This is a genomic window from Pseudomonas sp. SJZ131 (assembly GCF_007828705.1).
GTDB lineage: Bacteria > Pseudomonadota > Gammaproteobacteria > Pseudomonadales > Pseudomonadaceae > Aquipseudomonas > Aquipseudomonas prosekii.
Genome location: NZ_VIVC01000002.1, coordinates 686771 through 915002 on the forward strand (window position 1 = coordinate 686771; position 228232 = coordinate 915002).

A 228232-nucleotide genomic window follows, 5' to 3' on the forward strand; every position below is an offset into this window, starting at 1 on the left:
GCCGGGGTCTTGAACAGGCCCGCGAGGAAGTTGGTATTCAAGTGACGGTGCTGCGCGATCAAGAGGTTCTCGACCGCCGTCATGTCCTTGAACAGCCGCACGTTTTGGAAGGTCCGTACCACGCCTTTGCGGGCGATCTCGTGGCCGGGCAGGCCTTCAATCGCCTGACCGTCGAGCAGGATGCTGCCGCCGCTCGGTTTGTAGAAACCGGTCAGGCAGTTGAACACCGTGGTCTTGCCGGCGCCGTTCGGGCCGATCAGCGCCACAACCTGTTTTTCGTGCACGGTCAGGGCCACGCCGTTGACCGCCAGCAAGCCGCCGAAGCGCATGCTCAGATTTTCGACTTTAAGGATCTCGCGGCTCATTTGCGCAGCTCCATGTGTGGACGTTGCATGGGCAGCAGACCCTGAGGACGCCAAATCATCATCAGCACCATCAAGGCGCCGAACATCAACATGCGGTATTCACTGAACTCACGCATCATTTCCGGCAACAGGATCATCACCACGGCCGCGAGGATCACGCCCAGTTGCGAGCCCATGCCGCCCAACACGACGATGGCGAGAATGATCGCCGACTCGATGAAGGTGAAGGACTCCGGCGTCACCAGACCCTGACGGGCAGCGAAGAAACTGCCGGCAAAACCGGCGAAACTCGCGCCGAGGGTGAAGGCCGACAGCTTGATCACCGTAGGATTGAGGCCCAGTGCACGGCAGGCAATTTCGTCTTCGCGCAGCGCTTCCCACGCGCGGCCGATCGGCATGCGCAGCAAACGGTTGATCACGAACAACGCCGCCAACGCCAGCAGCAACGCGACCAGGTAAAGGAAAATCACCTTGTTGATCGAGTTGTATTGCAGGCCGAAATACTCGTGGAACGTCTGCATGCCCTCAGCCGCTTTGCGCTCGAAGGTCAGGCCGAAGAACGTTGGTTTCTCGATGTTGCTGATGCCGTTCGGGCCACCGGTGATGTCGGTGAGGTTACGCAGGAACAGACGGATGATTTCACCGAAGCCCAGCGTCACGATCGCCAGATAGTCACCGCGCAAACGCAGCACTGGGAAGCCGAGCAGGAAGCCAAACGTCGCCGCCATCAAACCGGCCACCGGCAGGCACACCCAGAAACTCCAACCCAGATAGTGCGACAACAGCGCATAGCTGTAGGCGCCGACGGCGTAGAAACCGACATAACCGAGGTCGAGCAGGCCGGCCAGACCGACGACGATGTTCAGGCCGAGGCCGAGCATCACGTAGATCAGGATCAGCGTCGCGATGTCCACCGCGCCGCGCGAACCGAAGAACGGCCACACCAGAGCGCCGATGATCAGCGCAATGATGATCCAGCGCTGGGTGGTCGGCAGGGTCAGGAAGTTGCTGGCCTTGGCCGGAATCAGCGGCATCGACGGCGAGGATTTCCACGCCTTGCTGATCGGGTCGTCGAAAAGCACCCGCAAGAACATCAGGACCGAACAGATGGCGATGATCGCCAGTGTCATGTTGCTGGTGCCGTGAACTTCCAGGTTGATGCCGACGATGGTCAGTTTCAAGCCGAGTACCGGGTAGGCGACAGCCCAGACCAGCAGGGCGCTGAACAGCGCCTGTTTGAGATTCCTAGTCATACTTTTTCAACCTCCGGACGGCCCAGAATGCCGGTCGGCCGGAACAACAGAACCAGAACCAACAAGCCGAATGCCACGACGTCCTTGTATTGGTCGCCGAAGATATCGGCGCCAAAGGCTTCCGCCACCCCGAGCACCAACCCGCCGAGCATCGCGCCGGGGATGCTGCCGATGCCGCCGAGTACCGCAGCGGTGAAGGCTTTGAGGCCGACGAGGAAACCGGCGTTCGGGTTGATCACGCCGTATTGCATGCTCAGCAGCACGGCCGCAACGGCCGCCAGCGCAGCACCGATGACGAAGGTCAGGGCGATGATGTTGTTGGTGTTGATGCCCAGCAGGTTGGCCATCTTGATGTCTTCGGCACAGGCACGGCAGGCGCGACCCAGGCGAGAGCGGGAGATGAACAGCGTCAGGCCGAGCATGGCGACCAGGGTCACCACAAACACCACGATTTGCATGTAGGAAATCAGCACTTCATGTGCGCCACCTGGCCCGAACGAGAGATTGCCGGGGATCAGGTTGGGGATGGATTTGTCCTTGGAGTCTTGCGCCAGCAGAACGGTGTTCTGCAGGAAGATCGACATGCCGATGGCCGAAATCAGCGGAATCAGACGGTTGCTGCCACGCAAGGGGCGATAGGCAACCCGTTCGATGCTGTAGCCGTAGGCACTGCAGACGACGATGCTCGCGATAAAACCTGCGGTCATCAAGAGCGGGACACTGTCGAGTCCCATCATGGCCAGCCCGGCGATGGCGATGAACGCCACGTAGGAACCGATCATGTACACCTCGCCGTGGGCGAAGTTGATCATTCCAATGATGCCGTAAACCATCGTATAGCCGATGGCGATCAAGGCATACGTGCTGCCAACGGTCAGGCCGTTAACCAGCTGCTGGAAGAAGTGATAGATGTCAGGCATTACAGCGCTCCTAAAAACCTGATACGCATTTCACTGGTGGAGTCATTTTCCCGCTCGAGCCCCGTGGATCTGCATCCACTTCGAAATCGAGGTTTGCCAGCGAACCGCTGATGACGGTTTTGAGATTTTCAGGTGGGGAGACTGGCGGATCACGCCAGCGCGGCCCAATACGTTCGTAAAACAAAGCCCACGGCACGCCGTGGGCTTTGTGGGCAGTCAGTCAGGCAAGGCCTTACTGAGGCGAAGCTTCAGTTTTTGGTTTGCCGAAGTGCCACTCGTAAACCACAAATTTGAAGTCCTTCAGGTCGCCTTTCGCGTCGAAGCTCAGGTCGCCAGTCGGGGTCTTGAAGGTACCGGCGTGGATAGCTTCAGCCACTTTCGCGGTGTCTTCGCTTTTGGCGGCAGTGATGGCGCCGGCGATGACTTCAACAGCCGAGTAGGACGGGAACACGAACGGACCGCTTGGGTCTTCTTTCTTCGCTTTGAACGCATCAGCCAGGGCAATGTTGGCCGGATCCTGGTCGAAGGATTTCGGCAGGGTTACCAGCAGACCTTCGGAAGCGTCTTTGGCGATCTGCGAAATCGAGTCGTTACCCACGCCTTCCGGACCCATGAACTTGGCTTTGAGGCCTTTTTCCTGTGCTTGACGCAGGATCAGGCCCAGTTCCGGGTGGTAGCCGCCGTAGTAAACGAAGTCGACGTTGGCTTGCTTGAGTTTGGCGATCATCGAGGAGAAGTCCTTGTCGCCGGCATTGATGCCTTCGAACACGGCAACCTTGGTGCCTTTCTTCTCGAGAGTCTGTTTGACCGCGGTAGCGATGCCTTCACCGTATTGCTGTTTGTCGTGCAGCACAGCAACGATTTTCGGTTTGACGTGATCAGCGATGTAGTTACCGGCGGCAGGGCCCTGGGCGCTGTCCAGACCGATAGTACGGAAGATCATTTTGTAACCACGGGAAGTGATGTCCGGGCTGGTGGCAGCCGGGGTGATCATGATCACGCCTTCGTCTTCGTAGATGTCCGAAGCCGGTTGAGTGGAGCTGGAGCACAGGTGACCGACCACGAACTTGACGCCGTCGTTGACGACTTTGTTGGCGACCGCTACCGCTTGTTTCGGATCACAGGCATCGTCGTATTCAACAGCTTCGAGCTTCTTGCCGTCGACGCCGCCCTTGGCGTTGATCTGCTCGATGGCCATTCTTGCGCCACTGAACTGCATGTCGCCGTATTGGGCTACAGGGCCGGTTTTAGGGCCGGCAATACCGATTTTGATGGTGTCAGCTGCGAACGAATGGCTGGCAACCCCGGCCAGAACCATAGCGGCAAACAGTTTGGAAATCTGCTTAGTAGCCTTAGTCATAGTGCTCCACTCTTACTGTTGTAGTTTTTATAGTCCTGGCGCCGTAGCAGCAGAACCGGGTCAGATATCTTCGATATCCTCCGGAAAATGCCCCCGGCAACTGTACCGGTACAGTGTAGAGCGCCGATTGTCAGCCTGGGAAGCTGGCGCCATGGGGCAAATCCTGAGGGTGTCGCTTTTTTGAAAGAAAAATACAGAATCGCGGCGGGGGTTCAGGCTGATATCCAGCAATCCTTGGCTCTCCTGCACTTTTCATTCGGTCAATCAATTGCATCCGGGTTTGTCTGCCGGACCACCGACGTTATTATTCGCGTCGATTTCTTTTCCGGACAGAGCCCATGACTGAAGAACCTAGCACCCTCTATGCCAAGCTGCTTGGTGAGACCGCATCTATTACGTGGAAAGAACTCGAACCGTTCTTCGCCAAGGGTGCCCTATTGTGGGTCGACCCGAGCCTGGATTTGATCGCTGCCGCCGAGGCCGTGGCCACCGATGAAGGCGAGAAAGTCGCTGCCTGGCTGGCTGACGACAGCCTCGCCAAGCTCTCTGAAACGCGGGCGCTGGATCTTTTCGAGCGCGATCCGGAGCTGTGGGCAGTGGTGGTTTCGCCGTGGATTCTGATCCAGGAAAGGGCGAACGGTTGAACGCTCGCACCAAACCAGTGCGCCTATCTGCCGACTAAAAGTGTGTAGCCGAGTAGCGTGATGGCACCTTGCCGTGGAGAAAGGCCACAGAAGGTTCTTGGCGAGGGTGACGTAAACGTAACGGGAACAGTTTAGTGAGCCTGCTAACGGCTGATTAATTGTTTCTGAATGTTGGGCAAAACAATAAAAAAGGAGCCACAGATGGTTGCCACTTTACCTTCGCTCGGGTTCGCCGGAATCGGCTTGATGGGTTTGCCGATGTGCCAGCGTTTACTGGCGGCGGGCTATCCGCTGACGGTGTGGAATCGCAACCCGGACAAATGCGCGGCGCTGGTGGCTGCGGGCGCACGGCAAGCCGCGACACCGGCTGAGCTGCGCACACACGCCGACGTGGTGATGCTGTGCCTGGCGGACACGGCGGTGGTGCGCGAAGTGGTGTTCGGCCCGAACGGCATCGCTGCAGGTGGGAAAAGTCCTCAGTTAGTGGTGGATTTTTCCAGCCTCGAACCAACCGCCACCCGGGAAATGGCCGCTGCGCTGTTCAGCCAGACCGGCATGCGCTGGCTCGACGCGCCGGTATCCGGCGGCGTGGTCGGCGCCGAGGCGGGCAGCCTGGCGATCATGGTCGGCGGCGCGGCGGCGGACCTTGAACGGGTCAGGCCGGTATTACTCACCCTCGGCCAACGCGTCACGCACATGGGCGACGTCGGCGCCGGTCAGGTGACCAAGGCCTGCAATCAGATGATCGTTGCCTGCAATGCGCTGGTGATCGCCGAAGTAGTGGCGCTGGCCGAGCGTTCGGGCGTCGATGCCAGCCTGATCGCCGAAGCCTTGGCCGGTGGCTTTGCCGATTCCCGACCGCTGCAGATCCTCGCGCCGCAAATGGCCGAGAGCCGTTTCGAACCGGTGAAATGGCACGTGCGCACCTTGCTCAAGGATCTCGACACAGCGGTTAAGTTTTCTCGCGAGCAAGGCTCGGCCACGCCGATCAGCGGATTGGCCGCACAACTGATGCGCCTGCATGGGGGCCAGGGCTTTTTGGAAAAGGATCCGTCGACGCTAGTGCAGTTGTACCGCGCGCCAGATTCAGCGCAGTGACCATGTGCGCGTGCTGGCGCCGGTTGATTTCGTCGAGCACCGCACGGATTTCATCCAGCGGTACCGGGCGACTCAGCAGGTAACCCTGAACGAAGTCGCAGCCGTGGCGTTCGAGAAACTGGTATTGCTCCAGCGTCTCGACGCCTTCGGTGACCACCTGCAAGTGCAGGGTGTGCGCCATGACGATGATCGCCTGGACGATCTCCATGTCCTGAGTCGCCTTGGGAATGTCCTGAATAAACGAGCGGTCGATTTTCAGCGTGTTCAGCGGCAGGCGCTTGAGGTAGGCCAGCGATGAATAACCAGTGCCGAAGTCGTCGATCGACAACGAAACGCCGAGCGCACGAATCTGCCGCAGCAGCACCAGGCTGTTGGCAATATTGCCCATCAGCGCATTTTCCGTGACCTCCAGTTCAAGGCGCTCAGGGGCCACGCCAGTGACGTGGAGGATCTGTTCGATTTCATTGGCCAGCTCTTCGCGCGTCAGGTTCAGCGGTGAGCAGTTGACCGCGATCTTCAATTCCTCGCAGCCATGCCGGGACAATTCGCCCAAGTCCGCGCAGGCCCGGCGCAGCACCCAATTGTCCAGTTCGGCGATCAAGCCATTGGCCTCGGCGATGGCGATAAAACGATCCGGCGCCAACAGTCCGTGAATCGGATGTTGCCAGCGCACCAGCGCTTCCAGTTTGGTGACCTTGGCGTTTTTCAGGTCGTAGATCGGTTGGTAATACAGCAGCAACCCAGAATCTTCGCGCAGGGCGTGGCGCAATTCCTCTTCCAGTTGCAGCTCCATCGTTGCCCGGGTCCGCAGGTTGGGGCTGAAGAAATGCAGGCTGTTGCGACCGCTGCCCTTGGATTGGTAGAGCGCCAGATCGGCGTTTTTCAGCAGTTCTTCGCAGGTCTTGCCGTCCTCGGGAAACAAGCTGATACCAATGCTGGTGGTCATGACCATGCGCCGCCCGGACAGCTCGATCGGCTCCTTCATTTTCAGCATGATGCGCTGGGCCATGTGCCGCGCTTCCTCGCGATCGCGCAGGCTGATGAGCAGGCAGAATTCGTCGCCACCAAACCGCGCAACCACGTCGTCATGCCCGCGAACCGAGCCCTTGATGTGCTGGGCAAGGACTTTGAGCAGCTCGTCACCGGCGTCGTGGCCGAGGCTGTCGTTGATGCGTTTGAAGTGGTCGATGTCGAGGAAAATCACCGCGAGCAAGCCGCCGTTCTGGGTTTTCTCGTTGAGTTTCTCGGCAAAGATGTGGTTGAAGCCGCGACGGTTGAGCAGGTTGGTCAGGGCGTCGTAATTGGCTACTTGTTGCAACGACACGCGCGCCTGATCGAGTTGGCTGAGCAGGGCGTTGACCCGGCGCAGGTCGAATTCCTTGTTTTGCAGTTTCTTGTCGGCCAGCGCCGCGCTGATGCAACTGCCGATGATCAGCAACGTGATGATCGCCACGGTCAGCCCGAGTTGCAGGTGATTGTTCTCGCCGGGCAGCGTCGGCAGGCTGCCAACGGGCAGCACCAGGGTCAGTGCCGCCATGCCGGTGAAGTGCATGCTGACGATGCCGGCGCCGAGCACCAGGCTGGCGGTGTATTTGAGCACCTGGTGAAACATTCCGTTGCCGTCGCGCAGATGGCTGGAAATCAGCAGTGCGGCGAGGCTGGCGCCGATGGCGATGACAATCGACAGCACGAACAGCGTCGGGTCGTAATAAGTAGTGGCCGCCGAGCGCATCGCGGCCATGCCGACGTAATGCATGGTCGCGATGCCGAGGCCGATGCACACCGCCGCGCGCAGCAGTTGCCAGAATGTCACGTGAGGATGGCTGAGCGTGTGCATCGCCAGCCACGACGCCGTCAGCGCGAAGACCAGCGAGAGCAGGGTGATCGGCAGTTGGTAATTGACTTCAATCGGTATCTGGAACGCGAGCATGCTGATGAAATGCATGGCCCAGATGCCGCCCGCCAGGCACCCGGCACCGACCCAGCGCCAAAGTCGTTGCGAGCCGGGTTTTTCGACATGGCCAACACGCTCGGTCATGTCCAGCGTGGCGAAACCGGCTGCGCAGGCCACTACATAGGCGAGCAACACCAGAAACGGGTTGTGCGTGCAGTCGAGAATCACCTGCCCACTTTCCGGCAGCTCGGTAAGGAACTGCAAACCAAGCCACTCCATAGCGCGCCCCATTCACCCGTCATCCCGGCCAGCGTCATAAACGTCGGCGAATGCATTGGAGTATAGAGGCCATGCATAGAGTTCAAGCCGTAGTGGCACGGTGAGGTCAATGATTTCGATATGGGATTAATAGCGATCTGCGCTATCGGCACCGACTTGTAGGAGCTGAGCTTGCTCGCGAAAGCGGTAGGCCAGTCAACGTGCGTGGCGACTGACAGATCGCAATCGCGAGCAAGCTCGGCTCCCACAGGTGCGGGGCGGTGTAGGTGGGTGAGGGGGGCGGTGTGGCATGGTTCGATATCAGGCTGGCGAATGATGACAGACACGCCGAGCGCGCCTGACTAGATTGCAGACTCCGGGGGCAGCCACGCCTTCATAACAATAAAAGAGACGGACCCCATGCAGAACTCGACCCAAGCGGCGAATGCCTGGCGCATTCTGTTTTTGCTGTTCCTGGCCAACCTGTTCAACTTCTTTGATCGGACCATTCCGGCGATCATCATCGAGCCAATCCGCATGGAATGGCACCTCAGCGACTTCCAACTGGGGATCATCGGCACTGCATTCACCATCGTTTACGCAATCGCCGGCCTGCCGCTAGGGCGCATGGCCGACACCGGCTCGCGCGCCAAACTGATGGGCTGGGGCCTGGCGGCGTGGAGCGGGCTGACGGCGGTTAACGGTCTGGTCGGCAGTTTCTGGACGTTTTTGCTGGTGCGCATGGGCATCGGCATCGGCGAAGCCAGCTACGCGCCAGCCGCCAATTCGCTGATCGGCGATCTGTTCCCCGCCCACCGTCGTGCGCGGGCGATGGGGATTTTCATGCTTGGTTTGCCATTGGGGCTGCTGCTGGCGTTTTTCACCATCGGCTGGATGGTCAAGACCTTCGACAGTTGGCGCGCGCCGTTTTTCATCGCGGCGGTGCCGGGCTTGGTGCTTGCGGTGTTCATGTTTTTCATCAAGGAACCGAAGCGCGGCGCGGCCGAAAGCGTGCAGGTTTCGCAGGAACGCGTAGATCGGCCGATTCGCCGCGTGCTGGCGGTGCCGACCTTCCTGTGGCTGGTGCTGGCCGGGCTGTGCTTCAACTTCGCGACCTATGCGTGCAACTCGTTTCTGGTGCCGATGTTGCAGCGCTACTTTTTGATGCCTTTGCACGAGGCGGCGGTGGCGACCGGGGTGATTGTCGGGGTGACCGGGTTGTTCGGTCTGACCTTGGGCGGGTTTGTCGCCGACAAGATTCACCAGCGGGTCGCGAATGGGCGGCTGCTGTTTGCCGCGTTCAGCCTGATCATCTCGACGGTGTGCACGGCGTGGGCGCTGCACGCGGGGCGGATTGAAATTGGGATGTTCGTCGCGGTGTTCAGTTTGGGCTGGTTGTTTGCCTACAACTTCTACACCTGCGTTTACACGGCGATCCAGGACGTGGTCGAACCGCGCTTGCGGGCGACGGCGATGGCACTGTTTTTTGCCGGTCTGTATTTGCTTGGCGGCGGTTTGGGGCCCGTGGTAGTCGGCGGATTGTCCGATCACTTCGCGCATACAGCGATGTTGGCGGCGGGCGCCGAGCAGATGACCGAAGCGTTCAAGGCTGTCGGCCTGCACGACGCGATGTACCTGATCCCGGTGGCGCTGTTTTTCACCATGGTGTTTCTGTTCATGGCGTCGCGCTGTTTTGTGCGCGATGCGCAGCGGATGAAGGATGGATTGGTGGCTGTTGTTGAGCCGAAAGTTGCTGCAGTGACGGCCTGATCGCCATCGCGAGCAAGCTCGCTTCCACAGGGGATGATCGGTGGATAAAAAAAGGCCCGCATCGCTGCGGGCCTTTTGATTTTGCGCGGTGGAGCAGGGGACTTAGCCCGCGACCAGCACCCGAATCGCTTCCAGGCGCAGCGCAGCCTTGTCGAGCATCGCCAGGCCTTGCTCGCGCTGATTGCGCAGGGCCACCAGTTCGCTATCGCGCACGGTCGGGTTGACCGCTTGCAACGCGGTCAGGCGCGCCAGTTCTTCATCCGTGTCCGCAGCCAATCGGCGCTGCGCCTCAGCCACTCGTTCAGCGTGACGCGGGGCAATCTTCTCTTCGCCGGCATTGATTCGCGGCGTCAATTGATCGCGTTGCGCCTGGATAAACTTGTTGGCGCTGGCGCGTGGCACGCTTTCCAGTTGATCGTTCAGCGTTTCAAACGACACACGCCCGGACAAATCATTGCCATTGGCGTCCAGCAAGCAACGCAACGCCGCCGGCGGCAGGTAACGGCCCAGTTGCAGCGAACGCGGCGCCACCACTTCGCTGACGTAGAGCAGTTCGAGCAACACGGTGCCCGGTTTCAGCGCCTTGTTCTTGATCAGCGCGACGGCGGTGTTGCCCATCGAACCGGACAACACCAAGTCCATGCCGCCCTGCACCATCGGGTGTTCCCAGGTGATGAACTGCATGTCTTCACGCGACAGCGCCTGGTTGCGGTCGTAGGTGATGGTCACGCCTTCGTCGTCGCCGAGCGGGAAACTGGCGTCGAGCATTTTTTCGCTCGGTTTGAGGATCAGCGCGTTTTCCGAATGGTCTTCGCTGTCGATGCCGAACGCGTCGAACAGGGTTTCCATGTAAATCGGCAGGGCAAACTGATCGTCTTGCTCAAGGATGTCCTCGACCAGTTGATCGCCTTCACCCGAACCGCCGGAATTGAGTTCCAGCAAGCGGTCGCGGCCAGTGTGCAGCTCGGCTTCGAGGCGTTCACGCTCGGCGCGGGCCTCGTCGATCAGCGCTTGCCACTCGCCATCGTCGGCGTTTTCCAGCAGCGGCAGCAGGCGCGCGCCGAACTGATGCTGCAAGGCGTTGCCGGTTGGGCAAGTGTTAAGGAACGCGTTGAGCGCCTCGTGATACCACTGGAACAGCCGCTCTTGCGGGCTGGTTTCCAGGTACGGCACGTGCAATTCAATGATGTGTTTCTGGCCGATCCGGTCGAGACGACCGATGCGCTGCTCGAGCAAATCCGGGTGCGACGGCAGATCGAACAACACCAAGTGGTGCGAGAACTGGAAGTTGCGACCTTCACTGCCGATTTCCGAGCAGATCAAAACTTGCGCGCCAAACTCTTCGTCGGCGAAGTAAGCGGCGGCGCGGTCACGCTCAAGGATGTTCATGCCTTCGTGGAACACCGTCGCCGGGATGCCGGAGCGCACGCGCAGCGCGTCTTCCAGGTCCATGGCGGTTTCGGCGTGGGCGCAGATCACCAGCACTTTGGTGCGCTTGAGCATCTTCAGCGTGTCGATCAGCCATTCGACGCGTGGGTCGAATTTCCACCAGCGTTCTTCCTCGTTGGCATCCGGCTGCGCCTGGAAGCTGACTTCCGGGTACAACTCGGCGTGCTCGCCCAGCGGCAATTCGAGGTATTCGTCAGGGCATGGCAGCGGGTACGGGTGCAGTTTGCGCTCCGGGAAACCCTGCACGGCGGCGCGGGTGTTGCGGAACAGCACGCGGCCGGTGCCGTGGCGGTCGAGCAGTTCGCGGACCAGACGGGCGCTGGCTTCGACGTCGCCATCGTTGACCGCCGTCAGCAGCGCTTCGCCCTCGTTGCCGAGGAAACCGTGAATGGTCTTGTGCGCTTCTGGCGACAAGCGACCCTTGTCCAGCAGCTCCTGCACCGCTTCGGCCACCGGGCGATAGTTTTCGCTCTCGGCGCGGAAGGCGTGCAGGTCGTGAAAACGGTTCGGATCGAGCAGGCGCAGACGCGCGAAGTGGCTGTCCTGACCCAGTTGTTCCGGGGTCGCGGTCAGCAACAGCACGCCGGGAATGACTTCGGCCAGTTGCTCGACCAAGGTGTATTCCTGGCTGGCTTTCTCTTCATGCCAGACCAAGTGGTGCGCTTCATCGACCACCAGCAGGTCCCAACCGGCAGCAAACAGCGCGTCCTGGGCCTTCTCGTCGTCCACGAGCCATTCGAGCGCAACCAGTGCAAGCTGGGTGTCTTCGAACGGGTTGGCGGCATCGCTTTCGATAAAGCGTTCTTCGTCGAACAGCGCGACTTGCAGGTTGAAGCGGCGGCGCATCTCGACCAGCCACTGATGCTGCAGGTTTTCCGGCACCAGGATCAGCACGCGGTTGGCGCGGCCCGAGAGCAGTTGGCGGTGGATCACCAGACCGGCTTCGATGGTTTTACCCAGGCCCACTTCGTCTGCCAGCAAAACCCGTGGCGCGATACGGTCAGCGACTTCACGGGCAATGTGCAACTGGTGCGCGATCGGCTGCGCCCGCACGCCGCCCAGGCCCCAAAGGGACGACTGCAATTGGCGGCTGGTGTGTTCCAGCGTGTGATAACGCAGGGAGAACCAGGCCAGCGGGTCGATCTGCCCGGCGAACAGGCGGTCGCTGGCCAGACGGAACTGAATGAAGTTCGACAGTTGGGTTTCCGGCAGCGTGACCACTTCGTTCTGCGCGTTGAGGCCGTGGTAGACCAGCAGGCCATCGACATCGTCGACTTGCTGTACGGTCAGTTTCCAGCCTTCGAAGTGAGTGATCGAGTCACCCGGGGAAAACCGCACACGTGTGAGGGGCGCATTCCGTAGCGCGTACTGACGAGTGTCGCCAGTGGCCGGATAGAGCACGGTCAACAAGCGGCCGTCCTGTGCCAGAACGGTGCCCAAACCCAGCTCGGCTTCGCTGTCACTAATCCAGCGTTGCCCCGGTTGATACTGCTGCGCCATGCTGCCTGACTCCCACCTTGAAAAAGCGGGCTATCTTAACGGAATGAGCCTTCAGGGCCAAAGGATTACTGACATCGGCGCGGGCGAGGGCACTGATTTTTCGATCTTTGGGAACGCTTGAGTTCTACGTTGTCGGATAAAACATCGCGTTACGTGTGTGCGCTGGTTCACAACTTGGCGACCGATGGCTCAAGTCGCCCGCCGCGCCGCCGACAGCCTGAAGACAGGAGACTAATAACTATGCTGCAACCCATGCTCCCCTTGAGTGCCGTGCCGGTCACCGCGCAACTGGACCCGATCCGCCAGCGCCCGGACATTCCGCCGGTTGTGCCGGTGCAGGAAAGCTCCAGCGAAAGCACAATCGACCTGCAAAGCCGTGACCCGGAAGAGGCCGCCCTGCTGCTGCGCGAAGAACAGCGTCGCCGCCAGGAACAGGATCGCCGCCGTCAGGAAGCCGATGAAGATCCGCAAGTGCATCTGGCGGTTCCCGGTGACGTGCTCAACGCCGACAACACCGTACCAGTCGTCGCACTGGTCGAAGACGAGCCGCGCCAGGGGCTTTGGGTCGATATTCAGATCTGAGGTTGGTCAGCCGGTTTGAGGGCTGTCTTTGAGAAATGTCTTTGAGAACCGTCTTTGAGAGCTGTCTTTGGGAAGTGCCCCGGCGGAAATTGACGGCTGACTGGTCAGCGCGCTCGCCAGACCGCATTATTGGCGCAATCCGACTGAACCCTTTCCAGCGATGCACTGAACCATGAGCCAAGAAGACAAACTGATCGACCTCGGCGCCGAACGCGCCAAGCGTGTGCACGACCTCAACGACAAGCGCTTGAATGAAGTCCGCCAGGCATTCGAGCAGGCCATGCCGCTAGGCAAAGCCAAGAAGTCGGGCAAAACCGAGAAAAAGTCGAAAAACAAACCGAAAAAGCGTTGAAGCACCCTGCATCGATTGATGCAGGTCAGTTATTTCCCCTCCTTTACGCCCAGTCTCGGGCGACATTGATCCCGGTCAATTTTCTCTCCTGCCTTATTGGTTAACTTAGCCCTATCGCAACAGGGCAAGTGCAGGAGGCCAGTCATGTTTTTCGACAACGTGGTGATCGCCGGAGTGCTGACAGTCGGCCTCATGGTTCTGTTTTTTGCAGGGTTTGGATATTTCATCTGGAAGGATTCGCACAAGCGCAAACCGTAGTTCTTTCCAGAGCAATGAGCACGCAAGGCATTTTGGGCAACTTCGGTTGCCCTTTTTTTTTGCCTGAAAAAACACCAGTTGGGCATTCGCGAAAAGCAGCAGACATGAAAAAGGCGCGAACCTTGCGGAACGCGCCTTTTTCGATAGAGCGATCGATCAGCTACCCAGCGCCTTCGACGCCAGCCAGAACAGGCCGGCCGACAGTGCGACGGTGGCCGGCAGGGTCAGGACCCACGCCAGCAGGATAGTTTTCACGGTGCCGCCCTGCAGGCCGCTTTTGTTCGCGACCATGGTCCCGGCCACACCCGACGACAATACGTGGGTGGTGGAAACCGGCAGGCTGAAGATGTTGGCCAAGCCAATCATGCACGCTGTGGTGATCTGCGCCGACATGCCTTGAGCGTACGTCATGCCTTGCTTGCCGATCTTCTCGCCGATGGTCAGCACTACGCGTTTCCAGCCAACCATGGTGCCCAGGCCCAGCGCCAGGGCAACCGCCAGAATCACCCAGAACGGCGCGTATTCAGTGGTGGTGGTCAGGTCTTTGCGGAGCTTGTCGAGGTCAGCCTTTTCACGCGATTGCAGGCCCGGCAGCTTGGCGACTTTACGGGCCGTGTCATCCAGGCAGAGCAGGTAGCGACGCACTTCGATGCGGCTTTCTGCGGTCAGCGAGTGGTAATCGGCAACACCTTTAAGGGTGTCGAGCAGGGCGCTGATGGTCGGTTCGGTCTGTTGCGGGTTGCAACGGAATTTCTCCGGCAGATCGCCTTCAACACTTTTGCCCAGCGCCAGGAACTCGCCCAGGGTGTCGGCATTGCGCTTGTAGAACTGGCTCAAGTGCAGCGTTGCGTCGCGAGTCCGCTCGATCTGGTAGGTAGTGCTGCCGAGGTCGAGAACGAACTGCGCCGGCACGATACCGATCAGTACCAACATGATCAGGCCGATGCCTTTCTGGCCATCGTTGGAGCCGTGCACGAAGCTCACGGCCATTGCCGAAATCACCAGAACCAGGCGATTCCAGAATGGCGGGTGCTTCTTGTCGTCGAGCTTGCGGCGCTGGTCCGGGGTCTTGTGCATCTTCGACAGCGGACGCCACCATTTAAGGCCGATCAACACCAGCGCGGCAACGAGGAAGCCGGCCATTGGCGAGAACACCAACGAGGCGCCGATATCGATCGCTTTCTGCCAGTTCACGCCATCGGCCAACGGAATGTCGTTGATCAATGCGTTCGCCAGGCCGACACCAAGGATCGAACCGATCAAGGTGTGCGAGCTCGAAGCCGGGATCCCGAAGTACCAAGTGCCCAGGTTCCAGGTGATCGCGGCGGCGAGCAACGAGAAGACCATGGCCAGTCCATGTCCGGTGTTCACATTGATCAGCAGCTCTACCGGCAGCAAGTGGACGATGGCATACGCCACGCCAACACCGCCCAGCAAAACGCCGAGGAAGTTGAACACACCGGAAAAGAACACCGCCAGATGAGGCGGCATGGCTTTGGTGTAGATAACGGTGGCCACCGCGTTAGCAGTGTCATGAAAGCCGTTGATGAACTCGAAGGCGAGGACAAAGGCCAGGGCGAGCAAGAGGCTCACAAGCACCCAAGCATCCAGTCCGCTGAATAAATCGATCATGAAGGTTTTCTGACCCGGTCGTAAGGGGGCGCGATTATGCCAGAAAAGTGTGGAAATCGATGCACTAGCTGCTCGTCGGTAACATTCTTCAACGAATTAGACGCTGGCAACGGCCTTATCCCCAGGTTTCTGCTGGGTTTTGCAATGCTTTGATTTTATTGAAAAATGTTGCAGGCGCGGGCGTACGGCGCGCGAATGCGAGGCGCTGAAATAGATGTATGAAATATCTGCGAAGAGGGTCGCACATGCGCCATTTGCCTCATCCGCTGGGTGAGGTGGCCGCTGCCCGTGGGTAACGGGCGCGTGAGGCATCGTCGCAACACCGCGCTTTTAACCGATGCAGACGCAGACCCTTGGAGGATTCAGGCCGGGCCGGTCACGGCTCCTCGGCTTTGAGTTCCTTTTCCATCTTCTGCAGTTCCTGGGAAAAAGCCTGATCCTGAACGGTGGCGCGTTTACGCCAGGGTTTGCGTTCCGGTTCGGGCTGTGCGGCGTAGGTGGTGACTTCCCCGCCGTAAACTTCCTTGTAACGTTGTTCCTGGCGCTCAAGTTCCGCGCGCAGTTCGTCTTTCGTCACAGTGCTACCTGTTTGAGTTGAGATAAATTCTGGTGAAACGCACTGCATCAAATTAATTGACCATGTTCGGCGAAAGGACAATGCCCGAAAAGGCATCGGCTTGTGCACGACACAATGATCAACAGTTCCATGTTGCAGGCGGCCACGGCACCAGATAAAAAACAGCTGACGTAGCTTCAGAGTCCTGTTTCAGCGAACGCGTGGGATAAACCTGCAAGGTTGTTTCCGGCGCTGGCTGCGGGCGGCGGCGATGGGACATCGCGCTCCGGGTGGCGGGCTTGGCAATTAAGACGCCGCGCTGCCACTGAGGTGCATTATAGCCATCGATTCGAAGAACACTATCTCCCGAGAGTTAAAAGTGGTTCGTGGTGTGTGATGATTTTGTTACTCGCAACTTTTACCGGTAATTAGCGAACTGCCGGCGAGCACTATTTCGCGATCTGTTTCTGACGCCAACAAGTCGAACAAGTTCGCGTCCTTACATTGGCACCTTAGTGCACAGATCGCGCAACACTAAAAACATTCTGGAACATCGCTGATGTGCTTTCCGTCCGAGCAAGCTCGCCGGGCGGGCGATTGCGATTATCGGGCGACGGTTCGATAATCGCCCAGTCTCGTCGTCGGCGACTTGTGTTGCTGGCAAGGAGCCGCTTGTAATAGCCATCGCTCCGTGCAGGAAAAAGGACCTGATATGAACGATCAACTGCGCAACTCCTTCGCCTCAGTGGCGCCGCCGATCGTCGCTTCGCCGGCCAAGCGCATTCAAGCCATGACCGGCGACCCGGATTTCATGACTTCGCTGGCCCGAGGCCTGGCCGTGGTGCAGGCCTTTCAGGAGCGCAAGCGGCACCTGACCATCGCGCAGATCAGCCATCGCACGGAAATTCCCCGCGCCGCTGTGCGACGTTGCCTACACACCCTGATCAAACTCGGCTACGCCACCACGGACGGGCGGACCTATTCGCTGCTGCCCAAAGTCCTGACGCTGGGCCATGCCTACGTGTCTTCGACGCCGCTGGCGGTGTCGGCGCAACCGTATCTGGACCGCATGAGCGAACAACTGCACGAGGCTTGCAACATGGCCACGCTGGAGGGCGATGACATTCTGTACATCGCGCGCTCGGCGACCACGCAACGCCTGATTTCGGTGGATTTGTCGGTTGGCGGCCGCTTGCCGGCCTATTGCACGTCGATGGGGCGCATTCTGTTGGCCGCGCTCGACGACACCACCCTGGGCGAGTACCTCGACCATGCGGAATTTCAGGCGAAAACCAGCCGCACGCTGCACACACCGCAGGCGCTGCTCGAATGCCTGCAAGAAGTGCGGCAGCAGGGCTGGTGCATCGTCGATCAGGAATTGGAGCAAGGCCTGCGCTCGATTGCCGTGCCGGTGTATGACGCCTCGGGTCAGGTGGTCGCGGCGCTCAACGTCAGCACTCACGCCGGGCGCGTCAGCCGCAACGAACTGGAGCAGCGTTTCCTCCCGGGACTGCTCAGCGCCAGCCGCGACCTCAGCGCCCAGCTGTTTGCCTGACAATTGACCTGACTAAGCTGTTCGATAAACGCACAGAGTTGCGTTTATCGAATTGACGCTGTTTCCCTCCGATCATTAATGTCGCGGCAGCGTCATCCGGCGCCGTTGGCCCTCGGCCAGAGCACCGGACGACGCCCCCAATAATAATGAGCAGAGGCCACGCGCTCCCGGCGTGGGACAAAAATAATGAACCAGCCTCAATCTGCTGTAGGCAATTGCCTCGACGTGCAGTCCTTCATCAATGCCCAGCCCATTTCGCGTTATCAGTGGCGCGTGGTGATCCTGTGTTTCCTGATCGTTTTCCTCGATGGCCTCGACACCGCGGCGATGGGTTTCATTGCGCCCGCGCTGTCGCAGGATTGGGGCATCGACCGCGCCAGCCTCGGCCCGGTGATGAGTGCCGCGCTGATCGGCATGGTTTTCGGCGCACTCGGTTCCGGGCCGCTGGCTGACCGCTTCGGGCGCAAAATTGTGCTGGTGGGCGCGGTGTTTCTGTTCGGCATCTTCAGTCTGGCCTCGGCTTACAGCACCAACGTCGACCAGTTGCTGGTGCTGCGTTTTCTCACCGGACTCGGCCTCGGCGCCGGGATGCCGAACGCCACCACGCTGCTGTCGGAATACACCCCGGAGCGCAAAAAGTCGCTGCTGGTGACCAGCATGTTCTGCGGTTTCAACCTCGGCATGGCCGGCGGCGGGTTTATTTCAGCGAGCCTGATCCCGGCGTATGGCTGGCACAGCCTGTTGCTGATCGGTGGGATTCTGCCGTTGATCCTTGCGGTGGTTTTGCTGTTCTGGCTGCCGGAATCGGCGCGTTACCTTGTAGTCCGAAACCGCGGCACCGACAAAGTGCGCAAAACCCTGGCGCCGATCGACCCGAAAACCGTCGCTCAGGCGTCAAGCTTCAGCGTCCCGGAACAGAAAATCGTCAAGGCGCGCAACGTGTTTGCGGTGATTTTCTCCGGGACCTACAGCGCCGGCACTTTGCTGCTGTGGCTGACCTACTTCATGGGGCTGGTGATTGTTTACCTGCTGACCAGTTGGCTGCCGACGCTGATGCGCGACAGCGGCGCGAGCATGGAGCAAGCCGCGTTTATCGGCGCGCTGTTCCAGTTCGGCGGCGTGCTAAGCGCGGTCGGTGTGGGATGGGCGATGGACCGCTTTAATCCGCACAAGGTCATCGGCACTTTCTACTTGCTGGCGGGGGTGTTTGCCTACGCGGTCGGGCAGAGCCTGGGGCACATCACGCTGCTGGCGACCTTGGTGCTGGTGGCCGGGATGTGCGTGAACGGCGCGCAATCGGCGATGCCGTCGCTGGCGGCGCGGTTTTACCCGACGCAGGGCAGGGCGACCGGGGTGTCGTGGATGCTCGGGATCGGCCGTTTCGGCGCGATCCTCGGCGCGTGGATGGGCGCGACGTTGCTGGGCCTCGGCTGGAATTTCGAGCAGGTGCTGACGGCGCTGGTGATTCCGGCGGCATTGGCGACTACGGCGGTGGTGATCAAAGGCATCGTCAGCCATGCGGATGCGACCTGATTCCGTGAATCTTCATTGACCGTGCGGGCCTCTTCGCGGGCAAGCCTCGCTCCTACAGGGGTACGTGTATTCCTGTAGGAGCGAGCGGTGCGACGATTCGACTTGCCCGCGAAGCTCCTAAAGGTCGATAGCCCGACAACAATCTGTTCGATAAACGAACACTCAGTCGATTATCGGATTGTTTGGCCATTTTCAGCCGCTTACTCTGCAGTGACTCCGGCGCTGAACCTCGCGCCTTTTTCTTTCACTGCGGTTCATAACAAAACGGGAGCCTGCCCCATGGCTGAAATCCTTTCGCTGCACGACGCGGTGAAGCAATTCGTCAACGACGGCGATACCGTCGCGCTCGAAGGCTTCACTCACCTGATTCCTACGGCGGCGGGTCATGAAATCATTCGCCAGGGCAAGAAAGATCTGACGCTGGTGCGCATGACGCCTGACCTGATCTACGACCAGTTGATCGGTGCCGGGTGTGCGCGCAAGTTGATTTTCTCCTGGGGCGGCAACCCTGGCGTCGGTTCGCTGCACCGTTTGCGTGATGCCGTCGAGAAGCAGTGGCCGCATCCGCTGGAAATCGAAGAACACAGCCACGCCGACCTGGCGAATGCCTACGTCGCCGGCGCTTCCGGCCTACCGTTCGCGGTGCTGCGGGCCTACGCCGGTTCCGATCTGCCGAAGGTCAACCCGCTGATCAAAACCGTGACCTGCCCATTCACCGGCGAAGTATTGGCCGCCGTGCCTTCGGTGCGCCCGGACATCACCGTGATCCACGCGCAGAAGGCTGACCGCAAGGGCAACGTGCTGCTGTGGGGCATTCTTGGCGTGCAAAAAGAAGCCGCACTGGCCGCCAAGCGCTGCATCGTCACCGTCGAAGAAATCGTCGACGACCTGAATGCACCGATAAACGCCTGCGTGTTGCCAACCTGGGCCCTGAGCGCGGTTTGCCATGTGCCCGGCGGCGCGCATCCGTCCTACGCCCACGGTTACAACGAGCGCGACAACCGTTTCTACCAGGCCTGGGACCCGATTGCCCGCGACCGCGAAACCTTCACCGCGTGGATCAACGAATACATCCACGGCTGCGCTGACTTCAGCGAGTTCCAGGCCAAGCTGGCCGCTGCTTCGGAGGCCAAGTAATGACTTACACCACCAACGAAATGATGACCGTGGCCGCCGCGCGTCGCTTGAAAAACGGTTCGGTGTGCTTCGTCGGGATCGGCCTGCCGTCGAAAGCCGCCAATCTGGCGCGGCTGACCTCGTCGCCGGATGTCGTGCTGATCTACGAGTCGGGCCCGATTGGCGCCAAGCCGAGCGTGTTGCCGTTGTCGATTGGCGACGGTGAACTGGCGGAAACCGCTGACACCGTCGTCCCGACCGGTGAGATTTTTCGCTATTGGCTGCAGGGCGGACGCATCGACGTCGGTTTTCTCGGCGCGGCGCAGGTTGATCGCTTCGGCAACATCAACACCACGGTCGTCGGCGATTATCACCAACCGAAAGTCCGGCTGCCGGGTGCCGGTGGCGCGCCGGAAATCGCCGGTTCGGCGAAAAGCGTGTTGATCATCCTCAAGCAGTCGGCGCGTTCGTTCGTCGACAAACTCGACTTCATCACCTCGGTCGGCCACGGCGAGGGCGGCGATTCGCGCAAACGTCTGGGCCTGCCGGGCGCCGGGCCGGTCGGCATCATTACCGACCTGTGCATCATGGAGCCGGAAGCCGACACCCATGAATTCGTGGTGACCGCGCTGCATCCGGGCGTGACCCGCGAGCAAGTGGTGGCGGCCACTGGTTGGGCGATTCGTTTTGCCGATCACGTGGAAAACACTGCCGAACCCAGCGAAATCGAACTCAAAGCACTAAGGGATCTGGAAGCCCGAACCGCTGCCGCCCATGGCCAAGCCCCCGGAGAAGCGTGATGCGTGACGTGTATATCTGCGACGCGATTCGCACCCCCATCGGCCGTTTCGGCGGTGGTTTGTCGGCAGTCCGCGCCGACGACCTGGCCGCCGTGCCGATCAAGGCATTGATGACGCGCAACCCGTCGGTGGACTGGAGCGCGGTGGATGAGGTGTTCCTCGGTTGCGCCAACCAGGCCGGCGAAGACAACCGCAACGTCGCGCGCATGGCGTTGTTGCTGGCGGGGCTGCCGGAAAGCATTCCCGGCGTCACCCTTAATCGCCTCTGCGCCTCGGGCATGGACGCGATCGGCACGGCATTCCGCGCGATTGCCAGCGGCGAGATGGAGCTGGCAATCGCCGGCGGCGTCGAGTCGATGTCGCGCGCGCCTTTTGTCATGGGCAAGGCTGACGCGGCGTTCTCGCGCAACATGAAACTTGAAGACACCACCATCGGCTGGCGTTTTATCAACCCGTTGATGAAAGCCCAGTACGGCGTCGATGCAATGCCGCAAACCGCCGACAACGTCGCCGACGACTATCAAGTGTCGCGCGAGGATCAGGACGCTTTTGCCCTGCGCAGTCAGCAACGCACCGCCGCCGCGCAGGCCGCCGGGTTCTTCGCTGAAGAAATCGTCGAAGTGCGGATTGCCCACAAGAAGGGTGAAACCGTGGTCACGCAGGACGAACATCCGCGCGCCGACACCACCCTTGAAACCCTGGCCAAACTGAAACCAGTCAACGGTGCCGACAAAACCGTCACTGCCGGCAACGCGTCGGGCGTCAATGACGGCGCCGCAGCGTTGATTCTCGCGTCTGCCGAAGCGGTGAAAAAACACGGTTTGACCGCCCGCGCCAAAGTCCTCGGCATGGCCAGCGCCGGGGTCGCGCCACGCGTCATGGGCATCGGCCCGGTGCCGGCGGTGCGCAAACTGACTGAACGTCTTGGTCTGGCCGTCAGCGATTTCGACGTCATCGAACTCAATGAAGCCTTCGCCAGCCAGGGTTTGGCGGTGTTGCGCGAGTTGGGCCTGGCGGACGACGCGGCTCAGGTCAACCCGAACGGTGGCGCGATTGCCTTGGGTCATCCGCTGGGCATGAGCGGCGCGCGGCTGGTGTTGACCGCGTTGCATCAACTGGAAAAAACCGGCGGGCGCAAAGGTCTGGCGACCATGTGCGTCGGCGTCGGCCAAGGTCTGGCACTCGCGATCGAATGCGTCTGACCGCCGCCGACTACATAAGAACAGAGGAAAAGCGAAATGACTGACAAGCCTGGTTACCGTCGCCCGAAAGAAGGCACCCAGCCGGAGTACTTGCACCCGACTTATCAATCGACCAATTTGCGCGCGCCGTCGAAGCCGTTGGTGTTTCTGCCGCATTCATTGTCGGAAATCACCGGCCCGAGCATCGGCGCCGAACGTATCAACGAACAGGACAACGACCTGACCGCGCAGCACAGCGGCGAACCGTTGGGCGAGCGCATCATCATCCACGGCCGTGTGCTGGATGAAGACGGGCTGCCGGTGCCGGGGATTCTGGTGGAGATCTGGCAGGCCAACGCCGCCGGTCGCTACCACCATGCCCGCGACCTGCACGACGCGCCGCTGGACCCGAACTTCAGCGGCACCGGGCGCACCGTGACCGACGCCGATGGCTGGTATCAATTCCAGACCATCAAGCCCGGCGCGTATCCGTGGGGCAACCACCACAACGCCTGGCGCCCGGCGCACATCCACTTTTCGCTGTTCGGCCCGAGCATTCTCACGCGGCTGGTCACGCAAATGTATTTCCCCGGCGACCCGCTGCTGGCCTATGACCCGATCTACAACTGCGTGCCCGACACCAGCGCCAAAGAGCGCCTGATCGCCAGTTTCGACCTGGAAAAAACCATCCCTTCCTATGCCCTCGGTTATCGCTGGGACATCGTTTTGCGCGGCCGCGAAGCCACGCCGATGGAGAAATAACATGACGCTGAACGCGACCACGTCCCACACCGTCGGGCCGTACTACCACATCGGCCTGACCTGGCTGAACCGCGAAGACCTGACCGTCGAACAAACCCTGGGCCAGCGCGTGGCGATCACGGGGCAAGTCGTTGATGGCAACGGCGATATCGTCAACGACGCGATGCTCGAAGTCTGGCAGGCCAACGCCGCCGGCAAATACGACCATCCCGAAGACGATCAGGACAAACCGCTGGACCCCAATTTCGAGGGCTTCGGCAGGGTGCCGGTGGATGCCGAAGGGCGCTTTCGTTTCACCACGATCAAACCGGGCACCGTGCAGGGCTTGAGCGGCACGACGCAGGCGCCGCACTTGGTGGTGCTGGTGTTTGCAAGAGGGTTGGTCAAGCACTTGCTGACGCGGATCTACTTTGACGGCGAACCGGCGAATGTCGCCGATCCGTTGCTCGAATGCGTGCCGGCAGAGCGCCGCAGCACGTTGCTGGCCAAGGCCGATGCGTCGGGCGTTTACCAGTGGAACGTGATCCTGCAAGGCACCGATGCGGAAACGGTGTTCTTCGATTATTGAGTAACCCTGTGGGAGTGAGCTTGCTCCCACAAGGGTTTTGCTTTGCTGATGTGACTGCGGAACGGGACTGTTGCAAAGTATGTCTAGACTCTCACTGTCCCCATTGAGTGAAAAACAATGACAACGACTGCCGCATCAACTGAGCACTACACCGGCGAAGAGCGCAAAAAGCGCATCTTCGCGATTGTCGGCGCCTCGTCCGGCAACCTGGTGGAGTGGTTCGACTTTTACGTCTACGCGTTCTGCGCGATCTATTTCGCCCCGGCATTTTTCCCCTCCGACAACCCCACGGTGCAGTTGGTCAACACCGCTGGCGTGTTCGCCGCCGGGTTCCTGATGCGTCCCATCGGCGGCTGGATTTTCGGTCGCGTGGCGGACAAGCACGGGCGCAAGAAATCGATGCTGATTTCGATTCTGATGATGTGTTTCGGCTCGTTGCTGATCGCGTGTCTGCCTACCTACAAAGACATCGGCGTCTGGGCGCCAATCATGTTGCTGTTCGCCCGCCTGCTGCAGGGCTTGTCGGTGGGCGGCGAGTACGGCACCACCGCGACCTACATGAGCGAAGTGGCGCTCAGGGGCCAGCGCGGCTTTTTCGCCTCGTTCCAATACGTGACGCTGATCGGCGGACAACTGTTGGCGGTGTCGCTGGTGGTGGTCCTGCAACAATTTCTCACCGAGGATGACCTGCGCGCCTACGGCTGGCGGATTCCGTTTGTGGTTGGTGCGGTGGCGGCGTTGATTTCGCTGTTCCTGCGGCGTTCGCTGAAAGAAACCACCAGCAAGGAAATGCGCGAAAACAAGGACGCCGGCAGCATCATGGCGCTGTTCCGCGACCACAAAGCCGCGTTCATCACCGTGCTCGGCTACACCGCTGGCGGTTCGCTGATTTTCTACACCTTCACCACGTACATGCAGAAATACCTGGTGAACACCGCCGGCATGCACGCCAAAACCGCCAGTTACATCATGACCGGCGCGCTGTTCCTTTATATGTGCATGCAGCCGTTGTTCGGCATGCTCGCGGACAAGATCGGCCGGCGTAATTCGATGCTCTGGTTCGGCGCCCTCGGCACGCTGTGCACGGTGCCAATCCTGCTCAGCCTGAAAAGCGTCAGCAGTCCGTTCCTGGCATTTGTGCTGATCACCGTGGCGCTGGCAATTGTCAGTTTCTACACCTCGATCAGCGGTCTGGTAAAAGCCGAAATGTTCCCGCCGGAAGTGCGCGCACTCGGCGTCGGCCTGGCGTATGCGGTGGCCAACGCAATCTTTGGCGGTTCGGCGGAATACGTCGCGCTGAGTCTCAAGGCTGCGGGTATGGAAAACTCGTTCTACTGGTATGTCACGGTGATGATGGCGGTGGCGTTCCTGTTCAGTCTGCGTTTGCCGAAACAGGCGAAATACCTGCACCACGACCTTTGATCTTCATCCGTGGGCCGCGCCGGCCCACGCCTCCAGGGATTGTTTATGACTGAGCGAGCGAACAATCAATTGTTCGATGCCTATTTCACTGCCCGCGATATGCGCGAAGTGTTCTGCGATCAGGGCCGCGTGCAAGCCATGCTCGATTTCGAAGCCGCGCTGGCGCGGGCCGAAGCGCGGGTCGGGTTGATTCCGCAGACTGCGGTCGCGCCTATCGAAGCGGCGTGTCAGGCCGGGTTGTACGATTTTGCCGCGCTCGGCGAGGCGATCGCCACGGCGGGCAATTCGGCGATTCCGCTGGTCAAGGCGCTGGGCAAACAGATCGCCGACAACCACGCCGAAGCCGAGCGTTACGTGCATTTGGGCGCGACCAGTCAGGACGTGATGGACTCCGGCCTGGTCCTGCAATTGCGCAAAGCGCTGGAGCTGATCGAAAGCGATCTGGCGCAACTCGCGGCGATCCTCGCGGCTCAGGCTAAACGCTACGCCGCCACGCCGCTGGCCGGACGCACCTGGCTGCAACACGCGACGCCGGTGACGCTGGGAATGAAGATCGCCGGTTGGCTCGGCGCCGTGACTCGCAGTCGTCAGCGTCTGCAAGAACTCAAGCCACGCTTGCTGGTGCTGCAATTTGGCGGCGCGTCCGGGACCCTTGCGGCGCTCGGCGATCAGGCGTTGTCGATTGCCCAAGCCTTGGCCGAGGAGCTGCGTTTGGCACTGCCGGAACAGCCTTGGCACACCCAGCGCGATCGGCTGGTGGAGTTTGGCGCGGTGCTCGGGTTGATCGCCGGCAGCCTCGGCAAACTCGGTCGCGACATCAGTCTGTTAATGCAGACCGAGGCGGGCGAAGTGTTCGAGCCGGCGGCGCCGGGCAAGGGCGGTTCGTCGACCATGCCGCACAAACGCAATCCGGTCGGCGCGGCGGTGTTGATCGGCGCGGCGACGCGGGTGCCGGGTCTGCTGTCGACACTGTTCAGCGCGATGCCGCAGGAACACGAGCGCAGCCTCGGTTTGTGGCATGCCGAATGGGAAACCCTGCCGGAGATTTGTTGCCTGGTGTCGGGCAGCCTGAAGCAGGCGCTGTTGGTCGCCGAAGGGCTGGAAGTGGACGCCGAGCGCATGGCGCGCAACCTCGATTTGACTCAGGGGCTGGTGCTCGCAGAAGCGGTGAGCATCGTCCTCGCGCAAAAGGTTGGCCGCGACGCCGCGCACCATTTGCTTGAGCAGTGCTGCAAACGCGCGGTCGCCGAACATCGGCATCTGCGCGCGGTGCTCGGCGATGAGCCGCAAGTGACGGCGCAGTTGTCGGACGCGGAACTGGATCGACTGCTGGACCCCGCGCATTACCTCGGTCAGGCACAAGCCTGGGTCGAGCGTGCGCTGGCTGAACATTTTGCTTGGACTGCCTGAAGGAGATTGCTGTGGCTTTCGTACAACTCGCCGAGGGCGAACTGCACTATCAGATTGAAGGGGCTCAGATTGACGGGCTTGGCGACGCGCCGGTGCTGGTTTTGTCCAACTCGCTGGGCACCGATTTGCACATGTGGGACGCGCAAATGCCAGCGTTTACCGAGCACTTTCGGGTGCTGCGTTTTGACACGCGTGGTCACGGCAAATCGCTGGTGACGCCGGGTCCGTACAGCATCGAGCAACTGGGCCGCGACGTGTTGGCGCTGCTCGATGCGCTGCACATCGAGCGCGCACATTTCTGTGGTTTGTCGATGGGCGGGTTGATCGGGCAGTGGCTGGGGATCAATGCCGGGCAGCGTCTGAACAAGTTGATCGTGTGCAATACCGCAGCGAAGATCGGCGATCCGTCGGTGTGGAATCCACGGATTGAAACGGTGCTGCGTGACGGTTCGGCGGCGATGGTCGCGTTGCGGGATGCGTCGATTGCACGGTGGTTTACCGCGGACTTTGCTGAATCGAATCCTGCGGCGGCGAAGAAGATTACCGACATGCTCGCGGCGACTTCGCCCGAGGGTTATGCGGCCAATTGCGCAGCGGTGCGTGATGCCGATTTCCGTGAACAATTGGCCGCGATCACGGTGCCGCTGCTGGTGATCGCCGGGACTGAAGATGCGGTGACGCCGCCGGCCGGTGGGCACTTTATCCAACAGCACGTGCAGGGCGCCGAGTACGCCGAATTCTACGCCGCGCACCTGTCCAACGTTCAGGCCGGCGCTGCGTTCAGCGAGCGGGTATTGGCGTTTTTGACCGAGCATTGAGGGGATGGTTGTGGACGAGAAACAACGTTACGACGAAGGTTTGCAGGTACGCCGCGCCGTGCTCGGCGATGCGCATGTCGATCGCAGTTTGAATGCGCTGACCGAGTTCAACTCGGAATTCCAGGAAATGATCACCCGCCACGCCTGGGGTGACATCTGGACCCGCCCGGGCCTGCCGCGCCATACCCGCAGCCTGATCACCATCGCCATGCTCATCGGCATGAACCGCAACGAAGAACTCAAACTGCACCTGCGCGCCGCCGCCAACAACGGCGTGACCCGCGGCGAGATCAAAGAAGTGATCATGCAGAGCGCCATCTACTGCGGCATCCCCGCGGCGAATGCCACCTTCCACCTCGCCGAATCGGTATGGGATGAACTGGGGGTTGAATCGCGGGAGTGAATCCCGGGATTTGCAGCGCCTGCACCGACGCCATCGCGAGCAGGCTCACTCCTACAGTTTTGATTGGGTCTGAACACCAGACGTCCCCTGTAGGAGTGAGCCTGCTCGCGATTACGGTGTGTCATTCAGCGTTGATGTTGAATGTGACGACCCCTTCGCGGGCAAGCCTCGCTCCTACGTTTTGAGTGGTGAGCGCAGGACATTTCCTGTAGGAGCGAGGCTTGCCCGCGAAGGCATTTTCAGCCTTACAGCAAGCTGATCGGGTAGCTGACGATCAGGCGGTTTTCGTCGAATTCGTTGTTGCTGAAGTCGCGGCGCATGGTCGAGTTGCGCCATTTCACGTTGAGGTCTTTAAGCGTGCCGCTCTGCACGGTGTAGGCCAGTTCGCTCTCGCGGCCCCATTCCTTGCCATCGGTGATGGTGCCGGTGTGCACATTGCTGCCGCTGATGTAGCGGTTCATCACGGTCAGGCCGGGGATGCCGAGGGCGACGAAGTTGTAGTCGTGGCGCAGTTGCCAAGAGCGCTCCTGCGCGTTGTCGTAGCTGGCGTTGTAACTGTCGTTGGCGAGGGTGCCGCCGCTGGTGCCGTTGACGCGCATCCAGGCGCTGTCGCCGCTGAGTTTCTGCAGGCCGACATAGAATGTGTGGCCGCCATACCGCGCGGAAAACAGCCCCGACCACGTCTTGTTGTCCAACTCGCCGGCCCGCGCGCTGCCGTCATCCTTGCCGTAAAAGAACCCGAGATTGGCGCCGAGCGTCCAGTCGCCGACAGGCTGCGCGTGGATCAGATTCACATATTGCTGACTGTAGATGTCCTTGAGTTCAGCGTTCCACAGACCAATCTGCGTGCGCTTGTCGTTGAAGCTGTATTCGCCGCCCTGAAAGTTGAAACGGTCAGAGGTGATCGCCGCTCTGCCGACCATCGACATGTCGGTCATGCTGCTGTCGTCGCGTGGACTGTTGGCGCGGAACTGGCCGCCGTAGAGCGTCAGACCATCGATTTCCTTCGAGGTGATCTGACCGCCACGGAACGTTTGCGGCAGCGAACGCCCGTCGTCCGAACGCAGGATCGGCAGCACCGGCATCCATTCGCCGACCTTCACTTCGGTCTGCGATAACCGGGCCTTGAACGCGACGTTGGTGCGGCCAAAATTATCCGCCGGGCGACCGTCGCGATCCAGCGGCAACAGCTGTGTGCCGCCGGTGCCTTGGCCGCCATCGAGCTTCACCGAATACAGCCCCAGCACGTCCATGCCAAAACCCAGAGTGCCTTGGGTGAAGCCCGATTTGGCGTCGAGGATGAAGTTCTGCGTCCATTCCTCAGCCTTGCCCTGGGCCTTGGTCGGGTTGGTGAAGTTGCGATTGATGTAGAAATTGCGCAGGTTCAGGTTGACCTTGGCGTCGTCGATAAAACCCGATTCCCCGGCAGCGACGGACAGGCCGGGCAGGGCGCTGGCGGCCAGTGCGACGGCAATAAGGCTGGGAAACAGGTACGGCGCAGGAGAAGGCTTCATGGGCTCGGGGTCTCTCTGATTATCAGGGATGCAACGGCACGCTGCCGCCACCAAAAGGTGCGGACACAAGCGTTTGAACGAGGGGAAAAACGAGCAGGATCAGCCGGACAGGGCAGGGCGCGGGGGCATGGTGTCGAACCTGTTGTTATTGGTTTTGTGGGGCGAATGGTGCGGGGGATCGGCGGGGGGATTCAATCGGGCGGGGCAGGTTTTGGGCGGTTACCGAACATAGATTGGTCGGGGGTTTTGCGGTGAACAAGCTGGCCTCATCGCGAGCAGGCTCGCTCCTGCAGATGGTCGGTTCATCCTGAATAAACTCGGTCAACTATGGGAGTGAGCCTGCTCGCGATGGCGCCAGCCGCCACACCACATTTTCCCGCAGCCAACAAAAAGCCCACCAATCGGTGGGCTTCTTGTGTTCAAAGCGCTATCAGAACAATTTCAACTTCGGCGCTTCTTCTTTCAACGGCTCGGTCCTGGCGGTTTGCTCATTCCAGCCACCACCCAGTGCCTTGTACAGATTGACCGCGCTGACCAGCTGCGACAGACGATCGGTGATCAGCACTTGTTGTGCGCTGAACAACTGACGCTGGGCGTCGAGGAAGGTCAGGTTACTGTCGACACCAATGCGATAACGACGCTCGGCCAGACGGTAGTAGTCCTGGTTGGCGGTGACGAAATCACGCTGCGCCTGCAACTGATCGGTGTAGGTCTGGCGCGCGGCCAGGCCGTCGGCGACTTCCTGGAAGGCCGTTTGAATGGACTTCTCATAGTTCGCCACGCCGATGTCTTTCTGAATTTTCGAATAATCCAGGCTGGCGCGCAGACTGCCGGCGTTGAAGATCGGCAGGTTGATCTGCGGCGAGAACAACCACGTCCCCGAACCACCCTTGAACAGACCGGACAAGTCCGGGCTCAGGGTCCCGGCATTGGCGGTCAGGCTGATGCTCGGGAAGAACGCTGCACGCGCCGCGCCGATGTTGGCGTTAGCCGCTTTCAGGTTGTATTCGGCTTGCAGGATGTCCGGACGGCGTTGCAGCAAGTCCGACGGCAAGCCGGCCGGGACTTCGCTGAGCAGATCGTCCGACAACGGCTTGGAACCCGGCAGATTCGCTGGCAGGCCAGTGCCGAGCAGCAGCACCAGGCTGTTCTCGTCCTGGGCCACTTGGCGGGTGTACTTGGCCAGTTGCGCCCGGGCGTTTTCCACCGAAGTGCGTGCCTGCGCCAGGTCCAGGGCCGAGGCTACCCCCACTTCGTTGCTGCGCGAGGTCAGCTTGAAGCTTTCCTCGAACGCGCCGAGGGTGTCCTGGGTCAGCTTCAGCAGTTCCTTGTCGGCCTGCCAGGTCAGATAAGCGTTGGCAACGTTGGCCACCAAGCTGATCTGCGTACTGCGGCGCGCTTCTTCGGTGGCGAAGTATTGTTGCAAGGCTTCTTCGCTGAGGCTGCGAACGCGACCGAACAGGTCGAGCTCATAAGCGCTGATGCCCACGGTCGCCGAGTAGGAACTGGAAATACCCGCTTCGCCGGTTTGCGAGGCGCGGGCCGGAAGCCGCTGACGGCTGCCGCTGCCATTGGCCGAAACTGCCGGATACAAATCGGCGCGCTGGATGCGGTACTGGGCCGCGTATGCGTCGATGTTCAGCGCCGCGACACGCAGGTCGCGGTTGTTTTCCAGGGCAACCTGGATCATCTGCTGCAGGGCCGGGTCATGGAAAAACTGCTTCCAGCCCTGTTCCGCCGCAGCCTGGCCAGGCGCCTTGGCCGGCGAATACGCCGGCCCTTGCGGATACTGGCCTGCCACCGGGGCGGCAGGCTGCTGATAGTCAGGAATCAGCGAGCAGCCACCGAGCACGAACGCGGCAACAGCTAGGGAGAGTAGCGACTTGCTCATTGGCCAGCCTCTTTAGGAGTTTCAGGTGCGTCATCCTGATCAGCGTTTTTGCGCTGGCCAATGGACGACACCGTAACGAAGAACAGTGGGACCCAGAAGATCGCCAGGATCGTGGCCGTGAGCATACCGCCAATTACCCCGGTACCGATCGCATGCTGGCTACCCGAACCTGCGCCCGTGGAAATCGCCAGCGGCACCACGCCGAGGACGAAGGCGAGCGAGGTCATGATGATCGGTCGCAGACGCATCCGGCAGGCTTCGATCGCCGCATCGCGCAGGCTTCGGCCCTGCTCATGCAGCTCCTTGGCGAATTCGACGATCAGAATAGCGTTTTTCGCCGCCAGACCAATAGTCGTCAACAGCCCCACCTGGAAGTACACGTCATTGGACAAACCGCGCAGGCTGGTGGCCATCAGCGCACCGATGATCCCCAGCGGCACCACGAGCATGACCGCGATCGGGATCGACCAACTTTCATACAACGCCGCCAGACACAGGAACACCATCAGCAGAGACAGGGCGTACAACGCGGGAGCCTGCGAGCCGGACAAGCGTTCTTCATACGACAGACCGGTCCAGGAAATACCCACGCCCGCCGGCAGTTTCTTCGCAATCGCTTCGACTTCGGCCATCGCTTCACCGGTGGAATAACCCGGCGCCGGAGCCCCGAGGATTTCCATCGCTTCTACGCCGTTGTAACGCGAGAGCTTCGGCGCACCGTAAATCCACTCACCTTTGGCGAACGCGGAGAACGGCACCATGGTCCCTTCGGCGTTGCGCACGTACCACTTCTTCACATCTTCCGGACTCATCCGCGAACCCGGTTGACCTTGCACGTAAACCTTCTTCACCCGACCACGGTCGATGAAGTCGTTGACGTAGCTACTGCCCAAGGCAATCGACAAGGTGTTGTTGATGTCGGTGAGCGTGATGCCCAGCGCGCTGGCCTTCTCGTCATCGATGTCGAGCTGGTATTGCGGCTCGTCGTTCAGCCCGTTCGGACGTACTTGCGAGAGGACTTTGCTCTGCGCCGCCATCCCGAGGAACTGGTTACGCGCGGCCATCAACTTGTCGTGACCGATACCGGCGCGGTCCTGCAGGAACACGTCGAAACCGGTGGCGTTACCCAATTCGAGTACCGCCGGTGGCGCGAAGGCAAACACCATGGCGTCACGGAACGTGAAGAAGTGCTGCTGCGCGCGCTCCGCCAGTTTGAACACGCTGTTGTCAGCGTTACGGTCCTCCCACGGCTTGAGCATGATGAACGCCATGCCGGAGCTCTGACCACGACCAGCGAAGTTGAAGCCGTTGACGGTAAACACCGAGGCCACGGCATCGCCTTCACCGCCGTCCTTGGTCGGACGCAGGAGGAATTCACGCATTTCATCGACGACCACTTGCGTACGCTGGGCGCTGGAACCGGCCGGCGTTTGCACTTGGGCGAACAGTACGCCCTGGTCTTCTTCGGGCAGGAACGCCGTTGGAATGCGCGTGAACAGCCAGATCATGCCGACCACGATAATCAGGTAGGCCAACAGGTACGGCGCTTTGTGCGTGAGCATGCTGCCAACGCCGCGCTCGTAGCTTTTGACGCCACGGTCGAAACTGCGGTTGAACCAGCCAAAGAAGCCGCGCTTCGGTGTGCCGTGCTCGCCTTTCGGAATCGCCTTAAGCATGGTCGCGCAGAGTGCCGGGGTGAAGATCAGGGCAACCAGTACCGACAACGCCATCGCCGAAACGATAGTGATCGAGAACTGTTTGTAGATCACACCAGTCGAGCCGCTGAAGAACGCCATCGGCAGCAGTACCGCCGAAAGCACCAGCGCAATACCGACCAGCGCGCCCTGGATCTGGCCCATGGATTTCTTCGTCGCTTCCTTGGGCGAGAGGCCTTCCTCGCTCATCACCCGTTCGACGTTTTCCACCACCACAATCGCATCGTCCACCAGCAAGCCGATGGCCAGCACCATGCCGAACATGGTCAGGGTGTTAATGCTGAAACCGAATGCCGCGAGGATCCCGAACGTACCCAGCAATACCACCGGCACAGTCATCGTGGTGATGACGGTGGCGCGGAAGTTTTGCAGGAACAGGAACATCACCAGGAACACCAGCACGATCGCTTCGACCAGGGTTTCAACAACGCCCTTGATCGACTCGGTCACCACCGGGGTGGTGTCGTACGGGAACACCACTTCCATCCCTTGCGGGAAGAATGGCTTGAGGGTTTCGATGGTGTTGCGCAGGGCTTTGGCGGTGTCGAGGGCGTTCGCGCCGTTGGCCAGTTTGACCGCCAGACCGGATGCCGGGCTGCCGTTGAACTGGGCGCTGATCGAGTAGTTTTCACCACCCAGCGCAACATCGGCAACATCACCGACGCGTACTTGCGAGCCGTCCTTGTTGACCTTCAGCAGGATCGCCTTGAACTGCTCGGCAGTTTGCAGGCGCGTCTTGCCGATGATCGTTGCGTTGAGTTGCTGACCTTGAACGGCAGGCAAGCCACCGAGTTGACCGGAAGAAACCTGAACGTTCTGCGCGGCGATCGCGGTTTTCACGTCCACCGGGGTCAGGTTGTAGTTGTTCAACTTGGCCGGGTCGAGCCAGATGCGCATCGCGTACTGGGCACCGAAGACCTGGAAGTCACCGACACCGGCGGTCCGCGAGATCGGGTCCTGCATGTTCGACACGATGTAGTTGGACAAGTCGTCCTTGGTCATGCTGCCGTCGCGCGAGACCACGCCGATCACCATCAGGAAGTTCTTCACTGCCTTGGTGACGCGGATCCCCTGTTGCTGCACTTCTTGCGGCAGCAGCGGGGTGGCCAGGTTCAGTTTGTTCTGGACCTGAACCTGCGCGGTATCGGAGTTGGTGCCCTGCTCGAAGGTCGCGGTAATGGTCATGCTGCCGTCGGAGTTACTTTCCGAGGCGACATAACGCAGGTTATCGATACCGTTGAGCTGTTGCTCGATGACCTGCACCACGGTGTCCTGCACGGTTTGTGCGGACGCGCCTGGGTAGGTCACCTGGATTGCAATGGCCGGAGGCGCAATGCTCGGGTATTGGTTGATCGGCAGTTTGAGGATCGAGAGTGCCCCGACCAACATGATCACCAGGGCAATTACCCAGGCGAAAATTGGACGGTCGATAAAAAATTTCGACATGGTTTACTCCCCTTTGCCGCTGGAAGCCTTATCAGCTGCCTGTGCGGGGGCCGGGTTCTTCGCGCCAACGTTAGTCGCTTCACTGACTTTAACTTCGACGCCAGGTTTGACGTATTGCAGCCCTTCGGTAATCAGTCGATCGCCTTCCTTGAGGCCATCTTCGATCAGCCACTGGGTGCCTACGGTGCGGCTGGCCTTGAGCTGGCGCAGTTCGACCTTGTTGTCGGCACCGACGACCATCGCGGTCGGCGTGCCTTTGAGGTCGCGGGTCACGCCTTGCTGTGGCGCCAGAATCGCTGCGGCGTTGACGCCGGCCTGCAACTGGGCGTGCACGAACATGCCTGGCAGCAGCGTGTGATCCGGGTTCGGGAACACTGCACGCAAGGTCACGGAACCGGTGGTCTGATCAACCGAGACTTCGGAGAACTCGAGTTTGCCCGGCTGCGAATATTCGCTGCCGTCTTCCAGGGTCAGTTTGACCGCTGCCGAGTTGTCACCCGACTTTTGCAGGCGACCGCTTTCCAGTTCGCGGCGCAGCTCAAGCAGCTCGACCGACGACTGGGTGACGTCGACGTAGATCGGATCGAGTTGCTGGATCACCGCCATTGCATCGGCCTGGCCGTTGGTCACCAGCGCGCCTTCGGTCACCGAAGAGCGGCCGATACGCCCGGAGATCGGCGCGTAAACCTTGGTGTAGCGCACGTTGATCTGCGCCGATTGCAGGGTCGCTTCCGACTGCAGGCGATTGGACTGGGCGGTGTCGAATTCCTGACGGCTGACCGCTTGCTCTTTCACCAACTGCTGATAGCGGTCGGAGATCGATTTGGTCTGCTGCAGATTGGCCTGGGCGCTTTTCAGCGTAGCTTCATAGACCGCTGGATCGATCTGATACAGCTGCTGGCCGGCCTTGACGTCCGCACCTTCCTTGAACAGACGTTTGAGAATAATGCCATTGACCTGTGGACGAACTTCGGCAACGCGGTACGCGCTGGTGCGGCCCGGAAGTTCCGAAGTCAGGGTAAAGGCTTGAGCTTTCAAGGTGACGACGCCGACCTGAGGGGCGGGAGCGGCAGGAGGTGCCTCTTCCTTTTTACATCCGCTGAGCAGCGATGCCAGGGCGACGGCAGTGACCAGAGCGGTAACAGCTGGCTTGAATTGCATGAAGATCCTCGGGTCAGGCGCGCAAGACACGCACCAGAAATGTGGAAGGGTAAAAAATGTGCGCTGAGTGGATAAGTAGCTTGCTAAGCAATATACTTACGTTCATGGTTGTTTGTAAACACCCTGGCTGCGTATCCTCATCGCTACAAAAGCCGTTCAAGGGTTGAAATTGTAGGCCGGGGACGACGCCCAAGAGCGCTTGCCCCACTTTTATTCAGCGCATGTTCAGGCATCGCTGAGGCATCCTGATTGAGGTTGTACTGCCATGGTTCGTCGTACCAAAGAGGAAGCTCAGGAAACCCGGAGCCAGATACTCGAAGCGGCCGAGAAAGCCTTTTTTGAAAGGGGCGTGGCGCGCACGACGCTGGCCGACATTGCCTCGCTGGCCGGCGTGACGCGCGGGGCCATCTATTGGCATTTCAGCAACAAGGCCGACCTGGTGCAGGCCATGCTCAATACCTTGCAGGAGCCGCTGGATGAAATGGCCCGAGCCAGTGAAAGCGAGGACGAACTCGATCCGCTGGGCTGGATGCGCAAGCTGCTGATTCATTTGTTTCAGCAAGTTGCGCTCGATCCGAAGACCCGACGCATCAATGAGATTTTGTTTCATAAGTGCGAATTCACCGATGAAATGTGTGATCTGCGCCAACAGCGGCGGGCGGTCAGCCTCGACTGCAACGTACGAATCGCGCTGGCATTGACCAACGCGGTGAATCGCGGCCAGTTGCCCGAAGACCTCGACACGGTCCGCGCAGCGGTCAGCCTGCATGCCTACATCGACGGCATCCTCTATCAGTGGCTGCTGGCGCCCGACAGCTTCGAGCTGGCGGCCGAGGCCGAGCGTTGGGTCGATACAGGATTGGACATGCTGCGCTTGAGCCCCAGCCTGCGCAAATGAAAAAAGCGCAATAAAACCCGCTGTGTCCACGATCACGGCGGACGAGGAATGTCTCCTCGCCGCACAGTGTGGCAGTGGTGTGCATTTATATACGTCTGGCGGCCTGCTTCACAGGCAATCGCCAGCGAATTTTGTAGGAAATTTGTTTCGCTTCAGTGAAGAACCCTGAAAAGCGTCTATGCAGACTCAAAATTCCTTGCGGCGCGAGTCATTCGTGCCTATGACCAATTCAAGGCTATAGCTGAAGGGCGCCTTGCCCATGGTCGATGCGTTGAGCTGGCAGCGATTCTCGCCGTCAGTCACGCCTGAAGGTTGCACAGTATAAGTTCGCTTGGCGATCAAGTCCGGCTCGAGGAAACTTATCAGTTCGAAACCTGGCTGCGTCACGCTCAATCGAGTGCTGACGGTGCAACGCAATCCATCATGCGTTTCATAGGTCAGCGTAGTTGTCATCGGGCCGCGATTTTTCAAACCGACAAATCGCGAGTTGCGAAAAGAAAAATCCCAGTCTCCCTGGATCTTCATTTGCTCGGTTGTACCGGGGCCGACATTGTAAGCCATTAATGGTCGTTGGGGTTGGCCATCGTTACTTGTATAACTGATCAGTTTTAGTGTGCCGTAAGTTTCGTTGACGATGTTGATGTCAACCACCGGATTGCCGGGTGCTGCCATTACGGAGTTTGTTGCAAGTAAAGTAAGCAGAGCTGCACAGCCGCGGATGCCAGATAGTTTCATTGTTTTACGTCCTTGTAGTTGGCGAGATTATTGAATGAAGAATTCAACAGCGGAGCTGTAGAGAGAAGTTCTGTCAACAGCATGAATCAACGTTGAACAATCTGCTTCTTCTTCGCCAACAGAGCGTGCAGTGCCGGCAAAGTGAGTGCGGATGCCGTCGTCACCACCGTGTTCATATTTGGCTTTGGTCCACGTGGTGAATTCGCAGACCTTATCGCCAGCGGCGTAGGTATACGTTGCAGTGAGGGTAATAAGCGGTTGAAGAAATGCGCTGAAGTGGAAAGGGTTCTCGTTGGTGAAGTTGAGTGTTTGGTTAGCGCTGACTACGGGGTTCTGTTCGGGATCGACCTCGCGACCATGCGCCTCGATCAGCTCTGCTGTATCGCCGGTGCGATTGGTGATGTACAGGTTAATAGTCGTGGTGTTGTCATCTACATAGTGAAGGGTTCGGGGTGAACCATCAGCCGCCAGTGAAACATGTGCAAGTGTTCCGAGTGCAATAGCGGTGAATAGTCTGGTTTTGCTGATCATAAGTTATTCGCTGTGTTCAGAGTTTATATAAGTGGGTTGGGCGCCTGTTTGTTTTTTAACATGAAAGAATCGCTGGGCACTATTTAATGCTGAGGCAAGTTGTTATTGATTATTTCATCGAGTAGTTGGGCGTGACTTTTCAACCGCCCATAAAAAAGCCACAACTCTAATGAGTCGTGGCTTTTGTTTGTCGCGCTGTAAAGTTAAAGCGTCGGGTAGTCGATGTAACCAACTGGGCCTTTGGCGTAAAACAGTTCTGGGCGCGGTTCATTCAACGGCGCATCAGCTTTCAAACGCGCCGGCAGATCCGGGTTGGCAATAAACGGAATACCGAAGGCCACCGCATCAGCCTTGCCCGCGGCCAGCCACGCGTTGGCGCTGTCCTTGGTGAAACGTTCGTTGGCGATGTACGGGCCGCCGAAAGCTTCTTTCAGTTGTGGGCCGAGGCTGTCGGCACCTTCTTTCTCACGCGAGCAGATGAACGCGATGCCACGCTTGCCCAGTTCGCGAGCGACGTAGGTGAAGGTTTCGGACAAGTTGTCGTCGCCCATGTCATGCGAGTCGGCACGCGGTGCCAAGTGCACACCAACGCGGCCGGCGCCCCAGACTTCGATCGCCGCGTCAGTTACTTCGAGCAGCAGGCGCGCACGGTTTTCCAGCGAACCGCCGTACTGGTCGGTGCGCTGGTTGGTGCTGCTTTGCAGGAACTGGTCGAGCAGGTAACCGTTGGCGCCGTGGATTTCCACGCCGTCAAAACCGGCAGCCTTGGCGTTTTCGGCACCGACGCGGTAAGCGTCGACGACGTCCGCGATTTCGGCGATTTCCAGCGCGCGCGGCGTTGGGTAATCGGCCATCGGGCGCACCAGGCTGACGTGACCTTCAGGCTGGATCGCGCTCGGGGCCACCGGAGTTTCGCCGTTCAGGTACGACGGGTGGGAAATCCGCCCGACGTGCCACAGTTGCAGGAAAATCTTGCCGCCCGCGCCGTGGATCGCTTTGGTCACGTTGGCCCAGCCGCGCACTTGATCGTTGGACCAGATGCCCGGGGTGTCCGGGTAGCCAACGCCCATCGGCGTCACCGAGGTGGCTTCGCTGAGGATCAGCCCGGCGGAGGCGCGCTGCACGTAGTATTCGGCCATCAGCGCGTTCGGCACGCGGCCTTCGTCGGCGCGGCAACGGGTCAGCGGCGCCATGATGATGCGGTTGGCCAACTCGAGGTCGCCGAGTTTGATCGGGTCAAAAATAGTCGTCATGGAAAGCTCTCCAAATCAGTTCAGTAAAAATCAGTTAATACAAATCGCTTCAGTACAAATCAGTTGAGGAAACTCAGTGGGTCGCCGGCACCAGGTCGGGGTTGGCGCCCTGACGGAAAGTGATCAGCGTCACCAGCAAGGCCAGCACCGCCAGTGCGGCTGCGGCGAGCGGCACGCTGGTCAGGCCGAAACCGTGGGCGATGACGCTGCCGCCGACCCAGGCGCCGAGGGCGTTGCCGACGTTGAACGCGCCGATGTTCAGCGTGGAAACCAGGTTGGGCGCGGCTTTGCCGAAGGTCACCACGTTGATCTGCAGCGCCGGTACCGCAGCAAACGAGGCGGTGGCCCAGAGGAACAAAGTGATTTCAGTCGGGATCAGCGCGACGCTGGTCCAGGTCAGCACCGTGGAGACCACCGCCATCGAGATGAAGACGCCGATCAGCGTGGCGCCCAGACGCTTGTCCGCCAGTTTGCCGCCGATGATGTTGCCGACGGTCAGGCCGAGGCCGATCAGCAGCAGGGTCCAGGTCACGCCTTTTGGCGAGACGCCGGTGACGTCGCCGAGCAGCGGTGCGACGTAGGTGAAGAGGGTGAACATCGACGCGGCGAACAGCGCGGTCATGCTCAACGACAACCAGATGCCGGCGCCTTTGAGGGCGCGCAGTTCGGCGCGCATGTCGAGTTTCTCTTCATCGCGCTTGGCCGGGAGAAAACGGATCAGGCCGATCAGCGCAATCACGCCGATCACGGTCACCGCCCAGAAGGTCGAACGCCAGCCGGCTTCCTGACCCAGCGCGGTGCCCAGCGGTACGCCGAGGACGTTGGCCAGGGTCAGGCCGGTGAACATCAGCGCCACAGCCGAGGCACGTTTGTTGGCCGGCACCAGACCCGCCGCCACCACCGAACCGATGCCGAAGAACGCGCCGTGACACAGCGCCGTGACCACTCGGGCAAACATCAGCACGTTGTAGTCACTGGCCATCGCGCAGAGCAGGTTGCCGACGATGAAAATCCCCATCAACGCTACCAGCGCGGCTTTGCGCGGCAGGCGGGCGGTGGCCAGCGCCATGAACGGCGCACCGATGGCGACACCGAGGGCGTAACCGGTTACCAGCCAACCGGCGCCAGGAATCGACACGCCGAGGTCAGCTGCAACATCGGGCAACAGGCCCATGATGACGAACTCGGTGGTGCCGATAGCGAAGGCGCTGAGGGCCAGAATGAGTAGCGAGAGGGGCATTGATTATTTCCTTGTCGGAGCGCTGAGCTCTTGTACGAGTGCATCGAGGGCCGCTTGAATCACGTCCTCGTTGCGTTTGAAAAAGTGCCATTGACCGGCTTTCTGGCTGCTGATCAGCCCGGCGCGTTGCAGCGTTGCCAAATGTGCCGACACGGTCGACTGCGACAGGCCGCAGCGCTGGTCGATCTGTCCGGCGCAAATGCCGTATTCGTGGTTGTGCAACTGTTCGGGGAACTGCACCTTGGGGTCTTTCAGCCAGATGAGGATGTCTCGGCGTACTGGGTGTGCCAGGGCTTTTATTATTTCGTCGAGGTCAAGGGTCATGGTGTGGGCTCGTGATGAGTGAAACGCTATATCGCGATGGGGCGAACTTTAAATCGTCATATCCCGATATACCAATATGATTTTGGTCTTAGGTTCGAGTAAATCGGTATATCGGGTTATAACGATACGTCGCCTGTCATGAGGTCAAGCCGCAGTGCTAAGCTGCGCCCCATGAACTATCTCGCACATCTGCACCTCGGTGGCCAACGCCCCGGTCAACTGCTCGGCAGCCTCTATGGCGATTTCGTCAAGGGACGGCTGCAAGGGCATTACCCTCCGGAGATCGAAGCGGCTATTCAACTGCATCGGCGCATCGATGTTTTCACCGACCGCCATCCGTTGGTGGACATCGCCCTGTCACGATTTTCCGTGACCCGTCGGCGTTATGCCGGAATCGTCCTCGACGTGTTTTTCGACCATTGCCTGGCGCGGGACTGGACGCTTTATGCGGATCAGCCGCTGGCGCTGTTCACCTCGGACGTGTACCGAGTGCTGTCCAGCGAGCCGCAATTGCCGGAACGTCTGGCGCAGATTGCGCCGCACATGGTGGCCAATGACTGGTTGGGTTCTTACGAAGATTTCGAAGTGTTGTCGCAGGTGCTACGGGGGATTTCCCGGCGCTTGACCAAGCCTGAGGAACTGGCCGGGGCAATGCAGGAGTTGCGCGTGTTGTATGAACCGCTGAGCGAGGATTTTCGGTTGTTCTATCCGCAGCTTCAGGATTTCGCCAATAACCGCTAATACGCATTACCTGTAGGAGCGAGGCTTGCCCGCGAAGAACGATGACGCGGTGTATCAGTCACACCGCGGCGTTCCCTTCGCGGGCAAGCCTCGCTCCTACAGAAAGCATTACGCGGCGATAAGTTCGCCGCCGCGCTGCGGTTCGGCAGGTTTCGTCACTTCACCAAACAACGCCCGCTGCACCGCCTGCTGCGCTTCAAACGCCAGCGCCGCGCGTTCACGTCCTTCGCAGGCAATCGGCTTGAGCACGTGAATCTCCACTTCGCCCTGATCATTGGCAAACAGACGCATCAGGTGCGAGAGCAAATCGTCGTCGCCAATAAACGGCGCCAGCCGATCGATCTCGCCGTCGCGCAGATAACGGATCGCCACCGGTTGCATCGGCACTTCGGCGTCAATCGCCGCTGACAGCAAGCGGCCATGGAAAGTACGCAGCGAGCGCCCGTCAGTGGTCGTGCCTTCCGGGAACATCAGCAGCGGATGCGCCTGTTGCAGATGCCGGGTCATCTGTTTGCGGATCAACTGGCTGTCGCCCGAGCCGCGACGGATAAACAGGCTGCCAGCCTTGGCCGCCAACCACCCGGCGACCGGCCAGGTGCGCACTTCGGCTTTCGACAGAAACGACAGTGGCGTGATCATCCCGAGCAACGGAATGTCAGTCCACGACACATGATTGCTGACCCACAGCATCGGTGTTTTCGGCAACTCGCCGTGTACCGTCACGCGAAAGGGCAGGGCGTTGCTCAAGCGCCTCATGAAAAACCGCGACCAGCGCTGGCGCCGAACCATCGAATGCGCAATCCCGGCGCGTTCGAACAGCCCGAACACGCTGGCCATGGTCAACCCCAGCGCCACCACCAACAGCACTCGCGCAATTCGCGCGTACACCCGCAGGCGGCCCATTACATGGCTGCCTTGAAGTGGCGGGCGTAGCGCGGGCAGAGTTCGTCGCGCTTGAGCAGGATGAATACGTCGGCGACCTGGAAATCTTCGTCCCAGCACGGCTCGCCGCAGATTTTCGCGCCGAGGCGCATGTAGGCCTTGAGCAGTGGCGGCATTTCGGCGATGACGTTGGAAGGAATATCCAGCGTCGGCAGCGGATTTTTCGGCTCGGCGCGCAGGTGTTCGGTGCACAGATAACGTTCGCGCAAACGCTGCATGATCGCGTGCGCCTGAATACCGCCGTCCTGCATCGGAATGCTCGCGCAGCCCATCAAATAGCTGTAGCCGCCCTGATTGAGCACTTCGGCCAATTCGCCCCAGAGCACGGCGATGGTGCCGCCATTGCGGTACGCCGGGTCGACGCAGGTGCGGCCGATTTCGAGGATCGGGCCTTTGAGATGCACCAGCCCGTGCAAGCTGAATTCTTCTTCGCTGTAGAACTTGCCGAGGCTGCTGGCGGCGGTGTGATCGAGCAAGCGGGTGGTCGCGACCAGACGGCCGCTGTTCAAATCACGCACGCCGATGTGGGCGCAGTGAACATCATAATCATCCATGTCCAGACCGCGTTCGGCGCCTTTCAGTTTGGCGTTGAACTCGCCGCTGAACACGTTGAAACGCAAGGCCTGGGCTTCCTGCAAGGCCTCGCTGCCGATCAGGCGTTCGGCTTGCAGGCGGCGTTCATTGCCGGTGTCGCTGATGCGGGCGATCTGAGTCATTGCGAATCTCCGTACGGGCCGTTCACCCGTCGTGGGTTGCAGCCGATCGACTTTCTTTATGCAGCCGTGTTGTGCAAAGTCAGGCTATGTAGCCCCGGTGTCATCGCCATGAAGCTTTGGTGATGCTTATATGACAGCCCACGAGGAGCCTCAGATGCCTTGGCAAACCCTGTTGAATCGTCGCGAACGCTTGCCCGCCAATGCCGATCTGGCCGAAGGTTTTTCGAGGCTGTTGCACCAGTTGGGCGCGGTCACTGCGTTTGAATTGGCCGTCGCCGGCGGGCGCTTGATGGCGACGCCGGGGCTGGCGTTTCTGGTCGGTTATCAAGCGGCGCTGCGCATGCTCTGGCCGAGCGCGCCGCCCAGCCTCGGCGCCTTGTGCGCGACCGAACAGCGCAGCCTGCGTCCGGCGGACATGCAGACCCGGCTCACGGATTTACGCTTGAACGGGCGCAAGGATTTTGTCACCGCAGGCGATGCCGCCGACTGGTTACTGATCGCCGCGCGCAGCGAACAATCCGGCGAAGTGCCGCGCTTGAGTCTGGCGGTGGTTTATCCCGGCGAACCGGGCGTGCGCCTGGAAAAACTGCCGGCCATCGCGCTGATGCCGGATATCAGCCACGGCCGGGTATTTCTCGACAACGCGGTGTGTGAATTGCTCGCCGGCGATGGCTGGGACGCTTACGTCAAACCGTTCCGCACGTTGGAAGACATTTATGTGTTGAGCGCCTTGAGCGCCTGGCTGTATGGCGTCGGCGAGGACAGCGACTGGCCGCAGCCCTTGCGATTGCGTTTGCTGGCGTTGCTCGCCGGTTGCGCCGAGGTCAGCCGGCAAGCGCCGAGCAGTGCGGCGACGCATGTGCTGCTGGGTGGGTTGTTTGCGCAGTTTGATGCGCTCAAAAGTGAGATCAACCAAGCGATGGCCAGCGGCCCGGCAGAGTGGGCGGCGATGTGGCAGCGCGATCAAGCGGTGATGGACCTGGCGTCGGGCGCGCGTTCGAAGCGCTTGGCCAAAGCGTTAGAGACAATCTGAACGGCCTCATCGCGAGCAAGCTCAGCTCCCACATGTTGCAATGCATTCCCCTGTGGGAGCGAGGCTTGCCCGCGAAGGCGTCCTTATCGACAACACACATTCAGAACTGTAACCAACCTCAACTAGGCTCAGCAGATTCTTCCCCCGAGCCATCGCCATGTTCAAAGGCTTGCCGCTGCTTTACATCCTCCTGCTCGGCACCCCGGCCCTGGCGGAAAACTGGCCCGCCGAGCAGTGGTCAACCGGTGCGCAAATCACCGGCCCGGCACTTGAAGCTTTGGAATCCTATGCCTTCGCGCCTCGCGATGACGCCACCCGAACCGGCGTGCGCACCGACGCCTTGCTGGTGATCCGCGACGGCCAATTGATCTACGAACGTTATGCCGGCGCGACCACCGCCGATACGCCGCACCTGACCTGGTCGATCAGCAAAAGCCTGATGGCCACGGTGTTGGGCGTGGCGTATGGCGAGGGTTTGTTCGCGTTGCAGGATCCGGCAGTGAAGTTTTACCCCGCGCTGAACAATCACCCGGCGATCACCCTCGCCGACTTGCTGCACTGGGCGTCCGGCCTCGACTGGCAGGAAGACTACGAATACGCGCCGCTTAAATCTTCGGTGGTTGCCATGCTTTACACCCGCGGTCATGCCGACATGGCCGCGTTCACCGCTGCGCACGACAGCTACGCTGAACCGGGCCAGGCGTTTCGCTACTCCAGTGGCGACAGCAATCTGCTCGCCGCTGCGCTGAAAAACATGATCGGGCCGAGCCGCTATGCGGACTATCCGTGGACCGCGCTGTTCGCGCCGTTGGGCATTCGTCATGCGGTGTGGGAGCGCGATGCCACTGGGACATTTGTTGCTTCGTCCTATGCCTACCTGACCGCGCGGGATCTGGCGCGGATCGGGCTACTGATGGCGCGTGACGGGCGCTGGCATGATCGGCAATTGCTGCCCAAGGATTGGGTCGCGTTCAATCGGCAACCCTTCGCCGGTTACCGCGCCGGTCAGGATGAAGCGCTGCCCGGCGGCCATTGGTGGCTCAATCGCGAAGTCGATGGCGCGGCGCGACCGTGGCCCGACGCGCCCGCCGATACCTTTGCCGCGTTGGGGCATTGGGGGCAGGCGCTGTATGTGATTCCCGGTGAACAGCTGGTGATCGTGCGTTATGGCGATGATCGCGACGGCACGTATCGGCATAACGAGTTGTTGAAGCTGGCAATCAAGGCATTTGCGGCGAAGGTGCAGCCATGAGCGGGTTTGTCCGGCGTCGTCCATTCAGCAGTTTTTTTCTGTTGCTGCTGGTGTTGCTGCTGATGTGGCTGGCGGGCTGGATCTGGCGCGAGAGGGTGGCGCTGTGGGCGTTCCCGGACATCATCAGCGCCTACACCGCCAAGGAATATTGCTCGTGCCGCTATGTGATGAACAATGACGCCGGGTATTGCCGGGGCTATGTGAAGCAGTGGCTGCCGTTCAGTGGCTTCGTCGATGATGAGGTGGCCAGACGCGTGACCGTCAGCGGCATGGGGCGCAGCAACAGCGCGCAGTGGATCGGCGAGCGCGAAGGCTGTCGTTTGCAACCCTGAGAGCGCCGCGTTTCGATGGGAGGCTTGCTCCCACACTCTTTTCATCTTCGAGGTTTGCAACGCGGCCACGCCCGGTTAAGGTTCGCTCAGGTTTCTCTGCCCCACGGGTCTTTATGTTCAACCGTTCCCTCTGCAAAACCCTCGCTTTTGTGCTGCTGGCCGCTGCCTCGCTGGCGGCGCGTGCGGATTGGTATCTGGACGGCGAGTCGTCGCGGCTGTCGTTCATCAGCACCAAAAACGCCAATATTTCTGAAGTGCAGCGCTTCCTGGTGCTGCACGGCAAGGTCGATCCCAAAGGGCTGGCGCAGGTCGAAATCGAGATGGAGTCGGTGAACAGCGGCATCCCGTTGCGTGACGAGCGCATGCGCAAGGACCTGTTCGACATCAAGAACTTCCCCGAAGCGCTGATCAGCGCGCAAATCGATCTGCGCCCGATCAACGATCTGGCGCCCGGCGCGCAGCTGGAATTGCGTCTGCCGGTGACCGTCAACCTTCGCGGCAAACAACACGAATACAACGCCGAGTTGCTTGCGACTCGCCTCGATGATCGGCGCTTTCAAGTGGTGACGCTGGAGCCGCTGGTGATCAACGCGGCAGATTTTGACCTTGCTGCGGGGCTGGACGGTTTGCGTAATGTGGCCGGTTTGTCGGCCATCAGTCTGTCGGTGCCGGTGAGTGCGGTGCTGATTTTCACGGCGCGCTGAGATGACCGGAGCCGTATTCCCCTGGCGTGAAGGCAATCGTTTCGAGTTGCTGATAGATGGTCCGCAATTCTTTCCGCGCATGTTGGCGGCGATTGCCCGCGCCGAAGAACAGCTCGAGCTGGAACTGTATCTGGTCGAGGCGGGTGCCTGCGCCGAGGCTATCGTCGCGGCGTTGGTCGAAGCCGCCGAGCGCGGAGTTCGCGTGCGCTGTCTGTTCGATGATTACGGCAGCCTGGCGTTTACCCTGAATTTGCGTCAGCGCTTGATTACGGCGGGCGTCGAATTGCGTTTCTACAATCGCCTGAGCTGGCGGCGCTGGGTCGGCAACTTTTATCGCGATCACCGCAAGTTGTTGTTGGTCGATCAGCGTTTGGCGGTGGTCGGCGGCACGGGCGTCACCGATGAGTTCTGGACGCCGGGCGAAGACACCAGTGAGTGGCACGAGGTGATGGTGGAAATCGTCGGGCCGCTGGTGCTCGACTGGCAGTTGCTGTTCGATCGGCAATGGATCGCCAACCGCCATCGCCGCGCCTGGAAACCCGCTGCGCATTTCGGCTTGCCACGTCTGCCGCGCGTGCCGTCGGTGGGCGAGGGCATGGGCCGGGTGGCGTATGCCGACGCCCGCCAGCACCGCGACATTCTGCAATCGTTGTTCCGCGCGTTAAACAGTGGGCAGAAGCGCATCTGGCTGGCCACGCCGTATTTCCTGCCGACCTGGAAAGTCCGCCGCTCGTTACGCAAAGCGGCGGCGCGCGGCATCGACGTGCGCTTGCTGCTGACCGGGCCGCGCACCGATCACCCGTCGGTGCGCTACGCCGGCCACCGTTATTACCCGCGATTGCTGCGTGCCGGGGTGAAAATCTTTGAGTACCAGCCGTGCTTCCTGCACCTGAAAATGGTGCTGGTCGATGATTGGGTGAGCATTGGTTCGTGCAACTTCGACCATTGGAATCTGCGCTTCAACCTCGAGGCCAACCTTGAGGCGCTGGATCCCGCGTTGACGGCGGCCGTGGTGGCGAGTTTCGAAAAAGACTTTGCGCTGAGCCAGGAAGTCAGCCTCGACGCCTGGAAACGCCGCCCGCTCTGGCGCCGGGTCAAGCAAAGGATCTGGGGCTGGGTCGATCGACTCGTGGTCAACATGCTCGACCGCCGCGGCTGACCGCCACACCCCATCCCCCATCCCCCATCCCCCGTAGGAGCAAAGCTTGCTCGCGATGGCGGTGTGGCAGCCAAAGAAGATGCTGGATGTACCGGCCTTATCGCGAGCAGGCTCACTCCTACAAGGGATCAGTGCCGAGCACAGAATTGGTGACACCCAAACCCCCTGTGGGAGCGAGCTTGCTCGCGATGGCTGGTTAACATTCAAAAATCTGCTGAATGTACCGCCCTCATCGCGAGCAAGCTCGGCTCCCACAGGGATCAGTGTCGGGCACGAAATTGGGCAACACCCAAAATCAACTGTAGGAGTGAGCCTGCTCGCGATGGCTGCTTAACATTCAACAAAGATGCTGGATGTGCCGGCCTCATCGCGAGCAGGCTCACTCCTACAAGGGATTTGTGCCGGGCACAGAATTGGGTGACACCCGAAATCCCCCTGTAGGAGTGAGCCTGCTCGCGATGGCGGTGTGGCAGTCAACGAAGATGTTGAATGTGCCGGCCTCATCGCGAGCAGGCTCACTCCTACAAGGGATCAGTGCCGAGCACAGAATTGGGTGACACCCAAACCCCCTGTGGGAGCGAGCTTGCTCGCGATGGCGGTGTGGCAGTCAACGAAGATGCTGGATGTACCGGCCTCATCGCGAGCAAGCTCGGCTCCCACAGGGGATTTGTGCCGGACAGAGAATTGGGTGATGCCCAAAATCCACTGTGGGAGCAAAGCTTGCTCGCGATGGCGGTGTGGCAGTCAACAAATCTGCTGAATGTACCGCCCTCATCGCGAGCAAGCTCGGCTCCCATAGGGGATCAGTGTCGGGCGCAGATTTGGGTGACGCCCAAAGTCCCCTGTAGTGAATGGTGGATTACAGCAACTCAAAGCTCTGCTGTGTCACGTCCTGGCTATCCAGGCCGATTTGCACGTTGAATTTGCCGGGTTCGGCGGCGTATTTGAGCTGGGCGTTGAAGAACTTCAGGTCGTCTTCGGTAATGGTGAAGTGCACGACTTTCTGTTCGCCGGCCTTGAGCATTATTTTCTGGAAGTTTTTCAGTTCCTTGACCGGGCGGATCATCGAGCCGGTGACGTCCTGGATGTACAGCTGCACCACGGTTTCGCCGTCACGTTTGCCAGTGTTTTTCAACATCACACTGGCGTCGAGCTTGCCGGTCTTGTTCAGCGTGGTCGACGACAGCGCCATGTCGCTCAGGCTGAAATCGGTGTAGCTCAAACCAAAACCGAACGGATACAGCGGCCCGGTGGTGTCATCGAAATACTGCGAAGTGTAGTTGCCCGGTTTGCCCGGCGTGAATGGCCGGCCAACGCTCAGGTGGTTGTAGTAAGTCGGAATCTGCCCAACCGAACGCGGGAAGGTGATCGGCAGTTTGCCCGACGGGTTGTAGTCGCCGAACAACACGTCGGCGATGGCATTGCCACCTTCAGTGCCGCTGAACCAGGTTTCCAGAATCGCGTCGGCCTGCTGGTTTTCTTCGAGAATCGACAACGGCCGGCCGTTCATCAACACCAGCACCAACGGCTTGCCGGTGGCTTTCAGTGCTTTGATCAGGTCACGCTGACTCGCCGGGATATTCAGATCAGTACGGCTCGACGATTCGTGCGACATGCCACGCGATTCGCCGACCGCCGCCACCACCACGTCGGCATCCTTGGCGGCCTTCACCGCTTCATCGATCAACACCTGCGACGAACGCGGATCGTCCACCACTTCCGGCGCGTCGAAGTTGAGGAAGTTGAGGTAATCGAGGACTTCCTTGTCGCCGGTAATATTGGCGCCACGCGCATAAACCAGCGTGGCTTTATCGGCCACCGCCGCGTTCATGCCGTCGAACAAAGTTACCGATTGCGCCGGGCGCCCAGCGGCGGCCCAACTGCCCATCATGTCGATCGGCGCTTTGGCCAATGGACCAACCAAAGCGATTTTCGCGGTTTTGCGCAGCGGCAATGTCTGGTTCTGATTCTTCAGCAACACCAGACTGCGGCGCGCGACATCACGCGCTTCGGGACGATGCAAACGGCTTTCGGCGTAAGTGTCGACCGGGTCGTCCTCAGCCTTGCCGATGCGCAGGTACGGGTCCTTGAACAGGCCCATGTCGTACTTGGCCGCGAGCACTTCGCGCACCGCGTTGTCGATGTCTTTCTGTTCGATTTCGCCAGCCTTCAACAGCCCCGGCAGCTCTTTGCCGTAGAGCGTGTCGTTCATGCTCATGTCGATGCCGGCCTTGATCGCCAACTTCGCCGCTTCGCGACCATCACGGGCGACCCCGTGCTTGATCAGCTCGAAAATCGCCCCGTGGTCACTCACCGCCAAACCTTTGAAACCCCAATCCTTGCGCAACAGGTCGTTCATCAACCAGGTATTGGCGGTGGCCGGAATGCCGTTGATCGAGTTCAGCGCGACCATCACGCCACCCGCGCCGGCGTCAATCGCGGCGCGGTAGGGCGGCAGGTAATCCTGATACATCTTCACCGGGCTCATGTCGACGATGTTGTAGTCGCGACCGCCCTCGACTGCGCCGTACAAGGCGAAATGCTTGACGCTGGCCATGATGCTGTCGGCCGCGTTGGCGCCCTGGCCCTGGAAGGCCTTGACCATCACCCCGGCAATGCGCGACACCAGGTAAGTGTCTTCGCCAAAACCTTCGGAGGTGCGGCCCCAGCGCGGGTCGCGGGAGATATCGACCATCGGCGCAAACGTGATGTCGAGGCTGTCGGCCGCCGCTTCCTTGGCGGCAATACGCCCGGAACGGGCAATCGCGTCCATGTCCCAGCTCGACGCCAATGCCAGGCTGATCGGGAAAATCGTCCGATGGCCGTGGATCACGTCATAAGCAAAAAACATCGGGATCTTCAGGCGGCTGCGCATCGCCGCGTCCTGCATCGGACGGTTTTCGGCGCGGGTGATCGAGTTGAACGTGCCACCGATATTGCCGGCGGCGATCTCCTTGCGGATCATCTCGCGCGGCATTTCCGGGCCGATGCTGATCAGGCGCAACTGGCCGATCTTTTCATCGAGGGTCATTTGCTTCATCAGGTCAGTGATGAAGGCGTCCTTGTTTTCCAGGGAGGTGGATTTCTCAAGAGATGCGGATTTCTCGAGAGGTGCAGGGGTCGTGGCGGCCAGTAGGGTAGAACTGGCCAGGCTGACGAACAGGCCCAGCAAACACAGCTTCTTCATGAATAATTTCTCGAAAGCCTAAACGGCAGTGGATACGCGCCGGTCAGCTAAAAATTAGGGAGCGACTATTGTTGTTCGTGTTGTTCAAGCATTTGTTGTTCGAGCTTGTTCGAGCATTGCTCGGGAAAATACAGCAAACTTGCGAGCTGTTTTTTTCAGAGCTGCTTTTTTAACTGCAGTTTTTTCTGAACTGTTTATCGCGCTGGGCATCTTTTAGCCCATTGGCTCAATGCAATCCAGTGGTGGCCGCAGATTATGCCTTAATGGCTCGGTTTCACGCCGCTGGATGTTTTTTCAATGGAATGTACACAGGAGCATCACCTTCATGAATGTCCGACTCAACTATCGATCGAGCCTGCACGTCGCCGCGCTGATGCTGCTGACCTCGCTGCTGGCCGGCTGCGGCATCAATACCATTCCGACCCTCGACGAACAGGCCAAAGCCGCCTGGGGCCAGGTGCAGAACCAGTATCAACGTCGCGCCGACCTGATCCCCAACCTGGTGGAAACCGTCAAGGGTTACGCCAAGCATGAGCAGGACACCCTGACGGCGGTGATCGAGGCACGGGCCAAGGCGACTTCGATCCAGGTCGATGCCAGCACGCTCGACAACCCGGAAAAGCTCAAGCAGTTCCAGCAGGCGCAGGATCAGCTGACCGGCGCGTTGAGCCGTCTGATGGTGGTGTCCGAGCGTTACCCGGACCTCAAAGCCAACCAGAACTTCCTCGCCTTGCAATCGCAACTTGAAGGCACGGAAAACCGTATCGCCGTGGCGCGCCGCGACTTCATCCTCGCCGTGCAGAAATACAACACCGAAATCCGCACCTTCCCAGGTCGCTTGTGGCACAGCGTGATGTACAGCGACTTGCCGATCCGCGAGACCTTCGAGGCGACCAGCCCGGATGCCGATAAAGCGCCGCAAGTGAAGTTCTGATGCGTGGCGTACAGCGCGCGCTGCAAGGCGCGCTGCTGTCGCTGTGGCTGGCAGGCAGTTGCGCCGTGATGGCGCAGCCGCAGGTTGCAACACCCACGGACGGGTTGAATGTGCCTCAGGCGCAAACCGTTTCGCAGGTCGAGCCGCCACCGGTCGCGGCGACGCCCGTAGCGCTGCAAAGCCTGTTCCCCAAGCTGACCGGGCGCGTCGTCGATACGGCGCAATTGCTCACACCGTCGGCTGCGGTTTACCTCACGCAGATGCTTGAGCGCCTGGAACAGTCGACCACCGATCAAGTGGTCGTGGTCACTGTCCCCAGCCTCGCCGGTTACAGCATCGAAGAGTTTGGTGTGGAACTGGGCCGGCATTGGGGCATCGGCCAGAAGGACAAAAACAATGGCGTGCTGCTGCTGGTGGCGCGCGACGATCGCAAGGTGCGGATCGAAGTCGGCTACGGACTTGAAGGGCCGCTCAACGACATTTCGGCGGCGATGATCATTCAGCACTCGATCATTCCGTACTTCAAGGATGATCTGTATTCGACGGGGATCATCGCCGGGACGACCTCGATCGTAAGGCTGCTCGGGCCAGCGGCGGACCGGATGATGGTTTATCACTCCGCGGACAAGGGCTGGCTGGCAAACACCGACTGGTTTGGCGTAGTGCGAGTGCTGTTCTTTACCGTGTTGATCGGCATTCCGTTCGCGGTGTTTGCCTGGTCATGGCGCGATAACGACGATCCGTTTCGGCCGAAGTCCAAAGAACAGAAAGCAGCCGAAAAAGCAGCTAAAAAAGCAGCCAAGAAAGAAGCCGCGCTTCGCGAGGCGAGAACGCCCAAGCCTGACAAGAGCTGGAGTTTCAGTTTCGGCAGCTCGGGGCCGCGGGATATTGACTCGATCACTTCGAGTTCGAGCAGTTTCAGCGGGGGTGGTGGCAGTTTTGGCGGTGGCGGCGCTTCCGGCAGTTGGTAGCGCGCCGGCTCAATTATTCAGGAAGAGGTGCTGATGGGAATCGTCAAATACGCCCTGGTGTTAGTGCTTTGGGTGGTCGCGGTCACGGCTCAGGCCGAACTGAAATTTCCGCCGCTGACCGGGCGGGTGGTCGACAACGCGCAGATGATCGAGCCGACCGTGCGCGAGCATTTGACGCAGCAGTTGCAGGCCCACGAGGCCTCGACCGGCGAGCAACTGGTGGTGGTGACCCTGGCGGATTTGCAGGGCACCGACATTGCCGATTTCGGCTATCAACTGGGGCGTGCCTGGGGCATCGGGCAGAAGGACAAGAACAACGGTGCGCTGCTGATCGTCGCCCGCGATGAGCGCAAGTTGCGCATCGAAGTCGGCTATGGCCTGGAAGATCGGCTGACCGACGCGCAGAGTTCGGTGATCATCAATCAGGTGATCACCCCCGCGTTCAAAACCGGCAACTTCAGCAAAGGCATCAGCGACGGTGTGGCCGCGATGCTGGTGGTGCTGGGCGGCAATCCGCTGGACGAACCGTCGACGGTGTATGAATCCAGCGGCAGCGAAGAAAGTGATTTCATCTCGCGCCATCCGGGGCTGTTTATCTTCCTGGTGATGCTGTTCATCGTCACGGTGTTCATCTGCCAGATGCTCGGCATTTTGCCGGCCGGTCGCGGTGGTTCGGGCGGTTCCAGTGGCGGTTTCGGCGGTGGCGGATTTGGTGGCGGCGGTGGCGGCGGAGGCTTCAGCGGTGGCGGCGGGAGTTTCGGCGGCGGCGGTTCGTCTGGCGGCTGGTGATGATGCGGCCAATAAAAATATCAGGGAACAGGCATTTATAACCATGGCATTACTGACTGAACACGAACAACGCAAAGTCGCCGAGGCGATTGCCCGGGTCGAGCGCGAAACCGACGCCGAACTGGTCACCGTGCTCGCGGCCCGCGCCGACGATTACACGTATATCCCGCTGCTGTGGGCGAGTTTGCTGGCCCTGGTGGTACCGGGCGTCGTGCATTACCTGACCGGCGCATTGACGCTCAACCTGTTGTTGATGGTGCAGTGGTCGAGTTTCATCGTGCTGTGCCTGTTGTTTCGGATCCCGGCGATCACCACGCGCCTGATCCCGCGTTCGGTGCGCCATTGGCGCGCATCGAACCTGGCACGCCGACAGTTTCTGGAGCAGAACCTGCACCACACCGTTGGCAGCACCGGCGTGCTGATTTTTGTCAGCGAGGCCGAGCGTTATGTGGAGATTCTGGTGGACGAGGGGATTTCCAAGCGGCTGGATAACCAGAGCTGGGAAGTGATTGTCGCGGCGTTCACCCGCCAAGTGAAACAGGGCCAGACGCTGCAGGGTTTTGTGACCTGCATCGAGGCCTGCGGCGAATTGCTCAAAGTGCACGTGCCGGCAACGCAGCAGAAAAACGAACTGCCGAACCGCTTGGTGGTGTTGCGCTGACCCCCCCCAATCTCCTGTAGCAGCTGCCGAGCGCAGCGAGGCTGCGTTCGGCTGCGAAGCAGTCGTAAAACCGCACACCCGGTATTGCAGAAAAACCGCGTGCTCCGTCCACGACTGCTGCGCAGCCGAACGCAGCCTCGCAGGCTCGGCAGCTGCTACAGGATCACGCCGTTGGGGAAATTAGCCGTGCCCTTGCGGCGCATCCCCCCTAAAATACCCGCCATTCCCGATTCGCTCCGCCCGAGGCCGTTTTTCCCATGTCTGTTACCGCCACTCCCGCCAGCCTCGCGCCGGACCATCACGCCCAGTTCATCAACCTGCTGCAAACCAGCCTCGACGACAACGCCTTCATCAAACTGGTGCTGGCCAAGTACGTCGGCGGCGAAGCGGATTTGCAGCGGCTGATCATCAAGCAGCTGACGGTCAAGGATCAGCCGTGCCTGTCCTTCGTTTATCGCTACAAAACCCGCGACATCACCAAGAATTTGCCGTTGACCGAAGGCGTGGCGGCGATTGCCGCGCTGTTGCCGGAGTCGTTCAAAAATGCGCATTTGCTGGCGCTGACTGATGAAGCGCAGCTCGAATACAGCAAAAAGGGCAAATCTTCGCTGTTCAAAAGCAAACCTCAGCAATTGCGCGAAGTGCCGTCCGCCGAGCACAACCGCGAGAAAAATCGTTTTCTCGACCTGAACCGGCCGTTTCTCGCTGACCTTGGCGTGACCAACAGCAAGCACGAGCTGATCCCCGCGATGTCGCGCAAGTGGAAGCAGATCAACAAATTCATCGAAGTCTTCAGCCATGCCCTGACCACCTCGCCACTGGCTCTGGACAAACCGGTGCGCGTGGCGGACTTCGGTTCGGGCAAGGGTTACCTGACGTTCGCGATTCACGATTACCTGCGCAACACATTGAACGCCGAGGGCGAAGTCACCGGCGTCGAGTTGCGCGAAGAAATGGTCAACCTGTGCAACGCCGCTGCCGCCAAGCTCGACCATCCGGGGCTGGTGTTCAAGTGCGGCGATGTACGCAGCGTGGCGCCGAGCGAACTCGACGTGATGATCGCCCTGCATGCCTGCGACATCGCCACCGACTACGCGATTCACACCGGCATTCGGTCCGGGGCGTCGATCATCATGTGCTCGCCGTGCTGTCACAAACAGATCCGCCTGCAAATCCAGAGCCCGGCGCTGCTCAAACCGATGCTGCAATACGGTTTACACCTCGGCCAACAAGCGGAAATGGTCACCGACAGCTTGCGTGCGCTGTTCCTTGAAGCGTGTGGTTACGAGACCAAGGTCTTCGAGTTCATCTCACTCGACCACACCAACAAAAACAAAATGATCCTCGCGGTCAAACGCGCCGAACCGCAGGACCCGGCGCAGTTATTGGTGAAGATTCAAGAGCTGAAGGACTTCTACCAGATCAGCGAACATTGCCTGGAAACGTTGCTGCGGGCTGACGGCTACCTCTGATCAGCACACCTCTGATCACCAAATCTCTGATCACCACGCCCCTGTAGGAGCCAGGCTTGCCGGCGAAGGCGTCCTTGAAATCGCCATCGCCCTGTGGGAGCAAAGCTTGCTCGCGATGGCGTCCTTGAAATCGCTATCGCGAGCAAGCTTTGCTCCCACAGGGCTGGGTTTATGCGCGAGCAAGCTTTGCTCCCACAGGGCATGGGTTTATGCGGGGCAGTTTGGGCTGCCTGAATATTGCCGGCGCCGCTGATCAGTGCATGGTTTTCCTCAGCCTCTGTGGGGAAGGGGCAAGCCCCTCACCACAAAACCCGTGTTGCCCGTAGTAGCTGGTTATTACCCGCCTCAGAAGATTCGGACTACCGTGGACCCTCCAAACGCCCACGTATTCCCAGAGGAGTCCTACCCATGGCTGCCAAGAAAATCCTCATGCTGGTCGGCGATTACGTCGAAGATTACGAAGTGATGGTGCCGTTCCAGGCACTGCTGATGGTTGGCCACAACGTGCACGCCGTGTGCCCGGACAAAAGCGCCGGGCAGACCGTGCGCACTGCTATCCACGACTTCGAAGGCGACCAGACCTACAGCGAAAAACCCGGTCACCTGTTTGCCCTGAACTTCGACTTCGCCAAGGTCGACGCCGCCGATTACGACGCGCTGCTGGTGCCGGGCGGTCGTGCGCCGGAGTACCTGCGGCTGAACGAAAAAGTCCTGCAACTTGTGCGAGATTTCGACACCGCCGGCAAGCCGATCGCCGCCGTGTGCCATGGCGCGCAATTGCTCGCCGCCGCCGGCATTTTAGAAGGTCGCGAATGCAGCGCCTACCCGGCCTGCGCGCCGGAAGTGCGACTGGCCGGTGGTACGTTCATCGATATCGCGGTGACGGATGCACACGTTCAAGGCAATCTGGCGACTGCGCCCGCGTGGCCAGCGCACCCGAACTGGCTGGCCGCTTTCCTCGGTTTGCTGGGCACCACCATCACGCTGTAACGAGGGACTTTGCATGTGCGAGCTCTACGTCAAAGCCGATCCGATCCTCTACGAATCGCGCTCCCGCTCGCTGCGCATCTGCGGCGTGGTCACCACGCTGCGCCTGGAAAATCAGTTCTGGGACATCCTCAGCGAAATCGCCGAGGTCGACGGCATGACCACCAACCAATTGATCGCCAAGCTCTATGAAGAGGTGATGGACTACCGTGGCGAAGTGGTGAATTTTGCGTCGTTTCTGCGGGTGAGTTGCATGCGGTATTTGTCGCAGCGGCGGGGGGGGGCGCCGGAGTTGTCGGTGGTGCGCAGTTCGGTGAAGTAGCTGAAATCGCCTTCGCGGGCAAGCCTCGCTCCTACAGGTTTGGCGTATTCCTGTGTAGGAGCGAGGCGGGCCGGACCTGTCACCACAAACCGTGGGTCAGAAAAACCGCGTCACACTCACCTTGGCATTTCTCCCCTGGCTATAAGCCCGATCGCCACTCAACGCCGGTCGGTAATCCTCATTAAAAAGGTTATCAACCGTCAGATTCACCTCAGTGCCCTTCAAATAAGCCTGCTGCGGTTTCCAATTGGCAAACAACCCCTGCACGTTGTAACGGTCATTGGCGTACTGGTCGTAAAACACATCGCCAACCGTATTCTTCCCGGAGCCATAGTTGTCGCTCGGCAGCCGATCAGTCTTGCGCACAAACTCACCCTGCCAACCCACCTGCGCATCCCAACTTGGAATCTTCACGCCGAGCACCGCAATCCACTTCGGCGGCGGTACATCGCGCGCCCATACATCCGGGCCCCAGGGATTGGTGTAAGCGCCTTCATGTTTGCCGGTCATCCACGAATACGACAGCGAACCGAAGAGGTAAGTGGAGTCATAAAAACTCTCCACTTCAAAACCCTTCATCGTCAGCCCGCCAATGTTGCGGTAGTTGCCCATCGGTCCTGAGCCCTGGCAGTCCGAGCCAATAGTGCCGCCCTTGATCGCCTGGTTTTGGCAACCGACGCCAGTGGCTTTGAAGATTTCGTCTTCGATCTTGTTGCGGAACAACGTAGTGCGGATCTGCACGTTGTCGTGATCGACAAACACGTTCGCGAAGTTGCTGATGTTACCGGCGCGCCAACCAGTGATGCGTTCCGGGTCGAGGTCAACACTGGTGGCCGTGCGATTGCCCAGGCCTTGTACTTCGTACTGTTCATCGATCACCGGCGCGCGCCAGGTTTTGCTGTAGTCGACGAAGAAAGCCACATCCGGCGTAACTTTCCAGAACGCCGACAGCCGCGGCGACCAACCGGTGTAAGTGCGGTCGCTGTAATCGTGGCCGACACTCGGATCCTGATTGTTGTAATACGGCGCGTCATTCGCTTCGCCTCGGTTGCGCACATGGTCATAACGCAGCGACGGCGTGAGGGTGAAGTTGCCCAAGGTGATCGCGTCTTGCAGATAAACGCTGTTGGTATCGACTTTGCCCTGCGGCATGAAACTTGGCTGGAAGTGCCCGTAGTTGTACTTCTCGACGTCGTAAGTCTTGCCCGGCATCCACATCTCGGTGTCGCGGCTGTGCTTGCGGATTTGCACGCCGCTGGTCACCGCGTGCGCGAGCGCGCCAGTGTCGAACAGGCTGACGTTGCTCGCCTCGACGATCCGGTCCTTGTAAGCGGTGTCCATTTTGCGTCCGCCGGTCGCCGTCTGGAAAAACGCCGTGGCGTCGCGCTCGTCGGTCTGGTCAGTGTTGGACTCCGAATAGCTGATCTTGAAGTCGATCAGGCGGTTGTCCAGCGGCTGATATTGATACTTGGTCGACCACGTGGTGTCGACGGTTTCGCGGTTGGCGAGGAAGCGTTTCAGGGCATTTCGATAACCGTATTGCTTGATGTTCGACTGGGTCGGCGGCGTCGGGTAACTGGCGGACGAGAAGGGCGTCCAGCGCTCACTTTGCGAGCGTGAATACGACAGGCCGACGCTGTGTTCGTCATTCAGGTGCAAGTTGAATTTGAGCAACTGGCCGTCCAGATCCTGCGCGCTGTTGGGCAAGCGCTGCGGGTTGATCGGGTAGCTGTTGTCCGGGTCGGGCGGGGTGCCGGCGAGCTTCATGTCGTCGCCATCGCGCTTGGTCAAATACACCAGCGCGTCGGCGCGACCATCGTCGGTGCGGCCAAACACGGCGCCGCTGTAGGTTTGCTGATGATCGTTGCTGGCGTAGCCGTATTTGACCATCGCGCCGCTATTGCGGCCCTCCTGCAACAGGTCCGGCGCGTCCTTGGTTTCCATGTGCACGGTGCCGCCGAAACCGCCGTTGCCGGTCAGCACCGAGTGCGGGCCTTTTTCCACTTCAATACGTTTGATCAGCTCCGGCTCGATGAAAATCGTCCCTTGCTGATAACGCTCGAAGCCGCTTTTGGTCGCGCCATCGACCGTCAGCGGCACGTCCTCGGCGTCGCCCAGGCCCCAGATGTTGATGGTCTGGCCGCCGGGTTTCATCGAACCGCCCATGCTCACGCCGGGCAACGTCGCCAGCAGGCTGGGAATGTTGCTCGGTTGATGGCGATCGATATCGGCCTGCGTCAGGGTCGAACGGCCGACGGTGCTGGAATCGACTTCGGTGCCGCTGCCGATCACGCTCAAGGCGTCGAGCTGAATGCCGTCGCCGCTGCTGGTCACGGGTTCTTGCGGGCGCACGACGTAGGTCTGGTTGACCTTGATCAGGCTGAACTGACTGTTGTCGAGCAACTTGCGAATCGCCGCTTCGGCGCTGTAATCGCCATCAATCGCCGGGCCCTTGAGGTTGCGCAATTGCGCTTCGTCGAACAACAACTGGATGTTCGCCTGCCGGGCAATCTGGCTCAGCGAAGTGGCCAGCGACTGCGCCGGCAAATGCAGATTGATCGATTCGGCGTGTGCTTGCAGGCTCAGGGTCAGGCAAGCAGCGAGCAGAGTCGGGCGAAGGCAGGCGAGCGGATAGGACGAAGACGCGCGAAACATTAAATCCCCCAGGGCGGCGAAAAAGGCCAGAAAGGCCTGCGTACACAACGCAGACCGGAGGAAGACGCGGCAGGCAAAAAAAACCTCACATGCGAATGCAAAATATTCTCATGTAAGGTTGTTTCAGCGTGCTTCGATACGGATCTGGCCGTCCGTGAGGGTCACGGTTTTCACCGGGATCAGCACCGGGAGGGCGTTGAGCAAGGCGTCAGGATCGTTGATGTCGAGATTGCCGGAGACCTTGAAGCGACCGAGTCGGGCATCGGCTAGCAGCACCGGCCGCGCGCGGTACAGGTTCAACTCGTCGACCAGACTGGCCAATTCGCGATTACGAAATGACAAATGCCCGTCCCGCCAATCGGCAATCTGATCGTCGGCCAAGGTTTGCTGTTGCAGGGTATTGCTGGCCACGTCGAGCCGCGCTTGCTGCTGGGCGCCGAGCAGGGTCGGCGCTTTACCGTCGGGCGCAAAAGCCACCTGACCGTGAGCAACGCTGACCACGATTTGCTGCGGCGTGCGGCGCACATCAAAACCGGTGCCGACCACACGCACCGTGCCCGCGCCCGCGTGCACCCACAGTGGTCGTTCCTTGTCCGGAGCGACTTCGAGATAAATCTGCCCCTGATCGAGGAAAACCTGGCGCTGATGGCCATCGAAATCGAGGTGCAACCGCGTGTTGGCGTTGACCGACAAGGTGCTGCCGTCGGGCAGATTGAAGGTCCGCAGGCCTTTGTCCTGCGCTGCAATCTGCTGCTGATAAACGCCGTGCGACGTGCCCAGATTGAGTGCCAATACTGCGCAAACCAGCGCGGCGGCGATGGCCAGCGCCGGGCGCCAGACACTGGTTCTGCGCCGAGGCAGCAGCGCCACCGGTTGGTTCTGCTGGCGCAATTCGGCGAGGTCGGCCCACAACTCTTCGACCGCGCGATACGCTTTGGCGTGCTCGGGCGTGTTCAGCCATTGCTCGAATTGCTTGCGGTCGGCGCTGTTGTATTGCTGACGATTACGCACAAACCAACTGGCCGCCTGAGCGTCGATGCCGTCATCCGGCAGGTCGGGGTCAATCGGGTGATGACGGTTCATTCGGGCTGCTCCGTGCCGTTCTCGTGGTCCAGGCGTCGCTTGCAATGCAGCAGCGCAAAAGCGATGTGTTTTTCCACCATGCTCAGGGAAATACCCATGCGTTCAGCAATCTGCGCCTGACTGAGGCCTTCAAAGCGGTGCAGCATAAGGGCTTCTCGGCGGCGCGGCGAGAGCTCGGCGAGAACAGTTTTCAGTTGCTCCAGACGTTGCAGGCGTTGCGCGCCCGCGAGCGGGTCGTGTTGATCGTCGGCGACGGGTTCGTTATCTGCCTCGTGATGCGCTTGCACGATGTGCCGCACCTTCTGCCGCCGCCAGTGATCACGCAGCAGATTGCGCGCCATCTGAAACAGAAACGCGCGCGGTTGCTCGACCTTCGCCCGGTCGCCGTAGTCCAGCCATTGGGCGAAAACGTCCTGCGTCATGTCTGCCGCGTCGCTGGGGTTATCCGTGCGTTTGCGCAGGAAATGCAGGATGTCCCCGTAGAACCGGCGAAAGGAATCAGCCGACAGCGGGTCGCGCGTGAGACGAGGCATGGAGATCCTTGTAGACGAGGCATAGCGCAGAAAGTCGCGAATGATATCGAGAATTATTGCTATTTGTCTTCCGGGATCTTTTGTCGCTTGCTGGGATTGTTTCGTTTTGTCTCGAATGTGATCGAGAACCAGACTTTGTGGGCCGAACACCAATCCCTGTGGGAGGGAGCTTGCTCGCGATGGCGACCTGTCAGTCAACCTGTCGGTTGAATGTTATGGCCTCATCGCGAGCAAGCTCGCTCCCACATGGGTTTTGGGTGTTTTTGGCATCAGCGCAGGGCTTTCAACAACTCTTGCAGTTGTCCACATCCGGCCTCGCTCAAAGGAAACACCGGCAAACGCGGGTCGCCCACTTCCAGCCCGGTGGCGCGCAATCCGGCTTTGATGGTTGCCGGCAGGCCACCCTTGAGGATGAAGTCCAGCAGCGGCAACTGCCGATAAAACAGCGTGCGCGCCTTGCTCAAATCATTCGCCAACACCGCGTCATACAAATCCAGATTGAGCTGCGCGATCAAATTCGGCGCGGCGGTGCACCAGCCTTTCGCACCCGCAGCAAACGCTTCCAGCGCTAGCGGATTGCAGCCGTTGTAGAACGGCACCTGGCCTTCGCCGAGCAGTTGCAGTTTGTGCATGCGCTGGATGTCGCCGGTGCTTTCCTTGACCATCGTCACGTTTTCGACGGCGTTGAAAATCCGCAGGATCAGCTCCACCGACATGTCCGTGCCGCTGGTGGCCGGGTTGTTATAGAGCATGATCGGCACGCCGATGCTTTCGCCGATGGCGCGGTAATGCGCGAGGATTTCCGCCTCGCTGAGCTTCCAGTAGGACGCCGGCAATACCATCACCACGTCGGCGCCCTGCGCTTCGGCAAAACGCGCGCGGCGCACGGCTTTGGCGGTGGTCAGGTCGGACACGCTGACGATGGTCGGCACGCGTTTGGCCACGTGCGCGATGCTGAATTCGCTGACCTGATCCCACTCTGCGTCGCTCAAATAAGCGCCTTCGCCGGTGCTGCCCAGCGGCGCGATAGCGTGGACGCCGCTGTCGATCAAGCGGTCGATGGAGCGCCCGAGTGCGTCCAAGTCAACGCCGTCGCCATTGGCGGTGAACGGGGTGATGGTGTAGCCGATGATGCCGTGAATGTTTGCGCTCGACATGGCGATGCTCCTCTCGAAATTCGGTGGGTTCAGTTCAGTTCAGTTCAGGCAGTCGGCGTGCTGACGCAGGTTCTGCCGAGCGTAGTAGTTGAAAGCGGCGGCGTGGCGTTTTGGCTTGGCAATCCAGTCATGCGCTTCACGGCCCAGTTCCGGCAGGATCGGTTTGATCGTCCCGGCGCCCATCGCCATCAACTGCAACTTCGCTGCGCGCTCGATCAACTGCGCGATCACGCAGGCTTCCTCGATGGTCGCGCCGGTCGACAACTGGCCGTGGTGCGACAGCAGGATTGCGCGCTTGTCGCCGAGGGCGCCGGCAATCAGATCGCCTTCTTCATTGCCGACCGGCACGCCCGGCCAGCCTTCGAGAAACGCGCAATCTTCGTACAGCGGACACAAGTCCATGTGCGAAATCTGCAGCGGCACTTCGAGCATCGACAGCGCGGCGACGTGGGTCGGGTGCGTGTGAATGATGCAATTCACGTCCGGTCGCGCGCGGTACACCCAACTGTGAAAACGGTTGGCCGGGTTCGGCATGCCGTGACCTTCGAGCACCTCGAGGTCTTCATTCACCAGCAGCAGATTGCCGGCGGTGATTTCATCGAAACCCAGGCCCAGTTGCTGAGTGTAATAGGTGCCGGGCTGCGGGCCGCGGGCGGTGATTTGCCCGGCCAGACCCGAGTCGTGGCCGTTTTCGAACAGAATGCGGCAGGTCAGGGCCAGCTTTTGCCGGTCGGTCCACGTATTATCCGCCAGGGTGTTTTGCATCTGGATCAGTGCTTGCTTGACCAGTTGGTCTTTGGGTAATGCTAAGGTCTTGGCCATATCGGTGTCCTTTGGGGGGTTCAATGGACGTCGGATTTGCCGTTCACCCGGTGCCTGCAAGATCTTGGGTGAATGCAAATGACACTGAGGATGCTATATGACACTTTGTGTCATTGGCAATAACACGCCGTCGACTTCTTCATGGATTAACCGCTGCGCATGTCTATCCGTTTGAAATTACTCAGGAAAAAACTTGGCGTGACGCTGGAGGCCTTGGCCGAAAAATCCGGCATGACCAAGAGTTATCTGTCGAAAGTCGAGCGCGGGCTCAACACGCCGTCGATTGCCGCTGCGTTGAAACTGGCCAAGGCGTTGAACGTGAAGGTCGAAGAGTTGTTCTCCGAAGACAACATCACCCTCGACCGCTACAGCCTGGTGCGCAGCGACGAGCGCCAGTCACTGGCGGCCAACGATGGCAGTCCGGGTTACGCGGTGCTGGCCCATCAGGTCAGTGAACGCAGCTTGTTGCCGTTCATCATTTACCCGCCGAGCGAATTCGCCGACAAGACGTTCAAGGAGCATTTGGGCGAGGAGTTTCTGTTTGTCCATGAGGGCCAGGTGGAAGTGGATTTCATGAACGAGCGCGTGCTGCTGAACCGCGGCGATGCGCTGCACTTCAATGCGCAGAAACCGCATCGGCTCAGGTCAGTGGGCGAGATTCAGGCGCAGTTGCTGGTGGTGGTGCATAGCAGCGAAGAGTGAGTTGGCTGCAAAAGCATCGCGAGCAAGCTCGCTCCCACAGGGGCTCAGGTGCGGCGCAAATCCAATGTGGGAGCGAGCTTGCTCGCGATGGCGTCAGTCGCCGCGCCGCTAAACTTCAACCGGTACCGCAAGCTTCGAATTCCCCAACGCATGCGTCTTCGAATCAAAAAACCGCAGCTCCACCCCGGTCCCTTCAAACACCTTCGCGTAGTGGCGTTTCTGATGCTGGATAAACGCCTTGCTGCGCGGATAGATCGACACCGCGACCACCTTCGGTTTCGCCAGGCGCAAGGCGTTGACAATGTGGCTGTCCTGCTCACCCAGCGCATGCCCGAAGATGCACAAACCCTCGCCGTGTCCCAATAACTGGTCGTAACAGAACGACAGATAATCCGAGCTGCGAATGGTCTTGAGCTTGTCCTGCGCCGGGCCTTCGTTGACGAACAGCGGCACGTCGTCCAGCGTCTTGATCGTGTTGTTGATGGCAAAACTGCCGAGCAGCGTGCCCTCGGTCGACATCAGTTTGCGCGCCGTGCCGTCCTGATTGCGCACCAGGTGCAAACCGCCGTGCAGGTACAGCAAACGGGTTTTGTCGGTGGTGCTGGCGCTCAAGTCGAAGCTCGGCTCGGTGCCGTTGAACAGGTCGGTGATCGTTTCCGGTTGCTGCTGAATCGCCCAGTTCGCCAGCAAGTCGTAGTTGGTGGTGAACACGCTGCGATAAGTGGCCAACTCCTGATTGATCGTCGCCAACGTCGCCGGCACTACCAAACGCCACGGAATGTGCACCGCGTGCACCGTGTTGATCAGCGCTTCCTTGATTGCGTAGTAGCGATTGCGCGGCGCCGCCGAGCTGACGGCCAGCGCCTTGTTGACGCGGCTGGTGATTTTCAGCGCGCTGAGGACTTGCTCGAAGCTGCGGGTTTGCAGGGCATCGAACACGCTCAGCTCGGATTGGCTGAGCGGTTTTTCCTCGACGGTGCGCGCGTTTTCAAACAGCGAGTCATAGCCGAAATCGTCCCACACCGCGCGGCTGGCGCCGTTGCCCAGCAGCAGGCCGCTGAAGGAAGCGCTGGTGCGCAAGGCGTTCCAGTCTTCAAGTTGGGCGTCGACATCCTGAAAATCGGTCATTGCGTTGGTCGTCTCAAAAAGCAAAAGGTCTGATGGGCGGCGACTTTATCACGACCAGGACTTGAGCCAGATCAACATACGCCGTGACCGATCGGTCGATCCTGTGGGCATCCGCTGGATCGGCGCCGCCGATTTGGCCCAGCCAGGAGATTCGCTCATGACCAGCACGTTTTTCATCCCCGCCGTGAACATCATGGGCACTGGTTGCCTCGACGAAGCCATGGAGGCGATTCGCAAGTACGGTTTTCGCAAAGCACTGATCGTCACCGATGAAGGCCTGGCGAAGGCCGGCGTGGCGGCGATGATCGCCGAGAAACTGGCGATGCAGGACATCGATTCGGTGATCTTCGACGGCGCCAAACCCAACCCGAGCATCGCCAACGTCGAGCGCGGGCTGGGCCTGCTCAAGGAAAGCCATTGCGATTTCGTCGTCTCGCTGGGCGGCGGTTCGCCCCACGACTGCGCCAAAGGCATCGCGTTGTGCGCGACCAACGGCGGGCAGATCCGCGACTACGAAGGCGTCGATCAATCCGACAAGCCGCAACTGCCGCTGATCGCGATCAACACCACCGCCGGCACCGCCAGCGAAATGACCCGTTTCTGCATCATCACCGACGAATCACGCCACGTGAAAATGGCCATCGTCGACCGCAACGTCACGCCGTTGTTGTCGGTCAACGACCCGGCGCTGATGGTCGCCATGCCCAAAGGCCTGACCGCCGCCACCGGCATGGACGCGCTGACCCACGCCATCGAAGCCTACGTTTCCACCGCCGCCAACCCGATCACCGATGCCTGCGCGCTCAAGGCGATCACCCTGATCAGCAACAATTTGCGCCTCGCCGTGCGTGACGGCAGCGACCTCGGTGCGCGGGAAAACATGGCTTACGCGCAATTTCTCGCCGGCATGGCGTTCAACAACGCTTCGCTCGGTTATGTCCACGCCATGGCCCATCAATTGGGCGGTTTCTACGACTTGCCGCACGGCGTCTGCAACGCGGTGTTGCTGCCGCACGTGCAAAGTTTCAACGCGCTGGTCTGCGCCGATCGCCTGACCGACGTCGCCCACGCCATGGGCGCCGACATTCGCGGTTTCAGCCCGGAAGAGGGCGCGCAAGCGGCGATCAGCGCGATCCGCAGTTTGGCCAAAGACGTCGAAATCCCCGGTGGATTGCGTGAACTCGGCGCCAAACTCAACGACATCCCCGTCCTCGCCACCAACGCGCTGAAAGACGCCTGCGGCCTGACCAACCCACGCGCGGCGGATCAACGGCAGATCGAGGAAATCTTTCGTAGCGCGTTCTGAGCGGTAACGAGCTCTAACCAGGAGCGCGGCGGCGCGCGAGCCTCACGCAAAGTATCGCGCCTGCCGCCAGCAATGTGCAAAGCAACGACAACGGCCATGCCTGATGACTGGCGATCAGGCTGGCAATTGCGCCAATCAGCGCGGCCATCATTTGATGAATGAACCCGCTCAACGCCATCGCGTAGGCGCCACTCACTGGCGAACCGTCGTTGGCCAGCGCCAGACTGATCGGGTAGTTCAGCGATTGCCCCAGCACCGCAAAGCAGTAGGGCAGCCAGAACAGCAACGCCAGCGAAGTCCCGGCCAGACTGCCGAGCAACATCACGGTGCTGCCGGCCAGCACTATCGCCACACCCAGCGTCATCAGCCAATGCTGGCCGGTGCGCAGCACGCAGCGATTGACCCCCAGAGCTCCAAGAAAATACGCCGCGCTGATCGGCCATCCCAACAGTCCGTACTCCACCGCGGACCAGTTGAACGGACCTTGCAGGATCAATGGCGCTGCGGTGTTGAACGCGATAATCACGCCGTAACCGAGACCGCCCGCGAGCGCCGGCAGCAGAAAGCCGCGATGACGCAGGATGCGCCAATAGCTCGCCCAACCGGAGGATGCGCAATGCTCTTCGGCCAGAGCCGGGAAACTGACCCGCGCCACGATTGCGGCCATCAACAGGCTGACGCTGCCCAACAGATAAAAGATTGCCGGCCAGCCCAGCGCGACCTGGATAACTGAGCCGAGGTATTGACCGATGCCCAGCGCCACGACAAATGAAATCGAAATCCACGACAACGCCTTGGCCAGCAAATCACCGCGGAACGTGTCGCGAATCAAGACCCGCGCCATCACCGAAATCCCGCTGGCACCAATGCCCTGAATCAGTCGGAACAACAGAAACGATTCCAGCGTCTGCCCCAGCGGCAATGCCAGATTGCCCAGCGCATAGATTCCAAGCGCCGCAAGCAACACAGGTTTGCGCCCGATACGCTGGCCAAGACTGCCCCAGAACAGCATCGGCAACGCCATGCCAATCAGGTACACCGCCAACCCCCAAGACACCCGCGAAGCATCGGCAGACAAATGCCGGGCAACCTCCGGCAAAGCAGGCAGGTAAATACTCATGCCCAATTGCGCGAGAAAAACCGTGCTGCACGTGACGAGGAGGGTGGTGCTGCTCTTCATGGAGGGCTCTCTGATTTCAGTTGCTGGGATCCCGGCCGTGTTTGCTTAAAAGCTCGGTGACAAGATCACAAAATTGCCTGATTAACGTCGCTGTCATGTCCGCCCGCAAGGTGACTCTTATGGCTGCCTGACCTTGAGCGACGACCGGGAAAAACACCGCTGAGGTAAAGAAACCGAGGTTGGCTAACTCGCTTGCCACATTGTTGGCGAGCGTTGCTTTGCCGCAGTGAATCAGGCGAATCGCCATGTTGCTGCCATGCTGTTCGGTTCGGATGAGAGCGTCGAAGAGCTGGATATTGAACTGGAGTTTTTCCTGTAATAAGGCGAATTCCGGAGTGCGATGTAATTTGATTGATGCTCTGCCGGCACCAATGGCTGCGCTGTTGAGACTTTGCGACCAGTTGGTCGGCCCGCCGTAACGCTGAATGAGTTTGCTCTGCCGCTCATTACCGAGCATCACCAATCCGCCGCTGGCACCAAACGACTTTGCCAAAGAAGCGACGATCACGCAGTCATCTTCAAGGGCTTGCAGCCTGGGGCGGACGATACCTCGGCCGAATGCTCCGACGGCGGATAGAGCATGGGAGTCGTCCATGTACAGAAACAGTCCATAGCGAGCCTTGAGGTATAGAAGACTGTCCATGTTCGAAATCCCGCCCATGCTGTAAGCACCGTCGGCGACATAGGCGACGGTTTTATTCTGCTGACACTGCTTTTCCAGAAAATCCATGTCGCCGTGAGCGCACGTTACGACGCGAGTTTCATCTGCGCAGGCGGCCTTTAAATGATTCATCGAGTAATGGGCCAACCGGTCGAATACCATCACCGGCGGGCGATTTTGAGTGAGCACACCGCTGGCCAGCAAGGGCAGAATTCCGGCGCTTGCCGCGCTGCACGACAAAGTGCTGATACAACGCGCGCCAAACAATTCGGACAACTCAGACTCGTATTGATCAAGGATCGCCAATTTGCAGCGATTTTTTGAGTTGGCAATCCGCAGAGTGCCGGTGTCCCATAGCGCGGTTATCGCGCCTTTAAGCAGCTCGGGATGGTGATCCAGGCCCAGATAAGACGTCGTGCAGAAGTGGTGGAAGACTCGTCCATGTTGGTCGACCATTTGATTGGAATTTTTGATGGAAACATTAAGTCCCGCGACTTTTCTGATTTCGGCGGTTTCCCAGTCGTGATCCGCCAGTGAGATCAGCTTTTTATAATTGGAAAACGCGTTTCCTTTACCTGCGGTCGATTCCATATCGCTGTGTCATTCCTTGAGTGGGTATAGCTGTCCGTGCGTACTGAGACCTTACGGGGTGCGCAGCAGTTATAAAATCGGCCAATTCCGATCTGGCTGAGTGTTTCAAGAGATTTAGATGTAGGAAGGCGTCCCGTGATGTCGTAAGTCAAACCGGGCTATCCTGCCGACTCAGCCGTCCCCAGCCATCAAGCCCCACATGCTGCAAAAGGCCTGATCCGCCGTCTCGACCTGATCACTCTCCAGCTGTTTGTTGCCGTGCACGAGGAGGGCACGCTGACTCGTGCCGCGACGCGGGAGGCGATTGCGGTGTCGGCGGCGAGCAAGCGGTTGATGGAGTTGGAGGAGGTGTTCGGCATCAGTCTGTTTGTGCGTCAGGCCGAAGGCATGACGCTGACGGCAGCGGGTGAAACGCTGTTGCACCACGCGCGGCAGATGTTGTTCACCGTCGAGAAAATGGGCCTGGAGTTAGGCGAGCACAGCCATGGGGTTCGCGGTTTTGATGCCCGCCGATCATCCGTTGGCCGACCGCGATACGTTGGCGTTTGCCGATACGTTGGGCAGTGATTACGTGGTTTGCATGCCGCCAGTTCCATGAACATGCGCACCCACGCCGCCGCGCGCAAGGCGGGCAAGGTGCTGCGGTTGCGCAACTGTCAGAGCGAGCTTGCTCGCGATGACCAACTGACATCCGCCGAATTCCTTCTGACGTTCCCTCAATTCGCCGTCACCAACCCCTTGGCCGGCGATTCGCTGAACTGAATCAACACCACGCCGCCGATCAGCAAAACCGCGCCCAATACCCGCGTCAACGACATCTGCCGCTCCACCAAACCAAACCAGCCGAAATGATCCAACAGCAGCGAAGCAATTACTTGCCCGGCCAACGCCAGCGCAATAAATCCCGACGCGCCAAGTTTGGGCAGCAGCATCAGCGCCAATGAAATAAAACACACGCCGAACGCCCCGCCAGCCCACATCCACAGCGGCGCCTGGCTGATAAATGTCAGCGACGGCAACGGCAAACGCAGCGCCAGCATCACCGGCAGCAACACCACGATACTCACCAGCAACGACGCCAACGTCGCCCATAACGGATGGCCCAAGCCGCGCCCGAGATTGGCGTTGATCGCACTTTGAAACGGCACCACCGCCCCGGCAATCACCGCCAGGAGTAACAGGCCGGCCCAATGCAATGTACTCATGTTCAACACTCCAAGAGGTTTCGCTGGACTCTAAGGTATTCGTCGCGCAGATTTAAATTCCAAATACCAATGCGGAACATGCATCAGATGAATGATCTGCGACGTATCGACCTCAACTTGTTGGTCATCCTCGACGCCTTGCTCAGCGAGCAGCACGTCACCCGCGCCGCCGAGCGCCTGCACCTCAGCCAACCGGCGGTCAGCCATGCACTGGCGCGGTTGCGCGATCAGCTCGGCGATCCGCTGCTGGTGCGCGCTGGTGCCAGTCTGGTGCCAACGCCGAGGGCGCTGGAATTGATGGTGCCGCTGGCCGAAGCGCTGGCGCAGGTGCAATCGCTGCTGTCGCCGAACACCTTCGATCCGGCCATCGCCAAACGCACTTTTCGCCTGGCGATGTCCGATTACGGCGCCGCCATTGTCTTGCCGACGCTGATCCGCACCTTGCGCCGCGAAGCGCCGGGCATCGACCTGCAAATCAGCCACGCCAGCCGCGAAGGCATGCTCGACGCGGTGCTCAACGGCGACATTGATGTCGCGTTGGGGGTGTTTCCGGAATTGCCCAACGAACTGCGCAGCGCGCCGTTGTTCGAAGAGCATTACGCCTGCCTGATCGACCGCAACAGCCTGCCCGCCGACGGCACGCTCGACCTGCCGACCTACCTCGCCCGGCCCCACGTCCTGCTGGAAATGCGCGGCAGCGGCACCCCGGAAATCGAACGCGCCCTGACCGCGTTGCGCGAACGCCGCCGCGTCGCCATCAGCCTGCCGCACTGGAGCGTCGCGCCGGCGTTCATCGCGGGCACCGACCTGATCCTCACCGTCGCATCACGCGCACTGCGCGGGATTGATGAACATTCACTGACCATCGTCCCGCCGCCGTTCGAAATTGCGCCGTTTACCTTTGTGCTGGTCTGGCACAAACGGCGCGGCGGCGATCAGGCGTTGAATTGGTTGAATGGGCGGATTGAAGAAGCAGCAGGCATCGCCCATTAACCTGAAGCGAAAACCCCCAGCGCGTCATGCATGTCATCGCTTCATGTAGCAGCTGGCGAAGCCTGCGTCCGACTGCGCAGCAGGCGTAAAACCTGAGCACGCGAACTGCCTGAATCACCGCGTCGTCTGAATTCACGACTGCTGCGCAGCCGAACGCAGCCTTCGGCAGCTGCTACAGGTTGTGGCTGTCGGGCGTTAGCGTGCGGTTTGGTTCTGCTGTCGTAACAAATTGTTGAGCCCACGCCCGCCAACGAGGATAGTGCGCGGCAGAATCTGGCTGATTTTTTTTTGAAACACACAAGGAACAGGGAATGACATTGAAGTCTGGATTGATCGGATGTGCAGCGCTGTGCGGTTTGGCGATGACCACGCAGGCATTCGCCGCGTGTGAGAAACCGCTGCTGTATGGGGATTTTGTGCGTTCCGTGTGCAAGGAATGGCCGGCGTATCCAGGGCAGACGATTACCGCGACGTCGCAATTCGAGTCGGGGTTTTCGGCCAGTGATTCCGGCCCTGACGGCAAATACGATCTCGACCTCGCGGTGCTTTCGGCGGGCAACGCCAAGCCGTTGGCGACGTATCACCAATCCGCCGCGTTCGTCTCCGATGCGTTCAGATTGGACGATCTGGAAATCGACACCGCGCGCTACAAACTTACCCCGGAGCTGCGCGCCTTCGGTCTGCGCGTCAACTTCAAAGGCTCCTCCGGCCCCAACCCGATGGATGAATCGTGGCTCTCGCTCTACGTCAAAGAGGGCAACACATTGCGGCCGGTGCTCGAACGTCTGGTGATGTACGTCTACAGCGGCGAGTGGGATACGCGTTGCGCCGGAGAACGCGCCAACACAGTCAGAACCATCGAAATCGGCAAAACCAGTTCTCACGGTTATGCGGATCTGATTGTTAAATCGGTGACCACCAGCATGGTCGGCGAGGGCGAAGGAGATGCTTGCGAAGTGAAGTCGACCACCGGCAAACCTGTGCTGACGACGTTGCGATACGACGGTAAACGTTATGGGTTGCCGGATGGTTTCAAGGGTGTTCAATAACAAGCGGTTTCAATAGATTCAGGGATCAGGGAAGAACATGAACATCACCACCCAATTGCTTTTCGCATTCAGCGTTGCAGTGGTTGCCGGCCAAGCTCAGGCCACGTGTCAGGAAATGGATTTCGACGGCCATTCGCTGGCACGCTGCAAAGTTTGGCCAGCATTCAAAAACCAAGCCATTGCGGCGAAATCAACATTTACCCCAGCCTCCGACGATGCAAATGATGGCGGGATGTTTGATCTGGAACTGGCGATCGTCGATTCCACCAATGACCAGACACTCGCCGCTTACCGCAAGGACCAGGCCTACAATTCCGACGCCATCAGCTTTGAAGGACTGGTCATCGATACCGCGCGTTTCACCTTGGCGCCGGAGGTTCGGGTGTTTGGTTTGCGCTCGGATTTCGATCATCGCTCGGGCGCTATTCCCTACTCCAAAACAGATCTTGCGCTGTACCTTCGGGAGGGCAATAAACTACGCCCGGTGCTGGAAGGTCTGGTGGTTGCCCGGAATGCGGGGGAGTGGATGAGCGATTGCGAAGGTCAGGGCACGAACACCCGCAGGACCGTCGATATCGGCGAGACAAGCCATAACGGACTCGCTGATCTGATCGTCACTTCAAACACGACTGTGCTGAGCAGCTATAAAAAAGGCGAGGAGTGCCTCTCCAAAACCACCGATCTGAAGAAAACCCGCACCACCCTGAGCTACGATGGCCAGCAATACGTCATACCCGAAGCACTCAAAGGTTACTGACCCCATGCTCACCGGCCTCAACCACCTGACCCTCGCCGTCACTGACCTGAACCGCAGCGTGGCGTTTTATCACGACTTGCTGCAGTTGCGTCTGGACGCAACGTGGGACGCCGGCGCTTACCTCTCGCTGCCCGGCTTGTGGTTGTGCCTGTCTCTCGACCCGCTGCGCAACCCGGCGCCAGCCGCCGACTACACGCATTACGCCTTCAGCATCGGCGCAGCGGACTTCGCGGTGTTTGTTGAACGCCTGCGCGCGGCCGGCGTGCAGGAGTGGCGCGACAACCGCAGTGAGGGCGCGTCGTTTTATTTTCTCGACCCGGACGGGCACAAACTCGAAGCGCATGTCGGGGATCTGGCGTCGCGACTGGCGGCCTGTCGGCAACAACCTTATGCGGGCATGCAGTTTGTCGGTGATCGACACGTCGAGCCGAAAAACCTGCGATAGACTGGCGACCACTCGTCCGCGCTTGAACAAGGATTTCCCATGACCCCATCGCTGCTTATGGCCGTGCTCGCTTCCGGCTTCATCTATGGCATCACGCCCGGACCGGGTGTGCTGGCGGTGTTCGGGATTGGCGCGGCGCGCGGTCGGCGTGCCGGGGCGGGGTTTCTGTGCGGGCATTTGCTCGGTGATGTGATCTGGTGCAGCACCGCGCTGATCGCGATTGTCGGTGCGCGTGAAATCGGCAGCACCGCGTTTGACGTGCTCGGCGTGCTCAGCGGTTTGTACCTGTTCTGGCTCGGATTACGCGCAATCCGCACTCAACGCGCCAGCGCTGACCAGCCGCAGGGCGCGGCGCGGCAGCCGTTCTGGCACGGCATTCTGTTCGGCCTGACCAACCCGAAAGCCTACCCGGTGGCTGTCGCAACGTTCACCGCGCTGTTGTCGAGCCGCGCCGAATTGCTCGAATGGTCGATGCTGCCATGGTTGATCTTCCTCAGCTTCATCGGTGGTTTACTGGCGTACGCGATTCTGATTGGCATCGTCGGCGCGCGGCGCGTGCGCTCGTTGTATCAACGCCATGAACTGCTGATCACACGTCTGTGCGGCGTGATGTTCATCGGCTTCGCCATCAACGTCCTGGCGCATGCATTGCCCGGTTTGGTGACCAACAAGGCGTGAACAAGCCACCGTTTGATAGGGCGATGTTCGCCACCGTTCGTCGCATCAAGCGGAGTTTTTTCTAAACCTTTGTCCGGTTTGGAATTCTCATCCTATGCGGGCTTTTGCTCGCCGCGATCAACACCAAGAGGAAGAGAATCATGCCTAACTCAAGAAACTCGAACTCGGGAAACTTTGCCAACGATCGAACCAAGGCGTCTGAAGCCGGTCGCAAGGGTGGGAAAACTACCACCACGACTGTCGACAAAGACCCTGCCAAACCCGATATGGGACGCAAAGGTGGCCAGAAATCCAAGTAGTGGATGAAGGTAGTTTTGATTGAGAGGCGGGAGCGTAAGCTCCCGTTTGAATTTTTTCAGAAGGAGGGCGCGACCATGAGCCGGATGGCCACCCGTTTACGCAATGCCAGCTTTGCCACGTTACTGGGCCTGTGCGCCAGCAGTGCGTTTGCCCAGTCGCCAGCCGACTTCATCAACGATGCATCCGCCAAAGGCATGGCCGACATCGAAGCCAGTCGCCTGGCGCACCTGAAATCCGAATCCAAAGAGGTCAAGGATTACACGATCGTTGTGATCAATGACCGCACCACGGCTAACCAGCATCTGGCGAAAATCGCCAAGAAACTCGACTTGCCCGTCGCCCCTCACGAAGAGGTGGCCGACAAAGCCAAAGAGCTGATGCCGGAAGTGAAGGACGGCACGACCTTCGATCAGGCCTACGTCGCCAGCCAGGTGCAAACCACCCAGGAAGCCATCTCGCAGATCGAGCAGGAAGCGCAGAACACCGACGTTCCCGAGATCAAGGCATTTGCCGAAGAGACTCTGCCGAAATTGCAAAATCATCTGCAAATGGCCAAATCACTACAGGCCAGCCGCTGATTTTTTTGGACAAGGCTTTTATCGGGCCAAGCTTGGCAATAAACGCCCGGCGACGCGGGTGACCGAAATCACCCGCGAAGCCTGGTCAGCATTGATCAAATCGTGATTTTGGCTGATCGCCACTTGGCGGAACATCCATGGCGATGGTTTCGCTTTCGCCGATCTTGCGATATTGCTTCCTCAGCGCTTCCAACTGCTTCAAGTCCAGCGCCTCGAGCCCGAGCATCGCGTTCTGCGCATCCTTCGTCACACGCAGCAACTCATCGATCTTCAAATGCAAAATATCGGTATCACGGTTCTGCGTGTTCTGAATCAGGAACACCATCAGAAACGTGATGATGGTCGTCGACGTATTGATGATCAGCTGCCACGTATCGTTGAAACCAAAGATCGGCCCGCTCAGGCCCCACAAACAAATCAGAATAATCGCACCGAGAAAAGTCCGGGGACTCCCGGCCCACAGAGCGAGTTTCTGCGAGATCTTTGCGAATTTCATTGCCGTGTTCCTTGTAGGGATGCGCCTGAGATTGAGACAGTGGTGGTGGTCTGAAATTTCTTTTTCCACCACTGTCATCGGAAGCCCTATATGAGCATCGTGTTCAATATCTGACGGGCTGATTGCGAGTGAGACCTAGGTTGGCGCAGCCTGCAATTCCGCAATTCGAACCGTATTAGAACTATTTGTCCTTAAGTGAAAATGCCTTCGTTTTCTGATTTATGGTCTCGATCTTTCTTTGTGCCGGTTTGTGTCTAGTATCAATGGCAGTCAAATCGCCAGTATGCGAGCTCACGGATCGAAACCAAGTAAGAGGCTACTCATGGATTTCTTTGAAAAACTAACAAGCCTGGCTGCCAAAGTCCGCTTGCAAGGCGCCGCAATCAAGACCGAAGAGGCAACCAAGAACGCGTTTGTGATGCCCTTTATCAGTACGGTGCTGGGCTACGATGTCTTTGATCCCACCGAGGTGACTCCAGAGTTTATCTGCGATGTTGGGACGAAGAAGGGCGAGAAAATCGACTACGCCATCATGAAGGGAGGCGAAGTTCAGATTTTGATCGAATGCAAAAAAATCGGTGAATCGTTGCACATTAATCATGCCTCCCAGCTGTTTCGCTATTTTCATGTCACCAGCGCTCGTATTTCCATTTTGACTAATGGTCAGATCTACAAGTTTTTCACCGACTTGGATGCACCTAACAAGATGGACGAGAAGCCTTTCCTGGAGCTGGATTTACTGGAGATTGACGAGTATTCGGTTCCCGAGTTGATCAAGCTCACTAAGTCAGCATTTGATGTCGACTCGATCATCAGCGCCGCCGGTGAGCTGAAGTACGTCAGCCAGATCAAGAAAATAATTGCTGCACAGGTCAGTAAGCCCGATGACGACTTTGTGAAAGTATTCGCGTCTCGCGTGTACGACGGGGTTATCACGCAAAAAGTCCGTGAGCAGTTCCAAGAGTTAACGAGAAAAGCTGTGGCGCAGTTTCTCAATGACCAAATCAATGAACGGCTTAAGTCAGCTATGAGCGGCGCCATTCAACCCTCGTTAGCCTCCTTGCCTGCTCCCACAGGTGTCACTCCACAGCCTGACGAAAGAGATGAGTCAGGGGACAAGATTATTACGACGTTGGAAGAGCTGGAGGGCTATCACATCGTCCGGGCCGTGGTTCGATCTGTTGTCGAGGCGAAGAGAATCGTGCAGCGCGATACTCAAAGCTATTTCGGTATTTTGCTCGACGACAACAATCGAAAACCGATCTGTCGCCTCCATTTCAACCGGTCGCAGAAATACATTGGAATCTTTGATCAGGATAAAAACGAAACGAGGCATCCGATAACCTCGGTGGACGATATCTACAACTATTCGGATCATTTGAAGAAAACCGTGGGCTATTACGACTAGCAAGCTCCGATAGAAAACCGGCTCGAGCAGCCGGTTTTTTTGATCCAGTCAATGCGTTTTCAGTGGAAAACCGTCGCCTTACATCGCTGGTTAGCGCTATTGTTTTTTTACCTCTAGGTTCTCAAAGCCCAATACCGGGACGATGATGCGCGGTTAACTGCGGCTGTCGAGCCAATCGTTTTGGGCTATTGCGCAGGCCGCGCTATGGTAGCGAACCGGTCACCGGGCTCAGCCTGGGACGACTTTTCGACAGGAGAACGCAATGAGTTGGTCCGCCAAACAGTACGTCGCTTTTGAAGATGAACGCACCCGCCCGGCCCGCGATTTGCTCGCGGCGATCCCGGCCGTGGAGGCGCGTTCGGTGATTGATATCGGCTGCGGTCCCGGCAATTCCACGGAATTGTTGGTTGAGCGTTTCGCCGATGCCACGGTGCGTGGCGTGGACAGTTCCAGCGACATGATCGACGCGGCTCGCAAGCGCTTGCCATCGTTGCAATTCGACACGGTGGATATCGGCACCTGGAGCGAGCGCGGTCCGTTTGATGTGATTTTCGCCAACGCGGTGTTGCAGTGGTTGCCTGATCACTCGGCGTTGTTGCTATCGCTGGTGGGCAAATTGCGCGAGGGCGGAAGCCTGGCGATTCAGATGCCCGACACCCTCGAGCAACCCTCCCATCGTTTAATGCGCGAAGTCGCGACCAGCGGACCGTGGGCCAGCAAGTTGGCGGACGCCGCCGGGCAGCGCACGGAAATTGCCAGCGCCAGGGACTATTACTCGATGCTGCGACCGCACTGCGCGCGCGTCGATGTGTGGCGCACGACTTATCATCATCCGTTGGCGGATGGGGCGTCGGGCGTGGTGGAGTGGTTCAAGGGCAGTGGCTTGCGGCCGTTTCTCGAGCCGCTGGACGCGGGCGAGCGAGCGGAATTTTTGCAGCGTTATCTGGCGGCAATTGAACAGGCTTATCCGGCGTTGGAGGATGGTTCTGTGCTGCTGCCGTTTCCACGGTTATTCATCGTCGCGACCCGTTAACGGCCAATCGAGTTGTCAGAACGAAATGCGCAAATTGTAGGAGTGAGCCTGCTCGCGAAGGTGGGGTGTCAGTTGATGGTGATGTTGGCTGACACACCGCAATCGCGAGCAGGCTCGCTCCTACAGGGATTTTGTTTACCCAACCGACAGTTTCAGCGCTCGACCGACACCAGCATCATCATCGGCCGCTCGCGTTCCTCCGCCAGCGCCGGTTGTGCCGCCACTTGCGCATCGCTCGGCCCCCATTCATTGACATGCCGAATCGTGAACCCCGCTGCGATCAACATGTTCAGCAACGTCCCGACCGTGCGGTGCTGCTTGATCACACCTTCCGCCAGCCAGTTCGTCACTCGCTCACCTTCGAGCTGATAGCTGTCCAGCGGCCAGCGTTTGCGACCTTCGCTATCAATCAACCAACCCGGATTGCGCGGCGCCATGAAAATCGGATGTTCGATGGAAAATACAAACCGTGAGCCAGGCTTCAGCGCCGCATAAACCTTGGCGAAAAGTCCCGCGAGATCCTTGATGTAATGCAGCGCCAGCGAACTGTAGGCCAAATCAAAACTGCCCTCGGCCAAATCGAGATGCTCAAGGTCGGCGCGGGCGTATTGAATGTTGGCGGCGGACGTTGTGTTGCGCGCCTGCTCGAGCATCTTCTCCGACACATCGAGACCGAGCACGCTGTGCGCACCGTGCTCACTGGCCCACCGACTGAACCAGCCATAACCACAGCCAAGATCGACAACTTTCAGACCTTGCATCGGCGGCAACAAGGATTGCAGCGCCGGCCATTCCGGCGCTGCATCCAAACCACCCAGCGAACGGCCCATCTGGCTGTAACCCTGGAAAAACTCAGGATCGTCGTAAATGTTTTGCGTCATGTTTGCGTTGCTCTGTTGAGTTCGTCACGGGCCGCATCGAGTGTGCAGCCGATTGGTTTCCCTCGAAGAGTGATGGCGCGTATTCGTCGATGGCCGCGCAGGAGGAGGGTGGTTGCAGATGGTCCGCATGCTAATGCGGCGGGCGCGAAGTGCAAACAAGAGGTGCGTTATAGAAATGTAAGTAGCGTTTCGGAGGCGGTCGTTGATGCCTCAAAAATCCTCTGAATCTGACGCTAGACCTGTGGCGAGCGAGCTTGCTCGCGTTGGGCTGCGCAGCCGCCCCAAAACGGGATCGCTGCGCAATCCAGCGCGAGCAAGCTCCCTTCACTTTGGCAAGATATGTGAACTTTAGTGAGACGCGAATTTCCATTGCTTGAGAGTGAAGCCGCCTAGCTTTCAGCCCGATAATCGGCTCTCGCAACAGCAAGCCTGGAAGTTGAACGTGAAGACCTTGCCCCCCAAGACCTCCCTGCGCCGCGCCGTTACAGGCCCGATGCTTTTTCTGTTTATTCTCGGCGATGTTCTCGGGGCGGGCGTTTATGCTCTTGCCGGGACAATTGCGGGGGAGGTAGGTGGCGCGATATGGGTGCCTCTGCTCATCGCTCTGTTTTTCGCGATGCTGACTGCCGGTTCTTATGCAGAGTTGGTGACAAAATATCCCCATGCGGGCGCCGCATCGGTTTTCGCAGAGAAGGCGTTCCGGTCTCCGCTCATTTCTTTTCTCGTTGGCTTTTGCATGCTATCCGCAGCTGTCACGAGCGCGGCGGGTTTATCGCTGGCGTTTGCGGGTGATTACCTGGCGGCGTTCATCCATGTGCCGTCTCACATCGCGGCGCTGCTGTTCCTTGTCGTTATCGCGCTCCTGAATGCAAGGGGGATTAAAGAGTCCTTGGGAGCCAACCTGGTGATGACAGTCATTGAGCTGTCAGGTCTTCTATTGGTCGTTGTTGCCGCTGCTTGGTATTTCAGCACAGGCGAAGCGGATTTGGGTCGCAGCCTGGAATTCAAGCCGGGGATCAGCCCGATGTTAGCGGTTTTGGGTGCCGCGTTGATCGCGTTCTATTCCTTCGTAGGATTCGAAACATCCGCCAATCTCGCGGAAGAAATTCGAGACGTTCGTAATGTTTACCCGCGCGCATTATTTGCCGCATTGCTAACCGCCGGAGTCGTCTACATGGCCGTCGGCGTCGCGGCATCTTCCGTACTGCCCATGGAAAAACTTGTGGCAACCTCGGCTCCTCTTCTTGAAGTGGTTCGGGCGTCAGGTTTAAACATTCCGCCTCGCGTCTTCGCCTTCATTGCACTGATCGCGGTAGCCAACGGCGCGCTGTTAACCATGATAATGGCGAGTCGCCTCACTTATGGCATGGCCTGTCTAGGGCTTTTGCCGAACGCCTTGAGCAAGGTGCTGCCTCAGCGACGCACCCCCTGGGTCGCGGTCATCGCCACTACCCTTGTAGCAATCGCACTCACGTTGACGGGAACGCTAGCTACATTGGCCGAAACCGTCGTCCTGCTCCTGCTGTTCGTGTTTCTCAGCACTAATTTGTCCGTGTTAATCCTGCGCCGTGACGAGGTGGCGGAAGATCACTTTCGAGTGCCTACGTGGGTTCCGGTACTTGCTATCGTGTCGTGCCTTGTATTGCTCAGTCAGCAAAGTCTGGAAACATGGATGCGGGGAGGGGTCTTGATCCTGATAGGCATGCTGCTTTTCGTCTGTTCAAGAGTGGCAATGCCGGCGCCGGCGGAGCCTAGCTAGTCTTGTGAGCGCTTTCCCTGTCTATCGCAGCGTGAAACTTGTCGGAGTTAAAGGAGTGCCGGCTGGGCGCAGTTGTATCGGGTGAATGCAATGCCTCGGATCGTCGATTCCAAGGACACTGGAACACCACCCGATCAATCGTCTGGCATGGCTGCATATCTGAACGTCGCCGCGAGTGGGGAGCACACCAACTCAATCCGCGTGTCTACAGATAGCTCACGGGCGGGAAGCAACCTCGTCCAGGTGCCGCAGCAGTGCCAGTGGATCCTCGTAGACGCGGAATGCACCAGCACGTTCAAGCTCTCCTGTGTCGTAACCACCAGAAAGCAGCCCTATACCGGTGGCCTTACAGCTGCGTGCGGCTAGCATGTCCCAGATGGCGTCGCCGATCACCAGGCAATCTTCGATGGGTACATTGAGTTTGCTTGCAGCGGCGAGAAAAAGGTCTGGATCGGGCTTGCCATACTTCACGTCATCACGGGTGATGAGATTGACCTTCGAGATATCCAAGCCCAATGCCTTCAGATTTATTGCTGCAGTATCCATCCCACCGCTGGTCGCAATACACCACTTGAGCTGCTCGCGGTTCAAGGTATCGAGAAGCTCGACAGCGCCAGGGAGAGCGGTTATCTGGCCTTGCAGATCCTTGTAGGCTTTATCATGTTTATCGCTGAGCCTTTTGGCCTGGTCGGGTGTGATTTTCAGGCCGGTCTCACGGGCTAACGTCTTGAGCATCAGCCCGCCGCTCATACCGATCTTTCTGTGAATTCGCCACATGGCCAATGGAATGTCTTCTGAATCCAATGCTGTCTTCCACGCAAAGACATTCTGGTAAACGCTATCAGTCAACGTGCCATCCAGATCGAATATGAATGAGGTTTGCTGGCGCATGCGTTGCACCTCCATTAGGCATAGTTCAAGTAATAGATATCGCATATTCGAAATATTGATCGCATCGAATATCAAGCGGTACTAGCTTTAATCTTTAAGTCTTTCCAAGTCGGCCGGGCCGGGTTCCACACGTGATTCGTCGCTGAGGATTTGATCTTCCCTAACGACTCGTTCGTCATCTGTTAAACCTGTTTCTGACACGTCTGGAACGAGAGCTGAATCCTCCAGTGCTTTACTTTTTTTTGATGAAACGGAGCTTTTTTCAGTCATGAGATTTCTCCTCGCCTCTCAAAATTCAAAGTGCTCAATTTTTCGAAAGCATATGATCTGAGTCGTTCCGTCTTTCGCGAATCATCGAAGCGGAGAACCAGCCAAGCAGGGATGCCACCGCCGTCTGCTTCCGCTTTCTCGTTGAGGGTTTTTCAGCGCGAACAGATGTTGGTTGGGAATACTGGCTCACCGGTGGGGTCAAGCTCATCGTAATAAAACTGCTGTCCTTCCAGCCAACCTATGGCCGTCATCAATTCGGGGCCAAGGTAATATTTCCCGTCGAGGAAGAAGCCTGGGAAATGTCGCCAATCTGTGTAGCCTTGCTTGAGAGTTGCGAGGCCCAAGCTATGAAAACTTTGGAAAATCTCGTCACGGCGCTGAGACGCCTCATGCACCGCATGACTCTCGGTAAGCTGCGGTAAAAATGCGAACTCAAGGCGGGGGGGCGTATGAATTGCTCAAATCCCTTTAGCACCGAGCTTATGAATACCTTCATATTTGCTTCCTCGAAGTGCTGGCGCCTGTCTTTTTGACTGATGCCGAGTGGGATTATTACCAGCAACCATCACCTACAGCGTTGAGTGCTCAGCGCCGTTGACCAGATATCATGATCGCACCGCGAGCAGCGTGCTTGTTGCCCTGCCTGAATAGATTGTGCAAAGCCACAACTCACGCAGCAATAAAGTCCCGTGGCGGGCACTTTTATGAACTCCGCACGATGCTCTAAAGGTAGGACTGACATACCAGGTCGAACGTCTTCTTGATCGTAAAAATAAAGACTGATGTCGCCATCTGTTTCCATAAGCGCCAATCTAACTTGGCCCAAGTGCTCAACGCCCCGTTGTCGAAGCTCCATCAATATTTCACTTGATGAAATATTCAACTTCTCCAAAGATTTAGGTTCATACAAGCCATTGCGTATGACGGTTACAGGAAGACCATCTATCCATGCTTCAAATTTCTTGCTTTTTGTCATGACCAAAACGGTCATGCGATAGAGCAGCAGCAGTGTGAGGAAAACGACTGCGACAGGCAGCAGTGGTACGTCATGGTAGAAAGACACGTCTCCGGCAGCGGAGCCCAACGTCAAAATCACGACCAACTCAAAAAGTGAGAGCTGTCTTATCCCGCGTCGGCCACTTGACTTTAAAAATAAGAAAACGGCAAGAAAGGCAAAAGTTGCCCGAAACCCTACCTCTAGCAAAAATGATATTGGAAACTCATCTATCAACATCCGTTGAATATCAAAGGGAGACATCATCACCTCTTTTTGTTGTTTTTCAGACAATCATTGAATTGTGCGCGTGCTGCCCGTCTATGTCGTTACATCCTGTGAGCAGCTTCACAGCGGCGATGAACACAGGCTAGTCGTGGAATTTGAATCTTTAATAGATGAACCTTAGCTTCGATTCACCAAAGAATGGTGAGCCAGTTTGCCTAATCCGTTACTCACTGGAAGGCTTACTCGCGCAGGCGCGGAATCAGCATCTGTTGATGCTTCTCGCTTCGCTGACGCGGATTTTATAATCCCGTAAGGTGGGTAAGGGGCCGACCTGCGGGCAGTTGCATTACTGCTTGCATAGCTTTATCACCTCTTGAAGGGATTACTGTTCAGTTGCGCGAGAGCAGCTTGATGGCTGCCGCGCCATAAACTACCGCGAGCGCTCCCTCTATCTGCGCAAGCGGGTTCTGCGTGACCGAAGTTTTGCCAGTATCGAGCCTGTGGTCGACCTGTATAACGCGATCAGCATTGAGTACGCGATACCGGTAGGTGGCGAGAACGCGGCAGCGTACGTCGGCTCCCCTCGCCTTGTAGTCGCCGACGGTACCGAAGTGTTTGACACTACAAAGGGTGGCGTGCATGCCCTCGAGTCTCCTGAGCCTGGCGAGGTCGTCTGGCGGGATGATGAAGGGGTCACTCTTCTCTACGGATTCTTTTTTTGGCGCAAAAAAAAGCCCGCGATGGGGTGCGGGCCGGGAATCACTAAAGGAGCTGACACAACCGTACACCTGCAAATGTGAAATTATCGTGACGGGTGTAGCACGGTTGGTTCGGTGGAAAAATCAAATAGCGTTGCTGGAATGGTCATCTGCAAGTGGCAAAGTCTGGTGGTAGTAGATCGAGTTGTTGAACTGGGGGGGGCTGAGAAGTACGGCATCTTTAAAGATCCGATCATTATCCCTCTGGCGGCAGAGAGATTCTGGTTCTATTACCTATCGCCGCTAGCGGACTTTGGGTTAGCCAAGTTTGACAAAGCGCAGAATCGATTACGCACCTGTCTTTTGGCTTGTGGTGACAACGGGGGAGGGGGAGGGGCGAACTGGTTTTGAGTTGCTTGGCGGTAGTAGCAATATTGGCTAGAAGGCCCGGAATTGCTGCGCCTGATTGGAGCGGGTAGAGGGAATCGAACCCTCAACTAAAGCTTGGGAAGCTTTCGTTTTGCCACTAAACTATACCCGCTTGGTCGAGCTCTTTACGCACCTGGGGCAAGGGCCGATTAAGAACCCTCGTTATCAGCTTGGGAAGCTGGAGTAGTGCCATTATTCGACACCCGCTCAGAGCGGCTGACTTTGTACCAGATGTGCGCGCGGAAGTGAAATTTTTCTTTGTGCTGGATGGCTTTAGCTCGGGTGATACACCGTAGATCCGTGTGACGGCCATTCGCGGGCAAGCCTTGCTCCTGCGGGTGGTGCTGACCCGGGGCAGCGTAGGGCTTGCTCGCGATGACGCGGTTTCAGATTGCCAGCGCATGGTGCTCCTGAACAAATCGGTAGCGCGGTCGGCTGGCGGGTTGCGCCGGTTTCAGAAAGCCCAGCAATGCGTGACGGCTGTCGCGGCAGGCGGCTTTGTGTTCCATGTCGAGGAAGTGCCCGGTCGCTTGCAGGGTGCTGAACGTTGCGTGTTGCACGTGGTTGGCGAAGAGCCGGGCGCCGTCGGCGGCGGTGTATTCGTCCCATTCGCCGTTCATGAACAGCACCGGCACGTTGATTTTTTCGGCTGCCTTGAGGAAGCACTGGCGGTCGCTGTGCAGCAGGTCGCTGATGTGGAAGTGCATCTGCCCGTATTCGTGCTCGGCCAGATTGCTCACATGGCGATAGTTGAAACGCTTGAACAGTGACGGCAGGTGTTTGCCGATGGTGCTGTTGACCAGGTTGCCGACGCGGTCGCCGTCGCGGCTGCCGAGGTAGTCGACACCGCGTTCGAGGTAGTCGCGCATCGGCTCGTTGATCTCCGGCGAGAACGAGCTGATCACCGCTTTTTCGATGCGACGTGGCCGGTGGGCGAGGGCGACGAGGGTCGCGGCGCCGCCCCAGGAAAACGACAGCACGTGCTCGGCGGCGAAGTGGTCGATCAGCTCCAGGAGGATCTGTCCTTCGACCTCTTTTGTCAGCAATTTCTCATGGCGGTTGTGGGCTTTGGACTTGCCCGCGTAGGGCTGGTCGTAGCAAACCACGTTGAACTGCGGGTGAAGGTTTTTCACGGTCTGAGCAAACGACGCAGTCGTGGCCATCGAGCCGTTGACCAGAATAATGGTCTTCTCTGCGGCGTCTGCGCGATAGAACTCCGTGTAAACCCGGTACTGCCCCTGAATATCCAGCACAGCGATTTCTGGCCTCATGTCGTAAGACTCCTGGCAAGCGGGTATGCGCGCAAATGAGATTGCACGAGCTTTGTGACAGGTAGGCATACGCCTGGAATTTGCGGGCCCATGTCGATCCGGTAAGGCAGGTCGACGGGTATTGTTATTGGCGGGCAGTCTGCCGGGGGACAGCGGAACCTGAGGGTTCTCTACCGGCAAAAAGTTTCTTGGAAGTATGTTGTGACTCGTCGGTCACATTTCGGCCGACGACCTGATTCAAGCAGGGGCGACGCGGTCACGCAAGTGGCATCGGTAAATTGTTCGACAACTTCTGCTGAGCGGTCGCCTGCTTAGATCAAATGAATCTCTTCGGTGCGCAGCGCGCGATACTCGCCCGGTTTTAGCGCGTCATCCAGCAGCAGCGGGCCCATGCTTTCGCGGTGCAGGCGCAGCACCTTGTTGTCGAAATGGCCGAACATGCGCTTCACCTGATGGTAACGACCCTCGACGATGCTCAACCGCGCCGACTTCGGCCCAAGCAGCACCAATTCGGCAGGTTGCGTGGTCAGGCCCTCGAACGCGAAGTACAGCCCCTGGTTAAAGGTGACTGCATACTCCGGGCCGATTTCCTGCTCGGTTTCGACGTAATAGACCTTCGGCAGTTTGGTCTGCGGCTGGGTCAGGCGCCGCGACCAACTGCCATCGTTGGTGATGATCATCAGGCCGGTGGTGTTGAAATCCAGGCGCCCGGCGATGTGCAGGTCGTCCTTGTGCGGTTCGTCGATCAGGTCGAGCACCGTCGGATGTTGAGGATCGCGCGTGGCGCTGACGCAGCCGGGCGGTTTGTTGAGCATGAAATAGCGCGCCGGTTTGCCGATTTGCAGCACTTGGTCATCGACTTCGACGCGGCTGAATTCCAGCACGTCGGTGTGCGGGTCGCTGACGACTTTTCCGTCAACGCGAACGCGTTTTTCCACCAGCAACAGACGAACCTGCTGACGGTTGAAGCGCGGCAAGTTGCTGAGGAAACGGTCTACACGCATCGGTTAAAAGTCGGACAGAAAAGGGCCGCGCATCTTACGTGATCGGCCGGGCGGCTGCTTGCAGCTGCGCCTCGACTTGCGCGCAACGTGGGCACAGACAGGAAATATCGCGCAACTGCGCCGGCAACGCTTCGAGGACCGCCGGGTCGATGCTTACGCCGTAACACCAGCAGGCGCGATCGGCGGTTCTTGGGTCAGCCAGGCTGCAGTCGTTGGGCGCGCCGCAGGCCGGGCAGTGATCAGGCTTGTTCATTGAGTCATCGTTCGAAAGTCATTCATAAACCGAGTGAGGCATTTCCACGCAGGTGCGGTTGCGTCCGGCCTGTTTGGCCCGGTACATCGCATGATCGGCCCGTGACAGCAGCGTGTGCAAGGTTTCATCCGGCTGCAACGTCGTCAAACCGATGCTGACCGTCAGACGCAGGTCGTCACCGTTGTAGGCATAACGCTGATCCTGCACATGTTGACGAATTTTCTCGGCGATTTTCTGACCGGTCTCACCGTCGGTATCCTTCAACAGCACGATGAATTCCTCGCCGCCCCAGCGACAGACGATGTCGGACTGGCGCAGGCAACTCTGCAAGTCGCGGGCGAAGCCGATCAACACCTGATCGCCGGCGAGGTGGCCATAGGTATCGTTCAATGCCTTGAAATGGTCGAGGTCGAGCAGCATCGCGGTCAGCGGTTTCGGTTCGCGCTCGGCTTCGTGCATGGCTTGCGCGGCCAGCAGGTCGAAGCCACGGCGGTTGGGCAGTTCGGTCAGGCTGTCGAGGGTCGCTTGCGCCTGGATCTTGCCTTGATAGCGGCTGATCACGCGGTTGAGCAAGATCAGCACAATCAGCGTCACCAACAGGCAGATCAGCAGGTTGAGGTACAGCGACTGGCGGATTTCACTCAGTGCGCCGTCCTCGCGTTTATCAACGAACAGGTACCAGTTCAGCTCGGGAATAAACCGCACGTTGAGGAAATGCCCCTGGCCCTGGCCAGAATATTCGTAGCTGCCGCTGTGCGGTTTCGGCAATTGGCTGACCAGCCCCTTCATGCTTTCGAGTTCGCCCAGACTCTGCCCGGCGCGCGCACCTTGCGGGCCACCCTCGGCGCCGGTCAGCACCAGTCGGCCGAAGGTGTCGACGAAGTAAACGCTGCGTTGATAACGCTGCTGATACTTGTCGATCAGCTTGATCACCGCATCCACCGTCAACCCGACGCCCGCCGCGCCGATGAAGCGGTTGTTGTAGTCATAGACTTTGTAATTGATGAAAAACGTCAGGTTGTCCTTGTTCGCCAGATCCGGGTCGACGTTGATTTCGTAGGGCTCAGCCATGTCGCGCACGCGGAAATACCAGGCGTCACGCGGCTCATCCGCGCGGATCTGCTTGAGCACGCCTTTGGCGTGGTAATAGGTCAGGCTGCTGTTGGAGACAAAAAACGCCGTGTAGGCGCCGTAATGGGTCATGACCTCGTTGAGGTAGCGGGTCATTTGCTCGGGATTGTGCTCGCCGTTGACCACCCAATCGCGCATGAACGTGTCGCGCGACATCATCGAAGAAATGAGGATCGGTCTGACAAGGTCTTTCTGGATTTCCGAATACACCGTGTCGGACGTCAGCGGCAATTCGGTATTGACGATGTTGTCGCGGATCGACGCTCGCGACGCGTAGTAGCTGAGAAATGAGGTGGCAAGAAAACCTGCACCCAGCAACGCGATCAGCGTGAGGACCAACAAACGTTGGGAGTACAGCGGCGAGCGAAGCGGCATATGGATTCCGTTGGCAATAACCCGATGGCAAGCATTCTAGTGGCATGCCGCGCAAATAACTGCGCAATAACGCGCCACTATTTGCCCCTTAAACTCGCTGTATGCATGCCGAGAATGAAAAACCTTTCATCGGCGACATGTTTCAACGTGTTTCAACAGCGCACCAGATTCTGAAATCGATGTCTGATCTTTCGACAGTCGCCAACAATTGACTGTTGCCTGCCAGCGTCGCTGGTTTGGTCACTCGCGGTCCAGGAGGCCGCCATGTATCGCCGAATTTTTCTGCTGGTCGTGTTGAGTTTTTCCCTTGGCGCATGTGTTCCCTATTCCTACGGAGAAGGAGGCAGCTACTACAGTTCTCAGGTCTACTCATCCCCCGCACCGGCTTATTACTCGGGCGGTGGCAGCTATTACGCGGCTCCACGCTATTACCAATCAGCACCGCGTTACTATCAGCCGGCTCCGCGTTACTACTCGGCGCCGCGTTATTACCAGGCGCAACCGCGCCATTACCAACCGCAGCCGCGCTATTACCAATCGCAGAACCGTGGCTGGCAAGGACATGATCGAGGTGGCTGGGATGGCCGCCATCGCGGCAACTGGGACAACGACCGGCGCGGCGGCGGCAGAGATCATCGCGGCGGACGCGGTGACCACGACGGCCGGGACGGTCGCGGTGGCCGAGGCAATCACCGTTAATCGACGGATACAAAAAAGCGGCGCATCAAGCGCCGCTTTTTTTTTGCGTGGATTTTCAGTAATCAGTCAAATCCGCCAGCGGATGCCGCCCCTCCCACACCTTGTGAAAGTGCGCCTCTACCACAGCATCCGGCACGTTGTTGATGTCCGGCCAATGCCAATGCGGCTTTTGATCCTTGTCGATCAACCGCGCGCGCACGCCTTCGCTGAATTCCGGGTGACGGCAGCAATTGAGGCTCAGCGTGTATTCCATCTGAAAAACCTCGGCCAGCGACATGTGTCGCGCGCGGGCGATCTGTTCCCAGACCAGATGAGCGGTCACCGGCGAGCCTTCGCTCATGGTTTTCGCGGCGCGGCTGAGCAGTGGATCACTGGCATCGCGCTGCGCAGCGATGGCTTTCCAGGCACAGCGCACATCGCTGACGTCGAGCAGTTCGTCGATTTGCGCACGACGCGGCAGCCATTGCGCTTCCGGCATCTGCGCCACGGCTTCTTGCTGCAAGGCTTTGAACAGACTGTTGAGTTGCATCGCGGTCTGTTCTTGCCAATTCAACTGCAGCAAACCCTCGATCAGCTCTTCTTGCTGTTCATCGAGCAGGAAGCGGTCGGCGAGGTCGAGATCGATCGCGTCGCGCGCATTCATGTGCGCGCCGGTCAACCCGAGGAACAACCCGAGCTTGCCCGGCAGCCGCGACAGGAACCAACTGGCGCCGACGTCCGGGTACAAACCGATGCTGATTTCCGGCATCGCCAAACGGCTGCTCGGCGTGACAATCCGCGTGCTCGCGCCTTGCAAAAGGCCCATGCCGCCGCCGAGCACGTAACCGTGGCCCCAGCAGATCAGTGGTTTTGGGTAAGTGTGCAGTTTGAAGTCGAGGCGGTATTCCGCGGCAAAAAATTGCGCGGCCAGCGGCGGTACTTCGCCGGGATGGTTGCGGCAGGCTTCGACCAGACTGCGCACTTCGCCGCCGGCGCAGAAGGCTTTGGCGCCGTTGCCGCGCAGCAGGACGCAGACGATTTGCGGTTCTTTGGCCCATGCGTCGAGTTGATCGCGCAGGGCGTTGATCATCGGCAGGGACAGGGCGTTCAGCGACTTTTCGGCATCCAGGCTGGCGATGCCGATGCGTGCGCCGTCGGTGCCGGTGAGTTCTTCGAAGTGCAGATTCATCGTGACCTCGATCAGGAATTTGAGCGTTCAGTATGATCGCTGCGCAGGAAAGTGCCGGATGTGCGTCAGATCAATTGACAAGCCTGCCCAGCTTTCCTAGGGTTCGCCCCATTGATTTTGCCGGGTATGACCATGACTGCTGACGACCGTATCAAACTCGAACCGAGCTGGAAGCAGGCACTGCGTGCTGAGTTCGACCAGCCTTACATGGCAGAGTTGCGCGCCTTCCTGCAGCAGGAACGCGCGGCGGGCAAGGAGATCTACCCGCCGGGGCCGATGATTTTCAACGCGCTCAACTCGACGCCGCTGGACAAGGTGAAAGTCGTGATCCTCGGCCAGGACCCTTACCACGGCCCGGGTCAGGCGCATGGTTTGTGTTTTTCGGTGCAACCGGGCGTGCCGGCGCCGCCGTCGCTGGTGAACATCTATAAAGAGTTGAAACGCGACCTCAACATCGACATCCCGAATCACGGTTATTTGCAGAGTTGGGCCGATCAGGGCGTGTTGATGCTCAACACCACGATGACCGTCGAGCGCGCCAACGCCAATGCGCACAAGGATCGGGGCTGGCAGTTTTTCACTGATCGGATCATTGAAGTGGTCAGCGAGCATCAGCCGCATCTGGTGTTCATGCTGTGGGGCGCGCATGCCCAGAGCAAACAGAAGCTGATCGATGCGACCAAGCACTTGGTGCTGACGTCGGTGCATCCATCGCCGCTGTCGGCGTATCGCGGGTTTCTGGGATGCGGGCATTTCAGCCGGACCAACAAGTTTCTCGAACAGAATGGCGAAACGCCGATTGAGTGGCGCTTGCCGCCGGTCTAAAAGCTTCGCGGGCAAGCCTCGCTCCTACAGGTCCTGCACAGATCCTGTAGGAGCGAGGCTTGCCCGCGAAGAAGACACCTCGGTCTATCAGACTGACTCCGGCAACCGATTCCAGTACCTGAACAACGGCTCCGCCAGAAACAGCACAAACAGCAACCGCATCACCTGCATCGCCGTCACCAGCGGCACCGACAATTGCAGGGTTTCTGCGGTCAGGCTCATTTCGGCAATCCCGCCGGGCATCATGCCCAGCGTCAGCGAACGCAAATCCAGGTGCGTCAGCGCACTCAATCCCAACGCCGCCGCTGTAGCGATCAACATGGTCAACACCGTGCCAATCAACGTGCGGCCCATAAACGACGGCGCGCGGCGGAAAAACTGTCGATTGAAGTGACAACCCAAACCGCTGCCGATCAGCCATTGGCCAATCTGGCTACCGCCGTCCGGCAAACTGATGTGCAAATCCCAACCGATGCTCACCGCCGCACTCACCAGCAACGGCCCGAACAACCATGGATTGGGTTGCCGCAGACGCTCCCAGCCCCAAGCGAGCAGGGCGCCCGCCGGGAATAGAATCGCCAGCCATTGCCAATCGACAGTGCCGGCGTGGGAAATAGGCATGCCGTCGCCGAGCAAATATTTGAACGCTGCCGGCACGCACAACACCACCACCAACACCCGCAAACTTTGTCCCGCCGCGACCCGGCTGAGCACCGCGCCGTTGCGCGCGCCGAGGTTGACCATCTCGCCGGAGCCGCCGGGCATGCTGGAAAAAAACGCCGTGGCGCGGTCCTCGCCGGTACGCCGCATCAACCAGACCCCGACCACGCTGGACAGGCTGGTGACCAACGCGCCGAAGAAGATCAGACCGAAGTGGCTCAACACCTGCTCCATCACCACCGGGGTGAAGTGCAGGCCGATGCCGATGCCGACGATCCATTGGCCGCATTTGCGTCCGCCAGGGATTTCCGCCAATTGCCACGGCGTCAGGCAGCGCACCAGGATGATCGCCAGCAACGAGCCGACCATCCACGGCAACGGCCAGCCGATCTGGCTGGCGAGGTAACCGCCAAGCAGACCGACCAGCGGTGTTCCCCACCATGTTTTGAAGGGTCGATCAAACATCGGCGAGGGCGCGTCGCGCGACCGAACGTTTGCGCCAGATCCGCACCATCGGCATCAGCAGCATCAACGCGGTCAGCACCCAGACGCCGAAGGTGATCGGGCTCGACCAGAGGATTTCCAGCGCGCCGTTGGAAATCGACAGCGCACGACGCAGGTTCTGCTCCATCAGCCCGCCGAGGATGAAACCGAGCAAAACCGGCGACAACGGGAAGTCCAGTTTGCGCAGGATGTAACCGAAGATGCCGATGCCGACCATCAGGAACAGGTCGAACGTGGTCGCATGCACCGCGTACACGCCGATCCCGGTAATGATCGCGATCACCGGCACCAGCGCCCAGTTCGGCACGGCGAGGATGCGCGTGAAGATACGGATCATCGGAATGTTGAGGATCACCAGCATGATGTTGGCGATGAACAACGACGCAATCAGGCCCCAGACAATGTCCGGTTGTTGCTGAAACAGCAGTGGGCCGGGCGTGATGTTGTACAGCGACAGCGCGCCGATCATCACCGCCGTGGTGCCCGAACCCGGAACGCCGAGGGTCAGCATCGGCACCAATGCACCGCAGGCCGAAGCCCCGATTGCGGTTTCCGGTGCCGCGAGGCCGCGCATGTCACCTTGGCCGAACGTGCCTTTGGCCCCGGCGATGCGCTTCTCGGTCATGTACGCGACGGCGCTGGCGAGGGTCGCGCCGGCACCCGGCAACACGCCCATGATGAACCCGAGCAAGCCGCAACGGATGTTCACCACGAACACCGAAGACGCTTCCTTGAAGTTGAACATCATCCGGCCGGTGGCTTTTACCGCTTCCTGGCCGCGATGGGTTTTTTCCAGCAGCAGCAGGATTTCGCTGATCGAGAACAGCCCCAACACCAGCACGACGAACTGAATGCCGTCGGTCAAATGGATGTTGTCGCCGGTAAAACGGTAAACGCCGCTGTTGGCATCGATGCCGACGGTCGACAGAAACAGCCCGATCAACGCCGCAATAAAGGTCTTCAGCGGCCGATCACCGGCCATGCCGCCGAGGCAGACAATCGCGAACACCATCAACACGAAGTATTCCGCCGGGCCGAAGGCAATCGCCCATTTCGCCAGCAGCGGGGCGAACAGCACCATGCCGCAGGTCGCAATAAACGCTCCGATGAACGAGCTCCACGCCGACAGCGACAGCGCCACACCGGCCAGGCCTTTGCGGGCCATCGGGTAGCCGTCGAGGGTGGTCATTACGGTCGATGCTTCGCCGGGAATATTGAGCAGAATCGAGCTGATCCGCCCGCCGTATTCGCAGCCCAGGTACACCGCCGCCAACAGGATCAACGCCGATTCCGGCGGCAGACCCAGCGCGAACGCAATCGGGATCAGCAACGCTACGCCGTTGATCGGTCCCAGCCCCGGCAGCAGGCCGACGACGGTGCCGATCAACGTGCCGCACAGCGCGGTCACCAGGTTGTACGGGCTCAGCGCGACGCCGAAACCCTGGCCCAAATAGCCAAACGTATCCATATCAGTTCTCCAGAACGTCGAGCAGCCCGAGGGGCAGCGGCACGTCCATCAACTTGTCGAACAGCAAGTAGAGGCCAACGCTCATCAGCGTGGTGACGACGATACTGGGCAGCCAGCGCCCGCCGTACAGGCGCGCCATCGGGATGCCGATCAGGACGCTGCTGAGGATGAAACCCAAGGGTTCGAACAACCCGGCGAAGATCAGCAGCAGCACGATGCAGATGCCGATTTTGTTCAGGGTCTGGCGGTCGAGTTGCGGGTCGTCATCGCTGTGCACGATTGGGGTGGGGCGAAACAGCATGTAGAGCAGACCGAGGCCCATCAGGCCCAGCATCAACAGTGGAAACGCCCGGGGTCCTACAGGTTCGTAGGAAAAAGCCGCTTGATACGGCCACGCCATCAGCGCCAGACCGGCGCAAACCGCCAGCAGCACCGCAGCAAAAATGCGTTGTAAGAGCATGCAAAACTCCTGGGCCGCGACCCCGAGAACCGGGGCCGCCGCCGCTAGACAGAGGCGATCACTGGATCAGGCCGAACTCTTTGGCCAGCACTTTGTAGTCCGCGACTTGCTTCTTCACGTAGGTATCCAGTTCCTGGCCGGTCATGGCGAACGGGAACAGTTCACGCTGATCGCGCAACTTGGCGAACTCTTCGGACGCCAGCAGCTTGTCGAACGCCTCTTTCCACCACGCATAGTCTTCGTCGCTGACCTTCGGCCCGAGGTAGAAGCCGCGCACCACCGGCCAGACGATGTCGTAGCCTTGTTCCTTGGCGGTCGGGATATCTTTCATTTCCGGCTCGTCCAGACGCTTGTCGGAGAACACCGCGAGCAAGCGCATGTCGCCGCTCTGGATGTGCGGCATGGAGTCGGAAATGTCGGTGCTGCCGACCTGGATATGGCCGCCGAGCAGCGCGGTGGCGATTTCGCCGCCACCTTCGAGGGCGACGTAACGCAGGTCGCGCGGGTTGATCCCGGCAGCCTTGGCGATCAGCGCGGTTTGCATCCAGTCCTGGCTGCCGACGGTGCCGCCGGAACCGATCACTACTTTGCTCGGATCTTTCTTCAGCGCTTGAACGAGATCGTCCAGGGTCTTGTAAGGCGAATCGCTTTTGACTGCGATGGCGCCGTAGCTGGTGCCGACCGCCGCCAACCAGCGCACGGCGTTTTCATCGAAACGGCCAAACTTGCCTTGGGCCAGGTTCAGCAGCGAACCGCTGGACCACGCCACCAGCGTGCCGGCATCGGCCGGGCGCTGCGCGACTACCGCGTTGTACGCCACCGCGCCGACACCGCCGGGCATGTAGGTCACGCGCATCGGTTTGCTCAGGAGTTTTTCGTTCACCAGCGCGCTTTGCGCCAGTTTGCAGGTCAGGTCGAAACCACCGCCGGGGGAGGCCGGGGCGATGCATTCCGGGCGTTTTGGCTCGGCGAGCAATTGGCCGGCGAAGAGCATGCAACTGGCGGCGAGGGCGAAACGGCGCAGTGATCGATTCATTTTTTGTCTCCAGAGGAGTTGTTGTTTTTGGGGATGTTTCAGGTGCGGCGGTTTCGCGTCACGCAGCCGGCTGCAGCGCTGGCAAGCGTAAACGAAAGAGAAGGGGCAAAGGCGTGGGACGGGCGAATCCGGGGCTGTGTCGACAGCATGGTGCAGTACCTCGTTATTGTTCTTATTGGCGAAAACGCATCAAGGCGTTTTTCGGGAGCTACATTTTTGCGGCTGCTTTTTCGCGAGCTACATTCAAACCACGAAGGATGGCTCGCAATCGGAACCGTCCGTCGCCGACTCTAACGGTCGAACCTTTCACTAACCTTTCAGCGAGCTTTCAATGTTTTCGGGCTTCACAGCGGCGCAAGCGGCGGTAAACTCCGCGCCAAAGAATGGCGTCGACCATCCCTGAACGAGGTAAAAAAGCCATGCGTGTCCTGCTCGTCGAAGACCATCTGCAGCTCGCCGAAAGTGTCGCTCAGGCGCTCAAGAGCACCGGTTTGACCGTTGATGTGTTGCACGACGGCGTGGCGGCCGACCTCGCGTTGAGCAGCGAGGAATACGCCGTGGCGATCCTCGACGTCGGCCTGCCGCGCATGGATGGTTTTGAGGTTTTGGCGCGGTTGCGCGCGCGAGGGAAGAATCTGCCGGTGTTGATGCTGACCGCGCGCAGCGACGTCAAGGACCGCGTGCACGGCTTGAACCTCGGCGCCGACGATTACCTGGCCAAGCCGTTCGAACTGACCGAACTCGAAGCCCGGGTCAAAGCCCTGTTGCGCCGCAGCGTGTTGGGCGGCGAGCGTCAACAGACCTGCGGCGTGCTGGCGTATGACCTCGACACGCGGCGTTTCACTCTCGGCGAAGAATTGCTGACCCTCACCTCGCGCGAGCAGGCTGTGCTTGAAGCGCTGATCGCCCGTCCCGGCCGCGTGATGAGCAAGGAACAATTGGCCTCGCAGGTGTTTGGTCTGGACGAGGAGGCAAGTCCCGACGCGATCGAAATCTACGTCCACCGCTTGCGCAAGAAGCTCGATGGCCAACCGGTGGCGATCGTGACTTTCCGTGGTCTCGGTTATTTGCTGGAAAGCCGCGATGCATAAGCCCAGCAGCCTGCGCTGGCGGTTGTTGTGGAACCTCGCGTCGCTGCTGGTGGTGTTGATGTTGGCCAGTGGTTTGAGCGCTTACTGGAATGGTCGCGAAGCTGCCGACACCGCCTATGACCGGACCTTGCTGGCGTCGGCGCGGACTATCGCTGCCGGGGTTTCGCAGCGCGACGGGACGCTCAGCGCCGACGTACCCTACGTTGCCCTCGACACCTTCGCTTACGACAGCGCCGGGCGGATTTTTTACCTGGTGAATGACATCCACCAAAACCTCATCTCGGGCTACGAAAATCTGCCGCCACCGCCGCCCGGCACGCCGCGTACCGACGACTATCCGGCGCTGGCGCGCTTCTACAACGCCAAATATCAGGGGCAGAACGTGCGCGTGGTCAGCCTGCTCAAACCGGTGAGCGAGCCGAACATGAACGGCATGGCGGAAATTCGTGTCGCCGAAACCGACGAAGCGCGGGTCAGCATGGCGCGCAGTCTGGCGGCAGATACCTTGCTGCGCCTCGGCATGTTGGCGGTCGGCGCGTTGCTGCTGGTGTGGTTTGCGGTGAGCGCGGCGTTGCGCCCGCTGGAGCGCTTGCGCACGGCGGTGGAAGAGCGTCAGTCGGATGATTTGCGCCCGTTGCCGCTGGTCGAAGTGCAGCACGAACTGTGGCCGCTGGTGCGCGCGCTCAATCACTTTACCGAACGCCTGCGCGGGCAATTCGAGCGTCAAGCGCAGTTCATCGCCGATGCCGCGCATGAACTGCGCACACCCTTGGCGGCGCTCAAGGCACGCCTGGAATTGGGCTTGCGGGCCACCGATGCGCAAACCTGGCGCAGCACTCTGGAAACGGCGGCGCAAGGCACCGAAAGCCTGACTCATCTGGCCAATCAATTGCTGTCACTGGCGCGCGTCGAAAATGGCGCGCGAGCGATTGCCGAGGGCGGCGCGCAGTTGCTCGACCTCAGCCAACTGGCCCGGGAACTGGGCATGGCCATGGCGCCGCTGGCGCACGCGCGTGGCGTCGCGCTGGCGTTGGAGGCAGACGAGCCGGTGTGGCTGCGCGGCGAACCGACGTTGTTGAATGAACTGCTGAGCAACTTGGTGGACAACGCCTTGGCGCACACGCCGCCGGGCGGCAATGTGATTCTGCGAGTGACGGCGCCAGCGGTGCTGGAGGTCGAGGATGACGGGCCGGGGATTCCGCTGGAGGAACGTGATCGGGTGTTCGAGCGCTTTTATCGGCGCAATCAGCAGATCGCAGGGTCAGGCCTGGGTTTGGCGATTGTCGGCGAAATCTGCCGCGCGCACCTGGCGCAGATCAGTCTGCACGACGGCGACGTGGCGGGGTTGAAGGTTCGGGTGAGTTTTATTCCGGGGGAGTGAAGTCGTTTGTTGTGGCCTCTTCGCGGGCAAGCCTCGCTCCTACAGGGACGGCGTGATTCCCGTAGGAGCGAGGCTAGCCCGCGAAGCTCTTTACAAAAACATCAACCGCGACTCTTCAAGCTCCCGGCACATCGCTTCGTTGTCGGGATTGATCTTCAGTTTCTTGAACGCCGGCACGCTGAACGCATCAATTGCCGCCAACGGATGGTTGGTGCCTTTGTAGCAATACAAACAGGCCACCTGCACCAGATCGATGTAATCGACGCGCTTGGATTCACGGGTGAAATCCAGGTATTGCCCCGGCAACTTCGCGAGCATTTCCGGAAATTCCCAGACGCTCAGTAACTTGTCGCCGACCAATGGATGAATGCGGTCGATAACGTGGTTGAGGCTGATCGGGTCCGACAGCAGTTCATTGTGTTCCTCGGCATACGTCAGAATCGGCAAAACGCCGATCTGATGCACCAACCCGCCGAGCGCTGCCTGATCCGGTTTGAGTTGGGTGTAGCGGCGGCACAGCGCATAGCTGACCCCGGCGATTTCCAGGCTCTTGAGCCATACATCGCGCATTTTCTGCTCCACCACCTCGGAACTGGCGTTGAAAATCTGCTCCATCACCAGACCGATGGCCAGGTTGCTGCTGTAATTCACGCCGAGCCGGGTGATGGCGGTGTGCAGGTCGGTAACTTCCTGAGTCGCCCGCAGCAGCGGGCTGTTGACCACTTTGATCAACCGCGCCGACAGCGCGGTATCGCGACCGATGACTTTGCTCAGGGTGCTGACGCTGATCTCCGGATCTTCAGCAGCCTTGCGAATCTGCATGGCCACTTCCGGTAATGTCGGCAGAACCAGGTCATCGTTGTCGATGGCCGCAACCAAATCCCGTTGGACCTTATCCGCCAGCTCGCTCATTGATGTTCTCTAGGGTCTTGCAAGAAAGTGCTGCTGTCAGCGCTGGATTTCTTTGTCGCGGTCCAGTGTGTAGGGCAGGTCAAGCAGGTGCAAGGCAGGGCCTTCGAGCGCTGCCAGATGGATATCACCCGACTCTGCTGCTTCGGCTTGCAGCACGGCCAGGAGTTCAATGTTTTGTTCGCCGCGAGCAGCGATCACCACTTCACCGATTGAACTGTTATGGGTCGGCGCAAACAGCTGCGTGCCGGGCTCGGGCAATTCGCTGCCCTCCAGCTGCAAGCGGTACAGACGACGCTTGAGTTTGCCGAGGTATTGCATGCGCGCGACGATTTCCTGGCCGGTGTAGCAGCCTTTCTTGAAACTCACGCCGCCGACGGCTTGCAGGTTGAGCATTTGCGGGATGAACAGCTCGCGAGTGCTCGGCATCACTTGGCCAATGCCGGCGCGAATCTGCCCAAGCAGCCACTGATTCAGCTCGCCTTCGGTCAGCAATGCGGAAAGCTTGCCTTTGATGCTCGCCGCTTGATCGGCAGCGACCCACAGCTCGGCGCGCTGCGGCGACACACGAATGGCGATCAGGCCGTCGTTACGCACGACGCTGTCGGTGTCGGCCGGCAACTCAAGACCCAGACTGCTCAACGCAACATCGCCGTGGTCGAGGCCGAAACGCACCCAAGCGGCACTTTCGTCAGTCAGCTTGGACTTGGAGAACACTGCGTATTTTTTCAGGTCCGCCAGTTGCGGCTCCAGCAGCTCGGTGGCCATCGCCAGCAGCACGCCGTCGCTTTCCAGCAGAATGCGGAAACTCGATTGCATCCGGCCCTTCTGGGTGCAACGGGCACCGAGGCTGGATAGGTTGTCGCTGAGGTAATTAATGTTGCAAGTCAGTTGGCCTTGCAGGAATTTGCCAGCATCCGCGCCGCGAACCGCGAGAACGCCTTCATGTGGAAGAGTGCAGAAAAAAGCAGAATCGGCCATGGGTCATCGCAGGGTAAAGAGTCTGGCGGACATCATAAGGGTGTGCCCTGGAAATGGGTAGTTTGCAAAAGCTCGGCGAGCCCCGACCAAAGCCGACTGTTCGCTCAGGCTTTGGCCTGTATACTTGCCGCCTATTTGAGGAGCGCTCCATGGTCGAAGATGTTGAACTGAATCGCCTCTACTGGCACAGCCGCCGCGGCATGCTTGAGCTTGACGTGTTGCTGGTGCCGTTCGTGAAAGAGGTTTACCCGCACCTCAATGATGTCGACCGCGATTGCTACCGCAAGCTGCTCGAATGCGAAGATCAGGACATGTTCGGCTGGTTCATGGAACGCGCCGAATCGGAAGATCCGGAGCTTCAGCGCATGGTTCGGATGATCCTGGACCGTGTCCAGCCCAAGTAATACCTTCGAATGCCGCTGGCGTGCCTCCGGGCAACTGCTGGCGGCGTACGGTTTGGCCCAGCTGTTCGCGCTGGGCTCGTTGTTTCTTCTATCTATTCCCGTGTGGGCGAGTCTGCTCGGCGCATTGCTGTGCGTGGCCCATGCGGTTTGGCAGTTGCCGCGCCAGATTCTGTTGACCCATCCCCAGGCATTCCGTGGCTTGCGCCGCGATGCCGATGGCTGGCAGTTATGGAATCAGGCGCAAGGCTGGCAACCGGTGCAATTGCGGCCGGACAGCCTGGCGTTACCGTTGATCGTGGTGCTGCGCTTTCGTTTGCGCGGCGAGCGGCGGGTCAGGACGATTTGCGTGCCGCGCGACTCGCAGACGGCGGATGTGCACCGACGCCTGCGAGTGCGGCTGACATTCAGTCGACGTAGGTGGGCGGCACCAGAATAGTGTCCAGTGCCTCGGGCAACATGTCCGGGTAATCCAGCGTGTAGTGCAAGCCGCGACTTTCCTTGCGCTCCATCGCCGACTGGATCATCAACTCGGCGACTTGCGCGAGGTTGCGCAACTCGATCAGATCGCGGCTGACTTTATAGTTGCTGTAGAACTCGTCGATCTCATCCAGCAACAACCGCACCCGGTGCTGCGCACGCTGCAGGCGCTTGTTGGTGCGTACGATGCCGACGTAGTCCCACATGAACCGCCGCAGCTCATCCCAGTTGTGCGCGATGATTACGTCTTCATCGGAATCGGTGACCTGGCTCGCATCCCAGACGGGCAGGGCGATCGGGATCGACACTTGTGGCAACTGTCGAAGAATGTCCGCCGCCGCCGAACGCGCGTACACGAAACACTCCAGCAGCGAGTTGCTGGCCATACGGTTGGCGCCGTGCAGGCCGGTGAAACTGGTTTCGCCAATGGCGTACAGGCCCGGCACGTCGGTGCGGCCCTGTTGATCGACCATCACGCCACCACAGGTGTAATGCGCTGCCGGCACCACCGGAATCGGCTGTTTGGTGATGTCGATGGAGAATTCGAGGCAGCGCTCATAAACAGTCGGGAAGTGAGTCTTGATGAAAGCTTCGGGTTTGTGGCTGATGTCCAGATAAACGCAATCGATGCCCAGGCGCTTCATTTCATGGTCGATGGCGCGGGCGACGATGTCGCGCGGGGCCAGTTCGGCGCGCGGGTCGAAGCGCTGCATGAAGCGTTCGCCATTCGGCAGCTTCAAGTGCGCGCCTTCGCCACGCAGCGCCTCGGTGATCAGGAAACTCTTGGCCTGCGGGTGATACAGGCAAGTCGGGTGAAACTGGTTGAATTCCAGATTCGCCACCCGGCAGCCCGAACGCCACGCCATGGCAATGCCGTCGCCGCACGCGCCGTCGGGATTACTGGTGTAGAGGTAGACCTTGGCGGCGCCGCCGGAAGCGAGGATCACGAAACGTGCGCCGTAAGTGTCGACTTCGCCGCTGGCGCGATTGAGCACGTAGGCGCCGAGGCAGCGATCGCCTTCCAGGCCCAGACGTTTTTCGGTGATCAGATCGACGGCGACGCGTTGTTCCAGCAGCTCGATGTTCGGGCGTTGTTTTGCTTGATCGAACAAGGTTCTGAAGATGGCCGCGCCGGTGGCATCGGCGGCGTGGATGATGCGCCGATGACTGTGGCCGCCCTCGCGCGTCAGGTGAAACTCAAATCCGCCGTCTTCAGTGCCAGATTGTTCATCGCGGGTGAACGGCACGCCTTGGTCGATTAGCCACTGGATCGCTTCTTTGCTGTGCTCGACGGTGAAGCGCACGGCGTCTTCATGGCACAAGCCGCCGCCGGCATTCAGCGTGTCTTCGACATGCGATTGCACGGTGTCGGTGTCATCCAGGACCGCAGCAACACCGCCCTGAGCCCAGAAAGTCGAGCCGTTGGCGAGGTCGCCTTTGCTCAGTACGGCGATGCGCAAGTGACCGGGCAAGGTCAGCGCAAGGCTTAAACCGGCAGCGCCGCTGCCAATCACCAGAACATCATGTTGGAACTGTTGGCTCATTTCATGATTCCGCTAAAAGCGACCCGGGTCGGGGTTGGCGCAAGACACTTGACTGGCATGTCAGGCAGCCACACAGCCCACTAGTATATAGAGGGGGCGCGCGGCACAATAGCCGGGCCTACATGGCATTGTGAGACTACCGTGAGGCAAAATAGGCCGGACGCTTCGTCGGATGGTTTATTGGCCGGTTCGGCGACAGGATGACTGTATCGTGGATTTAACAGTCGTTTTCGCTTCACTGTTGCACAATGCCGGGTTAACGCAGCTATAAATGTCGGGAACTTTTGCCAAAGGCCCAAGATCAATAGCTGGTTGCCTGAATCAAGGGACAGTGTCGGCTTCGAAGCGGGACTTGCAGTTTGGTCCTTGCCGGCGAATCCGATGACAAGATTATTCGCGCAGCCGGGTTATCCCGAGCTGCGCTTTTCGTGCGTGCCAAATCAGAGCCCGCAGGAAACTTGCTTGAAGGGGGAGAACTTTTGCGAAAAGCCCGAGTCTATGTTTGCAAGTCTGGTCGTTTAGTTATGCAAGCCTCCTTCGAGCTTATCGAGGAGTGTTCATGCTAACCCAGGAAGAGGATCAGCAGCTGGTTGAGCGCGTCCAACGCGGTGACAAGCGAGCTTTCGATCTGCTAGTGCTGAAATACCAGCACAAAATTCTCGGGTTGATCGTGCGTTTCGTGCACGACACCCATGAAGCCCAGGATGTCGCACAAGAAGCCTTTATCAAGGCTTACCGTGCACTTGGTAACTTTCGCGGAGACAGCGCGTTTTATACGTGGCTTTACCGCATCGCCATTAACACGGCGAAAAACTATCTGGTTTCACGCGGCCGCCGGCCGCCGGATAGCGATGTCAGTTCCGAAGACGCAGAGTTCTACGACGGCGATCATGGCCTCAAGGATCTCGAGTCGCCAGAACGCGCATTGCTGCGGGATGAGATCGAAGGCACTGTCCATCGAACCATCCAGCAACTTCCAGAAGATTTGCGTACGGCTTTAACTTTACGTGAATTCGATGGTCTGAGTTACGAGGACATTGCGGCAGTCATGCAATGTCCGGTGGGTACCGTGCGCTCCCGGATTTTCCGCGCTCGGGAAGCCATTGATAAAGCCCTGCAGCCGTTGTTGCAGGAAAACTGAGACAGCGGCGACAGCCAAGAGAGGAACGCCATGAGTCGTGAAGCCCTGCAGGAATCGCTGTCCGCAGTGATGGATAACGAAGCGGACGAACTGGAATTGCGTCGGGTATTGAATGCCTTTGACGACGTTGAAACCCGTGAAACCTGGGCTCGTTACCAGATCGCTCGGGCAGTCATGCACAAGGATTTGCTGCTTCCACGTCTGGACATCGCTGCGGCAGTCTCTGCTGCGCTGGAAGACGAAACCGTCCCGGCAAAAGCAACTCGCGGTCCATGGCGCAGCCTGGGTCGTCTGGCCGTTGCCGCTTCGGTAACTGTTGCTGTACTGGCAGGTGTTCGTCTGTACAACCAGGACGAAATCGCTGGTGTCGAACTGGCTCAGCAGTCCAATCAGCCTTCTCTGGCCGTTCCACAGGTCAAGGGTCCAGCTGTTCTGGCCGGCTATAGCGAAAGTTCGGAAACCACTGGCCCGATGGCTAATGGTGTGCTGCAAGGTCAGCCAGGCTGGCACGATCAGCGTCTGCCAAGCTACTTGCGTCAGCATGCACAGGAAGCTGCACTGAAAGGTACTGAGAGCGCGCTGCCGTACGCTCGCGCAGCAAGTCTGGAAAACCGTTAAGGAGGATCATGCGCGCCATACCTCTACTTTCGCTTCTGCTCGGTGGCTGGTTCGTTGTTCCAGCCCACGCCGACGAAGCCCAGGACTGGTTGACACGCCTGGGTCAGGCCGAGCAACAGCAAAGCTTTAACGGCACTTTTGTTTACGAGCGTAACGGTAGTTTTTCTACCCACAACATCTGGCATCGCGTCCAGGATGGCAAGGTCCGCGAGCGTTTACTCCAGCTCGACGGCTCGGCACAGGAAGTCGTGCGCATTGATGGACATACTCAATGCGTCAGCGGCACCCTGATCGCGGGGCTGGGGGGATCTGCCAATGCGGCCGCTCGTGCACTCGATCCACAAAAGTTGAAGAATTGGTATGAACTTGCCGTCATTGGCAAGTCGCGTGTGGCTGGACGTGCGGCGGTGATTGTTTCACTGAAACCGCGCGACCAGCATCGTTACGGATTCGAATTACACCTCGATAAAGAAACCGGTCTGCCTCTCAAGTCGTTGCTGTTGAACGACAAGGGGCAATTGCTTGAGCGTTTCCAGTTCACGCAACTGGACACGGCTGATGTTCCTTCTGACAACGACTTGAAACCGGGTCCTGACTGCAAGGCCATCGCAATCAATACGGACAAGGCTTCGGCGCAGAAAACCGCGGAAGTCTGGCGTTCCGATTGGCTGCCAGCGGGTTTCGAGCTCAGCAGCAGCTCCACGCGCAAAGATCCCGAGACCAAAACCCAAGTCAGCAGTCTGATGTACGACGATGGCCTGGCGCGTTTTTCGGTGTTCCTTGAGCCGTTGAACGGCGCAACTGTCACCGATACCCGAACCCAGCTTGGCCCGACCGTGGCAGTGTCCCGGCGTCTGACGACACCGCAGGGCGAGATCATGGTCACCGTAGTGGGCGAGATCCCGATCGGCACCGCCGAACGTATTGCGTTGTCCATGCGCAATAGCGCTTCGACAGCCAAGCAGTGAGCTGAACCTTGATGCTCATCGATCGACCGTTTGAGAGTGCGAGAGGTCAGCAATGACCCTCACATCGTCGAGATGTCGAAATGTTTGGTGAGTATTTCAAGTTGCAAAATCCCCCAAAATTTTCTATAGGTCAGTGCCTCTCGGCCCTGGCCTTGTTTGTTGTTCCCGGAACAAAAATACCGGCGTATCGTTCCCGGTGTTCCTTGCTCCATATCGCTTAACCATGCTCGTCGTAACGGGAGCCGTATGTCGATACCACGCTTGAAAACTTACCTTTCCATTTTTGCCACCGTGCTTGTGCTCGGTCAGGCTGTCCCTGCCCAGGCGGCTGACTTGCCCGACTTCACGCAACTGGTTGAACAGGCTTCGCCGGCAGTGGTGAACATCAGCACCACGCAAAAATTGCCTGATCGCAAAGCCTCCGGCCAGATGCCGGACCTTGAAGGCCTGCCGCCAGCGTTGCGCGAATTCTTCGAACGCGGCATGCCGCAACCGCGCTCGCCGCGGGGCGATCGTCAGCGTGAAGCGCAGTCGCTGGGTTCTGGATTCATTATTTCGCCTGACGGTTACATCCTCACCAACAACCACGTGATCGCCGATGCTGACGAAATTCTCGTACGTCTGGCTGACCGCAGTGAGTTAAAAGCCAAGCTGATCGGCACAGACCCGCGCTCCGACGTCGCGCTGCTGAAAATCGAAGGCAAAGACCTGCCCGTGCTCAAGCTCGGCAAGTCCCAGGACTTGAAGGCCGGCCAGTGGGTTGTCGCCATCGGTTCGCCGTTCGGCTTTGACCACACAGTGACCCAAGGCATCGTCAGCGCTATCGGTCGCAGCCTGCCGAACGAAAACTACGTGCCGTTTATCCAGACCGACGTGCCGATCAACCCGGGCAACTCCGGCGGTCCGCTGTTCAACCTGAACGGCGAAGTGGTCGGCATCAACTCGCAGATCTACACCCGCTCCGGTGGCTTCATGGGCGTGTCGTTCGCGATCCCGATCGATGTCGCGATGGACGTTTCCAATCAACTGAAAAGCGGTGGCAAAGTCAGCCGTGGCTGGTTGGGCGTGGTCATTCAGGAAGTGAACAAGGACTTGGCTGAATCGTTCGGTCTGGAGAAACCGGCCGGCGCGCTGGTTGCACAGATCCAGGACGACGGCCCGGCTGCCAAGGGTGGCCTGCAAGTGGGCGACGTGATCCTGAGCATGAACGGGCAACCGATCATCATGTCCGCAGACTTGCCACACTTGGTCGGCGCGTTGAAGGCTGGCGCAAAAGCCAACCTTGAAGTGATCCGCGAAGGCAAACGCAAGAATGTCGAGCTGACCGTCGGGACTATCCCGGACGAAGGCAAAGAGCTGGATTCCAAGCTCAGCTCCGGCGTTGAAACCAACAGCAATCGCCTCGGTGTTGCCGTTGCCGACCTGACCGCCGAGCAGAAGAAAACCTACGACCTCAAGGGTGGTGTGGTGATCAAGGAAGTTCAGGACGGTCCAGCATCGCTGATCGGCTTGCAGCCTAATGATGTGATCACGCATCTGAACAACCAGGCGATCAGCGACAGCAAGGAATTTGCCGAGATCGCCAAGGCTCTGCCGAAGAACCGCTCGGTGTCGATGCGAGTCCTGCGTCAAAATCGCGCGAGCTTCATCACCTTCAAACTGGCTGAGTAATCTGGTCGTTTGAAAAAGTTGAAAGGGCTGGCTGAATAGCTGGCTGAATAAAAAACCGCCTCGAAAGAGGCGGTTTTTTTGTATCCGGGTTTTATGCGCTTGGCGTGGATTAACCCATCATGTCCTTGATCATCCGCTCCTGATCCATCAACTCGCGTTGCCGCGCGTCGATGCGCGAGGACAGCGGGAAGTTGCCGCCGGCCTTGCGTTTGGCGAAGTCCAATTGCTGGATGGCCTGACGATAATCGCCGACCAGCGCAAAGTATTCGGCGCGAGCCTGATGCAAGCCAATGATGTTGCCCGACAGCCCGCGAGTTTCCGCGACCATGTACCAGACATCCGGATCGTCCGGACGCGACTTGAGCAAATTCTCCAGCGCTTTCTCCGCGTCGACGTTGCGGTTCTGCTTGAGCAGCAAATCAACGCGCACCTGATTCAGCGGATAGTTGCCGGGGAACTGCGTGAGCAACCGATCAACTCGCGACTGCGCATCCGCAAGTCGGTTATTGGTGATGTCGAGATCGACCTGCGCCAGGTTGTAGATAATCTCGTTCGGCGATTTGGCCAGCAATTGCTGGAGATTCTCGCGGGCCTCGTTCAACTGGCCGCCCTTGATCTGAGCGATGGCCAAGCCGTAACGCGCAACGTCATTTTTCGGATTTTCATCGAGCTGGGCACGGAAGCGTTTCGCGCCCAACCCTGGGGTTTCTTCGTAAACCAGCTGCACGCGCGCGCGAATCAGCTGATAACGCATGCTGTCCTCGACGCCGCCGACCTTGGCCTGCTCGGCGCGGTTGCGCGTGTCGGCGATCCGCGATTCGGTGACCGGGTGAGTCAGGAGGAATTCCGGCGGCTTGGCGTCGAAGCGATATTGGCGCATCAGACGTTCAAACATGTTCGGCATCGAGCGCGGGTCGTAACCGGCTTTCACCAGATTGAGAATGCCGATACGGTCGGCTTCCTGTTCGTTCTGCCGCGAGAAGCGCCGTTGTTCCTGAATCGCCGCAGCCTGAGTACCGGCAATGGCCGCGATGCCGGCATCACCGGCGCCGGCAGCGGCAATCACGATCCCGGCGAGCAGCGCAGCCATCATCGGCACTTGCATGCGTTGCGAGGCTTCGACGCCACGGGCGAAGTGGCGTTGCGACAAGTGAGCCAATTCGTGGGCCAGTACCGAGGCGTATTCGCCTTCAGTCTGCGCATTGAGGAACAGCCCGCCGTTGACCCCGATAATCCCGCCCGGCGCGGCGAAAGCGTTGAGCTGCGGACTGTTGATCAGGATGAATTCCAGGCGCCGGTCAGAAACCTGGCTGGTTTCCACCAGTTTGTAGACGCTGGATTCGACGTAATCCTTGAGCTGCGGGTCGTTGAGTTGCGATACCTGGCTGCGCAACATCGCCAGCCACGCGCGGCCCAATTGGTATTCCTGCTGGGGCGAGACGATGGCAGAACTGGCGTCACCGAGTGACGGCAGGTCGTCGGCGAAGCCTGGTGAGGCGAGCAGGCAGGCGAGCGTCAGCAGGGTAGGGCGCAGAAAAGTCATGCACAAAGCCTTAGTCGACAAAGAGCTTACTGTAGCCGGACACCGGGCTTCGGACCAGATATTCTAGGCCGCTCAGCCAACAGACCCGGAGTGATGCAATGAATGAAGCGGTAGACCATGACGTTGAACTGGACGCCAGTGGCCTGAATTGTCCGTTGCCATTGCTCAAAGCCAAACTGGAGCTCAACCGCATGGCCAGCGGCGCGGTGCTCAAGGTGATCGCCACGGACGCCGGCTCGCAGCGCGATTTCCGTACGTTCGCGAAACTGGCCGGGCATGTGCTGCTGCGCGAAGAAGACGAGCAGGGTGTTTACCGCTACTGGCTGAAAAAAGCCTGAAACCGCTGGTTGTGATTAAGGATTATTGATGTTCAAAGTGTTACGCGACTGGATTCAGCGCTACTTCTCCGACGAAGAAGCCGTGGTGCTGGCGGTGTTGCTGATTCTCGGATTTACCGCCGTGCTCACCTTGGGCGGCATGCTCGCGCCGGTGCTGGCGGGGATGGTGCTGGCGTACCTGATGCAGGGGCTGGTGGTGGTTCTCGAACGCTGGCGCGTGCCCGGCGGCGTCGCGGTTGGGCTGGTCTTCGCGTTGTTCATGGGGTTGCTGCTGGTATTCATCATCGTGGTCGTGCCGCTGCTCTGGCATCAACTGATCACGCTGTTCAACGAATTGCCCGGCATGCTCGCCAAGTGGCAATCGCTGCTTTTATTACTGCCCGAGCGCTATCCGCATCTGGTCTCCGACGAGCAAGTCTTGCAGGCGATTGAAGTGGCCCGTGGCGAGATCGGCAAGTTTGGCCAGTGGGCGCTGACGTTCTCGCTGTCGAGCCTGCCGCTGCTGGTCAACATCATGATCTATCTGGTGCTGGTGCCGATTCTGGTGTTCTTTTTCCTCAAGGATCGGGAAATGATCGGGCGCTGGGTTCGCGGCTACTTGCCGCGCGAACGGGCGTTGATCACCCGCGTCGCGCATGAGATGAACCGGCAGATCGCCAATTACATTCGCGGCAAAGTGATCGAGATTTTCATCTGCGGGGGCGTCACCTACATCGGATTTGTGGTGCTGGGGCTCAACTACGCGGCGCTGTTGGCGTTGCTGGTGGGCGTTTCGGTGGTCGTGCCTTACGTCGGCGCGGTGGTGGTGACGGTGCCGGTGCTGTTGATCGCGTTGTTCCAGTGGGGCTGGAGTGATCAGTTCATCTACCTGATGGCGGTCTACGGAATTATCCAGACGCTGGACGGTAACGTGCTGGTGCCGCTGCTGTTCTCCGAGGCGGTCAATCTGCACCCGGTGGCGATCATCTGCGCGGTGCTGCTGTTTGGCGGGTTGTGGGGGTTCTGGGGCGTGTTCTTCGCGATCCCGCTGGCGACGTTGTTCAAGGCTGTGCTGGATGCGTGGCCGCGCAAGGAGGCGGTGGTGGCGCCATTGCTTTAAGCGTTTGTCTTGAGGGTCTCTTCGCGGGCAAGCCTCGCTCCTACAGACTGCGCCGTTCCCGATCTGGCGAACGGCGCAAGTCTGTAGGAGCGAGGCTTGCCCGCGAAGGCGCCGCAACAGGCGCCAATAAAATCAGGCCTTGTTCAGCGCCTCAGCCGCCGCCAACACCGCATCAACATGCCCCGGCACTTTCACGCCGCGCCATTCCTGACGCAGCACACCGTTCTTGTCGATCAGGAAAGTGCTGCGATCAACGCCCATGTATTCCTTGCCATACAGCTTTTTCAACTTGATCACGTCGAACAACTGGCAGAGCGCTTCTTCCTTGTCGCTGATCAGCTCGAAGGTGAATGCCTGCTTGGCTTTGAAGTTCTCGTGGGATTTCAGGCTGTCGCGCGACACGCCGAAGACTTCGGTGTTGGCGGCCTTGAACGCCTCCAACTGATCGCGAAAGCCCTGGCCCTGAGTCGTGCAGCCCGGCGTGCTGTCCTTCGGATAGAAGTAAATCACCACTTGCTTGCCTTTAAGGCTCGCGAGGCTGACGGTCTGCCCGCTGGTGGCGGGTGCTTCGAAGTCGGTAACCGGTTGGTCGATAGCAACGGCCATTAAAGCTTCCTTACATTGGGTTTTGTGGGCGCCAAGGTTCGATCAGGGCGTCCAGGTTCAGCGCGTCGGCGAAATCGAGGAACTGATCGCGCAGCCAGCTGATTTGCACGCCGGCCGGCAACGTTACGGTAAACGTCGCGTTAAGCATGGTGCCGCCGGTTTGCGGCGCCTGATACGTGTCGCACGTCAGGTTTTCCAGCTCGACGTTGTGGTCCATGAAGAACTGACACAACTCGTTGATGATGTCCGAGCGGTAAGCCGAGCTGACATAAGCGACGTAAGGCAGGGCCTGTGGACGATTCTCCAGCGCCGCGCTGCGCACCACGTTGACCGTGAACGCATGCTTTTTGGCGAGGGTCGGCAGGCTGCCTTCGAGGCGGGCCAGGGCGTCCCAACTGCCGGAGATCTCGAGGATCAAGGCACTGCACTCGCCATGACGCGTCAGGCGAGAAGTGACTACGGCGCAGCGGTTTTCATGGCTGGCGCGGCACAGGACGTTAGTCAGCTCCATGGGGTTGGCGCCGAGGGCACTGATGACAAGGAATTGTTCGCGAACTGTGGGGGTGGACATGCAGCATTCCTAAAGCGATGAGCGGTCGATACTTCGACAGGCTTTTGTTACCGGAGGCGATCCTGCGCAGACGAATTCAGAAAACCCGAGCCGAAAGTTGCAACGTGCTCCAGAGCGGCGGGAGCGAGGGCTGGCAACGCTGGATCGGGGCTTGTGATGCCGAAAATGGAGGCTGGAACCCGGCGTACGAGCGTATCCGTATCGATCAAAGTCTGAAGGGTAGCGAAAAGCGGCGCCAAGGGGAATGGCAGCAGCGCAGTACTTCGCTTGTACAAGCATCTTGGCGCCAGTACCATTACGGCTCTCTTTTTCCGGCAGGAGCGGTTGCATGATTGCGGGCAGTATGGTGGCACTGGTCACACCCATGGATGCACAAGGTCGTCTCGATTGGGACAGCCTGAGCAAACTGGTGGACTTTCACCTGCAAAACGGCACCCACGCCATTGTGGCCGTCGGCACTACAGGTGAATCGGCTACGCTAGACGTGAACGAGCACATCGAAGTGATCCGCTACGTGGTCAAGCAGGTTGCAGGGCGCATCCCGGTCATCGCCGGTACCGGTGCGAACTCGACGCGCGAAGCCATCGAGCTGACCACCAATGCCAAGAGCGCCGGCGCCGATGCCTGCCTGCTGGTCACACCTTATTACAACAAGCCGACCCAGGAAGGCTTGTACCAGCACTTCAAGACCATCGCCGAAGCCGTCGATATTCCGCAGATCCTCTATAACGTGCCTGGCCGCACCGCTTGCGACATGCTGGCCGACACCGTTATCCGCCTGTCGACCGTGAAAAACATCATCGGCGTGAAAGAAGCGACCGGCGACCTCGATCGCGCGAAAGCCATCATCGCCGGCGTCAGTGAAGACTTCCTCGTGCTGTCGGGCGACGACGCCACGGCTGTCGAGCTGATCCTGCTGGGCGGCAAAGGCAACATCTCGGTGACCGCCAACGTCGCCCCGCGTGACATGGCCGACCTGTGCAACGCCGCGCTCAAGGGCGATGCCGCAACCGCTCGAGCGATCCACGAGAAGTTGATGCCGCTCAACAAAAACCTGTTTATCGAATCCAACCCTATTCCCGTGAAATGGGCTTTGCATGAAATGGGCTTGATGCCGGACGGTATCCGTCTGCCGCTCACCTGGCTCAGCACTGCCTGTCACGAACCGCTGCGGCAGGCCCTGCGCCAGTCCGGCGTCCTGGTTTAATTGAGGAAGTACAACGCATGAAGCGAATGGCCGGACTTTCCGCACTTGCCTTGATTATCTCCAGCACCAGTGGCTGCGGATGGGTCTGGGGCCCGGAAGGTTACTTCCGTGACCGTGGTAGCGATTACCTGGAAGCGCAACAGACTGCACCGATGCAATTGCCACCGGACGTCAGCACCGCAAAACGTCTGGATCCGCTGTTGCCGATCCCGCGCAACGTGGCTGACGACACTGCGACGGGCGAATACATCGTGCCGCGTCCACAGCCGCTCTCTGCGGCTGCCGACGCCAGCGACTACACCCTGCAAAAAAGCGGCGAATCGAGCTGGGTCATGGGCCAACACCCACCGGCTGAAGCGTGGCCAGTGGCCGTGCAATTCTTCCAGGACAACGGTTTCCGTCTGGACGAACAGCGCCCGCAAACCGGCGAATTCACCACCACCTGGCAGCACTCCGACGAACTGTCCGCAGCGATGGCCAAACGCCTGAGCTCCGCCGGCGTCAGTGCCGACAGCGAAACCCGCGTGCGGGTCCGCATCGAGCCAGGCGTGCAGCGCAACACCAGTGAAATCTACGTAGTCAGCGCCCAGCGCCCGGCTGGCAGCACTGCCGACGTCGACTTTACCAACCGCTCGGTCAACACCGCCCTCGACGCCGCACTGGTCGACGACATGCTCGCAAGCATGAGCCGTACCTCCGAGAAGGGCGGTTCGGTGTCGATGCTGGCCTCGCGTGATTTCGAAACGCCAAATCGCGTCAGCCTCAGCGAAGACGGCAGCGGCAACCCGATCCTCAACGTCGGTCCGGACCTGGATCGCGCGTGGTCGAGCGTCGGTCGTGCGCTGGAGCAGGGCGAATGGCGCGTTGAAGACATCAACCGCAGCTTGGGTCTGTACTACATCAACCTCTCGGAAAAAGCCGAGAAGAAAGACGACAAGCCTGGTTTCCTCAGCGGCCTGTTCGGCAGCGAGCCGACCAAGGAAGAAGTTGAAGCCCGTGCCGAGCGCTATCAGGTTCGCCTGAGCAAGGTTGGCGAAAACGTCCAGGTCACCGTCGAGAAAAACATCAACACCGTGGCGCCTGCCGATGTGGCGCGCAAAGTGTTGAGCGTGATTCAAGACAACTTGGGCTGACCACATGCGTTTTGCCGTTCTCGGCAGCGGTAGCCAAGGGAACGGCACGCTGATAGCCAGCGCTGACACGTATGTGCTGGTGGATTGTGGTTTCTCCCTGCGGGAAACCGAAAAACGCCTGCTGCGCCTGGGTGTGAACCCGGCGCAGTTGAGCGCGATACTCGTAACCCACGAACATGCCGACCACGTGCATGGCGTGGGTTTACTGTCTCGGCGTTACAATCTGCCGGTCTACCTCAGTCGCGGCACCCTGCGCGGGATGCGCAAACCGATTGAACCCGCAGGCTTTCTGGCTGGCGGCGAGCAACTGCAAGTCGGCGACCTGAATATCGAAGTCATTGCCGTGGCCCACGATGCCCAGGAACCGACGCAATACGTGTTCAACGACGGTGAGCGGCGCTTCGGCCTGCTGACTGACCTGGGTTCGTATTGCAACAAAGTGCTGGACGGCTATCGGGACCTCGACGCGTTGATGATCGAGTCCAACCATTGCCGTGACATGCTGGCTCGCGGTCATTACCCCTACTTTCTGAAGCAGCGGGTGGGCGGTGAATATGGGCATTTGAACAACCATCAGGCGGCATTCCTGGTGGCCGAGTTGGGCTGGCAAGGCCTGCAACATCTGGTCCTGGCCCATCTGAGCAGCAAGAACAACCTGCCGCAGCTGGCCCGGCAATGTTTTGTCGACACCCTCGGGTGCGACCCGGACTGGCTGCAATTGGCCGATCAAGATTCAGGGCTCGACTGGCGACACATCGCCTAGCCCACCTACTTAGCAAGCGGAGCCCATCATGGAAAAACGTGAAGAACTCTACCGCGGCAAAGCCAAATCGGTGTTCAAGACCGACGACGCTGACCGCTTGATCCTGCTGTTTCGCAACGACACCTCGGCGTTCGACGGCAAGCGCATCGAACAGCTCGACCGCAAAGGCATGGTGAACAACAAGTTCAACGCCTTCATCATGCAGAAACTCGAAGCGGCCGGCGTACCGACCCAATTCGACAAGCTGCTGGGCGACAACGAATGCCTGGTGAAAAAACTCGACATGATCCCGGTCGAGTGCGTCGTGCGTAACTACGCCGCCGGCAGCCTGGTCAAGCGTCTGGGCGTCGAAGAAGGCATGAAGCTCAACCCTTACACCTTCGAACTGTTCCTGAAGGACGACGCCAAGGGCGACCCGTTCATCAACGAATCCCACGTCGTGGCATTCGGCTGGGGCACCGCCGACCAACTGGTTCGCATGAAAGAACTGTCGCTCAAGGTCAACGAAGTCCTGAGCAAGCTGTTCGACGACGCCGGCCTGCTGCTGGTCGACTTCAAACTCGAATTCGGCGTGTTCTCCGACGGCTCCATCGTCCTGGGCGACGAATTCAGCCCGGACGGCTGCCGTCTGTGGGACAAGGCTACCGGCAAGAAAATGGACAAGGACCGCTTCCGCCAGGGCCTCGGTGACGTCATCGAAGCCTACGAAGAAGTCGCCAATCGTCTGGGCGTACCGCTTTAATCGACGCAAGCATCTGATAGCACGGAAAAATTTCGCTTAGGGGCTTCGCATCCGGCGAAAGTGTTGTTATGATGCGCGCCGTTGGAGAGATGCCAGAGTGGCCGAATGGGACGGATTCGAAATCCGTTGTACCTTCACCGGTACCTAGGGTTCGAATCCCTATCTCTCCGCCATATTGAAAAAAGCCTTATAAATCAATGGTTTACAAGGTTGTAAAAACGGCGATTTGTAGCAGTGTTTTGTAGCAAAATTTGTAGCGAATTTTGTTTATGAGCCAAGCCTACAAGTCGCCGTTTTTTTATGCCTGACGTTTGACCTTTCTGGTGCTCGTTCTGAGCTTCTTTGGTCTTTGTGCCTGTTACACGACCTGCTGATGTTCTCGTGCCTCTGGTAAGCCTGTGGCTGCTCTCGTGCTTGGGTTTGGATCGCGGTCGCCAAGCTGGAGAAGGCCCTAAAATCGTGGATTGAAATATCATGGCTATATGATTGTGTTTTGCCATCAATGCGGATATCTTCGATGTACATACACACATATATATACATACACGGAGTCTAATATGGCCGGGAAAATGTGCCCTAGCTGTGGCGAGCAAACGTTTTTCGAAACATCAACAGGGCGGAAATGCTCGAAATGCGATCATACGATGACACTACCTGCAAACGGCGGGAAAGGAGGTCAGGGTAAAAAATGCTCAAATTGCGGTGAGCAAAAAGTCTTTAGTAATGCCTGCCGTGGATGTGGTGCAAAATATTCTTGATGTAATCGGGGTAAGAGATGAATGACAGGGATGGCGGTAAAGAATCTGGTTATTACTATGATCTTGGCAAAGCTTGGAACGAGGTAAAAGACGATTTTTCGCATGGAAGCAAAACAGACAAGGTAGCTTCCACTGCAAAGCTCTTTGGTAAGGCCTTGTCAAATGTAGGTGTTCATCTCATGAAAAACGCTCCTGCCTACATTGAAAAAGCTAAAACCAATCTTGAGGAAACTCAAATTCGTAGGGAAGGCTTAAACTCAAGTTATGAGAAAAAGAAAAGCTCCGAACTTTTCCAAATTTTCAAGGATGATGGAGTCTTGGGAGCAAGTGAAGAAGAGCGACAAGTTGCATTGAAAATTCTAAAACAGCGGAAAGAAATGCAAAGCTCAAACAACGAATAAAATACGAAAACGTTAAATTTTAACGGGATCGCACACAAGGTGTGAGGCTGCTCAAGCAGGGGGCACGCCTCACGTAGCCTACCTGACCATCTTAACTACTAAGAAAGATGGTCAGTCAAAAGATGGTCAGTCAATTGTCCCCACAAAGCGGCCAAGGGTATACGTGTTAAGTCTGACTACCATGTCCCCGTTGTTTTAGAATTGAGGCCGCAGCCATTTTCTGTGCATTCCCTCCATCCCGGACGAGCTTTTTCAAACGGTCATCGCTGTAATCCTGATATTCGTCTTTCAGCGAGTTCGCCTTTTGTCCTGTTTCCTTAACCTCGGACACGATAGCTTTGCCAATTTCTCCAACAACGTTCCAAAATCCCATATGTCACCTTATTAGCAGAGCATTATTGCGAGTTTTACGGCATTTTTGACAGCAATTCGATGCTCCATAGCTCGTTTCGCTTGTCCATCCGTTCTACATTTTGATGGCATAATGATGCTAATGGAAATGTAAAGTCTGTCAAGGGATTGCACATCGGCTGAAAGTGTAGAGGTTGACTGGTTAGCTTGTGGGTGATTCTCCTGCTTGAATTTGGATCTAGGTCGCAAAAGGTGCAGGGACTTGTACCTGTGGCTTTGGGGGCCGGATAGGGAAATAGCCAACGGTGACTATGAGCACCGTTTTCCGGTGCGGTTGGTTCAAGGCCTTGTGCCATCAAAGGATCGCCAATTTGTTCTGCGTCGAGTAAGCTGCTTCGACGTGATTCTGGCAAGAAGGAAGGGATACCATATGTGGTTACGCGAGCTTATGAACAAAATTAATGAGGCTTCCCCGAAGTCTATAAAAGACATTAATGACCTTTATGATTACAAAGATGAGCATCCGCAAGGAAAGAAAGACTCTATATTCGTCGCGTGCGGGCAGTGTAATGAGTATAACGAGCTTCAATATATATACGATGAGAAATTAGAGCCTCATATTTCAAAGGGTATAATTAAGAAGGATGAAGCTATCAAGGCATTATCCGAGTGTTGTGCTGAATTAAAGAATCCGCGAAACAGAGAGGACTTTTATAGAAAATTGTCGCAAAAGCTTTTGGTGATGATTAAATAAAACATCGCAAGATAAATAGCGGTGATTAGCTAAGTTTTTCACTGTAAGTAGCGGGTAAAATTTAGATGACTTAAACTGGATGCTGGGTGCCATATGATGAGGCTTTGGCCGGTGCTATTTATGATTTGTGTTATCCAAAAAACTAGGCTAGCACCAAAAAAAGGAAGAGGTAGCGGTGTTTGAATTTATTGGGGTGTGTGTCGTAGCTTACGTAGTCTGGCGTATAGCGAAAAGGCTAATATTTGGCGGAATAAGCAAAACCCTATCTAGAGCAGCAATTTTTGCAGTTGGGTACAACGTTCCAGATAGTTTCGCTGTAAATATAATAAAAAATCCAAGTGTGATGCGTGAAGCACTAAAAGTTTTAAAAGAAAATAAGCCGGCGGTTTCCACTCTGGACGTATATGAACAATACGGACTTGCAATTGTTATGCTCTATGAAGGGGCAAAAACAGAAGCTGGAGGGGACTATTATGAGGGAGATGATGACTCTAAAAGTTTTTCGGATACAAAAGCGTTAGCCATTGAGCTTGGCGTTCCAAGCAGCTCATTCGATAATATTTTCATTAATAATATTGAAGTGCTTAAAGAGTTTGCCTACGAAATTGATAAGCCGGGTGAACCTCATCACAATGCATCTTTTGAAACTCGTATGGCGGTGGCGGTTAGCATACTTTATAAGTCAAGTCTTAAAAGCGTGTAGTTTTTTGCTCATGATTGCTTTGTAGTATTTGACGTTAAGCATAGAGATTTACATGTATACATTATATTCACTTGCTGTCTTTGTGGGGCTTCTTGTCCTAAGTATGACTCTTGCAGGTATTAGCCACCACATAAAAGCCATACATCCTTTATGGTATATTGTGTATTTGCTAAATAAATTGTCGGCAATAGCGGTGCCAATTTGTATCGTTATAGACCTACTAGGTCTAATCTTCTGAGGCAATCATGACGTACAGCACAAGCGATTTAGATAGAATTCAAAAAGCCACTGGTATAAGAATAAACCAAGAGCAAATAAGCACAATCAATAGCCTGCAAAGTCCCGAACAAGCAGAACAGTTTTTTGAGGATGTCCAAAAAGTTGTCCACATTTTTGAGGATTCCTTAACCCTTGGAGGCAATATAAGGGGCGAATATGCAGAAGAGTGGGAGTTCGTTTGTAAAAGAATAGGCATATGGTTTTCTTACCTTTCGCTATTGACGCCTAAAAGACGAGGCTGGTTCGGTAAAAAAGAAATTCCATTCCCTGCCAAAATGATGCTTTCAGGAGTTTTATCGCCGGATGCCCCAATTATGAAGTCTGGAGCCCTCGATATCTAAAATAAAAGCCCCATGAAGGGGCTTTTACTTTGGTTTCATTAACTCAAAATTTTTCATCTCTTCAATTTTGCTTTTTTTATATGCTTTCGCATCTTCATCAATTTTTCGTTTGGCATCGCTCCAGTGTGCTTTGTAGGTGTCTCTATATCTCTCTCCTATAATCAACACAATTTCATTTAGGTTCTGCTGTTTTACTTTGTTTCCGGGTTTTCCAAACTCTTTTACTAAAACATCATTAGAAATTGATTTGCAGCCTGAAAACTCTGCTATCAGTTTCATGGCGAGGCATGATGTCAATCTTAAATCGGGGTACTCCTCCATCTCTACCAATTTTATAAATGTAACCAGAAAATTTTGACGCTCTCGTCTTTTGAAGCCACCAACTAATCCGCCGATCTTTCCTGCATATTCCGCCTTGTTCATAATAGAACTCCTATGTTGTTACAATACATTTACCATAGGTTTTTGATAAGTCAATGCTTCAAGGTTATATCTCCGAACCTATAACATTGCTTCGGGGATATAAGATGTAGGAAATTGGATATTCTCATTATTTTCAAATTTGAACTTGACCAATACCCCGAGTTTTTTTGTGAAATTAATTTGAGAGCGATTTTTGAATTTTTGCAGTAACGTTTTTTCTCTGCTTTGTGGCAAATATCAACTAAGTGATTTTTTTAGAGTTGAACGCTATTTAACGATTAAGGTTGGACCTTATGTTTATTTTTATTTTGCTATTGACAAGATGTTTTGCCGTGTGTAAGCCATAACCCCAGGTCTGAAAATTGCGATATATCAAAAATGTGGTATAAAGTTGTAAAATTATTTGAGCGTATTTTTTAAAGAAATTGTATTTTCAAAAAGGCTCGTTTTTTCTTACTGGTCTTCGACGCTTTTGGGATATATCGGTTCATTCGCTTAGTGGATATCATTCACCGAATTTGATGAATGATAAAAGTGTGAAATTTTCATCAGGAAAGAAGTTGATATGTATTACATATAATACATATAGGTTGGGGGATATATCTCCGAAGCATAGTAAGCTGTGGGGTAGAGCTGGGCACGCAATTATGTGTTTTAAGTGGGGCGTTTAACTTTGCGGTGTCTTCGTATCAATCGAGTAAATTCAAGCCGCTTTCGACTATTTCCGTGCGTTCTATGGCTATCGGCATATAGGTCTTAGGTGTAGGTATGTGGTTCGGATGGAAGGGGGGATGGGGTGGAAAGAAGAAACACCCTCACCGGGTGCTATTATCTGATATAGGCTTTTTACACTAATTATAATGCTATGTAGATTTCTTCCAGTTGTAGACGGTTTTCTTGGTCACTTGCAATTTGTTAATGATTTGTTGAACCGATGCCCCTGATTGAAGCATGGCAATACCTTGTTCTCTTTTGGTTTTCCCGTTTGCTTTACCACCTTTTTTACCTCTTATTGCCTGTATTCTGCTTGTGTGAGTTCGGGCTACATAATCGTCAAAGGTTCCACGATTAAAGTTTCTATGCGTCCACTTCGCTACGCTCTTGGCGGTATGTTTAACCTCGGACATGTCCAGCGGTGTAGTAAAGTTGATGTTGTAGCCTGTGGCACGGTGTAGGCAAGCGTTTAGCCATTGATTGTAGTCGGGCCAGCCTTGGCGAATGGCTTTGTATGCCCACGCCCTCAACTCATCGAAAAGCATACAGTTACGGCCCAACCCGTATTCCTCGACGGCGTTCTGTTTGGCTTTTTCTGGCGTTAAATCAACGTAATCAGCTAAGTCGTCCAAGGTGTATGGATCGGCCTGCCATTCGTGGACGATCCAGTGAGAATTGATCGGGTTCTTGCAGATCAACCCGGAATAGCCTCTGTCTGCTCCCAGCAGACTACGCAAACCCGCCTCGATGGCCGCAGCGTAGCGTAAAGGGGCTGTTTTGCCGTCAATAGCAGTTCGGACAGGGGTTTGTAGCAAGTAGAGTAAATGAGCGTGCCCATTGGCCGGATTTCGAGCGATTAGGTTCGGAGGTGGTGCCCCTACGGTATCCCAGTGCATACCAGCATCGGTACGGTCTAAGTCGAACACCATCCAATATCTATGGGTAGGGCCATTCGGCTGAATAAGCCTTGCAAGTTTCGCTTTTTCTTTTTTGTTGATTTTTAAACCGTTGGTTAAATCATCGGTGTGATAAGGTCTCTTTGGTAAGTAGTCCTCAAATAGCTTTACGCATCCCATATATTCCTCTTCTAATTAGTTATTTAGAAAAAGAAAACCTTGGGAGATGACTTGACAATAATTTTTATGATGATTAAATGGTTGTGTTGATTAGAGTTTTTAAAATTTTATTGTAGTATCATTCGCCACCTTCCCCAAGGTGGTTTTCTTTTTCTGCTCCTTTCAAGTTGCCACACTTTCGAGCTTTGTCAAACTTGAATACTAAAAAGCCCGTATTGCTGCGGGTTTTTTATTGAGTGGGTTTTGTTATTGATAAGGGTCATAAGGGTCTTGAAATGGGCTTGGGGGCTTAGGTTTTAGAAGCCTTCTTTTTCTTGCTTGCTTCGCCTGCTCCGCTTCTTCCTTGTCAAATTCTACTATTTGCTTGCTGGTGAATGTGTCAGATGCCCAAAGTTTTACTTTGTCGGTAAATCCTAATGCGGCTTGCGTATCGTCCAAGCCTTGTTCTTTGAGTTGTTCGGCAACGTTGAATAGATAGTCCTTTCGTTTCTCTTTGCCCAAACGACTAGCCATTTCATACGTGTTTTCTCGTAATCTCTTATAGTATTGCTCTGGGTTCTCGTCGAGCCTACGGGCTTCAAGTAGTCGATCCACCAAAATATCAAAACGTTTCATCAAAGGCTCAAGCTCTTCCTCGTATGCCTTGATTGCTTTTTTCAAGATGGTTTTTCTGCTGGCGTCCTCTTTAATTTTCTTGCGTAGTTCATTCAATTCTTTTGTCATTCTGGATTTCATGGTTTTGAAATTAGATGACAGCTCTGCAGTCTTTGTGATTTTTACCGTTATTTCGTCGTCTAATTTCTGCTTTTGACTATCTAGCTCGGCATTTTCTTTTCTCTGCTCGCTGGCCTGTATTTCTAAGCTCTGTATGGTTGCTTTGTAGTTGCTAGCCGTTCCTTGTAGGTCTTTTATCGTGGTGTTAAGTGTGACGACAGTGGCCCTTTGCTCGATAAGTTCGACCTCCTTACTGGTTAGTTCTTGCTGCAGCTTTTCTAGCTGTCTGGTGTAATAGTTGTGGCTTCGCTCACTTTTCGGTTTTTTGGCTTCCTTTTCAATAGGGCTTAAATATTCGGTGTTTTCCTTTGTTTTAGGTAGGAATTTGGCTTGCAAGCCATATGCAGCGGCTAATCCGTTAAAGTGTTCGTAAAAGGCCGCCTGCATTACTTTTGACTTCCATGATTCGCGTTCTCGGATAAACCTATGGTTTTGCTTTTCTTCGCTACGGTTGGGCAGTCTGAAGTCTTCTAGTGTTGGCGGCTCAGATATTTTTTCAAGGTGAGCTTTATTCCTCGCGTAGTATTGTGATGCGAATTCAAATTCTTGGGCGGAAAAATCATATTTCCCCGTCTTCTCATTTTGAAGGTCAAGAAACGCATGAACGTGGTTTGTTGTTTCGTCCAGATGACTGAATGAGAAAAGCATCTTGTTGTTCGGGAAGTTTTTTTGATAAAACTGATGCATGGCTTTCTGCAAAAGGTCTGTGTAAGCCTTAGTTATTGCCAGTTTATTAGGTTCAGGGATTACAAGGATGATTTCTTTAACCCTATTGACCGTCCTTGATACGGCTCGATCTGGTGCGTTTTGTTCGATCTCTCGCTTCTTGGTGGTGTAGTTCTCTAAAAGGTCGATACGTTGGGATATACGGCTGATTTTGTGCTGGTTGAGTAGGGCGGCGTAGTCTCCGACTACCAGCGGCCTTTCTCCTTCCATTACCGACGTGACGTATTCTTTTATCTCAGTCGGTTCGGCTGCGTTGATGAATTTGACCAGCTTCGATTTTAGTTTTCGGAGCTTTTCTTTTTCTGCTGCTATCTCGTCAGTCGCCTCTGTTGCTTTGAGTTGGGTTTGTAGTTGGTCGTTGAAGTCGGCCAGCAATTGCTCTGCCAATTCCCTAGTTAATACCTGTTCAACGCCACCTATAATGGCGATATTTGGGTGGTCTGGATTAGGGTTGAATTCAAAGTCGTCATACTCGTTTTGGTCCAGTCTAAGTGAGTGTTTCAGCGAACTGTCCAGCCCTTTAAGGTTGGAATAGTTTCTGTCTCTTTTAGTCAGTGTGATTGTCTGCAAATTGGTGTCATTCATTTTATCCTCAGTAGTGGGTTGGTCTTTGCTCTTGGCTTTTGCTTCTGTCCTGCCGACTAGGCACCTGCGTTAACCGTCACATCTTTTGCGTAGCAAAAGTGGGATGGTTAACATAGCAGGTATGCTTTTAAGGGCTTCTTTGATAACCTGAGCCATATACATATATTGAACCATATAAAAAATGTATAGCAAGCATGATGGTGCTGGTTGTTTTGTGCTGGGTGATTGGTTGGGTACGTGCGTGCGGTGTAGTAATCTTTATTATTGTTATCTATATATTGATAGCAAAAGACATGTGCGTGTGCGTGCGTACACATGAGGCGTGTGCAGGTGAGTGCATTATGCAGGGCGATTTATGAAAAAGATGGTAATTTAGAAAGGTCAAAAGCTCTTCTGGTGGGTAAGAGCTTAGGAGTCTTTGATTGTTGCTCTGGATTTTAATGTGTAACGCTTTTGGTTTTAAGTTGTTAGCTTGTATTTTAGTTTTGATATTGCATCGTGTTTTTGCTTCGGGCTTGGCCCTGCACTGTATACGTCAAATGTGACTGTTCCTGTCTCATGTCCGACGATTGAGGCAATGAGTATTCCGGGCACGTCTGCACGTTGTAATTGCGTGATAACGGTCTTGCGGAAGCTATGGAAAACGTATTGGCTGTTATATTCAAGAGTGGTTTTTAATCTGCCAAACTGTTTGCTGAGTGCATCGGAGCGGTTTCCGTATTTATTCCCTGCGGCGGACTCAATCAAGAAACCGTCTTTTGAATTACGGATCAATCTTTCTACGGTTTCCTGTATCGCCGGATGTATTGGGGTGTGCCGCTCGCTGGCGGCAGTCTTTCCATCGTAGAAGTAGAAACATTTAATCCCTTCTTCGCTGACGATATCTTGGGCTTGAAGCTGACAAAGCTCTTCAATGCGTGCCCCGGTGTAAGCACCTAATAGTATAAGGTCGGTGAGGGTTTCGCGGTTTTTAGTGGCTTTGGCGGCTTCATAGAGCTTTGTAACGTCTTCCGGTGTGAATGCCTTCCGTTCCATTGAACCATCGTTCCTTTTGCTGCGGTTGACTGGGAAATCGTGCTTTTCAAAGGGGGGTTGCTGGTCGCGGTGCAGCTTTTTAAAATTTTCGTCGTGCTTAATAGCCCATTTCCAAAAACTTGACCCGGCGAATAAGTATTGCTTTTTAGTCTTAATGGAAAGGTCGAGCGTATCGAGATAGCTGGCAATGCTTTCGTGGTTGAGGTCGCGTTGCTCTGCCTCAAGCCAAGCATTCATCAATTTCAAGCGATTTGCCTGCGTATCTATCGTCTTTTGGATAATGCCCTTGGTGTTAGTCTGATACGCTTCAAATGAGGCTATTCTGTTAGTCGTGATAGGTGAATTTATTTTGTAGTTGCTTGGGTTGTCGAGAATTGACCTGATTTCTTCGATGCTGGTGACGCTGATGGTTTGCCCTGCGGTAATCTCGTAATGCTCTACGGTTTTTTGTAGGCGGATGTAGTCATTAAATCGCTCAATTTTTCGTTCGAGCGGGATGTTTTCACCCAATTCATACCATTTTTCTTTGAACGCTTGGTATTCGCGGAAAGGTTTTTGGCCGTATAGGTCAAAGTTAGCGTCGTGTGCTTCTTTGGGACTGGTCCATTTTTGACCCTGTAAAATGATGTCTATGATGTAGCTTCCGAGTTCGTCCAAGACGCTCTGACTGAACCTCGGGTCAACATCGTTGGCGTTTTTTGGCATGACAAGGCTGAGTAGCCCGTGTTCTTGGTTCGTCGCAATCATCTTGGAGATGCTGTACGACGTTTCGGGCAATTGAGCGGGGGGTGGTCCCGCAACGAGTTGCCGAGCGTTAGCGATGGCTTGCTTCCACATGTGTAGAAACGCCAATTTCTTCATTTGGGCTTCTGGCTTGCTGCCGGTTTTGAGCGACTCGGTGAACTCGCTTTGGTTCAATACGTGCCGAACGTCCTTGGGAACGCTTAGGCGGACGTGCCAAGTGCCTGACCGTAAAACGAGGTTTTCGCTTGCCATTTTCTTCCTTGATCGGGTGAGGTTTGATGGCGAAAAGGTAGCTGGTTTTGGTCTGGATTTGTAGCAAAAATTTGTAGCAAAATCGCCTGAAAGCCTTGTAGCCATTGAATTTAATGGGCTTGAGGGGGCGATTCGGAAAGTCCCTATCTCTCCGCCATTATTGAAACAAGACAAAGCCCCCGTGATCATTGCTGATTACGGGGGCTTTTTCGTTTCTGGCTTTTCGGTTGGGGGCTTTTTTAGGGCTGGAAACGCTGCTTCTACACCGCTCAGGGCCAGCGTTGTGAGCGGGTGGCCGACTTCAAGCGGCGCGGCGCTGCAAAGCCAAGGTCATGCTCAGCATCAACGATCACCCAAACATCCGGCACGTGTTCGCTGGTTTCCATTTTTGAGACGCTGGACATCCGTTACTGGAATACCAATCAACTACGGGGCAATGCTGACGTTAGCGGAGAGTTGGTGATAATGAGAATGCAGAATTGGGAGGCTGCTTTAGCGGTATTCGATTCGCTACGGGCATTGGCGCCGATCTGGCTTACCCCTGCCCGTATATCAACCCTCGGTGCATAGCGTTGTTTATTCGCTTTTGAAGCCCGGTAAGCCCTGGGCAGCACGCCACGCCTTCACAATCTGCGCCACGCCCTCGGGAGAGTTGTCTGCTCCGGGCTCCGGATAATAGATCAAGTCTGACCCCGCTGGGTGCTCGCTTACCTTCTCAAAGTGCAACAAAAGCACGTCTGCACGATCATCGTTCTCTGCCTCTTTATCTTCCTTGGCGAGTTCTTCCAGCAGCTCGATGAACTCGGCCTCGGTGTACTCTGAGAAACTGTTTTTCAGTAGTTTGTCTGTCATGTCTGGCCTATTCGTTCCGGTGAAGATCGATGTGGTTTCGCGGTGTGTTTATCCGCAGGTTATCCACGTCGTACACACCACCACCCTCCGATACTTTTTCGAGGTGGTGCAGCTCATACGACAGCCTGCCTCCGACTCTGTCGGCTTTTCGCACACGTGGGGCCCGACCTGTACGCATACGCCCAACATTCTGTTCGATGAACTGCTCTGCTGCCGCCGATCCCGAGACGGCTTTCCAGAATGCGGCCCTGAATGTGTCGAAGCTTTTGAAGTCACGTCCCCTCAGTGCGTCTGCCACGTCTTTTGGAATTGGAACTCCTACCCCCGAGTTCGCCCCGATAAGCCAGATACCAGCCACGTCCTCGCCTTGTCCTGTGACGGTACCGGGGGTCTTGCGAACATTCATCACGATGTACAGCGGCTGCACACCAGAGCCAGCCGGGAACACAAGGATGAAGTCCTTGTACTCTGGTGGATAGATCGGGTTGACGATGATGTTATCAGCCTGTTCTGTAGGCGGATAAATCCAAATTTGTGGCGCTTGGGGCGCACCCTCTAACGGTGGAATCCCTGACGTGCTGGAAGGGTCAACGGCTGGCGTCCATATTAGTGTCACACCGTCGCCAAAGTCTGCCACTTGCTTGGCGTCTTGAAGAGCGAACCCCACTACGGGAATCATTTCCCATTCGCCGCGCTTCTGGGTGTTGTACCCGTATCCCTTTAAAGTGCCATCGGCCTGCTGTTCGATGTGCAAACGGACGCGTGTTCGCGCTTGCTTGAGTGAGCGAAGTTGATCCTCTGTATATAAGGAGCTATCGCCTAAGCTCGATGTCCACAACATCGCAACCATTCCTCCCAAGAACCCGGCAACTACGCCAGCAGTCACAACACCAGTGCCTGCCCCGGCCCCGACTCCCGTTGCAGCAGCAGTCTCCGTTGCAACACCAGCAGCGCCAGCAGTACACAAAGCGCCACAGGACGAACTGGCAGCAACGGCAGCCTTACCCAACATGAGTGTTCCCAGTGCAGTGGGTAGGGCACTACCGCTGATTTTCTTGAGGGGGATGTTCCCGTCCGCATCCGTTTCACGACCACCAAGAATGGCAAATTCGCCGTAGTTGGCCACCTTCTCGACAGGGATAGACCCGCCTGGTTTGTTGTGGTCGATCACACCGTCTGGAAGGTCGCAGCTCTTTGCGAACACACAGCCAGCGGCGTTGGGTTTGGTGTCTTCTTTCGGGGGGAGGTCGTTGTATTCCGCCCATCGCTGGGCATGGATATCAACAGGTTCTACGCCGTTGTTGCGATAGCCCTTAGGCGGGTTTGGTACGTAACCGCTCACATGAGCATCCTTCTCGTCCTTGGGGTTTCTGGCCTGGGGCTGGGCAGAATGACGTTACCGGGAAGCATAAGCGCCGGCCGTAGGACATTTCCCGTTAGCCGCGCTGATTCCCTTTTCCATGTCATCGCAAAAGGGGTGGATGGTAACTGCATTAGCATGAGAGTTTGAATAGTGGCATTTTGAACACTTGTTGCCATCGTTACGGAAGATGGTTTTTGGCTGATTGCAATCGTGATCGCGCGTAGAGAAGGGGAGTGGCAAATAGGTGACATGAGCGGGACGCCCTCAGTGTTGGGAGGGCTGTTTTGATGCAGCTGAATGATGTTCAGGTTTGTTGCAGAGCTTCGATGAATCACGGCCGAACTGTGGACTGCCGTAGGGAATGATGCCGAGCTAAACAGCCAGTTCAAGCCCAACAACCAAGACTGGTTAGCGAAAGGCGATTTACCGTTTGCACCGAAAGCAGAATGCAACGGCGGGAGTGGTCGTTACGAGCTTCATCACATCGAACACATTCAACATGGCGGTGCTGTGTACGATATCTATAACCTCTCCGTAGCCTCGCCAATGGCGTGCTGCTCAAGGCATGTTGGGATTTAAGGACGATTGATTTCCAGTTCCTGGAAGAAGTTGTGACGACAAGATCACATCTATCGAAGCAGGATCGGAGCACCGCCGAGGAGAGGCAGCATGAGTATCTAAGGTGTTGAAGATTACCTGGCACGAGCCAAGGCATACATTGAGATTGATAATGAAAACGCACTACGCCATGCATGTCTGTTCAGCCTGGAAAGCATCGTTTACCAGAGCCTTCGCAAGATTGGAGATAAGCTACCAAGGTAGGTATATAAGTCATTGCGGCCTCAGGAAGCGCTCAAGCTACTACTAGCTTCGAACCACGAGCTGACCAAGACTTGACGCTTGATATCTGTTTGGAAACAGTAGATGGAACCCCTTCTGGGAATCGGCGACACATCGGCGACTACAAGATGTTTCCGTGAAATGGTTGAATAAGTCCTAAACCAATTAGGAGGATTTTTACACTAGGCGTCCCTCTCGGAAGGTAAAAGTCCTCCACGTCATGCAGTTAACACTTCTATTCGCAACACCGCCCACCCCACAGCGATGTATTTCATCGAAGGAATTGTGGTGAGGGGGCAATCCCCTCACCAGACTGGTGATTAGCCAGGTTTGTGGTTATCCAGTACGCGGTTGACCGCGAGCTCGCCCATCAGGATCACTCGTTGCAGCACCAGTAGTGTTTGGCGTCGTGGGTTGTCTGCCAGCTCGATGAGGTCGTTGACTATTGCGCTGGCGGAGCCCAGTGATGCGCAGGCGTCGACGAGTAGTGTCTCGTCATCTGCCGCTGCGTCGATGACAAAAACGCTGCTGGGTTTGCGGGGCGCTATCTGCGCTTTCGTCGCCCTGGGGTTGAGGTAGATGAGGAGGGCGCGGTCGGCGGCTACTTTCATCTTTTCGGGATCAAGATCAAAAGAGGCGTCGTAAGGTACTGGATCGGTGTGAGGCGGATTCGGCGTTACTTTGAACATTCTTAGCTCGCTCTATGAGGCGGCGCCCCGCTCGCGACTAAACGATAGGGAGGCAGCTGTGCACAGGTTAGTCGACCGACGAGCTAAGAAATCGGCGCACTCGAGAGTGCCCTGCACACAGCCGCCATCAGGTGCAGATTTGGATACCTGACTGATTGGCACTTATGCGACTTAGCAACGACGGGCGACTAAACCCGACCACTGATAAGCAGTGGCAGGTAAACGATAGGGCCCGGGAGCATGGCGCACAAGCCGGCGGATTCTGTCTTACCTGTAGGCAAAGGCACAAGGTTTTGTAGCCTTTAGGAAGTAACAACCGGTGTCGCTAAACGCTAGGTTTTAAACCTGTTTAAACCGACCACGCCGTCATAAAAAAGCCCCGTAATCGAAAGGATCACGAGGCTTTTGCTTTTTCAGGATTTGGAAACGCCGCAGCGTCCAACATGCGAACGCAGCGCATCCGGCTCTCTAATAAAAATCGTAATAAATCGCCCATTCCCCGCTGACTCTGTTGCGCCAGAACATCAAACTTCCGCTGTCCACTACGTTCAGATTGATCTTCGTGTCCGACGAGATCTGAAACACAAAATCAAAATCGTCCCCCGGATCGTCACCAGACTGGCAGTACGACGGATAGCCGCCGATCTTGTGTTCGAACACATGAGTCACCAGGTCGTAATACGAATCAATTTCCCCGGAGTCCTCCAGTTTGAGTATTTCAAGCTCAACGTCTCTGGGTATCCCGCCACCGTCCCACAACGGAAAGTCCTCATCGACCAACTCGGCCTGCAATGCAAAGGGCTTAAGGGGCGAATCGGGGGACGCGAAGTCTTTGCGCACCAGCACCTCATCAAAGCTGTATTCACGAATCAGCCAGTTATCGCCCATGGCCTCGAACGGCTCGGGGAAGGGCTCGGAGATAAACACGGTGAGGACGCGAATCCCGCGAAGGGCCGAACTGCAGAACGGCAAGTCGGGCAGGTACAACTGGGCGTAGGGGTGTAGCTCGATGCCCGCAGCATTTTTCGGGACTGTTTCGTCGGGGCGGAAAAGGAATACTTTTCCGAGCCAACTTTCATCGTCACTGTGAGTGGGGCGAGATCCGCCGGCGGCAAACTTGATCGCCGGCCGGGCGAGGCGTTTCCTGATGTCCTTTCTCTCCATGAAATCAAGCTCCTGGTCAGGCATGCCGCGGTCGATAGCGCGATGTCGAGTTGAGTGATCCGAAAACTGCTCACCCAACGTGAGCAGCACGGCTTGTGCCGTCAGATCTCCTTGACCGGCGTTCCCTCCTGCACACCCATGATCAACTTGATCACGTGCAGACAATCTGCCTTGTTCACATACGACTCGCCGCTGGCAACCGTCTCGTTGTTGCCGGCCCGTAACCGCCAGCGCCACTGGCCTTTACCAGTGTTCGAGGTGCCTTTGGATTGCCTGTAAATCTCGAAATACATTCAGCTCGCTCCCTGCGATTGATCATTTGCGACAACCTGTGTGCCGCATGTCAGCAAGCCTAGCGGAGCAGATTTTTTTGGCCATCGAGCATTTGTTTCCAATGATTTGAGGGCATTTCCTACACGAGGAAGTGCGATGCAGTGATGGCCAAAACCGCCGCTGTTTCGCCCTTGCATCACACCCCATGCTCCTGCTTAATACGGGACAGTTCGTGGCGCCGACAAATAATTCGGCGAGCGAAGATTGTAGAAAAATCACTATAAAAAAAGAGCAATCAATTGACTGACCAGCACGGAACGCACACGGCCGGGCATGTCGAGCTTTCGCTCGTCATTCCGGTGTTCAACGAAGCGGCGACCATTGATTTGTTCATCGCGCGGATCACTGACGTCTTCAAGGATGAGGCGCTGATCGGCTTGGAAATGGTCTTCGTCAATGACGGCAGCACCGATGCGACTCTGGATTTACTGCTTGAACGCCAGCAGTCTGACCCGCGTATCCGCATCGTCGATTTGAGTCGCAATTTCGGCAAGGAAGCGGCGCTCACCGCCGGTTTGCAGACTGCCACCGGGCAAGTGGTGGTGCCGATCGATGTCGACTTGCAGGACCCGCCCGAAGTCATTTTGCTGATGATCGCCCAGTGGCGATTGGGTTTTGAAGTGGTGCTGGGTCATCGTGTGAGTCGCCGTACGGACTCCTGGGCCAAGAAAACTTCGGCCAATTGGTTTTATCGCCTGCACAACAAAATCGCCGACCAACCGCTGCCCAAGGATGTCGGTGATTTTCGCCTGATGGACCGCTGCGTGGTTGACGCGTTGGACTCACTGCCCGAGTCGCGGCGCTTCATGAAAGGCCTGTTTGCCTGGGTCGGATTTCGCACCACGCGCGTTGATTACGAGCGGCCGGAGCGGGTGGCCGGCGAGACCAAATTCAATGGTTGGCGGCTGTGGAATTTTGCCTTGGAAGGCATCACCAGTTTCAGCACCGACCCGCTGAAAGTCTGGACCTATCTGGGGCTTTTCGTCTCGATGGTGTCGTTCTCGTTCGCCATTTTCATCGTGTTGCGCACCTTGATTTCCGGGGTCGATCTGCCGGGTTACGCCTCGCTGATGGTGGCCGTGACCTTCCTCGGGGGCCTGCAATTAATGGGCATCGGCGTGCTTGGCGAATACCTCGGCCGCACCTATATCGAATCAAAACGCCGACCGGTTTATCTGGTGCGTCGCGTCTATAACCCCAAGGACTGAACCATGGATCTCAAGGAAACCGACATCCTCGGTTCGAGCATCGACCAGCACTGGTATTACGCGTCAAAAGCGGCGGCGACCAAGCGATTGCTGGGTGATTTGCCGATCCGCAAAATTCTCGATGTGGGCGCCGGTTCGGGGTTTTTTACTCATCACCTGCTGACCCACACTGCCGCGAATGAAGCGTGGTGCGTAGACATCAGTTACGACGCCGATTCGGACGCCAACACCGCCGGAAAACCGGTGCATTACCGACGTGGCATCGAGTCGGTGGACGCTGATCTGGTGCTGCTGATGGACGTGCTGGAGCACGTCGATGACGACGTCGGATTGCTCAAGGCGTACGTCGATAAAGTCCCGTCCGGCAGCCGTTTTTTGATGACGGTGCCGGCGTTTCAGTTTCTTTGGAGCGGCCACGACGACTTTCTCGAGCACAAGCGCCGCTACACCCTGGCGCAATTTGAAACAGTCGCGCGTGACGCCGGTTTGACCGTGAAGCAGGGCGCTTATTATTTCGGCGCGGTGTTCCCGATTGCCGCGACGCTGCGCTTGCTGCCCAAAGGCGCGCAGCCGTCGCCGCCGCGCTCGCAACTCAAGCAGCATCATCCTGTCGTCAATTCGATCCTCAAGACGTTGTGCAGCATTGAACTGCCCTTCATGAACGCTAATCGGTTGGCCGGCCTCACCGTTTTCGTGTTGGCCCAGAAGCCGTGACGTCGACCGATAAATCGGCGCTGATCAAACGCGCATTACGCTTCGCCGTGACCGGTTTGTTTGTCACCGCGCTGCATGCACTGGTCGCGGTGCTGTTCATCAATTTCGTGACCCCGCTGCCGCCGCTGGCCAACGGTGTGGCGTTTGTGGTGGCCACCGTGGTGTCTTACTTGATCAATACCACCTGGAGTTTTTCCGCGCGGCTGCATGGGCGCACGTTGCGCCGCTTCATGCTGGTGTCGGCCGGCGGTTTTCTGCTGGCGATGTTCGTCGCGTGGGCGGCGCAAATTGCCGGGCTCAGTTATTTACTAGGGATCGCTGCGGTAGCGTTGACCATTCCGGCCTTCACGTTTGTATTGCATAACTTCTGGACGTATCGATGAAGGTTTCAGGCAGGCACTGGACGCTGGCATTTCTACCTCTGTTGATGGGTGTTGTCGCATTTTTCATGGTGATTGGGCCGCGCGCACTCGATCCGCAAAATATCGCGTGGCTGCAAAGCGGCGATCCGGCGACGCACTACCTAGGCTGGGTATTTTTCCGACATTCGCCGTGGAGCTTTCCGCTCGGACTCAATCCGTCCTACGGGATCGAACTCGGCAGCGCGATCATTTTTTCCGACTCCAATCCGCTACTGGCCTTCCTGTTCAAACCCTTTAGCGCCTGGTTGCCGGAGACGTTCCAGTATTTCGGTCTCTGGTTGCTGACGTGTTTTGTGTTGCAGGCGTGGTTCGCCTGGAAGCTGATGGGGCTGCTGACGCCCAACGTCACCCTGCGATTGCTTGGCACTGGCCTGTTTCTGTTTTCGCCGCCGATGTTTTTGCGCATGGGCGGCCACCTGTCGTTGGCCGGGCATTTTCTGATTCTGGCGGCGCTGTACTTGGCGTTGCATCCCGGCGTGCAAAAGCGCCGATGGGCGTGGGGCACATTGCTGGCGGCGACGGCGCTGGTCCACGCCTATTTGCTGGCGATGGTTGCGCTGATCTGGATTGCCGATCTGGTCGGCAGAACTCGGAAAGGGCAGATGACGCGCCGCACCGCGCTGATCGAGTGGGCTTTGCTGTTTTTGCTGGTGAGCCTGTGTTGTTGGCAGGCGGGCTATTTCAGTGTGGGCAAAGGCGCGGTGGCGGGCGGCTTCGGGTTGTACCGGATGAACCTGTTGTCGTTGATCGATGCCAGCGGCTGGTCGGCGATAGTCCCGAATTTGCCTGAAGGCCCCGGCGACTATGAAGGCTTCAACTACCTCGGCGCGGGGACGCTGTTGCTGGCGATCTTCGCTGGCATTGCGCTGCTGCGCGGCAAAACCGCATTCGCCAATGCAGTGCGCGGTTTGCCCATTCTGTTGCTGGCATTGATCGGCCTGCTGTTGTTTGCATTGACCAACGACATCGGTCTCGGCTCGCTGAACGCGCACTATCCATTGCCGAAAGCACTGGTGAAATCGGCGAATATCTTCCGCGCGTCCGGGCGCATGTTCTGGCCGGCGTTCTACGTCATCGTTTTCGTAATCATTTATCTGGTGGTGCGCGGTAACCGGCCGCGTATCGCCATGTGTCTGATGGCGGTCGCGTTGTGCGTTCAGGTCGTGGATACGCGCAATGGCTGGGCCGGTTTGCGGCAGAGCAGAATGATGGCGCCGGCCAGCGAATGGGCGACGCCTTTGCAGGATCCGTTCTGGAACAGCGCCGCAGCGCATTACGCGAACATTCGCCGATTACCGCCGCAGAACCAGCCGGATTCCTGGCAGCCACTGGCCAATTTCGCCGCAGTGCATGGGCTGAAAACCGACGCGACTTACCTCGGACGCATGAGTACCTCAGCGCTGAAACAAGCTGAGCAGAAGGGCCGGCGCATGCTCGACAGCGGTCAATACGATGCGGATTCGCTGTACATCCTCGACGAAAATGCCCGACTCGATGCGGTGAAAACCATCAACAGTCAGACCGACCTGCTGACGCGCATCGACGGTCTGGTGGTGCTCGCCCCAGGCTGGAAACGCTGCGCCGAGTGTTTGGCGGTCGAGGATGAAGGGCGCCAGATGCCGTCGGTGCCGCTGATCAAAGTGGGGCAGCGCCAAGTGTTCAATCATCAGTCTCAACACCTCAGCCAAGGCTGGGGCGCGCCGGAAGATTGGGGCACCTGGTCGGACGGCGCGCAGGCTGACGTTCTCCTGCGAATTCCACCGCAGGCGCAGTTGATCGTCATTGAGGCGCTGGCGTTTGTGTTCCCGAAACACGCTGAACAAACCGCCGTGTTCACCCTCAACGGCGTACCGGCATTGACCACGCGCCTGAAGCGGATTCAGGACAATCGCATCGAAATCCCGATTACCGCCGCCATCCGCGAAGCCGTCGCCAGCGACGCGATAGTGCGAATTCACGTCCAGCTACCCGACGCGATCAGCCCGAAACAATTGGGCCTCGGCGACGATCAACGCGTTCTGGGCATGGGGATAAAAGCGCTGACCGTGCAGTGAGCCAGCGCACAACGCTGATCATGCCGATAGACGCCACCCCCCGGCCTTTCTAAACTGCCCCGAGTATTGGGGACCGGGGTGCAGTGAATGAATCGCAATGAACTACGCAAAGCCGACATCAACCTGATGGTGGTGTTCGAGACATTGATGCTCGAACGCAACGTGACGCGGGTGGCGGAGAAGCTGTTCCTCGGCCAGCCCACCATCAGTTCTGCGCTCAACCGCTTGCGCACGATGTTCAATGACCCGCTGTTCATTCGCGTCGGCCACCGCATGGAGCCGACGGCCCGCGCCGAAGAATTGATTCAGTATTTGTCGCCAGCATTGGACTCGCTCTCGGTGGCGCTGAGCCTGACCCACGATTTCGACCCCGCCAGCAGCACCATGACTTTTCGCATCGGGCTGTCGGACGATGTCGAATTCGGCCTGCTGCCACCGTTGCTACGGGCATTACGCCAAGAAGCGCCGAAAGTCGTGTTCGTGGTTCAGCACGTCGATTACTGGCGCATTCCCGACCTGTTGGCCTCGGGCGATATCACCGTTGGCATCAGCCAGACGCGCGGTTTGCCGGCGAATGCCAAGCGCAAATTGCTGCGGCATATTACGCCGAGCCTGTTGCGCGCCGACGCGTCCGACACGCCGCTGACCCTCGACGAATATTGCTCACGTCCACACGTGCTGGTTTCCCACACGGCGAATGTCAGTGGTTACGCGGATGAATGGCTGGCGGAAATTGGTCGGACACGTCAAGTCGTGCTGTCGGTGCCGCAATACAGTTCGTTGCCAGCGCTGCTGGCGGGCACCGACCTGATCGCCAGCCTGCCGGACTACACCGCCACAGCCATGGCGGCGTCCGGGCAATTGTTTCAGGAACCGTTTCCGTTCAAGACCCCGACGCTGGATTTGTCGATGGTCTGGCTCAGCCATGTCGACACCGATCCGGCCGAGCGCTGGTTGCGTTCACGGTTGGAAGCGTTCATGAGTGAGCGCGGTTTCGCCGACCAGACCGGCGCAGAAAAAGCCGCCGGAGCCTAGCGCGGCTCTTCGATAAACCGCGCTGTGATATATGTAGCCACTTTTGTGCCCAACCTCAGGAGCATCGCCATGCCACACCTGCACATGGAATACACCGCCAATCTGCCCGGATTGAACGCCGACGTGGCGTTGATTCGGCTCAACAATACGTTGGTGGGTTCCGGTCAGTTTGCGGCGGAATTCGATATCAAGGGTCGCGCGGTAAAAGTCGAGACGTTCAAGGTCGGCACTGCGATGGGTGAGCGAGCGTTTGTGCACGTAAAGTTGGCGCTGCTCAGTGGCCGCTCGCCGCAGATCAAAAAGCAGCTGTCCGAGAGCCTGTTGGCGGTGGTCAAGGATCTGTGTGAATGGCCGGCGGGTGTCGAGGTCCAGCTCTGCGTGGAAATCCTCGACATTGACCGCGAGTCCTACGCGAAAACCGTCATCGGCGTCTGATTCAAGCCGCTTGCTGCTCGGCGCAGGCGTTCATCACCTGCTCGCGTAGCCAGGCATTGGCGCTGTCCTGATCGACATTCTGGCTCCACTGCATGTCGAGGGAAAAACCCGGCAAGCCGTTCGGCGCTTCGCAGTGGTTGAACACCGCTTCGTTGGCCAGCAAACGCTGGATGCGCCGGGGCAGGGTGAGGATGAAATCGGTGCCGGTGATCATCTTCAGTGCCGCGCTGTAGCTGTTCGAGCGCGCGACAATCTGGCGTTTCTGCGCCTGCCGCGCCAGCCAGCCGTCGACCATATTGGTGGTCGAAGACCACGGCGTCGGGAACACATGCCGGCGTTCGGTAAACGCTTGCAGGCTTAAACGCGGTTCCAGCGGCGTCGCGCGTTTGTCGAAAACACAGACCAGATCATCCTCCAGCAGCGGCCGGGATTTCAGATCGTTGTGGTTGCAGTGAAAATTCGGACCAAAACAGATCACCAGGTCGAGGCTGCCATCGCGCAGTTCCTCCGCCGGAATGTCGGTTTCGAATTTGTGCATGTTGACCATCACCGGCAAATCGGCGAAATCCAGACTCTTCAACAGGCGCGGCAGAATCAACTGCTCGAAGTATTCCGGTGCGCAAATATTGAAGGTGACTGGTTGCGCCGTCGGGTCGAAGGAGTGAGCGCCGGCGTGACACAAATTGATGCTTTCGAGGATTTTCAGCACGTGGGGGTACATGGTGCTGGCTTTGTAGGTAGGACGCATGCCGCTGCGGCTGTTGATAAATAACTCGTCTTCAAAACTGGTGCGCAGTTTTTTCAGGCAGTAACTCACGGTGGACTGACTGACAAAAAGGGCCTCCGAGACCCCGGTTACGCTGCTTTGCTCGTACACGGCGATGAACACCATGAGGTCTTGCATATCGAGTTTTCTAAGCAAATTACTGTTCAGCATCCGTTCTGCCTCGCTGTAACTCCTTGCGCTGACAGTGCGCAAACGTGTGCGAATGATCCTAACGGAACGATGGTGCCAGGAGAATGGCTCGTAGGAAGTTTCCCTGTCGGGTGTGGGACAGAAAATGTAGAGAACACGACTTGTAACTTTTAATCGCCACTGTGTCGAGTTTGCGCCCGGACGATCTCGCGTTTCATGCGATGTGTTTTGCGTAATACCGTGGGTCGAAACGCAGGACCATGACCATCATCAACGCCACCACCGCCGTCAACGACCACCAAGCCCATTCAAAACTGCCGAGTTGGTCGCGGATCATCCCGGCGATCAGCGGCGAAAGCCCGGCGATCAAATAGCCGATGCCCTGCACGAAAGCCGTGAGCCCTCCCGCGCGCTGCGGTTCGTCGAGGTGATCAAGCGACACGATCAGGCTCATCGGAAACAATCCGCCAATCCCCAAACCCAGCAGGCACGGCCACAACAGGCTGAAATGTTGCGGACTGAGAATCAGGCCGCAGAAACCCGCCATGATCAGCCCCAACAACACCAGTAAAACCAGACGCCGATCACGGCTGCGGTTGGCGATGGCGGGCGTCAGCAGACCGGAGATCACTTCCATGGCAGTGAGAAAACCCAGCAATAAACCGGCGTTTTGTTCACTCCAGCCTTTTTCCACGTAGTACGGCGCCAGCCAGGCGAGCACGCAGGTGTAGGACGCCGTGCCCAAACCAAAGAAGAAAGCGAGTAACCAGGCGCGGGAATTGGCGAAAAAGGATTCGCGACGCGGTGTTTGCGCGGGCAATGTCGGAATCGATTGGCGCTGGGCCATCCAGAAGACCAAAGCGAGCATGGCGAGCGCCGCCCACGCCGCCAAACCCATGCGCCAACTGCCGGTGGTGCTCATCACCAGCGGCGCAAACGCCGCCGCGATCGCCGCGCCGCCCATGATCGACGTGACGTAAAGCCCCATGCACACCGCAACGTTATTGCCGAATCGCGACTTGATCAGCGCTGGCATCATCGCCTGAATCAGCGCGATGCCGACCCCGGCGGCAATGGCGCTGACGATCAGTTCAGCGGCGGAATTCAGCCACAATCGCGAAGCGGTGGCCACGCCGATAATCAGCAGCGACAGCACCACGGTGCGCTGCTCGCCCAAACGCTGACTGACGCCGATGCCGAAAAACATCGCCAGCCCCATCGCCATCACCGGCAGCATGGTCAGCAAAGAGGCTAGGCTGAAACTCAGTGGGATTTCGCCGCGAATCGCCGAGAGCAGCGGACCGACAGCGGCCATCGACGGGCGCAGATTCAATGCGACAAGGATGATGCTGACCATCAACCACAGGGCAGGACGGGTTGTTGCACGAACGTTTTCCATCGGTGAGCCTTACAAAAACAAGGCGCCGATTAGGCGCGAGGGACGCGGTCGCGGCAAATCAGAAAGTCCGCCGTGGTATTTAGAAATTAAATACCTGCCCCGCGCAGGGGCGGTGGCGTGGCTGGAATGTTTAGCCAGTCCATACCCAAAGTTCTTCAATTCCCGGTTGAATCGCCCAATCTCCCGTGTGACGCTGCGGCTCTTCGGTTTTCTGCGGTTTTTTTATGCACGGTCGGCCAGTCGCACTCCAGCATCCGGCACCCAGCGGCGCTTCTGCGTTCAACCGTGGCCGTGGCTTTTTAAACGCCACCGCACCGACCCTTTCTGCACTTCCCTCCGAATTGGCCTTCTGGGCGCTGTGGCATTGCCGACACGCGCGCCCGCCGGACTCCTGCGCTTCCCGTTGATTATTCCTACAGGTCCCGCGCTGTGCGGCGGGATCAGATCGGCGACGCCAGAGCGTTTGCCTACGCGCGAAAACGAGAATTCCCATGAGTTTTGCCACAACCTCCTTCGCCACGTCGCAAGAAGCCCTGAATTTTCTGGAACAGAATCCGGATATCGAGATGTTCGAATTGTTCATCGTCGACAACAACGGCGTGCCGCGCGGCAAGTTGCTGCACCGCGATGAACTGCTGGCGGTGTACGAAAGCGGCCGGCCACTGCCGAGCACCATTCTGGGCCTGACGATTAATGGCGACGACGTTGAAAACTCCGGGCTGGTGTGGGACGTCGGCGATATCGATTGCCGCGCTTACCCGGTCAGCGGCAGTTTGCAGCGCATGCCGTGGCGGCTGATTCCGACGGCGGCGGTGCAGGTCAGCATGCATCCAAAAGAGGGCATGCCAGCGACGATTGCCGACCCTCGGCACTTGCTGGCGAAAGTCATCGAAGGCCTGCAGGCCGACGGCTATTACCCGGTGATGGCGGCGGAGCTGGAGTTCTATTTGCTTGATCAGCAGCGCGACGCCAACGGTCGGCCGCAACCGGCGCGCGACGTCGATGGCGGTCGCCCGCGCGCCACGCAGGTTTACGGTTTGCGTGAACTGGAGCAGATCGAGCCGTTCCTCGCCGACCTCTACAGCGCCTGCAAATTGCAGGGCATTCCGGCGCGCACGGCGATTTCCGAATACGCGCCGGGCCAGGTCGAAATCACCCTCGAACACCGCACCGACGCGCTGCAAGCGATGGACGAAGCGGTGCGTTATAAACGCTTGGTCAAAGGCGTGGCGCACAAACACAGGATGGCGGCGTGTTTCATGGCCAAACCTTTCGATGATCTGGCCGGCACCGGCATGCACATGCACGTCAGCCTCGCCGACAAGGATGGCAACAATCTTTTCGCCAGCGCCGCGCCGGACGGTACGCCGCTGCTGCGGCACGCCGTGGGCGGCATGCTCAGCACCTTGCTCGACTCGCTGCTGCTGTTCTGCCCGAACGCCAATTCCTATCGACGCTTCCAGACCAACAGCTACGCGCCGCTGGCGGCCACGTGGGGCGTGGACAACCGCACCGTGAGCCTGCGCGTGCCTGGCGGGCCGGCGTTTTCCCGGCACATCGAACACCGCATCTGCGGCGCCGACGCCAATCCGTATCTGGCCGCTGCGGCAATTCTGGCCGGCATCCACCGTGGCATTCGCGAACAACTCGACCCCGGCGCGCCGGTGGAAGGCAATGGTTACGCGCAAGCTACCGAACTGCTGCCGACCGATTGGCTGACCACGTTACGCGCACTCGAAGGTTCGAGTTGGGCGAAAGAAGCATTTGGCAAAGAGTTTCTCGGTGTGTACCTGGCCGTTAAACGCGCGGAATATCGGCAGTTCATGGGCGAAGTAGGGGAGCAGGATTGGCGTTGGTACCTGAACCAGGCCTGACTGTTTCTCAAATACGTTAAAAGTTTGCTGGTTAAACCTGAAGCCAACTAATCGTTGGCTTCTTTTTCACAAAAAATTGATGGTTGGCTGCTTAAAGTTTGTGCTGTTGCGGAAAATGAATTTTTCACATTTATCGGCGGCACTCTTTCCAGGACTATCAATTCCCATGTTCAAGTTAAAAGCCGTGCGCCCCGAGTGGGTGACACTGATTGCCAGCGCGTTTTTATTGGCCGGTTTTAATTGGGTGCTCTGGCAACACTTGTTTGAAATCACGGCTTCCAACGCGCAGGGCATCCTGATGCGCGTGGCGTTCGCAGTCATGGTGTTCGCTGCGTTCAATATCGTGCTGACCCTGCTGGCGTTCCGGCCGATATTAAAGCCGCTATTGACGTTGCTGTTTATGGTCAGCGCTGGCGTGGCTTATTTCATGAGCCAATACGGCGTATTGATCGACGCCGGCATGTTTCGCAACCTGGCTGAAACCAATCCTGCCGAAGTGCGCGATTTACTCTCATTAAAGTTACTGGCGTTTATTGTTGTGCTTGGGGTTTTACCTTCGTGGTTATTGTGGAAAACCCCGCTGATTTACCGCTCCTGGCATCGCGACCTGTTAAGTAAGGCGCTGGTGAGTATTGCGTCGGTTGCAGTTATCGGTGGAGTGGCGTTGGTGAACTATCAAGGTTTGTCCTCGTTGTTTCGCAATCACCATGAATTGCATTTGATGGTAGTGCCGAGCAATTACCTGGGTGCTTCCATCGGGTATTTACGGGAGCAAGTGGCGTCGGCGCAGCAACCCTTCGTGAAAATCGGCGAGGACGCCCGCAAAGACCTGACCTGGCAAACCCACGGGCGCAAATCCCTGACGGTGCTGGTGGTCGGCGAAAGTGCCCGGGCCGAGAACTTCGGCATCCTCGGCTACGACCGCGACACCACCCCGCAACTCAGCAAAGAAGCAGGCCTGATTGCCTTTACCGACGTGCATTCCTGCGGCACCGAAACCGCCGTGTCGGTGCCGTGCATGTTCTCCAACATGGGCCGCAAGGATTACAACGCCAGCCAGGCAAAAAATGAAGAAGGCTTGCTCGATGTACTCAAGCGCGCCGGGCTCGACGTGATCTGGCGCGATAACCAGTCAGGCTGCAAAGGCACCTGTGATCGGGTGACACTCGACGATGTCAGCAACTTGAAAGACCCGACGTTGTGCGCCAACAGCGAATGTCGTGACGAAATCCTGCTGCAAGGTTTGCAGCACTTTATCGACACGCTGGATAAAGACACGGTGTTGGTCTTGCACCAGATGGGCAGCCACGGCCCGGACTACTTCAAGCGTTACCCCAAGGAATATGAACACTTCACCCCAGTGTGCGAAAGCAATGCGCTGAACAATTGCAGCCGCGAAAGTATCGTCAACGGCTACGACAACACGCTGGTCTACACCGACCACGTGCTGTCGACGCTGATTGATTTGCTGCGGCGCAATCAGGACAAAGTGGATACCGCGATGCTCTATCTGTCCGACCACGGCGAGTCTTTGGGCGAGTACAACCTGTTCCTGCACGGCACGCCTTACATGATGGCGCCGGAACAACAAAAACATGTGGCGATGCTGGCGTGGTTCTCCGACAGCTATCAACAGTCGTTCTCGGTCGATACCCATTGCCTGCAACTGAGCCGCGAAAAACCCCTGAGCCAGGACAACTTGTTCCATTCGATGCTGGGTTTGCTGGAAGTTGACAGCACGGTCTACAACCCCGAACTGGACATGTTTGCCGGATGTCGGCGGGCGGTGATCGACGGCGTGTTGGCAAAAAAATAATCGTTTCGACTTATTTTTCACAGAGTTGCCGATAGTCTGCGATCGGTCGATATTCCAACAAGAGCCCCTGCACATGTCCGCGCTGCCCCCATCCGCCGTCGAACTTGAGTTCGCCCGGCGCTACGATCTGCAACACGCCCGCGTCTGCCAGCAGCCGCAATCGCGTGGATGGGTCGAGCGTCTGGCGTTCTGGCGCGTCGAGCAACTGGTGCGCAATGCGCTGAATGTTGCCGGCGAGCCGGGGTTGTTGCTGGATGTGGCGTGCGGCGCCGGGCGTTTCTGGCCGGTGCTGGCCGAGCACGGTAACCGGGTGATTCTGGCGTCCGATCCGTCGCAGGACATGCTCGATCATGCGCGCGTGCATCATCCGCAGCAGTTGCTGGAGCGGATCAAGACCTTCCAGAGTTCGGCGTTCACCCTCGACCTGTCGGCGAACGCGGTGGATTGCATGATTTGCATGCAATTGTTTCAGCACATCGCCAGCCCGGAGCACCGCTTGGCGATGTTGGCGGAGTTTCATCGCGTCAGCCGCGACACGGTGATCGTCGCGGTCAGGCTGCAAAACCGCTTCGGGCGTCGCTCGGCTTCGATCAAGCGCCTGTCGGCCGAGCCGCTGGCGAACCGGGCACTGGTGGAAGCCGAGTTCAAACTGGCGGGTTTCAGCCTGCTCAGTCATCAGGATTTCTTCCCCGGTTGCGCGCGCATGCGCGTCTATGTCCTGCGTAAGGCCAATTAACCTCCTTTGTCAGACGTTTCTTGCCTTCGCGTGAGTCTTTTCGCTAAAGCTCTTGTTCAGTGGATGCGCGGAAATCGCCGGGGGCGATATATACTGCGCGCCATTCTTCAAGGGAGAGCCGTGTGGCCATCGATATTCACTGGATTCGCGACAACGATAGCCTCGGTCAGTTTTGCGCCGAGTGGCAGCAGCTGCCATTCGTTGCCCTCGACACCGAATTCATGCGGGTCGACACTTTTTACCCGATTGCCGGCCTGTTGCAGATTGGCGATGGTGTACGCGCTTACCTGATTGATCCGCTGACCATCGATAACTGGCAGCCGCTGGCCGCGTTGCTGGAAAACCCGGCCGTGGTCAAAGTCGTCCATGCGTGCAGCGAAGACCTCGAAGTTCTGTTGCGCCTGACCGGCAGCCTGCCGGCGCCGCTGTTCGACACGCAATTGGCCGCCGCTTACCTGAACCTCGGTTTCTCGATGGGTTATTCGCGGCTGGTGCAGGAAGTGCTCGGCATCGATCTGCCGAAGGGCGAAACCCGTTCCGACTGGCTGCAACGTCCGCTGTCCGACACGCAAATCAGCTACGCCGCCGAAGATGCGCTGCATCTCGCGGAAGTTTTCGTACGCCTGCAACCGAAATTGTCCGAAGACAAATACCAATGGGTGCTGGAGGACGGCGCCGAACTGGTCGCCAACCTGCGCCGCGAGGTCGACCCGTACGAGGTCTACCGCGAAGCCAAACTGGCCTGGAAACTCTCCCGCGCGCAACTCGCGGTGCTGCGTGAACTGTGCGCCTGGCGCGAACGTGAAGCGCGGGCCCGCGACCTGCCACGCAACCGCATTGTCCGTGAACATTCGCTGTGGCCACTGGCGCGCACGCAACCGGACAACCTCGGCGCGCTGGCGAAAATCGAAGACATGCACCCGCGTACCGTGCGTCAGGACGGCGAATTCCTGCTTGATCTGATCAAGCGTTCTGCCACTGTGTCGCCGGACCAATGGCCGCCCGCCGTGCCGGAGCCGTTGCCGGTCGACGCCGCCGCGCTGATCAAGCAATTGCGCGCCATCGGCCAGGCTGAAGCCGAACGCCTGAACATCGCGCCAGAACTGATGCTGCGCAAGAAAACCCTGGAAGCGCTGCTCAAGAGCGGCTACCCCAACGGTCCTTACCAATTGCCTGATTCGCTGCGTGGCTGGCGCCGCGAATTGATGGGCCAGGCGCTGCTCGACAGCCTGGCCACCGCCGGAGAACAGCCTTGAAACGTATTTGCTCCATCTATCGCAGCCTGAAGAAAAACGAGATGTACCTCTATGTGCTCAAAAGCGATGCACTGGAGCGCGTCCCGGAATCGTTGATGGCGGCGTTCGGCAAGCCGCATCACGCCTTCGACCTGGTGCTGACGCCTGAGCGCAAGTTGTCGCGCGAGGACATCACCGTGGTCCTGGAAAACCTCGAGAAGCAGGGCTACCACTTGCAGATGCCGCCGGCCGAGGACGAGTACATCGAGCACTTGCCCGAAGAGTTGCTGCGTCGCAACGACCCGATGTGATCGGCAGACAGGTTCTGTTCAGAGCCTGTATGAAACACTGGAATGATTTTGGCGACGGCCGTGGTGAGGGAGCGAATCTCCTTCAACGGCCGTTTGCACTGTTTTCGAAAGGTTTGAACCATGCGCGTTCTGATTGCTGAACACGACCACCCGGTGTATGCCCAATTGTTGCGCGAAGCCGCGCCTGAGCTGGAAGTGCTGACCAGCGGTGATTCCGCCGAGCTGGCCCGCCAGGCTGCCGATTGCCCGATCTGGCTCGGCCAGCCGGACCTGCTGGCGAATCTGCTGCGTCAGGGCCATCAGCCCCAATGGCTGCAATCGACCTGGGCCGGCATCACGCCGCTGCTCGCCGACGGCCTGCCACGCCACTATCGCCTGACCCGCGCGGTGGGGATTTTTGGCCAGGTCATGGCCGAATACGTTTTGACTTACATGCTCGGCCACGAGCGCGAAGTGCTGGCGCGGTTGGTCAGCCAGGTCGAGCGCAAGTGGGACAGCCGTCAGGGCCAGAGCCTGGCGGGGCGCAAGGTGTTGATCGTCGGCACTGGCGACATTGGCCAGACTGTGGCCAATTTCCTCGTGCCGTTTGGCGTCGAACTGTACGGCATCGCCAGCGAGGCTCGCGAGCAGGCACCGTTTGTTGAAGTGGCTGCGTTGGCAGACTTGCCGCGTCTGGTCGGCGAAGTCGATTACGTGGTCAACCTGCTGCCGAACACGCCGAATACCCATGATCTGTATGACGCGGCGCTGTTCAAGCAATTCAAGCCGACTGGCGTATTGATCAACGTCGGACGCGGGGTGGCGGTGGTCGATGCGGATCTGGTCGAGGCCTTGAAAGAAGGGCATCTGGCCGGCGCGGTGATCGACGTCTGCCGTCAGGAACCGTTGCCGCAGCGCCATCCGTTCTGGACCGCCTGGGGTTTGCTCCTGACCGGCCACAGCTCGGCGCCGACTTCGCCATCAATGATGGTCAAGCTGTTCGTCGACAACCTGCGCGCCTATCACGCGGGCGAGGCGCTGCGCGGTGAAGTTGATTTCGACCGCGGATATTGATCGCAATGATCGTTCCTCACTCCGCGTGGGAACGATCGGGTAGCGCGTTCAGAGAGTGAAGTTGCCTTCAGCCACGAGTTCGCTCAGCGGGCGGCGTGGGCTCGGGGCCTCACGCGCTTGCAGGTACTCCGCCAGCGTCGTTTTATCGCCGAGTTTGCCGACCGCCACTGCCGCGTGCAGCGCATATCCCTCGGGGATGTTCAGTTCTTTGCGCGTCAGTTCCTGATCAAAACCGGCCATGCCATGGGTGTGCCACCCGCTGAGGCTGGCTTGCAGCGCCAGATGCCCCCACGCCGAACCGGTGTCGAATTCGTGAGTCTGGGCCGGGGTTTCTTCGGTCGCCCCGGGCACTGCAAAAGTCGTCTTGGAAATCACAATCACCAGCGCCGACGCATGCTGCGCCCAGCCAAGATTGAACTCGTTGAGTAAACCGAGAAACCGCTCCCAGTTCGGCGTATCGCGGCGCGCATAAAGAAAGCGCCACGGCTGCGAGTTGTAGGCCGATGGCGCCCAGCGCGCGGCTTCGAAAAAGCTCAGCAGGGTTTCTTCGGCAATCGCCTCGCCGGTAAACGCACGCGGCGACCAGCGATCGGTGAATTGGGGATGAATGGCGTAATCGGCAACGCGTGGAGTGGCACTCATGCAAATCTTCCTTGTTACGTTTGAGTCAAAGTCGGAGTGAAAAACCTGCGGCCACAGTTAGCTGAGCGATGAGGTTTTTGCCGAGCCGTGGTGGTCACCGGAATGCAACGCGGTTGCGCGTTAATGGCCTTCAGATTTGGCTCGTGGCGACTGGCAAAGCTACTTCGCGGCGCCACAACTGACAAGCACGTTGTACCGACAGTCGCCAGCACTTGGCCCGCAAGGCGCGGGGCACTAGACTGGCGGCCTTTTCACCACCTGATGTTGATGCTCGAACCATGGCCGCCGCAATCGAACCGTTCTGGAAACGCAAAACCCTCGAGCAACTCGATACCCTGGAATGGGAATCGCTGTGCGACGGCTGTGGTCTGTGCTGCCTGCAAAAGCTTGAAGACGAAGAAGACAACAGCGTCTATTACACGCGCATCGCCTGCAAACTGCTGGACCTGAACACCTGCCAGTGCAGCAATTACCCGAACCGTCGCGAGTTCGTCCCCGATTGCATCCAGCTCACGCCGGGCAAGGCTGAAGAATTCCGCTGGTTGCCGCCGACCTGCGGTTATCGGCTGGTCAGCGAAGGCAAGGACCTGCCGCAATGGCATCACCTGGTGAGTGGTGATCGCGACGCGGTGCACCACCAACGGATCTCGCAATCCGGGCGCATGCTCGCCGAGGGCAGCGTGCCGGAAGACGATTGGGAAGATCACCTGATCTTTCGCGCGGGCTGAATGCCAGGAGTGCACAGGCACTCTCCCCAACATTGTTGATCACTGAAATTTCGCCACAAGGAGTGCGTATGGCTGTGGGATTGCGTCTGGCATTGGCCGTTGCGGCACTGGCCGTGAGTTCGTCGCTGTGGGCGGCGAAGAAGGTCGATCTGGATTATCACGTGCGTCTGTTGCCGCAAAGCGATCAGGCCGAAGTGCGCCTGACCTTGGCGCAAGGCTCGGCGGTACGCAGCCTCGATTTCGACCTCGGCGACGGCAGCCATTACAGCGATTTCAAGGCTGACGGCCAATGGCAACTGACGCCGGGCAAAACCGCGCGTGGGGTCTGGCAACCGTCCGCCGACAAGGCCAGCCTGACGTATCGCGTGCGCATCAGTCATGGGCGCAAGAGCGGTAGTTTCGACACGCGGATGACGCCGAAGTGGGCGTTGATGCGCGGCGATGATCTGGTGCCGCCAGCGAAACTCGATCAACAGGACGGCGTCGAGTTGGTTTCACGCCTGGAATTCGAATTGCCCAACGGCTGGAACAGCGTCGAAACCGCCTGGCCGCGCATCGGCAAAAACAAATTCCGCGTCAATAACGTCTCGCGCCTGTTCGACCGGCCCACCGGCTGGATGCTCGCCGGCCACCTCGGCAGCCGCCGCACGCGTCTGGGCGAAACCGAAGTCACCGTCGCCTCGCCGCTGGGGCAGGGCATGCGCCGCATGGACGTGCTGACGCTGCTGACGTTCATCTGGCCGCAGGCGCAAGCGGTGTTCCCGCGGCATCCGAGCAAACTGCTGATTGTCGGCGCCAACGACCCGATGTGGCGCGGCAGTCTGGCCGGGACTGAGTCGATCTACCTCAACAGCCGTTTGCCGCTGGTCAGCGAAAGCGGCAGCAGCGCGCTGGTGCGTGAGTTGGTGCAGGTGTTCGGACGGGTCAACGACAGCCGCCACAGTGACTGGATCAGCGAAGGCCTGGCCGAGTATTACGCCATCGAACTGATGCGCCGCGCGGGCGGGATGAGCGATGAGCGCTACGAGAGTTTGCAGAAGAAATTGTCCAAGGACAGCGCGAAAGTGACGACGCTGCGTGGCGCGCAGATTAATCCGGCGCAGGTAGCGAAAGCGGTTTTGTTGTTACAGGAACTGGATCACGAGATTCGTTTGAAGACGCGCAACAAACGTTCGCTGGATGACGTGCAGCGCGGAGCGATGCATTTGGAAAGCGTCGATACCAAAGAGTTTATTCAGCTTAGCGAAAGCGTAATCGGCGAGGCTTCGACCGTGCTCGATAGCGAGCTGCTGCAGTGACATCGCCATCGCGAGCAAGCTCGCTCCCACAGGTTCGTGAGCGACACAAACCAGTAGGAGCAAGGCTTGCCCGCGAAGAGGCCATAAGCCTCAAAGCAATTCTTGCAAGGCTCTGACGAATCAAATCCCGGTCTTGGGCGAAGTCAGCGAATCATTGCCGGTGACGGTTGCCGTTTCAGTCGCCGCTTCGGCATTGGCTTTCAACCGGCTCAGTTCATCACCGGCACGCTCAATCTTCGCGCGCACGTTGTTGATGTCCTGACGGCTTTTCTCCAGCAGGCTTTTTACCGAGCTGTGGCCGGTGATGCCACGGGCCATCGCTACGCCGCCGATCGCCACTTGGATCAAACCGAAAACACCACCGCGACGCAGGCCCTTGCCGACCATGACCACGCCGCCGGCCAGCGAGCCGATGCGCTCCCAACCGTGAACATTCTGTTCGGCAGGGGTTTGGAAAGGTGTGGATTGAATGCGTTCTACGCGTTTGAGTTCGCTCATGATCTGTCTCCTGACGGGAATAGTGCTGAGTGAATAGCCGCATCAATGGCTGTTTATCGATGATAAGTAAGCTGACTGCCGGGGCGCGCCGCTTGTTCCATCGAATGTCAGCACTTCAGCGGAATTTTGCCCCGGAGCGTGTGTTCAGACCTTTGGCCATGCGGTCGTAAAGCACGACGTTGACGGTGGCCGCGAGGTTCATGCACCCGGTGGTCGGGATGTAGACCACGTCTTCGCACCAGTCACGAATCTCTTTATCCAGCGAGCCGTCTTCCGGGCCGAAAATGTACAGCGCGCGGTCCGGGTGGGTGTATTCGGGCAGCGAGCGCGCGCCTTCGACCAATTCCACGGCGACCGGCACGCAGCCCAGCGGCAGGATCTTTTTCAGGTCGTCGATGCCGATCAGCGGGATGTCGTAGTGCACGCGTTTGGTGTCGGTGACAAAGTCGGCGGCGCGTTCATAACGCTTGCCGGTATAGAAAACCGACGCCACGCCATAACAGCCAGCGGCGCGCATCACCGAACCGACGTTCTCCGGTGACTTGGGGTTATACAAACCAATGCAGCTGTACCGTTTGTCTGCCACGAGCGGGGTGCCTTCGGGAAAAAGAGGGCGATTATACGGGGATTGCACGGGCGCGGGCAGATTGCGGGATTGGTGGTGGTTGGGGGATCGCAATCGCGAGCAGGCTCGCTCCCACATTGGATTTTTGGGTGGCGTAATATCTGCGTCCAACCCAAATCCCCCTGTAGGAGTGAGCCTGCTCGCGATTGCGGTGTGTCAGGAATGGTGATGCCGGCTGACACGGCCCCATCGCGAGCAAGCTCGGCTCCCACAGATGCAACGCACGGCAAGCAATCAGTCGTCTTCTTTCTTCATCAGCCCGGCCAGCGCCGCAAACGGGTTATGCGTGGCTTTGGCGATTTTCGGCGTGCTCAGCGAGCCTTCGTGGAAGTACTGCTGATCGGTGTAGCGCGAGTGTTCGTTGTCGTGGCAATACAGGCACAACAATTCCCAGTTCGAGCCGTCCTGCGGGTTGTTGTCGTGGTTGTGATCGCGGTGGTGCACGGTCAGTTCGCTGAGGCGCTTGCCGGAAAATTCACGGGCGCAGCGGCCGCAAACATGCGGGTACATCTTCAGCGCTTTGTCGCGGTAACCCATTTCCTTGTCGCGCTGGTTATCGGCGAGGATGCGATCCAGCTTCGAGGTATTGGTCGGCGTTGACGAACTCATGGGTTCACCTTTGTAAAAGACTAATGACGGTTAGGCGGCAAGTTTAGCTCAGCCCTTGAGCTTCTCGGCAATCCAGATGGTATGGCGCGTGCCTTTGTTGCCGTGGGCGAACACCTGGACTTCCTCAGCCTTGAAACCGGCCTTCTTCAACTTCTCGGAAAACTGCTTGTCGGCGCTGGCCGACCACACCGCCAGCACGCCTTTGGGCCGCAATGCCTTGGCGCAGGCGCTGAGACCGCCGGCCGAATAAAGCCAGCTGTTGGCGCGTTGGGTCAGGCCTTCGGGGCCGTTGTCGACGTCGAGCATGATTGCATCGAAACCCTGCGGCTCGGCTTGCAGCACCTTGGCCACGTCTTCCATGCGAATCACCGTGCGCGGGTCGAGCAGCGGGTTGCCGGACTTCTCGCCCAGCGGGCCGCGATTCCACTCGACCACGCCCGGCACGAGTTCCGCGACCACCACTTCAGCGGTTTTACCCAAGTGCTTGAGCGCGGAGGCGAGGGTGAAACCCATGCCCAGGCCACCGATCAACACCCGCGAATTCGGCCGCCCGGCTACCTTGCGGCAAGGGATCTCGGCCAAGGCATCTTCGGAACCGTGCATGCGCGTGTTCATCAACTGGCCGCCGTCGCCGCCCTGAATCTTGATGACGAAATCCTCGCCATATTCGAACAGGCACAAGGCACCGCCGTTTTCAGGAATGGGGGCGGTGTCGAGTAGAACGAAACGTTTCATGGCAGGCTCTTGGAAAAAATTGGCATAAGGCAAACGGACGCGGTTGGGAGTAGCCTGCGAACAGACAACAAGGCCAACGGAGCCATTGATGAAGCGCACCATTCTAACGGTCATTGCCTTGGCCGCGCTCTCGATAACTGCAGCGCAGGCCCAGGAGCTGCAAACCATCCCCATCAGCCCGGCGCCAATGTCCGGTTCGCCCGGCACGGCAACACCGACGCCGTACCCGCAAATTACCCCAACCGCCGTGCCGCGCACCGGGCCGGGCAGTGGCGGGCCGCCGCTGGTGCCGATTGAAAAGCCCAGCCCACCGACCAAGGACCAGCCGTTGCCGGGCCTTGAGCAGAACGGCACGAAAATCAAGACACCGGGCGGTTAGACCTGTTGCGAGAGTAGCTGTCCATCGGCCATGCGCAGGCGTTTGGAGAGGGAGACGGCGAGGGCGCGGATGATTTTCGCGGCGATCTTCGGCGCTTCGTTGAGCATCTTTTCCAGCGAGTCCTTGCCCAGATTGAGCAATTGGCAATGGCTCGCCGCGACACACGTGGCCGAGCGTCGCTCGCCGTCGAGCACGGCCATTTCGCCAAATGCGCGACCGCTGCGCAGAGTGGCCATGATCACGGTTTGCCCGTCGCTGTTGGTCTTCTGCACCGACACCTGGCCGGTGTGGATGATGCACATGAAACTGCCGGCATCGCCCTCGTGGAATATCGCCTCGCCCTCGGCGATGGTGCTGATGCTGAAATAGCCGGCGGCCGCGGCAAAATCCACCGGCAGCAGTTGCTCGAACAGGCCACAGTCCATCAGCCAGTCGCGAATTTCGTTGTTCAGTAAGGTCGGTTCTGACATGTCGTTACAGTCTTTTTCTTGTGGTCTGGTGCGGGTTGGGTCTGGCTGTCTGCGATCCCTTGTAGCAGCTGGCGAAGCCTGCGTTCGGTTGCGAAGCGGCCGCTAAACCTGAGCGCGCGGTCTTCCTGAAGAAACGCGTCATCTGATTTCACGACTGCTTCGCAGCCAAACGCAGCCTCGTACCTCGGCAGCTGCTACAGGGATAGTGCAAAGCCGTGGCCCGGCGCTCTGGTGTTAAGACCCGAACGCCAAGCCAAGTTCCTCAGGCGATCTGCAAAACCTTGAAAACAAATGCGTATTCGAGTGCTACGTCACGTAATCCCTGATAACGCCCGCTCATCCCGCCGTGTCCGGCGCCGAGTTCAGTCTTCAACAGCAGCGGATTGTCGTCAGTCTTGGTCGCGCGCAATTTTGCCACCCACTTCGCCGCTTCCCAATACTGCACGCGACTGTCGTTGTAGCCGGCGATCACCAAGGTCGCAGGATAAGCCTGCGCGGCGACGTTTTCGTACGGCGCGTAGGCCTTGATCCGCTCGTAAACGTCCGGCTCTTCAGGATTGCCCCACTCGTCGTATTCAGTCACCGTCAGCGGCAGGTCCGGGTCGAGCATGGTGTTGAGCACATCGACGAACGGCACCTCGGCAATCGCCGCACCAAACAGCTCCGGGCGTTGATTGAGCACGGCGCCAATCAGCAAACCACCGGCGCTGCCGCCGCTGATCGCCAACTGTGGCGCGGTGGTGAAACCTTCCGCGATCAAATGTTCGGCGCAGGCGATGAAGTCGCTGAACGTGTTGTGCTTGTGTTCCTGCTTGCCGGCGCGGTACCACGCCTCGCCCAACTCGCCGCCGCCGCGTACGTGCGCGATGGCAAACGCCACGCCACGATCGAGCAAACTCAGGCGGGCGTGGGAGAACCACGGGTCGAGGCTCTCGCCGTAAGCGCCGTACCCGTAGAGATAAAGTGGCGTCGGTTTGCCGAGTGCTTCACGTTTGACCACCAGGCTGATCGGCACTTTGGTGCCGTCCGGCGCGGTCGCCCACAAGCGCTGGCTGACGTAGGCGTCGGCGTCGAACGGGCCGAGCACCGGGGTTTGCTTGAGCACTTTCTGCTCGCCGGTCGCCAAGTCCAACTGACGAACTTGCGCCGGACGGTTCAGCGCCTCGTAGCGCAGGCGAATCTTGTCGCTGACGAATTCCAGGCTGTTCTGCACATGCAGGCTGTAGGCCGCGTCCGGCAATTGCACGCGATAAGGCGTCAGGCCCTGTGGGCGAACCTCGATAATCGGCAAACCGCCTTCACGCAAGCTCAACGTCAGCGCTTCGACGTTGAGGCTCAGGCCTTCGAGCATCACCGTGTCGCTGTGCGCAATCAGGTTCTGCCAGTCGGCGACGGTCGGCGCCACGCCAGTATCGAGCGCGGTGTACAGGGCGAAGTTGATGCCGTCGCGGTTGCTGCGGATGAACCAAGTCCATTGACCGTCGAGCGCGCCGTGATCGACATCGTATTCGTGGTCTTCAACCCGTGGCGCCAGGCAGGTAAACGGCAGATGCGGCTGGAAGGCGTCGAGCACCCAGACTTCGCTGGTGGTTTTGCTGCCCAGCGACAGAATCAGTTGCTGTTCGGAGCTGGAGCGGTAGCAGTGCAGGAAGAATCGACCGTCCGGCTCATGGAACACTTCTTCGGCCGCCGTGCCGTCGAGACGGTAACGCATCAGTTTGTGCGGGCGATGGGTGTCGTCGAGTTCGCCGAAGAACAGCGTCAGGCTGTCGTTGGCCCAGGTCATGCTGCCGTCGCAATCCTTGAATTCCAGTTCGCTGACCCGGCCGCTGGATAATTCCTTGACGAACAGCGTGTAAATCTCGTCGCCCGTGGTGTCGAGGCTGTAGGCCAGACGCTGGTGGTCGGGGCTGATGCTGAACGCGCCGAGGGAGAAAAAGCCGCCGTTGGCCAACTCGTTCGGGTCCAGCAGCAATTGTTCCTGGGTTTCATCGATGTGCAGGCTGTCGTCGGCCGGGCGCGGGCAGCGGTAATGGCGGGCGTATTCGTCACCGGCGGTGGTGCGCGTGTAATACAGAAACGGCCCCCACGGCGAGGGCAGGGACAGATCGGTTTCGAGAATCCGGCCCTTGATCTCTTCGAACAGGGTTTCGCGCAGGTCTGCCTGATCGGCGGTTTGCGCTTCTTGATAACTGTTTTCAGCCTTCAGGTAGTCGAGCACCGCGTCGGTGTCGCGCTCCTGCAGCCAGGCATACGGGTCAACCCCTTTGGCCTTGTGGGCAATCGGGGCACGGGTGACGTTGGCGGATTCGGGCATGAAGGGCTCTCGGAAAAGGTACGAAATAGGGGGTTCGCAGACATTCGGCAAATCTAGAGGCCTGTGCGGATCCTGTGAGAGCGAGCTTGCTCGCGATGAGGCCAGTACATTCAATATCAATGTTGTCTGGCAGTCCGCCATCGCGAGCAAGCTCGCTCCCACAGGTTCTGTGTCTGCACCGACTGGTATTGGGACAAGCCGGGCGGGCGAAAAGTCGTTACTATAAGCGCCTCTTTGCCACCCTTGCCATGGACACCATGACCGAGAACGACTATCTGATCGCTTGGGGCCTCTACGCCTTTGCCGCTTTAGGCTGCCTGTTGGTGTGGATGCGCCTGACCCGCTGGATGTGGCGCTACCTGCGTGAACCGCTGCGGCTGCTGATGGCGGTGTTGCTGTTCACGCCGACCATCATCGACCCGGTGAAGGAAAAAGTCGCCCCGGCCATCGCCATTACCGCGCTGGACCTGGCGTTCAAAGTGGGCAACAACGCCTGGCGCGCGATCTCCGATCTGTTCATGTACGGCATGATTGCCTTTGGCCTGTACCTGATTTTCGTGCTGATCCGCTTCCCCATCGAGCGTGCGTCCAACGCCCGCAAGGAGCAGGCCGCCGCCGCCAAAGCTGCCGCCAAACCCGATGATTATGAAGACGATCAACCGTTCGGCGTCGCCGGCGATGATCGCTACGGCCGTCCACCGATCCCGAACAACCCCCAGCGTTCGCGCATCGAACCGCGTTTGTAACTTTGCCCCTGCCTTTCAGCGAGAGTCCGAGCATGTGTGAGTTATTGGGCATGAGCGCCAATGTCCCGACCGATATCGTGTTCAGCTTCACCGGGCTGATGCAGCGCGGCGGGCGCACCGGCCCGCACCGCGACGGCTGGGGCATTGCCTTCTACGAAGGCCGTGGCCTGCGGCTGTTTCAGGACCCGGCGGCGAGCTGCGAGTCGGAAGTCGCCAATCTGGTGCAGCGTTATCCAATCAAAAGCGAAGTGGTCATCGGCCACATCCGCCAGGCCAACGTCGGCAAGGTTTGCCTGTCCAACACTCACCCGTTCGTCCGCGAATTGTGGGGCCGCAACTGGTGTTTCGCGCATAACGGCCAACTCGCCGACTTCGAGCCGATCAAGAGTTTTTACCGCCCGGTCGGCGATACCGACAGCGAAGCGGCGTTCTGCGATTTGATCAACCGCATACGCGGGGCTTTCCCAGAGCCGGTCGAAGTCGAAGAACTGCTGCCGGACCTGGTCGCAGCCTGCGCCGAATACCGCAGCAAAGGCGTGTTCAATTGCCTGCTCAGCGACGGCGATTGGCTGTTCTGCTATTGCTCGACCAAACTGGCGCAGATCACTCGTCGCGCACCGTTCGGCCCGGCGCGCCTGAAAGACGTCGATGTGATTGTCGATTTCCAGGCCGAAACCACGCCCAACGACGTGGTCACGGTGATCGCCACCGAACCGCTGACCGAAAACGAAACCTGGACCCGCTACGAACCGGGCCAATGGAGCCTCTGGCGACGCGGTGAATGCGTCCGTCAGGGCAAGACCGAATAAAGGACTTACCCCATGTTGCTCAGTTATCTACGGCTGGTGTTGTTTGCGGCGGGCCTGTTGATCGGTGTCCAGGTGCCGGGGTTCATCAGCGATTACGCGAAACGCGTCGAAGCGCATCTGATTGAAGCGCAGACCGGTTTGAGCGGTTTCCAGAACACCGCCAATCAGTTTTTCAAGGGCGATATGCAGGCCTTGGTCGCGCATTACCGTGCCAGCGAAGACCCGATCTTTCGCAGCGATGCCGACAGCCTGAGCAACATGCTCAACCGTCAGTTGGCCCTCGATAAACAGTTCCAGGCGATGCAAGGCCCGTGGTACATCCGCTTCCTGCAAGTCGCGCTGGCGGCGGATCCGGACATTCGCAAGGAAACCTGGAATGGCTACAGCTACCAGATCCTGCTTACCCCGGAAGCCATGATCTGGGGCATGAGCGGCGCGCTGTTGCTGTCGTTCGGGATCGAATGCCTGTTCCGCTTGATCGACTGGGTAGTGCTCGGCGGCAAACGCCTGCGCCAGAGCCGGCCGATTGAAGACCGCGATGTGCGCGGGTTGTAGGAAAAGGTTGCTACGCCCTTTGTAGGAGCGAGGCTTGCCCGCGAAGGCGTTGTGTCATGCAACATTGATGTCGACTGACACGACGCCTTCGCGGGCAAGCCTCGCTCCTACACGGCCGCGATCAGTGCGCAAGGACGATATAGCTTTCACCCACCTTGCGCGCATACCCCTCCAGCACCTGTTGACTCAACGCCACAATCTCCTCGACCCATTCCACCCCGACCCGCCACGACACCACCACCGGCAAATTTGGCGGTCGCTGGTCGATCTGCAATAACGTCAATTCCCCGCGCGCCAGTTCCTCGGCCACCAGCACCGGTGGCAATGCGCCGATGCCAAAACCATCGCGCAGCAAGCGGGTAATCGCCGACACCGAATTCACGCAGTTGAGGCGCGGCGTCAGCACGCCGTTGGCCTGCATCAACGCCAAAATATCCTGATGCGGATGGGAGTTTTTCGAGTAGGTAATGATACGTTCCCGCGCCATGTCTGCGACGCCGGAATACTCGCGGTTGTACAGGGAATTGCTCGCGACGATCCAGCCCATCGGGTGGCTGGCCAGTTCGAGGCTGCGCACGCTTTCCTGGCGTAACAGGTCGGTTTGCAGGATCAGGTCGAGAAAGCCTTTTTGCAGCTGATCGCAGAGGTTGAGCGAGGTATCGGCCACCAGCTCGATTTCCACCAGCGGATAGTGATCCATCATTTGCGCCACCAGCGGGCTCAGCCATGTGTGGATCACCGTGTCCATGACCCCGACGCGTACCCGGCCGACCTTGCTCGAGCGGGTTTCGATCGACTGCTTGAGCGCTTGCATGGTGTCGATCATCTGCTCGGCGTATTCGAGCACTTTCAAGCCGTCGGGGGTCAGGCTCACGCCTCGCGAATCACGCAGAAACAGCTTCACCCCCCAGCTCACTTTCCAGCACCGCGATGCGGCTGGAAATCGACGCCTGGGTGGTGAAGAGCTTGTCTGCCGTCAGGCGAAAACTCTTCAAGCGAGCAACCCAAACGAAGGTTTCGAGGAACTTCAAATTCATGGGATGTGCTCTTGGATAAAGAAATCTTATGCCTGGACCGGGTTTTTATTAGTTGGACGCAGCAGGGCCGGGCGCCCAAAACTCAGGCCATCCGGTTCCCACGATAGGCGTCGTCGGGGCTCAGAACAATACCAATAAAATTTGCACGGAGATCCGCCATGAGTGCGCCCGACACCACTGCAATCCCCAAAGCCACGGCTCGGCCCGGGCCGTTTGACTGGTATCGCAACATCAATCAACAGGAACGTCGCACGTTCTGGAGCTGCAAGATCGGCTATGGCCTCGACGGCATGGACACGCAAATGCTCAGCTTCGTAGTGCCGACGCTGATTGCGATGTGGGGCATCACCACCGGCGAAGCGGGGCTGATTCACACCAGCACGCTGATCGCCTCGGCCATCGGCGGTTGGGTGGCGGGGATTCTCTCCGACCGCATCGGCCGCGTGCGCACCTTGCAACTGACCGTGCTGTGGTTTGCCTTCTTCACTTTCCTCTGCGGCTTCGCGCAAAATTACGAACAATTGCTGATCAGCCGCACCTTGATGGGTTTCGGTTTCGGCGGTGAATGGACGGCCGGCGCGGTGTTGATGGGCGAAGTGATTCGCGCCAAGGACCGTGGCAAAGCGGTGGGCATGGTGCAATCGGGTTGGGCGCTGGGCTGGGGTTTGACGGCGATTCTGTACGCGTTGCTGTTCTCGGTACTGCCGCCGGAAGACGCCTGGCGTGCGCTGTTTATCCTCGGCATCGTCCCGGCGATTTTCGTGATCTTCGTCCGTCGATTGGTCAAAGACCCGGAAATCTATCGCGAAGCCAAAGCCAAACAAGAGCCGAGCAACCCGGCGAAATTCTACGAGATCTTCGCGCCCGGCATTCTTTTCACCACCATTCGCGCCTCGGTGCTGACCACCGGCGCCCTCGGCGGTTACTACGCAATCACCTCGTGGCTGCCGACCTTCCTCAAGAATGAACGCGGTTTGAGCGTGCTCGGCACCGGCGGTTATCTGGCGATGGTGATCGTCGGGTCCTACGTCGGTTACGTGATCAGCGCTTATCTGACCGACATCCTCGGGCGCAAAAAGAACTTCATCCTGTTCGCTGTCGGCTCATTCACCATCGTTCTGCTTTACACCCAATTGCCCGTCAGCAATGGCGTGATGCTGTGGCTGGGCTTCCCTTTAGGCTTCTTTGCCTCGGGGATTTTCAGTGGCATGGGCGCGTTTTTGACTGAGTTGTTTCCGACGCGGATTCGCGGCTCGGGCCAGGGTTTTTGCTACAACATCGGTCGGGCGCTGGCGGCGTTGTTCCCACTGTTTATCGGTTTGCTCAGCCAGAAAGTACCGTTGAGCGTAGGCATCGGCGCATTTGCGGCGGTGTCCTACGGCGTGGTGATCCTTGCGGCGCTGAGCCTGCCGGAAACCCGTGGCAAGCAACTGATCGCCGAATAGCTTAATAGTCAGCAACTGATAATCTGCCGGGCGAGATTTACAAGAATGTCCCGGCAGTAAAAAAAGAAAATGCCTACAGGAGTGTTCACCGTGAGCCGCCTGCTATTGAACTGCGACATTGGCGAAAGCTTTGGCAACTGGACCATGGGTCTGGACGCCGAGGTCATGCCGTTCATTGACTGCGCCAACATCGCTTGCGGCTTCCATGCTGGCGATCCGAGCATCATGCGCAAGACCGTCGGCCTGGCCCTGAGCCACGGCGTGCAGATCGGCGCGCACCCGGCCTATCAGGACCTGGTCGGTTTCGGCCGGCGCTCGATGGCCTACGCCGCGCAGGAACTGCAAGACATTCTGCATTACCAGATCGGCGCCCTCGACGGCATTTGCCGGGCTCAGGGTGGGCGGGTCAGCTACGTCAAACCGCACGGCGCGATGTACAACGACATGATGGCCAACCCGGCGCAATTGCGCGCGGTGATCGAGGCGGTCGCGAAGTATGACCGCACGTTGCCGCTGATGCTGATGGCCACCCGCGACAACAGCGCCGCGCAGCAATTGGGCGATGAATGCGGCGTGACCTTGTGGTTCGAGGCGTTCGCCGACCGCGCCTATGACAGCGCCGGCAAACTGCTTTCGCGGCAATTGCCCGGTGCGGTGCATCACGACGCAGAGACAATCGTCGAGCAGGCGCTGACCATCGCCCGTGGCGATTGGCTCAGCGCCAGCGACGGCAGCGCTTTGCAATTGCGCGCCAATACGCTGTGCGTGCACGGCGACAACGCCAGTTCGGTGGCCGCCGTGCAACGCATCCGCGAAGCCTTGAATCAGCAGAGCGCCTCATGAAACTGCGGGTAGAAGTGGTGGCGCTGGATTGCCTGATGGTGCGGCTGTTCGATGAAATCGCCGAAGCCAACATGCCGTGGATGCTCGCCGCCAGCGAAGCGTTGCGCGCTGCGTTTGGCGAACATTTGATTGATCTGGTGCCGTCCTACACGACGCTGATGGTGCATTACCAGCTGACCGCGCTGAGCCCGGCGCAGGCGCGGGAACTGATCGGCGAAGCGTTTATTGATCTGTCGCCCAACGCCAGTACACGCGGCCATTGCCATGTGTTGCCGGTCTGGTACGACGTCAGCGTCGGCCCGGAATTGAGCCTGTTGGCGCAACGCAGTGGCTTGTCGATGGACGAGGTAATCCGCCGTCACAGCGAGCGCGAATATCAGGTGTTTGCGTTGGGTTTCGCGCCGGGTTTCGCGTTTATGGGGCTGGTCGAGGAAGTGCTGGCGGCGCCACGTCTGAACACGCCGCGCAAGAAAGTCGCGGCGGGCAGCGTCGGTATCGCCGAACGGCAAACGGCGGCTTACCCGGTGGTTTCCCCCGGTGGCTGGAACCTGATCGGCCGCACTCCGGCAAAACTGTTCGACCGCGAACGCGACGGCTACAGCCTGATGCAGCCGGGCGACACGGTGCGCTTTGAGGCGGTCAGCCACGCCGAATTCATCAACCTCGGCGGCGACGATACGCCACTGGAGGCGCAGGCATGAGCCGACTGAGGATTGAAGCGAGCACGCCGCTGTGCCTGTTGCAGGACGCCGGGCGATTTGGCGTGCGGCATCTGGGCGTGACGCAGGGCGGCGGGCTGGATTGGCGCTCGATGTCGTGGGCCAATTGGCTGCTCGGTAACAGCCTGGATGCGCCAGTGGTGGAAATCACCCTCGGCGGATTCACCGTGCTAGCCGAGGAAGACTGTGTGCTGGCGCTGGCCGGCGCTGACCTCGGCGCGCAAGTGGATGGCCAGGCGTTGGCGCCGTGGCGCAGTTTCCGGCTGCACCAGGGCCAGCGCTTGCAGTTCACCCAACCGCAACTCGGCGCGCGCGCTTATCTGGCGGCGCCGGGCGGGTTTGACGCGCCCAAGGTGCTGGGCAGCAGCGCGACCGTGGTCCGCGAAGAACTCGGCGGGCTGGACGGTTTCGGTCGAGCGTTGGCCAAGGATGCTGCGCTGAGTTATTCCGGCAGTGCGCTGATTTTGCTGCGCGAATTGCCCTGTGAACACGTGCCAAATTTCAAGGCTGATGCGCCGCTGGATCTGGTGCTCGGCGCGCAGATCGGCGCGTTCAGTGGGCAAAGTCTGTTCGACGCCTTCAATAATGTCTGGGAGTTGGACAGCCGGGCGGACCGCATGGGTGTTCGCTTGCTCGGCACGCCGCTGGAATATCGGGGCCAACCGATGATTTCCGAAGGCATCCCGCTCGGCGCCGTGCAAGTGCCGCCGGATGGTCAGCCGATTGTGTTGCTCAATGATCGGCAAACCATCGGCGGCTATCCGCGATTGGGCGCGTTGACGCCGCTGGCATTGGCGCGGCTGGCGCAATGCCTGCCGGGGGCGAAGGTGCGGTTACGGCCGGTGATGCAGGATGTTGCGCATCGCGAGCAGGTCGAATATCTGCGACGGTTTGTGAACCGCTAAAAGCTTCGCTGGCAAGCCTCGCTCCTACAGGTTTCGGTGTTACCCCCGTAGGAGCGAGGCTTGCCCGCGAAGGCGTCATCCCCGAACAACAAACATCTCTACTTGGACAAAAACCGCATCCCTTCCTCCAACCCGCGCAACGTCAGCGGGTACATCTGGTCTTCAATCAAATCGCGCACGATGTTGGTCGACGAGGTGTAGCCCCAAGTGTCTTTCGGGTACGGGTTGATCCAGATGAGCTTTTTGTATTTCTCCATGAAACGCTGCATCCACAGGTAGCCCGGCTCTTCGTTCCAATGCTCGACGCTGCCGCCGGCCTGGGTGATTTCGTAGGGCGCCATGGCCGCGTCGCCGATGAAGATGACCTTGTAGTCGGCGCCGTACTTGTGCAGCAAATCCTGAGTCGAGAAGCGTTCGGAAGTGCGGCGCATGTTGTTCTTCCACACCGACTCGTAAACGAAGTTGTGGAAGTAAAAGTATTCCAAGTGCTTGAACTCGGTTTTGCACGCCGAGAACAATTCCTCGCAAATCTTCACATGCGCGTCCATCGAACCGCCGATGTCGAACAGCAGCAACAACTTCACAGTGTTGCGTCGTTCCGGGCGCATCTGAATATTCAGCAACCCGGCATCGCGCGCGGTGTGGTCGATGGTGCCGTCAATGTCGAGTTCTTCCGCCGCACCTTGGCGGGCGAACTTGCGCAAGCGGCGCAGGGCAACTTTGATATTGCGCGTGCCCAGTTCAACCGAGTCGTCGAGGTTCTTGTACTCGCGCTGATCCCAGACTTTCACCGCTTTACCCTGACGCTTGCCAGCGTCGCCGACGCGAATGCCTTCGGGGTTGAAGCCGCCTGAGCCGAACGGGCTGGTGCCGCCGGTGCCGATCCACTTGTTGCCGCCGGCGTGGCGTTCTTTCTGTTCTTCGAGGCGTTTCTTGAACTCCTCGATCAACTTGTCGAGGCCGCCCAGCGACTGGATTTGCGCGCGCTCTTCGTCGGTCAGCGAGCGCTCGAACTCCTTGCGCAACCAGTCTTCGGGAATCAACGCCTGAAGGTGGTCGTCGAGTTTTTCCAGGCCGTTGAAATAGGCGCCGAAGGCTCGGTCGAACTTGTCGAAGTGCTTTTCGTCCTTCACCAGGATCGCCCGGGCCAAGTAATAAAACTCGTCCATGTCGGCGAACACCACGCGCTGTTTCAGCGCGTTGATCAGGTCCAGCAACTCGCGCACCGAGACCGGCACTTTCGCTGCGCGCATTTCATTGAACAGGTTGAGCAGCATGGCGATGGCCTCCGCTTTTGTTAAAAAAAGCGAAACTTAGCGAGAGCCGCGACGGCTCATGAACGCCAGGCGCTCAAGCAGTTGCACGTCTTGCTCGTTCTTCACCAAAGCCCCGGCCAGCGGCGGAATGGCCTTGGTCGGATCGCGTTCACGCAGCACCGCTTCGCCGATGTTGTCGGCCATCAGCAGTTTCAGCCAGTCGACCAGTTCCGAAGTCGATGGCTTCTTTTTCAGGCCCGGCACTTTGCGCACGTCGAAGAACACGTCCAGCGCTTCGCTGACCAGGTCTTTTTTGATGTCCGGATAATGCACGTCAACGATTCGCTGCATCGTCACGCGATCGGGGAACGCGATGTAGTGGAAGAAGCAGCGGCGCAGGAAGGCATCCGGCAGCTCTTTTTCGTTGTTGGAAGTAATGATGATGATCGGGCGCTTTTTGGCTTTGATCGTCTCGTCGATCTCGTAAACGTAGAACTCCATTTTGTCGAGTTCTTGCAGCAAGTCGTTGGGGAACTCGATGTCAGCCTTGTCGATTTCGTCGATCAGCAGAATCACCCGTTCTTCGGCCTCGAAGGCTTCCCAGAGCTTGCCTTTTTTCAGGTAATTGCGAACGTCGTGGACCTTTTCCGTGCCGAGTTGCGAGTCGCGCAAACGGCTGACCGCGTCGTACTCGTACAGGCCCTGGTGCGCCTTGGTGGTCGATTTGATGTGCCAGGTGATCAACTTGGCGCCGAACGATTCGGCCAATTGCTCGGCGAGCATGGTCTTGCCGGTGCCGGGCTCACCCTTGACCAGCAGCGGCCGCTCCAGGGTGATTGCGGCGTTGACCGCCAGTTTCAGGTCATCGGTGGCGACGTAGGCCTGAGTGCCTTCGAACTTCATCTGCTAATCCTCGAACGGTAACGCCGACCTGAAACGGAGCAGGGCGGAACGCGATAAGTATGATGCCCCGACTATAACGCGCAGCCCGGTCGACTGTGAACGCAGACGGGTTATTCAGTCTCTGAATGCAGCGTCACATCTTGACTCAGTCTCGGCTCAAGGCCAGCATTCAGGTATCGCCGATTTGGCGATAGGGTATGCGGCATGTTCATGTTGAAGGCCGGAAACGATGCTACCCATGAAGCGACCAAGGTTGGCGGCCGTCAAGGCTTTGCCGGGGTTTAGCCTGCAGCTGACCTTTATTGACGGACAGCAACTGTCGCTGAGCCTGAGCGGCGATCTGCAGACGTATTCGGGACTGCGGCCCTTGCTTGAAAACCGTGTTTTCGACACGGCGGCTATCGGTGATGACGGCTGGGCGGTGGAGTGGGCGGATGCGGATATCCAGATTGGCGCTGACTCTTTATACCTGGACGCGCTGGCGCAGAATGCGGCAGACGAAAACACAAGAATCTTCATCGATTGGCGCGCGCGTACCGGTCTGCCATTGAGCCAAGCCGCCGAGGCGCTGGGCGTCAGCGCCCGCAGTATCAGCCGTTACAGCAATGGGCGCGAAGCAGTGCCGAGGGCATTGGCGCTGGCGTGTCTGGGCTGGGATTCGCTGCAGCAGAACCGGACATTGGCGGCGGCGGAGGAAACCGGTCGCTACGTGGTCACGCGCAAACCTTAATTCTGATCCGGCTTCGGCTGTTCATAACGAGCATTGAAGGCCTGGACAAAACCGTTACGCAAAATCTGCAAAAACGCCTGGAACGCGCTGATATTTTGCTGATGTACGTTGCCGCTGAGCTCGACGCGGGTAGCGAACTGGTTTTTGCGTTGGTTCTTCAGCACGGTTTCGCTGCCGCCGACGATGGCTTCCCACACGGAGCGCAAAATGCCCTTGTTTTCGTTTTCGACGTCTTGCTGCCAATTGAACACTTCGACGTCGCGCAGCAGCGGTTTGATGTAGCCCTTGAGCTGAGCCTTGTTGGCTTCTGCTTCGATCACCACGTCGCCATGGCCGGCGTTGAAGTCGAACTTGCCATAGGCCGAGGCGAAGTCGTTCATGCGTTTGAGTTCGATGTCTTTGGCGCGCAAGCGAAACTCGAAGTCTTCGAAATTGCTCAGCGGGTCGAAGGTGGCGGTGGACTCCAGCGGCGCGTGGCCGAGCAGCAAGGCCTTGCCCTCGAAGCGAGCGTCACGTTTGCCTTCGGTGTCGACCACGTTGGTCAGGTTGAACAGGCTGGCGTTGACCTGTGTGGCGTTCATGTTCACGGGCGGTTGCGAATTGAAGTTGCGGAAAGTGATTTTGCCGTCGTTGATGCGCACTTCGTTGAGGGTAATTGGCAGCAGCTTGCTCATCTGCTCGCGCCAGTCGGTGCCTCGACCGGTCTGGGAATTCTGCTTGTTGGCGCCGCCGTCGACGAAGTTGATCTCAGGATTGATGAACTGCACCTCGGCGACCACGGCATGGTCGTACCACAGTGAATGCCAACTGACCGAGAGGTCGATCAGTGGCGCATCGACGAACGGCACCGGGACCTTGCCATCAACTTTGACGATTTTCAGACCGTTGATTTTGTAGGCGCCGCGCCACAGGGCCAGATCGACATCGACCACTTGGCCACGGTAATCGCCCATGTCGGCGAGTTTATCGTTGAGGTAATTGCGCACCAGATAGGGCAGGGCGATATCCAGTGCGACCAACAGCACAATGACGCCGGCGAGGGTCCAAAGTGGCCAGCTGTATCGACGCTTCATAATGGCAATTCCTTGGCAATGTAAAGGCATTGACTGCTGTGGTTGCCGGACGTTCGCCTGAACTGGACGACCATCGGCAACAGGCATACCGTGAACAACTTCTTCAACGCTGTACAAGGACCCAGCCATGAGCCGTATTTTTGCTGACAACGCCCATTCCATCGGCAACACGCCGCTGGTACAGATCAACCGCATCGCGCCACGCGGCGTGACTATCCTGGCCAAGATCGAGGGGCGCAACCCCGGTTATTCGGTCAAGTGCCGGATCGGCGCGAACATGATCTGGGACGCCGAAAGCACCGGCAAACTCAAGCCGGGCATGACCATCGTCGAGCCAACTTCGGGCAATACCGGGATTGGCCTGGCGTTCGTCGCCGCCGCCCGTGGTTACAAACTGATGCTGACCATGCCGGCGTCGATGAGCATCGAACGACGCAAAGTGTTGAAGGCTTTGGGCGCCGAACTGGTACTGACCGAACCGGCCAAAGGCATGAAGGGCGCGATCGACAAGGCTGCGGAAATTCTCGCCAGCGACCCGGCCACTTACTTCATGCCGGCGCAGTTTGATAACCCGGCCAACCCGGCGATCCACGAGAAGACCACGGGCCCGGAAATCTGGAACGACACCGATGGCGCAGTCGATGTGCTGGTCGCCGGCGTCGGAACCGGCGGAACCATTACCGGTATTTCGCGGTATATCAAGAATACCCAGGGCAAACCGATCATCTCGGTGGCCGTGGAGCCGGTGTCGTCGCCGGTGATTTCGCAAGCGTTGGCCGGCGAAGAGATCAAGCCGAGCCCGCACAAGATTCAGGGCATTGGCGCCGGTTTTGTGCCGAAGAACCTGGATTTGTCGATGGTCGATCGGGTTGAAGTGGTGACCGACGATGAATCCAAAGCCATGGCCCTGCGCTTGATGCAGGAAGAAGGGATTTTGTGCGGCATCTCGTGCGGCGCGGCGATGGCGGTAGCGGTGCGTTTGGCCGAAACCCCGGAAATGCAGGGCAAGACCATCGTGGTGATCCTGCCGGATTCCGGCGAGCGTTACTTGTCGAGCATGCTGTTCAGCGACCTGTTCACCGAAACCGAGAACCAGGCCTGATCGCCAGACCTGCTGCGACACGGGGATAAAGACGCTTTTGTGGCCAGCAAGTTTTTGTGATGACTGAGCTTTGAAGCTGGTGAGCTTTTGAGGCTAGTGAGCTTTTGAGGCTAGTGAGTTTTGTGGCGAGCGAGCTTGCTCGCGCTGGGTCGCGCAGCGGCCCCTCTTTTGATCTGAAAGTTGATCTGAAAAGCCAGGACCGCTGCGCAATCCAACGCGAGCAAGCTCGCTCGCCACTGGAGATTTGCTGAGTTTGCCAAAGTGGATTTGCCGCGTGCCCAATTAACCCGTGCTACCCAACCAAATCCAACCCTGACCCAAGTCAGCCGTCGTTCAGGATCGTTATGGTAATAAGTGCTTTATTGCGCAATCTTTAACACTGTTTGTTCAATCAAGCGGGTTTTTCCCCGGTCCGGTAGTGGTTATCATGGCCGGCTGCCACGTCGGGTAAATGGCGTTGTGCACCAAGCTCAAATCTCAAGGAGTCGTTGATGACCTTTTCCTTTGCCGCGAAGGCGTCGGTGTTGCTGCTGTTCCTCGGCAGTACCCTCTATGTGCATTTGCGCGGCAAGGCACGTTTGCCGGTCCTGCGTCAGTTCGTTAACCACTCGGCCCTGTTTGCGCCGTATAACGCGCTGATGTACCTGTTTTCCGGCGTGCCGTCCAAGCCTTACCTGGACCGCAGCAAGTTTCCGGAACTGGACGTGCTCAAGGACAACTGGGAAATCATCCGCGACGAAGCCATGCACCTGTTCGACGAGGGCTATATCCGCGCCGCCGAAAAGAACAACGACGCCGGTTTCGGCTCGTTCTTCAAAAAGGGCTGGAAGCGTTTTTACCTCAAGTGGTACGACAAACCGCTGCCATCCGCCGAAACCCTGTGCCCGAAAACCGTGGCGCTGGTCAGCAGCATTCCCAATGTCAAAGGCGCAATGTTCGCCCTATTGCCGGGCGGCAGCCACCTTAACCCGCACCGCGACCCGTTCGCCGGTTCATTGCGTTATCACCTAGGGTTGTCGACACCGAACTCCGACGATTGCCGAATTTTCGTCGACGGTCAGGTCTACGCCTGGCGCGATGGCGAAGACGTGATGTTCGACGAGACCTACGTGCACTGGGTCAAGAATGAGACCGAAAAAACTCGGGTGATCCTGTTCTGCGACATCGAGCGGCCGCTGAGCAACCGCTTCATGACACGCATCAATCGCTGGGTCAGTGGCCTGCTGGGCCGCGCCACTGCACCGCAGAATCTCGACGATGAACACGTTGGCGGGATCAACCGCGCCTACGCCTGGAGCAAGAACTCCAGCGATAAATTCAGCGGCGTGGTCAAACAATGGAAACGCCGCCATCCCAAGGCCTACCGCATCGCACGGCCGATCCTCGCGGTGGTGGTGCTGGCATTGTTGGCGTATTGGTTGTTCGGCTAAAACCGGCAACGATAAAAAAACCGTTCCTTGTGAGCGGTTTTTTATGCCTGGCGTTTGCGCAAAGCCCTGCCAAAAATGCCCCACAAGCCGCTAAACTCCGTCGGCGGTACGGCCCTGTTCGACAGACTGTTCCCTGGGCTGACTGCGCGCTCCCTGAATGAAATGAAGGGGCGGCACACCTGCCGTGTGCTGCCATAACCCCATGGAATAGGCGACTTTCAGTGACTCAATCCCTCAAGCCCGGCGAGAACACCACCCTCAGCATGCCCAAGGGGCAAGTCGTGGTCAGCCATGCGGCCGGCGACAATCTCGACGTTAACCTCACGGCGTTCCTCGTCACCGAAACCGGCAAAGTTGTCGACGACAGCGGCATGGTGTTTTTCAACGCGCCGGAACACGCCTCGGGCGCCGCCAGTTTCATTGCGCCGGTCAGCCAGAACGGCGCGGTCAGCCACCGCATCGGTTTTGATCTGTCGCGTCTGCCGGCGAACATCACCAAAATCGCCATCAGCCTGACCCAGGATGGCAGCGGCGGTGGTTTCGCGGCGGTCAAGGACCTGCGCGCGCAAGTGCTCGTCGGCGACCAGACCCTCGAACTCGCACCGGGCACGTTCTCGCAAGAGACCGGCATCGTCGTGCTTGAACTCTACGTGCGCAACGGCCAGCTCAAGGCGCGTTCGGTCTGGCAGGGGTTTGCCTCGGGCCTCGCCGGGCTCTGCGGCCTCTACGGCATCGAAGTTGCCGACGAAGCGCCAGCCGCCGCGCCGACAGCAATTCCAACGCCAGCTCCGACCCCGACCCCGACCCCAGCGCCGCCCGCTGCTAAACCGGTCAACATTGCCAAGTCGCTGATCACCCTCGACAAGCCCGGCACCAGCCACAAAGTGTCGCTGGAGAAAGGCCCGTCGGCGCCGAAAGTCATTCGCGTCAGCGCGACTTGGGTCGATAACGGCGATAACCAGGACAACGACGACCTCGACCTGCGCATCGGCATTCTGCGCCCGGATGGCCGCATGTCGATCATCCAGGCGCCGGACAAAAGCGGTGCGTTCGACGCCGATCCGTTCGTCTTCCACACCGGCGACGTGGTCAACGCCAGTGCCTCGGCGCCGGGCATCGAAACCGTGGAAATCAACCCGGCCATCTCCCAGCGCATGGGCGGCAAGGTTGCATTGGTGTGCAGCGTCTATTCGGCGGTGGCCAACGGCGCCGTTTCAGTAGCGTCGCTGAAGCCGAAAATGCGCATGGAATACGGCGATCAGGTGGTCGAATGCGCGTTTGAGTTCAAGAGCGGTTTCTTCAGCAGCATGGTCTACACCTACGTCATCGGCCTGATCGAAATCGACCTCGATCACATCGAACTGAGCCCGTCAGGCACCACCTCGAAAACCGGCAGCGAAGCCACGCCGTGGCTGTCGCGCAAGGGCGACAAACTGCTGATCACCATGGATGGCCCACCCGTGTTCAAAGGTCATCCGCCGCAAAGCGGTGGCAAGAAAAGCTACGTCTGAGATCCTCGAACCGCCCCAAAAAACCCGTAGGAGCGAGGCTTGCCCGCGAAGGCGTCCGACCATTCAACGCATAGGTTGACTGGACTGACGCCTTCGCGGGCAAGCCTCGCTCCTACAGATTGGGTGCCCACTCGATTATGGTTTTGCCAACCCCGGCGCCGTGCTCACCGCCGGTTTCAACACCAGCCACAGCGCCGCTGCAATCAGCACGCCGCCATAAATGTGCGCCATCGACAGCGGCTCATCCAACAGCAACGCGCCCCACAGCACGCCGAACGGCGGGATGACAAAAGTCACGGTCATCGACTTCACCGGGCCGATCGAGCTGAGTAAGCGGAAGTACACGATGTAGGCAAACGCCGTGCAGCCCAGGCCCAACCCGAGCAGCGACAGCCAGACGTTCCAGCCGCCCCAGCTCGCCGGTGGCTGGGTGACAACGCTGTAGCCGAATAGCGGCAGCAAAAACAACGTCGCGCCGAGCATGCTGCCCAGCGCCGACAGACGGCTGTCGAGGCCGCCGGCCTGATCGAGCCAGCGCCGCGCGAGGAATCCGGCGAAGCCGTAACAGGTGGTCGCGAGCAGGCAGGCGAGGGCGCCCATCAGCAATTGCATGTCGAACGCCACCGGGCCGGCGCGGGTCAGGACGCCGACGCCGAGCAATCCGAGGAACACTCCACCGAGTTTGGCGGCAGTCAGCCGCTCATGGAAAAACAGGCCGCCGATCAACACGCCCATCAACGGTGTGGTGGCGTTGAAAATCGCCGAGTAACCGGCCGGCAGCACTTGCGCGGCCACCGAATACAGAGTCGCCGGCAAGCCGCTGTTGATCACGCCCAGCAGCATCACGGTTTTCAGTTTGCCCTTGAAATCCCAACTGATGCGCATCAGCCCGAGGATCACCAGCAACCCGGCGGCGGCAATCGACACGCGGAAAAACGCCGTGGGAATGGTGCCAATCACTGGCGCGATGACGCGCATGAACAGAAAACTCGCGCCCCAAATCGCCGCCAGCGACAACAAACGAACAATATCGACAGCGCTCACGGGGCACTCCTTCCTTTATAAGGGCGCAAGTGTTGCCGAGCGTCCGGTCGATGGCAACCGAAAACCGCGCATTCAATTCGCCGCGAAAAATACGCTTCTCCTGCGCACGGTTCAGTGGCTAAGCTCAGGTTTCCGAAATTCCCGCAGAGGTCTCACCATGCCGCAGCAATGGCCCGCCGCCGATATCGCCCGAATGATCCTCGATGGCTTTGACGATTACCGCGAGCATTTCCGGCAGATCACCGACGGGGCTCGCGCGCGTTTCGAGCAGGCGCAGTGGCAAGAGGCGCAAGTCGCCTCGGCGGCGCGGATCAACCTCTACGAAGAAAAGGTCGGCGAAACCATTGCCCGACTGCGCGGTGCTTTCAATGACGAGACGCTGATGGAAGTCAGTTGCTGGCCGCTGGTCAAAAGCGCCTACATCACGTTGATCGACCTGCGCTTCGACGATGAATTGTCCGAGACCTGGTACAACTCGATCTTCTGCGGGCTGTTCAGCCACGACCTGATCAGCGACGGCTGCATGTTCATCCACACCACCCGGCCCAGCCTGCGCCGCGCCCGGGCCGCGCAAACGCGGACCTACAAACCCCAGGGGCACTTGTCGGAAATGCTCGCGAGCATCTTCGCCGACTACCGTTTCAGCGAAGATTACGCCGACCTCGCCGGCGACCTGCGCCGGCTCGAAGCGCAACTGCGCGAAAACCTGCCGGACTGGGTGTGCAAGGACCCGGAGCTGGCGGTCGAACTGTTTTCCTCGGTGCTCTACCGCAACAAAGGCGCGTACCTGGTCGGGCGCATTTACACCCGCGACGAGCAATGGCCGCTGGTGATTCCGCTGCTGCACCGCGAAGGTCGGGGGATTCAGATCGACGCGCTGATCACCGATGAAGCGGACGTGTCGATCATTTTCTCGTTCACCCGTTCCTACTTCATGGTCGATGTGCCGGTGCCGGCGGAGTTTATCGGTTTCCTCAAACGCATCCTGCCGGGCAAGCACATCGCCGAGTTGTACACCTCGATCGGTTTCTACAAACATGGCAAATCCGAGTTTTACCGGGCGCTGATCAATCACCTGGCCAACACCGACGACCAATTCATCATGGCGCCCGGCGTGCGTGGCATGGTCATGAGCGTGTTTACGCTGCCGGGTTTCAATACCGTGTTCAAGATCATCAAGGACCGCTTTTCACCGTCGAAAAACGTCGACCGCGCGACGGTGATCGAAAAGTATCGGCTGGTGAAAAGTGTCGACCGAGTCGGGCGCATGGCCGATACCCAGGAGTTTGCCGACTTCCGTTTTCCGCTGAGCAAGTTCGAACCGGCGTGTCTCGAAGAGCTGCTGGACGTGGCGCCGTCAACGGTGTCGGTCGAGGGCGATACCGTGCTGATCCGCCACTGCTGGACCGAGCGGCGGATGACCCCGCTGAACCTTTATCTGGAAAACGCCAACGAAGCGCAGGTGCGCGAGGCGCTGGAAGATTACGGTTTGGCGATCAAGCAATTGGCGGCGGCGAACATCTTTCCCGGCGACATGTTGCTGAAAAACTTCGGCGTCACCCGCCACGGGCGCGTGGTGTTTTATGACTATGACGAGATTTGTTTTCTGACCGAAGCCAACTTTCGGCACATTCCGCAGCCGCGTACCCCGGAGGACGAAATGGCCTCCGAACCGTGGTATTCGATCGGGCCGCTGGACGTGTTTCCGGAGGAGTTTCCACCGTTTTTGTTTGCTGACGCGGGGCAGCGGCGGTTGTTCGATCAGTTGCATGGCGAGTTGTACAACGCCGATTACTGGAAAAGTCTGCAAGAGGCGATTCGCGCCGGGAAAGTCATTGACGTGTTCCCGTATCGGCGTAAGGGGTTGGATAACGAGTGATGGCTGACACCCAGCCCCTCACCCCAGCCCTCTCCCCACGGGGGAGAGGGGAAAGGGAGCCGATCTTCGGGCTTCTCGGAATCTGCGTTCGACTCGCAATTGCAGGTCGCAGTATTGCAAACAAACACCTCACCCGAGCCCTCTCCCCAGTTGGGATAGGGGCGGAAGGGAGCTGATCTCCATCGGTCTCCAGACCTGAGTTCAACTCAGTCTTTCAGGTCGATATAGCTCAAAAGAACACCTCGGTCAGTCCCCTCGCCCTAAGGGGGAGAGGGGGAAGGGAGCTGATCTCCATCGTTTTCCAGACCTGAGTTCGACTCGGACTTTCAGGTCGATATAGCTCAAAAGAACACCTCGGTCAGTCCCCTCGCCCATTTGGGGAGAGGGGAACGGGAGCTGATCACCATCGTTTTCCAGACCTGAGTTCGACTCGGACTTTCAGGTCGATATAGCTCAAAAGAGCACCTCGGTCAGTCCCCTCGCCCCTTTGGGGAGAGGGTTAGGGTGAGGGGTGGCCCTCCCTGACACGCCAAACACAGCCAAATCTGCGACAATCGCCCCCCTGCGCCACTAGACGACTTATTGCGTACCTGATGACTGACGAATCGCCTTCCATCGACAAACTGCTGAAAAACCTCGATCACGCCATGCTCGCCGACCGCCACCGGCTGCGGCGGCAGTTGCTTGAGCTGCGCAAGAAACCGGACGAGGCCAAATTGGCCGCGTGGGTAACGCGCATGCAGGCGTCCTGTGATCAGGTGTTGGCGCGGCGCGCCAGCCTGCCGGTGATTCGTTACGACGACAGCCTGCCGATCGCCGCCAAGCGCGATGAAATCAAAGCCGCGCTGCTCAAGCATCAGGTGCTGATCATTGCCGGCGAAACCGGCTCGGGTAAAACCACCCAGTTGCCGAAAATCTGCCTGGAAATCGGCCGCGGCCAGCACGGTCTGATCGGCCACACCCAGCCGCGCCGCATCGCTGCACGCAGCGTCGCCAGCCGGGTTGCCGAAGAATTGGCGACGCCGCTGGGCGCGCTGGTCGGCTATCAGGTGCGGTTCGAGGATCAGAGTGATTCCAACACCCTGATCAAGTTGATGACCGACGGCATCCTGCTCGCCGAAACCCAGAACGATCGCTACCTCGAACGCTACGACACGATCATCGTCGACGAAGCGCACGAACGCAGCCTCAACATCGACTTCCTGCTCGGTTACCTGAAAACCCTGCTGCCGCGCCGCCCGGACCTGAAAGTCATCATCACCTCGGCGACCATCGACCTCGAGCGCTTCTCCAAGCACTTCGACGATGCGCCGATTGTCGAGGTTTCCGGTCGCACGTTCCCGGTCGAAACCTGGTATCGCCCGCTGACGCTGGAGCAGGACGAGGAGGGCAACCGCGTCGAGGACGACTTGACCGTCGATCAAGCGATTCTCGCCACCCTCGACGAAATCGCCGCGTTCGAACGCAGCGAGCGCAAAAGTCCCGGCGACGTGCTGGTGTTTTTGCCCGGCGAGCGCGAGATTCGCGATGCGGCCGACATGCTGCGCAAGGCCCAGCTCAAACACACGGAAATCCTGCCGCTGTACGCGCGCTTGTCGCCGGCCGAGCAGCAGCGGATTTTCCAGTCGCACCCGGGCCGCCGTGTGGTGTTGGCGACCAACGTCGCCGAAACCTCGCTGACCGTGCCGGGCATCCGTTACGTGATCGACAGCGGCACCGCGCGCATCAGCCGTTACAGCTATCGCGCCAAGGTCCAGCGTTTGCCCATCGAAGCGATTTCCCAGGCCAGCGCCAACCAGCGTAAAGGTCGTTGCGGTCGGGTCGAGCCGGGCATTTGCATTCGTCTTTACAGCGAAGAAGATTTCATCGGGCGCCCGGAATTCACCGACCCGGAAATCCTCCGTACCAACCTCGCCGCAGTGATTCTGCAGATGCTCCATCTGCGCCTCGGCGAAATCACTGATTTCCCGTTTATCGAGCCGCCGGATGGCAAGGCGATCAGCGACGGTTTTAATCTGCTGCAAGAGTTGTCAGCGGTGGATCGCAACAGTCAGCTGACCCCGCTCGGACGCAATCTGGCGCGCCTGCCGGTCGACCCGCGCATGGGCCGCATGTTGCTCGAAGCGGCGAAACTCGGCAGCTTGCAGGAAGTGCTGATCGTCGCCAGCGCCATGTCGATTCAGGACCCGCGCGAGCGCCCGCCGGAACGTCAACAAGCGGCGGATCAGGCGCACGCGCAGTGGAAAGACGTCGATTCCGACTTCGCCGGGCTGGTCAATTTGTGGCGCGGGTTTGAGGAACAGCGCCAGGCGTTGACCGCGAGCCCGCTGCGCAACTGGTGCCGCAAGAATTTCCTGAATTACCTGCGCCTGCGCGAGTGGCGCGATTCTCACCGCCAGTTGAGCCTGATCTGCCGCGACATGCAGCTGAGCATCAACAAAGAGCCGGCGGATTATCCGAGGCTGCACAAAGCCGTGCTTTCCGGCCTGCTCAGCCAGATCGGGCAGAAAGCCGACGAAGGCGATTACCTCGGCGCGCGGCAGCGGCGTTTCTGGATTCATCCTTCATCGGGCCTCGGCAAAAAGCGTCCGCAGTGGCTGATGACCGCCGAACTGGTGGAAACCACCAAGCTTTATGCGCGGATGGTCGCGAAGATTGATTCGGACTGGATCGAGCCGCTGGCCGGGCACCTGATCAAGAAAAACCACTTCGAACCGCATTGGGAGAAGAAGCGCGGCCAGGTCGTCGCGTTTGAGCAGATCACCCTGTTCGGGTTGATTGTGGTCGGCCGCCGGCCGGTGCATTACGGGCCGATTGATCCTGTGGTGTCGCGTGAATTGTTCATTCGTGAAGGGCTGGTGCGCGGCGAGATACAGTCCAAAGCCAAATGCCTGACGGCCAATGCGCAGTTGCTCGAGCAGCTCGACGAACTGGAAGCCAAGGCGCGTCGGCGCGACATTCTGGCCGACGAAGAAACCCTGTTTGCGTTTTACGACGCGCGTCTGCCGGCGGAAATTCATCAGACCGCGACGTTCGACAGTTGGTATCGGGTCAACAGTCAGAAAGATCCGCAACTGCTGATCATGCGCGAAGAAGACGTGCTGGCCCGCGAGGCCAGCGAAGTTACCGCGCTGCATTACCCGGACACGCTGCACATTGGCGATCTGGAGTTGGCGCTGAGTTACCACTTTGAGCCCAATCACCCGCGCGACGGCGTGACGCTGCGGGTGCCGGCGCCGTTGTTGCCGATGCTGCCGCCAGAGCGTCTGGAATGGCTGGTGCCGGGTGTCATTGAGGCCAAATGCGTGGCGCTGGTGCGTAACTTGCCGAAAGCGCTGCGCAAGAATTTTGTGCCGGTGCCGGACTTCGTCAAAGCCGCGCTGCAACGCATGACCTTCGCCGAAGGTTCGCTGCCGCAGGCGCTGGGCCGCGAATTGCTGCGCATGACCGGCGCGCGGGTCAGCGATGAAGCGTGGGCGGAAGCCTCGCAGCAGGTCGACAGCCATTTGCGGATGAACCTGGAAATCGTCGATGGCCAAGGCAAGTTCCTTGGCGAAGGACGCGATCTGGCCGAGTTGACCGCGCGTTTCGCCGAGGCCAGCCAAGCGGCATTGGCCGTGCCGCAAACCGCGAAAAATCAGCAGCCGGTCGAGCCGAAAGTCTTTGCCGCGGTCGCCGAGAAAACCCAGCAGAAGATCGCCGGGTTGTCGATGACGGTCTATCCGGCGTTGGTCGAAGAGGCAGGCACGGTCAAGGAAGGGCGTTTCTCGACGCCGGCCGAAGCCGAGTTCCAGCATCGCCGCGCCTTGCAGCGTTTGCTGATGCAGCAATTGGCCGAGCCGGCGAAGTTCCTGCGCGGCAAGTTGCCGGGGCTGACTGAGCTGGGCCTGATGTACCGCGAGTTGGGGCGTATCGATGCCTTGGTCGAGGACATTCTGCTGGCCAGCCTCGACAGCTGCATTCTGGAGGGCGAAGACCCGTTGCCGCGCGATGGCGCCGGTTTGGCTTCACTGGCCGAGCGCAAACGCGGCGGCTGGACCGAGCACGCCGAACGGCTGGCGAAGCTGACGCTGGAGATTCTCAAGCTCTGGCACGGGTTGCAAAAGCGCTTCAAAGGCAAGATCGACCTCGCGCAAGCGGTGGCGCTGAATGACATCAAGCAGCAGCTGAGCAATCTGGTGTATCCGGGGTTTGTCCGTGAGACGCCGATGCAGTGGCTCAAGGAGTTGCCGCGTTATCTGAAAGCGGTCGAGCAGCGTTTCGAGAAGATCGGCGCGCAAGTGCAGCGCGACCGGGTCTGGAGCGGCGAATTGTCTGCGCTGTGGGCGCAATACCAGACGCGCGCGAACAAACACGCGCAGGAAGGTAAACGCGACCCGCAACTGGAGCTGTACCGCTGGTGGCTGGAGGAGTACCGCGTGTCGCTGTTCGCCCAGCAACTGGGGACCAAAGTACCGATCTCCGACAAGCGCCTGAACAAACAGTGGAGTCAGGTCGAGCCCTGATCGCTATGTGTGCGATCCCCTGTGGCGAGGGGGCTCGCCCCCGTCCGGCTGCGAAGCAGTCGTAAAATCACCCAATTTGTAAAACTGATACACCGAGTTCGCAGGGTTTGGGGCGGCTTCGCCACCCAACGGGGGCAAGCCCCCTCACCACAATGTTCGTGCCAGCATCGGGCAGTTGTTTGATCTTGCGCGCGAGTGGTGATAAGACCTACCTGTGGCGAGCGAGCTTGCTCGCGCTGGGCTGCGCAGCGGGCCCAAGATCTTGTGAGCGCTGCGCACTCAAGCGCGAGCAAGCTCGCTCGCCACAGAATGTCAGTTGCCACAGAAATCTCAGTTGCTACAGAAACCTCAATTGCTACAGGAATCTCAGTTGCTACAGATCTAGTGCTCTCGGTGCTCGTGCCAGCATCGGGCAGTTGTTTGATCCTTGCGCGCGAGTGGTGATAAGACCTACCTGTGGCGAGCGAGCTTGCTCGCGCTGGGCTGCGCAGCGGCCCCAAGATTTTGTGAGCGCTGCGCACTCAAGCGCGAGCAAGCTCGCTCGCCACAGGATCTCAGTTGCCACAGAAATCTCACCTGTCACAAAAATCTCACCTGCCACAGAAACCTCACCTGTCACAGAAATCTCAATTGTCACAAAAATCTCAGTAGTCACAGAATTCTCAGTTGCCACAGATCCCTCATCTTTGATGCTCGTGCGAGCATCGGGCAGTTGTTTGATCCAGCAAATAGGGCCAAACCGCAGCGTTTATGGCAAACTTCGCGCCTATAAATGCCGGCGCCGCGATTTTGAGCCTTCAGCGGCTCTCGCGGATCGGAATAAAGCGATGCCAGGTTTGCTTCCCGGCGCGGGAATGAACCCTTTGTGTGTGTTGGTACGTCGGTGCCAGCGCTTTCTGCCTGAACAGATTAGAGAAACGACCATGCATAACGTCGTCATCAGCGGCACCGGCCTGTACACCCCGGCCAACAGCATTTCCAACGAAGAGCTGGTGCAGTCTTTCAATGCTTACGTCGCGCAATTCAACGCCGACAACGCTGACGCCATCGCGCGTGGCGAGCTCGAAGCGTTGACCGAGTCCAGTGCGGCGTTTATCGAAAAAGCTTCCGGCATCAAAAGCCGCTTTGTCATGGACAAGGACGGCATCCTCGACCCGCAACGCATGGCGCCGCGCCTGCCCGAACGTTCCAACGACGAATGGTCGGTGCTTTGCCAAATGGCCATCGGCGCTGCCGAACAAGCGCTGCAACGCGCCGGCAAAACCGCTGCCGACATCGACGGCGTGATCGTCGCCTGCTCGAACCTGCAACGCGCCTACCCGGCCATCGCCATCGAAGTCCAGGAAGCCCTGGGCATCCAGGGTTTTGGTTTCGACATGAATGTCGCCTGCTCCTCGGCGACTTTCGGCATCCAGGCCGCCACCAACAGCGTGCAACTGGGCCAGGCGCGGGCGATCCTGATGGTCAACCCGGAAGTCTGCACCGGTCACCTGAACTTCCGCGACCGCGACAGCCACTTCATCTTCGGCGACGCCGCCACTGCGGTGATTGTCGAGCGCGCTGACCTGGCCACGTCCGAGTTCCAGTTCGACATCGTCAGCACCAAACTGCTGACCAAGTTCTCCAACAACATCCGCAACAACTTCGGTTTCCTCAACCGCGCGGCGGAAGAGGGGATTGGCAGCAAGGACAAACTGTTCGTGCAGGAAGGCCGCAAGGTGTTCCGCGACGTCTGCCCGATGGTCGCCGAGCTGATCGCCACGCATCTGGAGGAAAACCAGCTGAATGTCGGCGACGTGAAGCGCTTCTGGCTGCACCAGGCCAACCTGAGCATGAACCACTTGATCGTGAAGAAACTGCTCGGCCGCGAGGCGACTGAAGAAGAAGCCCCGGTGATTCTTGATACCTACGCCAACACCAGTTCTGCGGGTTCGGTAATTGCGTTTCACAAGAATCAGGATGATCTGGCCGCTGGTTCGCTGGCGGTGCTCAGCTCGTTTGGTGCCGGTTATTCGATTGGCAGCGTGATCTTGCGCAAGCGCTGAGTGTTTAAAGAAAGACCGTAGCCGTTGGCTACGGTCTTTTTTTATGGGCGCTGTTTTTGTGGATGCCGGGTTTTAGCAGCGAAAACTTTGTTGAGGAGGAGGGATTGTGTGGCGAGGGGGTTCACCCCCGTTGGAGCGCGCAGCGGTCCCAAAAGCTGAGCCCCTGTTTAGCCAGACTGACCGCATTGGATGGTTTTGCGACTGCTTCGCAGCCGAACGGGGGTAAACCCCCTCGCCACAGGGATTTGGGTGAGGGTTGGAAACATTTGGGTTTTTGGGGGGAAGGGCTTGCAAAAACAACCTCGCGCTACGCATCGGACGGATGACGGGGACCGATGTGCAGCGCGAGTTGTAAAGGACGCTCGGGCTTCCTTGCCCGAGTCGGGTGGTGCGGGTGTCAGAACTTGGCTTCGGCATCCAGTTGCAGGGTGTTGATTTTCGAGTCACGCACAGTGGCGTTGGTGTAGTCGGATTTGGCCATGAAATACGTCGCGCCGAGGGCGAAGTTCTTGTCCAACTCGTAGCTGACTTTGACCTTGCTGCCACGCGAACCGGTGAACCCGTTGGCGAAATCGGAGTCGGTGAAAGCGCCGACCACCGCATTACGCTGCACATCGCGGTAGTTGTAGTCCACGCCGAAGCCGTAGAACTTGGTTTTCACACCGGCCAGCCAACCCATGTCCTGGTCGTTGCTGGCGTCCTTGTTGTTGACGATCTGGCCGTACAACGACAGCGGCACTGGCAAGCCGCCAATGTCGAGCGCGCTGAAACCTTCGTACAGTTTGAATTCTTCGCCAGCACTGTTGCCGTTGATCGCCAGCGTGGTGGTGTTGTCGTCATTGTCGTAACCGTAGACGCTGCCGCCCAAGGTCATTTTCAGGTTGTCGGTGATCGCGAAGCGCGCGCCCAATTGACCGGCGTACAGACGCAAGTCGTGGCGGAACTGCTTGCCTTCGCCATCGACGTTGTCCTTCAGCGTGTAGTGGCCAGCGCTGCCGAACAGCTCGACCGGGCCCAACGCGTGCTGATAGGTCGCGGCGAGGCCTTCAGGGCTGATGTCGCTATCCCAGATGATGTCGCCAGTGCTGACCCATGGTTGCGCCATTTTGCCGCCGATCAGGTGCAGATCCTTGATCGCAGTCGGGTGGTAATCGACGTAACCCTGGTCGAGCCAGATGTCTTTCTTGGTGAAGTTGTTGTCCAGGCTCTGGTTGGTCGAGCGCGAATCGTTGTCGCTGCCGGTAGCGATGCGGATACCAGTGCTGACTTGCGGGTTGATCTCGGTGTAGGCACCGAGGCGCACACGCACGCGCTGGCGATCCTGGTCGCCGGTGTTCGACACGCCGTCGTTCTTGACCGTTTCCTGACGGAAGCGCACGTCGCCCTTGAATTGAGTCTTGGCGGCCCACGCCAGTTTCTGGTCGAAGCTGCTCAGTTCGTTGGTTTTCTTCGCGGTCGCAGCGATTTGCTCGTTGGTTTCCTGCTGGGCCTGACGGGCGATTTGCTGGTCTTTCTGATCCCTGGCCAGTTCGGCTTGCAGCTCGCTGTATTGCGCGTTGGTAATCGAACCGTTTGCCTTGAGCATGTCGAGCAATTTGGCGTCGACTGCGGCGCTGGCCGGAACGCTCATGGCCAGCAACAGACCGCCACACAGGGCCGCCGCAGTTTTCGTGGAAGCAAGACGCATATCAATCTCCGAAGAAGAAAAGGGATGACTGAGCCATCCAGGGACACAACCGACCGTTGGCGGACGGTAAACAGTGGCCGGGTAGAACCCGACGCTCTAAAAACTGGCGCCAGTATCGCGATCGATTATTACAGTGCGGTGGCAAAGTGATGGCAGATGCGTGACGTTATGCGCTGCGCTGGAACCTTCGGTGCAGAGCCTTGTCGGCGCATCACGGGGTGTGCAATGCGTGGCGATAGGCGATACTCGCCGGGCTGTCACGCACAGAAATGGTGAGAACGCTGATGCCGCTGCAATGTCTTGAAAGTCTGTCTGAAATCGCCCCGCACACGTGGGACGCGTTGGTCCCCGAACGTCAGCCGTTTCTGCGCCACGCCTTTTTGAGTGCGCTGGAAGACAGTGGCAGCGTCGGCCCGCACACCGGTTGGCAGCCCGAGCATCTGCTGCACGTCGAGGGTGATCGGCTGATCGCGGCGTTGCCCAGCTACCGCAAGTGGAATTCCTACGGCGAGTACGTGTTCGACCACGCCTGGGCGGACGCCTGCGCCCGTGCCGGCATCGACTATTACCCGAAGTTGTTGACAGGCGTGCCGTTCAGCCCGGTCAGCGGCCCGCGTCTGTTGGCGGCGACGCTGGAAGACGGTTTCGAGTTGCTCAACAGCCTGCCGGGGTATCTGCAGATCGAAGAACTTTCCAGCGCGCACATCAACTTCACCGACCCGTTTACCGACGCGGCGCTGGCCGAACAACCGGGCTGGCTGCAACGTATCGGCTGTCAATACCACTGGCAGAATCGCGGCTATCGGGATTTCCAGGATTTCCTCGACGCGCTGAGTTCGCGCAAACGCAAACAGATGCGCAAGGAACGCGAGCAAGTGGCGGGGCAGGGCATCGAGTTTGAATGGCTGGAAGGTGCGCAACTGAGCGAAGCGCAGTGGGATTTTGTCTATGCCTGCTACGCCAATACCTACGCGGTACGTAGGCAAGCGCCTTATCTGACGCGCGAATTCTTCAGCCTGCTGGCCGAGCGCATGCCCGAAGCGATTCGCGTGGTGCTGGCCAAACAAGGCTCACGGCCGGTGGCGATGGCGTTCAGCCTGATCGGTGGCGACAGTTTTTACGGACGTTACTGGGGCTGCCTGGCGGAGTACGACCGACTGCATTTCGAGACGTGTTTTTATCAAGGCATGGACTACGCGATCGCCCATGGTTTGCAGCGTTTCGACGCCGGGGCGCAGGGCGAACACAAATTGATACGCGGCTTTGAGCCGGTAATCACTCATTCCTGGCACTACCTGCGGCATCCGGGGCTGAAAGCGGCGGTCGAGGATTTCCTGCAACAGGAGCGCGTCGGCGTATTGGCCTATGCCGAAGCCGCGCGGGCTGCATTGCCGTACAAGCAAGGCTAAACAACCCACACAAATCGCCCTTGTAGGAGTGAGCCTGCTCGCGATAGCGCCGTGTCAGTCGACATCAATGTCGACCGGTTCGACGCCATCGCGAGCAGGCTCGCTCCTACAGGGTTTGATGGTGTTTGATCGGAATCAATCGATACCGACAAACCCACCGGTCTGATGCGCCCACAACCGCGCGTACAACCCGCCATGTGCGAGCAGTTCGGCGTGGCTGCCGGTTTCGGCGATCTTGCCGTTTTCCAGCACCACCAGCCGGTCCATGCGCGCGATGGTCGACAGTCGGTGCGCAATCGCGATCACCGTTTTGCCTTGCATCAGGGTTTCCAGGCTTTCCTGAATCGCCGACTCGACTTCCGAGTCCAGCGCCGAGGTGGCTTCGTCCATGATCAGGATCGGCGCGTCCTTGAGCAGCACCCGCGCAATGGCGATGCGCTGACGTTGGCCGCCGGAGAGTTTCACCCCGCGTTCACCGACGTGCGCGTCAAAACCGCTGCGCCCTTCCGCGTCCGAAAGCAACGGGATGAACTGGTCGGCGCGGGCCTTGTGCGCCGCTTCCCAGAGTTCGGCGTCAGTGGCGTCGGGTTTGCCGTAAAGAAGATTGTCGCGGATCGAGCGGTGCAGCAGCGAGGTGTCCTGGGTGATCATGCCGATGCGCTCACGCAGGCTTTCCTGGCCGACTTCGGCGATGTTCTGGCCGTCGATCAAAATCCGCCCGCCCTGCACGTCATACAGGCGCAGCAGCAGGTTGACCAAGGTCGATTTGCCGGCGCCGGACGGGCCGATCAAGCCGATTTTCTCGCCGGGTTTGATCGTCAGATTGAGGCCGCCGATGATCCCGCTCTTCTTGCCGTAGTGGAAATCCACATTCTCGAAACGCACCTCGCCACGCGCCACGGCCAGCGGTTTGGCGTGCTCGCGATCGGTGACGCTGACTGGCTGGGCGATGGTCTGCAGACCGTCCTGAACCATGCCGATGTTTTCGAAAATGCCGTTGACCACCCACATGATCCAGCCGGACATGTTGACGATGCGAATCACCAGGCCGGTGGCCAGGGCAATCGCGCCGACCGAGATCAGCGACTGCGTCCACAGCCACAGGGCCAGGCCGGTGGTGCCGACGATCAGCAGGCCGTTCATGCTGGTGATGACCACGTCCATGCTGGTCACGACGCGACCCGCCAGTTGGGCTTTTTCGGTCTGTTCTTCGATGGCTTCGCGGGCGTATTGCTGCTCGAAATTGGTGTGGGCGAACAGCTTCAACGTGGTGATGTTGGTGTAGCCGTCGACGATCCGCCCCATCAGTTTCGAGCGCGCATCGGAGGACACCACCGAGCGTTCCTTGACCCGTGGCACGAAGTAGCACAGCGCGCCAATGTACGCGGCGATCCAGCTCAGCAGCGGGATCATCAGGCGCCAGTCGGCTTCGGCGAACAACACCAAGGAGCTGATCGCGTAGATCAGCACGTGCCACAACGCGTCCACCGCTTGCACCGCCGAATCACGCAGCGAGTTGCCGGTTTGCATGATGCGCTGGGCGATGCGCCCGGCGAAGTCGTTCTGGAAGAAATTCAGGCTCTGTTTGAGCACGTAACTGTGGTTCTGCCAGCGGATCAGGCTGGTCATGCCGGGGCTCAGGGTCTGATGCACCAGCAAGTCGTGCAGGCCGACAAAAATCGGTCGAAACAGCAGCGCCACCACGGCCATCCAGGCCAGTTCGATGCCATGTTCCTGGAAGAAATTGACGTTCGGCGTGCCTTGCGTCAGGTCGATGATGCGGCTCAGGTAACTGAACAGCGCCACTTCGATCAACGCGCCAATCAGGCCGACGATCAGCAGGGCGGCGAAACTCGGCCAGACCTGCTTCAGGTAATAGGTATAGAAGGGGAGAACCCGATCCGGCGGGGCTGCCGTCGGTGCGTCGCGGAAGATGTCGATCAGTTTTTCAAAACGGCGATAAAGCATTGGTTCTCCGCCCGCGCTGGGGCTCTCCTTTAAACACGATGAGCGCCGCCGGCAAACACCGGCGGCGGCTCACATTCCCTGTGCAGGTCAGTCGATGATTTTGGCCGACTTGATGAACACAGGATCGACAGGAACGTTTTGCATGCCATTTTTGGTGGTTGTCTGCGAGTTGACGATCGTGTCCACGACTTCCATTCCCTTGACGACTTTACCGAACACCGCATAACCGTCGCCGGTGTCGAGGAAGTCATTGTCTTTGACGTTGATGAAGAACTGGCTGGTGGCCGAATTCGGGTTGGAGGTGCGCGCCATGGACAAGGTGCCACGCACGTTGTGCAAACCGTTTTTCGACTCGTTCTTGATCGGCGCCTTTGTGTCTTTCTGTTGCATCTGTTGGGTGAACCCGCCGCCCTGAACCATGAAGCCCGGGATCACACGGTGGAAAATCGTGTTGTTGTAGAAACCGCTGTTCACGTAATCAACAAAGTTCTTGGTACTGATCGGTGCCTTGACCGCGTCCAGCTCGATTTCGATCTGGCCATTAGTGGTTTCCAGCAGCACATGCGGGGCTTTGGCAGGTGTGGCGGCCATCAGGTTGGCGGCGAACAGGACGGAGCCGGCGACGAGGGCGATTTTTTTCAGCATGGGTCAGTGATCCTGATTGGTGGTGTCGACTGCGGTGAGAAACTCGAGCAGCGTTTGATTGAAGCGTTCGGGTTGATCCAGCGGGGTGGCGTGACGCGAATCGGCGATCACCACCAGCCGCGCATCGGGCAGCAGTTTTACATAGGTTTCTTTCACCGCGACCGGCGTGTAATCCCGGTCGGCGGCAATGATGAGGGTTGGACAGGCGACCTTCGAAAGTCGTTCCTGAACGCCCCAACCGACAATTGCATCGAAGCTGGCGAGATAAGCATGTTTGGCGTTTTTTGCCCAGCGCTCGGCCATTTTCTGACGCAAATCGGCTTGCTCCGGTTTCGGAAACAACTTGCCGCCCAACGCTTTGCCGATGGTGCCGAGGCTGAGGACGCGCATCAGGCTCCAGCGCTTGAACCACTGCCAGTAATCGTCGCGACTGCGCAATTTGACCTCGGGTGCGCTGTTGACGATGCAAAGGCTTTTGAGCAATTGCGGCTGATCGGTGGCCAGTTGAAAACCGATCATCCCGCCCATCGACAGGCCGACGTAATGCGTCGGGCCGAGGTTGAGGTGCTCGATCAGCGCGATCAGGTCGGCGCTGAACCCGGCGATGCTGTAGCGCTCGCGGGGCTTGTCCGAGCGACCGTGGCCGCGCACGTCCGGGACGATCACCCGGTAACGCGCGGCGAGCGCCGGGATCTGCATTTCCCAGTCCAGCGTGCTCGAACCCAGCCCGTGGACCAGCAGCAATGGAGCGCCGTGGCCATATTCCTCGTAGTGCAGGTTGCAACCTTCGTGTTCGAAATAGGCCATGCAAGTGCTCCGTGTCAGGCTTGTTCTGGTGCGGCGAAAGGTGCATCCAGCGGCGCGGTATCGAAGGTGCGCAGCAGGTCGATGAGAATCTGCGTCGCCGGGCCGAGGGGTTTGTCCTTGTTCGAATACAGGTAAAAACTCGGATTACGGCTGCCGCCCTGGTCCAACGGTAGCAGCTTGAGCGTACCGTCCTTCAATTCGCGTTCGACCATGTGCCGTGGCAACCAGGCAAACCCCAGGCCATTGCTGACAAACGTGGCGGCGGTGGCGAGGCTGCCGACGGTCCAGCGCTGTTCGGCGCCGAGCCAGCCGACGTCGCGTGGCTGCTGGCGGCCGGAGTCGCGGATGACCACTTGCATCTGGGTTTCGAGGTCCTGAAAACTCAGTTCGCGGTTCAAGCGGTGCAAGGCGTGATCGGGGTGCGCGACAGCGACAAATTCAACATCGCTGAGCTCCGCGCCGAGGTAACCGGGAATGCTGAAACCGGTGATGGCCAGATCGGCCACGCCTTCGAGCAACACTTCTTCCACACCCGACAACACCTCTTCGCGCAGACGCACACGGCAGCCACGGCTTTGCGGCATGAACGCGGTGAGGGCGCGCACCAGGCGCGCGCTCGGGTAGGCAGCATCGACCACCAGACGCACTTCCGCTTCCCAGCCTTGCTCCATGTGATGGGCAAGGTCTTCGAGTTGGCTGGCCTGTTTGACCAGTTGTCGCGAGCGGCGCAGCAACACGCCGCCGGCCTCGGTAAGCACGGCTTTGCGGCCGTCGATGCGCAACAGCGGCACGCCGAGTTGGTCCTGCATGCGGGCGACGGTGTAGCTGACAGACGATTGCGAGCGATGCAGCGCTTCGGCGGCCTGGGCGAAACCGCCGTGGTCGACCACGGCTTGCAATGTTCGCCATTGATCAAGCGTCACGCGGGGCGCTTTCATGATGAGCTCCTCTTGTCCTAAGCTGGCGGTCCTTATTGGAGACTGCCGAATGAAAAAATTCTGTTTTGGGGTATCGGGTTGTGTCTTTCTGGCGCTGTTGCCGCTGACCGCGCTGGCCTACCCGATCGATGTCACCAAACAGCTCAATGGGCTGAACATCGATTACAACGCCTTCGACACGGACAACGACATCGCCTCCATTCAGGTCAATAACTACGGCAACACCGACGCGACCTGCCGGGTGGTGTTCAACAATGGACCGGAAGCACCGCGCACCCGCACCATCGAAGTGCTGGCCGGTAAACATAAAAACGCGACGGCCAAGTTCACCCGCGAAATCATCAAGATGCGCATCACGCTGACCTGCACCCCGAAATAACAAAGCCCTGTAGGCGCGAGGCTGGTGTGGCGAGGGGGCTTGCCCGCTTTGCACCCGGAGGGGGCCAAGCCCCCTCGCCACAAAAGTTGATTGATACATCGCTTGATGAGCTTATAAACGAATTTATCGATGCGTTGTAGCAGTTATTTGCGCTTTTTCATCGATATGACTCTGTTTAAGCTCCACTCCATCGCCTTACAGCATTCTCAGATGGAGCCTACAAGCCATGTCCAAAGTTCTGATCATCGAAAGCAGCGCCCGTCAGCAAGATTCGGTTTCGCGTCAACTGACCCAAACCTTCATCAGCCAGTGGAAAGCCGCGCACCCGGCAGATCAGATCACGGTTCGTGACTTGGCCATCAATCCGGTGCCGCACCTCGACAGCAACCTGCTTGGCGGCTGGATGAAAGCGGCGGACCAACGCAACGTCGTCGAACAGGCTTCGCTGGACCGCTCCAACCAATTGACCGATGAATTGCTCGCTGCCGATGTGTTGGTAATGGCCGCGCCGATGTACAACTTCGCGATCCCGAGCACCCTCAAAGCGTGGCTCGACCATGTGCTGCGGGCCGGCGTGACGTTCAAGTACACCGACACTGGCCCGCAAGGCCTGCTCACCAACAAACGCGCTTACGTGCTGACCGCTCGCGGCGGCATCTACGCTGGCGGCCCGGCGGATCACCAGGAACCGTACCTGCGCCAAGTCATGGGTTTCATCGGCATCCACGACGTCACGTTTATTCACGCCGAGGGCATGAACCTGGGCGGCGACTTCCAGGAGAAGGGCTTGAACCAGGCCAACGCCAAGCTTTCCCAGGTCGCCTGAGTTTTTAATCGCCAGATAATCGCTGACTGTTCAAGTGACCCGGCGTAACCCCTTCAAGGCTTTACGCGCATCGACCTCCCTTTGCACTTGTTGCTCCTGAGTGCTGTAGCCCGATTGAACGCATTTGCGAGATCGGGCTTTTTTTTGCCCGGGATTTGGGTGTTCTCGCGATTGATGACAAAACCCGTTATCGTCGCCGCCATTCAAAACGAGGCGAGCATGGGCTATCTACTTTTTGTCACGCTGATCCAGGCGTTTTCCTTCAGTCTGATCGGCGAATACCTGGCCGGGCATGTCGACAGTTACTTCGCGGTGCTGGTGCGCGTGGTGCTGGCGGGGCTGGTGTTTATTCCGCTGACGCGCTGGCGTTCAGTCGAGCCGGCGTTCATGCGCGGCATGTTGCTGATCGGCGCGTTGCAGTTCGGCGTGACCTACGTCTGCCTGTACCTGAGTTTTCGCGTGCTGACGGTGCCGGAAGTCTTGCTGTTCACCATCCTCACGCCGTTGCACGTGACGCTGATCGAAGACGCACTGAACCGCCGCTTCAACCCGTGGGCGTTGGTCGCCGCGCTGGTGGCCGTGGCCGGCGCGGCGGTGATTCGCTACGACCGCATCAACCCGGACTTCTTCATGGGTTTCCTGTTGCTGCAACTGGCCAACTTCACCTACGCCGCCGGCCAAGTGCTCTATAAACATCTGGTCGCGCGGCATCCGAGCGACCTGCCGCATTACCGGCGCTTTGGCTATTTCTACCTCGGCGCATTGGCGGTGGCGTTGCCGGCGTTCCTGTTGTTCGGCAAACAGAACTTCCTGCCCGAAGCACCGCTGCAATGGGGCGTGCTGGTGTTCCTCGGGTTGGTTTCGACGGCGCTGGGTTTGTATTGGTGGAACAAAGGCGCGTGCCTGGTGAACGGCGGGACGCTGGCGGTGATGAACAACCTGCACGTGCCGGTGGGTTTGCTGATCAATCTGCTGATCTGGAATCAACACGAAGAACTGGGGCGACTGTTTCTCGGCGGCTCGGTGATTCTGATGGCGGTGTGGATCAGCCGGTTGGGTATCAGACCCACCGCAATCCGTACCTTGTAGGAGCGAGGCTTGCCCGCGAAGGCGGTGTGTCAGTCAACACTAATGTAGGCTGACACACCGCCTTCGCGGGCAAGCCTCGCTCCTACAGGGGGATGTGGTGCTACATGATGTGTTTTTCCGGCTCCGGAATGTGGCTCGCACCCAGCACCGCCGGCAGCAACCCGGCCCTTAAATCGCCGCCACTCGGCTGCTGATACAGGCTCAAGCCAAACTCAGGCAGCACCGCCAGCAGATAATCGAAAATATCGCCCTGAATCCGCTCGTAATCCGCCCACACCGTGGTGCGCGTGAAACAGTAGATTTCCAGCGGAATGCCCTGCGCCGTGGTTTGCATCTGGCGGACCATGCAGGTCATGTTCGGCTGAATCTCCGGATGACTCTTCAGATACGCCAACGCATAAGCGCGAAACGTGCCGATATTGGTCATCCGCCGCCGATTGGCCGACATCGCCGCAACGTTGCCCTGGGCTTCGTTCCACGCCTTGAGCTCGGCTTGTTTGCGGCCGATGTAGTCGGTCAACAAATGCACCTGCGACAGCTTCAGCTCTTCGTCATCGCGGACAAATCGCACACCGCTGGCGTCAATAAACACGCTGCGCTTGATCCGCCGCCCGCCGGACTGCTGCATCCCGCGCCAGTTCTTGAACGACTCGGACATCAGCCGCCAGGTCGGAATCGAGACGATGGTTTTATCGAAGTTCTGCACTTTGACCGTGTGCAACGTGATGTCCACCACATCGCCATCGGCGCCGACTTGCGGCATCTCGATCCAGTCGCCGACCCGCAGCATGTCGTTGCTGGTCAACTGCACACTGGCGACGAACGACAGCAGCGTGTCCTTGTAGACCAATAAGATCACCGCCGACATCGCGCCCAGACCCGAGAGCAACAGCAGCGGCGAGCGGTCGATCAGCGTCGCGACAATGATGATTGCGCCGAGCACGTACAAGACCATTTTCGTCAGTTGCACGTAGCCTTTGATCGAGCGGGTGCGCGCATGTTCGGTGCGCGCGTAGATGTCCAGCAGCGCACTGAGCAGGGCGCTCGCCGCCAGCAGCAGGAACAGAATGGTGAAGGCCAGCGCAACATTGCCGAGAAAGATCAGGCTGGTTTTGCTCAGCTCCGGCACCAGATAGAGGCCGAACTGGATCACCAGCGACGGGGTCATTTGCGCCAGTCGATGAAACACCTTGTTGTGCCGCAGGTCGTTGACCCAGTGCAGCGCCGGTTGGCGGCCGAGCATCTTGGTCGCGTGCAGCATCAGGTAGCGCGCCACTCGTCCGAGGACCAGCGCGACGATCAGCAGCAGCATCAGCGCCAGGCTGGAATGCAGGAGCGGATGCCGGTCGAGGGCGCCCCAAAGGTCTTGGGCATTGAGCCAGAGCTGTTTGATATCCATGGGTGAAAACGATTCTTCTGTAGGTTGCGTCGGGGCGATTAGAGCATTTAAGACGCTGCGGATGACGTTTGGAGACTGATCGGGCAACAAAAAAGCCACTGTTTACTGTCGTTTGCATAAAGAAACTCGGCCTGCGCGCTCGAAACCGGTAACCTATGCAGCTGTTTTTTTGCATTTCTTCGAGGTAGCACCCGTGTTTTCCGATTTCGCCCTGCACGAACGCCTGCTAAAAGCTGTGGCCGAGCTTAAATTTGTCGAGCCAACGCCTGTGCAAGCAGCGGCTATTCCGCTGGCGCTGCAAGGGCGTGACCTGCGGGTGACAGCGCAAACCGGCAGCGGCAAAACCGCTGCGTTCGTTTTGCCGATCCTCAACCGCTTGATCGGCCCGGCCAAAGTCCGCGTCAGCATCAAGACCCTGATCCTGCTGCCGACTCGCGAGCTGGCCCAGCAGACCATCAAGGAAGTCGAGCGCTTCGCCCAGTTCACTTTCATCAAGTCTGGCCTGATTACCGGCGGTGAAGACTTCAAGGTCCAGGCCGCCATGCTGCGCAAGGTGCCGGACATCCTGATCGGTACGCCGGGGCGGATGATCGAGCAACTGAACGCCGGCAACCTCGACCTGAAAGAAGTCGAGGTACTCGTCCTCGACGAAGCCGACCGCATGCTCGACATGGGTTTTGCCGAAGACGTGCAGCGTCTGGTGGCGGAGTGCACCAATCGCCAGCAGACCATGCTGTTCTCCGCCACCACCGGTGGTTCGGGCCTGCGCGAGATGGTCGCCAACGTCCTGAACAACCCTGAGCACTTGCAACTGAACAACGTCAGCGATCTGAACGCGACCACGCGTCAGCAGATCATTACCGCTGACCACAACCAGCACAAAGAACAGATCGTCAACTGGCTGTTGGCCAACGAGACCTATCAGAAGGCCATCGTGTTCACCAACACCCGGGCCATGGCCGACCGCATCTACGGCCGTCTGGTGGCGCAGGAATACAAGGCGTTCGTGCTGCACGGTGACAAGGACCAGAAGGATCGCAAACTGGCAATCGACCGTCTGAAGCAGGGCGGCGTGAAAATCCTCGTCGCCACCGACGTCGCCGCGCGCGGTCTCGACGTGGAAGGCCTGGACCTGGTGATCAACTTCGACATGCCACGCAGTGGCGACGAATACGTACACCGTATCGGTCGTACCGGGCGTGCCGGCAACGATGGCCTGGCGATCTCGCTGATCTGCCACGGCGACTGGAACCTGATGTCGAGCGTCGAGCGCTACCTCAAGCAGAGCTTCGAGCGCCGCACCATCAAGGAAGTCAAAGGCACTTACGGCGGACCGAAAAAGGTCAAGGCCTCGGGCAAAGCCGTTGGCGTGAAGAAGAAAAAAGTCGACGCCAAGGGCGACAAGAAGAAAACCGGCGCCAAGGCCCCGACCAAACGCAAAATCGCCAACCGCCCGAAAACCGACGCACTGTCGCTGGTGAGCAAGGACGGCATGGCCCCACTGAAACGCCGCAAGCCGGAAGCGCCTGCTGCTGAGTAAACCTGGGCAAGGGCTTGTTGTGGTGAGGGGAGCTTGCTGTGGCGAGGGGGCTTGCCCCCGTTGGAGTGCGAAGCGCTCCCGTTTTTTTTTTCAGGGTCGCTGCGCAACCCAACGGGGGCAAGCCCCCTCGCCACAAAAGCGCACTAACCAAAGGTTCGATGCCGCACCTGACTGAGCCCCAATAAAAAACCCGGACAATGTCCGGGTTTTTTTATGCCCAACGTTTATCAGCTCCCGAGCAAACCACTGCTGTCGGCATCAAAACGCTGCTTGGCCCGATCGGCCGCCGGTTTGAGCAACGCCAGCAGCGCCGCTTCGCTGTACAACTGAGTGACCGCCAGTTCCTTCGGCGTCGGCTCAATCGGGATCAGCACGTCTTCACCGTCGGCATGCAGCCAGATCGCCACCAGATGAATCGCCGAGACAAACAGCACACGCAATTCGACGGTTTTACCCTGCAATTGCGCCGACTGTTCCGCCAGTTTCAGCGCGCCAACCGTGGCGGCCGCGATGGCCCCGTGGTTCAGCGAGGCGAACTCGACGTGACCGCGTACGTCCGCCAGTTGCGCATCGGCAATCGTCACGCTGTCAGCGAACACCAGGTAGTGCCAGTCGCCGACCTTGGCGTCTTGCAGACCTTTGCCGTGGCTCAAGTCCTCCAGGCTCAGTGAGTAACCGCGATAGGCCTCGCTGAGGCTGATCTTGCTCGCGGTCGCATTGGCAAACTGGCGATTAACCCCGAAACCGTTGGTGTGCAGCGCCGCTTGCAGCGCTGGGCGTAATGTTTGCACGCCGTTGGAAGGCGCCTTTGGATAAGTCAGTTGCATGATCTCGCCCTCCTAGTTTTTCGCGGTGAAGTAAGTGTTGGTCCAGTTGCCGCCGCCGTTGTACGAACCGGGGAACGAGTTCAGCGCGCGCGTCGAATAGCCGTAGATCGAATCGGCGATCAACAGGTAGTTGCCGTTGGTCCCGTAGATGGTCAGGAAGTGCGCGCCACCGCCGTACCAGGCGCAGCGCAGACCAATCGGCCGGCCCATGTTGATCTGGTTCTGAATCGCCGACATCTGCAGCGAGCCCTGATTCATCCCGTTGAAACTGCGCGTGGTGCGCAGCGCGGAGTCGAGATAGCCATAGACGTTGCACGGCCCCGGTTGATTGCAGCAATTGCGATCCAGGTTAGCGCTGGCCACACCGCATTGCGTCCACTGTCCGGTGCCGTAATAGTTGCCGACCGACGCCGAAACCGCGGCCCAGCACCAGTTGCTTTGCGTCTGCTGCTGCATCGTGAAGTTGAGGCTGGCGGCGGCCTGCGCGTTGAGCGGTGTTGCCGATTTGGCGTCGACCAGTTGCGCGTCGAGCAAGTGATCGAGCAGGCACCTTGGCAGAGTTTCGCCAGTGAATTGCGTTGCTTCAGTGGTTAACATTTTTCAATCCTCCATGAGAGAAAAAACAAGCTCCAGCTTGTGATGGTGTTGCGATTTTGCTGAGCCGCTGATGGCGGGCTCGAAGTAACATTAGGATGTAATATGCGTTAACGCAAACAAAAAATGCATTAATGCAAAATCATGCGCAAAAAAATGCAGCCTGAAGCGTCTGCCTGAGGCTGCTTTTGTGATCTGGCTATCAGCTGTCGGCCTTCTTCTCGGCAGTCCCCAACTCTTTCAGGCGCTGATCGATCAACTGGCACTTGTCCGGCAAATCGGCGCTGGCGGTGCCGAGATCCATCTTCTGCAATTCGTCGTTGATCTCTTTGGCTTTCGCAGGATTCTGCTGAGTGAGCTTGGTCACTTCCTTGGCCAATTGCTCACGTTTGATCGTGGCTTCTTCGGGCGTGCAGGCCCAGGCGGGCAAGGCGCAGGCGAGGGTGGCGGCGAGTGTCAGTTTGAGTAAGGTTTTCATCGGCGAGGCCTCGGGGTTCCGTGTCGGGCGGGTTAATTGGTTGAGGGTAAAATCGCATGAAAAGTTCAGCTGATCGGCATCGGCACGGCGAGTGAGCTGGATGCTTTTACAAAATCAATCGTCTGCATTCCTTCAGTAACGCGTTAGTATCGGCGCCAATCATTAAGGAACCCATACATAATGCGCGGCAGTGAATACGCCCAGCTACGGGCTTTCGTAGCGGTGGTCGAGCATGGCAGTTTTGTGCGGGCGGCCGCTCATCTCGGCATGTCGGCGTCGGCCCTGAGCCAGACTATCCGCCAACTCGAGGAACGTCTCGAGGTGCGTTTGCTCAATCGCACCACGCGCAGCGTCTCACCCAGCGATGCCGGCGCGCGGCTGTTGTTGCGCTTGCAACCGGCACTTAACGAGGTGGACGCGGCGCTGGCCGGCATTGCGCAGACGCCCGGCGCGCCGCCCAGTGGGCGTTTGCGCATCAACGCGCCGAGGGTGGCGGCGGTGCACTATCTGGCGCCGTTGCTGGGGCCGTTCCTCAATACGTATCCGGGTGTGAGCCTCGACATCGTCACCGACGAACGCCCGGTGGACGTGGCGGGCGGTGGTTTTGATCTCGGGATTCGCCTCGGGGAAAGTCTCGACGACGACCTGATCGCCGTGGAGCTCAGCGGCCACCTGGAAATGATGGTGGTCGCCTCACCGGCCTATCTTGAGCAGTTCGGCACGCCGCACACGCCTCACGATTTGAGCGAGCATCAGTGCCTGTCTTTCCGTGAAGCCAGCGGCGGCAGTCTTTATCCCTGGGATTTCGAGCGCGGCGGCGAACGGTTGGCGATCGCCATCAACGGTCCATTGGAGGTCACCGAACCGGAAATGCTTACCCGCGTGGTGCTGGAAGGGGCGGGCATTGCCTACCTGTTCGAGCATCAGGTGCGCGAGCACATCACTTCCGGGCGGCTGGTGCATTTGCTGGCGGAATGGACGCCGGCGTTTCCGGGGTTTTATTTGTATCACCTCAAGCAACGGCACGCGGAGCCGGCGTTGCAGGCGTTTGTGGATTTTGTGAAGAAGCCGCTGCGACCGGATTCTTGATCCGCGTGTGGGAGAGAGCTTGCGCGGCCAACCAGCGCTGCGATGTTCAATGTCCGCGAGCAGGCTCGCTCTCACAACGGCGTCAACTGCTGTGGCAGCAACTGGACGAGCCCTCGTCGTCATATTTGTCATGGTGTTTCACCCACTCCATGATTTCCTCCTCGTTACGGCCCTTCGGCGTCAGGTCGAGGTAGTTGTAAGCGCCGACCAGCAGGTCCAGACCGCGCGCGTAGGTTGAGTAGGTATGAAAAATGTCGCCACTTTCGTTGCGATAAAACACGCTCAGGCCGGGGAGTTCTTCCTCGGTCCAGTCGGATTTTTCGTAGTTGTACGTAGCCTTTCCCGCCGCGACATCCTCGGCCCGGGCGGAGACGCCAAAGTCGTAGTTGAAGTCGCAACCTGCTGACGATACCCAATCGAACTTCCAGCCCATACGCCGCTTGAAGGCTTGGAATTCGGCGAACGGTGCGTGGGAAACCGCCACCACTGCGACGTCATGATGGGCCAGGTGCAAGTTGGCGCCGTCGATGTGATCGGACAAGAACGAGCATCCGTCGCAACCCTCTTTCCAGCCCTTGGCAAACATGAAGTGATAGATCACCAGTTGGCTGTGGTCGCCGAACAGGTCAGCGAGTTTCAGTTCGCCGTTGGGGCCCTGGAAGCGGTAATCCTTGTCGATCTTCACCCAGGGCAGGGCGCGGCGTTGGGCGCTGAGCCGGTCGCGTTCTTTGGTGAAGGCTTTTTCGTCGACCAAGTGTTGCTTACGGGCGGCGATCCATTCTTCCCGCGATACCACGGGATGATTCTGCATGTTCATCGGATTTCTCCTGCGCAGTGTCGGGCGTTGACTTACACAACCTAGTCGTCTGAGGCGCGCGGATTTCGACATACCGCCGGTCGGTACCGTTTGAAACCCCGGCTGAACGGCTGCAAGCCGTGCGGGTCACAACCCATGAAGGCCATCACACACTCTGGCTTGGAGGTTGAAAGGATGACGACTTATAACTGGGATTTGATTGAGCGCTTGTTGCATGAAGTGCAAAACGCTGACAGCAGCTTCGCCCCACGCGCTTATGCCGAGGAACACGCTGCAGCCAAGGCAAACGAGGAGGACGGTGCACCAGCCGAGAACCTCGATCATCTGAAAGCGGTGGCCGGTGAGTACGAAAAGTTACTGCTGGAACGGGGTTTTATCGAGCCTCTGCCGGAAGACGAAGGTGGCACTGGTTCCAACTACAAATTGACGCCTCGTGGCTCAAGTTTGCTCAGCCTGATCGACAGCAGCATTCCGGGTAACGACCATCCACGCCAAGTGCTGGATGAACAGGAAGATGCGCTGGATGAGCTGACGTTTGACGAAGTCGCGTCGAAAGCGCAAATCGCCTGATCAACACAAAACCCATGTAGGAGTGAGCCTGCTCGCGATAGGGCAATATCATTCGACTGCGATGCCGAATGTTATTGCGCCATCGCCGGCAGGCTCACTCCTGCATTTGATCTGCGTTCGGCTTAGCTTTGCTTGGCAGCTTTCAGGCATTTCAGATCGTTGAAGTCTTTTCTCACACCCTCAATCTTCTTCAACAGGCGCTGGCGCTGTTCCGGCGTGCTTTCGGCCATCAAATCCACCAGCAAACTGCGCGCCTGCGCTTCGGTGTTGTCGTAGGCCTGGCGGTAAGCCGGTGTCCATAAACTCTCGCGATTGACCAGAAGCGTCTCGATTCGTTGTGGGAATTCTGCACTTTGGCGCTGCGCCACGGCCGCGCTGAACTGGTTCTGCCAATGCGCACGGTTGGCGATCCATTGCTGATTCTGATCTCCCAAGGCGTTCGACCACGCACTTACTCGCTGCTGCTGAGTCGGGCTGAGTGGTCCGAGCCAGTCGTTCAGACGCTTGTTCATGCGCTCGCTGCGTTCCTTGATCTGCTGCGCGAGCGACGGCTTGAGGTATTCCTCCTGACGCTTGCGCTGATCCTTGGCAAACGCCTCGTTCATTTCCGCGACTTGCTGATCATCCAGGCCCTTGAGCAATTGAATGGCCGACGGGGTAATTTCCTTGGCCGTCTGCGCAATCGCCTGTTTGGCTTCCTGAGTGCGCGTCTTGAGCGCCTCATCGGTGACCTGGTTGGCCTCGACCATTGCCTGCAACCGGTCGAGCCAATCCAGATAACCGGGCAGTTGCGTGGTGCAGTGCCAACTCAGGTGTTCCTTGAGGCGCTCGTTGAACCAGCCTTTTTGCTCGCCGCTCATGTCCAGGTAGTCGCCGAGCGTCCACGGAATGATCACGTCCAGGTTGCGGTAAGCCAGGCCAACGCGGCTGCAGGCGCCGAGGGCGAGGCTGATGATGAGGAGGAGGGCGACGCGTTTGAACCAGCACGACATGGTCGAGTCCTTGCGAAAGCCTGGCTTGTGAGGGGTTGTCTATCAGAACGCAAGATAAGCCCGGCAGTTCAAGCCGATCAATAAAAGGCGCGTTCGGCCTTCAACGTGACCAGCCCGTCGCACTGACTGTTGTGCCCGGAATAGGCCGAACAATCGCTGCCGCTGAGGTTGGAGTCGCTGTAGATCAAGTCGAGGTCGACGCCCATGAAGGCGCGGGACAATTGCAGCGACCAGTCGGTGAAACTGCTGATCGAACCACTGTCTACCGAGACCGGCGTGTTCAGTTGGTGGGTGGTGTATTTCATGCTGATGCCGATGCCGAACGGCTGGTTGCCACCGAGGTCGGCGAAGACCGTGCTGTTCTGCTTGTCGGGATCGTTGCTGAACGCCGCGCCGAAACGGCTGCCGAGAAAAGTCAGGCCGCCGAACAGCTCTTGGCTGTCGAGCGTGTCAACTTTCGGGTAGCTGTAATGGATCATGCCGACTTCGTAACCGAGGGTGCGGTCGAAAGGCTGCTTGAAACCCATGTAGGAATCGATTTCAAGGTTGCTGCCCGGATTCAGACCGGCGCTCGGCGACCACTGGCCAACGTAGAAACCGCTGTCGTGGCTGAGGTCGAGGCCGCCGTGGAATGAGCCGGTGGCGGCGGGCTTCACCAGCCCTTGGGCCATGCTGCGGCTGGGGGTGGTGCCCAATTTCAGATCGAAGTCACCCAATTCGCGCTGGAAGATTTGCGCGTTGGCTGACGAACACGACAAGAGGAGGCTGCCGAGCAATAGATAAGAGGGTTTGAGCATGCATCACTCCATGAACAGCGAGGAGCAGGAACCAAAAACCTACTGAAACGCTTGATCTAGACGTGTGCAAGCATACCGGCGAATGCTCGGCATCGAAGGCCGTTCGTCGATTTTTGCAATATTGAGGTTTTTTGCGCAGGCTGCGGGAGACGATTCGGGAGTGGTTCAGAAGTGTTGCGGGGAGGTTCCAGTCCAAGCGCTTCGAAGCTCAAAGCGCTTATGGACCAGTTGAAGCAGGCCTTACTTTTTGCCGAGCGTGATTTGCTTGGACGGGCCGAATGTCTGGCCGCTGACGCCTTTGGCAATTTGCTGGATCTCGCCACCAGACTTGAGGAAAGCAGCGATCTGATTGTTGATCGATTCGCTGGTTTCAACGGCTGGAGCTGGCTTTGCTTTGCTGTTGGATGCTTTTACACGCATGGCGGCCATTAACCTGTAGAAAATTAACTTGGCCAGGCATAGTACAGGAAATACTTGACAATTGCTTGGCAAATATCCCCCTGAAATAACCGAGGCTATTGCTCGTTTATTCGCGAATTATTGTTCGAAATATCCGCCTAAGCTGCTGTTTTAAATAACAACAACGCGATTCGCATGGCGCCTGCGCAGCAGCATATATCGATGAAGACCGAGCAATCCGTCGGACGAGCGGCCGTATCACCTTCGAGCAACTCAGCAAAATAAAGGCTTGCAGAGGATTTTCTCGCGCCACCGGGCCGGGTGGCGAACGCAGCTCGCAAAACCGGGTAGAATGCCGCCCACGCAATGAGGGTATTGGAAATGGCTTTAGTCGGGCGCTACAACAGTTTGCAAGTGGTTAAACACACTAACTTCGGTTTATATCTGGACGGCGGCGCGGATGGCGAAATCCTGCTGCCGAACCGTTATATCCCCAAAGATATTCCCAGCGAAGATGAAGATTGGCTCAACGTTTTTGTTTATCTGGACAGCGATGACAAACTTATCGCAACTACCGAAACACCGAAAGTTCAAGTCGGTGAATTCGCCAGTTTGAAAGTCGTTGAAGTCAACAGCATCGGCGTGTTCCTCGATTGGGGTTTGCCGAAGGACCTGTTGCTGCCGTACTCCGAAGAAAAACGCCAGATGACCGCGGGCGAGTATGTCGTGGTGCACGTCTACCTCGACAAGCACACCCGCCGCATCACCGCGACTGCGCGCCTGGATCGTTACCTCGACAAGACGCCGGCCAACTACACGCCGGGTCAGGAAGTTGATTTGCTGGTGGCCGAAGCGACCGACATGGGCTTCAAGGCCATCATCAACAACAAGCACTGGGGCCTGATCCACAAGAACGAAATCTTCAAGTTCATGCGCGCCGGTAAAGAAGAAAAGGGCTTTATCAAGGAAGTGCGCAGCGACGGCAAGATCAGCCTGAGCCTGCAACCGGTCGGCGAAGAAGCCGCCACCAGCCTGAACTCGAAGATCCTCGCCAAGTTGCGCGACAACAACGGCACGCTGCCGATCAGCGACAAGAGCGATCCGACCCTGATCAGCAGCATGTTCGGGGTCAGCAAAGGCAACTTCAAGAAGGCCATTGGCGCGTTGTACAAGAACGGCCAGATCGTCATTCACGCCGATCGCATTGAACTAAGCTGACCGCGCACCGGCCCATGTAGAACATGCCGGAGCAGTTAAACGCTGCTCCCGCGCCGGTGTTCACTTGAGGTCGGTCTGATGAAAAAAATCCTGTTCGCTTACGTCGGCACCCTGCTGGCGTTTTTGCTGCTCGACGGCCTCTGGCTCGGCGTATTGATGGCGCCGACCTACCACGCGCTGCTCGGTTCGCTGATGCTCGAACAACCGCTGCTGGCCCCGGCAGCCGCGTTCTATCTGTTGTATATCGTTGGATGCGTGGTGTTTGTCGTGTTGCCGGCGCAGAACTGGCAGCGCGCGGCGCGGCTCGGCGCATTGTTGGGGCTGGTGGCCTACGGCACGTATGACTTGACCAACTGGGCGACGTTGAATGGCTGGCCCGCGCAACTGGCGCTGATGGACATGGCGTGGGGCACGTTGGCAACTTGTCTTGCTTGCGTTGCCGGATATTGGCTTGCGCGCAAAGCGCTGTAAGCCATCTTGCGCGCGACAACGGCAGTGCTTGCAGGCGGCTTTTTCCGGCCAACTGGTTAATAATCGGCAGCACACATTTTTCGCCCCGGCGATGCCTGATCAACAGGCACGCCGGGGCTTTGTTTTGACTGTCGAGTGACTGCCATGGATTGTGTTGTCGAGGTGTCCCAGTGAGCGTTACAAGGCGTAGCGCCGATGGATTTGCCCTGCAAGTGATGCTCGGGCTGTGCCTGATCTGGGGCGTGCAGCAAGTGATGATCAAATGGGCGGCGCCGGACATCGCGCCGGTCATGCAAGCCGCCGGACGCTCGGGAATTTCTGCATTACTTGTAGGAATTCTCATCTGCTGGAAGGGTGGTTGGGATCAAGTCAGCCATACCTGGCGCGGTGGACTACTCGCCGGCGGGCTGTTTGGCCTGGAGTTCCTGTTTATTTCCGAAGGCCTGCAACTGACGACGGCCGCGCACATGTCGGTGTTCCTCTATACCGCGCCGATTTTCACCGCGCTGGGCGTGCATTGGTTGCTGCCGAGTGAGCGTTTGCGCCCGGTGCAATGGCTGGGGATTGTGCTCGCGTTCATCGGCATTGCTATCGCGTTCGCTGGCGGCGTGTCGTGGGACAACCTCGACCGGCGCATGTTGCTCGGCGATGCGCTGGGTGTACTGGCCGGCGCAGCGTGGGGCGCGACCACCGTAGTAGTGCGCGCTTCACGCCTGTCGGAAGCGCCGGTGACGCTGACCTTGTTCTATCAATTGATCGTCGGTTTTGTTGGTCTGTTGCTGATCGCGCTGCTTAGCGGCCAGGTTACCCACGTCAGCCTGACCACCGTGGCGGTGGCCAGCGTGCTGTTCCAGGGGCTGGTGGTGTCGTTCTTCAGTTATCTGACCTGGTTCTGGTTGCTGCGCCGTTATCTGGCGGCGAACCTGGCGGTGTTTTCGTTCATGACGCCGTTGTTCGGCGTCACATTTGGCGTGGTGCTGCTGGGCGAAGACCTGAGCCTGAACTTTGTGATCGGCGCGGTGCTGGTGCTGCTCGGCATCACATTTGTCAGCGCTGAGCAGTGGGTGCGCCGTCGTTTGCGCAAAGTGCTCGGCCAGCACTGAGCGGGCTCAGCGACAAGCCGCCGGCAATCAACAAGCCGCTGCCGGCGACCACCAGTGCCGGTTGCAAACCACCGCTGAAATGGCTGCTGATGGCGGCGAGCAACGGCCCGGCGAGCTGACCCAGGGCAAAGCATGCGGTGAGCAAACCGGCGTTGCGTTGGGTGGCGTGCGGCGCCAGTTCCCGCGAGCGTTGCATCACCAGTTGCATGCACGCCAGGAACGGCCCGCCGCAAAGGATCACGCCCAGCGCGAGGCCCAGGCCGCTGCCCAGCAAGCAGGCAAATACCCCGAACCCTTGAAGCCACAATGTCGCCATCAGCCAGTGCCGCGTGGCATTCGGGTTATGCCGACGCAGACTGACGAGCACAACGCCAATCGCCGCGGCGAGGCCGAAGCACGGCCAGAACAGGTCCGCCATCCACTGCCCATGGGGCTGACCACTGAACTGCGCGTTGGCCATCTGCGAGAGAAAGGTCGCCGGGATGATGTAGCCCAGACCGTACAGCGCGTAAATCACGCCGAGGCGAGCGATGCCTTGGTTGCCCGCAGTGCTGACGGTCGGTGCCGGGCTGACCGTGGCGGCCGGTTGCGGCAGGAACGGCAGAATACCCAACAGCATGACCAGCGCGACGGCGGCATACACCAGCCACAAAGTGGCGGACGTTTGCCCCAGCAGGTGTGAGCCCAATGCCAACAAACCTGTGAGAAAAATCCCCAGACCCGGTCCGGCAAATACCAGCGCGCCCAACCGAGGACGCCCAGCCGCAGCGGCTAAAGGCTGGCTCAGCGCCGTGATCATCACCAGCACCCAGGCGCTGGCCACGCCGGTGCCGAAACGCAAAACAAGGTGCGACCAGAAGCCGTCGGCCCAGAACGATGCCAGCGTCAGCAACACACACAACCACAAGCCGCCGAGCAGCCGCAGCCTTACGTGGTGGTGGCGCCGCGCAAACATCGCGTCCACCGCGCCCGCGAAGTAGCCGAGGTAGTTGGCCGCAGCAATCAGACCAGCGGCGGTCAGATCAATCTGACCTTCGCTGAGCAAGTGCGGCAGTTGCGGCGTAAGGGCGAAACGCCCGATGCCCATGGCCATCATGAGGGCAATGAAGCTGGCGGATAAGCGAATCAGCGGACTCATGGTCGGCACTCCTGCAATCGGATCGATGACCGTCAGGCTAGGACTGATTGACTTTCTTTAAAAATGAATAATAGTGAGCAACTTGTTCTGATTTGGAGAGGGTTGTGGAATTCAGCCAATTGCGGATCTTTCAGGCAGTGGCGCAGGAAGGCTCGATCAGCCGCGCCGCCGAACGTCTGCACCGCGTGCCATCGAATCTGTCGACGCGCCTTAAGCAACTGGAAGAGCAGCTCGGCGTAGAGCTTTTCCTCCGTGAGCGTCAGCGTTTGCAGCTATCACCTGCGGGAAAAGTCTTGCTGGACTACACCGCCAAGCTGTTTGCCTTGCACGACGAAGCCAGCGCTGCGGTGCAGGGCGGGCAGCCGGCCGGCGACTTTGTGCTCGGCACCATGTACAGCACGGCGGCGATTCACTTGCCTGGATTGCTTGCGCGTTATCACCGCACTTATCCGGCGGTGAACCTGCAAGTGCAATCCGGCCCCAGTGGCGAACTGCTTGAAGGTCTGCTCACCGGGCGCCTCGACGCGGCGCTGGTGGACGGCCCGCTGCAACTCGCCGGGCTCGACGGCGTGCCGCTGTGCGACGAACGGCTGGTGCTGATCAGCGAGGCCGATCACCCGCCGATCCGCAGTGCGCTGGATGTGGAAGGGCGCCCGGTATTCACTTTTCGCCAGGGTTGTTCGTACCGGATGCGCCTCGAAGCGTGGTTCGCCCATGACCGCGCGGCGATGGGCCGCGCAATCGAGATTGAGTCGTACCCGGGCATGCTCGCGTGCGTGATTGCCGGTTCGGGTGTGGCGCTGATGTCGGAGTCGATGCTCGCCAGCCTGCCGGGCCGCGAGAGCGTTGCGGTGCACCCGCTGGCCGAGCCGTTCGCCAGCGCCACGACGTGGCTGATGTGGCGCAAAGGCATGCTGGGGGCGAATTTGAATGCGTGGGTGGAGCAGCAGCAATTGGTTTATCCAACAGCGCTACCACAGGCTTTGGCGACGGCTTGAACTATCGGTCAATAATTTTGATCAATTCAGTAACAGATCATTGCGATCTTCGGCGAGCATTGCGTAGGACTTCGGACTATTATCAGTGCGAAGTGGCTACAGAATTTTCGCCACTCGGCACTACCCTGAAGGGGGCACCATGAAAGAGAAAATCGAAAACTGGCTGCACGATCTGGGTGTTGCACTCGGTCTGATTGAACCGCCTATGCAACCTGTGCCAATCCGCACGGACGACGAACAGCGCCGACGCCAGCCGCGCCGCCGCTAAGGGCGCTATCCCCCGCAGCTGCCAGCACCGTTTTGTAGCAGCTGCCGAGCACCGCGAGGCTGCGTTCGACTGCGCAGCAGTCGCCGAACCTGGCGCACCTGAATTCCATTTTCACGACGACGTTGTTGCCGAACGCAGCCTCGCGGTGCTCGGCAGCTGCTACAGGTGCGCGTTGTGCCTAGTGCAGGCTGATATTCAGCGGACATCTACTTACATTCCCCCGGTTTTTTCCAGACGAAAAAAAACGGGTGTGGCAACCGACGCCACACCCGTCGAAGAAAACTTCAAGTCGTTACAGCATCCTTACGCAGCGCTGGCCACTACGGCCGGGCGACGCGACAGCAGACTCACCACCACGAAGCTCACCAGACTCACGCCGAGGCTGTAGTAGATCGGCGTGTTGGCGTCGAAACCGTCCTTGACCATGAAGATCAGCGCCGTTGCGAAACCCAGACCCATGCTGGCGATGGCGCCGGAGGTGGTCGCGCGTTTCCAGAAGATCGCGCCCATCAATGGGATCAGCATGCCGCCGACCAACAAGTTGTAAGCCAAGGTCAATGCGCTGATCACGTCGTTAACCACCAGCGCAATCCCGAGGACAGCGATGCCGGTCAGCAGGGTGAACAGGCGGTTAATGCCCAGGCTCGACTGTTTACCGCCGCGCAGTTTTGGCAGCAGGTCTTCGGTCAACGTGGTGGAGGCGGCGAGCAGACCGGCGCTGGCGGTAGACATCATCGCCGCCAGTGCGGCAGCGATCACCAAGCCACGGATGCCGTCCGGCAAAGACAGTTTGACGATGGCGGCGAAGGCGTTGTTGACGTTGTCCAGATCCGGAATCAGCACGTGAGCGGCCATGCCGATCAGCGCGCAGGCGAGGCCGTAAATAATGCAGTAGAAGCCTGCGAAGGTGCCGGCGTACTGGGCGATTTTTGCGGTTTTGACCGTGAACACGCGCTGCCAGATGTCCTGGCCGATCAGAATCCCGAAGAAGTAGATCATGAAGTAGGTGATGATCGTGTCCCAGCCGATCGTGGTGAAATTGAACGCGGTCGATGGCAGTTTCAGCACCAATTCATCCCAGCCGCCGACGCGGTACAGGCAGATCGGCAACAGAATGAACATCAGGCCGACAGTTTTGATCACGAACTGGACGATGTCAGTCAGGGTCAGCGACCACATGCCGCCGATCGCCGAGTAAACCACCACCACACCACCACCGAGCAGCACCGACATCCAGAACGGTAGGTCGAAGAGCACTTGCAGCACGGTGCCGATTGCCAGAATCGAGGTCACGCCGATCATCAGCGCGTACGCCAGCATGATCGCCGCGCTCGCCGAGCGGGCCATCGGGTTATAGCGTTTTTCCAGGACTTGGGTGACGGTGTAAATCTTCAGTTTGAGCAGCGGTTTGGCGAGGAACAGGTTCAGCGCAACGATCCCGCAACCCAGCGCGGCGCACAGCCAGAAACCGGAAATGCCATGCACGTAGCCCAGGCGCACGGTGCCGACGGTCGACGCACCGCCCAGCACGGTGGCGGCCATGGTGCCCATATACAGCGTGGGGCCGAGGTTGCGACCGGCGACGAGGTAATCTTCGTTGGTCTTGGCTTTGCGCATGCCGAAGTAACCGAGCACTAGCATCGCGGCGGCGTAGATGAGGACGACGAATAAATCCAGGGCCATGGTGGCGTGTCTCCGATTGTCTTTTTTATGGTGAGGCTGAAATTCAATTTCCGCAGGAGCGAGGCTTGCCCGCGAAGGGGCTGCGCGGTCGGTCAGACAGACCGCGTTATCGTTCTTCGCGGGCAAGCCTTGCTCCTGCAGGTCATTCGTTAATCAGGCGGCTTGTCGCAGTTCAGGCTCGGTGGCCGTTCCTTTGCTGCGAACATCCTTCGGGCCGAACACTTCGCGTGGTTCCGGAAACATACTCAGCAGCGCCAGGTACACCAGCGACGCCAGTCCCAACGTCACCGGCAGGCTGATGTCGATGCCGCCGGCCAGATCACCCAGCACACCGACGAACTGCCCCGGCAGGTTGACGAAGCACAAACCCACCAGCGCACTCGGGATCCAGGCGCCCAGACCGCGCCAGTTCCAGCCGTGGGTGAACCAGTAACGGCCACCTTTCTCGCCGCGAGTGAACACTTGCAGGTCGTCCGGGCAATAGAAGCCGCGACGCACGACGAGGCCGATGATCATGATCACCATCCAAGGCGTGGTGCAGGTGATGATCAGCACAGCGAAGGTCGAGACGCTCTGCACAAGGTTGGCGGCGAAGCGCCCGATGAAGATGAAAGCGATCGACATCACGCCGATCAGCAACGTCGCTTTGACCCGCGACAACACGCGCGGGAACACGCTGGACATGTCCAGGCCGGTGCCATAAAGGGAAGTGGTGCCGGTCGACATGCCGCCGATCACCGCGATCAGGCACACCGGCAGGAAGAACCAGCTCGGCGAAACTGCCAGCAGGCCGCCGACGTAATTGTTCGCGGCGATGTAGTCCGGTGCCTTGATCGCAACGATGGTCGCGGTGGCGAGGCCGAACAGGAACGGGATCAACGTCGCGAGTTGCGCGCCAATCACCGCCAGCATGATCCGAGCCTTTGGCGTTTCGCGCGGGATGTAGCGCGACCAGTCACCAAGGAATGCGCCGAAGGAAATCGGGTTGCTCATCGCCACCAGCGCGGCACCGATGAAGGCGGCCCAGAAACCCGCCTGGCCGACCGCAACGGTGCCGGCGAACTGGCTGTCGAAGGTTGGCGCGAAAGCAAAGATGCCGAGCAGGAACAGCAGGCTGGCGGCCCAAACCGCGATGCGATTGACCCACAACATGAAGCGGAAACCGTAGATGCACACGGTCAGCACGAGGATCGCGAACAAACCGTAGGCCAGGCCCAGCGTCAGGTCGGTTTCCGGCAGACCGATCAGGCGTTTGGCGCCACCGATCAGCGCATCACCCGAGCTCCACACCGACAACGAGAAAAACGCGATAGCGGTCAGCAGCGACAGAAACGAGCCGACAATCCGCCCGTGCACACCAAAATGCGCACCCGAAGACACGGCGTTGTTGGTGCCGTTGAGCGGACCGAACAGGCCCATCGGCGCCAGAATCAGCGCGCCGAGCACCACGCCCAGTACGATTGCCCACACGCCGGCCTGAAACGACAGCCCGAACAGCACCGGAAAACTGCCGAGCACCGCAGTGGCGAAGGTATTGGCGCCGCCAAAGATCAAGCGAAACAGATCGCTGGGTCTGGCGTCGCGTTCATGGTCGGGGATCTGTTCAACCCCGTTTGTTTCAATGCTGCTAAGGCTTTTTTCTTTGTTGTTGTTATTCATGATCAGCTCCGATCATAAAGGCGCGCTCATCGTGCGTGAGCGTCACCTGTTTGGCTAAGGGGGTGGCAGCCCTTCCGGCATCGCGGACAAATGTTCATGACAGGCCAGCCATAGGCCTTGTTGTTCTTGGCCAGACGTTTGTTTCTTGAAAACAATCGTCTCGCGCTCCTGGCTGAAATGTTGCTCCCCTTGCATGCGCAGCTCGGTGGCCACGTCATGGATGAAAATCGCCACGTCACCGTGCAGGCTGACGAAGGCGTTGCTCGAGGTGCACGAAAGCACTTCGAAGCCATCCTCGGCGCGCCAGTTGTCCCACAACGCCTGATAGGCGTCGCGCGACAACAGCGGCTGTTCGAGGGTGTAGAACACGAAGCTCGCGTCGCTGCTGAACGCAGCGAAATAAGCTTGGCGATCGTTACGGGCGAAGGCGCTCACCAGATTGGCGGCGGCTTGCAAAACCTCATCGCGCTCGTTCATCACCAAGCCCTCAGCGGTGTGCTACGCCAGGCAATACGCAGAGCATTTCGTAGAGCAGATTGGCGGCGAGCAGCGAGGTGTTGCCGGTGGTGTCGTAAGCCGGCGAGACTTCTACCAGATCGCAACCGACGAGGTCGAGGCCCTGGCAACCACGGACGATTTCAATCGCCTGAATGGTGGTCAGACCGCCGATTTCCGGGGTGCCGGTGCCAGGCGCCCAGGCCGGGTCAATGCCGTCGATGTCAAAGCTCAGGTACACCGGGCCGCCGCCGACTTTTTCGCGGACTTCGGCCATCAGCGGTGCCAGGGATTTGTGCCAGCACTCTTCAGCCTGAACCACGCGGAAGCCTTGTTTGCGGCTCCAGTTAAAGTCTTCGGACGTATAACCCTGCGCCCGCAGGCCGATTTGCACGACGCGATCCGGGTCGAGCAGACCTTCTTCGACGGCGCGACGGAACGTGGTGCCGTGGGCGATTTTCTCGCCGAACATGTGATCGTTGACGTCGGCGTGGGCGTCGATGTGCACCAGCCCGACCTTGCCGTGCTTTTTATGGATCGCCCGCAGGATCGGCAGCGTGATGGTGTGGTCGCCGCCGAGGGTCAGCGGGATCACGTCGTGTTCGAGGATGTTGTGGTAGGACTCTTCGATGATGCGCACGGCGTCGAGCAGGTTGAAGGTGTTGATCGCCACGTCACCGATGTCGGCAACCGACAGCGAGTCGAACGGCGCGGCGCCGGTCGCCATGTTGTACGGGCGGATCATCACCGATTCGGCGCGGATTTCGCGAGGTCCGAAACGGGTGCCAGGGCGCAGCGAGGTACCGATGTCCAGCGGCACGCCAATGAAGGCAGCGTCGAGGCCGGCAGCGGTAGGCAAGTGGGGGAGTCGCATCATGGTGGCGATGCCGCCGAAGCGCGGCATTTCGTTGCCGCCCAGTGGTTGGTGAAGAATCTTGTCCACGGGTAGGGCCTCATCGTCGTTGTTTTATTTATGTCGGCGCGCCGTTCTCGGAAGGTCGGGCACCGCTGTGGCCGGATAATGCGAAATGTAGTGGGCAGGAAGAATCGCTACGGGCAAATACTTAGTTCAGATTTTTCTAAACTAATGGCGGAAGGGGGATTAGACTTTGCGGCATTGAGTTTTGTACTCGCCTCAAGAACGACCCCTCACCCTAACCCTCTCCCGGGGGGGGAGAGGGGACTGACCGAGGTGTTCTCGGGAATTACATGGACCTGAAATATCGAATCAAACTCAGGATTTGGAAGCCATGGCTCCCTTTCCCCCTTTTCCTCAGGGGGGAGAGGGGACTGACCGAGGTGTTCTCGGGAATTACATGGACCTGAAATATCGAATCAAACTCAGGATTTGAAAGCCATGGAGATCGGCTCCCTTTCCCCCTCTCCCCGGGGGGGAGAGGGGACTGACCGGGGTGTTCTCGGGAATTTCATCGACCTGAAATATCGAGTCAAACTCAGGATTTGGAAGCCATGGCTCCCTTTCCCCCTTTTCCTCAGGGGGGAGAGGGGACTGACCGAGGTGTTCTCGGGAATTCCATTGACCTGAAATATCGAGTCAAACTCAGGATTTGGAAGCCATGGAGATCGGCTCCCTTTCCCCCTCTCCCCGTGGGGAGAGGGTTGGGGTGAGGGGGGGATTCAACAGGCAACACATTTCTAAAGCCCGGAGCTCCCATGGCCAATGCTTTACCCGACCTGAAACTGTTGCGCATTTTTGTCAGCGTGGTGCGGCATCAGGGGTTTGCCAACGCCCAGCAAGAGTTGAACCTCTCGACCTCGGCGATCAGCACCTACATGAGTCAGCTCGAAGCGGCGCTCGGTCTGGTGCTGTGCCATCGCGGGCGCGGCGGGTTCAGCCTGACCAGCAAAGGCGAGTTGTTCCATCAGGAAACCTTGCGGCTGCTGGGCGAACTCGAAGGTTTCGAGCAATACGCCGCCGCGCTGAAAGGCGAATTGCGCGGCACTCTCAACCTCGGCGTGATCGATTCGACCGTCAGCGACAAGGCCTTGCCGTTCGCCGAAGCCATCGGCGCCTACAGTCAGGAGCACCCGGCGGTGCATTTGCACCTGTCGGTCATGAGCCCTTACGAACTGCAACTCGGCGTGCAGGACAACCGCCTCGACCTCGCCATCGGCGCGTTTTCCACGCGCATGAGCGGGCTGGTCTACATGCCGCTGTACCGCGAACAACACTGGTTGTATTGCAGCAGCCGCCATCCGCTGTTCAGCGAACGGCGCATCCCCGAACAAGTCATCACTCAGCAACGCATGGTCGGCCGGGGTTATTGGAGCCAGGCTGAACTGGCGCGCCACGGCTTCAAACACAGCGCCGCGACCGTCGAAAGTATGGAAGCGCAGCTGATTCTGGTGCTCTCCGGCGCCTACATCGGCTACCTGCCGGAGCACTACGCGCAGGCGTGGGCCGACAAGGGCGATTTGCGCGTATTGCTGCCGGCGACGTTCGGCTATCAGGCGCCGTTCTCGATGATTGTGCGCCGTGGTCGCAGCCGCGAACCGCTGATCCAGACGTTCCGCGATCTGCTTAAAGCGCAGCTCAATCAGGCTGCTTGAAGGAAACGCCCGTATGCCCAGAATCCACTGCCCGCGCTGCCTGCGCCCACAAACCCATTGCTTGTGCCCGCTGATTCCGCGCCTCGACAGTCGCACGCGGGTGTTGCTGTTGCAGCATCCGAGCGAAGTGAACCATGCGTTGAACACCGCTCGGCTGGCGGCGCTGGGGCTGACCAATGCCGAGTTGATTGTCGGCGAAGTATTCGAGGATTTGCCGAGCCTGTTGAGCCGGCCGGGGTATCAGGCGCGGTTGTTGTTCCCGGCCGATGATGCGCAGCCGTTGCAGGCATATGCGGAGAATGAACAGCCGTTATTGCTGGTGGTCCCGGACGGCACATGGCGCAAGGCACGCAAAATGTTGCACCTCAATCCACTGCTGGCGGCGTTGCCGCGCGTGACATTGGCGGACGGCGGGGTGTCGCGGTATCGACTGCGCAAGGCCCCGGAGCCGGGGGCGTTGTCGACGGTGGAAGCGATTGTGCAAGCGCTGCAAACGCTGGAAGCGCCGACCACGTTCGAGCCGTTGCTGAAACCGTTTGAAGCGCTGATCGAAGGGCAGATTGCTGCGATGGGCGAGGAGGTTTTCCAGCGTAATCACGGCGGATGACTTTTTGTGGCAAGCGGCTTGCTGTGGCGAGGGGGCTTGCCCCCGTTCGGCTGCGAAGCAGTCGTAAATCCTGCTAACGCACGCTGTCTGACACAACTGGGCTGAAGGGTTTTGGGGCCGCTTCGCGGCCCAACGGGGGCAAGCCCCCTCGCCACAGGTGGGAACGATCGGCGTTAGCGCTCGCGCATCGCCTCGGTCCGCGCTTTCAGCACCGGTTTGAGCAGGTAATCCAGCACGCTTTTCTCGCCGGTAATAATGTCCACCGTCGCCACCATGCCCGGAATGATCAGCAGCGGTTTGGCGTCGCCGCCCAAATGGTTTTTGTCGGTGCGCACCTGGATCAGATAGAAGCTGTTGCCCTTGTCATCGGTGATCGTGTCGGCGCCAATCAGCTCAAGCTTCGCGCTCAATCCGCCATAAATCGTGTAGTCGTAGGCACTGAACTTGACCATGGCTTTCTGACCAGGGTGCAGGAACGCCACGTCCTGCGGGCGGACCTTGGCTTCGATCAGCAAGTTGTCTTCCAGCGGCACGATTTCCACCATGTCGCTGCCCGGCTGCACCACGCCGCCAATGGTGTTGACCTTCAACACCTTGATGATCCCGTGCACCGGCGACACCACCGTGGTGCGGGTCACGCGGTCCTCGATGGCGATGCTCGACGCGGTGATTTTCGACAGGTCGGTGCGTTTCTCATTCAGCTCCTTGGCCGCGTCCGAGCGGAAAGATTGCTCCGATTCGTCGATCTTGCTTTTGATCTCGTTGATCGCCGATTCCGCCCGAGGGATTGCCAGCGTCGTCGCATTCAGCGAGCCGCGAATTTCCACCGCGCTGCGTTTCAACCGGAGGATTTCCACTGGCGAAACCGCGCCCGTGCCCACCAGCGGCGCCGACATGTTCATCTCTTGATTGAGCAACGCCAGACTCGAACTGAATTGCCCCTGTTTCGAGCGGAATTCCGCCAGTTCCTGAGTTTTTTGCCGAAGTTGTTCTGTCAGCGTGCGCTGCTCACTGGCCAGTCGGCGTTGGCGTTGTTCATACAACGAACGCTCGTCTTCAGCGACTTGCGGTGCCTTGGCGATTACCTCCGGCGACAGCTTGAACGGCCGTCCTTCAGCCTCGGCCGACAGCCGCTCGACTTGCGCGGTCAACGCATAACGATCCGCCTCGCTCTCACCCTTGTTCGACAGAAACCGCGTGTCATCGAGGCGCAGCAGGGTGTCGCCCTTGTTGACCATTTGCCCTTCGCGAACAAAGATTTCGGTGACGATGCCGCCCTCGAGGTTCTGGATGACCTGAATTTTGCTCGACGGAATCGCCTTGCCTTCGCCCATGGTGACTTCTTCGAGCACGGCGAATTTGGCCCAGACCAGTCCGGAAATCAGCAACCCGGCGGCCAGCCACACGGTGATCCGCGACAGGCGCGGCGAATCCTGCAGCGCCGCGCCGGCGGTTTCCGGCATGTATTCGCTTTCCGCACTTTTGCTGAAGCTGCCGAAATAGCCACGATCCTTGGGTGTGTTGTGCGAAGTGTCGGACGATGAACGCGCCATGGGTAGCTCCTAGACCGCCGCAGAGCCGACACGGCCCTTGCGCAATGCATCGATGACCGCTTCTTTCGGACCGTCGGCGACGATCCGCCCGTTGTCCAGCACCACCAGCCGATCCACCAGGCTCAGCATCGACGTGCGATGCGTGACCAGCAGCAGGGTTTTGCCCTCGACCCAGGTGTGCAGTTTTTGCCGCAGAACGTCTTCGCTGCTGTTATCCATGGCGCTGGTTGGTTCGTCGAGCAGCATGATCGGCGGGTCGAGCAACAATGCGCGCGCCAGCAATACCGCTTGGCGCTGACCGCCGGACAGCAACTGGCCGCGCTCACCGACCGGGCGGTCGAAGCCTTGCGGGTGTTGCCGGGCAAGCTCGGTGACACCGGTCAACTCGGCGACTTCGAGCATGCGTGAATCGCTGATGTATCGCGCGCCGAGGGTCAGGTTGTCGCGCAGGCTGCCGGCCAGCAGCGGCAAGTCGTGGGCGACATAACCGATCTGTTGGCGCAGGTCAGCGACGTCGAGTTGCCGCAGGTCGAGACCATCGAGCAGCAGTTGGCCGTCCTCAGGTGTGTAGAAACCCATGACCAGCCGCGCCAGAGTGCTTTTGCCCGAACCGCTACGGCCGATGATGCCGATCCGTTCGCCGGGTTTGACGCTGAAACTGATGTTGGCCAGCGCCGGGGCATTCTGGCCGTTGTAGTGGAATGTCACGCCGTTGATGTCCATCGCGCCTTGCAGCTGCGTGCGCTCCAGCGGCCGTTTCTTGGCGTCGCGTTCCTGCGGCAGCGACATCAGCGCGTCGGTGCTTTTCATGGTCAGTTGCGCTTGCTGGTAACGGGTGATCAAACCGGCGATCTGCCCCAGCGGCGCGAGCACGCGGCTGCCGAGCATGTACGTCGCGACCAGCGCGCCGACGCTGAGGTTGCCGGCGATGATGCTGTAGACCCCGGCGACGATGGTCGCCATGCCGGAGAATTGCTGGATGAACAGCGTGCCGTTGGTCGCCAGCGCCGAGAGATTGCGCGCGTGGCTGTCGAGGCGGGTGAGGGCGCCGTGGGTGCTTTCCCATTTGTGCTGGCGTTCGCTTTCAGCGCTGCACGCCTTGAGCGTTTCCAGGCCGCCGAGGGTTTCGATCAGCAATGCCTGGCGTTCGGCGCCGAGGCTCAAACTCTTCTGCACGGTGTCGCGCAGACGCACCTGGATGATCATCGCGAAAATGATCGTGATCGGAAACGCCAGCAGCGGAATCACCACCAGCCAGCCGCCGAGCAACCCGATGACGACCAGCATCAGCACGGCAAACGGCAGGTCGATCAGGCTGGTCAGGGTGACCGCAGTCAGAAACTCGCGCAGGCCCTGGAAGTCATGAATGCTCTGGGCAAAACCGCCGATGGTCGCCGGCCGCGACTTCATCGACATGCCGGTGATGCGTTCGAACAGCGTCGCCGAAAGAATCACGTCGGTTTTCTTGCCGGCGGTGTCCAGCAGATGCGCGCGGACCACGCGCAGCACCAGTTCAAATCCGGTGCCGATCAACAGACCGATCGCCAACACCCATAGGGTTGAAGTCGCCTGGTTCGGCACCACGCGGTCGTAAGTCTGCATGACGAACAGCGGGACCATCAGCCCCAGCAGGTTGATCAGGAAACTCGCAAGAATCGCGTCGCTGTACAGCCATTTCGACAGTTTCAGCGTGTCGCGAAACCACGCCTCGACCCGCGGCACCAGTGGGGAGCGCAGGTCTTCGAGTTCATGGCGCGGCCGGGCGAATAACGCCTGGCCGCTGTAATTGGGGGTCAGCTCTTCGAGGCTGACCCATTGTTCGCCGCCCTCGGCTTCGCTGGGCAGAATCAACAGTTGCCCATCATCACCAAAGCGCCGCAGCACGGCGGTGCGACCATTGTTGAGCAGCAACAGCACCGGCAAGTTGAGCGCAGAAATATCCGCCAGATCACGGCGCAGCAAACGCGCCTGCAAACCGGCCCGAGCGGCTGCGCGCGGCAGCAGGTCGAGGCTCAGGCGTTGCTTGTGCAGCGGCAGCCCGGCACTCAGGCTGGCGCGACTGACCGCCGCGCCATGCAATTTGCAGAGAATCAGCAGACCGTCCAGAAGCGGGTCATCGAAGCTCAGGCGCGGGTCAACACCCGTGTTGCCGGGTTCCATGCTGGTCAAATCGAGCGCTCCCGTTGTTGGCAAAGACATCTACACATCGCCTCGCGCACGGAGCTGCCGAAGGCTGCGAGGTTTTGTCACCGGGATTTAGCCCCGGAACAAAAACTGCAGCCTGCGAGAGCAACTGCTGGGGTTATCTCAGTTCTGGCAAACGCGCTTCGTTCTTCACTTCGCTGGAGGCGATCGCGTCGGCAGGCAACACCACGCGTTGTTTGCTCAGCAACAGGCCCATGTTCGAGAGCACGCGGTACATCGAGTATTCCTCGGTGTAGCGCACTTCGGTGTAGCGACGGTTGGCGTTGTAGAGCTCGTTTTCACTGTCGAGCAAGTCGAGCAGGGTGCGCTGGCCGAGGCCGAACTGGTCCTGATACGCCGCACGTACGCGTCGAGTGGTCTCGGCGTATTCGCGAGCGGTCGGGGTTTGTTTCTTCGCATTGACCATGGCGTTCCACGCCAGGTGAATGTTTTCGTTGAGCTGGCGCAGGGCGTTGTTGCGGATGTCCATGGCCTGATTGATCTGGTGCGCATCGGACGCCAGACGCGCCTTGTCGCTGCCGCCACGGAACAGGTTGTAGTTCATCACCACGCCGACACGCCACTCGTTGTCGTGACCTTCGTCGCCCTGCACGTTGTTGTTCGCGCCGACTGCCGCTTCAGCGTCGAAGCGCGGGTAGAACGGCGACTTGGCCACTTCGTACTGGCTCTCGGCCGACTGTACGTCAGCCTGCGCGGATTTCAGGTACGGGTTGTTTTCGACCATGCTCTGCTGGGCTTCCGGCAGGGTGTTCGGCAACTCGCCACGGGTCGATGCCGGGGCTTCGAGCTCATCCGGCATGCGCCCGACGACGTTGAAGAAGTTCGACTCGGCGTCGGCCAGATCCACTTCAGCGGTGTCGAGGTTGTTCTGCGCCAATGCGCGACGGGCGGACGACTGATCGGAGTCGGCGTTGCTGCCGACGCCGCGCTGGGTGCGCAGGCCGATCTGGTCGTTGACGCGCATGTGCGCCTGCAAGTTGTTGGTCGCCAGCGTCACCAGTTCGCGGCGTTTGAGCACTTCGAGGTAAACCTCGATGGTGCGCAAGGCCAGATCCTGAGCGGTGCCCTGGGCGTAATAGGCACGGGAGTTGGACACACCTTTGGTGCGCTCGACTTCATTGGAGGTGTTGAAACCATCGAACAGCATCTGCCGCAGACGCAGCTCCGACTGGGTGTACGTGAGGATTTCGGTGTTGTGGTTGCCGAACGCCCGAGTGTTGGTGTTATCGCTGTAGCCGCGCCCGTAAGCGGCGTTCAAATCCACCGACGGATAGAAGCCCCCTTTGGCGACTTTCACTTGTTCATCGGCCGAAAGGCGCGCGTCCACACGCGAAGCAAGCTCGGGGTGAGTTGCGATGGTGCTTTGGATCGCATCGGTCAATGACATGGCCTGAGCCTGGGAAGTGCAGGCCATGGCCAGCAAAATCGCGCTGCAGAGGGGGGTAAAGAGGCGCATGGGTACTTCTCCCTTGTTTCCTGATGGTGCTTAACTGTCGTCAAATGTTTGACGTTATTTTTAGTAAAACCGTTTCACTCTTGTAACAACAGAGCTAAGAACATTCTAGCGAAAACCTAAGAAGATTTTCTTCTAATGCTTATTCCAAAAAAAACTTATGCGCTCTAAAAAATCCGGCACATTGTTCAAACCGAAAGCCCTTGAATTACTAGCCTTACAGAGCTTGCAGGGGTTTTAAGGAAAGTTCCATCCACTTAGCGAAAAAGAGTGGAGAAGTGTTGGAGGGGAGGGAAGTGGGACGGTTTTCGAGCGGCATTTTTTTGTCACTCGAGTGATTCAAAACCGTTACGCATCGTTCGCCGGGAGATTTTTCCGCTGGTAAGACCCAATGCCATTGATTGCACAGGGTTTTTATTCCAGACAGGACTAGTTGGCCCGCGAGCGAAACGCCTGAGGAGAACGTTGTCGGAAACGCGATTTACCTCGGTAAACGCTTTTTGATTGACGATCCGTCGGGTGGACCGCTTCGCCGTCAGCACGTTTTTCACACCACCAGGTGCCGACAGCGGTTGGCAGCGCAGGAGATTTGCACATGGCTACGCTCATCGGAATCGTCAGTAAGGTTATTGGTCAGGTGTTTGCGGTCGCGAGCGACGGTACCCGGCGTGCATTGATCGAGGGCGACAGACTGTTCGCCGGCGATCAATTAGTCACCGGGGCTGAAGGCAGGGTGGCTGTGCATCTGCAAAATGGCCAGGAACTGACGCTCGGGCGTGGCAGCAGCCTGCAACTGACCGCACAACTGCTCGCGCATCAGGCGCCGCATGTCGAAACTGCCGATGCGGTGACGCCAAGTCAGGGTCAACTGACGGATGTCGAGCAACTGCAACAAGCCATCGCCGCCGGCGAAGACCCGACCAAGGTCGGCGAAGCCACAGCGGCCGGTCCGGAAGGCACGACCACACCGGGTGGTGCGGCGGGCGGCGGGCACAGTTTTGTGTTGCTGGAAGAAGTCGGTGGCCGGGTTGATCCGAGCATCGGTTTCCCGACCGAAGGCTTCGGTGGCATTCCGGAGTTTCCGGAAGAGCGGCGCAACCCCGACATCGATCAGGCTGACGACGCGCCTGTAGTGGTCGTGCCGCCCGTGAACAACATCGTCACCCTCGGCGGTCTCGACAATGCCGGCGGCGAGTTGAACCTCAACGAAGCCAATCTGCCCGACGGCTCGGCGGCCAATTCGGCGGCCCTGACGCAGAGCGGCACCTTCACGGTGAACGCGGCCGATGGCGTGCAGAGCCTGAGCATCGGCGGCATCAACGTGATCAGCGGCGGTGTGGCGGCGGGCTTCCCGCAATCGATCACCACGCAACTCGGCAACACCCTGACCATCACCGGTTACAACCCGGCGACCGGCGTCGTCAGCTACAGCTACACCCTCACCGGCAACGAAACCCATTCGGCCGGCGATGGCGCCAATAACCTCAGCGAACAATTTACCGTGGTCGCCGTCGACACCAATGGCGACACCGCCACCGGTTCGCTGGACGTCAACATCACCGACGATGTGCCGCTCGCCGTCGACGACAACAACGGCGTCGCTTCCGAGACGCTGTTGACGCTCACTGGCAACGTGCTGACCAACGACGTGCAGGGCGCCGATCGCGTGCCTGTCGGGCCGAACAGCGGCCCGGTCACCCCCGGCACGTTCACCGGGACTTACGGCACGTTGGTGCTGAATGCCAACGGCACGTACACCTACACGCTGAACACCAGCGACGCCGATTTCAAAGCGCTGACCGGTGGCGGCAACGGCACCGAAACGTTCGCCTACACCCTCACCGATGCGGACGGCGACAGCAGCACCGCCAACCTGGTGCTGCAGATCCACAACAACGACGATCCCGTGAGCATCGACGGCCTGAACATTGGCGGCGGCGAGCTGACCATCTTCGAGAAAAACCTCAGCGAAGGCAGTGCACCGGATGCGGCAGCACTGACGCAAAACGGTACGTTCACCATCACCGCGCTGGACGGCGTGCAGACGTTGACGATCGGCGGCATCAGCGTTGTCAGCGGTGGCGTGGCGGCAGGTTTTCCGCAATCGATTTCGACCGGCCTGGGCAACACGCTGACGATTACCGGGTTCGATGCGACGACCGGTGTGGTCAGTTACAGCTACACGTTGAATGGCAACGAAGCGCATCCGGACGCCAATGGTGCGAATGGTTTGCCTGAGCAATTTGCGGTCACCGTGGTCGACGACAACGGCACCACAGCCACCGGTTCGCTGGACGTCAACGTCATCGACGATGTGCCGCAAGCCGTCAACGACACGAACGCTGATATCGCTTCGGAAACCCTGCTGACGCTGAACGGCAACGTGCTGACCAACGACGTGCAAGGTGCCGATCGCGTCGCCACTGGCCCGATCACTCCAGGCACATTCGCCGGGACTTACGGCACGTTGGTGTTGAACTCAAACGGCACTTACACCTACACGCTCAACACCACCGACGCCGACTTCAAAGCGCTGACCGGTGGTGGCGACGCCACGGAAAACTTCACCTACACGTTGACCGATGCCGATGGCGATACCAGCACCGCAACGCTGGTGCTGCAGATCCACAACAACGACGATCCAGTGACGATTGACGGCCTGAATGTCGTTGGCGGTGAACTCACCGTATTCGAGAAAAACCTCGAACTCGGCAGCGCACCCGACTCCGCAGCACTGACGCAAAACGGCACCTTCACCATCACCGCGCTGGACGGCGTGCAGACGTTGACGATCGGCGGCATCAGCGTAGTCAGCGGTGGCGTGTCTGCCGGATTCCCGCAATCAATCGCCACAGGTTTGGGCAACACCCTGACCATCACTGGCTTCGACCCAGCTACCGGCGTCGTCAGTTACAGCTACACCCTCAACGCCAACGAAGCACACGCGAATGCCGACGGCGCGAACAATCTGCCTGAGCAATTCGCCGTCACCGTAGTCGACGATAACGGCACCACGGCAACCGGTTCGCTGGACGTCAATGTCATCGACGATGTGCCGCAAGCAGTCAACGACAGCAACGCTGATATCGCGTCCGAAACCTTGCTGACGCTGAATGGCAACGTGCTGACCAACGATGTGCAAGGTGCCGATCGCGTCGCCACTGGCCCGATCACTCCAGGCACATTCGCCGGGACTTACGGCACGTTGGTGTTGAACGCAAACGGCACATACACCTACACGTTGAATACCACCGACGCCGATTTCAAAGCGCTGACCGGTGGCGGCGACGGCACGGAAAACTTCACCTACACGCTGACCGATGCCGACGGCGATACCAGCACCGCAACTTTGGTTTTGCAGATCCACAACAACGACGATCCAGTGACGATTGACGGCCTGAATGTCGCTGGCGGCGAACTCACCGTTTTCGAAAAAAACCTCGAACTCGGCAGCGCACCGGACAGCGCTCAACTCACCCAAAACGGCACCTTCACCATCACCGCGCTGGACGGCGTGCAGACGTTGACCGTCGGCGGCATCAGCGTGGTCAGCGGCGGCGTGTCCGCCGGATTCCCGCAGTCAATCGCCACCGGTTTGGGCAACACGCTGACCATCACCGGGTTCGACGCAACCACCGGCGTCGTCAGCTACAGCTACACCCTCAACGCCAACGAAGCCCACCCAAATGCCGACGGCGCCAACAACCTGCCTGAGCAATTTGCAGTCACCGTTGTCGATGACAATGGCACCACGGCAACCGGTTCGCTGGACGTCAACGTCATCGACGATGTACCGCAAGCCGTCAATGACACGAACGCTGATATCGCATCCGAAACCCTGCTGACGCTCAACGGCAACGTGCTGACCAACGACGTGCAAGGCGCGGATCGCGTTGCTATTGGCCCGATCACCCCAGGCACATTCGCCGGTACTTACGGCACGTTGGTGTTGAACGCCAACGGCACGTACACCTACACCCTGAACACCACCGACGCCGACTTCAAAGCGCTGACCGGTGGTGGCGACGGCACGGAAAACTTCACCTACACGCTGACCGATGCCGACGGCGATACCAGCACCGCAACGCTGGTGTTGCAGATCCACAACAACGACGATCCAGTGACGATTGACGGCCTGAATGTCGCTGGCGGCGAACTCACCGTTTTCGAGAAAAACCTCGAACTCGGCAGCGCACCGGACTCCACCGCACTGACGCAAAACGGCACCTTCACCATCACCGCGCTGGACGGCGTGCAAACGTTAACTGTCGGCGGAATCGCTGTCGTCAGCGGCGGCGTGTCTGCGGGATTCCCGCAATCAATCGCCACCGGTTTGGGCAACACCCTGACCATCACTGGGTTCGACCCAGCTACCGGCGTCGTCAGCTACAGCTACACCCTGAACGCCAACGAAGCACATGCGAATGCCGACGGCGCCAACAACCTGCCTGAGCAATTTGCTGTCACCGTGGTCGACGATAACGGCACCACGGCAACCGGTTCGCTGGACGTCAACGTCATCGACGATGTGCCGCAAGCCGTCAACGACACGAACGCTGATACCGCTTCGGAAACTTTGCTGACGCTCAACGGCAACGTGCTGACCAACGACGTGCAAGGCGCGGATCGCGTCGCCACTGGCCCGATCACCCCAGGCACATTCGCCGGTACTTACGGCACGTTGGTGTTGAACGCCAACGGCACTTACACCTACACGTTGAATACCACCGACGCCGATTTCAAAGCGCTGACCGGTGGCGGCGATGGCACGGAAAACTTCACCTACACGCTGACCGATGCCGATGGCGATACCAGCACCGCAACGCTGGTGCTGCAGATCCACAACAACGACGATCCAGTGACAATTGACGGCCTGAATGTCGCTGGTGGCGAACTCACCGTATTCGAGAAAAACCTCGAACTCGGCAGCGCACCGGACTCCAACGCGCTGACCCAAAACGGTACCTTCACCATCACTGCGCTGGACGGCGTGCAGACGTTAACTGTCGGCGGAATCGCTGTTGTCAGCGGCGGCGTGTCTGCGGGATTCCCGCAATCAATCGCCACCGGTTTGGGCAACACCCTGACCATCACTGGCTTCGACCCAGCTACCGGCGTCGTCAGCTACAGCTACACCCTGAACGCCAACGAAACCCACGCGAATGCCGACGGCGCGAACAACCTGCCTGAGCAATTCGCAGTCACGGTAGTCGACGATAACGGCACCACCGCCAATGCAACGCTCGACGTCAACATCATTGACGACCTGCCGCAGGCCGCCAATGACAGCAACGCCAGCACCGCCTCGGAAAGCTTGCTGACGCTCAACGGCAACGTCCTCACCAACGACGTGCAAGGCGCCGACCGCGTAGCTACCGGGCCGAATGCCGGGCCTGTCACTCCAGGCACCTTCACCGGTACTTACGGCACCCTAGTCCTCAACGCCAACGGCACGTACACCTACACCCTCAACACCAGCGACGCCGATTTCAAAAACCTGCACGGCGGCGGCAACGGCACGGAAACGTTCGCCTACACGCTGACCGATGCCGACGGCGATACCAGCACCGCCAATCTGGTGCTGAACATCCACAACAACGATGACCCAGTGACCCTCAACGGCCTCGACGTCGCGGGCGGCGAGCTGACTGTTTACGAGAAAAACCTCAGCGACGGCACCAGCCCCAACACTTCGGCGCTGACCCAAAGTGGCAGTTTCACCGTCACCGCGCTCGACGGTTTGCAAACCTTGACCGTGGGCGGGCTCAACATTGTCAGCGGCGGCGTGGTCGCCGGTTTCCCGCAATCGATCGTCACACCGCTCGGGAGCACGTTGACCGTCACCGGTTACAACGAAATTACCGGCGTGGTCAGCTACAGCTACACGCTGGTGGATAACGAAACCCATCCAAACGCCAACGGCGCCAACAGCATCACGGAAAACTTCACCGTGGTGGCGACCGACACCGACGGCAGCACGGCGACCGACCAGATTAACGTCAATATCGTCGACGATCTGCCGGCCGCACATCCGGACAGCGCAACAGTGGCGGAGGGCGCAACCATCTCCGGCAATGTGCTGGATAACGACATTGGCGGCGCCGACGGCCCGGCGCTCAGCGGCGCGGTAGTGGGCGTTCGTGTTGGCGGCGACACCTCGACCTCGGCCATCGGCGGCTTGGGCACCAACATCAACGGCACCTACGGTTACCTGACGCTGGACGCCAACGGCAACGCGGTTTATCACAGCAACCCGAACGCGGTGAACGGCCCGGGCGCCACCGATGTGTTCACCTACACCGTGCGCGATGCCGATGGCGATGAAAGCACCACGACCATCACCATCGACGTGTCGAACAGCTGCATCAAAGCGGTCAGCGACAGCGACGTCACGGTCTACGAAAAAGCCCTCGACCTGACGAAGGATGGCCAGGACTTGGCGGCCGGCACCGTGGTCGGCAGCGATCCGACCAGCAGCGGCGAAACCGCCAGCGGCACGTTGGTCGGCTCGGTCACTGGCGCTATCGGCGCGATCACTTACAGCCTGGTTGGCACCGCCAATGGCAACTATGGGCAGATCCAGCTCAACCCGAACGGCACGTACACCTACACCCTGACATCGCCGGCCAGCACCACGCCGCACGCCAACGATGGCGCGAACACGTTGACCGAAAGCTTCACTTATCAGGCCACCGATTCGCTGGGCAACATCACCAGCAGCACCATCGTCGTCAACATCGTCGATGACGTGCCGAAAGCCGTGAATGACAGCAACGTCGCCACCGCTTCGGAAAGCCTGTTGACCCTCAATGGCAACGTGCTGACCAACGACATTCAAGGAGCCGACCGCGTTGCAACCGGTCCGAATGCAGGACCTGTGACCCCAGGCACTTTCACCGGGACTTACGGCACTTTGGTGCTGAACGCCAACGGCACTTACACCTACACGCTGGACAGCAATGACGCCGACTTCAAAAACCTGCACGGCGGCGGCAATGGCACCGAAACTTTTGCCTACACCCTGACCGATGCCGACGGCGATACCAGTACCGCCAACCTGGTGCTGAACATCCACAACAACAACGATCCGGTGACGCTCAATGGCCTCGACGTCACGGGCGGAGAGCTGACCGTCTACGAGAAAAACCTCAGCGAACGCACCAGCCCCAATCCGTCAGCGCTGACCCAGAACGGTACGTTCACCGTCACCGCCCTCGACGGTCTGCAAACCCTGAGCGTCGGCGGGATCAACGTGGTCGTCGGTGGCGTGGCGACAGGCTTGCCGCAGTCGATCGCCTCGCCGCTCGGCAGCACGTTCACCATCAACAGCTACAACGCAACCACCGGCGTGATCAGCTACAGCTACACCCTGCTCGATAACGAAAACCATTCGACTGCGAATGGCGCCAACAGCCTCACGGAAAACTTCACCGTGGTGGCGACCGACACAGATGGCAGCACCGCGTCGGGGCAGATCAACGTCAACATCGTCGATGACCTGCCGACCGCTGCTGCCGACACTGGCACCGCGATCGAAGGTGCGACCGTCAACCTCAGCGTGCTCGGCAACGACGTGCTCGGTGCCGATGGCGCGGCAGCGGGCGGCGCGGTGATCGGCGTGCGCGCTGGCAGCAACACCGGCACCTCGGCGGTGGGCGGGCTGGGCACCAACATCAATGGCACCTACGGTTACCTGACGCTGGATGCGGCGGGCAACGCGGTGTATCACGCCAATCCCAACTCGGTGGGCGTGGCCGGTGCAACCGACACGTTCGTCTACACCGTGCGCGATGCCGACGGCGATGAAAGCACCACCACGATCAAAATCAATGTCACCGACAGCGGCCTCAAAGCGGCGGTCGATCAGGACGTAACGGTCTTCGAAAAAGCCCTCGACCTGAGCAAAGACGGCCTCGACCTGGCGCCCGGCACCGTCATCGGCAGCGATCCGGGCAACACCGGCGAAACCGCCACCGGCACGCTGGTCGGCGCCGTCACTGGCGGCAGCGGCGCGTTGACTTACAGCCTGGTCGGCAGCGCCACGGGCACTTACGGGCAGATGCTGCTCAACGCGGACGGCAGCTACACCTACACGCTGACTTCGGCGCCGAAAACTTCGCCGAGCGCCAACAATGGCGCGGATACCCTGAGCGAAAGTTTCACTTACAAAGCCACCGACGCGCTCGGCAACAGCACCACCAGCACCATCGTCGTCAACATCGTCGATGACGTGCCAAGAGCTGTGGCGTCTGAGCGTTCGGTGACCGCGGTGGAAATCGATTCCAACCTGCTGCTGGTGATCGACGTGTCCGGCAGTATGGCGGACGCTTCCGGTGTGCCGGGCCTGTCGCGCATGGCGCTGGCCAAACAGGCGATCAGTGCACTGCTCGACAAGTACGACGACCTAGGTGATGTGCGCGTGCAGATCGTCACCTTCAGCAGCAGCGCCGCCGACAAGACCCCGATCTGGGTCGATGTCGCCACGGCGAAGTCGATCATTGCGACGCTGACGGCGGGCGGCGGCACCAACTACGACGCGGCAGTGGCGGCGGCGAAACTGGCGTTCAACACCTCCGGGCAACTGACCGGTGCGCAGAACGTCGGCTACTTCTTCTCCGACGGCAAACCTACCAGCGGCCAGGAAACCGGCAGCGCCGATGAAGCGGCGTGGAAGGCTTTCCTCGACGCCAACGGCATCAAGAACTACGCGATTGGCCTGGGCAGTGGCGTCAGCAGTGCCAACCTCAATCCGCTGGCGTACGACGGCAGCACCCACACCGACACCAACGCGGTGGTGGTGACCGATCTCAACCAGCTCAACTCGGTGCTGTCGGGCACCGTGCAGGGCGCGCCAGTCACCGGCACCTTGCTGGATGGCGGCACGTTCGGCGCGGATGGCGGTTTCATCAAATCCATCGTCGTCGATGGCACCACCTACACCTATGACCCGAAAGCCAACGGCAATCAGGGCTCGCTGAACTTCAGCGGCGGCGCCAACAAAGGCACGTTCAACACCGTCGACAACACCCTGAGCATCGCCACCAACAACAGCGGCACGCTGGTGGTGAACCTCGACACCGGCGAATACAACTACATCTCGCAGAAAACCACGGCGGTGGTGATCACCGAGAACATCGGTTTCACCGTCAGCGACAATGACGGCGACCTGGCCAGTTCGTCGCTGACCATCAAAGTGATCCCGAACGCGGCGCCAGTTGCGGCCGATGACAACGTCATCACCAACGTGCTGTCGAACAACATCGTGGTCCCGGGCGAACTGCTGCTGGCCAACGACACCGACGCCAATGGCGATCCGAAAACCGCGACACCGACCACGTTCAACACCGGTTGGGTGGCCAAGGGTGCCGACTTCACCGGGATTGGCGCGGTCAGTTTTACCGGCACCGGCAACGTTGCGGCGAATCAGGCACTGGCCGATGTGCGCAATCTGTTCGCGGCCAACTCCGCAACGATGACCGCCGTGCTACTGGTCAGCGGCTATCTGGGCGCGGTCACCACGGCTAACGCCAACGACGAAGACATGATCACCGTGAAACTGAAAGAGGGCGAAACCCTCAATCTCGATCACAACCTGGCCGCCGGTCATGTCGCCATGGAGTACTCGCTCAACGGTGGCGCGTTCGTCGCGATTGCCGATGGCGGCACCATCAACGCGACGTCCGATGGCACCTACCGGATTCACGTGACCAACATCACCAACACCAGCGGCAGCAGCACCACGGCCGCCGAAAACTATCAGTTGTCGATGAAGATCAACTACGCCGGCGCGCATGATCTGACGCCGGACTTCCACGGCACTTACACCGCCAACGATAACCATGGCGGCAGCGACACGGCTAACGTGACCATCAGCTATCAGGATGGCCATACCCTCACCGGTACGGCGGGCGATGACGTGTTGGTGGCCGGCACCGGCAACAACATCATCAACGCCGGCGATGGCAACGACGTGCTCACCGCCGGCAACGGCAACAACGAGCTGCACGGTGGCGCTGGCAACGATTTGCTCTACAGCGGTCTGGGCAATGACCTGCTCGATGGCGGCGCTGGCAGCGACACCGCCAGTTATGGCCATGCCACCGCCGGGGTCACGGTCGATCTGAGCCTGCTGACTGCGCAAAACACCTTCGGCGCCGGCACCGATACGCTGCTGGGTATCGAGAACCTCACCGGTTCCAACTTCAACGACACCTTGCGCGGTAACAACAACAGCAACGTGATCAACGGTGGTCTGGGCAACGACGTGCTCAACGGTGGCGGCGGCGATGATTTCCTGATCGGCGGCCTCGGCAACAACACCTTGACCGGTGGCGCTGGCGCCGACACGTTCAAATGGCTGGCGGGCAACAGCGGCCATGACCTGATCACCGACTTCACCCCAGGCACCGATCAGCTCGACCTGTCACAACTGCTACAAGGGGAGAACGGTACGGCCGCTTCGCTGGATGACTACCTGCACTTCAAAGTCACCGGCAGCGGCGCGTCGCTGGTCACCAGCATCGACGTCGGCGCCATGGCCGGCGCCACGCCGAACCAGACCATCGATCTGGCCGGCGTCAACCTCGCCAGCCAGTACGGTGTAACGCCGGGCGCGGGTGGTGTGGTAGCGGGCGGACACGACACGGCGACGATCATCACTGGCATGCTCAGTGACCACTCGCTGAAGGTCGATACCGTGTGATGCCGCAGGGCTGAAACGACAAAACCCGCCATCCCTTGAATGGGGATGGCGGGTTTTTTTGTCTGGTTTTAGTCAAGCGGTGAGGGCGGACGAGTTTGCGAAACACCCACCCATTGCAGGAGTGAGCCCGCTCGCGATAAGGCCCGTGCCCACGCTGTAAAACCTACGTCGCTGAAATCAAATCCCACTGCCCAGAAAACAGGCTTCACCCGCATCTACTCGCTCAACCAACTCGCCAACCTTCAGCCGTTCTGCATCCAGCGACCGCCGACTCAGCACCTCATCGCCTTTCATCCGCAACTGCTCGTAAGCCAACACCAGCGTGCCACCCGCGAGGGTCCTCAAATGCTTGCCCGCCACAGGAATGAAAAACCCCTGGCGGTCCGCAACTTCGTCAGCGCTCGGCCGATACCAGTCCAGTTCCGGGTTATACGTGCTCAGATCGGCGCGCACGCCAAACCAGTCCAGTGCAATCGCATGCCCCGCACGCGTGGTTGTATTGAAGGGAATGTTCACCTCGATGCCGGCCAGTGCCGGGTCCAGCGTGCCTTCCTCTTCGTCTTCCGCGACCGGGCTCGCCAGATATTCGCTCTCGCCAATGATGTTGACGAAGCGGCGCAGGGACGATTGAACAATCACGCCGCCACGCTCCACCGAGTAAAAACACGTCACTTGCGTATTGACCAAGGCCCGAGCGGCGGCGCTCGGTATGCGGGCGAACACCACCGTCGGCGGCGTGCCAACGATGATCTGACGATTCTGGCTGGTCACCACTTCGCCTTCGACGCTGATGCCGGTGAGGGTAAGGATGATCACATCCTTGTGCTGAAAATCCGTTGCCGATTCGGCCCACACCAGCACGACCAGATCTTCACCGCGCAACGAACTCAAATGCAGGTCACTGCCGCAGGTTTTACTGATGATCGGCGCGGGTAATGACGACTTGCCGAGCCTGACTTTTATCCGCATCGGCGTACACCAGCCAGCGGATACATTGCCCACCAGGTCCGTCACGCAAAACGATACGTCCAGACCTTCCGGGCCGCTGTCCCTGGCCTTGAGAATGATCTCGCGGCTGACGTGGATAAGCAGCGGATGAAGTTGCGGATCGTCGATATGCGCCTGGGTCACTGTTGGCGAAAAAATCAAAAGACCACCCCAACTCAAGGTGCAGACATCGCCCTCGGCCATGTTTGGATAGGGCCGCAGCGTAGCGGTTTCGGGGTTGGCCGCGACGGTGATATCGACGCCATCACCGACGTTGCTGGCGGTCACGCCATCGATCAGCAAATGCGCGGCTACGCTCATGTACAGCGCGCGGTGCTGGTCGTGTACCGGATCCGCGTTGTCGCCACCGGGAATATCAAGTTTGACCAACAGTTGCAGGGCCGGGGCGAAGGTCTCGGCCATTTGATCACGCGTAGTGACTCGATAAGTCAGCATATGCGCGCCGGATTGCATCGCCCCTGGCGGCACCCATAATGTCGTCCGCTCAGCGACCTCGACCGTATCGCTGATGACCTGTTGATCGATCATGCGGTTATTCAGCAACAACTCGACCCGGTCGCCCAGTGCCTTGCCCGGCCACGGCGCAATCCAGACTTTCAGGCCGTTGTCAGGATAGTTGCCCAAAGCAGCAGCGAAATTGATCCCGAATTTGCCCGACGGCAGCACTACACCGTCGTCGATTTCAGGTTCGACCAAGCGCGACGATGCGAGGTTTTTCAAGGGTTTGGCTTTCACATCAGACTCTCCTGTCGTCGGAGCGCGACAGAGAGAATTACAAACTCAAATGCGAAAACTGGAAACTGTCAGATTTGACAGTAGCGACGCTGGGGCGATGTGTTGTAGTCAGGGCTTGCGCAGGGTTTTCTGGCGCAGGATGTAAATCGTCACCAGCACTGCGCTGGTCAGCATGAACCCGCGCGCCCACGGCATCGGCACCAGGTAACAGGAGAAGAGAATGCTCACCCACATCAGGCCGATTGCGTAGACCTTGCCCTTGAGCGGAATGCCGCTGCCATCCAGATAGCCGCGGATCCACGGCCCAAGCCGCGGGTGTTCGACCAGCCAATGATAGAAACGCGGCGAACTGCGGGCGAAACAGGCAGCCGCCAGCAGCAGGAAGGGTGTGGTGGGCAATACCGGCAGGAAAATCCCGATCACCCCCAACGCTACGCTCAGCCAGCCGATGGCCAGCAGCACGTAGCGCAACATCAGGGAGCGGTTGCCTATGGGGTTGTCCATAGGCAAGACCTTAGTGGTGACGTGGCTTGAGGATCGCCGGTTTTTCGTCAGGCGCCTGGCACAGCAGGTACAGCGCGGTCAGGGCTTCCGGGATCTGCACGATCATGTCGTCCATCAGGTTGGCGTCTTTGGCGATGTCTTCGAACTCAGGCTGTTCGTCGAACAGACCGGAACCGACCATGATCGGCAGGAGCATTTCGCTGACTTCGTCTTCGGCGGTTTCGAACCAGGCCGCTTCGCGCAGGAACACGCCTTCCATGAAACCGATGCACCAGCCGCGCAGATCGGAATCGTCCGGCTCTTCGCCCAGATCGAGGTCGCAAGGCAACTCGAATTCTTCGTCGGACGCCAGTTGGCGGGCGATGTGCGCTTTGAGTGCGAGCAGGGTCGATTCGATCGCTTCACGCTCGGTGTCGTCGGCGTAGTGCGGCTCTTCGGCGAAGAGTGCGTCGATCCATTCACGATCGGGAACGCTTTCGGAGCAGATCGACAGCGCCGTCAGATAGCCGTGGGCGGCCACGTAGTCCAGCGCCTCGTCATGCAGCTCGTCAGCGTCGAGGAAGACTTGCAGGCGGGTTAGTTGCTCAGCGAAGGACATTAAAAGCTACCTTGGGGAATTAAACAGATGCGCGAATTCTAGGCCTTCTTGAGCACTCAGGCCAGCCGCGCGGCATATTTGCTGCCTCGTGGCGGATTCTGTGGTCGTCGATGCCGCTGAGTCAGCCCCATCCCTGTGGGAGCGAGCTTGCTCGCGATAGCAGTCTGTCAGTCACTTGAATATTGAATGTGCTGCCGTCATCGCGAGCAAGCTCACTCCCACAGGGTGATGCGATGTTTGTCGGCATGTGTCTTCTCAGCGGCGCCCATTGCCGGGGAGGGCTCGGGTATACTCGCGCGTTTTGTGATGCCCTGCTGGCGTCGCGGCTGAGATGTGAAGCGTCATGCAATGCGCACTTACGATTTGTCAGTGCAGCGAGCGTGGTTGTGAACCAGCCTTGCAGGGATGTTTCGGTGATTTTTGGAGTTTTTATGCTCGAACAGGCTCAACGCGTCCTCAAGGACATCTTCGGCTACGACAGTTTCCGTGGCCGCCAGGGTGCAATCATTGAGCGCGTGGCCAATGGCGGCGACGCCTTGGTGCTGATGCCTACCGGTGGCGGCAAGTCCTTGTGTTTCCAGGTCCCGGCGCTGCTGCGCGAAGGCCTCGCGGTGGTGGTGTCGCCGCTGATCGCGCTGATGGACGACCAGGTCGCCACCCTCGAAGAACTCGGCGTCGCTGCCGCTGCATTGAACTCGACCCTGAGCGCCGAACAACAGCGCGACCTCGCGGCCCGGATCAAGCGCGGCGAAGTGAAAATGCTCTATCTGGCGCCCGAGCGCCTGGTCCAGCCGCGCATGCTGGCCTTCCTGCAAAGCCTGGAAATCGCCCTGTTTGCCATTGACGAAGCGCATTGCGTGTCGCAATGGGGCCACGACTTCCGTCGCGAATACCTGCAACTCGGGCAATTGGCGGAATTGTTTCCCAATGTCCCGCGCATCGCTCTGACCGCCACTGCCGACAAGCGCACCCGCGAAGAAATCGTTGATCGCCTGCATTTGCAGAATGCCGAGCGCTTCCTGTCGAGCTTCGACCGGCCGAACATTTTCTATCGCATCGTTCCCAAGGAGCAGCCGCGCAAGCAATTGCTCGCGTTCCTCACTGAACGGCGCAGCGACGCCGGCATCGTATATTGCCTGTCCCGCAAAAAAGTCGACGAAGTCGCGGTGTTCCTCAGCGAACAGGGCTTCCCGGCGCTGCCGTATCACGCCGGGCTGCCCAACGAAACGCGCTCGCTGCACCAGAAACGCTTCCTCAATGAAGAAGGCCTGATCATGGTCGCCACCGTGGCGTTCGGCATGGGCATCGACAAGCCCAACGTGCGCTTCGTCGCGCACCTTGATTTGCCGAAGTCGCTGGAGGCGTATTACCAGGAAACCGGGCGTGGCGGCCGTGATGGCTTGCCGGCGGATGCCTGGATGGCCTACGGCCTGCAAGACGTGGTGATGCTCAAGCAGATGCTGCAAAACTCCGAAGGCGACGAGCGGCAC

General features: G+C 58.8%; 207 protein-coding genes, 2 tRNA genes and 4 pseudogenes (2 of these 213 cut by a window edge). 114 read left to right on the forward strand and 99 right to left on the reverse strand.

All coding sequences use genetic code 11. The features are described 5' to 3' along the window. The 4 genes from livG to FBY12_RS10090 all read right to left on the reverse strand — a co-directional run. Positions 1-365, reverse strand: partial view of a high-affinity branched-chain amino acid ABC transporter ATP-binding protein LivG gene (livG, locus tag FBY12_RS10075; RefSeq protein WP_092272117.1) — the beginning only. It extends 403 nt beyond the left edge of the window; 365 of the gene's 768 nt are visible here — the first part of the coding sequence; its start codon is at positions 363-365; its stop codon lies beyond the left edge, outside the window. Further along, entirely contained in the window at positions 362-1618 is a 1257-nt protein-coding gene (locus tag FBY12_RS10080) for a high-affinity branched-chain amino acid ABC transporter permease LivM (RefSeq protein WP_092272115.1), read from the reverse strand. The genes livG and FBY12_RS10080 overlap by 4 nt, the downstream gene beginning before the upstream one ends. Next, positions 1615-2538 carry a high-affinity branched-chain amino acid ABC transporter permease LivH gene (livH, locus tag FBY12_RS10085; RefSeq protein ID WP_092272113.1) on the reverse strand — a complete coding sequence of 308 codons (924 nt, stop codon included), beginning with the start codon at positions 2536-2538 and terminating at the stop codon, positions 1615-1617. The genes FBY12_RS10080 and livH overlap by 4 nt, the downstream gene beginning before the upstream one ends. A 232-nt stretch (positions 2539-2770) precedes the next feature. Next, positions 2771-3898, reverse strand: coding sequence for a branched-chain amino acid ABC transporter substrate-binding protein (locus FBY12_RS10090; RefSeq protein ID WP_121731024.1), 1128 nt, complete (start codon positions 3896-3898; stop codon positions 2771-2773). A 338-nt stretch (positions 3899-4236) separates the two neighbouring features. Here FBY12_RS10090 and FBY12_RS10095 point away from each other — a divergent pair, with 338 nt between their 5' ends. Both FBY12_RS10095 and FBY12_RS10100 read left to right on the forward strand, forming a co-directional pair. Next, positions 4237-4542 carry a DUF2288 domain-containing protein gene (locus tag FBY12_RS10095; protein ID WP_145252767.1) on the forward strand — a complete coding sequence of 102 codons (306 nt, stop codon included), beginning with the start codon at positions 4237-4239 and terminating at the stop codon, positions 4540-4542. 201 nt (positions 4543-4743) lie between these two features. Continuing rightward, positions 4744-5640, forward strand: coding sequence for an NAD(P)-dependent oxidoreductase (locus FBY12_RS10100; protein ID WP_145252768.1), 897 nt, complete (start codon positions 4744-4746; stop codon positions 5638-5640). On the opposite strand, the gene FBY12_RS10105 is transcribed toward FBY12_RS10100, so the two are convergent. Continuing rightward, on the reverse strand, positions 5531-7813 hold the full coding sequence (locus tag FBY12_RS10105) for a bifunctional diguanylate cyclase/phosphodiesterase (RefSeq protein WP_145252769.1): 2283 nt from the start codon (positions 7811-7813) through the stop codon (positions 5531-5533). The genes FBY12_RS10100 and FBY12_RS10105 overlap by 110 nt on opposite strands. Positions 7814-8212: 399 nt before the next feature. On the opposite strand from FBY12_RS10105, the gene FBY12_RS10110 reads away from it, so the two are divergent. After that, positions 8213-9562 (forward strand): MFS transporter, encoded by a 1350-nt coding sequence (locus tag FBY12_RS10110; protein WP_145252770.1) that lies wholly within the window; start codon positions 8213-8215, stop codon positions 9560-9562. A 102-nt stretch (positions 9563-9664) separates the two neighbouring features. Here FBY12_RS10110 and rapA read toward each other — a convergent pair whose 3' ends face one another. Continuing rightward, on the reverse strand, positions 9665-12511 hold the full coding sequence (gene rapA / locus FBY12_RS10115) for an RNA polymerase-associated protein RapA (protein ID WP_145252771.1): 2847 nt from the start codon (positions 12509-12511) through the stop codon (positions 9665-9667). A 240-nt stretch (positions 12512-12751) separates the two neighbouring features. On the opposite strand from rapA, the gene FBY12_RS10120 reads away from it, so the two are divergent. The 3 genes from FBY12_RS10120 to ccoM all read left to right on the forward strand — a co-directional run bounded on the left by FBY12_RS10120 (position 12752) and on the right by ccoM (position 13703). Then, the gene (locus FBY12_RS10120) at positions 12752-13093 is read left to right on the forward strand and encodes an aspartate-semialdehyde dehydrogenase (RefSeq protein ID WP_092272089.1); all 342 of its coding nucleotides are present in this window, start codon (positions 12752-12754) and stop codon (positions 13091-13093) included. Positions 13094-13265: 172 nt separating this feature from the next. Then, positions 13266-13445 carry a hypothetical protein gene (locus FBY12_RS10125; RefSeq protein ID WP_092272086.1) on the forward strand — a complete coding sequence of 60 codons (180 nt, stop codon included), beginning with the start codon at positions 13266-13268 and terminating at the stop codon, positions 13443-13445. Positions 13446-13589: 144 nt separating this feature from the next. Next, positions 13590-13703 carry a cytochrome c oxidase subunit CcoM gene (gene ccoM, locus FBY12_RS28015; protein WP_054046898.1) on the forward strand — a complete coding sequence of 38 codons (114 nt, stop codon included), beginning with the start codon at positions 13590-13592 and terminating at the stop codon, positions 13701-13703. A gap of 156 nt (positions 13704-13859) precedes the next feature. Here ccoM and FBY12_RS10130 read toward each other — a convergent pair whose 3' ends face one another. Both FBY12_RS10130 and FBY12_RS10135 read right to left on the reverse strand, forming a co-directional pair. Beyond that, complete coding sequence (locus FBY12_RS10130) at positions 13860-15335, reverse strand: inorganic phosphate transporter (protein ID WP_145252772.1); 1476 nt, start codon at positions 15333-15335, stop codon at positions 13860-13862. Positions 15336-15711: 376 nt separating this feature from the next. Further along, positions 15712-15912: a hypothetical protein gene (locus tag FBY12_RS10135; RefSeq protein WP_007903846.1), complete on the reverse strand. Its 201-nt coding sequence runs from the start codon at positions 15910-15912 to the stop codon at positions 15712-15714. Positions 15913-16603: 691 nt separating this feature from the next. Between FBY12_RS10135 and pcaR the strand changes: the two genes are divergently transcribed. From pcaR to pcaC, 11 genes are all read left to right on the forward strand, one after another. Further along, positions 16604-17446, forward strand: coding sequence for a pca regulon transcriptional regulator PcaR (gene pcaR, locus FBY12_RS10140; RefSeq protein ID WP_092272080.1), 843 nt, complete (start codon positions 16604-16606; stop codon positions 17444-17446). A gap of 186 nt (positions 17447-17632) precedes the next feature. Beyond that, the gene (locus FBY12_RS10145) at positions 17633-18979 is read left to right on the forward strand and encodes an MFS transporter (RefSeq protein WP_145252773.1); all 1347 of its coding nucleotides are present in this window, start codon (positions 17633-17635) and stop codon (positions 18977-18979) included. Between the two features lie 279 nt (positions 18980-19258). Next, entirely contained in the window at positions 19259-20116 is an 858-nt protein-coding gene (locus tag FBY12_RS10150; protein WP_145252774.1) for a CoA transferase subunit A, read from the forward strand. Then, on the forward strand, positions 20116-20895 hold the full coding sequence (locus tag FBY12_RS10155) for a CoA-transferase subunit beta (RefSeq protein WP_121731014.1): 780 nt from the start codon (positions 20116-20118) through the stop codon (positions 20893-20895). The genes FBY12_RS10150 and FBY12_RS10155 overlap by 1 nt, the downstream gene beginning before the upstream one ends. Then, the gene (gene pcaF, locus FBY12_RS10160) at positions 20892-22097 is read left to right on the forward strand and encodes a 3-oxoadipyl-CoA thiolase (protein WP_178111744.1); all 1206 of its coding nucleotides are present in this window, start codon (positions 20892-20894) and stop codon (positions 22095-22097) included. Before FBY12_RS10155 ends, pcaF begins: the two co-directional genes overlap by 4 nt. Before the next feature lie 36 nt (positions 22098-22133). Next, entirely contained in the window at positions 22134-22838 is a 705-nt protein-coding gene (gene pcaH / locus FBY12_RS10165; RefSeq protein WP_145252776.1) for a protocatechuate 3,4-dioxygenase subunit beta, read from the forward strand. Position 22839: 1 nt separating this feature from the next. Then, positions 22840-23406 carry a protocatechuate 3,4-dioxygenase subunit alpha gene (pcaG, locus tag FBY12_RS10170; protein ID WP_145252777.1) on the forward strand — a complete coding sequence of 189 codons (567 nt, stop codon included), beginning with the start codon at positions 22840-22842 and terminating at the stop codon, positions 23404-23406. Between the two features lie 117 nt (positions 23407-23523). Then, positions 23524-24828 (forward strand): MFS family transporter, encoded by a 1305-nt coding sequence (locus tag FBY12_RS10175; RefSeq protein WP_121757261.1) that lies wholly within the window; start codon positions 23524-23526, stop codon positions 24826-24828. A gap of 45 nt (positions 24829-24873) precedes the next feature. Then, positions 24874-26238, forward strand: a complete 1365-nt coding sequence (locus FBY12_RS10180; RefSeq protein WP_145252778.1) for a 3-carboxy-cis,cis-muconate cycloisomerase — start codon at positions 24874-24876, stop codon at positions 26236-26238. An 11-nt stretch (positions 26239-26249) separates the two neighbouring features. Further along, the gene (gene pcaD / locus FBY12_RS10185; RefSeq protein WP_145252779.1) at positions 26250-27056 is read left to right on the forward strand and encodes a 3-oxoadipate enol-lactonase; all 807 of its coding nucleotides are present in this window, start codon (positions 26250-26252) and stop codon (positions 27054-27056) included. A 10-nt stretch (positions 27057-27066) separates the two neighbouring features. After that, positions 27067-27459, forward strand: coding sequence for a 4-carboxymuconolactone decarboxylase (gene pcaC / locus FBY12_RS10190; RefSeq protein ID WP_101207183.1), 393 nt, complete (start codon positions 27067-27069; stop codon positions 27457-27459). Positions 27460-27704: 245 nt separating this feature from the next. Here pcaC and FBY12_RS10195 read toward each other — a convergent pair whose 3' ends face one another. The 4 genes from FBY12_RS10195 to FBY12_RS10210 form a co-directional block, all read right to left on the reverse strand. Then, positions 27705-28973 (reverse strand): OprD family porin, encoded by a 1269-nt coding sequence (locus FBY12_RS10195; protein WP_145252780.1) that lies wholly within the window; start codon positions 28971-28973, stop codon positions 27705-27707. 430 nt (positions 28974-29403) lie between these two features. Continuing rightward, positions 29404-30864 carry an efflux RND transporter outer membrane subunit EmhC gene (gene emhC / locus FBY12_RS10200; RefSeq protein WP_145252781.1) on the reverse strand — a complete coding sequence of 487 codons (1461 nt, stop codon included), beginning with the start codon at positions 30862-30864 and terminating at the stop codon, positions 29404-29406. Continuing rightward, a complete protein-coding gene (gene emhB, locus FBY12_RS10205; RefSeq protein WP_145252782.1) occupies positions 30861-34025 on the reverse strand; it encodes an efflux RND transporter permease subunit EmhB in 3165 nt (1054 codons plus the stop codon). The genes emhC and emhB overlap by 4 nt, the downstream gene beginning before the upstream one ends. 3 nt (positions 34026-34028) lie before the next feature. Beyond that, positions 34029-35186 carry an efflux RND transporter periplasmic adaptor subunit gene (locus FBY12_RS10210; protein WP_121757259.1) on the reverse strand — a complete coding sequence of 386 codons (1158 nt, stop codon included), beginning with the start codon at positions 35184-35186 and terminating at the stop codon, positions 34029-34031. Positions 35187-35451: 265 nt separating this feature from the next. Here FBY12_RS10210 and emhR point away from each other — a divergent pair, with 265 nt between their 5' ends. After that, the gene (gene emhR, locus FBY12_RS10215) at positions 35452-36084 is read left to right on the forward strand and encodes an efflux system transcriptional repressor EmhR (RefSeq protein WP_092272040.1); all 633 of its coding nucleotides are present in this window, start codon (positions 35452-35454) and stop codon (positions 36082-36084) included. A 186-nt stretch (positions 36085-36270) separates the two neighbouring features. Here the strand turns inward: emhR and FBY12_RS10220 are convergent, their stop codons facing one another. The 5 genes from FBY12_RS10220 to FBY12_RS10240 all read right to left on the reverse strand — a co-directional run bounded on the left by FBY12_RS10220 (position 36271) and on the right by FBY12_RS10240 (position 40167). Next, positions 36271-36819, reverse strand: a complete 549-nt coding sequence (locus FBY12_RS10220; RefSeq protein WP_145252783.1) for a hypothetical protein — start codon at positions 36817-36819, stop codon at positions 36271-36273. Between the two features lie 27 nt (positions 36820-36846). Further along, positions 36847-37350 carry a hypothetical protein gene (locus FBY12_RS10225; protein ID WP_145252784.1) on the reverse strand — a complete coding sequence of 168 codons (504 nt, stop codon included), beginning with the start codon at positions 37348-37350 and terminating at the stop codon, positions 36847-36849. 203 nt (positions 37351-37553) lie between these two features. Continuing rightward, positions 37554-38603, reverse strand: a complete 1050-nt coding sequence (locus FBY12_RS10230; RefSeq protein WP_145252785.1) for an alkene reductase — start codon at positions 38601-38603, stop codon at positions 37554-37556. A 73-nt stretch (positions 38604-38676) separates the two neighbouring features. Then, complete coding sequence (locus FBY12_RS10235; RefSeq protein ID WP_145252786.1) at positions 38677-39843, reverse strand: MFS transporter; 1167 nt, start codon at positions 39841-39843, stop codon at positions 38677-38679. 3 nt (positions 39844-39846) lie between these two features. Next, a complete protein-coding gene (locus FBY12_RS10240) occupies positions 39847-40167 on the reverse strand; it encodes a helix-turn-helix transcriptional regulator (RefSeq protein ID WP_145252787.1) in 321 nt (106 codons plus the stop codon). Positions 40168-40338: 171 nt separating this feature from the next. Between FBY12_RS10240 and FBY12_RS10245 the strand changes: the two genes are divergently transcribed. Next, entirely contained in the window at positions 40339-40908 is a 570-nt protein-coding gene (locus FBY12_RS10245) for an ACP phosphodiesterase (protein ID WP_145252788.1), read from the forward strand. Between the two features lie 108 nt (positions 40909-41016). Here the strand turns inward: FBY12_RS10245 and FBY12_RS10250 are convergent, their stop codons facing one another. Further along, positions 41017-41811 carry a 1-acyl-sn-glycerol-3-phosphate acyltransferase gene (locus FBY12_RS10250; protein WP_145252789.1) on the reverse strand — a complete coding sequence of 265 codons (795 nt, stop codon included), beginning with the start codon at positions 41809-41811 and terminating at the stop codon, positions 41017-41019. Then, positions 41811-42566 carry an L-ornithine N(alpha)-acyltransferase gene (gene olsB / locus FBY12_RS10255; protein WP_145252790.1) on the reverse strand — a complete coding sequence of 252 codons (756 nt, stop codon included), beginning with the start codon at positions 42564-42566 and terminating at the stop codon, positions 41811-41813. The genes FBY12_RS10250 and olsB overlap by 1 nt, the downstream gene beginning before the upstream one ends. 154 nt (positions 42567-42720) lie before the next feature. Between olsB and FBY12_RS10260 the strand changes: the two genes are divergently transcribed. The 5 genes from FBY12_RS10260 to FBY12_RS10280 all read left to right on the forward strand — a co-directional run bounded on the left by FBY12_RS10260 (position 42721) and on the right by FBY12_RS10280 (position 47046). Then, entirely contained in the window at positions 42721-43599 is an 879-nt protein-coding gene (locus FBY12_RS10260; RefSeq protein ID WP_145252791.1) for an acyl-CoA dehydrogenase family protein, read from the forward strand. Between the two features lie 157 nt (positions 43600-43756). Beyond that, the gene (locus FBY12_RS10265) at positions 43757-44851 is read left to right on the forward strand and encodes a serine hydrolase (RefSeq protein WP_145252792.1); all 1095 of its coding nucleotides are present in this window, start codon (positions 43757-43759) and stop codon (positions 44849-44851) included. Further along, positions 44848-45183, forward strand: coding sequence for an amidase (locus FBY12_RS10270; RefSeq protein ID WP_145252793.1), 336 nt, complete (start codon positions 44848-44850; stop codon positions 45181-45183). The genes FBY12_RS10265 and FBY12_RS10270 overlap by 4 nt, the downstream gene beginning before the upstream one ends. A gap of 113 nt (positions 45184-45296) precedes the next feature. Beyond that, positions 45297-45887 (forward strand): YceI family protein, encoded by a 591-nt coding sequence (locus FBY12_RS10275; protein ID WP_145252794.1) that lies wholly within the window; start codon positions 45297-45299, stop codon positions 45885-45887. 1 nt (position 45888) lies between these two features. Beyond that, entirely contained in the window at positions 45889-47046 is a 1158-nt protein-coding gene (locus FBY12_RS10280; RefSeq protein WP_145252795.1) for a phosphatidylserine/phosphatidylglycerophosphate/cardiolipin synthase family protein, read from the forward strand. Between the two features lie 859 nt (positions 47047-47905). Here FBY12_RS10280 and bglX read toward each other — a convergent pair. Then, positions 47906-50233, reverse strand: coding sequence for a beta-glucosidase BglX (bglX, locus tag FBY12_RS10295; RefSeq protein ID WP_145252798.1), 2328 nt, complete (start codon positions 50231-50233; stop codon positions 47906-47908). 325 nt (positions 50234-50558) lie between these two features. Between bglX and FBY12_RS10300 the strand changes: the two genes are divergently transcribed. From FBY12_RS10300 to FBY12_RS10330, 7 genes are all read left to right on the forward strand, one after another. Further along, complete coding sequence (locus FBY12_RS10300; RefSeq protein WP_092271992.1) at positions 50559-51167, forward strand: LemA family protein; 609 nt, start codon at positions 50559-50561, stop codon at positions 51165-51167. Further along, positions 51167-52138 (forward strand): YgcG family protein, encoded by a 972-nt coding sequence (locus tag FBY12_RS10305; RefSeq protein ID WP_145252799.1) that lies wholly within the window; start codon positions 51167-51169, stop codon positions 52136-52138. Before FBY12_RS10300 ends, FBY12_RS10305 begins: the two co-directional genes overlap by 1 nt. Before the next feature lie 33 nt (positions 52139-52171). Continuing rightward, positions 52172-52927 carry a YgcG family protein gene (locus tag FBY12_RS28020; RefSeq protein ID WP_145252800.1) on the forward strand — a complete coding sequence of 252 codons (756 nt, stop codon included), beginning with the start codon at positions 52172-52174 and terminating at the stop codon, positions 52925-52927. A gap of 43 nt (positions 52928-52970) precedes the next feature. Beyond that, positions 52971-53588, forward strand: a complete 618-nt coding sequence (locus FBY12_RS10315; protein WP_101208704.1) for a TPM domain-containing protein — start codon at positions 52971-52973, stop codon at positions 53586-53588. 257 nt (positions 53589-53845) lie between these two features. Beyond that, positions 53846-55060, forward strand: coding sequence for an SAM-dependent methyltransferase (locus FBY12_RS10320; RefSeq protein WP_145252801.1), 1215 nt, complete (start codon positions 53846-53848; stop codon positions 55058-55060). 408 nt (positions 55061-55468) lie between these two features. Beyond that, positions 55469-56050, forward strand: coding sequence for a DJ-1/PfpI family protein (locus FBY12_RS10325; protein ID WP_145252802.1), 582 nt, complete (start codon positions 55469-55471; stop codon positions 56048-56050). A gap of 13 nt (positions 56051-56063) precedes the next feature. Further along, positions 56064-56369, forward strand: coding sequence for a ribbon-helix-helix domain-containing protein (locus FBY12_RS10330; RefSeq protein ID WP_145252803.1), 306 nt, complete (start codon positions 56064-56066; stop codon positions 56367-56369). Positions 56370-56465: 96 nt separating this feature from the next. Here FBY12_RS10330 and FBY12_RS10335 read toward each other — a convergent pair whose 3' ends face one another. The 5 genes from FBY12_RS10335 to FBY12_RS10360 all read right to left on the reverse strand — a co-directional run bounded on the left by FBY12_RS10335 (position 56466) and on the right by FBY12_RS10360 (position 62619). Then, positions 56466-59024 carry a TonB-dependent receptor gene (locus FBY12_RS10335; protein ID WP_145252804.1) on the reverse strand — a complete coding sequence of 853 codons (2559 nt, stop codon included), beginning with the start codon at positions 59022-59024 and terminating at the stop codon, positions 56466-56468. 123 nt (positions 59025-59147) lie between these two features. Then, entirely contained in the window at positions 59148-60107 is a 960-nt protein-coding gene (locus tag FBY12_RS10340) for a FecR domain-containing protein (protein ID WP_145252805.1), read from the reverse strand. Beyond that, on the reverse strand, positions 60104-60640 hold the full coding sequence (locus tag FBY12_RS10345) for an RNA polymerase sigma factor (RefSeq protein ID WP_092271966.1): 537 nt from the start codon (positions 60638-60640) through the stop codon (positions 60104-60106). Before FBY12_RS10345 ends, FBY12_RS10340 begins: the two co-directional genes overlap by 4 nt. Before the next feature lie 269 nt (positions 60641-60909). Continuing rightward, positions 60910-61797, reverse strand: coding sequence for a dihydrodipicolinate synthase family protein (locus tag FBY12_RS10355; protein ID WP_145252806.1), 888 nt, complete (start codon positions 61795-61797; stop codon positions 60910-60912). A 39-nt stretch (positions 61798-61836) separates the two neighbouring features. Then, the gene (locus tag FBY12_RS10360) at positions 61837-62619 is read right to left on the reverse strand and encodes an aldolase (protein WP_145252807.1); all 783 of its coding nucleotides are present in this window, start codon (positions 62617-62619) and stop codon (positions 61837-61839) included. A 159-nt stretch (positions 62620-62778) separates the two neighbouring features. On the opposite strand from FBY12_RS10360, the gene FBY12_RS10365 reads away from it, so the two are divergent. Continuing rightward, a complete protein-coding gene (locus tag FBY12_RS10365) occupies positions 62779-63321 on the forward strand; it encodes a helix-turn-helix domain-containing protein (protein ID WP_145252808.1) in 543 nt (180 codons plus the stop codon). Positions 63322-63429: 108 nt separating this feature from the next. On the opposite strand, the gene FBY12_RS10370 is transcribed toward FBY12_RS10365, so the two are convergent. Next, a complete protein-coding gene (locus FBY12_RS10370; protein ID WP_145252809.1) occupies positions 63430-64449 on the reverse strand; it encodes a DUF4917 family protein in 1020 nt (339 codons plus the stop codon). Between the two features lie 157 nt (positions 64450-64606). Between FBY12_RS10370 and yiaY the strand changes: the two genes are divergently transcribed. Further along, positions 64607-65755 carry an L-threonine dehydrogenase gene (gene yiaY, locus FBY12_RS10375; RefSeq protein WP_145252810.1) on the forward strand — a complete coding sequence of 383 codons (1149 nt, stop codon included), beginning with the start codon at positions 64607-64609 and terminating at the stop codon, positions 65753-65755. Between the two features lie 13 nt (positions 65756-65768). Here the strand turns inward: yiaY and FBY12_RS10380 are convergent, their stop codons facing one another. Together FBY12_RS10380 and FBY12_RS10385 are read right to left on the reverse strand one after the other, a co-directional pair. After that, the gene (locus tag FBY12_RS10380) at positions 65769-66935 is read right to left on the reverse strand and encodes a multidrug effflux MFS transporter (protein ID WP_145252811.1); all 1167 of its coding nucleotides are present in this window, start codon (positions 66933-66935) and stop codon (positions 65769-65771) included. A 16-nt stretch (positions 66936-66951) separates the two neighbouring features. Continuing rightward, entirely contained in the window at positions 66952-68187 is a 1236-nt protein-coding gene (locus FBY12_RS10385) for an aminotransferase class I/II-fold pyridoxal phosphate-dependent enzyme (protein WP_109520991.1), read from the reverse strand. Between the two features lie 213 nt (positions 68188-68400). Here FBY12_RS10385 and FBY12_RS10390 point away from each other — a divergent pair. Beyond that, positions 68401-68838 (forward strand): annotated as a pseudogene (locus FBY12_RS10390) (LysR family transcriptional regulator); the annotation flags it as partial. 65 nt (positions 68839-68903) lie between these two features. On the opposite strand, the gene FBY12_RS10395 reads toward FBY12_RS10390, so the two are convergent. Next, the gene (locus FBY12_RS10395; RefSeq protein ID WP_145252812.1) at positions 68904-69392 is read right to left on the reverse strand and encodes a DMT family transporter; all 489 of its coding nucleotides are present in this window, start codon (positions 69390-69392) and stop codon (positions 68904-68906) included. 78 nt (positions 69393-69470) lie between these two features. On the opposite strand from FBY12_RS10395, the gene FBY12_RS10400 reads away from it, so the two are divergent. The 7 genes from FBY12_RS10400 (at position 69471) to FBY12_RS10430 (ending at position 74192) form a co-directional block, all read left to right on the forward strand. Next, positions 69471-70385 carry a LysR substrate-binding domain-containing protein gene (locus FBY12_RS10400; protein WP_145252813.1) on the forward strand — a complete coding sequence of 305 codons (915 nt, stop codon included), beginning with the start codon at positions 69471-69473 and terminating at the stop codon, positions 70383-70385. 311 nt (positions 70386-70696) lie between these two features. Next, positions 70697-71434 carry a hypothetical protein gene (locus tag FBY12_RS10405; RefSeq protein ID WP_145252814.1) on the forward strand — a complete coding sequence of 246 codons (738 nt, stop codon included), beginning with the start codon at positions 70697-70699 and terminating at the stop codon, positions 71432-71434. A 37-nt stretch (positions 71435-71471) separates the two neighbouring features. Then, complete coding sequence (locus FBY12_RS10410) at positions 71472-72191, forward strand: hypothetical protein (protein ID WP_145252815.1); 720 nt, start codon at positions 71472-71474, stop codon at positions 72189-72191. Positions 72192-72195: 4 nt separating this feature from the next. Continuing rightward, a complete protein-coding gene (fos, locus tag FBY12_RS10415) occupies positions 72196-72636 on the forward strand; it encodes a fosfomycin resistance glutathione transferase (protein WP_145252816.1) in 441 nt (146 codons plus the stop codon). A gap of 39 nt (positions 72637-72675) precedes the next feature. Beyond that, complete coding sequence (locus FBY12_RS10420) at positions 72676-73314, forward strand: LysE family translocator (protein WP_145252817.1); 639 nt, start codon at positions 72676-72678, stop codon at positions 73312-73314. A 140-nt stretch (positions 73315-73454) separates the two neighbouring features. Beyond that, positions 73455-73613 carry a KGG domain-containing protein gene (locus FBY12_RS10425; protein WP_010462447.1) on the forward strand — a complete coding sequence of 53 codons (159 nt, stop codon included), beginning with the start codon at positions 73455-73457 and terminating at the stop codon, positions 73611-73613. Between the two features lie 75 nt (positions 73614-73688). Continuing rightward, positions 73689-74192 carry a DUF4142 domain-containing protein gene (locus FBY12_RS10430; RefSeq protein ID WP_145252818.1) on the forward strand — a complete coding sequence of 168 codons (504 nt, stop codon included), beginning with the start codon at positions 73689-73691 and terminating at the stop codon, positions 74190-74192. Between the two features lie 85 nt (positions 74193-74277). Here FBY12_RS10430 and FBY12_RS10435 read toward each other — a convergent pair whose 3' ends face one another. Beyond that, positions 74278-74688 (reverse strand): low affinity iron permease family protein, encoded by a 411-nt coding sequence (locus FBY12_RS10435; protein ID WP_145253294.1) that lies wholly within the window; start codon positions 74686-74688, stop codon positions 74278-74280. A 322-nt stretch (positions 74689-75010) separates the two neighbouring features. On the opposite strand from FBY12_RS10435, the gene FBY12_RS10440 reads away from it, so the two are divergent. Together FBY12_RS10440 and tam are read left to right on the forward strand one after the other, a co-directional pair. Then, the gene (locus FBY12_RS10440) at positions 75011-76096 is read left to right on the forward strand and encodes a type I restriction endonuclease (RefSeq protein WP_145252819.1); all 1086 of its coding nucleotides are present in this window, start codon (positions 75011-75013) and stop codon (positions 76094-76096) included. A 262-nt stretch (positions 76097-76358) separates the two neighbouring features. Beyond that, the gene (tam, locus tag FBY12_RS10445) at positions 76359-77129 is read left to right on the forward strand and encodes a trans-aconitate 2-methyltransferase (RefSeq protein ID WP_145252820.1); all 771 of its coding nucleotides are present in this window, start codon (positions 76359-76361) and stop codon (positions 77127-77129) included. Between the two features lie 152 nt (positions 77130-77281). Here the strand turns inward: tam and FBY12_RS10450 are convergent, their stop codons facing one another. After that, positions 77282-78010, reverse strand: a complete 729-nt coding sequence (locus FBY12_RS10450) for a bifunctional 2-polyprenyl-6-hydroxyphenol methylase/3-demethylubiquinol 3-O-methyltransferase UbiG (protein ID WP_145252821.1) — start codon at positions 78008-78010, stop codon at positions 77282-77284. Positions 78011-78503: 493 nt separating this feature from the next. Between FBY12_RS10450 and FBY12_RS10455 the strand changes: the two genes are divergently transcribed. Next, complete coding sequence (locus tag FBY12_RS10455) at positions 78504-79769, forward strand: APC family permease (RefSeq protein ID WP_145253296.1); 1266 nt, start codon at positions 78504-78506, stop codon at positions 79767-79769. Positions 79770-79985: 216 nt separating this feature from the next. Here FBY12_RS10455 and FBY12_RS10460 read toward each other — a convergent pair whose 3' ends face one another. The 4 genes from FBY12_RS10460 to FBY12_RS10475 all read right to left on the reverse strand — a co-directional run bounded on the left by FBY12_RS10460 (position 79986) and on the right by FBY12_RS10475 (position 82188). Then, a complete protein-coding gene (locus tag FBY12_RS10460) occupies positions 79986-80660 on the reverse strand; it encodes an HAD family phosphatase (RefSeq protein ID WP_145252822.1) in 675 nt (224 codons plus the stop codon). 87 nt (positions 80661-80747) lie between these two features. Continuing rightward, positions 80748-80930 (reverse strand): hypothetical protein, encoded by a 183-nt coding sequence (locus FBY12_RS10465; protein WP_101207063.1) that lies wholly within the window; start codon positions 80928-80930, stop codon positions 80748-80750. Between the two features lie 152 nt (positions 80931-81082). Further along, positions 81083-81325 carry a hypothetical protein gene (locus FBY12_RS10470; protein ID WP_145252823.1) on the reverse strand — a complete coding sequence of 81 codons (243 nt, stop codon included), beginning with the start codon at positions 81323-81325 and terminating at the stop codon, positions 81083-81085. A 170-nt stretch (positions 81326-81495) separates the two neighbouring features. Further along, the gene (locus FBY12_RS10475) at positions 81496-82188 is read right to left on the reverse strand and encodes a DUF421 domain-containing protein (protein ID WP_109502724.1); all 693 of its coding nucleotides are present in this window, start codon (positions 82186-82188) and stop codon (positions 81496-81498) included. 416 nt (positions 82189-82604) lie between these two features. Between FBY12_RS10475 and FBY12_RS10480 the strand changes: the two are divergent. Beyond that, positions 82605-82850: pseudogene (locus FBY12_RS10480) on the forward strand (phenylalanine--tRNA ligase beta subunit-related protein); the annotation flags it as partial. 135 nt (positions 82851-82985) lie between these two features. Beyond that, positions 82986-83261 carry a hypothetical protein gene (locus FBY12_RS10485; RefSeq protein ID WP_145252824.1) on the forward strand — a complete coding sequence of 92 codons (276 nt, stop codon included), beginning with the start codon at positions 82986-82988 and terminating at the stop codon, positions 83259-83261. A 56-nt stretch (positions 83262-83317) separates the two neighbouring features. Here the strand turns inward: FBY12_RS10485 and FBY12_RS10490 are convergent. The 5 genes from FBY12_RS10490 to FBY12_RS10510 all read right to left on the reverse strand — a co-directional run bounded on the left by FBY12_RS10490 (position 83318) and on the right by FBY12_RS10510 (position 87313). Then, positions 83318-83391, reverse strand: a tRNA-Gly gene (locus FBY12_RS10490). A 274-nt stretch (positions 83392-83665) separates the two neighbouring features. Continuing rightward, positions 83666-84550 (reverse strand): alpha/beta fold hydrolase, encoded by an 885-nt coding sequence (locus FBY12_RS10495; protein ID WP_145252825.1) that lies wholly within the window; start codon positions 84548-84550, stop codon positions 83666-83668. 311 nt (positions 84551-84861) lie between these two features. Then, the gene (locus tag FBY12_RS10500; protein WP_145252826.1) at positions 84862-85554 is read right to left on the reverse strand and encodes a pseudouridine synthase; all 693 of its coding nucleotides are present in this window, start codon (positions 85552-85554) and stop codon (positions 84862-84864) included. 34 nt (positions 85555-85588) lie between these two features. Then, a complete protein-coding gene (locus tag FBY12_RS10505; protein WP_101207069.1) occupies positions 85589-85807 on the reverse strand; it encodes a cysteine-rich CWC family protein in 219 nt (72 codons plus the stop codon). Between the two features lie 18 nt (positions 85808-85825). Beyond that, complete coding sequence (locus FBY12_RS10510; RefSeq protein WP_145252827.1) at positions 85826-87313, reverse strand: sensor domain-containing diguanylate cyclase; 1488 nt, start codon at positions 87311-87313, stop codon at positions 85826-85828. A 264-nt stretch (positions 87314-87577) separates the two neighbouring features. Here FBY12_RS10510 and FBY12_RS10515 point away from each other — a divergent pair, with 264 nt between their 5' ends. Beyond that, positions 87578-88012, forward strand: coding sequence for a hypothetical protein (locus FBY12_RS10515; RefSeq protein WP_145252828.1), 435 nt, complete (start codon positions 87578-87580; stop codon positions 88010-88012). Positions 88013-88067: 55 nt separating this feature from the next. Here FBY12_RS10515 and FBY12_RS10520 read toward each other — a convergent pair whose 3' ends face one another. Then, on the reverse strand, positions 88068-89180 hold the full coding sequence (locus tag FBY12_RS10520) for an enoyl-CoA hydratase/isomerase family protein (protein ID WP_121730965.1): 1113 nt from the start codon (positions 89178-89180) through the stop codon (positions 88068-88070). A gap of 132 nt (positions 89181-89312) precedes the next feature. On the opposite strand from FBY12_RS10520, the gene ung reads away from it, so the two are divergent. Beyond that, positions 89313-90005, forward strand: coding sequence for a uracil-DNA glycosylase (ung, locus tag FBY12_RS10525; RefSeq protein WP_145252829.1), 693 nt, complete (start codon positions 89313-89315; stop codon positions 90003-90005). 87 nt (positions 90006-90092) lie between these two features. Here ung and FBY12_RS10530 read toward each other — a convergent pair whose 3' ends face one another. Genes FBY12_RS10530 through FBY12_RS10545 form a run of 4 tightly spaced genes read right to left on the reverse strand, consistent with a single transcriptional unit; the run spans position 90093 to position 94133 of the window. After that, positions 90093-91130, reverse strand: a complete 1038-nt coding sequence (locus FBY12_RS10530) for an AbrB family transcriptional regulator (RefSeq protein WP_145252830.1) — start codon at positions 91128-91130, stop codon at positions 90093-90095. Then, positions 91123-92637 (reverse strand): tripartite tricarboxylate transporter permease, encoded by a 1515-nt coding sequence (locus FBY12_RS10535; RefSeq protein WP_121730963.1) that lies wholly within the window; start codon positions 92635-92637, stop codon positions 91123-91125. Before FBY12_RS10535 ends, FBY12_RS10530 begins: the two co-directional genes overlap by 8 nt. Before the next feature lies 1 nt (position 92638). Beyond that, complete coding sequence (locus tag FBY12_RS10540; protein ID WP_121730962.1) at positions 92639-93097, reverse strand: tripartite tricarboxylate transporter TctB family protein; 459 nt, start codon at positions 93095-93097, stop codon at positions 92639-92641. Positions 93098-93155: 58 nt separating this feature from the next. Further along, positions 93156-94133, reverse strand: coding sequence for a tripartite tricarboxylate transporter substrate binding protein (locus FBY12_RS10545; protein WP_145252831.1), 978 nt, complete (start codon positions 94131-94133; stop codon positions 93156-93158). Between the two features lie 419 nt (positions 94134-94552). Here FBY12_RS10545 and FBY12_RS10550 point away from each other — a divergent pair, with 419 nt between their 5' ends. Next, positions 94553-95224: a response regulator gene (locus tag FBY12_RS10550; protein WP_121730960.1), complete on the forward strand. Its 672-nt coding sequence runs from the start codon at positions 94553-94555 to the stop codon at positions 95222-95224. Further along, the gene (locus tag FBY12_RS10555; protein ID WP_145252832.1) at positions 95217-96605 is read left to right on the forward strand and encodes a sensor histidine kinase; all 1389 of its coding nucleotides are present in this window, start codon (positions 95217-95219) and stop codon (positions 96603-96605) included. Before FBY12_RS10550 ends, FBY12_RS10555 begins: the two co-directional genes overlap by 8 nt. 90 nt (positions 96606-96695) lie before the next feature. Here the strand turns inward: FBY12_RS10555 and FBY12_RS10560 are convergent, their stop codons facing one another. Next, positions 96696-97517 (reverse strand): HDOD domain-containing protein, encoded by an 822-nt coding sequence (locus tag FBY12_RS10560; RefSeq protein WP_121730959.1) that lies wholly within the window; start codon positions 97515-97517, stop codon positions 96696-96698. A 36-nt stretch (positions 97518-97553) separates the two neighbouring features. Then, a complete protein-coding gene (locus FBY12_RS10565; RefSeq protein WP_145252833.1) occupies positions 97554-98495 on the reverse strand; it encodes a folate-binding protein YgfZ in 942 nt (313 codons plus the stop codon). 149 nt (positions 98496-98644) lie between these two features. Here FBY12_RS10565 and FBY12_RS10570 point away from each other — a divergent pair, with 149 nt between their 5' ends. Both FBY12_RS10570 and FBY12_RS10575 read left to right on the forward strand, forming a co-directional pair. Beyond that, positions 98645-98899, forward strand: coding sequence for a succinate dehydrogenase assembly factor 2 (locus FBY12_RS10570; RefSeq protein ID WP_007944081.1), 255 nt, complete (start codon positions 98645-98647; stop codon positions 98897-98899). Further along, positions 98883-99335 (forward strand): protein YgfX, encoded by a 453-nt coding sequence (locus FBY12_RS10575; protein ID WP_145252834.1) that lies wholly within the window; start codon positions 98883-98885, stop codon positions 99333-99335. Before FBY12_RS10570 ends, FBY12_RS10575 begins: the two co-directional genes overlap by 17 nt. Here FBY12_RS10575 and nadB read toward each other — a convergent pair. Then, positions 99304-100920: an L-aspartate oxidase gene (gene nadB, locus FBY12_RS10580; protein ID WP_145252835.1), complete on the reverse strand. Its 1617-nt coding sequence runs from the start codon at positions 100918-100920 to the stop codon at positions 99304-99306. The genes FBY12_RS10575 and nadB overlap by 32 nt on opposite strands. Before the next feature lie 559 nt (positions 100921-101479). Between nadB and rpoE the strand changes: the two genes are divergently transcribed. The 4 genes from rpoE (at position 101480) to FBY12_RS10600 (ending at position 105318) form a co-directional block, all read left to right on the forward strand. After that, entirely contained in the window at positions 101480-102061 is a 582-nt protein-coding gene (gene rpoE / locus FBY12_RS10585; protein ID WP_007944079.1) for an RNA polymerase sigma factor RpoE, read from the forward strand. A gap of 30 nt (positions 102062-102091) precedes the next feature. Beyond that, positions 102092-102679: a sigma-E factor negative regulatory protein gene (locus FBY12_RS10590; RefSeq protein ID WP_101208464.1), complete on the forward strand. Its 588-nt coding sequence runs from the start codon at positions 102092-102094 to the stop codon at positions 102677-102679. An 8-nt stretch (positions 102680-102687) separates the two neighbouring features. Further along, a complete protein-coding gene (locus FBY12_RS10595) occupies positions 102688-103647 on the forward strand; it encodes a MucB/RseB C-terminal domain-containing protein (protein WP_145252836.1) in 960 nt (319 codons plus the stop codon). Between the two features lie 246 nt (positions 103648-103893). Next, positions 103894-105318: a DegQ family serine endoprotease gene (locus tag FBY12_RS10600; RefSeq protein ID WP_109502708.1), complete on the forward strand. Its 1425-nt coding sequence runs from the start codon at positions 103894-103896 to the stop codon at positions 105316-105318. A gap of 109 nt (positions 105319-105427) precedes the next feature. On the opposite strand, the gene FBY12_RS10605 is transcribed toward FBY12_RS10600, so the two are convergent. Then, entirely contained in the window at positions 105428-106861 is a 1434-nt protein-coding gene (locus FBY12_RS10605) for a M48 family metalloprotease (RefSeq protein ID WP_092271847.1), read from the reverse strand. Positions 106862-106959: 98 nt separating this feature from the next. Between FBY12_RS10605 and FBY12_RS10610 the strand changes: the two genes are divergently transcribed. Continuing rightward, complete coding sequence (locus FBY12_RS10610; RefSeq protein WP_145252837.1) at positions 106960-107199, forward strand: sulfurtransferase TusA family protein; 240 nt, start codon at positions 106960-106962, stop codon at positions 107197-107199. A gap of 28 nt (positions 107200-107227) precedes the next feature. Continuing rightward, positions 107228-108298 (forward strand): AI-2E family transporter, encoded by a 1071-nt coding sequence (locus tag FBY12_RS10615; protein WP_121730953.1) that lies wholly within the window; start codon positions 107228-107230, stop codon positions 108296-108298. Positions 108299-108430: 132 nt separating this feature from the next. On the opposite strand, the gene FBY12_RS10620 is transcribed toward FBY12_RS10615, so the two are convergent. Together FBY12_RS10620 and FBY12_RS10625 are read right to left on the reverse strand one after the other, a co-directional pair. Next, positions 108431-108904: a peroxiredoxin gene (locus FBY12_RS10620; protein ID WP_109502706.1), complete on the reverse strand. Its 474-nt coding sequence runs from the start codon at positions 108902-108904 to the stop codon at positions 108431-108433. 10 nt (positions 108905-108914) lie between these two features. Further along, positions 108915-109475 carry a glycine cleavage system protein R gene (locus tag FBY12_RS10625; protein WP_017336973.1) on the reverse strand — a complete coding sequence of 187 codons (561 nt, stop codon included), beginning with the start codon at positions 109473-109475 and terminating at the stop codon, positions 108915-108917. Between the two features lie 328 nt (positions 109476-109803). Between FBY12_RS10625 and dapA the strand changes: the two genes are divergently transcribed. The 6 genes from dapA (at position 109804) to FBY12_RS10660 (ending at position 114479) form a co-directional block, all read left to right on the forward strand. Further along, positions 109804-110682 carry a 4-hydroxy-tetrahydrodipicolinate synthase gene (dapA, locus tag FBY12_RS10635; RefSeq protein WP_121730952.1) on the forward strand — a complete coding sequence of 293 codons (879 nt, stop codon included), beginning with the start codon at positions 109804-109806 and terminating at the stop codon, positions 110680-110682. Positions 110683-110699: 17 nt separating this feature from the next. Beyond that, a complete protein-coding gene (gene bamC / locus FBY12_RS10640) occupies positions 110700-111815 on the forward strand; it encodes an outer membrane protein assembly factor BamC (protein WP_121730951.1) in 1116 nt (371 codons plus the stop codon). A gap of 4 nt (positions 111816-111819) precedes the next feature. Continuing rightward, on the forward strand, positions 111820-112578 hold the full coding sequence (locus FBY12_RS10645; protein WP_121730950.1) for an MBL fold metallo-hydrolase: 759 nt from the start codon (positions 111820-111822) through the stop codon (positions 112576-112578). A gap of 28 nt (positions 112579-112606) precedes the next feature. Then, positions 112607-113320, forward strand: a complete 714-nt coding sequence (purC, locus tag FBY12_RS10650; RefSeq protein ID WP_145252839.1) for a phosphoribosylaminoimidazolesuccinocarboxamide synthase — start codon at positions 112607-112609, stop codon at positions 113318-113320. A gap of 83 nt (positions 113321-113403) precedes the next feature. Beyond that, positions 113404-113493 (forward strand) — tRNA-Ser (locus FBY12_RS10655). A gap of 602 nt (positions 113494-114095) precedes the next feature. Further along, the gene (locus FBY12_RS10660; RefSeq protein ID WP_145252840.1) at positions 114096-114479 is read left to right on the forward strand and encodes a hypothetical protein; all 384 of its coding nucleotides are present in this window, start codon (positions 114096-114098) and stop codon (positions 114477-114479) included. Positions 114480-114645: 166 nt separating this feature from the next. Here FBY12_RS10660 and FBY12_RS10665 read toward each other — a convergent pair whose 3' ends face one another. Then, entirely contained in the window at positions 114646-114852 is a 207-nt protein-coding gene (locus FBY12_RS10665) for a hypothetical protein (RefSeq protein ID WP_108181948.1), read from the reverse strand. Positions 114853-115092: 240 nt separating this feature from the next. Between FBY12_RS10665 and FBY12_RS10670 the strand changes: the two genes are divergently transcribed. The 3 genes from FBY12_RS10670 to FBY12_RS10680 all read left to right on the forward strand — a co-directional run bounded on the left by FBY12_RS10670 (position 115093) and on the right by FBY12_RS10680 (position 116907). Further along, positions 115093-115584, forward strand: coding sequence for a hypothetical protein (locus FBY12_RS10670; protein WP_256663295.1), 492 nt, complete (start codon positions 115093-115095; stop codon positions 115582-115584). A 175-nt stretch (positions 115585-115759) separates the two neighbouring features. Beyond that, complete coding sequence (locus FBY12_RS10675; protein WP_145252841.1) at positions 115760-116287, forward strand: hypothetical protein; 528 nt, start codon at positions 115760-115762, stop codon at positions 116285-116287. 245 nt (positions 116288-116532) lie between these two features. Next, positions 116533-116907, forward strand: coding sequence for a hypothetical protein (locus FBY12_RS10680; protein WP_145252842.1), 375 nt, complete (start codon positions 116533-116535; stop codon positions 116905-116907). 24 nt (positions 116908-116931) lie between these two features. On the opposite strand, the gene FBY12_RS10685 is transcribed toward FBY12_RS10680, so the two are convergent. The 4 genes from FBY12_RS10685 to FBY12_RS10700 form a co-directional block, all read right to left on the reverse strand. Further along, the gene (locus tag FBY12_RS10685) at positions 116932-117330 is read right to left on the reverse strand and encodes a hypothetical protein (protein WP_108181952.1); all 399 of its coding nucleotides are present in this window, start codon (positions 117328-117330) and stop codon (positions 116932-116934) included. Between the two features lie 863 nt (positions 117331-118193). Beyond that, a complete protein-coding gene (locus FBY12_RS10690) occupies positions 118194-119120 on the reverse strand; it encodes a replication initiation protein (RefSeq protein WP_108181953.1) in 927 nt (308 codons plus the stop codon). Positions 119121-119366: 246 nt separating this feature from the next. Beyond that, positions 119367-121205: a hypothetical protein gene (locus FBY12_RS10695; protein ID WP_145252843.1), complete on the reverse strand. Its 1839-nt coding sequence runs from the start codon at positions 121203-121205 to the stop codon at positions 119367-119369. Positions 121206-121664: 459 nt separating this feature from the next. Then, positions 121665-123236 (reverse strand): site-specific integrase, encoded by a 1572-nt coding sequence (locus FBY12_RS10700; protein ID WP_178111745.1) that lies wholly within the window; start codon positions 123234-123236, stop codon positions 121665-121667. 311 nt (positions 123237-123547) lie between these two features. Between FBY12_RS10700 and FBY12_RS27845 the strand changes: the two are divergent. Continuing rightward, positions 123548-123806 (forward strand): annotated as a pseudogene (locus FBY12_RS27845) (hypothetical protein); the annotation flags it as partial. 6 nt (positions 123807-123812) lie between these two features. Here the strand turns inward: FBY12_RS27845 and FBY12_RS10710 are convergent. Continuing rightward, positions 123813-124088 carry a bacteriocin immunity protein gene (locus tag FBY12_RS10710; RefSeq protein WP_145252845.1) on the reverse strand — a complete coding sequence of 92 codons (276 nt, stop codon included), beginning with the start codon at positions 124086-124088 and terminating at the stop codon, positions 123813-123815. Between the two features lie 7 nt (positions 124089-124095). Continuing rightward, positions 124096-125430, reverse strand: coding sequence for an S-type pyocin domain-containing protein (locus FBY12_RS10715; RefSeq protein WP_145252846.1), 1335 nt, complete (start codon positions 125428-125430; stop codon positions 124096-124098). A gap of 363 nt (positions 125431-125793) precedes the next feature. Between FBY12_RS10715 and FBY12_RS28150 the strand changes: the two genes are divergently transcribed. Then, the gene (locus FBY12_RS28150; RefSeq protein ID WP_371927428.1) at positions 125794-126030 is read left to right on the forward strand and encodes a hypothetical protein; all 237 of its coding nucleotides are present in this window, start codon (positions 125794-125796) and stop codon (positions 126028-126030) included. A 581-nt stretch (positions 126031-126611) separates the two neighbouring features. On the opposite strand, the gene FBY12_RS10720 is transcribed toward FBY12_RS28150, so the two are convergent. The 3 genes from FBY12_RS10720 to FBY12_RS10730 form a co-directional block, all read right to left on the reverse strand. Continuing rightward, a complete protein-coding gene (locus FBY12_RS10720) occupies positions 126612-126980 on the reverse strand; it encodes a DUF6124 family protein (RefSeq protein WP_145252847.1) in 369 nt (122 codons plus the stop codon). A 468-nt stretch (positions 126981-127448) separates the two neighbouring features. Then, positions 127449-128144 (reverse strand): DUF1963 domain-containing protein, encoded by a 696-nt coding sequence (locus FBY12_RS10725; protein ID WP_145253302.1) that lies wholly within the window; start codon positions 128142-128144, stop codon positions 127449-127451. Positions 128145-128245: 101 nt separating this feature from the next. After that, positions 128246-128437, reverse strand: a complete 192-nt coding sequence (locus FBY12_RS10730; protein WP_092271785.1) for a DUF1508 domain-containing protein — start codon at positions 128435-128437, stop codon at positions 128246-128248. Positions 128438-128716: 279 nt separating this feature from the next. Here FBY12_RS10730 and FBY12_RS10735 point away from each other — a divergent pair, with 279 nt between their 5' ends. The 6 genes from FBY12_RS10735 to FBY12_RS10760 all read left to right on the forward strand — a co-directional run bounded on the left by FBY12_RS10735 (position 128717) and on the right by FBY12_RS10760 (position 134345). Beyond that, a complete protein-coding gene (locus FBY12_RS10735; RefSeq protein WP_145252848.1) occupies positions 128717-129685 on the forward strand; it encodes a glycosyltransferase family 2 protein in 969 nt (322 codons plus the stop codon). 3 nt (positions 129686-129688) lie between these two features. Then, positions 129689-130399, forward strand: a complete 711-nt coding sequence (locus FBY12_RS10740; protein ID WP_145252849.1) for a bifunctional 2-polyprenyl-6-hydroxyphenol methylase/3-demethylubiquinol 3-O-methyltransferase UbiG — start codon at positions 129689-129691, stop codon at positions 130397-130399. Next, the gene (locus FBY12_RS10745; protein ID WP_145252850.1) at positions 130396-130782 is read left to right on the forward strand and encodes a GtrA family protein; all 387 of its coding nucleotides are present in this window, start codon (positions 130396-130398) and stop codon (positions 130780-130782) included. The genes FBY12_RS10740 and FBY12_RS10745 overlap by 4 nt, the downstream gene beginning before the upstream one ends. Beyond that, the gene (locus FBY12_RS10750) at positions 130779-132875 is read left to right on the forward strand and encodes a DUF6311 domain-containing protein (protein ID WP_145252851.1); all 2097 of its coding nucleotides are present in this window, start codon (positions 130779-130781) and stop codon (positions 132873-132875) included. Before FBY12_RS10745 ends, FBY12_RS10750 begins: the two co-directional genes overlap by 4 nt. Before the next feature lie 87 nt (positions 132876-132962). Then, on the forward strand, positions 132963-133910 hold the full coding sequence (locus FBY12_RS10755) for a LysR substrate-binding domain-containing protein (protein WP_145252852.1): 948 nt from the start codon (positions 132963-132965) through the stop codon (positions 133908-133910). A 69-nt stretch (positions 133911-133979) separates the two neighbouring features. After that, positions 133980-134345 carry a 5-carboxymethyl-2-hydroxymuconate Delta-isomerase gene (locus tag FBY12_RS10760; RefSeq protein ID WP_121730929.1) on the forward strand — a complete coding sequence of 122 codons (366 nt, stop codon included), beginning with the start codon at positions 133980-133982 and terminating at the stop codon, positions 134343-134345. Position 134346: 1 nt separating this feature from the next. Here FBY12_RS10760 and FBY12_RS10765 read toward each other — a convergent pair whose 3' ends face one another. Continuing rightward, on the reverse strand, positions 134347-135282 hold the full coding sequence (locus FBY12_RS10765) for a LysR family transcriptional regulator (protein WP_121730928.1): 936 nt from the start codon (positions 135280-135282) through the stop codon (positions 134347-134349). A gap of 193 nt (positions 135283-135475) precedes the next feature. Next, on the reverse strand, positions 135476-136660 hold the full coding sequence (locus FBY12_RS10770) for a cyanate transporter (RefSeq protein ID WP_145252853.1): 1185 nt from the start codon (positions 136658-136660) through the stop codon (positions 135476-135478). Between the two features lie 491 nt (positions 136661-137151). Between FBY12_RS10770 and FBY12_RS10780 the strand changes: the two genes are divergently transcribed. From FBY12_RS10780 to FBY12_RS10805, 6 genes are all read left to right on the forward strand, one after another. Then, positions 137152-138534, forward strand: coding sequence for a glutamine synthetase family protein (locus FBY12_RS10780; RefSeq protein WP_145252854.1), 1383 nt, complete (start codon positions 137152-137154; stop codon positions 138532-138534). A gap of 166 nt (positions 138535-138700) precedes the next feature. Beyond that, positions 138701-140350 carry a phosphoethanolamine transferase gene (locus tag FBY12_RS10785; protein WP_145252855.1) on the forward strand — a complete coding sequence of 550 codons (1650 nt, stop codon included), beginning with the start codon at positions 138701-138703 and terminating at the stop codon, positions 140348-140350. Positions 140351-140423: 73 nt separating this feature from the next. After that, entirely contained in the window at positions 140424-141086 is a 663-nt protein-coding gene (locus tag FBY12_RS10790; RefSeq protein ID WP_145252856.1) for a class I SAM-dependent methyltransferase, read from the forward strand. 122 nt (positions 141087-141208) lie between these two features. Beyond that, positions 141209-142342: a ribonuclease D gene (rnd, locus tag FBY12_RS10795; protein WP_121734289.1), complete on the forward strand. Its 1134-nt coding sequence runs from the start codon at positions 141209-141211 to the stop codon at positions 142340-142342. Next, positions 142339-142632: a YcgL domain-containing protein gene (locus FBY12_RS10800; RefSeq protein ID WP_007898694.1), complete on the forward strand. Its 294-nt coding sequence runs from the start codon at positions 142339-142341 to the stop codon at positions 142630-142632. Before rnd ends, FBY12_RS10800 begins: the two co-directional genes overlap by 4 nt. 120 nt (positions 142633-142752) lie before the next feature. After that, positions 142753-143685 carry a D-2-hydroxyacid dehydrogenase gene (locus FBY12_RS10805; RefSeq protein WP_145252857.1) on the forward strand — a complete coding sequence of 311 codons (933 nt, stop codon included), beginning with the start codon at positions 142753-142755 and terminating at the stop codon, positions 143683-143685. A 48-nt stretch (positions 143686-143733) separates the two neighbouring features. Here the strand turns inward: FBY12_RS10805 and FBY12_RS10810 are convergent, their stop codons facing one another. After that, entirely contained in the window at positions 143734-144327 is a 594-nt protein-coding gene (locus tag FBY12_RS10810) for a nitroreductase family protein (RefSeq protein WP_145252858.1), read from the reverse strand. Between the two features lie 278 nt (positions 144328-144605). Between FBY12_RS10810 and FBY12_RS10815 the strand changes: the two genes are divergently transcribed. Next, entirely contained in the window at positions 144606-145055 is a 450-nt protein-coding gene (locus FBY12_RS10815; RefSeq protein ID WP_145252859.1) for a YcgN family cysteine cluster protein, read from the forward strand. A gap of 68 nt (positions 145056-145123) precedes the next feature. Further along, the gene (locus FBY12_RS10820) at positions 145124-146353 is read left to right on the forward strand and encodes a hypothetical protein (RefSeq protein WP_145252860.1); all 1230 of its coding nucleotides are present in this window, start codon (positions 145124-145126) and stop codon (positions 146351-146353) included. A gap of 120 nt (positions 146354-146473) precedes the next feature. On the opposite strand, the gene FBY12_RS10825 is transcribed toward FBY12_RS10820, so the two are convergent. From FBY12_RS10825 to FBY12_RS10840, 4 genes are all read right to left on the reverse strand, one after another. Continuing rightward, positions 146474-146851, reverse strand: coding sequence for a DUF2892 domain-containing protein (locus FBY12_RS10825; RefSeq protein ID WP_145252861.1), 378 nt, complete (start codon positions 146849-146851; stop codon positions 146474-146476). A 115-nt stretch (positions 146852-146966) separates the two neighbouring features. After that, positions 146967-147437 (reverse strand): RNA methyltransferase, encoded by a 471-nt coding sequence (locus tag FBY12_RS10830; protein WP_010462134.1) that lies wholly within the window; start codon positions 147435-147437, stop codon positions 146967-146969. 273 nt (positions 147438-147710) lie between these two features. After that, entirely contained in the window at positions 147711-148085 is a 375-nt protein-coding gene (locus tag FBY12_RS10835; protein WP_092271723.1) for a YajD family HNH nuclease, read from the reverse strand. 48 nt (positions 148086-148133) lie between these two features. After that, the gene (locus FBY12_RS10840) at positions 148134-148820 is read right to left on the reverse strand and encodes a spermidine synthase (RefSeq protein WP_092271720.1); all 687 of its coding nucleotides are present in this window, start codon (positions 148818-148820) and stop codon (positions 148134-148136) included. A gap of 88 nt (positions 148821-148908) precedes the next feature. Here FBY12_RS10840 and FBY12_RS10845 point away from each other — a divergent pair, with 88 nt between their 5' ends. Continuing rightward, positions 148909-149199 (forward strand): hypothetical protein, encoded by a 291-nt coding sequence (locus tag FBY12_RS10845; protein WP_145252862.1) that lies wholly within the window; start codon positions 148909-148911, stop codon positions 149197-149199. Here FBY12_RS10845 and FBY12_RS10850 read toward each other — a convergent pair. Both FBY12_RS10850 and FBY12_RS10855 read right to left on the reverse strand, forming a co-directional pair. Beyond that, on the reverse strand, positions 149196-149669 hold the full coding sequence (locus tag FBY12_RS10850) for a cyclic nucleotide-binding domain-containing protein (RefSeq protein WP_145252863.1): 474 nt from the start codon (positions 149667-149669) through the stop codon (positions 149196-149198). The two genes, FBY12_RS10845 and FBY12_RS10850, sit on opposite strands and share 4 nt — an antisense overlap. Before the next feature lie 262 nt (positions 149670-149931). Further along, positions 149932-151986 (reverse strand): S9 family peptidase, encoded by a 2055-nt coding sequence (locus tag FBY12_RS10855; RefSeq protein ID WP_145252864.1) that lies wholly within the window; start codon positions 151984-151986, stop codon positions 149932-149934. A 248-nt stretch (positions 151987-152234) separates the two neighbouring features. Here FBY12_RS10855 and FBY12_RS10865 point away from each other — a divergent pair, with 248 nt between their 5' ends. Genes FBY12_RS10865 through FBY12_RS10875 form a run of 3 tightly spaced genes read left to right on the forward strand, consistent with a single transcriptional unit; the run spans position 152235 to position 154096 of the window. Continuing rightward, complete coding sequence (locus tag FBY12_RS10865) at positions 152235-152732, forward strand: MFS transporter (RefSeq protein WP_121734281.1); 498 nt, start codon at positions 152235-152237, stop codon at positions 152730-152732. A 32-nt stretch (positions 152733-152764) separates the two neighbouring features. After that, positions 152765-153541, forward strand: coding sequence for a class II glutamine amidotransferase (locus FBY12_RS10870; protein ID WP_092271705.1), 777 nt, complete (start codon positions 152765-152767; stop codon positions 153539-153541). A gap of 12 nt (positions 153542-153553) precedes the next feature. Continuing rightward, on the forward strand, positions 153554-154096 hold the full coding sequence (locus tag FBY12_RS10875; RefSeq protein ID WP_092271702.1) for a DUF2937 family protein: 543 nt from the start codon (positions 153554-153556) through the stop codon (positions 154094-154096). A 121-nt stretch (positions 154097-154217) separates the two neighbouring features. Here the strand turns inward: FBY12_RS10875 and FBY12_RS10880 are convergent. Further along, positions 154218-155133 (reverse strand): annotated as a pseudogene (locus tag FBY12_RS10880) (LysR family transcriptional regulator). 158 nt (positions 155134-155291) lie between these two features. Here FBY12_RS10880 and FBY12_RS10885 point away from each other — a divergent pair. The 4 genes from FBY12_RS10885 (at position 155292) to FBY12_RS10900 (ending at position 159045) form a co-directional block, all read left to right on the forward strand. Further along, positions 155292-156578, forward strand: coding sequence for an MFS transporter (locus FBY12_RS10885; protein ID WP_145252865.1), 1287 nt, complete (start codon positions 155292-155294; stop codon positions 156576-156578). A 90-nt stretch (positions 156579-156668) separates the two neighbouring features. After that, on the forward strand, positions 156669-157421 hold the full coding sequence (locus FBY12_RS10890; RefSeq protein ID WP_145252866.1) for a 5-oxoprolinase subunit PxpA: 753 nt from the start codon (positions 156669-156671) through the stop codon (positions 157419-157421). After that, positions 157418-158122: a 5-oxoprolinase subunit PxpB gene (pxpB, locus tag FBY12_RS10895; protein ID WP_145252867.1), complete on the forward strand. Its 705-nt coding sequence runs from the start codon at positions 157418-157420 to the stop codon at positions 158120-158122. Before FBY12_RS10890 ends, pxpB begins: the two co-directional genes overlap by 4 nt. Then, positions 158119-159045, forward strand: a complete 927-nt coding sequence (locus FBY12_RS10900; protein WP_145252868.1) for a biotin-dependent carboxyltransferase family protein — start codon at positions 158119-158121, stop codon at positions 159043-159045. Before pxpB ends, FBY12_RS10900 begins: the two co-directional genes overlap by 4 nt. 98 nt (positions 159046-159143) lie before the next feature. On the opposite strand, the gene FBY12_RS10905 is transcribed toward FBY12_RS10900, so the two are convergent. Then, complete coding sequence (locus tag FBY12_RS10905; protein WP_092271685.1) at positions 159144-160322, reverse strand: VWA domain-containing protein; 1179 nt, start codon at positions 160320-160322, stop codon at positions 159144-159146. A gap of 36 nt (positions 160323-160358) precedes the next feature. Beyond that, the gene (locus FBY12_RS10910; RefSeq protein WP_092271682.1) at positions 160359-161204 is read right to left on the reverse strand and encodes a MoxR family ATPase; all 846 of its coding nucleotides are present in this window, start codon (positions 161202-161204) and stop codon (positions 160359-160361) included. Between the two features lie 229 nt (positions 161205-161433). Here FBY12_RS10910 and FBY12_RS10915 point away from each other — a divergent pair, with 229 nt between their 5' ends. Continuing rightward, entirely contained in the window at positions 161434-161934 is a 501-nt protein-coding gene (locus FBY12_RS10915) for a DUF2442 domain-containing protein (RefSeq protein WP_145252869.1), read from the forward strand. Here the strand turns inward: FBY12_RS10915 and FBY12_RS10920 are convergent. Next, the gene (locus FBY12_RS10920; protein ID WP_145252870.1) at positions 161931-163007 is read right to left on the reverse strand and encodes a DUF748 domain-containing protein; all 1077 of its coding nucleotides are present in this window, start codon (positions 163005-163007) and stop codon (positions 161931-161933) included. The two genes, FBY12_RS10915 and FBY12_RS10920, sit on opposite strands and share 4 nt — an antisense overlap. Positions 163008-163134: 127 nt before the next feature. On the opposite strand from FBY12_RS10920, the gene cysK reads away from it, so the two are divergent. The 3 genes from cysK to FBY12_RS10935 all read left to right on the forward strand — a co-directional run bounded on the left by cysK (position 163135) and on the right by FBY12_RS10935 (position 167050). Then, positions 163135-164109 (forward strand): cysteine synthase A, encoded by a 975-nt coding sequence (gene cysK / locus FBY12_RS10925; RefSeq protein ID WP_121734273.1) that lies wholly within the window; start codon positions 163135-163137, stop codon positions 164107-164109. Positions 164110-164600: 491 nt separating this feature from the next. Then, on the forward strand, positions 164601-165539 hold the full coding sequence (locus tag FBY12_RS10930; protein WP_109502682.1) for an aspartyl/asparaginyl beta-hydroxylase domain-containing protein: 939 nt from the start codon (positions 164601-164603) through the stop codon (positions 165537-165539). Between the two features lie 221 nt (positions 165540-165760). Next, complete coding sequence (locus FBY12_RS10935; RefSeq protein WP_145252871.1) at positions 165761-167050, forward strand: TerD family protein; 1290 nt, start codon at positions 165761-165763, stop codon at positions 167048-167050. Between the two features lie 135 nt (positions 167051-167185). Here FBY12_RS10935 and FBY12_RS10940 read toward each other — a convergent pair whose 3' ends face one another. Further along, the gene (locus FBY12_RS10940) at positions 167186-168094 is read right to left on the reverse strand and encodes a DMT family transporter (RefSeq protein ID WP_145252872.1); all 909 of its coding nucleotides are present in this window, start codon (positions 168092-168094) and stop codon (positions 167186-167188) included. 157 nt (positions 168095-168251) lie between these two features. Between FBY12_RS10940 and aceK the strand changes: the two genes are divergently transcribed. The 3 genes from aceK to FBY12_RS10955 all read left to right on the forward strand — a co-directional run bounded on the left by aceK (position 168252) and on the right by FBY12_RS10955 (position 176523). Next, positions 168252-169973: a bifunctional isocitrate dehydrogenase kinase/phosphatase gene (aceK, locus tag FBY12_RS10945; RefSeq protein WP_145252873.1), complete on the forward strand. Its 1722-nt coding sequence runs from the start codon at positions 168252-168254 to the stop codon at positions 169971-169973. Between the two features lie 593 nt (positions 169974-170566). Further along, entirely contained in the window at positions 170567-174478 is a 3912-nt protein-coding gene (hrpA, locus tag FBY12_RS10950; RefSeq protein WP_145252874.1) for an ATP-dependent RNA helicase HrpA, read from the forward strand. A gap of 923 nt (positions 174479-175401) precedes the next feature. Further along, entirely contained in the window at positions 175402-176523 is a 1122-nt protein-coding gene (locus FBY12_RS10955; RefSeq protein WP_145252875.1) for a beta-ketoacyl-ACP synthase III, read from the forward strand. 397 nt (positions 176524-176920) lie between these two features. On the opposite strand, the gene FBY12_RS10960 is transcribed toward FBY12_RS10955, so the two are convergent. Then, positions 176921-178210, reverse strand: a complete 1290-nt coding sequence (locus FBY12_RS10960) for a putative porin (RefSeq protein ID WP_145252876.1) — start codon at positions 178208-178210, stop codon at positions 176921-176923. A 284-nt stretch (positions 178211-178494) separates the two neighbouring features. On the opposite strand from FBY12_RS10960, the gene FBY12_RS10965 reads away from it, so the two are divergent. Beyond that, positions 178495-179619 (forward strand): GNAT family N-acetyltransferase, encoded by a 1125-nt coding sequence (locus FBY12_RS10965; RefSeq protein ID WP_145252877.1) that lies wholly within the window; start codon positions 178495-178497, stop codon positions 179617-179619. A gap of 135 nt (positions 179620-179754) precedes the next feature. On the opposite strand, the gene FBY12_RS10975 is transcribed toward FBY12_RS10965, so the two are convergent. From FBY12_RS10975 to FBY12_RS10990, 4 genes are all read right to left on the reverse strand, one after another. Continuing rightward, on the reverse strand, positions 179755-181587 hold the full coding sequence (locus tag FBY12_RS10975) for an ABC transporter ATP-binding protein (RefSeq protein WP_145252878.1): 1833 nt from the start codon (positions 181585-181587) through the stop codon (positions 179755-179757). Positions 181588-181674: 87 nt separating this feature from the next. Then, positions 181675-182232, reverse strand: a complete 558-nt coding sequence (locus FBY12_RS10980) for a peptidylprolyl isomerase (protein WP_145252879.1) — start codon at positions 182230-182232, stop codon at positions 181675-181677. A 3-nt stretch (positions 182233-182235) separates the two neighbouring features. Beyond that, positions 182236-183039 (reverse strand): alpha/beta fold hydrolase, encoded by an 804-nt coding sequence (locus tag FBY12_RS10985; RefSeq protein ID WP_145252880.1) that lies wholly within the window; start codon positions 183037-183039, stop codon positions 182236-182238. 14 nt (positions 183040-183053) lie between these two features. Further along, positions 183054-183977, reverse strand: a complete 924-nt coding sequence (locus FBY12_RS10990) for a LysR family transcriptional regulator (RefSeq protein ID WP_101209765.1) — start codon at positions 183975-183977, stop codon at positions 183054-183056. A 49-nt stretch (positions 183978-184026) separates the two neighbouring features. Here FBY12_RS10990 and FBY12_RS10995 point away from each other — a divergent pair, with 49 nt between their 5' ends. The 3 genes from FBY12_RS10995 to FBY12_RS11005 all read left to right on the forward strand — a co-directional run bounded on the left by FBY12_RS10995 (position 184027) and on the right by FBY12_RS11005 (position 186271). Further along, the gene (locus FBY12_RS10995) at positions 184027-184356 is read left to right on the forward strand and encodes a 3-phosphoglycerate kinase (protein WP_145252881.1); all 330 of its coding nucleotides are present in this window, start codon (positions 184027-184029) and stop codon (positions 184354-184356) included. A 226-nt stretch (positions 184357-184582) separates the two neighbouring features. Next, on the forward strand, positions 184583-185182 hold the full coding sequence (locus tag FBY12_RS11000; RefSeq protein ID WP_145252882.1) for an FMN-dependent NADH-azoreductase: 600 nt from the start codon (positions 184583-184585) through the stop codon (positions 185180-185182). Between the two features lie 219 nt (positions 185183-185401). Next, the gene (locus tag FBY12_RS11005) at positions 185402-186271 is read left to right on the forward strand and encodes a carboxylate/amino acid/amine transporter (RefSeq protein ID WP_145252883.1); all 870 of its coding nucleotides are present in this window, start codon (positions 185402-185404) and stop codon (positions 186269-186271) included. 100 nt (positions 186272-186371) lie between these two features. On the opposite strand, the gene FBY12_RS11010 is transcribed toward FBY12_RS11005, so the two are convergent. Further along, the gene (locus FBY12_RS11010; protein ID WP_145252884.1) at positions 186372-187670 is read right to left on the reverse strand and encodes a mechanosensitive ion channel family protein; all 1299 of its coding nucleotides are present in this window, start codon (positions 187668-187670) and stop codon (positions 186372-186374) included. Positions 187671-187863: 193 nt separating this feature from the next. Between FBY12_RS11010 and FBY12_RS11015 the strand changes: the two genes are divergently transcribed. Continuing rightward, positions 187864-189210 carry a DEAD/DEAH box helicase gene (locus tag FBY12_RS11015; protein WP_092271626.1) on the forward strand — a complete coding sequence of 449 codons (1347 nt, stop codon included), beginning with the start codon at positions 187864-187866 and terminating at the stop codon, positions 189208-189210. Positions 189211-189437: 227 nt separating this feature from the next. On the opposite strand, the gene FBY12_RS11020 is transcribed toward FBY12_RS11015, so the two are convergent. From FBY12_RS11020 to FBY12_RS11030, 3 genes are all read right to left on the reverse strand, one after another. Continuing rightward, positions 189438-190037, reverse strand: a complete 600-nt coding sequence (locus FBY12_RS11020) for a hypothetical protein (protein WP_145252885.1) — start codon at positions 190035-190037, stop codon at positions 189438-189440. Positions 190038-190049: 12 nt separating this feature from the next. Further along, positions 190050-190634, reverse strand: coding sequence for a papain-like cysteine protease family protein (locus FBY12_RS11025; protein ID WP_145252886.1), 585 nt, complete (start codon positions 190632-190634; stop codon positions 190050-190052). A 199-nt stretch (positions 190635-190833) separates the two neighbouring features. Continuing rightward, the gene (locus tag FBY12_RS11030; RefSeq protein ID WP_145252887.1) at positions 190834-191109 is read right to left on the reverse strand and encodes a hypothetical protein; all 276 of its coding nucleotides are present in this window, start codon (positions 191107-191109) and stop codon (positions 190834-190836) included. A gap of 180 nt (positions 191110-191289) precedes the next feature. Here FBY12_RS11030 and FBY12_RS11035 point away from each other — a divergent pair, with 180 nt between their 5' ends. Then, positions 191290-192198 carry a LysR family transcriptional regulator gene (locus tag FBY12_RS11035; protein WP_145252888.1) on the forward strand — a complete coding sequence of 303 codons (909 nt, stop codon included), beginning with the start codon at positions 191290-191292 and terminating at the stop codon, positions 192196-192198. An 82-nt stretch (positions 192199-192280) separates the two neighbouring features. Here FBY12_RS11035 and FBY12_RS11040 read toward each other — a convergent pair whose 3' ends face one another. After that, a complete protein-coding gene (locus tag FBY12_RS11040; RefSeq protein ID WP_121734050.1) occupies positions 192281-193015 on the reverse strand; it encodes a thioredoxin family protein in 735 nt (244 codons plus the stop codon). A 174-nt stretch (positions 193016-193189) separates the two neighbouring features. On the opposite strand from FBY12_RS11040, the gene FBY12_RS11045 reads away from it, so the two are divergent. After that, on the forward strand, positions 193190-193585 hold the full coding sequence (locus FBY12_RS11045) for a transcriptional regulator (protein WP_145252889.1): 396 nt from the start codon (positions 193190-193192) through the stop codon (positions 193583-193585). A 122-nt stretch (positions 193586-193707) separates the two neighbouring features. Here the strand turns inward: FBY12_RS11045 and FBY12_RS11050 are convergent, their stop codons facing one another. The 3 genes from FBY12_RS11050 to FBY12_RS11060 form a co-directional block, all read right to left on the reverse strand. Beyond that, complete coding sequence (locus tag FBY12_RS11050) at positions 193708-194577, reverse strand: DUF6279 family lipoprotein (protein ID WP_092271617.1); 870 nt, start codon at positions 194575-194577, stop codon at positions 193708-193710. Positions 194578-194654: 77 nt separating this feature from the next. Beyond that, a complete protein-coding gene (locus FBY12_RS11055; protein WP_121757388.1) occupies positions 194655-195374 on the reverse strand; it encodes a TorF family putative porin in 720 nt (239 codons plus the stop codon). A 240-nt stretch (positions 195375-195614) separates the two neighbouring features. Further along, the gene (locus FBY12_RS11060; protein ID WP_017337097.1) at positions 195615-195803 is read right to left on the reverse strand and encodes a hypothetical protein; all 189 of its coding nucleotides are present in this window, start codon (positions 195801-195803) and stop codon (positions 195615-195617) included. Positions 195804-196154: 351 nt separating this feature from the next. Between FBY12_RS11060 and FBY12_RS11065 the strand changes: the two genes are divergently transcribed. From FBY12_RS11065 to FBY12_RS11075, 3 genes are all read left to right on the forward strand, one after another. Continuing rightward, positions 196155-196991, forward strand: a complete 837-nt coding sequence (locus tag FBY12_RS11065; RefSeq protein ID WP_101209774.1) for a S1 RNA-binding domain-containing protein — start codon at positions 196155-196157, stop codon at positions 196989-196991. 78 nt (positions 196992-197069) lie between these two features. Further along, positions 197070-197462 (forward strand): DUF2177 family protein, encoded by a 393-nt coding sequence (locus FBY12_RS11070; protein WP_145252890.1) that lies wholly within the window; start codon positions 197070-197072, stop codon positions 197460-197462. Positions 197463-197632: 170 nt separating this feature from the next. After that, the gene (locus FBY12_RS11075; protein WP_145252891.1) at positions 197633-198565 is read left to right on the forward strand and encodes a DMT family transporter; all 933 of its coding nucleotides are present in this window, start codon (positions 197633-197635) and stop codon (positions 198563-198565) included. On the opposite strand, the gene FBY12_RS11080 is transcribed toward FBY12_RS11075, so the two are convergent. After that, positions 198510-199703 carry an MFS transporter gene (locus tag FBY12_RS11080; RefSeq protein ID WP_145252892.1) on the reverse strand — a complete coding sequence of 398 codons (1194 nt, stop codon included), beginning with the start codon at positions 199701-199703 and terminating at the stop codon, positions 198510-198512. The genes FBY12_RS11075 and FBY12_RS11080 overlap by 56 nt on opposite strands. A 104-nt stretch (positions 199704-199807) precedes the next feature. Here FBY12_RS11080 and FBY12_RS11085 point away from each other — a divergent pair, with 104 nt between their 5' ends. Together FBY12_RS11085 and FBY12_RS27850 are read left to right on the forward strand one after the other, a co-directional pair. Next, positions 199808-200701 carry a LysR family transcriptional regulator gene (locus FBY12_RS11085; RefSeq protein WP_145252893.1) on the forward strand — a complete coding sequence of 298 codons (894 nt, stop codon included), beginning with the start codon at positions 199808-199810 and terminating at the stop codon, positions 200699-200701. Positions 200702-200840: 139 nt separating this feature from the next. Further along, on the forward strand, positions 200841-200969 hold the full coding sequence (locus FBY12_RS27850; RefSeq protein ID WP_256592735.1) for a PA1414 family protein: 129 nt from the start codon (positions 200841-200843) through the stop codon (positions 200967-200969). 303 nt (positions 200970-201272) lie between these two features. On the opposite strand, the gene FBY12_RS11090 is transcribed toward FBY12_RS27850, so the two are convergent. From FBY12_RS11090 to speB, 4 genes are all read right to left on the reverse strand, one after another. Then, on the reverse strand, positions 201273-202652 hold the full coding sequence (locus tag FBY12_RS11090; protein ID WP_121734043.1) for a sodium:solute symporter: 1380 nt from the start codon (positions 202650-202652) through the stop codon (positions 201273-201275). Between the two features lie 153 nt (positions 202653-202805). Continuing rightward, positions 202806-204311 carry a cytosine permease gene (locus FBY12_RS11095; protein WP_145252894.1) on the reverse strand — a complete coding sequence of 502 codons (1506 nt, stop codon included), beginning with the start codon at positions 204309-204311 and terminating at the stop codon, positions 202806-202808. A gap of 54 nt (positions 204312-204365) precedes the next feature. Next, positions 204366-204788 carry a nuclear transport factor 2 family protein gene (locus FBY12_RS11100; protein WP_145252895.1) on the reverse strand — a complete coding sequence of 141 codons (423 nt, stop codon included), beginning with the start codon at positions 204786-204788 and terminating at the stop codon, positions 204366-204368. Positions 204789-204798: 10 nt separating this feature from the next. Next, entirely contained in the window at positions 204799-205749 is a 951-nt protein-coding gene (gene speB, locus FBY12_RS11105; protein ID WP_092271595.1) for an agmatinase, read from the reverse strand. Between the two features lie 731 nt (positions 205750-206480). Between speB and FBY12_RS11110 the strand changes: the two genes are divergently transcribed. Continuing rightward, a complete protein-coding gene (locus FBY12_RS11110) occupies positions 206481-207377 on the forward strand; it encodes a LysR family transcriptional regulator (protein ID WP_092271593.1) in 897 nt (298 codons plus the stop codon). 13 nt (positions 207378-207390) lie between these two features. After that, positions 207391-207984: a tRNA-uridine aminocarboxypropyltransferase gene (locus tag FBY12_RS11115; protein WP_145252896.1), complete on the forward strand. Its 594-nt coding sequence runs from the start codon at positions 207391-207393 to the stop codon at positions 207982-207984. A 173-nt stretch (positions 207985-208157) separates the two neighbouring features. Here FBY12_RS11115 and FBY12_RS11120 read toward each other — a convergent pair whose 3' ends face one another. From FBY12_RS11120 to FBY12_RS11130, 3 genes are all read right to left on the reverse strand, one after another. Then, on the reverse strand, positions 208158-209537 hold the full coding sequence (locus FBY12_RS11120; RefSeq protein WP_092271589.1) for an HlyD family type I secretion periplasmic adaptor subunit: 1380 nt from the start codon (positions 209535-209537) through the stop codon (positions 208158-208160). A 9-nt stretch (positions 209538-209546) separates the two neighbouring features. Further along, positions 209547-211706: a type I secretion system permease/ATPase gene (locus FBY12_RS11125; protein ID WP_145252897.1), complete on the reverse strand. Its 2160-nt coding sequence runs from the start codon at positions 211704-211706 to the stop codon at positions 209547-209549. Between the two features lie 133 nt (positions 211707-211839). Next, the gene (locus FBY12_RS11130; protein ID WP_092271584.1) at positions 211840-213198 is read right to left on the reverse strand and encodes a TolC family outer membrane protein; all 1359 of its coding nucleotides are present in this window, start codon (positions 213196-213198) and stop codon (positions 211840-211842) included. 592 nt (positions 213199-213790) lie between these two features. Between FBY12_RS11130 and FBY12_RS27730 the strand changes: the two genes are divergently transcribed. Further along, entirely contained in the window at positions 213791-223897 is a 10107-nt protein-coding gene (locus tag FBY12_RS27730; protein ID WP_145252898.1) for a retention module-containing protein, read from the forward strand. Between the two features lie 177 nt (positions 223898-224074). Here FBY12_RS27730 and FBY12_RS11140 read toward each other — a convergent pair whose 3' ends face one another. The 3 genes from FBY12_RS11140 to FBY12_RS11150 all read right to left on the reverse strand — a co-directional run bounded on the left by FBY12_RS11140 (position 224075) and on the right by FBY12_RS11150 (position 226742). Continuing rightward, complete coding sequence (locus FBY12_RS11140; RefSeq protein ID WP_145252899.1) at positions 224075-225640, reverse strand: hypothetical protein; 1566 nt, start codon at positions 225638-225640, stop codon at positions 224075-224077. A 108-nt stretch (positions 225641-225748) separates the two neighbouring features. Then, positions 225749-226144, reverse strand: a complete 396-nt coding sequence (locus FBY12_RS11145) for a YbaN family protein (protein ID WP_145252900.1) — start codon at positions 226142-226144, stop codon at positions 225749-225751. A gap of 10 nt (positions 226145-226154) precedes the next feature. Further along, positions 226155-226742: a YecA family protein gene (locus FBY12_RS11150; RefSeq protein ID WP_030130067.1), complete on the reverse strand. Its 588-nt coding sequence runs from the start codon at positions 226740-226742 to the stop codon at positions 226155-226157. A 431-nt stretch (positions 226743-227173) separates the two neighbouring features. Here FBY12_RS11150 and recQ point away from each other — a divergent pair, with 431 nt between their 5' ends. After that, positions 227174-228232, forward strand: partial view of a DNA helicase RecQ gene (recQ, locus tag FBY12_RS11155; protein ID WP_121734034.1) — the beginning only. 1068 nt of this gene lie beyond the right edge of the window; only the first 1059 of its 2127 coding nucleotides appear in the window; the start codon lies at positions 227174-227176; the stop codon falls past the right edge of the window.

Excerpts from the sequence above, each read along its gene's own strand:
- FBY12_RS10080 (WP_092272115.1), bottom strand. The coding sequence starts at position 1,618 with ATGACTAGGAATCTCAAACAGGCGCTGTTCAGCGCCCTGCTGGTCTGG.
- livH (WP_092272113.1), bottom strand. The coding sequence starts at position 2,538 with ATGCCTGACATCTATCACTTCTTCCAGCAGCTGGTTAACGGCCTGACC.
- FBY12_RS10090 (WP_121731024.1), bottom strand. The coding sequence starts at position 3,898 with ATGACTAAGGCTACTAAGCAGATTTCCAAACTGTTTGCCGCTATGGTT.
- FBY12_RS10095 (WP_145252767.1), top strand. The coding sequence starts at position 4,237 with ATGACTGAAGAACCTAGCACCCTCTATGCCAAGCTGCTTGGTGAGACC.
- FBY12_RS10100 (WP_145252768.1), top strand. The coding sequence starts at position 4,744 with ATGGTTGCCACTTTACCTTCGCTCGGGTTCGCCGGAATCGGCTTGATG.
- FBY12_RS10105 (WP_145252769.1), bottom strand. The coding sequence starts at position 7,813 with ATGGAGTGGCTTGGTTTGCAGTTCCTTACCGAGCTGCCGGAAAGTGGG.
- FBY12_RS10110 (WP_145252770.1), top strand. The coding sequence starts at position 8,213 with ATGCAGAACTCGACCCAAGCGGCGAATGCCTGGCGCATTCTGTTTTTG.
- rapA (WP_145252771.1), bottom strand. The coding sequence starts at position 12,511 with ATGGCGCAGCAGTATCAACCGGGGCAACGCTGGATTAGTGACAGCGAA.
- FBY12_RS10120 (WP_092272089.1), top strand. The coding sequence starts at position 12,752 with ATGCTGCAACCCATGCTCCCCTTGAGTGCCGTGCCGGTCACCGCGCAA.
- FBY12_RS10125 (WP_092272086.1), top strand. The coding sequence starts at position 13,266 with ATGAGCCAAGAAGACAAACTGATCGACCTCGGCGCCGAACGCGCCAAG.
- ccoM (WP_054046898.1), top strand. The coding sequence starts at position 13,590 with ATGTTTTTCGACAACGTGGTGATCGCCGGAGTGCTGACAGTCGGCCTC.
- FBY12_RS10130 (WP_145252772.1), bottom strand. The coding sequence starts at position 15,335 with ATGATCGATTTATTCAGCGGACTGGATGCTTGGGTGCTTGTGAGCCTC.
- pcaR (WP_092272080.1), top strand. The coding sequence starts at position 16,604 with ATGAACGATCAACTGCGCAACTCCTTCGCCTCAGTGGCGCCGCCGATC.
- FBY12_RS10145 (WP_145252773.1), top strand. The coding sequence starts at position 17,633 with ATGAACCAGCCTCAATCTGCTGTAGGCAATTGCCTCGACGTGCAGTCC.
- FBY12_RS10150 (WP_145252774.1), top strand. The coding sequence starts at position 19,259 with ATGGCTGAAATCCTTTCGCTGCACGACGCGGTGAAGCAATTCGTCAAC.
- FBY12_RS10155 (WP_121731014.1), top strand. The coding sequence starts at position 20,116 with ATGACTTACACCACCAACGAAATGATGACCGTGGCCGCCGCGCGTCGC.
- pcaH (WP_145252776.1), top strand. The coding sequence starts at position 22,134 with ATGACTGACAAGCCTGGTTACCGTCGCCCGAAAGAAGGCACCCAGCCG.
- pcaG (WP_145252777.1), top strand. The coding sequence starts at position 22,840 with ATGACGCTGAACGCGACCACGTCCCACACCGTCGGGCCGTACTACCAC.
- FBY12_RS10175 (WP_121757261.1), top strand. The coding sequence starts at position 23,524 with ATGACAACGACTGCCGCATCAACTGAGCACTACACCGGCGAAGAGCGC.
- FBY12_RS10180 (WP_145252778.1), top strand. The coding sequence starts at position 24,874 with ATGACTGAGCGAGCGAACAATCAATTGTTCGATGCCTATTTCACTGCC.
- FBY12_RS10195 (WP_145252780.1), bottom strand. The coding sequence starts at position 28,973 with ATGAAGCCTTCTCCTGCGCCGTACCTGTTTCCCAGCCTTATTGCCGTC.
- emhC (WP_145252781.1), bottom strand. The coding sequence starts at position 30,864 with ATGAGCAAGTCGCTACTCTCCCTAGCTGTTGCCGCGTTCGTGCTCGGT.
- emhB (WP_145252782.1), bottom strand. The coding sequence starts at position 34,025 with ATGTCGAAATTTTTTATCGACCGTCCAATTTTCGCCTGGGTAATTGCC.
- FBY12_RS10210 (WP_121757259.1), bottom strand. The coding sequence starts at position 35,186 with ATGCAATTCAAGCCAGCTGTTACCGCTCTGGTCACTGCCGTCGCCCTG.
- emhR (WP_092272040.1), top strand. The coding sequence starts at position 35,452 with ATGGTTCGTCGTACCAAAGAGGAAGCTCAGGAAACCCGGAGCCAGATA.
- FBY12_RS10220 (WP_145252783.1), bottom strand. The coding sequence starts at position 36,819 with ATGAAACTATCTGGCATCCGCGGCTGTGCAGCTCTGCTTACTTTACTT.
- FBY12_RS10225 (WP_145252784.1), bottom strand. The coding sequence starts at position 37,350 with ATGATCAGCAAAACCAGACTATTCACCGCTATTGCACTCGGAACACTT.
- FBY12_RS10230 (WP_145252785.1), bottom strand. The coding sequence starts at position 38,603 with ATGACGACTATTTTTGACCCGATCAAACTCGGCGACCTCGAGTTGGCC.
- FBY12_RS10235 (WP_145252786.1), bottom strand. The coding sequence starts at position 39,843 with ATGCCCCTCTCGCTACTCATTCTGGCCCTCAGCGCCTTCGCTATCGGC.
- FBY12_RS10240 (WP_145252787.1), bottom strand. The coding sequence starts at position 40,167 with ATGACCCTTGACCTCGACGAAATAATAAAAGCCCTGGCACACCCAGTA.
- FBY12_RS10245 (WP_145252788.1), top strand. The coding sequence starts at position 40,339 with ATGAACTATCTCGCACATCTGCACCTCGGTGGCCAACGCCCCGGTCAA.
- FBY12_RS10250 (WP_145252789.1), bottom strand. The coding sequence starts at position 41,811 with ATGGGCCGCCTGCGGGTGTACGCGCGAATTGCGCGAGTGCTGTTGGTG.
- olsB (WP_145252790.1), bottom strand. The coding sequence starts at position 42,566 with ATGACTCAGATCGCCCGCATCAGCGACACCGGCAATGAACGCCGCCTG.
- FBY12_RS10260 (WP_145252791.1), top strand. The coding sequence starts at position 42,721 with ATGCCTTGGCAAACCCTGTTGAATCGTCGCGAACGCTTGCCCGCCAAT.
- FBY12_RS10265 (WP_145252792.1), top strand. The coding sequence starts at position 43,757 with ATGTTCAAAGGCTTGCCGCTGCTTTACATCCTCCTGCTCGGCACCCCG.
- FBY12_RS10270 (WP_145252793.1), top strand. The coding sequence starts at position 44,848 with ATGAGCGGGTTTGTCCGGCGTCGTCCATTCAGCAGTTTTTTTCTGTTG.
- FBY12_RS10275 (WP_145252794.1), top strand. The coding sequence starts at position 45,297 with ATGTTCAACCGTTCCCTCTGCAAAACCCTCGCTTTTGTGCTGCTGGCC.
- FBY12_RS10280 (WP_145252795.1), top strand. The coding sequence starts at position 45,889 with ATGACCGGAGCCGTATTCCCCTGGCGTGAAGGCAATCGTTTCGAGTTG.
- bglX (WP_145252798.1), bottom strand. The coding sequence starts at position 50,233 with ATGAAGAAGCTGTGTTTGCTGGGCCTGTTCGTCAGCCTGGCCAGTTCT.
- FBY12_RS10300 (WP_092271992.1), top strand. The coding sequence starts at position 50,559 with ATGAATGTCCGACTCAACTATCGATCGAGCCTGCACGTCGCCGCGCTG.
- FBY12_RS10305 (WP_145252799.1), top strand. The coding sequence starts at position 51,167 with ATGCGTGGCGTACAGCGCGCGCTGCAAGGCGCGCTGCTGTCGCTGTGG.
- FBY12_RS28020 (WP_145252800.1), top strand. The coding sequence starts at position 52,172 with ATGGGAATCGTCAAATACGCCCTGGTGTTAGTGCTTTGGGTGGTCGCG.
- FBY12_RS10315 (WP_101208704.1), top strand. The coding sequence starts at position 52,971 with ATGGCATTACTGACTGAACACGAACAACGCAAAGTCGCCGAGGCGATT.
- FBY12_RS10320 (WP_145252801.1), top strand. The coding sequence starts at position 53,846 with ATGTCTGTTACCGCCACTCCCGCCAGCCTCGCGCCGGACCATCACGCC.
- FBY12_RS10325 (WP_145252802.1), top strand. The coding sequence starts at position 55,469 with ATGGCTGCCAAGAAAATCCTCATGCTGGTCGGCGATTACGTCGAAGAT.
- FBY12_RS10330 (WP_145252803.1), top strand. The coding sequence starts at position 56,064 with ATGTGCGAGCTCTACGTCAAAGCCGATCCGATCCTCTACGAATCGCGC.
- FBY12_RS10335 (WP_145252804.1), bottom strand. The coding sequence starts at position 59,024 with ATGTTTCGCGCGTCTTCGTCCTATCCGCTCGCCTGCCTTCGCCCGACT.
- FBY12_RS10340 (WP_145252805.1), bottom strand. The coding sequence starts at position 60,107 with ATGAACCGTCATCACCCGATTGACCCCGACCTGCCGGATGACGGCATC.
- FBY12_RS10345 (WP_092271966.1), bottom strand. The coding sequence starts at position 60,640 with ATGCCTCGTCTCACGCGCGACCCGCTGTCGGCTGATTCCTTTCGCCGG.
- FBY12_RS10355 (WP_145252806.1), bottom strand. The coding sequence starts at position 61,797 with ATGTCGAGCGCAAACATTCACGGCATCATCGGCTACACCATCACCCCG.
- FBY12_RS10360 (WP_145252807.1), bottom strand. The coding sequence starts at position 62,619 with ATGGCCAAGACCTTAGCATTACCCAAAGACCAACTGGTCAAGCAAGCA.
- FBY12_RS10365 (WP_145252808.1), top strand. The coding sequence starts at position 62,779 with ATGTCTATCCGTTTGAAATTACTCAGGAAAAAACTTGGCGTGACGCTG.
- FBY12_RS10370 (WP_145252809.1), bottom strand. The coding sequence starts at position 64,449 with ATGACCGATTTTCAGGATGTCGACGCCCAACTTGAAGACTGGAACGCC.
- yiaY (WP_145252810.1), top strand. The coding sequence starts at position 64,607 with ATGACCAGCACGTTTTTCATCCCCGCCGTGAACATCATGGGCACTGGT.
- FBY12_RS10380 (WP_145252811.1), bottom strand. The coding sequence starts at position 66,935 with ATGAAGAGCAGCACCACCCTCCTCGTCACGTGCAGCACGGTTTTTCTC.
- FBY12_RS10385 (WP_109520991.1), bottom strand. The coding sequence starts at position 68,187 with ATGGAATCGACCGCAGGTAAAGGAAACGCGTTTTCCAATTATAAAAAG.
- FBY12_RS10395 (WP_145252812.1), bottom strand. The coding sequence starts at position 69,392 with ATGAGTACATTGCATTGGGCCGGCCTGTTACTCCTGGCGGTGATTGCC.
- FBY12_RS10400 (WP_145252813.1), top strand. The coding sequence starts at position 69,471 with ATGCATCAGATGAATGATCTGCGACGTATCGACCTCAACTTGTTGGTC.
- FBY12_RS10405 (WP_145252814.1), top strand. The coding sequence starts at position 70,697 with ATGACATTGAAGTCTGGATTGATCGGATGTGCAGCGCTGTGCGGTTTG.
- FBY12_RS10410 (WP_145252815.1), top strand. The coding sequence starts at position 71,472 with ATGAACATCACCACCCAATTGCTTTTCGCATTCAGCGTTGCAGTGGTT.
- fos (WP_145252816.1), top strand. The coding sequence starts at position 72,196 with ATGCTCACCGGCCTCAACCACCTGACCCTCGCCGTCACTGACCTGAAC.
- FBY12_RS10420 (WP_145252817.1), top strand. The coding sequence starts at position 72,676 with ATGACCCCATCGCTGCTTATGGCCGTGCTCGCTTCCGGCTTCATCTAT.
- FBY12_RS10425 (WP_010462447.1), top strand. The coding sequence starts at position 73,455 with ATGCCTAACTCAAGAAACTCGAACTCGGGAAACTTTGCCAACGATCGA.
- FBY12_RS10430 (WP_145252818.1), top strand. The coding sequence starts at position 73,689 with ATGAGCCGGATGGCCACCCGTTTACGCAATGCCAGCTTTGCCACGTTA.
- FBY12_RS10435 (WP_145253294.1), bottom strand. The coding sequence starts at position 74,688 with ATGAAATTCGCAAAGATCTCGCAGAAACTCGCTCTGTGGGCCGGGAGT.
- FBY12_RS10440 (WP_145252819.1), top strand. The coding sequence starts at position 75,011 with ATGGATTTCTTTGAAAAACTAACAAGCCTGGCTGCCAAAGTCCGCTTG.
- tam (WP_145252820.1), top strand. The coding sequence starts at position 76,359 with ATGAGTTGGTCCGCCAAACAGTACGTCGCTTTTGAAGATGAACGCACC.
- FBY12_RS10450 (WP_145252821.1), bottom strand. The coding sequence starts at position 78,010 with ATGACGCAAAACATTTACGACGATCCTGAGTTTTTCCAGGGTTACAGC.
- FBY12_RS10455 (WP_145253296.1), top strand. The coding sequence starts at position 78,504 with ATGCTTTTTCTGTTTATTCTCGGCGATGTTCTCGGGGCGGGCGTTTAT.
- FBY12_RS10460 (WP_145252822.1), bottom strand. The coding sequence starts at position 80,660 with ATGCGCCAGCAAACCTCATTCATATTCGATCTGGATGGCACGTTGACT.
- FBY12_RS10465 (WP_101207063.1), bottom strand. The coding sequence starts at position 80,930 with ATGACTGAAAAAAGCTCCGTTTCATCAAAAAAAAGTAAAGCACTGGAG.
- FBY12_RS10475 (WP_109502724.1), bottom strand. The coding sequence starts at position 82,188 with ATGTCTCCCTTTGATATTCAACGGATGTTGATAGATGAGTTTCCAATA.
- FBY12_RS10495 (WP_145252825.1), bottom strand. The coding sequence starts at position 84,550 with ATGAGGCCAGAAATCGCTGTGCTGGATATTCAGGGGCAGTACCGGGTT.
- FBY12_RS10500 (WP_145252826.1), bottom strand. The coding sequence starts at position 85,554 with ATGCGTGTAGACCGTTTCCTCAGCAACTTGCCGCGCTTCAACCGTCAG.
- FBY12_RS10505 (WP_101207069.1), bottom strand. The coding sequence starts at position 85,807 with ATGAACAAGCCTGATCACTGCCCGGCCTGCGGCGCGCCCAACGACTGC.
- FBY12_RS10510 (WP_145252827.1), bottom strand. The coding sequence starts at position 87,313 with ATGCCGCTTCGCTCGCCGCTGTACTCCCAACGTTTGTTGGTCCTCACG.
- FBY12_RS10515 (WP_145252828.1), top strand. The coding sequence starts at position 87,578 with ATGTATCGCCGAATTTTTCTGCTGGTCGTGTTGAGTTTTTCCCTTGGC.
- FBY12_RS10520 (WP_121730965.1), bottom strand. The coding sequence starts at position 89,180 with ATGAATCTGCACTTCGAAGAACTCACCGGCACCGACGGCGCACGCATC.
- ung (WP_145252829.1), top strand. The coding sequence starts at position 89,313 with ATGACTGCTGACGACCGTATCAAACTCGAACCGAGCTGGAAGCAGGCA.
- FBY12_RS10530 (WP_145252830.1), bottom strand. The coding sequence starts at position 91,130 with ATGTTTGATCGACCCTTCAAAACATGGTGGGGAACACCGCTGGTCGGT.
- FBY12_RS10535 (WP_121730963.1), bottom strand. The coding sequence starts at position 92,637 with ATGGATACGTTTGGCTATTTGGGCCAGGGTTTCGGCGTCGCGCTGAGC.
- FBY12_RS10540 (WP_121730962.1), bottom strand. The coding sequence starts at position 93,097 with ATGCTCTTACAACGCATTTTTGCTGCGGTGCTGCTGGCGGTTTGCGCC.
- FBY12_RS10545 (WP_145252831.1), bottom strand. The coding sequence starts at position 94,133 with ATGAATCGATCACTGCGCCGTTTCGCCCTCGCCGCCAGTTGCATGCTC.
- FBY12_RS10550 (WP_121730960.1), top strand. The coding sequence starts at position 94,553 with ATGCGTGTCCTGCTCGTCGAAGACCATCTGCAGCTCGCCGAAAGTGTC.
- FBY12_RS10555 (WP_145252832.1), top strand. The coding sequence starts at position 95,217 with ATGCATAAGCCCAGCAGCCTGCGCTGGCGGTTGTTGTGGAACCTCGCG.
- FBY12_RS10560 (WP_121730959.1), bottom strand. The coding sequence starts at position 97,517 with ATGAGCGAGCTGGCGGATAAGGTCCAACGGGATTTGGTTGCGGCCATC.
- FBY12_RS10565 (WP_145252833.1), bottom strand. The coding sequence starts at position 98,495 with ATGGCCGATTCTGCTTTTTTCTGCACTCTTCCACATGAAGGCGTTCTC.
- FBY12_RS10570 (WP_007944081.1), top strand. The coding sequence starts at position 98,645 with ATGGTCGAAGATGTTGAACTGAATCGCCTCTACTGGCACAGCCGCCGC.
- nadB (WP_145252835.1), bottom strand. The coding sequence starts at position 100,920 with ATGAGCCAACAGTTCCAACATGATGTTCTGGTGATTGGCAGCGGCGCT.
- rpoE (WP_007944079.1), top strand. The coding sequence starts at position 101,480 with ATGCTAACCCAGGAAGAGGATCAGCAGCTGGTTGAGCGCGTCCAACGC.
- FBY12_RS10590 (WP_101208464.1), top strand. The coding sequence starts at position 102,092 with ATGAGTCGTGAAGCCCTGCAGGAATCGCTGTCCGCAGTGATGGATAAC.
- FBY12_RS10595 (WP_145252836.1), top strand. The coding sequence starts at position 102,688 with ATGCGCGCCATACCTCTACTTTCGCTTCTGCTCGGTGGCTGGTTCGTT.
- FBY12_RS10600 (WP_109502708.1), top strand. The coding sequence starts at position 103,894 with ATGTCGATACCACGCTTGAAAACTTACCTTTCCATTTTTGCCACCGTG.
- FBY12_RS10605 (WP_092271847.1), bottom strand. The coding sequence starts at position 106,861 with ATGACTTTTCTGCGCCCTACCCTGCTGACGCTCGCCTGCCTGCTCGCC.
- FBY12_RS10610 (WP_145252837.1), top strand. The coding sequence starts at position 106,960 with ATGAATGAAGCGGTAGACCATGACGTTGAACTGGACGCCAGTGGCCTG.
- FBY12_RS10615 (WP_121730953.1), top strand. The coding sequence starts at position 107,228 with ATGTTCAAAGTGTTACGCGACTGGATTCAGCGCTACTTCTCCGACGAA.
- FBY12_RS10620 (WP_109502706.1), bottom strand. The coding sequence starts at position 108,904 with ATGGCCGTTGCTATCGACCAACCGGTTACCGACTTCGAAGCACCCGCC.
- FBY12_RS10625 (WP_017336973.1), bottom strand. The coding sequence starts at position 109,475 with ATGTCCACCCCCACAGTTCGCGAACAATTCCTTGTCATCAGTGCCCTC.
- dapA (WP_121730952.1), top strand. The coding sequence starts at position 109,804 with ATGATTGCGGGCAGTATGGTGGCACTGGTCACACCCATGGATGCACAA.
- bamC (WP_121730951.1), top strand. The coding sequence starts at position 110,700 with ATGAAGCGAATGGCCGGACTTTCCGCACTTGCCTTGATTATCTCCAGC.
- FBY12_RS10645 (WP_121730950.1), top strand. The coding sequence starts at position 111,820 with ATGCGTTTTGCCGTTCTCGGCAGCGGTAGCCAAGGGAACGGCACGCTG.
- purC (WP_145252839.1), top strand. The coding sequence starts at position 112,607 with ATGGAAAAACGTGAAGAACTCTACCGCGGCAAAGCCAAATCGGTGTTC.
- FBY12_RS10660 (WP_145252840.1), top strand. The coding sequence starts at position 114,096 with ATGAATGACAGGGATGGCGGTAAAGAATCTGGTTATTACTATGATCTT.
- FBY12_RS10665 (WP_108181948.1), bottom strand. The coding sequence starts at position 114,852 with ATGGGATTTTGGAACGTTGTTGGAGAAATTGGCAAAGCTATCGTGTCC.
- FBY12_RS10680 (WP_145252842.1), top strand. The coding sequence starts at position 116,533 with ATGACGTACAGCACAAGCGATTTAGATAGAATTCAAAAAGCCACTGGT.
- FBY12_RS10685 (WP_108181952.1), bottom strand. The coding sequence starts at position 117,330 with ATGAACAAGGCGGAATATGCAGGAAAGATCGGCGGATTAGTTGGTGGC.
- FBY12_RS10690 (WP_108181953.1), bottom strand. The coding sequence starts at position 119,120 with ATGGGATGCGTAAAGCTATTTGAGGACTACTTACCAAAGAGACCTTAT.
- FBY12_RS10695 (WP_145252843.1), bottom strand. The coding sequence starts at position 121,205 with ATGAATGACACCAATTTGCAGACAATCACACTGACTAAAAGAGACAGA.
- FBY12_RS10700 (WP_178111745.1), bottom strand. The coding sequence starts at position 123,236 with ATGGCAAGCGAAAACCTCGTTTTACGGTCAGGCACTTGGCACGTCCGC.
- FBY12_RS10710 (WP_145252845.1), bottom strand. The coding sequence starts at position 124,088 with ATGACAGACAAACTACTGAAAAACAGTTTCTCAGAGTACACCGAGGCC.
- FBY12_RS10720 (WP_145252847.1), bottom strand. The coding sequence starts at position 126,980 with ATGTTCAAAGTAACGCCGAATCCGCCTCACACCGATCCAGTACCTTAC.
- FBY12_RS10725 (WP_145253302.1), bottom strand. The coding sequence starts at position 128,144 with ATGGAGAGAAAGGACATCAGGAAACGCCTCGCCCGGCCGGCGATCAAG.
- FBY12_RS10730 (WP_092271785.1), bottom strand. The coding sequence starts at position 128,437 with ATGTATTTCGAGATTTACAGGCAATCCAAAGGCACCTCGAACACTGGT.
- FBY12_RS10740 (WP_145252849.1), top strand. The coding sequence starts at position 129,689 with ATGGATCTCAAGGAAACCGACATCCTCGGTTCGAGCATCGACCAGCAC.
- FBY12_RS10750 (WP_145252851.1), top strand. The coding sequence starts at position 130,779 with ATGAAGGTTTCAGGCAGGCACTGGACGCTGGCATTTCTACCTCTGTTG.
- FBY12_RS10755 (WP_145252852.1), top strand. The coding sequence starts at position 132,963 with ATGAATCGCAATGAACTACGCAAAGCCGACATCAACCTGATGGTGGTG.
- FBY12_RS10760 (WP_121730929.1), top strand. The coding sequence starts at position 133,980 with ATGCCACACCTGCACATGGAATACACCGCCAATCTGCCCGGATTGAAC.
- FBY12_RS10765 (WP_121730928.1), bottom strand. The coding sequence starts at position 135,282 with ATGCTGAACAGTAATTTGCTTAGAAAACTCGATATGCAAGACCTCATG.
- FBY12_RS10770 (WP_145252853.1), bottom strand. The coding sequence starts at position 136,660 with ATGGAAAACGTTCGTGCAACAACCCGTCCTGCCCTGTGGTTGATGGTC.
- FBY12_RS10780 (WP_145252854.1), top strand. The coding sequence starts at position 137,152 with ATGAGTTTTGCCACAACCTCCTTCGCCACGTCGCAAGAAGCCCTGAAT.
- FBY12_RS10785 (WP_145252855.1), top strand. The coding sequence starts at position 138,701 with ATGTTCAAGTTAAAAGCCGTGCGCCCCGAGTGGGTGACACTGATTGCC.
- FBY12_RS10790 (WP_145252856.1), top strand. The coding sequence starts at position 140,424 with ATGTCCGCGCTGCCCCCATCCGCCGTCGAACTTGAGTTCGCCCGGCGC.
- FBY12_RS10805 (WP_145252857.1), top strand. The coding sequence starts at position 142,753 with ATGCGCGTTCTGATTGCTGAACACGACCACCCGGTGTATGCCCAATTG.
- FBY12_RS10810 (WP_145252858.1), bottom strand. The coding sequence starts at position 144,327 with ATGAGTGCCACTCCACGCGTTGCCGATTACGCCATTCATCCCCAATTC.
- FBY12_RS10815 (WP_145252859.1), top strand. The coding sequence starts at position 144,606 with ATGGCCGCCGCAATCGAACCGTTCTGGAAACGCAAAACCCTCGAGCAA.
- FBY12_RS10820 (WP_145252860.1), top strand. The coding sequence starts at position 145,124 with ATGGCTGTGGGATTGCGTCTGGCATTGGCCGTTGCGGCACTGGCCGTG.
- FBY12_RS10825 (WP_145252861.1), bottom strand. The coding sequence starts at position 146,851 with ATGAGCGAACTCAAACGCGTAGAACGCATTCAATCCACACCTTTCCAA.
- FBY12_RS10835 (WP_092271723.1), bottom strand. The coding sequence starts at position 148,085 with ATGAGTTCGTCAACGCCGACCAATACCTCGAAGCTGGATCGCATCCTC.
- FBY12_RS10840 (WP_092271720.1), bottom strand. The coding sequence starts at position 148,820 with ATGAAACGTTTCGTTCTACTCGACACCGCCCCCATTCCTGAAAACGGC.
- FBY12_RS10845 (WP_145252862.1), top strand. The coding sequence starts at position 148,909 with ATGAAGCGCACCATTCTAACGGTCATTGCCTTGGCCGCGCTCTCGATA.
- FBY12_RS10850 (WP_145252863.1), bottom strand. The coding sequence starts at position 149,669 with ATGTCAGAACCGACCTTACTGAACAACGAAATTCGCGACTGGCTGATG.
- FBY12_RS10855 (WP_145252864.1), bottom strand. The coding sequence starts at position 151,986 with ATGCCCGAATCCGCCAACGTCACCCGTGCCCCGATTGCCCACAAGGCC.
- FBY12_RS10865 (WP_121734281.1), top strand. The coding sequence starts at position 152,235 with ATGGACACCATGACCGAGAACGACTATCTGATCGCTTGGGGCCTCTAC.
- FBY12_RS10870 (WP_092271705.1), top strand. The coding sequence starts at position 152,765 with ATGTGTGAGTTATTGGGCATGAGCGCCAATGTCCCGACCGATATCGTG.
- FBY12_RS10875 (WP_092271702.1), top strand. The coding sequence starts at position 153,554 with ATGTTGCTCAGTTATCTACGGCTGGTGTTGTTTGCGGCGGGCCTGTTG.
- FBY12_RS10885 (WP_145252865.1), top strand. The coding sequence starts at position 155,292 with ATGAGTGCGCCCGACACCACTGCAATCCCCAAAGCCACGGCTCGGCCC.
- pxpB (WP_145252867.1), top strand. The coding sequence starts at position 157,418 with ATGAAACTGCGGGTAGAAGTGGTGGCGCTGGATTGCCTGATGGTGCGG.
- FBY12_RS10900 (WP_145252868.1), top strand. The coding sequence starts at position 158,119 with ATGAGCCGACTGAGGATTGAAGCGAGCACGCCGCTGTGCCTGTTGCAG.
- FBY12_RS10905 (WP_092271685.1), bottom strand. The coding sequence starts at position 160,322 with ATGCTGCTCAACCTGTTCAATGAAATGCGCGCAGCGAAAGTGCCGGTC.
- FBY12_RS10910 (WP_092271682.1), bottom strand. The coding sequence starts at position 161,204 with ATGAAGTTCGAAGGCACTCAGGCCTACGTCGCCACCGATGACCTGAAA.
- FBY12_RS10915 (WP_145252869.1), top strand. The coding sequence starts at position 161,434 with ATGCTACCCATGAAGCGACCAAGGTTGGCGGCCGTCAAGGCTTTGCCG.
- FBY12_RS10920 (WP_145252870.1), bottom strand. The coding sequence starts at position 163,007 with ATGAAGCGTCGATACAGCTGGCCACTTTGGACCCTCGCCGGCGTCATT.
- cysK (WP_121734273.1), top strand. The coding sequence starts at position 163,135 with ATGAGCCGTATTTTTGCTGACAACGCCCATTCCATCGGCAACACGCCG.
- FBY12_RS10930 (WP_109502682.1), top strand. The coding sequence starts at position 164,601 with ATGACCTTTTCCTTTGCCGCGAAGGCGTCGGTGTTGCTGCTGTTCCTC.
- aceK (WP_145252873.1), top strand. The coding sequence starts at position 168,252 with ATGCCGCAGCAATGGCCCGCCGCCGATATCGCCCGAATGATCCTCGAT.
- hrpA (WP_145252874.1), top strand. The coding sequence starts at position 170,567 with ATGACTGACGAATCGCCTTCCATCGACAAACTGCTGAAAAACCTCGAT.
- FBY12_RS10955 (WP_145252875.1), top strand. The coding sequence starts at position 175,402 with ATGCATAACGTCGTCATCAGCGGCACCGGCCTGTACACCCCGGCCAAC.
- FBY12_RS10960 (WP_145252876.1), bottom strand. The coding sequence starts at position 178,210 with ATGCGTCTTGCTTCCACGAAAACTGCGGCGGCCCTGTGTGGCGGTCTG.
- FBY12_RS10965 (WP_145252877.1), top strand. The coding sequence starts at position 178,495 with ATGCCGCTGCAATGTCTTGAAAGTCTGTCTGAAATCGCCCCGCACACG.
- FBY12_RS10975 (WP_145252878.1), bottom strand. The coding sequence starts at position 181,587 with ATGCTTTATCGCCGTTTTGAAAAACTGATCGACATCTTCCGCGACGCA.
- FBY12_RS10980 (WP_145252879.1), bottom strand. The coding sequence starts at position 182,232 with ATGCTGAAAAAAATCGCCCTCGTCGCCGGCTCCGTCCTGTTCGCCGCC.
- FBY12_RS10985 (WP_145252880.1), bottom strand. The coding sequence starts at position 183,039 with ATGGCCTATTTCGAACACGAAGGTTGCAACCTGCACTACGAGGAATAT.
- FBY12_RS10990 (WP_101209765.1), bottom strand. The coding sequence starts at position 183,977 with ATGAAAGCGCCCCGCGTGACGCTTGATCAATGGCGAACATTGCAAGCC.
- FBY12_RS10995 (WP_145252881.1), top strand. The coding sequence starts at position 184,027 with ATGAAAAAATTCTGTTTTGGGGTATCGGGTTGTGTCTTTCTGGCGCTG.
- FBY12_RS11000 (WP_145252882.1), top strand. The coding sequence starts at position 184,583 with ATGTCCAAAGTTCTGATCATCGAAAGCAGCGCCCGTCAGCAAGATTCG.
- FBY12_RS11005 (WP_145252883.1), top strand. The coding sequence starts at position 185,402 with ATGGGCTATCTACTTTTTGTCACGCTGATCCAGGCGTTTTCCTTCAGT.
- FBY12_RS11010 (WP_145252884.1), bottom strand. The coding sequence starts at position 187,670 with ATGGATATCAAACAGCTCTGGCTCAATGCCCAAGACCTTTGGGGCGCC.
- FBY12_RS11020 (WP_145252885.1), bottom strand. The coding sequence starts at position 190,037 with ATGCAACTGACTTATCCAAAGGCGCCTTCCAACGGCGTGCAAACATTA.
- FBY12_RS11025 (WP_145252886.1), bottom strand. The coding sequence starts at position 190,634 with ATGTTAACCACTGAAGCAACGCAATTCACTGGCGAAACTCTGCCAAGG.
- FBY12_RS11030 (WP_145252887.1), bottom strand. The coding sequence starts at position 191,109 with ATGAAAACCTTACTCAAACTGACACTCGCCGCCACCCTCGCCTGCGCC.
- FBY12_RS11035 (WP_145252888.1), top strand. The coding sequence starts at position 191,290 with ATGCGCGGCAGTGAATACGCCCAGCTACGGGCTTTCGTAGCGGTGGTC.
- FBY12_RS11040 (WP_121734050.1), bottom strand. The coding sequence starts at position 193,015 with ATGAACATGCAGAATCATCCCGTGGTATCGCGGGAAGAATGGATCGCC.
- FBY12_RS11045 (WP_145252889.1), top strand. The coding sequence starts at position 193,190 with ATGACGACTTATAACTGGGATTTGATTGAGCGCTTGTTGCATGAAGTG.
- FBY12_RS11050 (WP_092271617.1), bottom strand. The coding sequence starts at position 194,577 with ATGTCGTGCTGGTTCAAACGCGTCGCCCTCCTCCTCATCATCAGCCTC.
- FBY12_RS11055 (WP_121757388.1), bottom strand. The coding sequence starts at position 195,374 with ATGCTCAAACCCTCTTATCTATTGCTCGGCAGCCTCCTCTTGTCGTGT.
- FBY12_RS11060 (WP_017337097.1), bottom strand. The coding sequence starts at position 195,803 with ATGGCCGCCATGCGTGTAAAAGCATCCAACAGCAAAGCAAAGCCAGCT.
- FBY12_RS11065 (WP_101209774.1), top strand. The coding sequence starts at position 196,155 with ATGGCTTTAGTCGGGCGCTACAACAGTTTGCAAGTGGTTAAACACACT.
- FBY12_RS11070 (WP_145252890.1), top strand. The coding sequence starts at position 197,070 with ATGAAAAAAATCCTGTTCGCTTACGTCGGCACCCTGCTGGCGTTTTTG.
- FBY12_RS11080 (WP_145252892.1), bottom strand. The coding sequence starts at position 199,703 with ATGAGTCCGCTGATTCGCTTATCCGCCAGCTTCATTGCCCTCATGATG.
- FBY12_RS27850 (WP_256592735.1), top strand. The coding sequence starts at position 200,841 with ATGAAAGAGAAAATCGAAAACTGGCTGCACGATCTGGGTGTTGCACTC.
- FBY12_RS11090 (WP_121734043.1), bottom strand. The coding sequence starts at position 202,652 with ATGGCCCTGGATTTATTCGTCGTCCTCATCTACGCCGCCGCGATGCTA.
- FBY12_RS11095 (WP_145252894.1), bottom strand. The coding sequence starts at position 204,311 with ATGAATAACAACAACAAAGAAAAAAGCCTTAGCAGCATTGAAACAAAC.
- FBY12_RS11100 (WP_145252895.1), bottom strand. The coding sequence starts at position 204,788 with ATGAACGAGCGCGATGAGGTTTTGCAAGCCGCCGCCAATCTGGTGAGC.
- FBY12_RS11110 (WP_092271593.1), top strand. The coding sequence starts at position 206,481 with ATGGCCAATGCTTTACCCGACCTGAAACTGTTGCGCATTTTTGTCAGC.
- FBY12_RS11115 (WP_145252896.1), top strand. The coding sequence starts at position 207,391 with ATGCCCAGAATCCACTGCCCGCGCTGCCTGCGCCCACAAACCCATTGC.
- FBY12_RS11120 (WP_092271589.1), bottom strand. The coding sequence starts at position 209,537 with ATGGCGCGTTCATCGTCCGACACTTCGCACAACACACCCAAGGATCGT.
- FBY12_RS11130 (WP_092271584.1), bottom strand. The coding sequence starts at position 213,198 with ATGCGCCTCTTTACCCCCCTCTGCAGCGCGATTTTGCTGGCCATGGCC.
- FBY12_RS27730 (WP_145252898.1), top strand. The coding sequence starts at position 213,791 with ATGGCTACGCTCATCGGAATCGTCAGTAAGGTTATTGGTCAGGTGTTT.
- FBY12_RS11145 (WP_145252900.1), bottom strand. The coding sequence starts at position 226,144 with ATGGACAACCCCATAGGCAACCGCTCCCTGATGTTGCGCTACGTGCTG.
- FBY12_RS11150 (WP_030130067.1), bottom strand. The coding sequence starts at position 226,742 with ATGTCCTTCGCTGAGCAACTAACCCGCCTGCAAGTCTTCCTCGACGCT.